Annotated in this window: 203 protein-coding genes and 2 pseudogenes (1 of these 205 cut by a window edge); 98 read left to right on the top strand and 107 right to left on the bottom strand. The window is 66.6% G+C overall.

The window, feature by feature from the left end; translation table 11 throughout:
- The first annotated feature begins 219 nt into the window (after positions 1-219).
- Together V3B41_RS02095 and V3B41_RS02090 are read left to right on the top strand one after the other, a co-directional pair.
- A complete protein-coding gene (locus V3B41_RS02095; protein WP_197631951.1) occupies positions 220-2,886 on the top strand; it encodes a TonB-dependent receptor in 2,667 nt (888 codons plus the stop codon).
- A gap of 114 nt (positions 2,887-3,000) precedes the next feature.
- On the top strand, positions 3,001-4,461 hold the full coding sequence (locus tag V3B41_RS02090) for an MFS transporter (protein ID WP_049430757.1): 1,461 nt from the start codon (positions 3,001-3,003) through the stop codon (positions 4,459-4,461).
- Positions 4,462-4,522: 61 nt separating this feature from the next.
- Here the strand turns inward: V3B41_RS02090 and V3B41_RS02085 are convergent, their stop codons facing one another.
- On the bottom strand, positions 4,523-5,569 hold the full coding sequence (locus V3B41_RS02085) for a LacI family DNA-binding transcriptional regulator (protein ID WP_049430759.1): 1,047 nt from the start codon (positions 5,567-5,569) through the stop codon (positions 4,523-4,525).
- A 216-nt stretch (positions 5,570-5,785) separates the two neighbouring features.
- Between V3B41_RS02085 and V3B41_RS02080 the strand changes: the two genes are divergently transcribed.
- Together V3B41_RS02080 and V3B41_RS02075 are read left to right on the top strand one after the other, a co-directional pair.
- Entirely contained in the window at positions 5,786-8,362 is a 2,577-nt protein-coding gene (locus V3B41_RS02080) for a glycoside hydrolase family 3 protein (RefSeq protein WP_100443851.1), read from the top strand.
- 190 nt (positions 8,363-8,552) lie between these two features.
- Positions 8,553-9,800 (top strand): arsenic transporter, encoded by a 1,248-nt coding sequence (locus V3B41_RS02075; protein WP_049430762.1) that lies wholly within the window; start codon positions 8,553-8,555, stop codon positions 9,798-9,800.
- Positions 9,801-9,825: 25 nt separating this feature from the next.
- On the opposite strand, the gene V3B41_RS02070 is transcribed toward V3B41_RS02075, so the two are convergent.
- The 5 genes from V3B41_RS02070 to V3B41_RS02050 form a co-directional block, all read right to left on the bottom strand.
- Positions 9,826-11,259: a porin gene (locus tag V3B41_RS02070; protein WP_049430764.1), complete on the bottom strand. Its 1,434-nt coding sequence runs from the start codon at positions 11,257-11,259 to the stop codon at positions 9,826-9,828.
- A gap of 132 nt (positions 11,260-11,391) precedes the next feature.
- Positions 11,392-12,168, bottom strand: coding sequence for an ABC transporter permease (locus tag V3B41_RS02065; RefSeq protein ID WP_005409726.1), 777 nt, complete (start codon positions 12,166-12,168; stop codon positions 11,392-11,394).
- Complete coding sequence (locus V3B41_RS02060) at positions 12,152-12,985, bottom strand: ABC transporter ATP-binding protein (protein WP_014647218.1); 834 nt, start codon at positions 12,983-12,985, stop codon at positions 12,152-12,154. Before V3B41_RS02060 ends, V3B41_RS02065 begins: the two co-directional genes overlap by 17 nt.
- 14 nt (positions 12,986-12,999) lie before the next feature.
- Positions 13,000-14,058 carry an ABC transporter substrate-binding protein gene (locus V3B41_RS02055; RefSeq protein ID WP_049430767.1) on the bottom strand — a complete coding sequence of 353 codons (1,059 nt, stop codon included), beginning with the start codon at positions 14,056-14,058 and terminating at the stop codon, positions 13,000-13,002.
- A 76-nt stretch (positions 14,059-14,134) separates the two neighbouring features.
- Entirely contained in the window at positions 14,135-15,256 is a 1,122-nt protein-coding gene (locus V3B41_RS02050) for a 4-oxalomesaconate tautomerase (RefSeq protein WP_329859988.1), read from the bottom strand.
- Positions 15,257-15,365: 109 nt separating this feature from the next.
- Here V3B41_RS02050 and V3B41_RS02045 point away from each other — a divergent pair, with 109 nt between their 5' ends.
- Complete coding sequence (locus V3B41_RS02045) at positions 15,366-16,268, top strand: LysR family transcriptional regulator (protein WP_049430770.1); 903 nt, start codon at positions 15,366-15,368, stop codon at positions 16,266-16,268.
- A gap of 65 nt (positions 16,269-16,333) precedes the next feature.
- Here V3B41_RS02045 and V3B41_RS02040 read toward each other — a convergent pair whose 3' ends face one another.
- Together V3B41_RS02040 and V3B41_RS02035 are read right to left on the bottom strand one after the other, a co-directional pair.
- Complete coding sequence (locus V3B41_RS02040) at positions 16,334-18,982, bottom strand: excinuclease ABC subunit UvrA (protein WP_197631949.1); 2,649 nt, start codon at positions 18,980-18,982, stop codon at positions 16,334-16,336.
- A 118-nt stretch (positions 18,983-19,100) separates the two neighbouring features.
- Positions 19,101-20,315 (bottom strand): FAD-dependent oxidoreductase, encoded by a 1,215-nt coding sequence (locus tag V3B41_RS02035; protein ID WP_049430775.1) that lies wholly within the window; start codon positions 20,313-20,315, stop codon positions 19,101-19,103.
- Between the two features lie 134 nt (positions 20,316-20,449).
- Here V3B41_RS02035 and V3B41_RS02030 point away from each other — a divergent pair, with 134 nt between their 5' ends.
- The gene (locus V3B41_RS02030) at positions 20,450-21,385 is read left to right on the top strand and encodes a LysR family transcriptional regulator (RefSeq protein WP_049430778.1); all 936 of its coding nucleotides are present in this window, start codon (positions 20,450-20,452) and stop codon (positions 21,383-21,385) included.
- A gap of 13 nt (positions 21,386-21,398) precedes the next feature.
- Here V3B41_RS02030 and V3B41_RS02025 read toward each other — a convergent pair whose 3' ends face one another.
- Both V3B41_RS02025 and V3B41_RS02020 read right to left on the bottom strand, forming a co-directional pair.
- Positions 21,399-21,914, bottom strand: coding sequence for a hypothetical protein (locus V3B41_RS02025; RefSeq protein WP_049430781.1), 516 nt, complete (start codon positions 21,912-21,914; stop codon positions 21,399-21,401).
- Positions 21,915-21,954: 40 nt separating this feature from the next.
- Complete coding sequence (locus V3B41_RS02020; RefSeq protein WP_049430846.1) at positions 21,955-22,386, bottom strand: BLUF domain-containing protein; 432 nt, start codon at positions 22,384-22,386, stop codon at positions 21,955-21,957.
- 516 nt (positions 22,387-22,902) lie between these two features.
- Here V3B41_RS02020 and V3B41_RS02015 point away from each other — a divergent pair.
- Complete coding sequence (locus V3B41_RS02015; protein WP_049430784.1) at positions 22,903-23,154, top strand: hypothetical protein; 252 nt, start codon at positions 22,903-22,905, stop codon at positions 23,152-23,154.
- 53 nt (positions 23,155-23,207) lie between these two features.
- Here the strand turns inward: V3B41_RS02015 and V3B41_RS02010 are convergent, their stop codons facing one another.
- Positions 23,208-24,077, bottom strand: coding sequence for a methylenetetrahydrofolate reductase (locus V3B41_RS02010; RefSeq protein WP_049430785.1), 870 nt, complete (start codon positions 24,075-24,077; stop codon positions 23,208-23,210).
- Positions 24,077-24,991 (bottom strand): LysR family transcriptional regulator, encoded by a 915-nt coding sequence (locus V3B41_RS02005; RefSeq protein ID WP_049430788.1) that lies wholly within the window; start codon positions 24,989-24,991, stop codon positions 24,077-24,079. The genes V3B41_RS02010 and V3B41_RS02005 overlap by 1 nt, the downstream gene beginning before the upstream one ends.
- 75 nt (positions 24,992-25,066) lie before the next feature.
- On the opposite strand from V3B41_RS02005, the gene msuE reads away from it, so the two are divergent.
- From msuE to V3B41_RS01990, 3 genes are read left to right on the top strand one after another with little or no spacing between them, the layout of a single operon-like run.
- Positions 25,067-25,654: an FMN reductase gene (gene msuE, locus V3B41_RS02000; protein WP_197619219.1), complete on the top strand. Its 588-nt coding sequence runs from the start codon at positions 25,067-25,069 to the stop codon at positions 25,652-25,654.
- Positions 25,655-25,710: 56 nt separating this feature from the next.
- The gene (locus V3B41_RS01995) at positions 25,711-26,688 is read left to right on the top strand and encodes a DUF1852 domain-containing protein (RefSeq protein WP_049430793.1); all 978 of its coding nucleotides are present in this window, start codon (positions 25,711-25,713) and stop codon (positions 26,686-26,688) included.
- Positions 26,689-26,726: 38 nt separating this feature from the next.
- On the top strand, positions 26,727-27,761 hold the full coding sequence (locus tag V3B41_RS01990; protein WP_049430794.1) for a methionine synthase: 1,035 nt from the start codon (positions 26,727-26,729) through the stop codon (positions 27,759-27,761).
- 588 nt (positions 27,762-28,349) lie between these two features.
- Here the strand turns inward: V3B41_RS01990 and V3B41_RS01985 are convergent.
- The 3 genes from V3B41_RS01985 to V3B41_RS01975 form a co-directional block, all read right to left on the bottom strand.
- On the bottom strand, positions 28,350-29,165 hold the full coding sequence (locus V3B41_RS01985) for a trypsin-like serine protease (RefSeq protein WP_197619221.1): 816 nt from the start codon (positions 29,163-29,165) through the stop codon (positions 28,350-28,352).
- Between the two features lie 133 nt (positions 29,166-29,298).
- Positions 29,299-29,655, bottom strand: coding sequence for an excalibur calcium-binding domain-containing protein (locus tag V3B41_RS01980; protein WP_100443849.1), 357 nt, complete (start codon positions 29,653-29,655; stop codon positions 29,299-29,301).
- Positions 29,656-29,746: 91 nt separating this feature from the next.
- Positions 29,747-30,751 carry a PHB depolymerase family esterase gene (locus tag V3B41_RS01975; protein ID WP_049430800.1) on the bottom strand — a complete coding sequence of 335 codons (1,005 nt, stop codon included), beginning with the start codon at positions 30,749-30,751 and terminating at the stop codon, positions 29,747-29,749.
- 197 nt (positions 30,752-30,948) lie between these two features.
- Here V3B41_RS01975 and V3B41_RS01970 point away from each other — a divergent pair, with 197 nt between their 5' ends.
- The 4 genes from V3B41_RS01970 to V3B41_RS01955 are packed head-to-tail and all read left to right on the top strand — an operon-like array spanning position 30,949 to position 37,911.
- The gene (locus tag V3B41_RS01970) at positions 30,949-33,147 is read left to right on the top strand and encodes a TonB-dependent receptor (protein WP_238378710.1); all 2,199 of its coding nucleotides are present in this window, start codon (positions 30,949-30,951) and stop codon (positions 33,145-33,147) included.
- Positions 33,148-33,179: 32 nt separating this feature from the next.
- Positions 33,180-34,058 carry an alpha/beta hydrolase gene (locus V3B41_RS01965; RefSeq protein ID WP_329859855.1) on the top strand — a complete coding sequence of 293 codons (879 nt, stop codon included), beginning with the start codon at positions 33,180-33,182 and terminating at the stop codon, positions 34,056-34,058.
- Complete coding sequence (locus V3B41_RS01960; RefSeq protein WP_197650056.1) at positions 34,055-34,540, top strand: MaoC/PaaZ C-terminal domain-containing protein; 486 nt, start codon at positions 34,055-34,057, stop codon at positions 34,538-34,540. The genes V3B41_RS01965 and V3B41_RS01960 overlap by 4 nt, the downstream gene beginning before the upstream one ends.
- A 35-nt stretch (positions 34,541-34,575) precedes the next feature.
- Positions 34,576-37,911, top strand: a complete 3,336-nt coding sequence (locus tag V3B41_RS01955; RefSeq protein WP_329859851.1) for a PAS domain-containing hybrid sensor histidine kinase/response regulator — start codon at positions 34,576-34,578, stop codon at positions 37,909-37,911.
- Between the two features lie 4 nt (positions 37,912-37,915).
- On the opposite strand, the gene V3B41_RS01950 is transcribed toward V3B41_RS01955, so the two are convergent.
- Positions 37,916-38,590, bottom strand: a complete 675-nt coding sequence (locus tag V3B41_RS01950; protein ID WP_106548457.1) for a response regulator transcription factor — start codon at positions 38,588-38,590, stop codon at positions 37,916-37,918.
- 129 nt (positions 38,591-38,719) lie between these two features.
- Between V3B41_RS01950 and V3B41_RS01945 the strand changes: the two genes are divergently transcribed.
- Positions 38,720-40,360 (top strand): fatty acid--CoA ligase, encoded by a 1,641-nt coding sequence (locus tag V3B41_RS01945; RefSeq protein ID WP_329859848.1) that lies wholly within the window; start codon positions 38,720-38,722, stop codon positions 40,358-40,360.
- Between the two features lie 202 nt (positions 40,361-40,562).
- On the opposite strand, the gene V3B41_RS01940 is transcribed toward V3B41_RS01945, so the two are convergent.
- Together V3B41_RS01940 and V3B41_RS01935 are read right to left on the bottom strand one after the other, a co-directional pair.
- Complete coding sequence (locus V3B41_RS01940) at positions 40,563-41,300, bottom strand: hypothetical protein (RefSeq protein ID WP_106548455.1); 738 nt, start codon at positions 41,298-41,300, stop codon at positions 40,563-40,565.
- A gap of 287 nt (positions 41,301-41,587) precedes the next feature.
- On the bottom strand, positions 41,588-43,162 hold the full coding sequence (locus tag V3B41_RS01935; RefSeq protein WP_329859844.1) for an alpha/beta fold hydrolase: 1,575 nt from the start codon (positions 43,160-43,162) through the stop codon (positions 41,588-41,590).
- 186 nt (positions 43,163-43,348) lie between these two features.
- On the opposite strand from V3B41_RS01935, the gene V3B41_RS01930 reads away from it, so the two are divergent.
- The 3 genes from V3B41_RS01930 (at position 43,349) to V3B41_RS01920 (ending at position 46,447) form a co-directional block, all read left to right on the top strand.
- Positions 43,349-44,617, top strand: coding sequence for a hypothetical protein (locus V3B41_RS01930; RefSeq protein ID WP_329859842.1), 1,269 nt, complete (start codon positions 43,349-43,351; stop codon positions 44,615-44,617).
- A gap of 289 nt (positions 44,618-44,906) precedes the next feature.
- A complete protein-coding gene (locus V3B41_RS01925) occupies positions 44,907-45,647 on the top strand; it encodes a DNA/RNA non-specific endonuclease (RefSeq protein WP_329859840.1) in 741 nt (246 codons plus the stop codon).
- 104 nt (positions 45,648-45,751) lie between these two features.
- Entirely contained in the window at positions 45,752-46,447 is a 696-nt protein-coding gene (locus V3B41_RS01920; RefSeq protein WP_329859838.1) for an HAD family phosphatase, read from the top strand.
- A gap of 7 nt (positions 46,448-46,454) precedes the next feature.
- Here V3B41_RS01920 and V3B41_RS01915 read toward each other — a convergent pair whose 3' ends face one another.
- The 4 genes from V3B41_RS01915 to V3B41_RS01900 all read right to left on the bottom strand — a co-directional run bounded on the left by V3B41_RS01915 (position 46,455) and on the right by V3B41_RS01900 (position 49,004).
- Complete coding sequence (locus V3B41_RS01915) at positions 46,455-46,685, bottom strand: hypothetical protein (protein WP_329859836.1); 231 nt, start codon at positions 46,683-46,685, stop codon at positions 46,455-46,457.
- Positions 46,682-47,107 (bottom strand): VOC family protein, encoded by a 426-nt coding sequence (locus tag V3B41_RS01910; protein ID WP_329859834.1) that lies wholly within the window; start codon positions 47,105-47,107, stop codon positions 46,682-46,684. Before V3B41_RS01910 ends, V3B41_RS01915 begins: the two co-directional genes overlap by 4 nt.
- A gap of 10 nt (positions 47,108-47,117) precedes the next feature.
- On the bottom strand, positions 47,118-47,579 hold the full coding sequence (locus V3B41_RS01905) for an AraC family transcriptional regulator (RefSeq protein WP_329859832.1): 462 nt from the start codon (positions 47,577-47,579) through the stop codon (positions 47,118-47,120).
- Between the two features lie 69 nt (positions 47,580-47,648).
- Positions 47,649-49,004 (bottom strand): sigma-54 dependent transcriptional regulator, encoded by a 1,356-nt coding sequence (locus V3B41_RS01900; RefSeq protein WP_329859830.1) that lies wholly within the window; start codon positions 49,002-49,004, stop codon positions 47,649-47,651.
- A gap of 396 nt (positions 49,005-49,400) precedes the next feature.
- On the opposite strand from V3B41_RS01900, the gene V3B41_RS01895 reads away from it, so the two are divergent.
- From V3B41_RS01895 to V3B41_RS01815, 17 genes and pseudogenes are all read left to right on the top strand, one after another.
- Positions 49,401-49,931, top strand: a complete 531-nt coding sequence (locus V3B41_RS01895; RefSeq protein ID WP_049430444.1) for a hypothetical protein — start codon at positions 49,401-49,403, stop codon at positions 49,929-49,931.
- Between the two features lie 23 nt (positions 49,932-49,954).
- Positions 49,955-50,545 carry a hypothetical protein gene (locus V3B41_RS01890; RefSeq protein ID WP_049430490.1) on the top strand — a complete coding sequence of 197 codons (591 nt, stop codon included), beginning with the start codon at positions 49,955-49,957 and terminating at the stop codon, positions 50,543-50,545.
- A gap of 43 nt (positions 50,546-50,588) precedes the next feature.
- Positions 50,589-51,905 carry a hypothetical protein gene (locus V3B41_RS01885; protein ID WP_049430446.1) on the top strand — a complete coding sequence of 439 codons (1,317 nt, stop codon included), beginning with the start codon at positions 50,589-50,591 and terminating at the stop codon, positions 51,903-51,905.
- Between the two features lie 99 nt (positions 51,906-52,004).
- Positions 52,005-52,709 carry a C39 family peptidase gene (locus tag V3B41_RS01880; protein ID WP_049430449.1) on the top strand — a complete coding sequence of 235 codons (705 nt, stop codon included), beginning with the start codon at positions 52,005-52,007 and terminating at the stop codon, positions 52,707-52,709.
- A gap of 13 nt (positions 52,710-52,722) precedes the next feature.
- Positions 52,723-53,472 carry a hypothetical protein gene (locus V3B41_RS01875; protein ID WP_329859827.1) on the top strand — a complete coding sequence of 250 codons (750 nt, stop codon included), beginning with the start codon at positions 52,723-52,725 and terminating at the stop codon, positions 53,470-53,472.
- A gap of 46 nt (positions 53,473-53,518) precedes the next feature.
- Complete coding sequence (locus tag V3B41_RS01870; protein WP_197619245.1) at positions 53,519-54,844, top strand: transporter; 1,326 nt, start codon at positions 53,519-53,521, stop codon at positions 54,842-54,844.
- 45 nt (positions 54,845-54,889) lie between these two features.
- Positions 54,890-55,363, top strand: a pseudogene (locus tag V3B41_RS01865) (NAD(P)-binding domain-containing protein); the annotation flags it as partial.
- The gene (locus tag V3B41_RS01860) at positions 55,352-55,780 is read left to right on the top strand and encodes an NAD-binding protein (RefSeq protein ID WP_329859986.1); all 429 of its coding nucleotides are present in this window, start codon (positions 55,352-55,354) and stop codon (positions 55,778-55,780) included. The pseudogene V3B41_RS01865 and the gene V3B41_RS01860, both read left to right, overlap by 12 nt.
- A gap of 101 nt (positions 55,781-55,881) precedes the next feature.
- Entirely contained in the window at positions 55,882-57,021 is a 1,140-nt protein-coding gene (locus V3B41_RS01855) for an SPFH domain-containing protein (RefSeq protein ID WP_049430456.1), read from the top strand.
- Between the two features lie 21 nt (positions 57,022-57,042).
- Positions 57,043-58,395, top strand: coding sequence for a TFIIB-type zinc ribbon-containing protein (locus V3B41_RS01850; RefSeq protein ID WP_329859823.1), 1,353 nt, complete (start codon positions 57,043-57,045; stop codon positions 58,393-58,395).
- Positions 58,392-58,649 (top strand): hypothetical protein, encoded by a 258-nt coding sequence (locus V3B41_RS01845; RefSeq protein ID WP_014037272.1) that lies wholly within the window; start codon positions 58,392-58,394, stop codon positions 58,647-58,649. Before V3B41_RS01850 ends, V3B41_RS01845 begins: the two co-directional genes overlap by 4 nt.
- 210 nt (positions 58,650-58,859) lie before the next feature.
- Positions 58,860-59,444: an AprI/Inh family metalloprotease inhibitor gene (locus V3B41_RS01840; RefSeq protein WP_049430461.1), complete on the top strand. Its 585-nt coding sequence runs from the start codon at positions 58,860-58,862 to the stop codon at positions 59,442-59,444.
- Positions 59,445-59,513: 69 nt separating this feature from the next.
- Positions 59,514-60,473, top strand: a complete 960-nt coding sequence (locus tag V3B41_RS01835; protein ID WP_049439609.1) for a cation diffusion facilitator family transporter — start codon at positions 59,514-59,516, stop codon at positions 60,471-60,473.
- A 72-nt stretch (positions 60,474-60,545) separates the two neighbouring features.
- Entirely contained in the window at positions 60,546-61,181 is a 636-nt protein-coding gene (locus V3B41_RS01830; protein ID WP_049430492.1) for a DNA-3-methyladenine glycosylase, read from the top strand.
- The gene (locus tag V3B41_RS01825) at positions 61,181-61,375 is read left to right on the top strand and encodes a hypothetical protein (RefSeq protein ID WP_049430465.1); all 195 of its coding nucleotides are present in this window, start codon (positions 61,181-61,183) and stop codon (positions 61,373-61,375) included. The genes V3B41_RS01830 and V3B41_RS01825 overlap by 1 nt, the downstream gene beginning before the upstream one ends.
- A 120-nt stretch (positions 61,376-61,495) precedes the next feature.
- A complete protein-coding gene (locus V3B41_RS01820; RefSeq protein WP_197631921.1) occupies positions 61,496-63,205 on the top strand; it encodes a PAS domain S-box protein in 1,710 nt (569 codons plus the stop codon).
- Positions 63,206-63,230: 25 nt separating this feature from the next.
- Positions 63,231-64,430, top strand: coding sequence for a M23 family metallopeptidase (locus tag V3B41_RS01815; RefSeq protein ID WP_080355063.1), 1,200 nt, complete (start codon positions 63,231-63,233; stop codon positions 64,428-64,430).
- A 157-nt stretch (positions 64,431-64,587) separates the two neighbouring features.
- Here the strand turns inward: V3B41_RS01815 and V3B41_RS01810 are convergent, their stop codons facing one another.
- Positions 64,588-66,531 (bottom strand): MacB family efflux pump subunit, encoded by a 1,944-nt coding sequence (locus tag V3B41_RS01810; RefSeq protein ID WP_049430467.1) that lies wholly within the window; start codon positions 66,529-66,531, stop codon positions 64,588-64,590.
- A 2-nt stretch (positions 66,532-66,533) separates the two neighbouring features.
- The gene (locus V3B41_RS01805; RefSeq protein ID WP_049430469.1) at positions 66,534-67,715 is read right to left on the bottom strand and encodes an efflux RND transporter periplasmic adaptor subunit; all 1,182 of its coding nucleotides are present in this window, start codon (positions 67,713-67,715) and stop codon (positions 66,534-66,536) included.
- A gap of 237 nt (positions 67,716-67,952) precedes the next feature.
- Here V3B41_RS01805 and V3B41_RS01800 point away from each other — a divergent pair, with 237 nt between their 5' ends.
- From V3B41_RS01800 to V3B41_RS01790, 3 genes are read left to right on the top strand one after another with little or no spacing between them, the layout of a single operon-like run.
- A complete protein-coding gene (locus V3B41_RS01800; protein WP_180848961.1) occupies positions 67,953-68,516 on the top strand; it encodes a hypothetical protein in 564 nt (187 codons plus the stop codon).
- Positions 68,517-68,569: 53 nt separating this feature from the next.
- Positions 68,570-69,286: a response regulator gene (locus V3B41_RS01795; protein WP_049430497.1), complete on the top strand. Its 717-nt coding sequence runs from the start codon at positions 68,570-68,572 to the stop codon at positions 69,284-69,286.
- Between the two features lie 3 nt (positions 69,287-69,289).
- Positions 69,290-70,366 carry an ATP-binding protein gene (locus tag V3B41_RS01790; RefSeq protein ID WP_049430499.1) on the top strand — a complete coding sequence of 359 codons (1,077 nt, stop codon included), beginning with the start codon at positions 69,290-69,292 and terminating at the stop codon, positions 70,364-70,366.
- Positions 70,367-70,511: 145 nt separating this feature from the next.
- Here the strand turns inward: V3B41_RS01790 and V3B41_RS01785 are convergent, their stop codons facing one another.
- Complete coding sequence (locus tag V3B41_RS01785) at positions 70,512-71,600, bottom strand: crosslink repair DNA glycosylase YcaQ family protein (RefSeq protein WP_049430501.1); 1,089 nt, start codon at positions 71,598-71,600, stop codon at positions 70,512-70,514.
- Between the two features lie 77 nt (positions 71,601-71,677).
- The gene (locus V3B41_RS01780) at positions 71,678-72,292 is read right to left on the bottom strand and encodes a TetR/AcrR family transcriptional regulator (RefSeq protein ID WP_049430471.1); all 615 of its coding nucleotides are present in this window, start codon (positions 72,290-72,292) and stop codon (positions 71,678-71,680) included.
- Between the two features lie 238 nt (positions 72,293-72,530).
- Here V3B41_RS01780 and V3B41_RS01775 point away from each other — a divergent pair, with 238 nt between their 5' ends.
- The gene (locus V3B41_RS01775) at positions 72,531-74,729 is read left to right on the top strand and encodes a TonB-dependent siderophore receptor (protein ID WP_049430473.1); all 2,199 of its coding nucleotides are present in this window, start codon (positions 72,531-72,533) and stop codon (positions 74,727-74,729) included.
- Between the two features lie 251 nt (positions 74,730-74,980).
- On the opposite strand, the gene V3B41_RS01770 is transcribed toward V3B41_RS01775, so the two are convergent.
- A complete protein-coding gene (locus tag V3B41_RS01770) occupies positions 74,981-75,646 on the bottom strand; it encodes a TraX family protein (RefSeq protein ID WP_329859815.1) in 666 nt (221 codons plus the stop codon).
- Positions 75,647-75,760: 114 nt separating this feature from the next.
- Between V3B41_RS01770 and pip the strand changes: the two genes are divergently transcribed.
- The 7 genes from pip (at position 75,761) to V3B41_RS01735 (ending at position 83,278) form a co-directional block, all read left to right on the top strand.
- Entirely contained in the window at positions 75,761-76,708 is a 948-nt protein-coding gene (gene pip / locus V3B41_RS01765) for a prolyl aminopeptidase (protein ID WP_197619257.1), read from the top strand.
- 319 nt (positions 76,709-77,027) lie between these two features.
- Positions 77,028-77,327: a hypothetical protein gene (locus V3B41_RS01760; protein WP_049430480.1), complete on the top strand. Its 300-nt coding sequence runs from the start codon at positions 77,028-77,030 to the stop codon at positions 77,325-77,327.
- 292 nt (positions 77,328-77,619) lie between these two features.
- On the top strand, positions 77,620-77,919 hold the full coding sequence (locus tag V3B41_RS01755) for a hypothetical protein (protein WP_005413574.1): 300 nt from the start codon (positions 77,620-77,622) through the stop codon (positions 77,917-77,919).
- Positions 77,920-77,982: 63 nt separating this feature from the next.
- Positions 77,983-80,742 (top strand): magnesium-translocating P-type ATPase, encoded by a 2,760-nt coding sequence (mgtA, locus tag V3B41_RS01750; protein ID WP_329859812.1) that lies wholly within the window; start codon positions 77,983-77,985, stop codon positions 80,740-80,742.
- A gap of 31 nt (positions 80,743-80,773) precedes the next feature.
- Positions 80,774-81,511, top strand: a complete 738-nt coding sequence (locus V3B41_RS01745) for an MgtC/SapB family protein (protein WP_049430484.1) — start codon at positions 80,774-80,776, stop codon at positions 81,509-81,511.
- Between the two features lie 77 nt (positions 81,512-81,588).
- Positions 81,589-82,644, top strand: a complete 1,056-nt coding sequence (locus V3B41_RS01740) for an ATP-binding protein (protein ID WP_049430486.1) — start codon at positions 81,589-81,591, stop codon at positions 82,642-82,644.
- Entirely contained in the window at positions 82,637-83,278 is a 642-nt protein-coding gene (locus V3B41_RS01735) for a response regulator transcription factor (RefSeq protein ID WP_100443841.1), read from the top strand. Before V3B41_RS01740 ends, V3B41_RS01735 begins: the two co-directional genes overlap by 8 nt.
- A 13-nt stretch (positions 83,279-83,291) precedes the next feature.
- Here V3B41_RS01735 and V3B41_RS01730 read toward each other — a convergent pair whose 3' ends face one another.
- The 4 genes from V3B41_RS01730 to V3B41_RS01715 all read right to left on the bottom strand — a co-directional run bounded on the left by V3B41_RS01730 (position 83,292) and on the right by V3B41_RS01715 (position 85,687).
- A complete protein-coding gene (locus V3B41_RS01730) occupies positions 83,292-83,684 on the bottom strand; it encodes a DUF3224 domain-containing protein (RefSeq protein WP_049427886.1) in 393 nt (130 codons plus the stop codon).
- A gap of 33 nt (positions 83,685-83,717) precedes the next feature.
- Positions 83,718-84,152 (bottom strand): EamA family transporter, encoded by a 435-nt coding sequence (locus V3B41_RS01725; protein WP_049427888.1) that lies wholly within the window; start codon positions 84,150-84,152, stop codon positions 83,718-83,720.
- A gap of 86 nt (positions 84,153-84,238) precedes the next feature.
- Positions 84,239-85,411 carry a low temperature requirement protein A gene (locus V3B41_RS01720; protein ID WP_049427890.1) on the bottom strand — a complete coding sequence of 391 codons (1,173 nt, stop codon included), beginning with the start codon at positions 85,409-85,411 and terminating at the stop codon, positions 84,239-84,241.
- A 9-nt stretch (positions 85,412-85,420) separates the two neighbouring features.
- Entirely contained in the window at positions 85,421-85,687 is a 267-nt protein-coding gene (locus V3B41_RS01715; protein WP_049427891.1) for a hypothetical protein, read from the bottom strand.
- 201 nt (positions 85,688-85,888) lie between these two features.
- Here V3B41_RS01715 and V3B41_RS01710 point away from each other — a divergent pair, with 201 nt between their 5' ends.
- The 4 genes from V3B41_RS01710 (at position 85,889) to blaL1 (ending at position 90,724) form a co-directional block, all read left to right on the top strand.
- A complete protein-coding gene (locus V3B41_RS01710; RefSeq protein WP_100443840.1) occupies positions 85,889-86,413 on the top strand; it encodes an RNA polymerase sigma factor in 525 nt (174 codons plus the stop codon).
- Positions 86,410-87,261, top strand: a complete 852-nt coding sequence (locus V3B41_RS01705) for a FecR domain-containing protein (protein WP_049427753.1) — start codon at positions 86,410-86,412, stop codon at positions 87,259-87,261. Before V3B41_RS01710 ends, V3B41_RS01705 begins: the two co-directional genes overlap by 4 nt.
- Before the next feature lie 70 nt (positions 87,262-87,331).
- Positions 87,332-89,755 carry a TonB-dependent receptor gene (locus V3B41_RS01700; protein WP_049427755.1) on the top strand — a complete coding sequence of 808 codons (2,424 nt, stop codon included), beginning with the start codon at positions 87,332-87,334 and terminating at the stop codon, positions 89,753-89,755.
- Positions 89,756-89,851: 96 nt separating this feature from the next.
- Complete coding sequence (gene blaL1, locus V3B41_RS01695) at positions 89,852-90,724, top strand: L1 family subclass B3 metallo-beta-lactamase (protein ID WP_049427757.1); 873 nt, start codon at positions 89,852-89,854, stop codon at positions 90,722-90,724.
- Positions 90,725-90,842: 118 nt separating this feature from the next.
- Here the strand turns inward: blaL1 and V3B41_RS01690 are convergent, their stop codons facing one another.
- Together V3B41_RS01690 and V3B41_RS01685 are read right to left on the bottom strand one after the other, a co-directional pair.
- Positions 90,843-91,382, bottom strand: coding sequence for a DUF411 domain-containing protein (locus V3B41_RS01690; RefSeq protein WP_080354973.1), 540 nt, complete (start codon positions 91,380-91,382; stop codon positions 90,843-90,845).
- A 482-nt stretch (positions 91,383-91,864) separates the two neighbouring features.
- Positions 91,865-94,150: an FdhF/YdeP family oxidoreductase gene (locus V3B41_RS01685; RefSeq protein ID WP_100443839.1), complete on the bottom strand. Its 2,286-nt coding sequence runs from the start codon at positions 94,148-94,150 to the stop codon at positions 91,865-91,867.
- Positions 94,151-94,394: 244 nt separating this feature from the next.
- Here V3B41_RS01685 and fdhD point away from each other — a divergent pair, with 244 nt between their 5' ends.
- Entirely contained in the window at positions 94,395-95,234 is an 840-nt protein-coding gene (gene fdhD / locus V3B41_RS01680; protein WP_049426810.1) for a formate dehydrogenase accessory sulfurtransferase FdhD, read from the top strand.
- 171 nt (positions 95,235-95,405) lie between these two features.
- Here the strand turns inward: fdhD and V3B41_RS01675 are convergent, their stop codons facing one another.
- On the bottom strand, positions 95,406-95,942 hold the full coding sequence (locus V3B41_RS01675) for a peroxidase-related enzyme (RefSeq protein ID WP_329859803.1): 537 nt from the start codon (positions 95,940-95,942) through the stop codon (positions 95,406-95,408).
- A gap of 106 nt (positions 95,943-96,048) precedes the next feature.
- Here V3B41_RS01675 and V3B41_RS01670 point away from each other — a divergent pair, with 106 nt between their 5' ends.
- Entirely contained in the window at positions 96,049-96,930 is an 882-nt protein-coding gene (locus V3B41_RS01670; RefSeq protein ID WP_329859801.1) for an AraC family transcriptional regulator, read from the top strand.
- Between the two features lie 49 nt (positions 96,931-96,979).
- Here V3B41_RS01670 and V3B41_RS01665 read toward each other — a convergent pair whose 3' ends face one another.
- From V3B41_RS01665 to V3B41_RS01630, 8 genes are all read right to left on the bottom strand, one after another.
- Positions 96,980-97,540 carry a TetR/AcrR family transcriptional regulator gene (locus V3B41_RS01665; RefSeq protein ID WP_049426813.1) on the bottom strand — a complete coding sequence of 187 codons (561 nt, stop codon included), beginning with the start codon at positions 97,538-97,540 and terminating at the stop codon, positions 96,980-96,982.
- A gap of 4 nt (positions 97,541-97,544) precedes the next feature.
- Positions 97,545-99,077, bottom strand: a complete 1,533-nt coding sequence (locus V3B41_RS01660; RefSeq protein ID WP_049426814.1) for an MFS transporter — start codon at positions 99,075-99,077, stop codon at positions 97,545-97,547.
- A 150-nt stretch (positions 99,078-99,227) separates the two neighbouring features.
- The gene (locus V3B41_RS01655; protein ID WP_197631906.1) at positions 99,228-99,974 is read right to left on the bottom strand and encodes a hypothetical protein; all 747 of its coding nucleotides are present in this window, start codon (positions 99,972-99,974) and stop codon (positions 99,228-99,230) included.
- Positions 99,974-100,594, bottom strand: a complete 621-nt coding sequence (locus V3B41_RS01650; protein WP_049426816.1) for a DUF3299 domain-containing protein — start codon at positions 100,592-100,594, stop codon at positions 99,974-99,976. Before V3B41_RS01650 ends, V3B41_RS01655 begins: the two co-directional genes overlap by 1 nt.
- The gene (locus V3B41_RS01645) at positions 100,584-101,135 is read right to left on the bottom strand and encodes a DUF3299 domain-containing protein (protein ID WP_329859797.1); all 552 of its coding nucleotides are present in this window, start codon (positions 101,133-101,135) and stop codon (positions 100,584-100,586) included. The genes V3B41_RS01650 and V3B41_RS01645 overlap by 11 nt, the downstream gene beginning before the upstream one ends.
- Before the next feature lie 2 nt (positions 101,136-101,137).
- Positions 101,138-102,391 carry an ABC transporter permease gene (locus tag V3B41_RS01640; protein ID WP_295550666.1) on the bottom strand — a complete coding sequence of 418 codons (1,254 nt, stop codon included), beginning with the start codon at positions 102,389-102,391 and terminating at the stop codon, positions 101,138-101,140.
- A complete protein-coding gene (locus V3B41_RS01635; RefSeq protein ID WP_295550669.1) occupies positions 102,384-103,079 on the bottom strand; it encodes an ATP-binding cassette domain-containing protein in 696 nt (231 codons plus the stop codon). Before V3B41_RS01635 ends, V3B41_RS01640 begins: the two co-directional genes overlap by 8 nt.
- The gene (locus V3B41_RS01630) at positions 103,076-103,609 is read right to left on the bottom strand and encodes a DUF2796 domain-containing protein (RefSeq protein WP_329859794.1); all 534 of its coding nucleotides are present in this window, start codon (positions 103,607-103,609) and stop codon (positions 103,076-103,078) included. The genes V3B41_RS01635 and V3B41_RS01630 overlap by 4 nt, the downstream gene beginning before the upstream one ends.
- A gap of 32 nt (positions 103,610-103,641) precedes the next feature.
- On the opposite strand from V3B41_RS01630, the gene V3B41_RS01625 reads away from it, so the two are divergent.
- A complete protein-coding gene (locus V3B41_RS01625; RefSeq protein ID WP_329859792.1) occupies positions 103,642-104,115 on the top strand; it encodes a MerC domain-containing protein in 474 nt (157 codons plus the stop codon).
- A 57-nt stretch (positions 104,116-104,172) separates the two neighbouring features.
- Here V3B41_RS01625 and V3B41_RS01620 read toward each other — a convergent pair whose 3' ends face one another.
- Entirely contained in the window at positions 104,173-104,523 is a 351-nt protein-coding gene (locus V3B41_RS01620; protein ID WP_238378706.1) for a TonB-dependent receptor, read from the bottom strand.
- On the opposite strand from V3B41_RS01620, the gene V3B41_RS01615 reads away from it, so the two are divergent.
- From V3B41_RS01615 to V3B41_RS01595, 5 genes are all read left to right on the top strand, one after another.
- Positions 104,487-105,017: an AraC family transcriptional regulator gene (locus tag V3B41_RS01615; protein WP_329859789.1), complete on the top strand. Its 531-nt coding sequence runs from the start codon at positions 104,487-104,489 to the stop codon at positions 105,015-105,017. The two genes, V3B41_RS01620 and V3B41_RS01615, sit on opposite strands and share 37 nt — an antisense overlap.
- Positions 105,018-105,132: 115 nt before the next feature.
- A complete protein-coding gene (gene copC, locus V3B41_RS01610; RefSeq protein WP_049426823.1) occupies positions 105,133-105,510 on the top strand; it encodes a copper homeostasis periplasmic binding protein CopC in 378 nt (125 codons plus the stop codon).
- Between the two features lie 10 nt (positions 105,511-105,520).
- On the top strand, positions 105,521-106,405 hold the full coding sequence (gene copD / locus V3B41_RS01605) for a copper homeostasis membrane protein CopD (RefSeq protein ID WP_329859786.1): 885 nt from the start codon (positions 105,521-105,523) through the stop codon (positions 106,403-106,405).
- A gap of 45 nt (positions 106,406-106,450) precedes the next feature.
- Complete coding sequence (locus tag V3B41_RS01600) at positions 106,451-107,149, top strand: heavy metal response regulator transcription factor (RefSeq protein ID WP_049409535.1); 699 nt, start codon at positions 106,451-106,453, stop codon at positions 107,147-107,149.
- Entirely contained in the window at positions 107,146-108,513 is a 1,368-nt protein-coding gene (locus tag V3B41_RS01595; protein ID WP_329859784.1) for a heavy metal sensor histidine kinase, read from the top strand. Before V3B41_RS01600 ends, V3B41_RS01595 begins: the two co-directional genes overlap by 4 nt.
- On the opposite strand, the gene V3B41_RS01590 is transcribed toward V3B41_RS01595, so the two are convergent.
- A complete protein-coding gene (locus V3B41_RS01590) occupies positions 108,502-109,425 on the bottom strand; it encodes a LysR family transcriptional regulator (protein WP_197619271.1) in 924 nt (307 codons plus the stop codon). The two genes, V3B41_RS01595 and V3B41_RS01590, sit on opposite strands and share 12 nt — an antisense overlap.
- Positions 109,426-109,531: 106 nt before the next feature.
- Here V3B41_RS01590 and V3B41_RS01585 point away from each other — a divergent pair, with 106 nt between their 5' ends.
- Positions 109,532-110,275 (top strand): SDR family oxidoreductase, encoded by a 744-nt coding sequence (locus tag V3B41_RS01585; protein WP_329859781.1) that lies wholly within the window; start codon positions 109,532-109,534, stop codon positions 110,273-110,275.
- A gap of 165 nt (positions 110,276-110,440) precedes the next feature.
- Here the strand turns inward: V3B41_RS01585 and V3B41_RS01580 are convergent, their stop codons facing one another.
- From V3B41_RS01580 to V3B41_RS01570, 3 genes are read right to left on the bottom strand one after another with little or no spacing between them, the layout of a single operon-like run.
- On the bottom strand, positions 110,441-113,518 hold the full coding sequence (locus V3B41_RS01580) for a CusA/CzcA family heavy metal efflux RND transporter (RefSeq protein ID WP_329859779.1): 3,078 nt from the start codon (positions 113,516-113,518) through the stop codon (positions 110,441-110,443).
- On the bottom strand, positions 113,515-114,687 hold the full coding sequence (locus V3B41_RS01575) for an efflux RND transporter periplasmic adaptor subunit (RefSeq protein WP_329859777.1): 1,173 nt from the start codon (positions 114,685-114,687) through the stop codon (positions 113,515-113,517). The genes V3B41_RS01580 and V3B41_RS01575 overlap by 4 nt, the downstream gene beginning before the upstream one ends.
- Positions 114,684-115,931, bottom strand: coding sequence for a TolC family protein (locus tag V3B41_RS01570; RefSeq protein ID WP_329859775.1), 1,248 nt, complete (start codon positions 115,929-115,931; stop codon positions 114,684-114,686). Before V3B41_RS01570 ends, V3B41_RS01575 begins: the two co-directional genes overlap by 4 nt.
- Before the next feature lie 62 nt (positions 115,932-115,993).
- Between V3B41_RS01570 and V3B41_RS01565 the strand changes: the two genes are divergently transcribed.
- Complete coding sequence (locus tag V3B41_RS01565) at positions 115,994-116,668, top strand: response regulator (protein ID WP_049426858.1); 675 nt, start codon at positions 115,994-115,996, stop codon at positions 116,666-116,668.
- Complete coding sequence (locus V3B41_RS01560) at positions 116,661-118,034, top strand: sensor histidine kinase (protein WP_295550708.1); 1,374 nt, start codon at positions 116,661-116,663, stop codon at positions 118,032-118,034. The genes V3B41_RS01565 and V3B41_RS01560 overlap by 8 nt, the downstream gene beginning before the upstream one ends.
- A 135-nt stretch (positions 118,035-118,169) precedes the next feature.
- Here V3B41_RS01560 and V3B41_RS01555 read toward each other — a convergent pair whose 3' ends face one another.
- Positions 118,170-120,521 carry a GH92 family glycosyl hydrolase gene (locus tag V3B41_RS01555; protein WP_329859772.1) on the bottom strand — a complete coding sequence of 784 codons (2,352 nt, stop codon included), beginning with the start codon at positions 120,519-120,521 and terminating at the stop codon, positions 118,170-118,172.
- Between the two features lie 345 nt (positions 120,522-120,866).
- On the opposite strand from V3B41_RS01555, the gene V3B41_RS01550 reads away from it, so the two are divergent.
- Positions 120,867-123,155, top strand: a complete 2,289-nt coding sequence (locus V3B41_RS01550; protein ID WP_329859770.1) for an autotransporter outer membrane beta-barrel domain-containing protein — start codon at positions 120,867-120,869, stop codon at positions 123,153-123,155.
- 63 nt (positions 123,156-123,218) lie between these two features.
- Here V3B41_RS01550 and V3B41_RS01545 read toward each other — a convergent pair whose 3' ends face one another.
- Positions 123,219-123,635: a host attachment family protein gene (locus tag V3B41_RS01545; protein ID WP_010485385.1), complete on the bottom strand. Its 417-nt coding sequence runs from the start codon at positions 123,633-123,635 to the stop codon at positions 123,219-123,221.
- A gap of 475 nt (positions 123,636-124,110) precedes the next feature.
- On the opposite strand from V3B41_RS01545, the gene proP reads away from it, so the two are divergent.
- Positions 124,111-125,601: a glycine betaine/L-proline transporter ProP gene (gene proP / locus V3B41_RS01540; protein ID WP_329859768.1), complete on the top strand. Its 1,491-nt coding sequence runs from the start codon at positions 124,111-124,113 to the stop codon at positions 125,599-125,601.
- A gap of 98 nt (positions 125,602-125,699) precedes the next feature.
- Here the strand turns inward: proP and V3B41_RS01535 are convergent, their stop codons facing one another.
- The 9 genes from V3B41_RS01535 to V3B41_RS01495 all read right to left on the bottom strand — a co-directional run bounded on the left by V3B41_RS01535 (position 125,700) and on the right by V3B41_RS01495 (position 136,099).
- Positions 125,700-126,326: an AAA family ATPase gene (locus V3B41_RS01535; protein ID WP_197619287.1), complete on the bottom strand. Its 627-nt coding sequence runs from the start codon at positions 126,324-126,326 to the stop codon at positions 125,700-125,702.
- Positions 126,327-126,329: 3 nt separating this feature from the next.
- Positions 126,330-126,671: a type II toxin-antitoxin system prevent-host-death family antitoxin gene (locus V3B41_RS01530; protein WP_197619289.1), complete on the bottom strand. Its 342-nt coding sequence runs from the start codon at positions 126,669-126,671 to the stop codon at positions 126,330-126,332.
- A 70-nt stretch (positions 126,672-126,741) separates the two neighbouring features.
- A complete protein-coding gene (locus V3B41_RS01525) occupies positions 126,742-128,337 on the bottom strand; it encodes a PAS domain-containing protein (RefSeq protein ID WP_197619291.1) in 1,596 nt (531 codons plus the stop codon).
- 9 nt (positions 128,338-128,346) lie between these two features.
- The gene (locus V3B41_RS01520; RefSeq protein ID WP_295550749.1) at positions 128,347-128,751 is read right to left on the bottom strand and encodes a response regulator; all 405 of its coding nucleotides are present in this window, start codon (positions 128,749-128,751) and stop codon (positions 128,347-128,349) included.
- A gap of 136 nt (positions 128,752-128,887) precedes the next feature.
- On the bottom strand, positions 128,888-130,342 hold the full coding sequence (locus V3B41_RS01515) for a surface lipoprotein assembly modifier (protein ID WP_295550724.1): 1,455 nt from the start codon (positions 130,340-130,342) through the stop codon (positions 128,888-128,890).
- A 90-nt stretch (positions 130,343-130,432) separates the two neighbouring features.
- Complete coding sequence (locus V3B41_RS01510) at positions 130,433-131,197, bottom strand: Slam-dependent surface lipoprotein (RefSeq protein WP_049430250.1); 765 nt, start codon at positions 131,195-131,197, stop codon at positions 130,433-130,435.
- Between the two features lie 54 nt (positions 131,198-131,251).
- On the bottom strand, positions 131,252-134,374 hold the full coding sequence (locus V3B41_RS01505; protein ID WP_197631890.1) for a TonB-dependent receptor: 3,123 nt from the start codon (positions 134,372-134,374) through the stop codon (positions 131,252-131,254).
- A 182-nt stretch (positions 134,375-134,556) separates the two neighbouring features.
- Entirely contained in the window at positions 134,557-135,513 is a 957-nt protein-coding gene (locus tag V3B41_RS01500) for a FecR domain-containing protein (RefSeq protein ID WP_329859760.1), read from the bottom strand.
- A gap of 82 nt (positions 135,514-135,595) precedes the next feature.
- Entirely contained in the window at positions 135,596-136,099 is a 504-nt protein-coding gene (locus tag V3B41_RS01495; RefSeq protein ID WP_049430245.1) for an RNA polymerase sigma factor, read from the bottom strand.
- Positions 136,100-136,499: 400 nt separating this feature from the next.
- Between V3B41_RS01495 and V3B41_RS01490 the strand changes: the two genes are divergently transcribed.
- A complete protein-coding gene (locus V3B41_RS01490) occupies positions 136,500-136,898 on the top strand; it encodes an OsmC family protein (protein ID WP_049430243.1) in 399 nt (132 codons plus the stop codon).
- Between the two features lie 94 nt (positions 136,899-136,992).
- Here the strand turns inward: V3B41_RS01490 and V3B41_RS01485 are convergent, their stop codons facing one another.
- The 6 genes from V3B41_RS01485 to V3B41_RS01460 form a co-directional block, all read right to left on the bottom strand.
- A complete protein-coding gene (locus V3B41_RS01485; RefSeq protein ID WP_049430241.1) occupies positions 136,993-137,322 on the bottom strand; it encodes a hypothetical protein in 330 nt (109 codons plus the stop codon).
- Positions 137,323-137,420: 98 nt separating this feature from the next.
- Entirely contained in the window at positions 137,421-139,166 is a 1,746-nt protein-coding gene (locus tag V3B41_RS01480) for a putative porin (protein ID WP_329859756.1), read from the bottom strand.
- A 42-nt stretch (positions 139,167-139,208) separates the two neighbouring features.
- On the bottom strand, positions 139,209-139,874 hold the full coding sequence (locus V3B41_RS01475) for a cell envelope integrity protein TolA (protein ID WP_106548636.1): 666 nt from the start codon (positions 139,872-139,874) through the stop codon (positions 139,209-139,211).
- Between the two features lie 39 nt (positions 139,875-139,913).
- Positions 139,914-140,327, bottom strand: coding sequence for a biopolymer transporter ExbD (locus tag V3B41_RS01470; protein WP_005409874.1), 414 nt, complete (start codon positions 140,325-140,327; stop codon positions 139,914-139,916).
- A 10-nt stretch (positions 140,328-140,337) separates the two neighbouring features.
- Entirely contained in the window at positions 140,338-142,122 is a 1,785-nt protein-coding gene (locus tag V3B41_RS01465) for a DUF2341 domain-containing protein (protein ID WP_329859753.1), read from the bottom strand.
- Positions 142,123-142,160: 38 nt separating this feature from the next.
- Positions 142,161-143,777 carry a ShlB/FhaC/HecB family hemolysin secretion/activation protein gene (locus tag V3B41_RS01460; RefSeq protein ID WP_329859751.1) on the bottom strand — a complete coding sequence of 539 codons (1,617 nt, stop codon included), beginning with the start codon at positions 143,775-143,777 and terminating at the stop codon, positions 142,161-142,163.
- Between the two features lie 201 nt (positions 143,778-143,978).
- Between V3B41_RS01460 and V3B41_RS01455 the strand changes: the two genes are divergently transcribed.
- Positions 143,979-144,314, top strand: coding sequence for a hypothetical protein (locus V3B41_RS01455; protein WP_049431573.1), 336 nt, complete (start codon positions 143,979-143,981; stop codon positions 144,312-144,314).
- Between the two features lie 90 nt (positions 144,315-144,404).
- On the opposite strand, the gene V3B41_RS01450 is transcribed toward V3B41_RS01455, so the two are convergent.
- On the bottom strand, positions 144,405-144,866 hold the full coding sequence (locus V3B41_RS01450) for a general secretion pathway protein (RefSeq protein WP_180848964.1): 462 nt from the start codon (positions 144,864-144,866) through the stop codon (positions 144,405-144,407).
- Positions 144,867-144,969: 103 nt separating this feature from the next.
- Between V3B41_RS01450 and gspH the strand changes: the two genes are divergently transcribed.
- From gspH to V3B41_RS01435, 3 genes are read left to right on the top strand one after another with little or no spacing between them, the layout of a single operon-like run.
- On the top strand, positions 144,970-145,416 hold the full coding sequence (gene gspH / locus V3B41_RS01445) for a type II secretion system minor pseudopilin GspH (RefSeq protein ID WP_197650145.1): 447 nt from the start codon (positions 144,970-144,972) through the stop codon (positions 145,414-145,416).
- Positions 145,413-145,775, top strand: a complete 363-nt coding sequence (gene gspI, locus V3B41_RS01440) for a type II secretion system minor pseudopilin GspI (RefSeq protein ID WP_197650146.1) — start codon at positions 145,413-145,415, stop codon at positions 145,773-145,775. The genes gspH and gspI overlap by 4 nt, the downstream gene beginning before the upstream one ends.
- Positions 145,772-146,386, top strand: coding sequence for a prepilin-type N-terminal cleavage/methylation domain-containing protein (locus tag V3B41_RS01435; RefSeq protein WP_285310439.1), 615 nt, complete (start codon positions 145,772-145,774; stop codon positions 146,384-146,386). The genes gspI and V3B41_RS01435 overlap by 4 nt, the downstream gene beginning before the upstream one ends.
- Before the next feature lie 300 nt (positions 146,387-146,686).
- Here V3B41_RS01435 and V3B41_RS01430 read toward each other — a convergent pair whose 3' ends face one another.
- The 15 genes from V3B41_RS01430 to V3B41_RS01360 all read right to left on the bottom strand — a co-directional run bounded on the left by V3B41_RS01430 (position 146,687) and on the right by V3B41_RS01360 (position 173,481).
- A complete protein-coding gene (locus V3B41_RS01430) occupies positions 146,687-159,076 on the bottom strand; it encodes a filamentous haemagglutinin family protein (RefSeq protein WP_329859746.1) in 12,390 nt (4,129 codons plus the stop codon).
- A gap of 198 nt (positions 159,077-159,274) precedes the next feature.
- On the bottom strand, positions 159,275-160,411 hold the full coding sequence (locus V3B41_RS01425) for a substrate-binding domain-containing protein (RefSeq protein ID WP_197650149.1): 1,137 nt from the start codon (positions 160,409-160,411) through the stop codon (positions 159,275-159,277).
- A 446-nt stretch (positions 160,412-160,857) separates the two neighbouring features.
- Entirely contained in the window at positions 160,858-162,057 is a 1,200-nt protein-coding gene (gene gspF / locus V3B41_RS01420) for a type II secretion system inner membrane protein GspF (RefSeq protein WP_295549596.1), read from the bottom strand.
- 7 nt (positions 162,058-162,064) lie between these two features.
- A complete protein-coding gene (gene gspE, locus V3B41_RS01415) occupies positions 162,065-163,498 on the bottom strand; it encodes a type II secretion system ATPase GspE (protein ID WP_197619305.1) in 1,434 nt (477 codons plus the stop codon).
- A complete protein-coding gene (gene gspD, locus V3B41_RS01410; RefSeq protein WP_049431553.1) occupies positions 163,495-165,876 on the bottom strand; it encodes a type II secretion system secretin GspD in 2,382 nt (793 codons plus the stop codon). Before gspD ends, gspE begins: the two co-directional genes overlap by 4 nt.
- Positions 165,873-166,400 carry a type II secretion system protein GspM gene (gene gspM / locus V3B41_RS01405; RefSeq protein WP_197619309.1) on the bottom strand — a complete coding sequence of 176 codons (528 nt, stop codon included), beginning with the start codon at positions 166,398-166,400 and terminating at the stop codon, positions 165,873-165,875. Before gspM ends, gspD begins: the two co-directional genes overlap by 4 nt.
- Positions 166,397-167,560: a type II secretion system protein GspL gene (gene gspL / locus V3B41_RS01400; protein ID WP_197619311.1), complete on the bottom strand. Its 1,164-nt coding sequence runs from the start codon at positions 167,558-167,560 to the stop codon at positions 166,397-166,399. The genes gspM and gspL overlap by 4 nt, the downstream gene beginning before the upstream one ends.
- The gene (gene gspK / locus V3B41_RS01395; protein ID WP_049431544.1) at positions 167,557-168,462 is read right to left on the bottom strand and encodes a type II secretion system minor pseudopilin GspK; all 906 of its coding nucleotides are present in this window, start codon (positions 168,460-168,462) and stop codon (positions 167,557-167,559) included. The genes gspL and gspK overlap by 4 nt, the downstream gene beginning before the upstream one ends.
- A 9-nt stretch (positions 168,463-168,471) precedes the next feature.
- On the bottom strand, positions 168,472-168,909 hold the full coding sequence (gspG, locus tag V3B41_RS01390) for a type II secretion system major pseudopilin GspG (protein WP_049431540.1): 438 nt from the start codon (positions 168,907-168,909) through the stop codon (positions 168,472-168,474).
- Positions 168,910-168,966: 57 nt separating this feature from the next.
- Positions 168,967-169,524, bottom strand: a complete 558-nt coding sequence (locus tag V3B41_RS01385) for a hypothetical protein (RefSeq protein ID WP_238378699.1) — start codon at positions 169,522-169,524, stop codon at positions 168,967-168,969.
- A 144-nt stretch (positions 169,525-169,668) separates the two neighbouring features.
- Positions 169,669-170,220, bottom strand: coding sequence for a hypothetical protein (locus V3B41_RS01380; protein WP_049431535.1), 552 nt, complete (start codon positions 170,218-170,220; stop codon positions 169,669-169,671).
- Positions 170,221-170,278: 58 nt separating this feature from the next.
- The gene (locus V3B41_RS01375) at positions 170,279-171,259 is read right to left on the bottom strand and encodes a DUF4880 domain-containing protein (RefSeq protein ID WP_197633742.1); all 981 of its coding nucleotides are present in this window, start codon (positions 171,257-171,259) and stop codon (positions 170,279-170,281) included.
- Between the two features lie 69 nt (positions 171,260-171,328).
- Complete coding sequence (locus V3B41_RS01370) at positions 171,329-171,859, bottom strand: sigma-70 family RNA polymerase sigma factor (RefSeq protein ID WP_049431529.1); 531 nt, start codon at positions 171,857-171,859, stop codon at positions 171,329-171,331.
- 16 nt (positions 171,860-171,875) lie between these two features.
- The gene (locus V3B41_RS01365) at positions 171,876-172,556 is read right to left on the bottom strand and encodes a TonB C-terminal domain-containing protein (RefSeq protein WP_197633740.1); all 681 of its coding nucleotides are present in this window, start codon (positions 172,554-172,556) and stop codon (positions 171,876-171,878) included.
- 460 nt (positions 172,557-173,016) lie between these two features.
- Entirely contained in the window at positions 173,017-173,481 is a 465-nt protein-coding gene (locus V3B41_RS01360) for an Lrp/AsnC family transcriptional regulator (RefSeq protein WP_005409896.1), read from the bottom strand.
- Positions 173,482-173,608: 127 nt separating this feature from the next.
- Here V3B41_RS01360 and V3B41_RS01355 point away from each other — a divergent pair, with 127 nt between their 5' ends.
- The 4 genes from V3B41_RS01355 to V3B41_RS01340 all read left to right on the top strand — a co-directional run bounded on the left by V3B41_RS01355 (position 173,609) and on the right by V3B41_RS01340 (position 176,833).
- On the top strand, positions 173,609-174,340 hold the full coding sequence (locus V3B41_RS01355; RefSeq protein ID WP_197633801.1) for an AzlC family ABC transporter permease: 732 nt from the start codon (positions 173,609-173,611) through the stop codon (positions 174,338-174,340).
- Positions 174,337-174,651, top strand: a complete 315-nt coding sequence (locus tag V3B41_RS01350; protein ID WP_197633800.1) for an AzlD family protein — start codon at positions 174,337-174,339, stop codon at positions 174,649-174,651. Before V3B41_RS01355 ends, V3B41_RS01350 begins: the two co-directional genes overlap by 4 nt.
- Before the next feature lie 227 nt (positions 174,652-174,878).
- Positions 174,879-175,307, top strand: coding sequence for a PAS sensor domain-containing protein (locus V3B41_RS01345; RefSeq protein WP_005409905.1), 429 nt, complete (start codon positions 174,879-174,881; stop codon positions 175,305-175,307).
- Positions 175,304-176,833: a sulfite reductase flavoprotein subunit alpha gene (locus tag V3B41_RS01340; RefSeq protein WP_049429304.1), complete on the top strand. Its 1,530-nt coding sequence runs from the start codon at positions 175,304-175,306 to the stop codon at positions 176,831-176,833. Before V3B41_RS01345 ends, V3B41_RS01340 begins: the two co-directional genes overlap by 4 nt.
- 195 nt (positions 176,834-177,028) lie before the next feature.
- On the opposite strand, the gene V3B41_RS01335 is transcribed toward V3B41_RS01340, so the two are convergent.
- The 11 genes from V3B41_RS01335 to moaA form a co-directional block, all read right to left on the bottom strand.
- Positions 177,029-177,697, bottom strand: coding sequence for an ATP-binding cassette domain-containing protein (locus tag V3B41_RS01335; RefSeq protein WP_197633128.1), 669 nt, complete (start codon positions 177,695-177,697; stop codon positions 177,029-177,031).
- Entirely contained in the window at positions 177,687-178,370 is a 684-nt protein-coding gene (gene modB, locus V3B41_RS01330) for a molybdate ABC transporter permease subunit (protein ID WP_065196410.1), read from the bottom strand. Before modB ends, V3B41_RS01335 begins: the two co-directional genes overlap by 11 nt.
- 3 nt (positions 178,371-178,373) lie before the next feature.
- Positions 178,374-179,117 (bottom strand): molybdate ABC transporter substrate-binding protein, encoded by a 744-nt coding sequence (gene modA / locus V3B41_RS01325; protein ID WP_329859728.1) that lies wholly within the window; start codon positions 179,115-179,117, stop codon positions 178,374-178,376.
- Between the two features lie 22 nt (positions 179,118-179,139).
- Positions 179,140-179,916, bottom strand: coding sequence for a helix-turn-helix domain-containing protein (locus V3B41_RS01320; RefSeq protein WP_049432817.1), 777 nt, complete (start codon positions 179,914-179,916; stop codon positions 179,140-179,142).
- A gap of 66 nt (positions 179,917-179,982) precedes the next feature.
- Positions 179,983-180,348 carry a hypothetical protein gene (locus V3B41_RS01315; RefSeq protein WP_049432820.1) on the bottom strand — a complete coding sequence of 122 codons (366 nt, stop codon included), beginning with the start codon at positions 180,346-180,348 and terminating at the stop codon, positions 179,983-179,985.
- Positions 180,345-180,893, bottom strand: coding sequence for a molybdenum cofactor guanylyltransferase (locus V3B41_RS01310; RefSeq protein ID WP_049432823.1), 549 nt, complete (start codon positions 180,891-180,893; stop codon positions 180,345-180,347). Before V3B41_RS01310 ends, V3B41_RS01315 begins: the two co-directional genes overlap by 4 nt.
- Before the next feature lie 81 nt (positions 180,894-180,974).
- Positions 180,975-181,463 (bottom strand): molybdenum cofactor biosynthesis protein MoaE, encoded by a 489-nt coding sequence (locus V3B41_RS01305; RefSeq protein ID WP_197633124.1) that lies wholly within the window; start codon positions 181,461-181,463, stop codon positions 180,975-180,977.
- Positions 181,464-181,466: 3 nt separating this feature from the next.
- Positions 181,467-181,727: a MoaD/ThiS family protein gene (locus V3B41_RS01300; protein ID WP_005413671.1), complete on the bottom strand. Its 261-nt coding sequence runs from the start codon at positions 181,725-181,727 to the stop codon at positions 181,467-181,469.
- The gene (gene glp, locus V3B41_RS01295) at positions 181,727-182,980 is read right to left on the bottom strand and encodes a gephyrin-like molybdotransferase Glp (protein WP_197633123.1); all 1,254 of its coding nucleotides are present in this window, start codon (positions 182,978-182,980) and stop codon (positions 181,727-181,729) included. The genes V3B41_RS01300 and glp overlap by 1 nt, the downstream gene beginning before the upstream one ends.
- Positions 182,980-183,975: a bifunctional molybdenum cofactor biosynthesis protein MoaC/MoaB gene (gene moaCB, locus V3B41_RS01290; protein ID WP_100443832.1), complete on the bottom strand. Its 996-nt coding sequence runs from the start codon at positions 183,973-183,975 to the stop codon at positions 182,980-182,982. Before moaCB ends, glp begins: the two co-directional genes overlap by 1 nt.
- A gap of 8 nt (positions 183,976-183,983) precedes the next feature.
- Positions 183,984-184,964 carry a GTP 3',8-cyclase MoaA gene (moaA, locus tag V3B41_RS01285; protein ID WP_100443831.1) on the bottom strand — a complete coding sequence of 327 codons (981 nt, stop codon included), beginning with the start codon at positions 184,962-184,964 and terminating at the stop codon, positions 183,984-183,986.
- A gap of 564 nt (positions 184,965-185,528) precedes the next feature.
- Here moaA and V3B41_RS01280 point away from each other — a divergent pair.
- Positions 185,529-185,903: a hypothetical protein gene (locus V3B41_RS01280; protein ID WP_049426757.1), complete on the top strand. Its 375-nt coding sequence runs from the start codon at positions 185,529-185,531 to the stop codon at positions 185,901-185,903.
- Positions 185,904-185,948: 45 nt separating this feature from the next.
- Here V3B41_RS01280 and V3B41_RS01275 read toward each other — a convergent pair whose 3' ends face one another.
- On the bottom strand, positions 185,949-186,284 hold the full coding sequence (locus V3B41_RS01275; RefSeq protein WP_329859722.1) for a hypothetical protein: 336 nt from the start codon (positions 186,282-186,284) through the stop codon (positions 185,949-185,951).
- A gap of 697 nt (positions 186,285-186,981) precedes the next feature.
- On the bottom strand, positions 186,982-188,199 hold the full coding sequence (locus tag V3B41_RS01270) for a S1 family peptidase (protein ID WP_065428059.1): 1,218 nt from the start codon (positions 188,197-188,199) through the stop codon (positions 186,982-186,984).
- A 112-nt stretch (positions 188,200-188,311) separates the two neighbouring features.
- On the opposite strand from V3B41_RS01270, the gene V3B41_RS01265 reads away from it, so the two are divergent.
- Positions 188,312-188,491 carry a hypothetical protein gene (locus tag V3B41_RS01265; RefSeq protein ID WP_152906546.1) on the top strand — a complete coding sequence of 60 codons (180 nt, stop codon included), beginning with the start codon at positions 188,312-188,314 and terminating at the stop codon, positions 188,489-188,491.
- A 1,000-nt stretch (positions 188,492-189,491) separates the two neighbouring features.
- On the opposite strand, the pseudogene V3B41_RS01260 reads toward V3B41_RS01265, so the two are convergent.
- Positions 189,492-190,466, bottom strand: a pseudogene (locus V3B41_RS01260) (RHS repeat protein); the annotation flags it as partial.
- A 33-nt stretch (positions 190,467-190,499) separates the two neighbouring features.
- Positions 190,500-191,294: a helix-turn-helix domain-containing protein gene (locus tag V3B41_RS01255; protein ID WP_197633120.1), complete on the bottom strand. Its 795-nt coding sequence runs from the start codon at positions 191,292-191,294 to the stop codon at positions 190,500-190,502.
- A gap of 70 nt (positions 191,295-191,364) precedes the next feature.
- Here V3B41_RS01255 and V3B41_RS01250 point away from each other — a divergent pair, with 70 nt between their 5' ends.
- The 5 genes from V3B41_RS01250 to V3B41_RS01230 all read left to right on the top strand — a co-directional run bounded on the left by V3B41_RS01250 (position 191,365) and on the right by V3B41_RS01230 (position 196,341).
- Positions 191,365-193,326 (top strand): FUSC family protein, encoded by a 1,962-nt coding sequence (locus V3B41_RS01250; protein WP_329859719.1) that lies wholly within the window; start codon positions 191,365-191,367, stop codon positions 193,324-193,326.
- A gap of 4 nt (positions 193,327-193,330) precedes the next feature.
- Complete coding sequence (locus V3B41_RS01245; protein WP_197633119.1) at positions 193,331-193,540, top strand: DUF1656 domain-containing protein; 210 nt, start codon at positions 193,331-193,333, stop codon at positions 193,538-193,540.
- Between the two features lies 1 nt (position 193,541).
- The gene (locus V3B41_RS01240) at positions 193,542-194,426 is read left to right on the top strand and encodes a biotin/lipoyl-binding protein (RefSeq protein WP_197633118.1); all 885 of its coding nucleotides are present in this window, start codon (positions 193,542-193,544) and stop codon (positions 194,424-194,426) included.
- Positions 194,423-195,859, top strand: coding sequence for an efflux transporter outer membrane subunit (locus V3B41_RS01235; RefSeq protein ID WP_329859716.1), 1,437 nt, complete (start codon positions 194,423-194,425; stop codon positions 195,857-195,859). Before V3B41_RS01240 ends, V3B41_RS01235 begins: the two co-directional genes overlap by 4 nt.
- 134 nt (positions 195,860-195,993) lie before the next feature.
- A complete protein-coding gene (locus V3B41_RS01230; protein ID WP_049426764.1) occupies positions 195,994-196,341 on the top strand; it encodes an RcnB family protein in 348 nt (115 codons plus the stop codon).
- 384 nt (positions 196,342-196,725) lie between these two features.
- On the opposite strand, the gene V3B41_RS01225 is transcribed toward V3B41_RS01230, so the two are convergent.
- Positions 196,726-197,049: a hypothetical protein gene (locus tag V3B41_RS01225; protein WP_197633115.1), complete on the bottom strand. Its 324-nt coding sequence runs from the start codon at positions 197,047-197,049 to the stop codon at positions 196,726-196,728.
- A 156-nt stretch (positions 197,050-197,205) separates the two neighbouring features.
- Here V3B41_RS01225 and V3B41_RS01220 point away from each other — a divergent pair, with 156 nt between their 5' ends.
- The 7 genes from V3B41_RS01220 to V3B41_RS01190 all read left to right on the top strand — a co-directional run bounded on the left by V3B41_RS01220 (position 197,206) and on the right by V3B41_RS01190 (position 203,202).
- Positions 197,206-197,799, top strand: coding sequence for a hypothetical protein (locus V3B41_RS01220; RefSeq protein ID WP_238378697.1), 594 nt, complete (start codon positions 197,206-197,208; stop codon positions 197,797-197,799).
- A 115-nt stretch (positions 197,800-197,914) separates the two neighbouring features.
- Positions 197,915-198,283, top strand: a complete 369-nt coding sequence (locus V3B41_RS01215) for a hypothetical protein (protein ID WP_329859712.1) — start codon at positions 197,915-197,917, stop codon at positions 198,281-198,283.
- Between the two features lie 35 nt (positions 198,284-198,318).
- Positions 198,319-198,849 carry a nuclear transport factor 2 family protein gene (locus tag V3B41_RS01210; RefSeq protein WP_197633114.1) on the top strand — a complete coding sequence of 177 codons (531 nt, stop codon included), beginning with the start codon at positions 198,319-198,321 and terminating at the stop codon, positions 198,847-198,849.
- Between the two features lie 118 nt (positions 198,850-198,967).
- A complete protein-coding gene (locus V3B41_RS01205) occupies positions 198,968-199,642 on the top strand; it encodes a response regulator transcription factor (RefSeq protein ID WP_329859709.1) in 675 nt (224 codons plus the stop codon).
- Positions 199,639-200,871, top strand: coding sequence for a HAMP domain-containing sensor histidine kinase (locus tag V3B41_RS01200; protein ID WP_197650719.1), 1,233 nt, complete (start codon positions 199,639-199,641; stop codon positions 200,869-200,871). Before V3B41_RS01205 ends, V3B41_RS01200 begins: the two co-directional genes overlap by 4 nt.
- Positions 200,872-200,930: 59 nt before the next feature.
- Positions 200,931-201,317 (top strand): diacylglycerol kinase, encoded by a 387-nt coding sequence (locus V3B41_RS01195; RefSeq protein WP_049428003.1) that lies wholly within the window; start codon positions 200,931-200,933, stop codon positions 201,315-201,317.
- A gap of 73 nt (positions 201,318-201,390) precedes the next feature.
- On the top strand, positions 201,391-203,202 hold the full coding sequence (locus V3B41_RS01190; RefSeq protein ID WP_329859705.1) for a phosphoethanolamine--lipid A transferase: 1,812 nt from the start codon (positions 201,391-201,393) through the stop codon (positions 203,200-203,202).
- Here V3B41_RS01190 and V3B41_RS01185 read toward each other — a convergent pair.
- Positions 203,106-204,026, bottom strand: a complete 921-nt coding sequence (locus tag V3B41_RS01185; RefSeq protein ID WP_049428008.1) for a M14 family metallocarboxypeptidase — start codon at positions 204,024-204,026, stop codon at positions 203,106-203,108. The two genes, V3B41_RS01190 and V3B41_RS01185, sit on opposite strands and share 97 nt — an antisense overlap.
- Before the next feature lie 146 nt (positions 204,027-204,172).
- Here V3B41_RS01185 and V3B41_RS01180 point away from each other — a divergent pair, with 146 nt between their 5' ends.
- The 7 genes from V3B41_RS01180 (at position 204,173) to V3B41_RS01150 (ending at position 212,915) form a co-directional block, all read left to right on the top strand.
- The gene (locus V3B41_RS01180) at positions 204,173-204,826 is read left to right on the top strand and encodes a DUF3348 family protein (RefSeq protein WP_049428010.1); all 654 of its coding nucleotides are present in this window, start codon (positions 204,173-204,175) and stop codon (positions 204,824-204,826) included.
- 10 nt (positions 204,827-204,836) lie between these two features.
- The gene (locus tag V3B41_RS01175) at positions 204,837-207,101 is read left to right on the top strand and encodes a DUF802 domain-containing protein (protein WP_197650722.1); all 2,265 of its coding nucleotides are present in this window, start codon (positions 204,837-204,839) and stop codon (positions 207,099-207,101) included.
- The gene (locus tag V3B41_RS01170; protein ID WP_005409939.1) at positions 207,098-207,736 is read left to right on the top strand and encodes an OmpA family protein; all 639 of its coding nucleotides are present in this window, start codon (positions 207,098-207,100) and stop codon (positions 207,734-207,736) included. The genes V3B41_RS01175 and V3B41_RS01170 overlap by 4 nt, the downstream gene beginning before the upstream one ends.
- Positions 207,726-208,103 (top strand): DUF2894 domain-containing protein, encoded by a 378-nt coding sequence (locus V3B41_RS01165; protein ID WP_049428469.1) that lies wholly within the window; start codon positions 207,726-207,728, stop codon positions 208,101-208,103. The genes V3B41_RS01170 and V3B41_RS01165 overlap by 11 nt, the downstream gene beginning before the upstream one ends.
- A gap of 280 nt (positions 208,104-208,383) precedes the next feature.
- Complete coding sequence (locus tag V3B41_RS01160) at positions 208,384-208,848, top strand: YrhA family protein (protein ID WP_219632098.1); 465 nt, start codon at positions 208,384-208,386, stop codon at positions 208,846-208,848.
- A 266-nt stretch (positions 208,849-209,114) separates the two neighbouring features.
- On the top strand, positions 209,115-211,433 hold the full coding sequence (locus V3B41_RS01155; RefSeq protein WP_329859699.1) for a TonB-dependent receptor: 2,319 nt from the start codon (positions 209,115-209,117) through the stop codon (positions 211,431-211,433).
- A gap of 21 nt (positions 211,434-211,454) precedes the next feature.
- Entirely contained in the window at positions 211,455-212,915 is a 1,461-nt protein-coding gene (locus V3B41_RS01150) for an esterase-like activity of phytase family protein (RefSeq protein ID WP_329859697.1), read from the top strand.
- A 113-nt stretch (positions 212,916-213,028) separates the two neighbouring features.
- On the opposite strand, the gene V3B41_RS01145 is transcribed toward V3B41_RS01150, so the two are convergent.
- From V3B41_RS01145 to V3B41_RS01105, 9 genes are all read right to left on the bottom strand, one after another.
- On the bottom strand, positions 213,029-213,787 hold the full coding sequence (locus V3B41_RS01145) for a 2,3-dihydro-2,3-dihydroxybenzoate dehydrogenase (RefSeq protein WP_329859695.1): 759 nt from the start codon (positions 213,785-213,787) through the stop codon (positions 213,029-213,031).
- Positions 213,778-217,668, bottom strand: a complete 3,891-nt coding sequence (locus V3B41_RS01140; RefSeq protein WP_329859693.1) for an amino acid adenylation domain-containing protein — start codon at positions 217,666-217,668, stop codon at positions 213,778-213,780. The genes V3B41_RS01145 and V3B41_RS01140 overlap by 10 nt, the downstream gene beginning before the upstream one ends.
- On the bottom strand, positions 217,665-217,922 hold the full coding sequence (locus V3B41_RS01135; protein WP_049428457.1) for a phosphopantetheine-binding protein: 258 nt from the start codon (positions 217,920-217,922) through the stop codon (positions 217,665-217,667). The genes V3B41_RS01140 and V3B41_RS01135 overlap by 4 nt, the downstream gene beginning before the upstream one ends.
- On the bottom strand, positions 217,922-218,554 hold the full coding sequence (locus V3B41_RS01130; RefSeq protein ID WP_329859690.1) for an isochorismatase family protein: 633 nt from the start codon (positions 218,552-218,554) through the stop codon (positions 217,922-217,924). Before V3B41_RS01130 ends, V3B41_RS01135 begins: the two co-directional genes overlap by 1 nt.
- A complete protein-coding gene (locus V3B41_RS01125; protein ID WP_329859688.1) occupies positions 218,554-220,206 on the bottom strand; it encodes an AMP-binding protein in 1,653 nt (550 codons plus the stop codon). Before V3B41_RS01125 ends, V3B41_RS01130 begins: the two co-directional genes overlap by 1 nt.
- The gene (locus tag V3B41_RS01120; protein ID WP_329859686.1) at positions 220,203-221,396 is read right to left on the bottom strand and encodes an isochorismate synthase; all 1,194 of its coding nucleotides are present in this window, start codon (positions 221,394-221,396) and stop codon (positions 220,203-220,205) included. Before V3B41_RS01120 ends, V3B41_RS01125 begins: the two co-directional genes overlap by 4 nt.
- A complete protein-coding gene (locus V3B41_RS01115; protein ID WP_329859684.1) occupies positions 221,393-222,589 on the bottom strand; it encodes an MFS transporter in 1,197 nt (398 codons plus the stop codon). The genes V3B41_RS01120 and V3B41_RS01115 overlap by 4 nt, the downstream gene beginning before the upstream one ends.
- 153 nt (positions 222,590-222,742) lie before the next feature.
- Positions 222,743-223,054, bottom strand: coding sequence for a DUF3817 domain-containing protein (locus V3B41_RS01110; protein ID WP_032129991.1), 312 nt, complete (start codon positions 223,052-223,054; stop codon positions 222,743-222,745).
- Positions 223,055-223,208: 154 nt separating this feature from the next.
- A complete protein-coding gene (locus V3B41_RS01105) occupies positions 223,209-224,144 on the bottom strand; it encodes a TIGR03571 family LLM class oxidoreductase (protein WP_329859682.1) in 936 nt (311 codons plus the stop codon).
- A 66-nt stretch (positions 224,145-224,210) separates the two neighbouring features.
- On the opposite strand from V3B41_RS01105, the gene V3B41_RS01100 reads away from it, so the two are divergent.
- From V3B41_RS01100 to V3B41_RS01080, 5 genes are all read left to right on the top strand, one after another.
- Entirely contained in the window at positions 224,211-224,660 is a 450-nt protein-coding gene (locus V3B41_RS01100) for a GNAT family N-acetyltransferase (RefSeq protein ID WP_049428445.1), read from the top strand.
- Positions 224,661-224,779: 119 nt separating this feature from the next.
- Positions 224,780-226,300: a thioredoxin family protein gene (locus V3B41_RS01095; RefSeq protein WP_049428443.1), complete on the top strand. Its 1,521-nt coding sequence runs from the start codon at positions 224,780-224,782 to the stop codon at positions 226,298-226,300.
- Between the two features lie 491 nt (positions 226,301-226,791).
- The gene (locus V3B41_RS01090; RefSeq protein WP_329859680.1) at positions 226,792-227,421 is read left to right on the top strand and encodes a superoxide dismutase; all 630 of its coding nucleotides are present in this window, start codon (positions 226,792-226,794) and stop codon (positions 227,419-227,421) included.
- Complete coding sequence (locus V3B41_RS01085) at positions 227,418-227,993, top strand: flavin reductase family protein (RefSeq protein ID WP_049428439.1); 576 nt, start codon at positions 227,418-227,420, stop codon at positions 227,991-227,993. Before V3B41_RS01090 ends, V3B41_RS01085 begins: the two co-directional genes overlap by 4 nt.
- Complete coding sequence (locus tag V3B41_RS01080) at positions 227,993-228,328, top strand: tetratricopeptide repeat protein (RefSeq protein WP_049428438.1); 336 nt, start codon at positions 227,993-227,995, stop codon at positions 228,326-228,328. The genes V3B41_RS01085 and V3B41_RS01080 overlap by 1 nt, the downstream gene beginning before the upstream one ends.
- A gap of 5 nt (positions 228,329-228,333) precedes the next feature.
- Here V3B41_RS01080 and V3B41_RS01075 read toward each other — a convergent pair whose 3' ends face one another.
- Positions 228,334-229,206 carry the 3' portion of an acyl-CoA desaturase gene (locus V3B41_RS01075; protein ID WP_049428436.1) on the bottom strand. It continues 276 nt past the right edge of the window, so only the last 873 of its 1,149 coding nucleotides appear in the window; its start codon lies off the right edge, out of view; its stop codon occupies positions 228,334-228,336.

The raw sequence follows: 229,206 nt of genomic DNA, 5'->3' as shown, positions 1-229,206 counted from the left end.
CGTACGGCGAGCGCAACGCCGCCCGATTTCGTTTCGCACTGCAGCAAATGCGGCGTGCCAAGCGGCACTGCTGATCGCTCAACTGTCTGATTTCCCAAGCTTCTGGTCATCCATCGTTCATTCTGATTGACAGCGTTGTCAGGCGGCACTTACAAGAGCCCACGTCCGGCGCACGGCGCGGGAACGTCCAGACATCATCTATGGGGAGAGAGGGACCCTATGACCGTCCATTTCAGGAAGAGCACACTCGCACAGGCAGTCCTTGCCACCATCGTCACCGCCACTGCGGCGCTGCCGGTGGCGGCGCAATCAGCCAAGGAAAGCAGTTCCACCGCCGCCAGCGAGGCACGGGAGGCCTCGACGCTGGACGCCGTCATCGTCACCGTCGAACGCCGGGAACAGGACCTGCAGAAATATGCAGGTACCGCCCAGGCAATTTCTGCGGACGACACGCGTGCGCTGGGCATCAACAATGAGCTGCGCAACATCCAAGCCCTGGTGCCAGGCATGAGCATGGCCAACCAGGAAGGCAACCTGGAGATCTTCATCCGCGGCGTGGGTTCTTCGAACAACACCGAGCTGGGTGATCCAGGCGCCGCGCCCCACATCAACGGGGCCTACATTGCACGACCGCGCGGCTTGGGCGGGATGTTCTACGATGTCGAGCGGGTGGAAATCAACAAGGGCCCGCAGGGCACGCTGCGCGGCCGCAATGCGCTGGCCGGCACGCTGAACATCATCACCAAGCGCCCTGACCTGGAAGCGTTCGGCGGGTACGTCCAGGCCGAGGCCGGCAATCGTGACCATCGCGGTGGCGAATTCGCCCTGAATCTTCCGATCGGCGGTGGCGCGGCCTTCCGGGTGGCTGGCTACAAGGTGGAGAAAGACTCTCCGTTCAAGAATGCTGGGCGCGCGCAGGACCTGGAACCGGCTGGCGTGCAGGACGACCGGGGCGCACGCCTGTCGTTCCTCTACCAGCCAGATGACAAGCTGTCGATCTTCGCAATGGCCGACATCGGCAAGGAGGGCGGTACGGGCTATCCAGGCGCCAACGTCTACACCGCCGCCAAGGCCGGCTACCTGCCGGACGATGTCGACCTGCGAAAGATCATCTACCGCGGCGCGCAGGGCAAGCTCGACAGCACCAACTGGGGGGCGCAGACCAGCATTTCCTATGACTTCGGCAAGGTGGCGGTGGAGTACAACGGCAGCTACCGCAACGTGGACTACCGCCAGACCAATGCGCAGAGCGAAGGCATCCTCTGGCCGGGCCGCAACATCGATCCGGTATCACCCAGCAACCCGGGCGGCATCGACTACGACAACTACTCCACGCAGTATTGGCTGACCGAGTCGGAGTCGCAGGTACATGAGCTGCGGTTCACGTCCGACCAGGACGAACGGCTGCGCTGGACCACCGGCCTGTTCCACTTCAATGAGGACCAGCGGGTGGGCTACCTTTCGCTGGTGGACAAAGGGCGCTGGTATTCGGGCACTGAATTCACCATGCCCAAGGTCAATGGCAAGTCATCCGCCGTTTTCGCCGACGGTACATTCGACGTCAACGATCGCCTGCGCCTGAAGGGCGGCCTGCGCTACTCCGAGGAGAAGAAGTCGCGTTACGGCATTGGCGGCAACTGGTCGCTGGGCCTGCCTGGCCAGGGCGGGGACTTTGCCACGCGCCTCGGCACGCCCGGCTTCGAGCCGGCTTTCATGAGCCGTCCGAACTTTGACGTCAGCAACATCACCTCGCAGGCGGAGATGGCCCGCTTCCTGCTGCAGGGTGTGCTGCGACATGGTCGCAACGACACCTTGCTGCAGCAGATCGGCGCGGTGCCCGATGGCGGCCCATTCGGTTGCGTGGATCGCCCCGACATCGGTGGCGATACCGTCGATTGCCCGTACCAGAGCTGGGCCCAGGTCAGCGCGATTCCGGCCCAGCAGTTCGGCAAGAGCAAGTTCAGCTTTACCGACTGGCGCGCGGGTTTCGAGTACGACGTGAGCGATGACAGCCTGCTGTACGGCTTGGTGTCGACCGGCCACAAGGCGGGGGGTTTCAACGACACGTTTGATCCGAAGGAGATTCCCGAGACCTTCAAGCCCGAATCGATCATTGCCTACGAGATCGGCAGCAAGAACTCCTTCCAGATGCTGGGTCGCACCTCGACCTTCAACGTCAGCGGGTTCTATTACGACTACAGCGACCAGGTGTTCCAGGACCTGGCGGTGATCGCCACCAACCCGACCACCGGTGAAGCCACCGGCTATGCCCTGGTCAACCGCAACGTCGGCAAGTCCGCGGTGTACGGCCTGGAGGCGGAAAGCACCTTGCGCTTTCCGCACAATTTCATGGTCAACATCAACGCCCTCTGGATGGACAGCGAGATCAAGCGTGGCACCGTCGCCGATGTCCGCAGCCAGAACTACGACGCCGGTGGTGCCACCTCGCTGATCGACCTGTCCGGCAACGAACTGCCGCTGGCGTCGAAGCTTACCTTCAACGTAAGGCTGCAGCATACGACCGAGCTGCGCTTTGGCACCTTCGACTGGCAGTTGCTGGCCTCGTACCGCTCGGCCTTCTACCTCACCCAGTACAACAACCGGGACGTGGAGTTCATCCGACAGGATCCAGCAAGTGGCGAGCTGGTCCATGACCGTACCGAAAGCGCCGCTGCGGCCGGCTTCCCTGACCGCCAGAAGGGCGAGACCACCTTGAACGCGGGCATCGGTTTCACCTCACTGAGCGGCAACTGGCGCGTGGAAGCCTGGGGCAACAATCTGTTGGGCAACGATGTCTCGCAGAAGGCCCTGGTGGGTTCCGGCATCAACGTCCGCTTCCTGAACGACCCGCGCAGCTACGGCCTGCGCCTGCGTTACCAGTTCTGAGCAGTGCAGCCTTGAAGGAGGGCCGGTTTTGCCGGCCCTCCGCGCGCAATCACCACGTCCTGCCCTGTGCGACAACGCACGGGGCGTCGTCCTGTCCGTGATGACACGAGAATCATGAAACACACAACCCGCTGGTCGCAGTTCGGTGTACTCATCACCGTCTTTTTCTTCTGGGGTTTCGTCGCTGCAAGCAACGGCATCCTCATTCCGGTGTTCAAGAAAGCGTTCCATCTCAGCCAGGCGCAGAGCATGTACGTGGCGATGGCGTTCTACGTTGCCTACACCGCCGGTTCGCTGATCTACATCGCCATCTCCCGCGCCATCGGCAACGACCTGCTGCATCGGGTGGGCTATCGCAACGGCATCTGCCTTGGCCTGCTGGTGTCGGCACTCGGTGCCCTGCTCTTCTATCCGGCGGCCAATACCGGCTCGTTTGCACTGATGCTGTCCGGCCTGTTCATCGTGGGCCTGGGCTTCTCGCTCCAGCAGATCGCAGCCAATACGCTGGCGGTGATCATGGGTGATCCGGCCACCGGATCGCAGCGCCTGACCATGGCCGGCGGTGTCAACAACCTGGGCGCAACGGTAGGCCCACTGCTGGTGAGCATTGCCATCTTTGGCAGCGTGTCAGCGGGCAACACAGAGGCGAGCATCGAGAGCGTAAAGACCCCATACCTGGTGCTGGGCGCCGCCTTCGTACTGGTCGCCGTACTGCTGCGGTTCTCGAGCGTGCCCAATCATGTCGAGCTGCGCGCCACGGTCCCCGCAGCTGCGACCGGGACGAATCACCAGGCTGATCGCGGATCTGCGCTCTCCTACCCGCAGCTGGCGATGGGCATGATCGCGATCTTCCTCTACGTCGGCGTGGAGGTGTCGACCATCGACAATCTTCCAGCCTACCTTGAGCAACCCCTGAGCAAGGGTGGTCTAGGCCTGGAAACCTCCGTGATCGCCCCGTTCGTGTCGCTGTACTGGGCCAGCCTGATGATCGGTCGCTGGGGAGGGGCCGCCGGAGCCTTCGACGTGCGCGCAGGCGCGCAGAGGCTGCTGATGCTGGTGTTGCCGTTCATTGCATTTGCGATCTACCTTGCCGTCAACGCGATCTCTGGCCACAACTCCGCACAGTTCTTCCACTACGCACCGGTGATCGCCCTGATGATCATCGCCACCCTGGCCAGCAAGGGCAATCCATCGCGCATGCTGCTGTACTTTGCCGTGTGTGGCATCGGGGCGCAGCTGGTCGGCATGTTCACCACCGGGATGACCAGTGTGATCGCCTTCATCAGTGTGGGGCTGTTCTGCAGCACGATGTGGCCCTGCATTTTCACCCTGGCAATCACGGGCCTGGGCCGCCACACCAACCAGGCAAGCAGCCTGCTGATCATGATGATCATGGGCGGCGGCATCGTCAGTTGGGCGCAGGGGGCACTGGCCGACAAGGTCGGCGTGCACTACAGCTTCATCATTGGCGTGCTGTGTTTCTGCTATCTGGCGTTCTACGCGTGGGCGGCCGGCCGTACGCTGCGTCGCCAGGGCGTGGATCTGGAGCGATTGGCCACCGAAGGCGGCCACTGAGCCGCGCCCCTGCCTGCCAGCATGGCGTGCCGGCCGCGTCGGCACGCCATCGCGCCTGCGTTCAATCGTGACGGGCCGGTCCCGTGGATCGCCGGACCTGCAAGGCATAAGCAATATCGACCACGCCACCGCTGCCGAGCTCGCGCACTTCCTTGATCAGCTCCATGGCCGCGCGCCGGCCCATCTCACGGGTGGGCTGGCAGACGGTGGTCAGTGCCGGATAGATCTGGCGGGCGATCGGCGTGTCATCGAAACCGCAGACCGAGATGTCGGATGGCACCGTTAGGCCGTGTTCGAACACCGCACAGATGACGCCTGCCGCCATATCGTCGTTGGCGGCGAAGATGGCGGTCGGCCGATCAGGCCGATCAAGCAGCGCGTTGGCGCCGATGTAGCCGGATTCGTATGAGAACTCGCCTTCCAGGACCAGGCTGGGGTCGTAGCGCAGGCCTGCCCTGCGCAGGCCTTCGCGATAGCCTGCCAGGCGCCACATGCTTGCGCCATGCGCGGCGTGTCCCTTGATATGGGCGATACGGGTATGGCCCAGCGAGGCCAGGTGTGCGATCAGCGCCACCACCGCGCCGATTTCATCCACGACGACGCCCACGTTCCGGTTCTGTTCCTTCGCCGAAATGCTGGAATACGGGATGCCCAGGTCGACCAGGCGTTCCAGCAGGGCGGTGTCGTCTGTCAGCGGCGGCGTCAGCACCACGCCGTCGAGCTGCGACTGCATGATCAATGACTCGACCTTTTCCACGATATCGGCCGCATCGTAGATCAGCGGAGCGAGCATCAGGTTGTAGTGCTGTTCCATGCACGCGTCCAGCACCCCCATCTCGATCTCCATCAGATAGTTCGAGGACGGGTTATCGAAGAGCATCGCAATGAGGTAGGAGCGCCGGCCAGCGAGGACCCGTGCCGAGGGCAAGGGGCGGTAGCGCAGTTTTTCCACCGCCGCCTCCACCCGGGCCCGGGTGCTCTTGGAGACGTTCGGCTCGTTGTTGAGCACCCGCGAGACGGTCTTCATCGAGACCCCGGCCGTTGCCGCGACATCCTCGATCCGCACGCGTCCCGGCCTGCCTGCGAGCACCTGCTCAGCTCCCGGCATCCCCCGCCCTCTGCCCGTCATAGCCTCACCATCTTTACCGGAATCCTGCACCACGGGATGTGGATACAGATGCAACTTTATCCTCAAATCCCATGCCGCTGTGCAGCAAGCATTCGTCCCACGGGCTGGGTATGCTCGGTTTTGACTGACAACGCTGTCAGGTTGCTTTCCGGCCGCCGAGCCGACCCAAGCCACCCTTCCGAGATGATTGTTCCGATGAACATCCGTCATTCCGATCGTGCGAAGCGCAACCCCGTGTTCCGTCCCCACCGCCTGATGCTGGCTGCGGCGCTTGCCATGGCGCTGGTACCTGCGGCCGGTGCGGCCCCTGCCCCGGTGAACGACGCAGGCACCATCACGCCCGCGCACTGGCCCAGGGCAACCTGGCCGCTGGCCGACGATCCGGCCATGGAACGACGCATCGACGCGCTGATCGCATCAATGACGCTGGAAGAAAAGGTCGGCCAGATCGTGCAGGGTGATATCGCCAGCATCACGCCCGATGACGTGCGCAGATATCGATTGGGTTCAATACTGGCAGGCGGCGCATCCGACCCAGGTGGCCGCTACAACGCAAAGCCCGCCGAATGGCTTGCGCTGGCCGACGCGTTCTGGGAAGCCTCGATGGACACGCGCAACGGTGGCAAGGCCATTCCCATCGTCTGGGGCATTGATGCGATGCATGGCCAGAGCAACGTGGTGGGTGCCACTCTGTTCCCGCACAACATCGGCCTGGGCGCAGCGCGCAACCCGGAATTGCTGCGCGAGATCGCAAGGATCACCGCGGCCGAAACCCGCGTGACCGGCATGGAATGGACCTTCGCGCCGACCGTGGCCGTCCCGCAGGACGACCGCTGGGGGCGCACGTACGAGGGCTACTCGGAAGATCCGGCACTGGTGGCCAGCTATGCAGGGGCCTTCGTCGAGGGCCTGCAGGGCAAGGCGGGGGCCGCGGACTTCCTCGACGACCACCACGTGATGACCACGGTCAAGCATTTCCTCGGCGATGGCGGCACGGGCAACGGCAAGGACCAGGGCAACACCACGGTCAGCGAGGCCGCATTGCGTGACATCCATGCCGCTGGATACCTGCCGGCGATCAATGCGGGCGCGCAGTCGGTGATGGCGTCGTTCAACAGCTTCCATGGCGAGAAGATGCACGGGCACAAGCCACTGTTGACCGATGTGCTGAAGGGCCGGATGGGTTTCGGCGGCTTCGTGGTCGGTGACTGGAACGGCCATGGCCAGATCAAGGGCTGCAGCAACACCGACTGCGCGAAGACCTACGTCGCCGGCCTGGACATGGCCATGGCACCGGACAGCTGGAAGGGGATGTATGAGAGCACGCTGGCCCACGTGAAGGACGGCACCCTGCCGGAGGCGCGGCTGGACGATGCCGTCCGCCGCATCCTGCGGGTGAAGATGCGCATGGGCCTGTTCGACAAGCCCAAGCCCTCCGAGCGCGCATTGGGCGGCAAGTTCGAGCTGCTCGGGGCGCCGGCGCATCGCCAGGTGGCGCGGCAGGCCGTGCGTGAATCGCTGGTGCTGCTCAAGAACCAGAACCAGCTGCTGCCACTCTCGCCGAAACAGCGGGTATTGGTTGCGGGCGATGGCGCCAACGACATGAGCCGTCAGGCGGGCGGCTGGACGCTCAGCTGGCAGGGCGACGGCACGCGTCGCGAGGACTTCCCGAATGCGGAAACGATCTGGGAAGGTCTGCAGGCACAGGTCAAGTCGGGCGGCGGCCAGGCCGAACTGGCCATCGATGGCCGTTACCGCAATCGCCCCGATGTAGCCATCGTGGTGTTTGGCGAAGATCCCTACGCCGAATTTCAGGGCGACTTGCCCAACCTGATGTTCAAGAACGGCAAGTCCGGAGACCTGGAGCTGATGCGACGCCTGAAGGCAGACGGCATTCCGGTCGTGGGGGTGTTCCTGAGTGGGCGCCCGCTGTGGCTGAACCGCGAAATCAACGCCGCCGATGCCTTCGTGGCTGCGTGGCTGCCGGGCTCGGAAGGTGGGGGCGTGGCCGATGTGCTGCTGCGCGGCGGCGATGGGCGCGTGCAACACGACTTCCGCGGAAAGCTGAGCTACTCCTGGCCACGCCGCGCCAACCAGTACGAGAACAACGTGGGGCAGAAGGACTACGACCCGCAGTTCGCCTTCGGATACGGCCTGACCTATGCCGACAAGGGAAATCTACCTGCGCTTTCCGAGGACCCCGGCATTGATCCGGACGCCGCGGGTAGCGGCACCCTGTTCGAGCGTGGTGTGGCCGGCACCGGCCTGATGCTTCGCCTGACTGCCGCCAATGGCGAATCGACCGATGTCGTGCATCCCAATGCAACCACTGCCGACCAGTCACTGGCGATGGTCGCGATCAACACCGATGTGCAGGAGGGCGCACGCCAGTTCAGTTTCCGGGCGCCGGCCACGGTGGCCTTGCAGGCCAATACTCCGCTGGACTGGTCGCGCGAGACCAACGGCGAGCTCTCCGTGGTAGCGACCGTGCGTGTCGAGCAGCTCCCTGCGGCATCCGCAGTGACACTGGGTACCGCCTGCGGGGCGGCGTGTTCTGCCGAGGTTGCGCTGGGCCCTGCGCTGTCGGCAGCGCCGCGGAATGAGTGGCTCAGGTTGGGCGTTCCCCTCAAATGCCTGGCCAAGGCCGGGGCAGACATGAGCCGCTTGAGCGTACCGTTTGCACTGCGCGCCGGAAAGGGCACAACGCTTGCGATCACCTCTGTCGTACTGGGCACCGAGTTCGATCGCAAGGTGGAGTGCGCGACGCAGTAGGCGCCGTGTTGAATGCCTTGGCGCGGCCGTCACGGACCGCGCCACGCCAGGGCATTCGCTGGGCAGCCGGCACGGTATGATGCTGCAACCCCGGCACTTGCACTGATCGCAGCGGGCGCCTGCACGCCGATCACATACGCCGGGGAACCGGCGGCGGGGTCGATGGACGGCACCGCGCACGCCCCACTCCATGCTCGCTTCCCATTCTTCGCTCATCATCTGGATGGCGGTGGCCGTTGCCACTGTCGGCCTGCTGTTCCGCCCGTTCCGCATCCCGGAGTACGTGTGGGCGCTCGGCGCGGCCGCGTTGCTTCCGCTCAGCGGCACCGTGTCGTTCGGCACCACCTGGCACGCAGTCGCCGAAGGCCGCGACGTCTACCTTTTCCTGGTCGGCATGATGGTGCTGGCCGAGCTCGCCCGCCGCGAAGGGCTGTTCGACTGGCTGGCGCTGTATGCGGTGCGGCATGCGGGCGGCTCGGGGCGGCGCCTGTTCGACCTGGTGTTCCTGGTCGGCACGCTGGTAACGGTGTTTCTTTCCAATGATGCGACAGCCGTGGTGTTGACCCCGGCGGTCTACGCGGCCTGCAAGGCGGCCCGCGCCAATCCCCTGCCCTACCTGTTCGTCTGTGCCTTCATCGCCAATGCGGCCAGCTTCGTGTTGCCCATCTCCAACCCGGCCAACCTGGTGGTCTACGGCCAGCACATGCCACCGCTGCTGCAGTGGCTGGCGCAGTTCGCACTGCCCTCGCTGGCTGCGATCGGTGCGACCTATCTTGTGCTGCGCTGGGTGCACCGGCGCGAGATCGCACAGCCGCTGGTGGCCGCGCCGCAGCATCGCCCGCTGACCGAGGGCGGGCGCCTGAGTGCGCTGGGTGTGCTGTTCACCGGCAGCGTGCTGCTGGTGACCTCTGCACTTGACGGGCCGCTGGGCCTGGCCACGTTCTGCGCCGGTGCCCTGAGCGTGGCGGCGGTGGTGGTTCGCCAGCGCCGCAGCCCGCTACCGCTGCTGCGCCACGTAGCCTGGGGCGTGCTGCCGCTGGTGGCCGGGCTTTTCGTGCTGGTGGAAGCGGTAGCGCAGACCGGCGTCATCCAGACTGCGGCCAGCGCGCTGCAGGCGCTGGCGAAGACGTCACCGCAGCAGGCCAGCTGGCTGGCAGGTGGCGCGGCCGCACTGCTCAGCAACGTGGCCAACAATCTGCCGGTGGGCCTTGCGGCCGGTTCGCTGGGCCAGATGGCTGAACTGCCCGCACAGACCCGTGCCGCGCTGCTGATCGGCGTGGACCTTGGGCCGAACCTGTCGGTGACCGGCTCGTTGGCCACCATGCTGTGGCTGGTGGCGTTGCGTCGCGAAGGCGAGCATGTCAGCGCGCTCGACTTCCTGCGCGTCGGCGCGCTGGTGATGCCGCCTGCACTCATCGCTGCGCTGTTGCTGCTGTGACCAGAATGCAGGCGGCGGCCCGGCTCTAGAAGGCCAACTGCAGCCGGGTATTGAAGGTGGTGCCTTCATCCCTGCCCGCGGCACTGCCGCTGCGGTGGCGGGTCTGCCAACGCACGGCTTCGAACATCACCCGGCTGAAATCGTTGAGGTACCAGTTCGCGCCCAGTGTCCACGCGTGGCCGGTACCGCCACTGGGCAGTTCGGCATAGTCCACGTCCTCATAGCGGCCCTTCAGCTCCCACGCACCGCTGCCGCCGCGCGTCACCGGATCGGCCACCTTCACCTTGCCCCACGTGCCGGCCTTGCCCGAGTAGGACGGCAGCGCGCCCGCCAGGAACCAGCCGGCCGAGATCGCCCACGCCTCGTGGTCGCGACCATAGCGCCCGCTGGCATCGGCCCCGCGCAGGCTTCGCGTACCCCACTCGCCGGTTGCCCACGCCGGGCCGAAGAAGCCGGCCAGTTCCGCACCGTAGGCGGTGCTGCGCTCGGCACCCAGCAGTGTGCCCGGCGCGATCTTGACCAGATCGTTGAAATGCCCTGCGATGGCCGAACTGCGCACCACGCCGCTGGCCCCAGCGGGAATCTTCTCGTGGAAGGCCCATGCGCCCAGATGCACCGTGGCGTCAGCGGTGTCCAGCGGATTCCAGTGGACGCGCGTGGCCCAGGTCTGGCTGTCGTTGTCGGTGCCGGCGTTGTTGAGGTCGTTGCCGGACACCGACAGGCTGGCGTGCCACCCCTTTCCATGCACGCGCTCGGTCAGCCCGACACCAAACAGGCCGCGCTGCGGCAGCATCAACGTGCCGACCACGTTGCGTTCCTGGAACGGCGTGTTGGAGGTGCTGCTGGAGCCATCGATACCGCGATCGTTCAAGCGGTTGCCCATCGTGAGATCGGCCGGCAGGCCGAACAGGGTGTGGTCCAGCGTGGCGTAGACCGACTTCCAGGCCACCGCGTTGTCGGCGAAGTCACCCTCCACCACCCAGCCCAGGGTTCCGTAGCGTCCCTCTGCCCCCAGGCGCACCGAACGGATCTCGGTACCCGAAACATTGCGTTCGGCGACCGCGGAACCGTCAGTACTTGAGGCATCGACGAACAGGCGGCCGCGGGGACGGAACACCGTATTGCCGTCGGCACTGCTGAACTCCGGTGCGCCCTTGGCCCAGGAGACCTTGGGCAGCTTGGACTGTCCCGATTCCAGTGCGGCCACCCGCGTCTCCAGCGCAGGTGCGGGCGGCGTGGGCGTTGCGGCCGCAGTGCCCTGCCCGCCCTCCACGGCGCGGAGGCGAGCTTCCAGTTGCTGGATCTGCAACGCCTGCTGCTGCACCAGGTGTGACAGTTCGGCCTGGCTCAGTGGTGCGGGCGGGGGCGAAGTAGACTGGGCGCCTGCGTGACCGCTGGCCAACAGCAGGCCGAGCGCGACCGACAGCGCTGCCAGCGGCAGCACGGTGGAATGATTCATGGGCTCTCTCTCCGGCCAGCCGGCCCCCTGGCCCGGCGCTGGCCTGTTGCGGTGGTGCGGGGGAAGATCGGGGGAAGGAGTGCGCGCCGCCGGATCGGTCCGGCGGCGGCAGGCCGGCTCAGCGCGGCCGGTTCAGCTGGTGGCCTGTGCCTGGGCGTTGGGACGCCAGGTGATCAGCTTGTTCTCGACCACGTCCAGCAGGGCGTCGATGACCAGCACGAAGGCGGCCAGGATGATGATGCCGGCGAACACGCCCACGGCATTGAAGTTGCCCTCGGCCTGCGCGATCAGGTAACCCAGGCCCGCCGAGGCCCCGAGGTACTCACCGATGATCGCGCCGACCACCGCGAAGCCCACCGAGGTGCGCAGCGAGGACAGGATCCAGCTGGCTGCTGCGGGGAAGTAGACATGGCGCAGCAGGTCGCTGCGGCTTGCGCCCAGGATGCGGGCATTGGCCAGCACCACCGGATTCACCTCGCGCACGCCCTGCATGGCATTGAAGAACGTGGTGAAGAACACCAGGGTGACCGCCAGCGCCACCTTCGACCACAGGCCCAGCCCCAGCCACAACACGAAAATCGGCGCCAGCACTACGCGCGGAATTGCGTTGAAGCCTTTGATGAAGGGATCGAGGATGCGCGCCGAGCGTCGGCTCAGGCCCAGCCACACGCCGCCAGCCACACCCAGACCGGTGCCGATGATGTAGCCCAGCGCGGTTTCGGTGAGGGTGATGTAGACGTGCTGGTAGAAGGACGTATCGGACAGCCAGGTCCAGGCCTGCTGCACGATCGCCGTCGGCGAAGGGAAGAAGAACGGATCGATCACGCCCAGCGCGATACCGCCTTCCCAGCCGCCGAAAACGGCGACTACCAGGGCCAGCTGGATGAATTTGTCAGTCTTGGCGTGCATAGCTCTTCTCCACTTCGCCGCGCAGGCAGGCCCAGATGTCGCGGTACAGGTCGGTGAAACGGTCATCCAGCTTGATCTCGGCCACGTTGCGCGGCCGTTCCAGATCCACGTCGAAACTGCGCACGACACGGCTGGCCGGGCCGGAGGACAGCACCACCACGCGATCCCCCAGGGCGATCGCTTCTTCCAGGTCATGGGTGATCAGGATCACCGAGCGCCGGTCCTCCTGCCACAGACGCAGCAGCTCGTTCTGCATCAGGTGCCGGGTGTGGATGTCCAGCGCCGAGAACGGTTCATCCATCAGGATCACCTTCGGCTCGACGATCAGCGCCTGCGCCATCTGCACCCGCTTGCGCTGGCCACCGGACAGCTGGTGCGGGTAGCGGTGCTCGAAACCGGCCAGGCCGACCTTGGCCAACCACGCGTTGGCCTTGGCCTTGCGTTCGGCTTCGGGCACGCCGCGGAAGCGCAGGCCGAGTTCAACATTCTGGTAAGCCGTCTTCCACGGCAGCAGCGCATCCTGCTGGAACAGGTAGCCGACCGACTCCTGCACGCCGCTGACGGCGCGGCCGTCGATGCTGACCTGCCCGGAAGACGGCTTCAGCAGACCCGCCACGGAATTGAGGATGGTGCTCTTGCCGCAGCCGGTCGGGCCGACGATGGCAAGGAACTCGCCGTCACCCACCTGGATGTCGACATCACGCACGGCGGTGAATTCGCCGAAGGACATGGTCACCTTGTTGATGGCGACCATGGTCTGTGCAGGCTCCAGCTGCGGTGCGCCATTGAACTGGCGCACGGTGGCATTGAGGGCCATGGGGTTACCTCCGCTTACGGTTGGGCCGCCGGCGCCGCAGCGTTGGCACGCTCGACGAAGGCATTGGTGTAGGTCCTGGACAGATCGATGTTGGCCTTGGCCACATCCGTGTTGAACTCGCGCAGCACCTTCAGTGGGGTTTCCAGGTCGGCCGGCGTGAAGTGACCGTACCGGGTAAAGATCGCGCGCGCGTTCTCCACCGCGCGGGCATAGGTGGCGCGATCGCCGGAGACGTAGCTGTCCGGCAGCGCGGCAACGATCTCTTCGGCACTGTTGTCGGCGATGAACTTCAATGCCATCTGCTCGGCACGGGCGATCTTCTCGGCCGCTTCGGGGCGCTTGTCCAGGAAGCTCTGGTTGGCATACATCACCGAGGTCGGGTACAGGCCACCATAGACCTGGCGGGCGCCGTCGTCGCTGCGCGCGTCGAGGAGGATCCTGCCGACCTTGCGCTCGGTGATCAGGGTGGCAGCCGGGTCGTAGTTGACCAGCAGGTCGATCTTGCCCTGCTCCAGGGCGGCAACCGCTGCGGCGCCGGAGCCGACGCCGATCAGCGAGATGCTGTCGGCCGGAATATCATGCTGGGCGAGGAAGTGACGGACGAAGAAGTCTGACGAGGAGCCCGGCGCGGTGATCCCGACCTTCTGGCCCTTGATGGTTTCCGGCCGGGCCGGATCGAAGGTGGCATCCTCACGGCCGGCCATCACCAGCCCGGAATTGCGCGAGAGCAGCACGAAGGCGACGACGTCCTTGCCCTTGGCCTGCATCTGGATGGTGTGGTCGTAGAAGCCGACGGCCACATCTGTGGAATTGGCCACCAGCGCCTGCAGTACCTTGGAGCCGCCCTGGGCGAAGTTCTCGGTCTTCACTTCGAGACCGACATCCTTGAAATAGCCCTTGGCGTCGGCGATGAAGAACGGCAGGTTGTTGAGGTTGTAGGAGCCGACGCTGATGCGCACCGGTGCGTTGTCAGCGCTGCCTGTGGTCGCACCTTCGGCGCGGCCGCTGTTGCTGCACCCGGCCGCGGCCAGGCCGGCCGCGCACAGCGCGGCCATCAGGAACTGCTTGTACATCATCCCTCCCAGGAGTGAAGCATCTACGTTGTGGTGGCGGGGCAGGCACGCCTGTGCCGACCCAGCCGGTTTCAGATCATGCCGCTGACGTCCATTGGCGGTCTTGGGTGGTACTGGCCGTGGCGTGCGCGGGCGACGTTGCATATACCCGACCGTCGAACAGTCGGCGTGCGGTGCGCACCACGCTGGCAATCACCGGCGTATCGTCCGAAATGCGACTGAGACTCACCTCCAGGGCCCCGCTCGGATGTTCGAGGGTAATGCTGCCGGGAACGGACAGGCATCCGACCAAAGTGTGGGCCAGCGTGCCCGGCGTGACGGCGGCGGTGGCCAGGCCGACCGCGCCGGTGATGGCCAGTGCGGTGTGGCATTGGTGCGGCATGAAATAGCGCACCTGCAGATCGCCCCCCTGTTGCGGCGCCGACAGCAGCACCGGCTTGGGAATGACCTTGTTGCCGGCGTCGGCGATGCCCATGCGGGCACCTGCCTGGATGCGCAGCGCTTCCAGCCGGCGCATGAACGTCGCGTCCGCGTTCAGTTCGGCGGGCGAAGCATCACCCCGTACGCCCAGGTCCTCGGCACGCACCAGCATCATCGGCATGGCGCAGTCCACCAGGCTGACCGGGACGCCATCGATGGACTCCCGCGCGTGCCCGCTGGGCAGCAGCTTGCCGGTGCGGGCGCCCGCGGCATCAAGGAAAGAGAGCCTGACCGGCGCAGCCGAGCCCGGCGCGCCGGCAATGCGCGTATCGCCGCGGTAGACCACGTTACCGCCCGGCGTTTCCACCGTCGCGATGATCAGCTTGCCGGTGTTGACGTTGTGGATGCGCACCTCGGTCTGCGGATCCTGAGCCTGCACCAGCCCCCGCTCGATGGCATACGGGCCCACCGCCGCCAGCATGTTGCCGCAGTTGGGAGACGTGTCCACGACCTGCTGCTCCACCCTTACCTGGGCGAACAGATAGTCCACGTCGGCATCTGCCCGGCTCGATCGGTCGATGATGGCCACCTTGCTGGTCAGCGCGTTGCCACCACCGATGCCGTCGATCTGCAGCGGATGACCCGACCCCATCACTTCCAACAGCAGGCGATCGCGTTCGGCGGTGTTCGCCGGAAGGTCGCTGGCCAGGAAGAACGGGCCCTTGGAGGTGCCGCCGCGCATGAGCACGCAGGGAATGCTGAGCAGATCGTTGGACATACGTGTGCTAGATTGATGCGTATAGGGGATGAATGACCCCTCTGTGATTCGATACTGGCATGACCCCAATTAATCTGTGAATTGCTGATTTTTGGATGATTGATACCTGATGAGCATCAATTGCGAAATTCTCGATCTACGCGCGTTCCTGCTGGTATCAGAGACGCGCAGCTTTCATCGGGCGGCGGAGATCCTGCATGTCTCCCAGCCGGCACTCAGCCGCCGGATCCAGAAGCTGGAGCAGGCCGTGGGTTCGCCGCTGCTGGAGCGGACCACGCGCAGCGTCAGCACCACTGCCGTCGGTGAGAACCTGCTGCCGCTGGTGCGTCGCATGCTGGAGGAATTCGATGGATCACTGTTCTCACTGCGCGGCCGCGAAGACACCCGCGGCGCTACCGTCACCATCGCGTGCCTGCCGACGGCGGCGTTCTACTTCCTGCCCAGCGTGATGGCGCGTTTCCACGAAGCGCATCCCAACGTCCGCTTCCGGATCCTGGATATCCCGGCGACCGAGGGCCTGCAGGCGGTGGAACGTGGCGAAGTCGAGTTCGGCATCAACTTCATGGGCGCCAACGATCCGAATCTCGATTTCGACGTACTGGCCGAAGACCCGTTCGTGCTGGCCTGCCGACGCGACCACCCGCTGGCCCGCAAGCGCAAGGTGGAGTGGGCCGACCTGGCCGAGCATCAGCTGATCACCGTGCATCGCACCAGCGGCAATCGCACGCTGCTGGACGGCGCCCTGGCGCGCGAGAACCTCAAACTGAGCTGGCACTACGAAGTGACCCACCTGTCGACGTCACTGGGCATGGTCGAGGCCGGCATCGGCGTTTCTGTTCTGCCGAAAATGGCGACGCCGGACGGGGATCATCCCACCCTGGTGACGCGCTCGATAGGCAACCCTGTGGTGTCGCGCACGATCGGGATCGTCCGTCGCCGAGGCGCCCTGCTCTCGCCTACTGCGGAACGCTTTCTTCAGATGTTGATGAGCCAGTGGCGCGGGGAGAGCTGAACATCGTTTGATGGACCGGCGGACCCGAGATCTGGCGGAAAGTGATGGCCGGGCATGGCTCGGCCCTACAGAGGCGCCAGCTCGCGCGCCAGAAACGGCGCCGTCCGGCTGCCCTTGGCACGCGCCACCTGATGCGGCGTTCCCTTCGCCACGATGGTGCCGCCCGCGCCACCTGCGCCCGGGCCGACGTCGATCACCCAGTCGGCCTGCGCGACCGCACGCATGTCATGCTCGATCATGACCACGGTGTTTCCTGCCTCGACCAGCCGCTGCAGCTGTACCAGCAGCCTGTCCGCATCGGAGGCATGCAGGCCGGTGGTGGGTTCGTCCAGCACGTAGAGCGTGCGCCCGCGCTGGCTGCGCTGCAGTTCGGTGGCCAGCTTGATGCGCTGGGCCTCGCCCCCTGAAAGCTCGGTGGCCGGCTGGCCCAGCCGCAGGTAACCCAGGCCGATTTCCTGCAGCAGCTGCAGCGGTCGGGCGATGGGCTCCTCCCCGCTGAAGAACGCATGCGCCTGGTCCACCGTCATCTGCAGGACCTCGGCGATGTTGCGGTCATTCCACAGCACCTTCAGCGTGGCTTCGTTGTAACGCGCGCCGTGGCAGGTGGGGCATGGGGCGTAGACACTGGGCATGAACAGCAGTTCGACGCTCACGAAACCCTCGCCTTCGCAGGTCTCGCATCGGCCCTTGGCCACGTTGAACGAGAAACGGCCCGCATCGAACCGGCGACGACGTGCGGCCGGCGTCGCCGCGAACAGCTTGCGAACGTGATCGAACAGCCCGGTATAGGTGGCCAGGTTGGAGCGTGGCGTGCGGCCGATCGGCTTCTGGTCCACCTGCACCACGCGTTGGATGGCGTCCACATCCCCGGCCAGTTGGCCTCGGGTGGTTTCGATCACCGTCGGCCCGTCGGTCGGCGATGCCTCGGCACCATCGTCCGCGGGTTCGTGCCCCAGATGCAGCAGCATCAGCTCCGGCAGTGCCTGCGCCATCAGGCTGGACTTGCCCGAGCCGGAAATGCCGGTCACTGCCGTCAGCAACCCCAACGGCACCTGGGCGTCCACGCCCTGTAGGTTGTGGCGATGGATGCCCTGCAGTTCCAGCCAATGCCTTGCGCTGCGCTGGCGGCTGGCGGGTGCCGGCACCCGGTCGAACAGATACTGGGCCGTGCGCGAATCCTGCACCTGGCGCAGGCCGTCGGGCTCGCCGCTGTAAAGCACGCGCCCTCCCCGTTCGCCGGCCTCCGGCCCCACGTCCACCAGCCACTGCGCGCGGCGCATCAGCTCCAGATCGTGCTCCACAACGAACACCGAGTTGCCGCCATCACGCAGCCGATCCAGCGCGTCGTACAGCGCCTGGCTGTCGGCCGGGTGCAGGCCAGCCGAAGGCTCGTCGAGCACGTACAGCACACCGAACAGCAGCGAGCTGAGCTGGGTGGCCAGCCGCAGGCGCTGCAGTTCGCCGGCGGACAGCGTTGGCGTGGCGCGGTCCAGCGAGAGATAGCCCAGGCCCAGCTCACGCAGCTGCCGTACACGCGCCATGACCCCAGCCGCCAGTCGCTGTGCAGCCAGCCGCTTCTCTTCCGAAAGGGCCGAAGTCAGGCGGACATCCGGGGCCGCAGCATGGACGGCGCGCCCGCTGGCCGCACGCTGGTTGCGGTCGCGGCGCGTGGCGTTCCTGCTGGTGGGTTCGCCCCGGCTGTGCGCGCTGAAGTCACCTTGCGCGATGGGCTCCAGCAGATCCGCCAATTGATCCAGGGGCAGCCGCATGAACTCGCCGATATCCACGCCCGCGAAGGTGATCGAGAGCGCTTCCGGCTTCAGTCGCTTTCCGTGGCAGGCCGGGCACAGCTTGCCTTCCATGTAGCGGGAAACCCGCTTGCGCATCAACGCGCTCTGGGTATTGGCAAAGGTCTGCAGCACATAGCGGCGCGCGCCGGTATACGTGCCCATGTAACTCGGCTCGAGCTTCCGCTTGAGTGCGGCCCGGGTCTCGGCCGGCGTGAAGCCGGCATAGACCGGCACGGTGGGTGTTTCCTCGGTGAACAGGATCCACTCCCGGTCCTTCTTCGGCAGCTTCTTCCACGGCACGTCGATGTCGTAGCCGAGCGTGACCAGGATGTCGCGCAGGTTCTGGCCATGCCAGGCTGGCGGCCAGGAAGCGATGGCGCGCTCGCGGATGCTCAGCGACGGGTCCGGAACCATCAGCGCTTCGGTCACCTCGTACACATGCCCAAGCCCGTGGCAGGTGCTGCAGGCGCCCTGCGGCGTGTTGGGCGAGAAGTCCTCGGCGTACAGCATCGGCTGGTTGGCCGGGTATGCACCTGCACGCGAATACATCATGCGCACCAGGCTGGACAGCGTGGTGACACTGCCCACCGATGAACGTGCATTGCTCGCGCCGCGCTGCTGCTGCAACGCCACTGCCGGTGGCAGCCCGTCGATGGCGTCCACATCGGGCACGCCGGCCTGGTCGATCAAGCGCCGCGCGTAGGGCGCAACGGATTCAAAGTAGCGCCGCTGTGCCTCGGCGAAGACGGTGCCGAAGGCCAGCGAAGACTTGCCGGAACCGGATACCCCGGAGAACACCACCAGTGCATTGCGCGGGATGGAGACGTCGACATTCTTGAGATTATGCTCTCGCGCACCGCGCACCTCGACGCAACCGCTGGCAGCGGCGGCACATGACGATTCACCAAAGGGGGGCTTGGACATCTTCGCGATCCTGCGGGCAGTGAACGGCGCGCGTCGAAGCGCGCCCAATGGTGCATTCTCGCTGCTGCGGGGTGAAGGTGGGGGATGGCGCGGTCAGGCCATGGGTGATTCCCAACTTTCATAGGCGATACATGCTGCCTGCACTGTTTGCCGCCAGCCTTTCAACGCGGTCGGCCATCGGCAGGCCCTGCGACCATCCTGCCGCCATGGCCAGCGCGTCGCGCATTGGGTCGGATGCCCTGGCGCGCTCGTTGCGGATACGACAGGTTTCAGGGTCGTTGGCGAACAGGCCGCGCGCGAACATGCGGCCCTGCTCTGCCAGCCGGGCAGTCTTGGGGCCGCGGATGGTGGCGAAGCGCAGCAGTACCTCTTCCAGGCAGCCATCGCCCCCGCCAATGCAGCGTGCCAGGTGCCAGGCGTCTTCAAGTGCCTGGCATGCTCCCTGCCCCGATGTTGGCAGCGGCGCATGGGCTGCGTCCCCAATGAGCAGCACGTTTGCGCGGCTCCAGGTGTGCAGCGGCTCAAGGTCGTGCACGGCGACCCGCTGGACGGCGTGCGCCGGCGTGGCCTCGATGAGGCGGTCGACAGGCTCGGGCCATCCTGCAAACAAGCACCTCACTTCGTCGTGCATGCCCGCGGCGGGGGACGCCGCAGGGAGTGGGCGCGCCTGCGCGGCCGCCCAATACACCCGATCTTCGCGGACGGCGACGCAGCCGAAACGATCCCCGGCACCCCAGTAGTCATCGATCCTGATGTCGCTTGCCAGTGCCCTGCCCTGTGCAACCCCGATCCAGTTCACGAAGCCCTGGTAGATCGGCGTGTTGTCCCCCGCGACGAACCTGCGCGCCACCGAATCCATGCGCCCGTCCGCGCCGAGCAGCAGATCCGGGCGGATGCTGTGCCCATTGTTGAACCGCGCCACGGCCTTGCCGCTGGCATCCAGCTCAATTGTTTCGGCGCAATGCCCGAACGCCACCGGGATACGCGCTCGCATCACATGATCCAGCAGAACCGCCTGCAGGTCCCTGCGCAGAATCGTATGGGTCGGGTATCCCATGATCTGGTCTAGCAACGTGATATCCAGGCCACCCAGCGGGTCACCCGCTGCATTCCAGCGGTGCACGGATGTCGGCCGGCCGCCGACTGCACCCATGTCCTCCAGCAGCCCGAATTCCTGCAGTACGAAGCCGGCGTTGGGCCAGAGTGTCACGCCGGCGCCCATGGTTGATGGTGCGGTGCGGCGCTCGTATACGAAGCAGCTGTGCCCTTGCTTGTGGAGGGCAAGGGCCACGCTCAGGCCTGCGATGCCGCCACCCAGGATTCCTACGTCCATTCCAACACGCCTTTTATCAGCCCCGGGTACGCCATTGCGGAGCATCCATGGGGCGGGAGTGCAGTCTGGACTCTGCCAATGCTGGCAACTAGCATGCAGAAGTGAGAGAAGTTCATACCCTGGACGGGATAGTCATGCGCAGTAGTTTCGACCTGAACACCGTCCGTGTGTTCGTGGCCGTTGTAGACGAGCAGAGCTTTTCGGGTGCGGCGCGCCTGCTGGCCCTGCCTTCATCCAACGTCAGTCGCCATGTCGCTTCACTGGAGCGCAACCTGGGCGTTCGACTGCTGGAGCGCAGTACCCGCCACCTGCGCATGACCGAAGCCGGCACCTTGCTATACGCGCGCGCCAAGCCCCTGCTCGATACCCTGCTGTCCACCGAGGAGGAGCTCGGCGCGGTGCAGCGCGAACTGAAGGGTCCTCTGAGGATGTGCATTCCGACCGAAGCGCCACGGCTGCTCGCGCCCATCCTCGCCGAGTTCTGCAGTCTCCACCCCGGCATTGAATTGGAGTGCGACACGCGCCTGACCGGCCTGGAAGTGCTGCGCGAAGACATCGATCTCTCCCTGTTCTTCCACCGTGGCCCGCAGGATGACAGTGCGTTCATCACCCGTGTTCTGGCGACATTGCCCAGCATTGTGGTGGCCGCGCCGGCGTTGCTGGCCAGGACTGGCGTGCCGCATCGGGTGCATGAACTCAAGCGCTTCCCTTGCATCACCACCGCAAGTGCCCTGAAGGGGCAGCCCTGGCAGTTTCTCGACGCCACGGGAAACATCGTGAAGGTGTCTGTGCGCAGCCGCTATCGGGTCAACAGTGGGGAGTTGGCCGTTGCGGGCGCACGCCAAGGCCTGGGCTTTGCCATCGTTGCGGCCCATCCGTGCCAGGACGACATTGCCGACGGCCGGCTGCAGGAAGTGCAACTGGATCTGCTACCTGCGCCGCTGCAACTGCTTGGAGCCTATAGCCATCGCCATTCGGTCACGGCGCGGGTCCGGGCGTTGCTGGAATTCATCCAGGCCCGGCTGCAACCGGCAGCGCCTGTGTTGCGTCCCGATCAATCCGGGCGGTGACAGCGGCGGGCAGTCAGCGCCCGTCCGGCCGAACCGGCTCGCGAGCACCTGTTCTGGGAGCAAACGCCACCTTCTCTCCATTGACCAGCTCGACCACGAGCTGGTTGGAGTGATTGAAGCCGATGGTACTCGCCCAGGCGAAGTGCGAGACGGTACGCCGAAGCTGCGATGTGCGGCGATACAGTTGACCCAGGGTGACGGTGCGGACCAAGCGGCCACGATGGTAGAAAAGCAGCACCGGCTCGCTCAACCTCACGTCAGCCGGAACCAGGTTCATGCCCTCGTAGCCGACCACGACCGACTCCCCATCGTCCGACGGGAACAGCCAGCGATGCCACCCGGGTATCAGCCAGGCCTCTTGACCGGATGCCTGCGGCGTTACCCGTGTTGAATTCAAGGCCGGATCGGAATCAGCACAGAGATTCCGCGCGGAGGAGCATGCCGTGAACCTCTCCGGCGGCGGCAGCGGGGCATCGGCAAGCGCCGGGCCCGCAGCCAGTGCAGCAATGAGCGTGATGAGAGCCTTCATTTCACTGCACACCTCGATCAAGTGGCCGCCGAAGCGGAAACTAAGCGGCGTGTACGTAGGGCGCTACCGCCGCAGCAAGCACATCGATTCCCCACGCGGAGCCTGCGATTTCCTCGGGCTGGCTTCTCTTGAAGCGTGACCAGTCGGCCCTGGCAAGTCGGCCGACCAGAAGCTGATCGGCAGGAAGCTGGTGCATCGACCAATAGGGAAACTGGCGGGTAGAGACGCGCCCGCGGGCCAGCTCCACGACATCCGTGTGGCTGGCCGATTGCAGCACGCGCTCGTAGACGCTGGCCACGCCATCTTCCGGGCCTTCGAAGTACTGCACGAATCGCGTGCCGTCGTGCAGCAGCACGCCTGTCACCCCTGCAAGCTTGTTGAACCTTGCAGCATCGGCCACGAGCGCCTTCAGACGATCAATCGAAAGACCTTCGGCGGCCTGGCTTGCGTATACAACGGCCCTGATGGGCATGGACATCCGCCTTGAATGTGGCGCCACGTCGGCACCTATTCACACTCTAGCATCCGGTACAAGCCCGGGCCGTGATGCGTATTCTTAATTCTTCAGAATAAGGACGGTCGATGGCTGCGCCGTACGGCACGCCAGACGGCATGATGGGCGCCCCAAACGTTCAGGGCATTGTTCATCTTCATGCGAGACATCGGACAGTTCTATGTAGTCAGCGTCGAAGGAGTGGCGCGTGAGGATGGCACCCTGCTGCAGGTCACCCGGATTGATTGCTCCTGCCTGAAATGCTCAAGGCAATTCCGGGCCATTCCTGGTCATGGGCTTGTCGACCTCAACGGCGCTGCTTCGCTCAGCTGCCCGGGGTGCGGCAACCATCAGTCCGTCAGCCGTGCGCGGTTGGAGGAATTCACATTGCGGACTGACCCGTGAGTGGACCCGCACCGCTTCTCGACGCCGCGCCAACGCGCCCGACACCTCTGCATCGATATCTTCCCGTAGTAGACCCACAACGGCGTTCCAATGAGTCATACCGGCATATTCAAGATCACCGACCTCACCTACAGACCGGGCGCAGAGGGCGACCTGGCCCGGGCCCTGCAGATAGAAGCAACCTGCACGGCGTGCGGCGCAACCAGCGTCTGGGGTGAGCAGGAGATGGAGCATGTGAGAGGAGGCACCGTGCTTGCGTGCCGCGCGTGCGGTACGCGCCAGGCCATCAGCAATGCCGGCCTGATCAGCTGCCCGTCCGAGATACGACACCGGCAGGGCTGACCGGGACGGGACCGGGCAACCACGTGAACTGCCCGGCCGCCATGATTGACCTGTCAGCGGCGGGCAACCGACGCCTGCGCCCGATGCCGTTTGATCCAGTCCAGTGATTGGGCAATACCACCGAACGGGAAGAAGTGCGGGCTGGCCAACCCGTGGGCCTCAGTCAAACCGCTCACCAGGTGGTCCACGAATACTTCCGGCCCCGCGGTTCCGAGCAGTCGTCCGATCGAGATGCCGTACTTTGCCAGCATGGATGCACTGGCACCCACCCCGCACATTGCGGCGTAGCGTGCCAGCCGCGCGATGCTTGCCGGACCCGGCACGCCGACCAGTACCGGAACATCGATGCCACGGGCGCGCAGCGCGTCCAACCAGGCCAGAACGACGTCGGCATCGAAGGCGAACTGCGTGATGATCATCGGCGCCATGCCGCGTGCTTCGATGGCTCGGCACTTGTGATCCAGCACCTGCCAGCACTCGTCACTGCCCATCACCGGATGGCCCTCGGGATGACCGCCGATGGCGACGACCTTGATGCCGCCCCTCTCTAGAAGCCCTGTCTGGATGATCGAAGCGCTATCTGCAAATGGGCCGGCGGGCGTAGCCAGATCGCCGGCGATCACCAGGTACTGGGCGACACCGGCCTCGCTGGAGGCACGCTGCAGGAACCGCTCAAGCGCGGCACGCGACCCGATTCGGCGGGCCGGGAGATGCGGCATCGGCTCGAAGCCCAGTTCACGCACCCTGCGCGCCGCTGCCAGGCGTGCGTCGTCGTCCTCGCTGGCCAGCCAGGGAATGGAAATCGTCGTGCCACGCGGAATGCGGGCGGCTTCGGCAGCCAGCGCCGGCATGGCCTTGGCGCTTACCTCCAGCGAAAAGGCATCAAGGAAGGCCTGCGCCCGCAGTGACGTAGGTGCGGACATTACTTGCCCATGCCTGCACTGCTGGCCAGGGGCGAACTGTTCCGCGCCAGGTCGATGAAGGCCTCCAGATAGTCGATGCCGGTGTCGGCCTGGCGCGCACCCAGATAGATCTGCTTGGGAATGCCCTTCGCACCGAGGCGCACCGGTACCACGTCCATGCGCGCGGCATACTCCTCCACCAACCAGCGTGGCATGGCGGCCACGCCACGGCCGCTGGCCACCATCTGCATCATGATGTCGGTGGTTTCAATGGCCTTGTGCCGTCGCGGGGTGATGCCGGCCGGCAGCAGGAACTGGTTGTAGATGTCCAGGCGCTCGAACGGCACCGGGTAGCTGATCAGCACTTCCTGGGCGAGCTGGCGTGGCTTTACATGGTCGAGCTTGGCCAGCGCATGATTGCTGGCCACCACCAGCACCTGCTCGTAGTCGAATACGGGAATGAACTTCAGGCCCGGCTTCAGCAGCGGGTCCGGGGTGACCAGCAGGTCGATCTCGTACCCGAACAGTGCACCAATGCCGCCGAACTGGAACTTCTGCTTGACGTCCACGTCCACGTCCGGCCACGCGGCCAGGTACGGCGAGACGATCTTCAGCAGCCACTGGTAGCAGGGATGGCATTCCATGCCGATGCGCAGCGCACCCCGCTCACCCTGTGCGAACTGGCCCAGCCGCTCCTCGGCCAGGTCCAGCTGTGGCAGCACCCGGTTGGCAACCGCCAGCAGGTACTGCCCGGCCTGGGTCAGCCGCAGGCTGCGGCCTTCGCGCAGCCAGACGTCGGTACCCAGCTGCTGCTCCAGCTTCTTCATGCTGTGGCTCAGGGCCGACTGGGTCAGGTTGAGTACGCCGGCGGCAGCGGTGAGAGAGCCCTGCTGCTCGACCTGCTGCACGATACTGAGGTGGATCCGCTCCAGCATGATGATGAATCCCGCTCATGGATTGGTGAAGTAATACCATTTTACGTCATGGAAGGGCGTGGCTAGCATCGGGTCATGCTTTCACCTACCCGCCCCCTTCGAATCGTCGCCGTTTCCGGCGGATTGCAGCGCCCCTCCAGGGCCGCGGCCCTGGCCGAGCATCTGCTGGACCTGATGGGCGAGGACATCCATAGCGAGCAGCACCTGGTTGAACTGGGCGAGCTGGCCCCGCAGCTGGCGGGTGCGCTCTGGCGTTCGCAGCTGCCCGACACGGTGGAACGCCAGTTGGCCGCCGTCGAGCAGGCCGATGTGCTGGTGGTGAGCACGCCGGTCTATCGCGGCTCGTACACCGGGCTGTTCAAGCATTTCTTCGACTTCATCCACCAGGACGCACTGGTCGACACCCCCATCCTGCTGGCCGCCACCGGCGGCAGCGAGCGCCATTCGCTGGTGATCGACCATCAGCTGCGCCCGCTCTTCAGCTTCTTCCAGGCGCGCACCCTGCCGCTGGGCGTCTACGCCACCGACCGCGATTTCGTCGACGGCCACGTGCACAACGATGCCCTGATCGAGCGGACGCGGTTGGCGGTGCGGCGGGCCCTGCCGCTGCTGGCCCTGCCCCGCCACCGCGCCGCCGCCCTTGAGGCCGCCGCAGCACATTGAATGCCGGATGCCTTCGCCCGCATCCGGATGTCACCCCGCACTACGGAACGCCATCCATGACGACCGACACCTTCACCTTCAGCATCACGCGCATCCCCTTCAACGAGGATTACCAGCCCGCCGATGGGACGCGCATCACCACCAATTTTGCCAACCTGGCCCGCGGCGCGTCGCGCCAGGAGAACCTGCGCAACACGATCAGCATGATCAACAACCGCTTCAACGATCTGGCGCACTGGGACAACCCCAGCGCGGATCGTTACGCGGTCGAGCTGGACATCATCTCGGTGGAGATGCACATCGATGGCGGCAATGGCAGCGATCCGTTCCCGCTGATCGAAGTGCTGCGACCGACCATCGTCGACACCCGCACCGGTGCCCGTACCGAAGGCATCGTCGGCAACAACTTCTCGTCCTACGTGCGCGACTACGATTTCAGCGTGGTGCTGCCGGCCAGCAACGAAGGCAAGGCCACCTTTGGCATTCCGGAAGGCTTTGGAGACCTGCACGGCAAGCTGTTCAGGCATTTCCTGGAATCTGACGCCTACCGTGCCAACTTCAGCAAGGGGCCGGTGATCTGCATCAGCGTATCCAGCAGCAAGACCTACCACCGCACCGAGAACCACCACCCGATCCTGGGCGTGGAGTACCGGCAGGGCGAGTTCTCTCCCACTGACCAGTACTTCGACAAGATGGGCCTGCAGGTGCGCTACTTCATGCCGCCGGGCAGCGTCGCACCGCTCGCGTTCTACTTCCAGGGCGACCTGCTGGGCGACTACTCGAACCTGGAGCTGATCGGCACCATCAGCACGATGGAGGCCTTCCAGAAGATCTACCGCCCGGAGATCTACAACGCCAACTCCGTGGCCGGCAAGGTCTACCAGCCCAGCCTGAAGCACCAGGATTACTCCTCCACCCGCATCGTCTACGACCGCGAAGAGCGCAGCCAGCTGGCGGTCAAGCAGGGCAGGTTCACCGAAGAACACTTCATCAAGCCATACCGCGCCGTGCTTGAGCAGTGGGCCGCCCGCTGATCCATCGATTCCCCACTCGCCCCAGGAAACAAGACGCAATGTCGACGAAGAAACTGCTTCCCACCTCCACCGCAGGCAGCCTGCCCAAGCCATCCTGGCTGGCCGAGCCCGAGAAGCTCTGGTCACCCTGGAAACTGCAGGACGATGGCCTGATTGAAGGCAAGCAGGACGCGCTGCGCCTGTCCCTGCAGGAACAGCAGCACGCAGGCATCGACATTGTCAGCGACGGCGAACAGACCCGGCAACACTTCGTTACCACCTTCATCGAGCACCTCAGCGGTGTCGATTTCGAGAAGCGCGAAACCGTGCGCATCCGCAACCGCTACGATGCCAGCGTGCCGACAGTGGTTGGCGCGGTCAGCCGCCCGAAACCGGTGTTCGTGGAGGATGCGAAGTTCCTGCGCCGCCAGACCGCGCAACCCATCAAGTGGGCCCTGCCTGGCCCGATGACCATGATCGACACGCTGTATGACGCCCACTACAAGAGCCGCGAAAAGCTGGCCTGGGAGTTCGCGAAGATCCTCAACGAAGAGGCAAAGGAACTGGAGGCCGCCGGCGTGGACATCATCCAGTTCGATGAGCCCGCCTTCAATGTGTTCTTCGACGAAGTGAACGACTGGGGCGTGGCTGCGCTGGAGAGGGCCGTCGAAGGCCTGAAGTGCCAGACGGCCGTGCACATCTGCTACGGCTATGGCATCAAGGCCAACACCGACTGGAAGCAGACACTGGGCTCGGAATGGCGCCAGTACGAAGAATCGTTCCCGAAGCTGCGGACCTCCAGCATCGACATCATCTCGCTGGAATGCCAGAACTCGCACGTGCCGATCGACCTGATCGAACTGGTGCGCGGCAAGAAGGTGATGGTGGGCGCCATCGACGTGGCCTCCAATACGGTGGAAACGCCGGAAGACGTGGCCAACACGCTGCGCAGGGCGCTGCAGTTCGTGGATGCCGACAAGCTCTACCCGAGCACCAACTGCGGCATGGCACCGCTGGCGCGTGAAGTGGCACGCGGCAAGCTGCGCGCGCTCAGCGCAGGGGCGAAGATCGTGCGCGAGGAGCTTTCGGCGTAGCGCGGCCACCCGGCGGGCGACTGGGTGGAGCCTGGTCTGTGGTCGACCAGGCTCTGCCATTTTCCTGCACATCAGGCCGCACTGCCATCGGCGGCCGACGGGGCGCGAGCGCCTCCTTGATCCGCCTCACCTCCCCCGCTCCCGCCTCAGCCAGGCGGCGGGCCTGCTGCCGCTGCTCGCGGGAGAGCGGTGGCGTCCCCGCACCTTGCGTGCCGGGCGTTGCATCCACCAGTCGTGCCACTGCATCGCGCAGCCGCAACTGGGGGCAAAGCCGAACGGCGCACCAGCGCTCGGCATAGCGCTTGGCCTGGCGTACATTCGCCGCAGCGACGACCTTGCTTCGTGACATCCTGCGCGCATCCAGGCATAGGCGGATACCGAGTACGGGGTGTGCCATGATGTGCGCCACCGAACGGCCGTTCCACCATAGATCCCAGCGCCCGCCGTTCTGCACCCAGCCGGAAGGCTGGAAGTCGATCATGCACGCAGGATGTTTGAACGAAGAAGCCATCGCTGGAAGGATACAAACGCCGGTCGCATGCCTTGAGACCGGGCCAGCATCTACGCGACAGGCTCCTGGGCAGTCAGTTAACGTGACGCGTCACGATCGATAGTGCTTTCGATCCAGTCAATGTAGCGGGACACGCGAACGCTGTAGACCACTTGGCCATAGTAGCCGGCTTCAAGTGCGTGCTCGGAAACGGCAGTGATCCAGGACCCAAGGCCGACCAGCTTCCACACGCCTTGATCCTCGATCAGCAGCGGGCCGCCGCTGTCGCCGTTGCCGAGCACGCCTTCAAGGGGCAGGCCCTGCGGAGGCGGGTCGAACCGGTACCAGAGATAACGCGTGTTGCCGCCGGTAATCGCGTTGTAGGCCCGCCGCAGCGTCGTACGATGCGGCCCGCCGGGCACCAGTCCAGTCGCACCGTTGCCGGTGGCGCCTTTGCCGATCAAGGTGGCGATCTGGGTGACCTCGGCGCTGCCACGATAGAGCGCCAGCGGCTGCACGTCGCTCACCGGTGTGGCAAGTCTGATCAGCGCAATGTCATCCGACGCCGCCAGAAACGCGTGGATTTTCGACGCACTCCCCGTTGCCATCGCCTCCATGCCCAGCGCCTCGGGCATCCTCCGATAGCCGGGGTGCAGGAAGACACGCTCGACACCATAGCCCTTGCCATCGATGGTGATGGTGGCGCCCATCCCCTCCATCGGTGCGGCATGCGCGGCGGTCACCACCCATCTCGGTGCAATCAGGACGCCGTGCCCCTCGCCCGGCATGTCTGCCAGTGCCGGGAATTCCGTTGCGTCTATCTGGTACCTGGCATCGTCAACATCATCGCGGATGACCACGGCACCGGCGGCGAACGGGAGCGCGGCAAGCGCGAGGAAAAGCCAGCGGTTCATGGAAGCCTTCGTCCCTGCGGTCAAGTGACAACAGCCTAGGGCATCGCCCCCGACGCAGGGAGGTCGTGCGACCAGCCCTGCTGATGACCGACGAACGCGGGAAAACGGCGACTGAAGCCAGGCGGGCCTTGCCCTACCTGCGACCACGATAGGGTTCGCAGCCCACGCCATCATTGTCGCGATCAAGGTGTGGCCCATACCCCGGATCACCACGCCGTACCGGCGCTGCTCCGGCGGCGCGGGCCTCCGTGCAGTTGGCAAACACCCCGGACCTGCGCGCAGAACCGGGGGCGAAACTGCTGCGCGGGGTGTCGACATATCGAGGCGCTGCTGGAGCGCCTCGATGGCAGTGGTAGTCACCGGTCTTGCGGTTGGTGTGGCAGCCATTCCTGTCGAGCCCGCCGGGATGGCCGAGGGCGTTTGCCGACAACAGCAATGCGAGCAGGCCGAATGCGAGCCATGCGATTGAAAAAGCGCGTCGGATGTCCATGCCCTCCCCCTGTCAGGCAGTCCTGCCAGGGCGAAGGCTAGCATGGGGTTGCAACCGTCGATCAGGTTCGACACTACAGCGGTTGTTGCCTTCAGCGCTGGTAGTTCTTCAGGAACATCCAGGTGATCAACGTGGCATCCGGGCCCTTCGGGTCGGTGAACGGCAAGCCCGACTGGCTGCCACTCCACGCATGCCCCATGCCCTGTACCACATAGTGCTGTGCCAGCGTGCGACCGCCATAGGCATAGGTGTCCACCGTGTAGGCACGCCCACCCGGCACCTGGCCATGGTAGGTGCTGGTCGGCAGGTACTTCACCGAGTCGTTGTCCAGGCCGTCGTCGGCCAGGTCGTTGGTCTGCAGGAACTGGCGCACGGCCTGCTCACCGTTTACCGGGTTGACGGTGAGGTCGGCGCTGCCATGGAACACCAGCACCGGCAGCGGGCGCGGCATCGGTGAGCCCGAGCACTGCCAGGCCAGCCGACCGTTGCTGTCCGGCGAATGGATGCTGCCGGCCAGCAACGCGTAGGCGCTGCCGGAGATGGTGGTCGCACCCTTGAACATGCCGCCGGAATGGATGGCACCAGCGGCGAACACGTCCGAATAGCAGGCCAGCATGATCGAGGTCATAGCACCGCCGGCGGAAATGCCGGTGACGTAGACCCGGTGCGGATCGACGCTGTAACCGGCCTTCACCTTGTCCACGATGCCGGCCAGGATCGACGCCTCGCCGCTGTCACGGGCCTGGTTGATCGGCAGCTGCCAGTTCCAGCAGCGCGCCGGGTTGGAGGTCACGTTCTGGCGCGGATAGACCACGATGAAACCCTCGATGTCGGCCACATCGTTGAAGCCGGAGGCCTCGCCCATCAGGTTGGGGCCGTTGACGCAGCCGTGCAGTACCAACAGCAAGGGCAGCGGCTGCTGGTCGCTGTAGCCGGCCGGCACCCAGACCTGGTATTCGCGGGCGCCGAACAGGTTGCCGTACAGGCCGATGTCCCAATGCCCGGCAGGGCCCGCGGCGAGCACGCTGCCTGCCGACGCCAGCCAGCAGCACAGCGCCAGCAGTACCGCCTTGATCGAATCGATTCCGGAATTCATGGCCAGATCCTCATGCGTGAGTCGTGGATGAAGTAGTACCGGGGAGCGCGTCCGGCTGAGGGCACGCCCAGTATCCGCATCCGGCGGCCACTGCCGACTGGACCTAGGTCCACTCGCCGCTGCCGGATGGCACCGCTAGCCTTCGCTGCAGGGGTGGCAATGGGCCATCTGTGAGCACTTGCCTGGGGGAGGACCGAATGAAACGGAATTGCCTGAGTCTCATGATCGGCGCACTGCTGGCCTCCGGGCCGGTACTGGCACAGGACACGCCACAGGCCGTGCCGACGGCAGGCAGGACCGCTTCACCCACAAACCTGGACAGCATCAAGGTCACCGCACGCAAGCGCGAGGAAACGCTGCAGGAGGTACCGGTCGCCGTCACCGCCTTCACCTCCGAGGCGCTGGACAGGATGAATGTCCAGGACATCAGCGACCTGGATGCGCAGGTACCGAACCTGACCATCTACGCCGCCCGTGGCGCCAGCAGCACGGTTACCGCCTACATCCGCGGCATCGGCCAGTCCGATCCCACCTGGGGCGCCGACCCGGGCGTAGGCATCTATCTGGATGACGTTTACATCGCGCGGCCGCAGGGGGCGCTGCTGGACGTGTTCGATGTCTCGCGCATCGAGGTGCTGCGCGGCCCGCAGGGCACGCTGTACGGCAAGAACACCATCGGTGGCGCGATCAAGTACATCTCGCGCGGCCTGCCCACCAGAACCGAGGGCTTCGCCCAGGTCACCGTGGGCAACTACAGCCAGCTGGATGCCAAGGCCGCCATCGGTGGTCCGATCGGTGGTGCCGACAGCGGCCTGCGTGCCCGCGTGGCGGTGGCCAGCATGAACCACGATGGCTTCGGCGAGAACACGTTCAACGGTCAGCCGGTCAGCGACAAGCAGATCAACGCGGCGCGCGTGAACCTGGGTGCGTACGCCGGCGATGACTTCGACGTGCAGTTCGCACTGGACTGGATCGACGACCACTCCGGCATGCGCGGTTCGAAGATGCTGGCGCCCAATCCGTTCCTGCGCGCCTACCCGCCAATGGACAGCCGTTATGACATCCGTTCGGGCATGCGCAATCTCAACAACGTGGAAACCAAGGGCGCGTCGGCCACGGTGAACTGGCGCCCGAACGAAGATATCGCGGTGAAGTACGTGGTGGCCAAGCGTGAATCCGACAGTGAGGCCAACATCGACTTCGACACCACGCCGATCAAGCTGGCCGACGTGGGCGGCACTTACCACGACGAGCAGGTCAGCAACGAGATACAGCTGAACTACGATGCCGGCGGACGGGTGCGCGGCGTGGTCGGCCTGTACCAGTTCAGTGGCGAGGCCGGCGGCCAGATCCAGAACAACTACTTCAGCGCCCAGTTCGCCGACAACCAGGGCAAGGTATTGACCGACAGCATCGCGCTGTACGCGGATTGGACGTTCGACCTGACCAGCAGGCTCAAGCTTGATGTGGGTGCCCGCTACACCGACGAAGACAAGCGCGCGATCGTGCTGAACCGCCTCTATGCTGACCCGGGCTTCAGCCGGCCGGTGGCGGTGACGGCGGACTTCGACAAGAAGACCAACTTCAGGAACGTCTCGCCCAAGGTTTCGCTGGACTACCAGATCACCCCGGACATCATGGTGTACGGGCTGGCCACGCGCGGTTTCAAGTCGGGCGGCTACAACATCCGCGCCAACGCGGTGGCGGTGCCACGCTCGGCCGAGCCCTTCGACGATGAGACCGTGGACAGCTACGAGGTCGGCAGCAAGATGGCCTTCTTCGACCAGCGCTTCTTCCTGAACCTGTCGGCGTTCTACAACAAGTACAAGGATATCCAGCTGTCGGTGTTCACCGGCCTGGACACCAATGGCGATGGCATCGACGATTCCTTCTTCGGCGACTTCACCAATGCCGGCGCCGGCACCGTCAAGGGCCTGGAAGTCGAGTACCAGTACCTGCCCAGCCAGCACTGGCTGATCTCCGGCAACCTGGCCTGGCTGGACACGAAGTACGATGAGTACATCGATCGCGGCGTCAACGTCGCCAGGCAGATGAAGTTCACCAATGCGCCGGAATTCTCGGGTGCATTGAACGTGGAGTACCGCACTGACCTGGCCAACGGCAGCAACCTTTCTGCACGGGTGAGCTACAGCTACCAGAGCGAGGTCTGGCCCACCACCGACCTGAGCCCGGTGATCCGCCAGGACGGCTATGGACTGGTCAATGCCGGTGTGATCTGGCGCCTGGATGACGCCTGGACCTTCTCGCTGCAGGGCACCAACCTGGCCGACAAGGAATACCGCACCACCGGTTACAACATTCCGGCGGTCGGCACGCTGATTGGCTTCTATGGCCCGCCGCGCCAATATAGCCTCAGCGTCCGTTACGATTTCTAGCGCATCCGTTACGATTTCCAGGAAGCCCCTGCATGATGCAGTCCTACGTAGATCTGTACTGGCACAGCAATGATGGCCTGCGCCTGCATGCGCGCGACCATGCACCGGGTTCGGGAACGGCACCGCGCGGCACCGTGGTCTGCATTCCCGGCCTGACCCGCAATGGTGCCGATTTCGATGCGCTGGCCGATACGCTCACTGCCGGCGGCTGGCGCGTGATCGCGGTCGACCTGCGGGGGCGCGCGGGGTCGGAGCGTGCGCATGATCCCACCAGCTACAACCCGCGCACCTATGCCGACGACCTGGTAGCGCTGCTGCGCTCGCAGAACATCGACAGGGCGGTATTCGTCGGCACCTCGCTGGGCGTACTGGTGACCATCACCCTCGCCTCGCGCGCGCCGGAGCGGATCGCGGGTGCGGTCCTCAACGATGCCGGCCCCAAGGTGCCGCGTGAGGCGCTGGCACGGATCGGCAAGTACGCGGGCAAGCCGGTGCCGCCGATGGATCTCGAGCAGGCCACTGCCTATGTGGCATCGATCGGCAAGGCCGCGTTCCCGCGCTTCAGCACCGATGACTGGCGACAGATGGCGGTGCGTACCTTCCGCACGCGCAGCGATGGACTGCTGGAACTGGACTACGACCCGGCGGTGATCCGCACCACGCGACCGTGGGTGCTGTGGCTGCTGCGGCCGGTGCTGTGGCGCGCGGTGCGCGGGCTGACCTCGCGCGTGCCGGTGCTGGTGGTGCGTGGCGCCCTGTCCGACATCCTGCCGGCCGACGTTGCACGGCAGATGGCGGCGACGTCGGAGCGTGCCCGGCTGGTGGAGGTGCCGGATGTCGGCCACGCGCCCATGCTGTCCGAGCCTGAGGCGCGTGGTGCGATCCTGGCCCTGCTGGAGCGTGTGGAATGAACCCACAGGGCACCGACGCCACCCTGCCGGCCGTCCTGCAGCCGTTGCAGCAATGGGCGGCCAGCGAGCGGCTGAGTGGCGCCACCCGCATCGCCCAGTCGCGCATCGACGCCTTCGCCGATGCCACAGGCGACCACAACTGGATCCATGTCGATCCGGCGCGGGCGCAGGCACAGCTGGCGGGTGGGCGCACCATCGCGCATGGCTTCCTGCTGCTCTCACTGACCGTGGAAGACGACGTCGCCGCCCTCGCCGGCTTCCCCGGCATCGCCCACGTGCTCAACTACGGTTTGAACAAGGTGCGCTTCCTGGCGCCGGTGCCGAGCGGATCGGAGGTGCGCGTCCGCTCGCGGCTGCTCTCGCTGGAGCTGCGCCAGCCCGGGCAGTGGCTGCTGACCCAGCACAAGAGTGTCGAACGGCTTCCCGATGGTGATATGGCACTGGTTGCCGAGCAGTTGTCACTGATCGTGATCGCAGCCTAGCGCTGCCGCGCCCGGCTTCTGCCTACACTGGAGCGATGTTGACGCCCTCTTTCGTGCTGCTGGCCTGCATTGCGTGGACCGCACTGCTGTTTGGCGTGGCCCTGTGGGGCGAGCGCCGGGGGCATCGGCTTTCGAAGGCATGGCCGCTCATCTACGCACTGTCCCTGGCGGTGCACTGCACCGCATGGACGTACTACGGCGCGGCGTCGCAGGGGCTGCAATGGGGCTTCCCCATTCCACCCACCCTCGCTGGCATGGCGCTGATCTTCGCGTTCGGCCTGCCGTTCCTGCTCCGCCTGGGGCGACTGGCCAAGCAGCACAACAGTGCCACCATCGCCGACCTGGTGGTCGCACGGCTGCGTGCGGATCGCGGCCTTGGCTTCACCATCACCCTGGTCGCGCTGCTCGGCATCATTCCCTACATCGCGCTTCAGCTGAGAGCGGTCAGCCAAGGGCTGGGCGCACTGTTGGGTGATCGTTTCACAGCTGCCGGCTGGCAGCTGGACATGTCGTTCTGGTTCGCATTGACGATGGCCGCCTTCACCCTGCTGTTCGGTGCCCGCAAGGCATCGGCCACCGAACCGAACCGCGGCATCGTGGTCGCTCTGGGCCTGGAATCGGTATTGAAGCTGACCGCCCTGCTGGCCATCGGCCTGTATGCCGCGCTGTCGGTGCACGCGGCCGGCACGCCGCTGCTGGAAAAGATGGCACAACTGCCGCCACCGGCCATCGTGCCGGACTATCTCACCATGGTTGCGCTGGGCGCCATCTCTGCATTCACCCTGCCGCACCAGTTCCATGTCGGCGTGGTCGAGCTTCGCCAGACCTCGGACCTGAAGACGGCACGCTGGATGTTCCCGGTCTACCTGCTGTTGATCGGGCTGCCGTCGGTGCCGATGGCATTGGCCGGTGCAGCACAGCTGCCGGCATCGGTATCTCCGGACCTGTATGTTCTGGCCCTGCCCCAGGCCGGCGGTCGTCACCTGCTGGCACTGCTGGCCTACCTGGGCAGCCTGAGCGCGGCCACCGGCATGATGATCCTCTCGGGGCTGACCCTGTCGATCATGCTTGGCAACCATGGATTCGGGTCGCACCTGCTCGGCGGCATCGGTGGCGGCGTGGCCAATGCCGACCTGCGCCCGCGTGTCCTGGCGTTCCGACGTGCAGGCATCCTCGCCGTGTTCCTGATGGCGTGGCTGTACAGCCGCGCGATGAGCGATACCGAGGCACTCAGTGATTTCGGCCTGATATCCTTCACCGCGCTCTCGCAGCTGGCACCAGCGGTGCTGCTGGCCGTGTACCGCCCACGCACGCCTTCCCCGGCCATCATGGCCGGCATCGTGCTGGGTTCGCTGGCCTGGCTGTGGCTGGTACTGCTGCCGATGGTGATCCCGGCCGCGACACCGTCGGCCGGTCCCGATGGACTGCACTGGCTGGCCGTGGTCTCGCTGCGCGTGCAACCCGGCCATATCGCGATCAGCATGGGCGCCAGCCTGGCGATCAACCTGCTGACGGTTGCCCTGGTGTCGCGCGCCGTGCGTCCGCCGCTGCCCCGGAGGCGGGATGCGGTGGCTGCCGCTTCCCTGCGCAGGACCGCCGGGCGCTTCCTCGGCCAGGAGCGTGCGCGCCAGCTGCTGGAGGGCCACGCCGGGCAGATGCTGGATGATGACCGGGTCATCGCCATCGAGCGCGAGCTGACCGCCGTGGTGGGCGCGGGCATGGCGCGGCTGCTTGTCGAAGCCGCACGCGAGGGTGGCGCTGCGCCGCTGGATGCGGTGACCCGCGCGGTGGGCGAGGCAACGCAGGTACTGCGCTTCAACCAGCGGCTACTGGAGGCGGCGCTGGAAAACATGAGCCAGGGCATCAGCGTGGTCGATGCGCAGCTGCAGCTGGTGGCCTGGAACAGCCGCTACGCCGCGTTGTTCAGGTTCCCGCCGGAGCTGCTGCAGGTGGGGCGCCCGGTGGTCGATCTCACCGCCTGGGCACTGGGCCAGCTGAAGATTGGCGACGGCCCCGGCGACACGCCCGACAGAGCGCTGCAGCGCCGCGTCGCCCACATGCGTCGCGGCACGCCGCACCTGTCCGAGCGCATCTTCCCCGACGACACCATCGTCGAGATCCGCGGCAACCCGATGCCGGGTGGCGGCTACGTGGCCACCTTCACCGATGTCACCGCGTTCCGCCGGGCGGAAGATGCACTCAAGCGCAGCAATGAAACACTCGAGCACCGCGTGCAGGACCGCACCGCACGGCTGGAACAGGCAGTGCAGGAAGCCGAGCGCGCCAACGTGGCGAAAACCCGCTTCCTGACTGCCGTGGGCCACGACCTTATCCAACCCCTGCATGCCGCGCAGCTGCTGACCGATGCGATGTCGCAGCACATCGAATCGGAGTTCCTCGACAGCTTCCTGCGCCAGATCCGTGGTGCACTGGATTCCACCGATGACCTGCTGTCGGGCCTGCTGGACATTTCTCGACTGGAAGCCGGTGGACTGGTGGCCGATCCTCGACCGTTCGCCGTGTCGAACGTACTGGATCCGCTTGCACAGGAGTTCGCCGTACTCGCGGCCGCCCGCGGCCTGCAGTTCGGCTATGTACGAAGCCACGCCTGGGTTCACAGCGATCCGCTGCTGCTGCGCCGGGTGCTGCAGAACTTCCTGGCCAATGCCATCCGCTACACCCGCCGTGGCGGCGTGCTGCTGGGGGTGCGCCGCCAGGGCCAGAGGCTGTCGATTGGCGTGCATGACACCGGCCCCGGCATTGCACCGGAGCAACAGGCCGTGGTCTTCGAAGAATTCCACCGGATCGATCGCAGCAATGGCCAGGGCCTGGGGCTTGGCCTGACCATCGCACACCGTATCGCCGGTCTGCTGCATGCCCCCCTGCACCTGCGCAGCGTGCCGGATCGCGGCTCGACCTTCTCGCTCAGCGTGACACGCGCTGAGCGTCCGGAAGCGCCACGCGGCGGACCCATGGTCAATGGCAGCACCGCCCTCAAAGGCATCCGCGTGCTGGTGGTGGACAACGACCCGGTTGCGCTGGAGGCGATGCGCCAGCTGCTGCACTCCTGGGGCTGTGATGTCATTGCGACAACCGGCGCCGATGTGATCGAAGCATCAGCACATGAGGCCGCGCTGTGGCTGTTCGACTATCACCTGGATGACGGCGATACCGGTGTCGCGTTGTGGAAGCGACTGACGGCCATGCATGGGCTGCGACCGACGGTGATCCTCAGTGCGGACACCGGCAGCGCGACGCGCGATGCAGTCCGTGGCGCGGGGCTCTCTTTGTTGAGCAAGCCGTTCAAGCCGCTTGCACTCCGCTGGGCGATCAACCACCTGCTGGCCGCGAGCATTGCGGCCACGCCCTGATCCATCAGGGCCCAGGCGCTTCTTCGATCTGCCGGGAGGGATCGGCCAGTCCCATTTCGTGCAGTACGCGGATGGCCTGCGCGCGGTTGCGTACCCCCAGCCGCTCCATGATGCGCGTCATGTGTGCCTTGACCGTGCGCAGCTGCACACCCAGCCGGTCAGCAATCTGCTTGTTGAGCAGCCCTTCGGCCACCAGGCCCAGCACCTTGTACTGGTGAGCGGAAAGGCTGGCCAGCCGCGCGGCCAGGTCGGCGTCCCTGCTGAACGGCGCCACGCGCGCCACCGGCTCACGCAGAAGGGCCGGAATCCAGCGTTCGCCCTCCAGTACCGACTGCAGCGCCGCCTGCAGCTCGTGCAGGCCCGAGCTCTTGGGCAGATAACCGGCCGCGCCAAGGTCGATGGCACGCCGGATCACCTGCGGTTCCTCATTGGCCGATACGATGATGATCGCCAGCCCCGGCTGCAGCGCACGGATGGTCGCCAGGCCTGCAAGCCCGTGGTTGCCCGGCATGTGCAGGTCCAGCAGCATCAGGTCGATCGACTGGCCCTCAAGCGCATCGAGCACGCTGTCCAGCGAATCGGCTTCGCGGATCTGCAGGTCGGCGACCGCCTCTTCGGCCGCGCGATGCAGCGCCGCGCGGAACAAGGGATGGTCGTCGGCGATGAGCAGGGTCGGCATGTCCAGGCGAGATTAGCAAATCGCCCGCGGCTGGGCACAGGTACCTAGGTACGCTGGTGCAGGACGGCAGGATGGCTAGTGTGGCGTAGAGACGTCCAGTGACCGACACGCCCTCCACAAGGAACCCCCATGTCATCCACCTCGACCTCCGACGCCCATGCGTATCCACTGCTGATCAAGCAGCTGTTGCTGATGCCGCTGGCGGTAAGCCCGGAACAGGAAATCGTCTACGGCGAGCATGTCCGCTTCGACTATCGCACCCTGCAGGCACGCATCGCGCAACTGGCCGGCCTGCTGACTTCGCTGGGCGTGAAGCACGGCGATACCGTGGCGGTGATGGACTGGGACAGCAACCGCTACCTGGAGGCCTACTTCGCGGTACCGATGATCGGCGCGGTGTTGATGATGGTGAATGTACGCCTGGCGCCCGAGCAGATCGCGTATACGCTGAACCACAGCGGCGCACGGGTCATCCTGGCAAACCGGGACTTCCTGCCGTTGCTGGACGCCATCGGCGATCAGCTGCCCGACCTGCACACGCGCATCCTGCTGGATGATGCGGGTGGCGCACTGCCACCGGGCTTCGTTGGCGAGTACGAAGCAGGGTTGCGCCAGGCCATGCCGCTCAACCGCTTCCCGGACTTCGACGAGAATTCCCGTGCCACGGTGTTCTACACCACGGGAACCACCGGGCGGCCCAAGGGTGTCTATTTCACCCACCGGCAACTGGTGTTGCATTCGCTGTCGGCGATGGCCGCACTTGGCAGCGCCCCCCGCCAGGGACGCCTGCATCGCGACGATGTCTACATGCCGATCACCCCGATGTTCCACGTGCACGCGTGGGGCCTGCCCTACGTGGCCACGCTGATGGGCATCAAACAGGTCTACCCGGGGCGGTACCTGCCCGCCAGCCTGCTGGCACTGATCGCCCGCGAGAAGGTGACCTTCTCGCATTGCGTGCCGACCATCCTGCACATGCTGCTGGAGCACCCGGACGCTGCGCAGGCCGATCTGCAGGGCTGGAAGGTGATCATCGGCGGCGCCGCCCTGCCCCGCGCGCTCGCGCAGCGTGCACTGGCACGGGGCATCGACATCTTCGGCGGCTATGGCATGTCCGAGACCTGCCCGTTGCTCACCATCGCCCAGATCGACGTGGATACCGTGACCGATGCCGATGAGGTGCTCTCACTGCGGACCAAGGCCGGCCTGCCGGTGCCGCTGGTGGACCTGCGCATCGTCGATACGGACATGGCGGATGTTGCCCACGACGGCATCGCCACCGGGGAAGTCGTGGCGCGCGCACCCTGGCTCACCCAGGGCTACCTGCATGATCCGGAGGCCTCGGCGTCGCTGTGGGCCGGCGGCTACCTGCATACCGGTGACATCGGCAACATCGATGAGGGCGGCTACCTGCGCGTGACCGACCGCATCAAGGACGTGATCAAGACCGGCGGCGAGTGGATTTCCTCGCTTGCACTGGAAGACATCATCGCGCTGCATCCAGCCGTCAGCGAGGTCGCCGTGATCGGCATCAGCGACACGAAATGGGGCGAGCGGCCGTTGCCGCTGGTGGTCAGGCAGGCGGGCAGCGAGGTGACCGAAGCGGAGATCATCGAGCTGGTTGCGGCACGCAGCCGCTCGGGGGATGTCTCGCGCTTTGCGATCCCCGAGCAGGTCCGGTTCGTTGATTCGATCGAGCGGACCAGTGTGGGCAAGATCAACAAGAAGCGATTGCGTGTGCTGCATGATCCGAGGATGGAAGCCGGTTGAGGCGGCTGCACCCCAGCTCAGTGCGACGCGTCCCCGAGCAGCGCCCAGACGGACACCAACCAGGCAATCCCCAGCCCCAACAGCCCGCGCTGGCCGGGCATGCTCGTGGATAGCGGGCTTCGGTACTTGGATGCACCAAAGGGGCCGTTTGGATTCAGGCCTGCACTGCCGGTGCGCCCTGCTCGGCAGGATCGCGTGCCTGCTACTGGTTGGCCAGGGCATTCACCCCATGCTTGAGCAGCAGGTCGCGCTTGCGGTCGGGATCGCGTTCGTTGTATTCCAGCGTGCTCAACGGCCAGCGCTCGAAGGTGCGGCACATGCCAGCCGGTTCAGTGAAGGCGGTGACCTGCCTGGCCCAGTCGACGTTGCGCGGATCGACACCCCGATCAAGCCACTTCTCCACGTCCTGGCTCGTGCCGTGACGCAGGGCCGCATCGAGCGCAAGCAGGCCGATCGCGCGGCGTTCCGTACCCGGTAGCGCCTTGCTCCAGGCGGCCTCCGCCACGGCCTGGAGAAACTGGTGACGTGCCTCGCTGACCGCAGGCAGCCCTTCGCTGCCCTTCCCTTCGATCACATTGGTCCGCACCAGGCAGAGCAACTTGGCGGGACTCAGCGTCGGCGCGTTTTCTTCCAGGGCGGCCAGCAAGGGCGCTGGATCGTCCTGCTCGATCGCAGGTTCCAGACGAGCACGGTGCGCTGCCATCGCTTCGAACTTCGCCTCTTGGGCGGCCAACTCCTCGCTGGACACCGCCAGCGGGTCGAACAACGGTGAGTCGTAACCAGCGAAGAAGCTGACAACATTGAGGCATGCACCGGACAACAGCACCAGGATGAGACCGAACCGCCGCACACCAGCACGCATGGCAACCGCCGCCGTCACCGTGGCACCCAGCAGCACAGCAACCACCGCGCACAGCAGCAGGATCGGCAGCAGCATCATCAGCCCCATTCCTGCGTAGGCTCCGTGTGGCCTGGCCAACGGCAACAGTGCCGAGATGAGGTAGGTCAGCACGGCCACTGCGAACATGGCGGCGAATGTCAGCAACCAGCGGTTGAGCGCTCCGCGAGCCGCAGGATGTGATGCAGGCGTTGGCATGCCCATCCGGTCATCTCCTGAGCCGGCGATCCGTCACCGGCACTTGATTCAGTCTAGTCCACCTCTACCTTCACAGCCCACTCCTGGCGATCACGCGCCGTATCACGGCACTCATACGGCGCGGTACCACTTCAATGCAGCGGCACCTTCAGCACCGAAGGTGCGTTGGCTGGCGAGCTGAAGGTCACCGTGCCTCCCAACTGGCTGATGCCCGAGTAGCGCAGATCCACCGTATCAACCACCAGGGTCAGGCGGCTGCCAGCCGGAATGTTCCAGCTGCTCGCTTCCAGGCGCAGGTCCAACGTCTTCGGCTGGCCCGGCGTGGCGCCGCGCAGCGTGTAGGGCTTATGGCTGATCAGCTGGCCGTTGCCCAGCACATCCTCCGCATACAGGTAGGCATACAGCGTGGTGTTGGCGCGGCTGGGCGTGACGGTCAAGCGCACCTCCGGCGCGCCGTCCAGGCGACGTGCACTCCATTGGACCGGCCCTTGCCAGACGCCGGCGGCGTTTCGGCCCACGAACGGAACATTGGCGCCTGGCGGCAGATTGATCATCTGCAGCGCGCCGGAGGCCATCGCCACGCCCGAGTTGGCGGCGGTCAGCAGGCCACTGCCGATACGGTAGTTCCAGCCGGTGCTGCTTCCGCTCTCGGCCAGGCCGCCGGTGGGCAGCAGCAGTCCTTTGGGTGCGGTAAGCGCATAGCTGATGGCGCCGGCATTGGTCGCCTGCCAGTTCGGATACGTGCTCCAGCTGCCCTTCTGCGACTTCAGCTGCACCGCAGGCTGCCGGTCGATGCCATTGGCTTCACCCTTGAGGTAGTGGTCGAACCAGTCGCCAACCGAGTCATAGACCTCGTTGGGAATGCCCAGTGCGCCGAAGGCTTCGTTGAGCGCGTGGTCGCCATGGCGCAGCTGCAGCTGCTTGGGGCCCTTCAGGCGGTTGAAGAAGTCCACCAGCTGGCCCGGGGGGAACAGGCTGTCGTTGAAGGCGTTGGCCAGGAACACCGCCGGCTGGTTGGCGTTGATCTCATCAATGCTGGCCCCGGGGCTGCGCTGCGCCGCCACAGGCAACAGTGAGTCCACCGCACCCTGGTAGTTGCCCACCAGCACATTGCGGTTGATGGTAGTCAGCTCCGGTCCCGGACGGCCGGTGGCCAGGCCAGCCGCCACCAGCAGCGCGATGCCCTGTGCGCTGGGGGTGTCGTTGCTGTACAGCGAGGCCTGGAGATCGGCCCAGCCACTCAGTGCCGCCACCGCTTTGATGCGCGGGTCGCGTGCTGCGGACAGCAGGCTGGTGCCGGCGCCGTACGAGATGCCCGAGACGCCAACACGCGTGGGATCGGCCCGGGTGTTGTCCAGCGCCCAGTCGATCAGGGCGCTGACATCCTCGACCGTGGCCGGCCCGGCGATGTCGATGCTGCCGCCCGATTCCCAGAAGCCACGCGAGCTGTAGCTGATCACCACGTAGCCACGGCGCGCCAACGACTGTGCCACCCCCACGTACTCCACGCTGGGCACCGCCCAGCTGCTGGGCATCACCAGCAGCGGGTAGCGGCCATTGCTCGCGTCCTGCGGTTCGATGACGAAGGCCCCGAGAGGCGTTCCATCCCAGCTGGGAATGGTGCGATGGGTGGTCTTGACCGTCGCCGCCCAGGCGGTGGGCGCCAGCCCGGTCAGCAGGATCAACAGCAGCAGAACCTTGCGCATCGTCGTCTCTCCCCGTCGGTGGTGGTGCAACGGGTTGGACCGTACCAGTGCGAATGGTGGCTGGCACCTTGCGACGCAGCATGACGTTTGCTGCATTGTCGTGAGCTTTGCACCAATGCTATGACGGAGCCTCCCAAAGGATGGATGGATGCCATGAGGTCCCGGACGCTCCCGCTTGCCGCCCTGATGCTGGGTACCGTCGGTCCCGTATCCGCGGACGGGGCGGAGCTGTCCGACGTGGCCGCCGAGGCGATCTTCGAGGAGGCGCAGATGCTGTGCCAGGCCGACAACGGCCAACTTTGGGGAGCGTCACTGTGTGGGCCGATGATGCTGGTAGACCGCAGCAGCCGACGCGTCACGGCATCCCATGCAGATGCACAGGGCAACCTGCAGGCACGTGGAAAGGTCTTCGTCGGCCAGCTTCCACCCGATGCGATCATCGCCAACACCGCTGTCGACTGGTCCGGCACGCGCTGGACGCAGCTGCTCTGGCCGCTGCCACAGGATGAAGGGCGGCGACGCACGCTGCTGGCCCACGAGATGTTCCATCGCCTGCAGCCCGCGCTGGCGATCGCAGCGCCGGCCGAAGGCGGCAATGAGCACCTCGACACTCTGGAAGGACGCTATTGGCTGCAGCTGGAATGGCGTGCACTTGCCGCCGCACTGTCCGCAACAGACCCCAGCGCACAGCGCAACGCGATGGACGATGCGCTCGCGTTCCGTGCTGAGCGTTACCGTCGCTTCCCAGCCGCCGCCCGAGACGAGGCCGCGCTCGAGTTGAACGAGGGCCTGGCCGAGTACACCGGCGTTCTCGTCGGCAATCCAACCCACGCTGCGCGCATCGAAGCTGCACTTCATGACCTTCGCGCCCATGTTGGTGATCGCAGCTTCGTCCGTTCGTTTGCCTACGCGACCGGCCCGGCCTATGGCCTGCTGCTGGACCAGGTTTCGCCCGGATGGCATCGCGATCTCGGCCTCCACGCCCGGGATCTCGGCACACTTCTGGCAGAGCACGCGAGTATCACTCCATCTACCGACGAATCCGCACTGCGTATCGCCGCAGCGCGTCATGGCGGGCCTGCACTGCGCAGGCTGGAAGTACAGCGCGACCAGCAGCGCCTTGCGCTGCTCGAGCGCAACCGGGCCCGCTTCGTCACAGGGCCGGTACTAAGGCTGGATCTTCGCAGCATGCGCATCCAGTTCGACCCCAGCAACATGCAGCCGCTGCCTGGCAGCGGCACGGTGTATCCCACGATGCAGCTCAGCGACGTATGGGGAACGCTGACGGTCACCGACGGAGCGTTGATGCAGAACGACTGGAAGGCCGTGTTCGTCCAGGCACCTGCATCAGGGGAACTGCTGCAAGGCACTGGATGGCAGCTGAGCCTTGAGCCCGGATGGTCGCTCGTACCCGGGGCGCGCCGTGGTGACTACGTGCTGCTTGCGCAGCCCTGAGCCAGGCAACGACGGGCATCCCTGCGCCTAGCACGCGTAGGTTGCACCCACGCGCCGCCTGATCTGACACATCACCAGTGCTTGCGCGCTGTCACAGCTTCGCTTTTTCGTCGTTGACCGAAAGACGACAGCTTGTGACGCTTACGACACCGCAGGGCCTCCGCAACCCAACAACGCGGTCACGTCCCACCGCAATCCGCTGCATCCGACTCCGCACCGTCTCCCCATGACCTCGCCCCGCCAGGTCGAGGCGGACGGCTGCGCCCTGAACTTCTGCTGGAGAACCGCAATGCGCCTTGCAAGCTTCTTCCTCGCGTTCGTCCTCAGTGCCGTCGCCGGCGCTGCCCAGGCCCAGGTCGTCACCCTCAACAAGGGCGGCTTCGTGCTTACCTACGACTGCGGCATCCACAGCGCCACCCGCTACGAATACACCCTGACCGCAGACACTGGTTCGGCCGCGCGGCCGTCCAGCTTCTACAAGGACCCGGACCTGCCGGCCGGCTGCCTCGGGCAGAACAGCACCGCCTCCTACGCCAGCATCAAGTCCGGCTATGACCGGGGCCATCTGGTGACCTCCAATCACATGGATTACAACGCGACCTACATCCGCCGCGCCAACTACATGACCAACATCGTCCCGCAGGTCTCCAGCTTCAACCAGGGCATCTGGGTGAAGGCCGAGAACGTGGCCGAGTGCTATCGCGACATCGCGCCGGTGGACGTTTACGGCGGCGTGGTCTACGGCGACGCCTCCAACGACTACTTCCTTTCCAGCCACGGCATCCCGACCCCGGAATTCTTCTGGAAGACCATCATCACCCGCGACCCGAATACCGGTACCGCCAAGGCGATCAGCTGGATCATCCCCAACGAAGCGAACCTCGGCAGCCTGGACAGCTACCTGGTCACCATCGCCGATCTGGAGGAACTGCTGGGTGCCAGCTACGTGGCGATCAACGCCCCGGCATCGCTGAAGAACATGCTGCCGGCCACCACCTGGCCGCAACCGGCGGGGTGTGATCTGGGCTGACCGGCCTGCCGGGAATGGGTGGCACCCGGTCCGGGTGCCACGCAAGGATGGCTGTGGGAAAATGGCGGGCAATTGCACCACCTCATTGCCCCCTGGAGCTGTAGATGTCCCGCTTTCCCTTCGATGCCGTGCTGTTCGACTGCGACGGCGTATTGGTTGATTCCGAGCCGCTGGTGGCCCGCGTCCTCTCCGAGATGCTGACCGAACGCGGCTGGCCGTTGACTCCGGCGCAGGCGGGCGAAGTCTTCCTTGGCCAGTCCGTGGCCCACCTGGCCGGGCTGATCGAAGAACGCACCGGCAAGCCGTTTACCGAGGAGTGGCTGGAGGAATTCCGCCTGCAGCGCAACGTTGCGCTGGAGCGTGACCTGCAGGCGATCCAGGGCGCACCGGAGGCAGTACGCGCGATCGCAGCGGCAACCGGCGGGCGGATTGCCTGCGCGTCCGGCGCCGATCTGCACAAGGTGCAGCTGCAGCTTGGCAAGGTCGGCATCCTCGATGCCTTCGGCGAGCACGTCTACAGCGGCCAGGACATGGCGAACACCAAGCCGCACCCGGATGTCTACCTGGCGGCGGCCGCGGCACTGGGCGTGGACCCGAAGCGCTGCGCGGTCATCGAAGACACCGTGACCGGCGCAACCGCCGGTGTCGCTGCCGGTGCCACCGTGTTCGGCTTCAGCGAAGGCGGCCCGCACCACAGCACGCCCGAGGCACTGCGTGCGGCCGGTGCGCAGGTGATCTTCCAGCGCATGGAGGATCTTCCGGCGCTGTTGGCGGCCTACGCCGCCGACGCTGCCGCCTGACCCTGCGTCAAGCCGCAGCGCCCTGCCCGGCGTTGCGGCGCCTGCCACTGTAGTGCAGCGCGAACAGGTACAACCCGGTGAACAGCTGCAGGAACAAGGGCGGCAACGGCGAATAGGTGATCCACGCCGCCGGCTCGCCCTGCCCCAGCCCGCGTGCGACGAAGTTGGCGATCACCGCCAGGGTGAACACGATCGAGGTCCAGCGGTGCACGGGCCGTGCCCAGCCACCGCGGCTCATTGCCGGCGCCTCGCTTCGGAGCGGGCTTCGATCATCTTCCAGCCATTGCCGGACGGGTCACGGAATCCGGCATCGACGGCGCCGTAGCGTTCGACCGGCTCCTGCGTGAACTCCACGCCCTGCGCCAGCCATTGCGCGTAGCACGCCTGGCAGTCGTCCACGGCCAGTACCAGCGGCGGCATTGCGCCCTTGGCCACCAGCTGCTGCAGCGCCTGCGCGGTGGCCGCATCGAGTGTGGGCGGACCGGGCACGAACAGGCCCAGCTGGAATCCGTCCTGGCCCGGGCTGCGTACCGTCAGCCAGCGGTAGCTGCCATTGCGCACGTCGGTGTGCACTTCAAAGCCGAGCGTGCCGACATAGAACGCGAGTGCTTCATCCTGGTCGCGCACATACAGGCCGACCGTGTTCACAGTGTTTGTCATGGGACCTCCCTCAGGTGGGATCCACGTTAGCAACCGCCTCACGGCGCCGCTTCTCCAAAACTGCGATGTTCAGGTCCGGTCGCTGCGCGGCACGTGCGTGGCACTCCGGCACGCAGGCCGGCGTCGCCTGGCCGGCCCGCTCACGCTCGCGCACATTGCCCGGGCTGTCGCCGGTGATGTCGCGGAAGATGCGGCCAAAGGTGCCCAGACTGCTCCAGCCGGTCTGCGCGGCAATCTCGGTGACCGGCAGATCGGTATCACGCAGCAGCGCCACCGCACGTTCGATGCGGCGGCTGAGCAGGTAGCGGTGCGGCGGCAGCCCGAATGCCTGCTTGAACGACCGCGCGAAGTGCGCAGGCGACACTGCGCTGACCTCCGCAAGGCGGGCCACCGGCCAATCCTCATGGCTGGTCCGGTCCATCCGGTCCTTGGCGCGTAGCAGGCGTCGCAGCAGTTCGGGGCTCTGGCTCATCTCAAGCACGGCAGCACGGGAGGGCGCTTGCCGAAGCGTGCGCGGAGCGTCAGCCTGCGTCAACCCGGCTCAGCGCTGCGCGGGCAGCTCCAGGCGGTGCTTGCGGCAAAGCCGGTACACCGTCACCCGCGAAATCTGCATCTGGCGCGCGCATTCGGAGACGTTGTAGCCGGTCTGGCGCAGGGTCTGAAGCAACACATCACGTTCGGCCTGGCCACGCGCATCGTGCAGCATCGCACCGGGCGGGGCCGGCACAGGCGCGCCCAGTTCCAGGTCACGCTCGCTGATCAGTTCCCCTTCGGCCATGATCGCAGCGCGCTGCACCCGGTTGAGCAGCTCGCGGACATTGCCCGGCCAGTCGAAGCGGCGCATCGCCTGGATCGCCGCCGGCGAAAAGCCGCGTGCGCGCACCGTGTGGCGCAACCGGAAGCAGCGCAGGAAGTGCTCGGCCAGCAGCTGCACATCGGCACCACGTTCGCGCAGCGGCGGCATCAGCAGCCGCAGCACGTTGAGGCGGTAGTAGAGATCACTGCGGAAACGGCCATGGGCCACGGCGTGCTCCAGCTCGACGTGGGTTGCGGCAAGCACCCGCACGTCGGCGCGCAACGGCTGGCTGCTGCCGACCCGCTCGAAGGTGCCTTCCTGAAGCACCCGCAGCAGGCTGGTCTGGGCCTCCGCCGGCAGGTCGCCCACCTCATCGAGGAATACGGTGCCGCCCTGGGCCGTTTCAAACACGCCGATCTGGCGCTTGTCGGCACCGGTGAACGAGCCGCGCTCATGCCCGAACAACTCCGACTGCACGAGGTTGGCCGGGATCGCACCGCAATTGACGGCGATGAATGGCCTGCCCGCGCGCCCGGACAACGCATGCAGCGCGTGCGCGGCCAACTCCTTGCCGGTGCCGGTTTCACCGGTGACCAGCACCGGCAGTTCCACCGGAGCGAACTTGTGCAGCACAGTGCGCACGGCATGCAGTGCGGGGCTCTCGCCGATCAATGCGCGCGGCCCCTGCCCGTTGCACGCGCCATCAGCAGAGGGTTCATCCGCATCGAACTGCTGGCGCATCGCACTGACCAGGTCCTGCAGGCCGAACGGGAGCGTGAAGCGCGCCAGGCAGAACCGCAGCAGCGGCAGCCATGCCGTTGGCGTGGCCCCTGCGCCGGGCGGCAGCACTGCCAGCCAGGGCAGATGCTGGTGCTGTTCGATCCACGGCATCAGCAGCTGCAGCGCCGGCCCGTCCATATGGCGTAGATCGACGACGGCGAGCAGTCGATCGCGTCCACGCAGGCCAATGGCCATGCCGGGATCGGGATGGATGCTGCGTACATACCAGCCTGCGGCCGCCAGCGCGCTGCGCTCGCCTGCCAGCGGTTCGCCGAACCAGAGTACGCAGCGCGATGTTGAAGCCTCCGGGACCGCCGCCATGCTTCCCCCAGCATCCGGACACCGTCGGCGGACTGTCAGGCAATCACCGGCGTGCCGCCCCCCGCCGGGACTTCTTCGGCCACCGGGGCGGCCTTTGATGGGCGGATGCTAGCGCTGCGCTAAACGGCAGCGCAATGAGCAGCGCGTCAAGAAATCACCGGCTGAAGCGGCACCGTTGCAGTCGGCGATGTCACCTGTAACAACAATGCGACAGTCGGGCATCCGCCTTGCCCTGTGGCAGCTGCGGGCTGCGCAATCCCCACAATTTCCCGACGCCGTTGTAACGCCCTAGCGCCACCCGGCCGCGCCGCACCCCGGCCGCCGGTTGCGGCACGGGCCTCCGGCACTTGGCACGGTTGATGCGTAGTTCCGCCGCACCCACCGCGGAAGCTCGGCATGGACGGCACCACCCTCATTCGTGACCTGGCGGCACCCCTGGCGCTGGCCCTGTTGTCGGTCGCCATGAACGCAGCCGGTTCCGGCGCGCGCCAAGCAGTGAAGGCACAACCGGGCGAAATCGTCCTGTTGCGCGATGTGTCGGCGCGCCCCGCCTACCGGATGGCGCCACCGGGCATGGCGCTGATTGCCGATCCAAAGCCTCAGCGCGAGATCGCCGCCGCGCTTGGCACCCGCGCCGGTAGCGGCGCAATGGACGAGCTGAGCGACGAGGACTATGCAGGCATGGGTGCAGGGCACGCCGCTCCGGCTTCGGCGCCGGGGGGGACGACGGTCGAGCGCGTCACGCAGCAGGCCCTTGGTGGCACGCTCGGCCGCAGCAGCGACGGCATGGCCGGCAGCAGCCTCGGCGGCGCCATGAGCGGTCCGCTGGGCGCGGTGGGCAACAGCACACGCGGCATTGGCGATACGGTGCGCGGCGCCCTCGCCCAGTTCCCGCTGCAGGGTCCGGCCCCGGCAGGTGGCAAGTGAAACGCCCTTGCCTGCCGCTGCTGATGCTGGCGATGGCGCCGTCGCTTGCGCACTGCGACGAGTACAGCGGCATGCTTGCCTATCTGGATGTAGCCCGTATCGACGGCCGCGCATTGGCCGATGCCAATGGCGCGATCGCGGTGAACCAGGCCGCCGGTGACCTCAACCAGCAGGCCAACCTGCGCGGCATCGCCACCGGCGAGCGCGCCGATGTGGCGATCAGCGCCCAGCAACTGCTGCCTGGCAACCGGGTGCTGTCGGCGCCATTGCACGCACGCGCCGGTATCGACGGCGATGCACTTGCGGGTGCCAGCGGCATCGCATCCATCAACCAGGCCAGTGGCATCGCCAACACGACGCTCAACGTCGTCAGCGCGACGCTGGCCCGACAGGGCATACGCGAAACCGACGACTTGGCCTTGGCCGCCGAAGGTTCCGCGTTGGCAGGGGGGCGGGACGACGCCGGTCGCGGCGTTGCGACGGGCACCCGTAGCGTTGGTGTGGCCAGCACCGCGCTACGGGGATTCGACGGGGTCCTGCAACTCAATCAGATAGCGGGCAGCGGCAACGACACGGCCAACGTACTGGGCCTGGTCGTGCAGGACCGCCCGTGACAACCACCCAACCGATGCACCACCTGATGAGAGAGAGGGCACCATGAAAGCGACCGTCAAACAGACCATGCTCGCCATGGCGATTGCCACTGCCTCGACCGCCGCCGCGGCCAATGGCTGGGACAACCAGAACGCCAACGCGAACATCAACCACAACCATACCGTCAGCGAAACCCGCAACGACACGCACAACCACACCGACAACGATGTGCGCAACCGCACCGTCAACGTCAATGTGCAGAAGCACAGCAACATCCAGGCCGACGAACGCAAGGAAAAGAACAACCACGGCGTCGACGTGAACCTGGAGAAGGACCTGCGGTTGAGTACCGACATCAACTTCTCCGGCGACCCGAACATCACCGGTGACATCGACCTCGACTCGGCCGCCATCGCCGTGATCGACAATCGCCAGTCGATCAGCAACAACGCCACCAGCAACAGCCTGGTCACCAACAGCGCCTCCATCGGTGACAGCGTCGGTGCCGGTGCATCGGGCAATCTCGGCTTCAACGTGGTATCGGGCGACAACAACGCGCAGGACAACGCCGCGTCGCTGTCCGCTGCCGATGCATCCTTCAGCTTCGGCATGGCCGACGCCGAGGTGTTCGTCAACCAGGCTGGCTTCGGCAACGCCACCATGAACTCCGGCGTCACCAACGCCGCAGGCCTGGGCGGCAATGCCTTCGGCGGCGCGTCCGGCAATATCGGCGTGAACATCGCTTCGGGCAACAACAACGAGCAGAAGAACGCGCTCGCGGCCTCGGTAGCAACCACGGCGGTGGCGCAGTCGAGCATCAGTTCGAACCAGGTCTCCACCGGCAACACGGTCAGCAACGCCGGCTTCGTGCAGTCCTACACGGATACCGTGCAGGTCGGCATGCGTGGCGGTGTCAGCGGCCTGACCCTGGCCTATGGCGCGGGCACCTACCGCGGCACCGGCAACGCCTACCAGATGGCGAACTACTATCTGGACACCTGGAATGGCGAACTGCCGCACCCGAGTGGCAACAGCACCGGCCACATCGACCTGGACAACCAGATCCAGAACGCCACGATGAACCCCAACCGGCCGGGGGTGGGCGGCCTGGGCTTCGATACGCGTGAGAGTGGCACCAGCCAGTTCGTCGAACTGGGCGTGGCCGACCTGTATGCCAGCCTCAGCGGCACGGTCAGCACCACGCGCTGGGTGAACGTCAACGCCACCAACACTTCGGCATTGTCGGGCAGCGCCTTCTCCGGCGCCTCCGGCAACATCGGCGTGAACGTGGCGTCCGGCACCGGCAACCTGCAGGCCAACAGCCTTGCCTTGGCAGTCGCCCAGCCCAGCACCGGCGGTGGTGGCGGCAGCGGCGAGTAAGCGCAACACCCCGGCCGTCCGCCAATGGCCGGGTTCCCGGGAGCCCCTGTTCCTCCTCCCCCTTGGGACAGGGGCTCCCCCCTGCCGCCGGAGACCGTGATGATCCGTTGCCGTCTTTCGATGCGCCTGCTCTCGTGCCTGTTGCTGCTGGCCACTGCATCTGCGTGGGCGGGCGACGTGCGCTTCAGTGGCGTGCTGCCCAATGGCGCGCTGCTGCAGCAGACGGTGGAGAGCATGCAGGAGCGGCGCTACCGCAACGTGGTACGCCAGCACACCGACTACAGCTGCGGGGCTGCGGCGCTGGCGACCATCCTGCGCCACGCCTACCACCTGGACACCGACGAGGCGACGGTCATCGAAGGGATGATGGGGGTATCCGATCCGGCGCTGGTCGCCGAACGCGGCTTTTCGCTGCTCGACATCAAGCGCTACGTGGAGTCACTGGGCATGCGTGGGCGCGGCTACCGCATCGACGAACAACGCCTGCGCACACTGCGCGTTCCCGGCCTGGTACTGATGGACGTGCGCGGCTTCCGCCATTTCGTGGTGCTCAAGCAGGTCCGTGAGGGCATCGTGGAAGTGGCAGACCCGATCCTCGGCAACCGCAGCCTGGCCCTGCCGGAGTTTCTGGCCGCCTGGCCCTCACGTGCCGTGTTCGTGGTGATCGGCAGTGATTTCGATCGCAACACGGTATTGCTGCAACCCAACGAACGGCCCAGTGCCCGCGCGCTCTTCGCGCGACAGGGGCCGATCACCGATGCCGAGCTGGTCGACTTCGGCTTCAGCCATGCCGACCTGTTCTGAAGGAGGCCTCGCCATGTTCCGCCGCCCCTTGTTGATGGTCCTGCTGCTGGCAAGCCCTGCCCTGCCCCTGCTTGCAGCCGAGGGCGCGCCAGGACGCGGCCTGAAAGAGATTCCGGATCCCGAACTGAACCTGATGCGTGGCCGCTACACCGTGGGTGGAAACACCGTGGCCTGGTTCGGGGTAACCATGGTCTCGCAATGGCAGGCCGGCAACGGCGCCGCGCTGCAGGGCGCGCTGACGCTGGGCATGGACTTCCGCGGCGGCGGCCCCCCGAAGCTGAGCTTCCAGCCCAGCGTGCATGTGACCGCCGCCGACCCCCCGTTGCCGGACACGCACGGCCGCAGCATCGACAGCAGCGGCCTGGCCAACGCCAGTGGGCTGGTGCAGAGCGTGCAGGTGGCCGGCGATGGCAACGTCGCACGCAACGCCACCACGCTGGTGGTGCGTGACGGTGCCGTGCCCGTGGCGACATCCGACGGCGCTCATGCGGCCAGCGCACAGCAGGCCGGCATCCGTGCCAGTGCCGTGCTGGACGGCAACCAGGCACGCCTGATGCTGCAGGTGGACGGCCAGGGGCTGGTGCAGCAATGGATACGCAATGGCAGCGTCGGCCAGGGCATCGCCCTGGCCGGTGACGGCCAGGCAGCCAGCAACCAGCTGCGGCTGGAAATGGTGAGGAACACCGCGGGCGGCAACCTGCCGTTGAGCCAGAACGTGGCCCAGGCAATCGCGCTGAACCGCGGCATGGGGCCGGGCCAGTAACACGGCGCGGCATTGGGGGACGCGTTCCACAACGCAGGACACGAACATGCACACCCTACTGAGGATCACCCCGGTGGCGCTGGCGGCGCTGGCGGGCACCGCCCTCGCCGCACCTCCGGCGGCGGCCGACGACAATGCGGATGTACAGGCCTTGGCCAACCAGCTGGAGCAGCTCAAAAGCAACTACGCCCAGGAGGTTCGACGATTGCGCGAACTGGACATGCAGGTGCAGGCCATGCAGGCGCGATTGAGTGGCCGGGTTGGACCAATGGATCCGGCAGTCGCAACTGCTCCGGCAACGGCAGTAGAGCGCGGCACGGCACTACAGGCCGGTGCAGGTGCAGCCGTTCCACCACGCAGCGAAGGCTACGCCAGCACGGCGGCCGAGGCGCAGCAGGCGAAGCAGGAGTCGCGACGCAGCGTGGATGATGTGAAGCAGCAGCAATCGGCCCTGTTTTCCCGCCGCTTCACCGTCGAAAACAGCCTCAGCTACGCCCGCTACGACCGCAAGCAGCTCACCCTCAACGGCTTCCTCGCACTGGACGCGATCTTCCTCGGCAATATCGCCATCGAGAACGTGGAGTCCGATTCCCTCACCTACAACCTGGCTGCGCGCTGGGGCGTCAGCCCGAACCTCACCCTCAACCTGGACGTGCCCTACCTCGCACGGCGCACGGTTTACCAGAAAGGTGGGGCGGGCGGCGCAGCTGCTGCCATTGCACAGGAAGAGACCAATGGCAACGGCCTGGGCGATATCGGCCTGAGCGCCAACTACCGGCTGTTCGGGGAACGTGGCTGGCGGCCCGAGACGGTACTGACGGCAGGCGTGACCGCGCCCACCGGTCGCGCGCCCTACGGCCTGGACTGGAAGGTGATCGAGCGTGATGACGACGACTACATCCGCTTCGCCGTGCCGCGCGAACAGCCCACGGGCAACGGCGTATGGCAGGCCAACCTGGGCCTCTCGATGGTCAAGACCGCTGATCCGGCGATCCTGTTCGCCAACATCGGCTACGTGCACTCCATCCCGCGCGGGTTCAACGATATCGACAGCAATCCGGATACCGTGAACCCGGGTGATGTGAAGCTGGGCGGCTCGGTGTACTTCGGTGCCGGAGTTGCCTTTGCGTTCAATGAACGCACCAGCCTCAGCCTGTCCTTCAGCGACCGCATCAGCGCCCGTGCCTCGACCCGCTTCCAGGGCGGCAAGTGGACGAAGGTGATCGGCAGCGACGCCAACGCGGCGTCACTGAATCTGGGCGTGACCTACGCGCTGAACCAGCATACCACGCTGGTCACCCTGCTGGGCATCGGGCTGACCCCGGATGCGCCGGACTTCACCTTGGCGTTCAAGATTCCGTACATGCTCTAGCGGCCACTGCCCATGGCATGATGGGCGCCCTGCGGCCAGCGGACGTCCATCATGCGCATCGGATTCCTGGGACTTGGAGTGATGGGAACGCCCATGGCGGCCCATCTGGCTCGCGCAGGTTACGAGGTACGCGGCTGGTCGCGCTCAGACCGCAACCATGCTGCCGCGCGCGCCGCCGGCATCGACGTCTGCGAGGCAGTGGACGAAGTATTCGCGGCCTGCGACCACCTCATCCTGATGCTGGCCAACGACGATGCCATCGACAGCGTGCTCGACCGCCATAGCGCGGCGTTCGGCGAGCGGGTCGAGGGCCGCCTGCTGATCAACATGGGCACCAGCTCGGCAGCGTACTCGCAGGCGCTGGCCGAGCAGATCCGTGCCGCGGGCGGCCGCTACGTCGAGGCGCCGGTGTCCGGCTCACGCGTACAGGCCGAAGCGGCGCAGCTGGTGATCCTGCTGGCCGGTGCGGATGCCGACCTCGCGGCAGCCGCCCCACTGGTTGCACCGATGGGCAGGCAAACGGTGTGCTGTGGTGCAGTGCCGTCCGCGCTGCGCATGAAACTGGCGGTGAACCTGTACCTGATCACCCTGGTCACCGGCCTGGCCGAAGCGGTGCACTTCGCCGAAGCCCACGGCGTCGAGCTGGACCGCTTCGCGCAGGTGCTCAACGCAGGGCCGATGGCCAGCGAAGTATCACGCATCAAGCTGGACAAGATGGTCCGTGGCGACTTCAGCGTGCAGGCGTCGATCACCGACGTGCGCAAGAACAGTGGGCTGGTAGCCGCTGCCGCCCATGAGGTCGGCATGCATGCGCCCTTGATCGACGCCAGCGACGCGCTGTTTGCACAGGCACTGGCGTCCGGGTCGGGGGCGCTGGACATGGCGGCCGTGCTGCAGGTTGTACGGGCCGGGCCAACCGGCACGGGCCGGCGCTGATCCGGATTCATGTTCCGGCACCACTGCCGCCCCCCACCGCTGCTATATTCAGTCCAGCTCGGCAGGCACGGTGCCTGCCCTCGAATCACAGGGAGTTGGACATGGGTCTGGTACAGGCGGTGAAGGGTGCGGTTGGCGGTGTTCTGGCCGACCAGTGGAAGGACTTCTACACCGTGCCGGCGGGCCTGCCGTCCACGGCGGCCCTGTTCGCGGCGGTGCCGCAGGGCACCAATGCCGGACGCGGCTCCAACACCAGCGGCTCGTCCAACATCATCACCAACGGCTCGAAGATCATCGTGCCCGAAGGCTACGGCCTGCTGCTGTTCCAGGACGGCGCGATCACTGCGTTCGTCGCCGAACCGGGTGGCTATGAGTGGCGCTCGGACGATCTGAACTCGCAGTCGATCTTCGCCGGCGACGGCCTGGTCAGCACCTTCATCAAGCAGAGCTGGGAACGCTTCAAGTTCGGCGGCCAGCCCGGCTCGCAGCAGGCCGCCTACTTCGTCTCGCTGAAGGAGCTGCCCGACAACCGCTTCGGCACCCAGTCGGAAATCTACTGGGACGACGGCTTCCTCAACACCCAGGTCGGCGCGGTCACCCGTGGCTCGTACACGCTGAAGATTGTCGACCCGATCCTGTTCGTGAAGAACTTCGTGCCGGCCAGCTACCTGCGGCCCGGCCAGGTGTTCGACTTCACTGATCTGGACAATGCCGCCGCCAACCAACTGTTCAATGAAGTGGTCGGTTCGCTGGCCCCGGCCTTCAGCCTGTACACCAACGACCCGGGCAAGGGCAACCGCATCACCAAGCTGCAGCAGGACTCGCTGGGCTTCGCGCAGAGCCTGTCGGCCGCGGTTGAACAGGGCTACCAGTGGAAGTCGGACCGCGGCCTGGCCATCGTCAAGACCGCCATCGTCTCGATCGAATACGACGCCAACACCCGCGAACTGCTGAAAACCGTGCAGCGCGCCGATGCGCTGTCCGGTGCGCGTGGCAACTCCAACCTGCAGGCCAGTGTTGCCCAGGGCATCCAGTCGGCAGGCGAGAATGGCGGCGCGGCAGGCCTGGTCGGAGTCGGCATGGCATCTGGCATGTTCGGTGTCGGCGGCATGCAGCAGCCGGTGGCCCCGGCTGCGGACGACCCGGTCGCCAAGCTGAAGAAGGCGAAGGAAATGCTGGACCTGGGCCTGATCACCCAGAGTGACTACGACGCGCTCAAGGCCAAGGCACTGGGCCTGTAACCGGCAGGACGCATACACCACATGTCCGATCCCCGAAACGGCCCACCGCCGCTGCCCGGATCCGTGCCCGCGACGCCGCCGCCCCTGCCGGCGGCGTCGTTGGATGGGCCGGGTTCGCCGCAGGACGTCCCTCCCCTGCCCGGCAGCTTCCCGCTGGACACTTCGACGCTGCCGCAGGCGATCCGCGATGAAGTGGAAGCGCCTGATCCGGTTGCCATCGACACCTCGGCCAGCGAGCTGAAGGATGGCCTCAACCGCTGCCCGAAGTGCGGCGCCACCGACATCCGGCCCAAGGCCGGCACCGATATCCTGGTCTGCCTGTACTGCCGTCACGAATGGCATGGCGCGCGGGTCGAGGAGGAATTCGGGCTGGGCGAGGCCATCGACCAGCTGCGCGGCACCGTCATCGCCTCCGGCGCACGCGACATCGATGCCAATACCTCGGCGTTGATGACGTTCAAGTGCACCGGCTGCGGCGCCGAAGTCACCGTCAATACCGAAAGCACGATGACAGCGCGCTGCCACTGGTGCCGCCACGTCTTCGGCGTCAACGAGCAGATCGCCAACGGCGCGGTGCCAGATGCCGTGCTGCCCTTCCATATCAAGAAGGACGATGCGGTCGCACGCATCCGCCAGTTCGTCGACAAGCGCCGGATGTTTGCGCTGAAGGCGTTCAAGGACCAGTTCACCCCGGATAACGTGGTGGGCGTATTCCTGCCCTACATGATCGTCGACAGCAATGTCAGCGCGGCCGTGGCCGGCAAGGGCGAGATCAAGACGCGCGAATACACGGTGGGCAGCGAGAAGAACAAGCGCACCCTCTACGACGCCGATGTCTACCAGGTCGAGCGCCAGGTGGATTTCACCGTCGATGACCTGCCACTGGAATCCTCGGCCGAGCGCGGCAATCTGGATACTCGCGCCAACACCAACAACATCATCAACACCATCCTGCCGTTCGACACCAAGAACGCGGTGAAGTGGAACGCCTCGTACCTGGCCGGCTTCACTTCGGAGAAGCGCAACCTGGATGTGGAAAGACTGCGGCCGCGGTTGGAAGACCAGCTGCTGTCGATTGCCCGCGCACAGGTGGAAGGTTCGGTGAAGCGCTACAACCGTGGCGTGCGCTGGGAACAGGAACAGCTGGAGGTGCATGGGACCCGCTGGGTATCGATGTACCTGCCGGTGTGGCTGTATTCCTACCATCAGCCTGGAAAGAACGGCGGCATGCTGCATTACATCGCAGTGAATGGCCGCACCGGCGAGACCATGGGCAGCGTACCCGTGCAGCAATGGAAGATGCTGCTGGCGGCACTGGCCACCGGCACCATCATTGAAGCCCTCGCAATAGCATTCCTGGTGGCATCGACATGAGCGACGACAGTGGCCTCTGGCTGTTGGCGGCAGGTCCGGCCGGCGCAACCGCGCTGTACTGGGCGCTGTACCGCTATTACCGCAACACCGACAAATCCCACTCCTTCGAGCATGAAACCGAGATCGAGGCGAAGCCCGTCACCGGCTCGGACCAGCAGGTGGGCAGGGTCACCGGTACCGAGGAGAAGCGCATCCGCGGTGACAATGTGTATGAGTACCGGAAACGGGTGGTGCGGGTAAAGCCCGACCCGTAGCGCCAGGCCCTGCCTGGCTGCGGGTAGTGCCGGCCGCTGGCCGGCATTCCTTCGGTCTCTGGGCGCCAAAGAGGAGCCGGCCGGCGGCCGGCACTACCCTTCAGCAGACAGCACCCAGCCTTCGCTGGGCTGCCCCAGGGCACACCCTCACACCGTCTCCCGCCCCACCGGTTCGATACTCGCGCGGTCCACCCTTCCGAGGATGCTGCAATGGCTGCCGTGCTCGCCCGTACCTGCCTGTCCGCGTTGTGCTGCCTGGCCCTGCCCGCCCTCGCCCAGGACGCCTCGTTCGGCTTCGGCGGACAGACCACCCACACCGACCAGACCACGCAATCCAGCAGCACCCAGACCCAGGGCAGTGGCGCGGTGACCACCCAGACCACCACCAGCGGCATCTCGCAGTCCGAGTCACGCAGCGGAAGCAAAGAGATCGTCGTGGGCTTCGGTTCCCACGACGACAACGACGACTGGCGCCAAGACCGCCACCGTGGCGGCCGCGATTTGCGCGACAGCGACCTGTTCGGCAGCTGGACACTGGGCCAGGAGAACGGCAGCACCTGCACCATCGAGCTGAAGAACATCGAGTGGTTCGGCGGCTACAATGCCTATGTGCCTGCCGGCTGCCCGGATGGCTTCTTCTCGGCCAACCGCTGGGTGCTGTCGGGCAACCAGCTGCAGCTGACCGACACCAGCAACACGGTGTTCGGGCGGTTCCGCGCGTCGGGAGGCGGGCGTTGGACGGGGTACCGTGAATCGGATGGGGCGCGTTTGTATCTCAATCCCAAGGGACGCTGATCGCACCGTGCACGCAGTGGGCACGCGCTGAACGGGAAGATCAGGCGTCCGCCTCACCCCGCTGCCGAAATGTCCGCTCCCACCGGTTCCCGCCTGGTCATCTATGCCGCACTCGCCGGCAACCTCGCCATTGCCATCGCCAAGTTCATCGCTGCCGGCATCTCCGGCAGCTCGGCCATGCTCAGCGAAGGCGTGCATTCGCTGGTCGACACCCTTAATGAACTGCTGTTGCTGTATGGACTGCGCCGTGCCGGCAAGGCGCCGGACCCGGTCCATCCATTCGGCTATGGCCGCGAGCTGTACTTCTGGAGCTTCATCGTCGCCCTGCTGGTGTTCGCCGCTGGCGCCGGCGTCTCGGCGTACGAGGGCATCCAGCACATCCGCCGGCCGGAGCCGGCCACCAATCATGCGTTGAGCTACAGCGTGCTGGGCATTTCCATCCTGTTCGAGGGGGCCTCCTGGTGGGTGGCGCTGCGGGAGTTCCGGCGTACCAAAGGCAAACTTGGCTACTTCGAAGCCTTCCGCCGCAGCAAGGACCCTTCCACCTTCACCGTACTGCTGGAAGACAGCGCTGCGTTGCTCGGGCTGGGCTTCGCGTTGATCGGCCTGGTGGCCGCGCAGGTGCTGGATATGCCGGTGCTTGATGGTGTGGCGTCGCTGTGCATCGCCGGCGTGCTGGCCGCAACCGCCTTCCTCCTGGCCCGTGAAACCAAGGGCCTGCTGGTTGGAGAGCCTGCCCACCCCGCGGTGGCCGAGCGGATCATGGCGGTGGCCGAAACCGATCCGGACCTGCGCCGCGCCAATGGCGTGACCACCATGCAGATGGGCCCGGAACAGGTGGTGGCCATGCTCAGCGCCGAGTTCGAGGACGATCGGCAGACCCCACAGATTGAAGCCTGCATCACCCGCATCGAAACGGCGGTAAAGCGCGAGTATCCGGAACTGGTGGCACTGTTCATCAAACCGCAGACGCCCGAGGTCTATGCCGCCCGGCGCGCCACGCTGGCGGCGCCGCCCGCGCCGGAATGACGCTGCGCCTGCGCCCGTTTCACCAGTCCAATGCCACAGTCCCACCAACATTTGCCCGAGCCTGCCTCTACCGTGCCGGATTGGTTGCCCGCCTCTCTTCAGATCCTCCCGCGCAGCTTCTACCGGCGCCCGCCCGTCGAGGTTGCGCCCGAGCTGCTCAACAAACTTCTGGTCCGTAACGATGGCCGAGCCGGTCGCATCGTTGAAGTCGAGGCCTACGCGGGCAGCGTCGATCCGGCGGCGCACTCCTATCGGGGGCAGACGCCGCGCACGGCCAGCATGTTCGGTGAGGCCGGCCACCTGTATGTCTACTTCACTTACGGCATGCACTGGGGCAGCAACGTGGTCTGCGGAGAGGTCGGTGACGGCGTGGCGGTGCTGCTGCGGGCCGTCGAGCCGCTGGCAGGCCTTGAGCGCATGCACGAGCTGCGCCCCACCGCGCGCCGGGACCACGATCTGGCCAGCGGCCCCGGCAAGCTCTCGCAGGCATTCGGGCTGGACCGCAGTTTCGACGGCGCCGACCTGGTGACCGGCAGCCATGGCATCATGATCGCAAGCGATGGGACCCCGCCTCCGTCCGACCCGGTAGTGGGTCCACGCATCGGCATTACCCGCGCTGTCGATTTCCCTTGGCGCTGGCACATACGTGACAATCGTCACGTATCGATCCAGCCACGTCGTACTCCCGCCCCTGCGAGGAAACGATGATGACCCCGCTCGACAAACCACTGCGTCGCGAACTGGACATCGATGGCCGGCCCTATACCCTCACCGTGGACCCCGAAGGCCTCAAGCTGGTCGGAAAGGGGCGACGCAAGGGCATCACGCTACGCTGGCAGGACTTGCTATCCGGCGATGCCGCACTGGCCACCGCCCTGCAGGCATCGCTCCAACAACACTGAGCGGGCGCGGCCACCTCACATCGGCATCACTCCGCCATGGCGATACATATCGCCGTGCGCACAAGCGTAGCGCCAGCCAGCCGCCGCAACCGCCCTCGCTACCCAGCCCTGAAAAGCGCCATGGACGAAGCCGAACGTCTGCTCGAAATCGAACGACTGCACCTGCTGGATACGCCCCCTGAGCCAGTGTTCGATGCCATCGTCGCCGCCGCCCGCGCCGCGACCGGCATGACCATGGGACTGATCACCGTGGTGGCCGAAGACCGGCAGTGGTTCAAGGCCAATATCGGGCTGGAGGGCGTCACCGAAACGGCCCGCGAGATCTCCTTCTGCACGCATGCGATCCGTCACGACGAGCTGTTCGAAATACCCGACGCGCGCCAGGACCCTCGCTTCTCGACCAATCCCCTGGTGACCGCCGGGCCGCGCATCCGGCACTACGCCGGCATCCCGCTGGGCTCGGCCCATGGTGCACGCATTGGCACGCTGTGCCTGCTCGACCCGATGCCCGGCGTGCTGTCTCCCTCCCAGCGCGAACTGATGGTGCATCTGGCGCGGGTCACCACCCAGGTCCTGGAGCAGCGCAGCACGCTGATGGCCCAGGTTGGACAGGCCAAGGCCCTGCATCGAGAGCTGAAGCGCAGCGAGGACTTCCTGGAACGCACCAACCGCGCAGCACGGGTGGGTGGCTGGGAGATGGACCTGGTCACCAACGAAGTGCGCTGGACCCGTGAGACCAAGCAGCTGCACGGCGTGCGCAGCAACTTTGAACCGACGCTCGACACCGCGCTGTCGTTCTATCGCGAAGACAGCCGCAACATCATCCGCGCGGCAGTGCAGCGTTGCATCGACGAAGGCACGTCCTGGGAGGTGCAGCTGCCAATGACCACCGCCGACGGGCGCGCGATCTGGACCCGGGTGGTCGGTGGGCGGCAGCAGGTAGATGGACGCCCGCGGCTGGTTGGGGCCATCCAGGACATCACCGAAGAGCGCGCGGCACTGGATGCCCTGGAAGCCAGCGAAACACGCTACCGGCGCCTGTTCCACTACAGCCTTGGCCTGATCTGCACCCACACGCTGGACGGCGTGCTGACATCGGTCAATCCGGCCGCCGTGCAGTCACTGGGCTTCCATGAGAGCCAGATGATCGGGCGCAGCCTGTGTGACCTGATGCCGCCGGACAAGCGCGCCGCTTTCAAGGCCTATCTCGAGCGCATTGCGGTGAATCACACCGATGCTGGCGTCATCGAGCTGATCGCTGCGGACGGCACCCGGCATTTCTGGGCCTATCACAATGTGCTCGACAACGAGGCCAGTCCGCCGTACGTGCTGGGCCATGCGCAGGACGTGACGGCGCTGCGGATGCAGGAACAGCAATTGCGCGAGATGTCCTTCAAGGACCCGCTCACCCAGAGCTACAACCGACGCTTCCTGCCTCGGCTGGACGCATTGGCGGACCAGCCATGGGCCTGCCTGATGTTCGATCTGGATCATTTCAAGCGGATCAACGACACCCAAGGCCATGCGCGGGGTGACACGGTGCTGGTCGAGTTCGTCGCTTTCCTGCGTGGCCCGCTGGGTGCGGCGGAGCACGTGGTGCGCATGGGCGGCGACGAATTCATGGTGGTGCTGACCGCGCCGGAACCCGGACGGCTGGCCGCGCTGGAACTGTGGTATGTGCAGAAGGCCGGACAGTCACCGACGCCGTTCTCGCTCGGTTCGACCCACCACACCCCGGGCGAATCGGTGGCCGATACCCTGCAGCGTGCCGACAGTCGCCTGTATCGGGAACGCGCGCGGGTGCGCCAGCATCCCCGGCCGGCGCCCTGATACCTCGAGCCCCCGGCGTGGCGCTATGCTCGGCAGCGGCCACCGTCGGCCTGGGGGAACACGTATGATCCGCAGTGTCTGCCTGGCTCTGCTGCTGTTGCTCCTTCCTTTTCCTGCGATGCCAGCACCAGCCCCTGCACCGGTTGAAGCACGGGTACCCTTCGCGCCGACGCCCTTCGTCGGCAGCGACGGCCTGCGCCATCTGGCCTACGAGCTGCACATCACCAACTACTACGGCGATACCGGTGCGCTGCTGCCGCAATCGCTGCAGGTGTTCGGCGACGATTCCAGCATTCCGCTGCTGAGCCTGGATGGCCCTGCCCTGCGCCACTGGGTACGGCCATCGCCTTCAGAGGATGGGGCGATATCCATTGCACCGGGCAAGCGCCTGGTGGTGTTCCTGTGGCTGTCACTGCCCGCCGCCGATCGCGTGCCGCATACCCTCCGGCACCGCATGCTGCTGGGCACCGAGCACCACGGCAGCGTGGCGCTGGACGGCGCCCTTGTTGCGGTCAGCGCGGCGAAGGTGATGGCGCTCGGCCCGCCCCTACGGGGTGGCCGATGGCTTGCCCATGAAGGGCCCGGCGCGGCGCAGTCACACCATTGGGGCAGCCTGGTGGCAGTGAATGGTGACCTGACCATTCCGCAGCGCTTCGCGCTCGATCTGGTCGGCGTCGACGAACAGGGGCGCGCCGTGCGCCCAACGGCCAGCGATCTGGAGCACACCCGCCATTCGGATTGGGTGGGCTACGCAGCACCCGTGCTGGCCGTGGCCGACGGCATCGTGCGCGCGACACGTGACGGGCAACCCGAACATGCGCCCCTGACCGCGCAACCGGAACCCGCCTCGCTCACGGCGGATGGCTTGTTTGGCAACTACGTTGTCCTGGAAGTTTCACCGGGCATCTTTGCCAGCTACGCCCACCTGCGCACCGGCAGCATCAAGGTGGAACCCGGGCAGCGCGTCCAGCGCGGACAGGCGCTGGCCCAGCTTGGGCAGTCGGGCAACTCCGCCGCCCCGCATCTGCACTTCCAGCTCTCCAACAAGGCAACGTTCGAAGGCTCCGAGGGCATCCCCTATGTCTTCCAGGCTTTCAACGATTTCGGCCCTGAAAGCGAAGCGCAGCTGTTCGGCCAAGGGGAGGCCTGGACACCCGGCGCGACCGCGCAGCATGGGAGTCAGCTGCCGCTGAACGACATCGTCATTGAGTTCCCGCCGCGCTGACACACCCACCCCGCCGCCAGCGCCGCTCCTGTAGAGCCGAGACCACGCTCGGCTTGCTGCGCGCGGCGCTCATCGTGGCCTGGCCGAAGAGGCCGAAGAGGCCGAAGAGCAGCCGAGCGCGGGCTCGGCTCTACAGGTTCCAGCAGCGGGTGCGGCCCTATTCGGCCGCCAGCGCCTGGATGGGGTCCAGTTGCGCTGCACTGCGTGCCGGGAAGTAGCCAAAGCCCAGCCCGATTGCCGAGGAACACGCCAGCGCAGCCAGCACTGGCCCGGCGGTGAACAGGAACGGCACACCCAGCGACAGCAGGCTGGACAGCGCCCCCACGCCGAATGCAAGCAGCACCCCCAGCACGCCGCCGAACAGGCAGATCAGCACCGCCTCGATCAGGAACTGGCGCAGGATGTCACCCTGCCGCGCGCCCACGGCCAGGCGCACGCCAATCTCGCGCACGCGTTCTTTCACCGACACCAGCATGATGTTCATCACCCCCACCCCACCCACCACCAGCGCCACCGCAGCAATGGCGGAGACCAGCGCCGCCAGGGTCTGGCTGGACTTCATCACTGCCCTGCGGATCTGGTCGGCGTTGTAGATGAAGAAATCGCGGCGACCATGCAGGCGCTCCAGTTCGGCACCCAGCGAGGCCTCTGCGGCGCTGGTAGGTACATTGTCGCGCACGCGTACGGTGATGCTCTCCAGGCGCTGGCTGCCCAGCAGTCGCGACGCCGCCGAGGTGTAGGGCACGTAGACCGTGGGGGTTGCGCCGCCAGCGAATGCATTGGCCCCCACCACGCCGATCACCTCCACCGGCATGCCACCCAGCAGCACCGTGCTGCCGATCGGGTTGCCCGTGAACAGCGCCTTGGCGGCCTTCTGGTCGACCACACCCAGCGCACGATGCTCACTCACTTCAGCGCCGGTGAAGAAGCGCCCCGCCTTCAGTCGCAGTCCACGCACGCGCAGCATGTCGGCCCCCACGCCCAGCACCTGGGTGTTGGCACGACGGCTGCCCTGCAGGGCAGCCACTGATCCGGTCAGGTTCGGGCTGACGCTGTCCACGTAGCTCAACGCCCCAAGATGATCCGCGTCGCCGACCACCAGTGTCTCGATCTCTGCCGAGCGGGGGTCGCCGAAATCGGCACCGGGGAAGATCTCCAGCGTACTGGCACCGAGTTCGTTTATCTGTGATTCCACCTGCGCCTGGGCGCCCTTGCCCAGCGCCACCACCGTCACCACGGCCGCCACACCGATGATGATGCCGAGCATGGTCAGCAGAGTGCGCAGGCGATGGGCCAGCATCGACCGCACGGCCATCCGCGTGGCCTCGCGTATGGCGTCCATGCGTGCGCGGCGCTCGGTAACTGATGGAACACCGCGATCGGGCGCGGTCACTACAGATGCAGAAGCCGGGCCACGCTCACCGCGGTCGGCCACCACCCGGCCGTCTGCGATCTCGATCAATCGCTTGGCGTTGGCCGCGATCGCCGCGTCGTGCGTGACCAGGATCACCGTGTGGCCTTGTGCATGCAGGCGCTTCAGTTCGGCCATCACCTGCTGGCCACTGGCATGGTCCAGCGCCCCTGTCGGCTCATCGGCCAACACGATGGCGCCGCCGTTCATCAGCGAACGGGCAATGGACACGCGCTGCTGCTGGCCACCGGACAGCTGGCTCGGCCGGTTCGCGGTGCGCTCACCCAGGCCGAGCGTTTCCAGCAGCCTGCGCGCGCGGGCCGTGCGTGCTTCCGCCTCCATGCCGGCATAGACCGCCGGCAGCGCTACATTCTCGGTAGCGCTCAGGTTCTCCATCAGGTTGTAGCGCTGGAAGATGAAACCAAAATGCTCGCGGCGCAGCCGTGCAAGCGTATCCGGAGCCATCTGCTCGGTGGCCTCGCCGTTCACCCGATAGCTGCCCTCGGTCGGCCTGTCCAGGCAGCCGAGGATGTTCATCAGCGTTGACTTGCCCGAACCCGACGGGCCGATGATGGCGATGAATTCACCGGCGTCGATGCGCAGGGAAACGTCCTTGAGCACCACAATCTCGCCAGCACCCGAGCGGTAGCTGCGCGATACGCCATGCAGTTCCAGCAGTGCGTCGGTCATGTTCACATCCCAAGCAGGCTGGTCGGTTCGGATTCACCGCCGCTGGGCGCCTGGCCGATCACCACGTTCTCTCCCGCCCGCAGGCCGCTCAGTATCTGCACGGCGGTGGCCGTGCGCAGGCCGGTCGTCACTGCACGCTTGCGCACTCGGCCCTTGGGGTCGACCACGCGCACGGTGCCGCGGTTGCCATCCATGTCGTCCGGCGCAACCAGCGCCGTCAACGGTACCTGCAGCGCATTGGCGGCGCGCGCGAGCTGCACGGTCACCTTCACCGTCATCGATGGTTTCAGTTTCAGGCCGGGGTTGGCCACATCGAACAGGCCGGCGTAGTACACCGCCTTGGGCGACTGCGCCGAGCCGCCTGCATTGCCGGTAGCGACGTCGGCAATGGAAGATGGCGCTGGCTCCAGCTGCTGCAGGTGGGACTCATAACGGCGACCGCTCGGCCCCAGGGTCGAGAACCACAGCGGTTGCCCCGGCGCCACCAGTTCCACGTCAGCCTCGGCAATCTCGGCACGCACCGTCATCGTGTCCATCTGCGCCAGCATCACGATGGTCGGCGTGGTCTGCATCGAGTTCAGCGTCTGTCCTGCCTTGGTCACGATGGCCACGATGTAGCCGTCGCTGGGCGAGACGATGCGGGTATAGCCCAGGTTGATCCGTGCGGTTTCCACCTGGGTCACTGCCTGGTCGATCTGTGCCTGCAGCGCGGCCACTTCCGAACGCGCCGCATCGCGTGCCATGCGCGCGGCTTCGAAGCCCTCCTGTGACACCAGTCGCGACGCAACCAGCTGCGACTGCCGCTCGTAGACACCGCTGGCCTGCGCATGGCGCGCCTGGCTGGCGGCATGCTGGGCACGCAGTGCATTGGTGGCTGCCTCGGCGCTGCGCAGCGCGATGCGCTGCGGCTGCGAGTCGACCTCGGCGATCAGTTGGCCGGCCTGTACCCGCTGCCCCAGCACCACATGCAGGCGCTTGACCTGGCCGGACACCTGCGCGCCCACCGCAACCAGCTCCTTGGGATTGACCCGGCCGACCGCCTGTATGGTCTTTTCCAGATCTGCCACCTGCGCCGGCGCGGTGATCAGCGCGGCATCCCCGTCTTCGGCCAGCGCCCACCATCCGGTGCCCGCGACCAGCGTGGCCACGGTACCGGCAATGATCCAGATCCTGCGATTGCTCATCGAAACGCCCGGCTGCCTGCAGTCGCCCGATGCGACCGCCGAGACTGCAGTCTGGAAGCCGTGGATGGACATTCCTTGGAGCCATCGTGGAGATTGCATGGAGATGCGCCGGCCGTTCAGGCATCCCCCCCCGCTCCTGAACGCCGTGGCCTGCGTCCACGCAATCTCGACACAATCTCGACCGAGTCTCCATCAACGGTCGCTAGCCTCGTCGGCCTCGCCGACTGCGCCCCCGCCGTGTCCCTGCCGTTTCCAGACCTGCCTCCCATCGATGTCCGCCGCGCTTACCTTGCCTGGTGCGCGCCTTCGTCGCTTGCACTGGTGCTGGCGTCGACCAGTGCCTGGATGCCTGCCAGCGCGAACCCGGCGCCGCCCATACTGGCGGGTGCCGGTGCCGCCGCGCTGGTGTGGTTCCGCAGCGAAGGCCCGCGTCACGCAGGCCGCGCGGGGGCTCCGGCATCACTGGCCCTGATTGGCCTGGCCGTCTGGGCGGCGGCACTCCCCACCGCCAATCCTGCCACCCTGCAGCGCCTGCTTGCCTTGGCTGCGGCACTGGTTGTCATCCTGCTGGCGCTGCGCCTGCACGCCGTCGTGGGCATGGCGCGCAGGCTGCAGGCCCGGGTTGAGGCGACGCCCATGGCATCGCGCTGGAGCAAGCTGCCGGCTTCTGTATCCGCGCTGATGGTGCAGCAGTTGCACGACCTGGGCGCAGTCGAGCCCAGCCTTCAGCGCACGCTGGTGCTGGCCACCCTGGCCTGGGCAGCGGACGAGGAAGCGCAGGCGATGGAGCAACGACGATGACGCTGCCCTGGATGCCGCCACTTCCCGCCCTTGCCATGACGCTGCAGAACGCAATGAAACACGATCTCCGCTCCCGACAGGCACCCCTGGTGCTGATTGCCGAAGATGAAGGCGAAATTGCCGACATCCTCGGCGCCTACCTGGCTCGTTCAGGACTGCGCAGCACCCGCGCTGCCGACGGCGAGGCCGCCCTCGCCAGCCACCGCCAGCTGCGCCCCGACCTGGTGCTGTTGGATGTGCAGATGCCCAAGCTGGACGGCTGGCAGGTGCTGAGCGAACTGCGCCGGCGCGGCAACACGCCGGTGATCATGCTCACCGCGCTCGACCAGGACGTGGACAAGCTGACCGGCCTGCGCGTGGGTGCCGACGACTACGTGGCCAAGCCATTCAACCCGGCCGAGATCGTGGCACGCATCCAGGCTGTACTGCGCCGCAGCGCCCGTACCGTGGTCGAAGAACCCAGCGGGCTGATCCGCCAGGGGCCGTTCGAGATCGATCTGCGCAGCCACGAGGTGACGGTGCGCCTTGGCGAGCAGGTTCATGCACTGAACTTCACCCTCACCGAGTTCCGCCTGCTGGTGCACATGGCCCGCGCCCCACGCCAGGTGCATGCACGCGTTGACCTGCTGCATGCCTGCCTGCCCGAAGGCGATGCGCAGGAGCGCACCGTCGACAGCCATGTCAGCAAGCTGCGTCGAAAGCTGGAAGACGTCGGCGTGATCGGCATTCCCGCCACCATCCGTGGTGTTGGCTATCGTTTCCTGGACTGAATGATGAACCCCAAAGGCAAGAGCATCGGCCGCCAGATCACGCTGTCCATCACGGTCGCCTCGCTGTGCTCGACGGTGCTGTCGATCAGCGGCTTCTACCTGTTCTACTATTTGATGGAGGTGTTCTATCCGCGCTGGTATGACGAGCCGGAAACGATCATGCCGTCCGGGCTGGAGTGGTTGTGGATCGGCCTGACCGCCACCGTGGTCGTCATCTTCGCCACGCTGGTCGCCTCGCGCCTCACCCGGCGCATCATCACCCCGTTGAACTCGGTGGCCGAGAGCCTGCGCCGGGTCGCCAGTGGCGATCTGGAGGCCCGCGCGCGCGGCGGTGACACCTCGATGACCGAAGCGGCCACCCTGGTCAGCGATTTCAATTCCATGGCAGAGCGGCTCAACCGCATGTCGGAGAACCGGGTGTTCTGGAACGCGGCGATCGCACATGAACTGCGCACGCCGATGACCATCCTGCGCGGCCGCCTGCAGGGTATCGCCGAAGGCGTGTTCGAGCCGGGGCCCGAACAGTTCAACAGCATGCTCACCCAGCTGGAGGGCCTCACCCGCATCATCGAGGACCTGCGCGTGGTCAGCCTGGCCGAGAGCGGCCATCTCGACCTGCGCCTGCAACGCAGCGACGTCAGCGTGCAGGTGGCTGCGGTGGTGGAGGCGATGTCCGAGGCGCTGGCCGAAAGTGGCTTCTCGGTGAGCCTGGACGCGCGGCCGTCGCTGGCGGACTGCGATCCGGCCCGCATCCGCCAGGCGGTGCTGGCGCTGCTGGAAAATGCACGACGCCATGCCATCCCCTGCCCGCTGCGGGTACGCGTCACCCTCGCCGAGGGGCATTGCACGGTGGCCGTGGAAGATGGGGGGCCTGGCGTGCCGGACGAACTGCGCGACAGCATTTTCGAGGCCTTCCAGCGCACCGATGTCTCGCGCTCGCGGCAGAGCGGCGGTTCCGGGCTCGGCCTGGCGGTCGTGCGTGCGATTGCCGTGGCCCATCACGGAACCGCGCGGTGCCGGGCTACCGAACGTGGCGGCAGTTCATTCGAGATCCGCTGGCCGGTACATGCGCGGCGTTGAGATTGCTCAAGGGTCCGCCTCGATCATCGCCTTGTAGAGCCGAGCCCATGCTCGGCTGCCATTCGTGCGCCCCGCGCGCAATAGGTGGGTCTCATGGATACCGAAACGCAGCTCAGCGCAACGCGCAGCCGAGCATGGCTCGGCTCTACAGAAAAGCGGCCATGCGTTGCAGTTCTTCGTCCAACGCGCCACGAAACACCTTGTCACGGGCCAGCGACTTGCCGGCATAGCCCACGCTGGATGCCAGCTCACCGTCACGCATGCTGACGTTGGCCCAGCCCACCACCTGGTCGTGCCATAGCACTGGCAATGCGTAGTAGCCGTACTGGCGCTTCGGTGCGGGTGTGTAGGCTTCGAACTTGTAGACCCAGCCCCATAGCAGCTCGAAGCGGCGGCGGTCCCACACCACCGGGTCGAACGGTGCCAGCAGGCGCACCTGCTCGTCCGGTGCGTGTCGGCGCGATCGCGGGTTCTCGTTGGCTGGCCAGTACCAGGTCGTTCCATCCAGCGTGCAGCTGGCCAGCTGTTGCTTGGCCAGCTTCAGCGCCTGCCGGCTCTGTTCGGCCAGATGCGGTGCACCGTAGCCCAGCAGCCGCACCAGATAGGTCAGGCTGGCCGAGGGCAGCGGCGCGTACTTGCGCACCACCAGGTCGATCAGGGCGGCCGCGCGTTCGACCTGCGCTTGTTCGCTGGCATCCAGCTCGGCATGCTCGGCCACTGCATAGATGCGGGTGCCACTGTCGCGCCGCTGCACGCGCAGCAGGCCACGGTAGTGCATGCCATCCAGCAGATGCGTACTGGCATTGCTGGTGCCGCCCCAGTAGTTGGTCACCCGCCCATGCGCAAACGCCTGGTCAACCTCACGCGGGTGCACGCTGCCGCGCTCGCGCACGAACGCCAGCACGTCGGCCGCACGACGATGGGTCTCGGCGTCCCACTCGCGCTTGGACACGCGCGGGTGCATCAGCGCCAGATGCTCGCGCGGCAGGAAGCCGTAGTTCACCAGGCAGTCCTCTTCCACCGGCAGTCGCGCATAGCGCCGCTCAAGATCGCCTGCACGGTAGTCCTTCACCCGGTGGCGCAGGGTCAGGTCCTGTGCCCGTGCCGGTGCGCGGATCGGGTCGGCCTGCACGAAACCCAGGCGCCGGATCGCGGCCAACAGCGTGGTGGGTTTGAACAGCGTGCGCGCCACCGCGTGGCGGCGCAGATCATCGAGGGTGGGCGTGGCAGGCATGGCCGCATTGTAGATCCGCGCCATGCGTGGATGGGGCCCTGACGGACCGTGTGCCGGTATCCACGCATGGCGTGGATCTACCGGACGCCGAGTACGTCCAGCGAGCCGATCACCAGCGCACGCATGCCCTGCCTGAACTCGGCAATCACTTCCTCGTCCTGCACGCGCCGCCCGGTCAACGCTTCGGCCTCGTCATCCACCAGCCCATACACCGTGTCCGCACCGGCAATGCAGTAGAACGCAATCGTGGCCAGCACCCAGCGCGCCTTGTCCAACGGCAGGCCGAATACTTCGGCCACATGGGCCTGGTGCGAGGCGATCTTTTCCAGCATCGGCGTGGTCGCCACCGAGCGCCGCAACAGGTAGGGCGGCAATCCAGGGTGCGCTTTCACCACCTCGCACAGCGATTCCACGAAGACCATCAGGTAGCCCTGCAGCCCACCCGGCGCCTCGACCGACGCGCGCGGAATCTGCCAGCGCTGGAACACCGTATCGGCCACCAGCCGCTTCAAGGCCTCCAGGTTGGCCACACGCTTGTAGAGCGCGGCCTGGGTCACCGCCAGCTCGGCGGCCACGTTGGCCATGGTCAGGTTCGGCAGGCCCAGCTTGATGCCGATGTCAGCCAGACGCTCGGGAGTGATGGTGGGCGGGCGGCCACGGGCCGGCGCCGGGATCTCGGGTTGCATGCTCATACCGTCGCGAGGGTGCCAGTAAAAGGACCCTCTTGTCCGCTTCATATGATTTAGTTTATTTTACTCAACTAATTCGGAATGCGTCTGGGCCGCACCCCGCCGCCATCCGGAATCGAGCCCGTGGCTCACTTCCCGCCAGGTCCCCACCCAGCCGACAACCCTGCGCTGCGCCCTCCCGCGTGCTTGCCGTTGGCAACGCGCCAGGCGCGTTCGCACCTGCGATTCACAGGAATCTGGCATGACCGTGTTTGACCTCCCCTCTTCGCCCATCCGTCCGGCCGTGGCAACTACCCGGCTGCCGATGCAGCCGCCCGGCCTGGCCCGGCGCTATCGCGTTTCGACCCTCGCGCTGGGGCTGCTGGCCTCGTTTGCCGCGCTGGCCGACTCCGCGCCGTCCACCCTGCCCTCGGTGCAGGTGCAGGAACAGCGACGGGCCACCGCCGACTATGCCGGAGGACAGGTGGCGGGCGGCGGTCGTGTTGGCCTGCTGGGCGACAAGGACTTCATGGACACGCCGTTCAGCACGGTCAGCTACACCGAGTCGTTCATCCGTGATCGCCAGGCCAAGGACCTCACCGACGTCATCGCCGCCACCGACCCGACGGTGTTCAGCAACGGCGTCACCGGCGCGTGGAGCGAGAACTATGCCATCCGTGGCTTTGCCTCCAACACCAGCGACACCACCTTCAACGGCCTCAGCGGCATGGCGCCCTACTACCGCACCTCGCCGGAGATGTTCGAGCGCATCGAAGTGCTGAAGGGGCCGTCCGCGCTGCTCAACGGCATGCCACCGGGCGGCTCGGTGGGCGGCGCGGTGAACCTGGTGCCGAAGCGCGCTGGCGAGCAGCCGCTGCTGCGGGTCAGCACCAACTTCGCCTCCGATGCGCAGTTCGGCGCCCACGTGGACATGGGCCGTCGCCTCGGCGCAGGCAAGCAGTTCGGCATCCGCTTCAACGGCGCCTGGCGTGATGGCGACGGCGCCGTTGGCAAGCAGAGCAAGAAGGTTCAACTGGGATCGCTGGCACTGGACTGGCGCGGTGATCGCACCCGCCTGTCGGCCGATCTGTACAGCGCCGACGATCGCGTGGACGGCCCGGCCCGTGGTGTCGGCCTGGCACCGGGCGTCGCCATTCCCCGCCCGCCGCGGGGCGACACCCTGATCAACCCGGACTGGGCCTACGTGGACAGTCAGGACAAGGGCGCGATGCTACGCGGCGAGTTCGACATCAATGACAGCGTGATGGCCTACCTGGCCTATGGCACCAGCAAGACAAACTACCGCTACAACGGCTCGATCAGCGCGCAGATCCTCAACCCGGCCGGCGACTTCAGCACTGTGATCGGCCAGTTGGCCTTTGACATCAAGAAGCAATCCGGTGACGCCGGCCTGCGCGGCAGCTTCCGCACCGGTAGCGTAGGCCACCAATGGGCCGCCAACGTGACCCACTACCAGCACACCCAGAACGACTATGGCCGCCGCAGCGTGCCCGGCTGGGACTGGACCACCAACCTCTACAACCCGGTGTGGGGCCCGGCCGCGCCGTTCGTAGCGCCACACATCTCGCATACCGACCTGCGCCTGGACAGCCTTGGCTTCGCCGATACCCTCTCCTTCGCCGATGACCGCGTGCAGCTGACGCTGGGCGTGCGCCGCCAGCAGGTAGTCAGCGAGACCTTCAACGTGGCCACGGGCGTACGTACTTCGCGGTATGACGAGAGCGCTACTACCCCGGCGGCAGCCTTGCTGGTGAAGGCCACCGACACGATCTCGGTCTACACCAACTACATCGAAGGCCTCAGCCAGGGCGCCACCGCACCGATGACCGCCGCCAACGCGGGCGATGTGTTCGCACCGTTCCGCACCAAGCAGAAGGAGCTGGGCATGAAGCTGGACATGGGTAGCTTCGCGCACACCTTCAGCGTGTACGAAATCAAGCGGCCCAGCAGCTACACCGACCCGGTCACGAATATTTTCTCGTTCGGTGGCGAACAGCGGAACCGCGGTTTGGAATGGGGCTTCTTCGGTGCGCCACTGGACGGCGTGCGCCTGCTGGGCGGCGTGGCCTATGTGCAGCCGAAACTGACCCGCACGGCAGGCGGCGTGAATGAAGGCCGCATGGCCACAGCGGTTGCGCAGCGGCAGGCCAAGCTGGGTGTGGAGTGGGATGTGCCGACCTTGCAGGGCCTGACCTTGACCGGCAATGCCACGGCGATGTCGAAGCAGTACATCAGTGCCGACAACAGCCTATCGGTGCCGGGCCGCACGCTGTTCGATGTCGGGGCGCGCTACAGCACCACCGTGGCGGGTCGACCGCTTGCGCTGAGAGCCAGTGTGAACAACGTGACCAACAAGGCGTATTGGGGCATGCCGTTGTTGTCGAGCCTGGCGCTGGGTGCACCGAGGACGGTGCTGGTGTCGGCGACGATGGACTTCTGAGGCAGGCGCCTCCACGCCAGACATGCATCACCTGTGGAGTCGAGCCATGCTCGGCTCGCTTTGCCGGTCACGCATGGCGTGGATTTCCCAGAACGTGTAGAGCCGAGCCATGCTCGGCTCCGGTTCGCCCGCTGAGTCGGGCATGGCTCGACTCTACACACGCCGATGGCGGCATGCTTCACCCCCCACCTGCGACGCGCATTCCTTGACCGCATCCGGCATTCAAGACACTCGACATGCCAGTTCCGACATTACACAAGCAGATGGGCAACCAACGCCAGCACCGCCAGATGCCCCACGTAATACCCGTAGAACGCCCACCGCCAGCGCGGCAGTGGCCATGTTACCCGCGCGGCCAGCAGCACCACCGGTACGGCCAGCAATGCCCAGCCGTTGTGGTTGACCCAGCACGCCGCTGCGAGCCCGACCAGCAGCAGCCACCACGCGCGATGCCGGAACGCGATCCACCCCAGCAGCACGCAGCCGACACCCGCCCACTGGTAATCCACGAACATCGGCAGCACGCCAGCAGCCAGCAACAGCAGAACGGGCCGATGGTTCGCCAGCGCGTGCACGGCCACGGCCGCCAAAGTGAAGGTAAGCAGGATGTTGAGCGGCAACCAGGCGCCAAACGCGAATGCGTGCAATGGCTGCGCGATCAGCCCCCACAGCGCCAGCCGGCGCATCGACTTTCGCAGGTCGGCCCCGGGCTGGGCCAGGTTGCAGGCCATCACCAGCGCGAACAGCGGGAAGGCAATGCGCCCCAGTTCGCTGACCACCGGCACGTAGCCGTCGAAGACCACCTTGGCCACGTGATCACCGGTCATGGCCAGCAGTGCGATCCACTTCAGCAGCTCGCGCGCGCCGCTGCGGAGAGTGAAGTTGAAGGTTGACGTCCCGGTCGTGGTCGCTTGCATCGCGGCAGCTTATGCGCATCGGTCAGCCCATTTCCAGCATCGCGAAAGCATGTGCCACTGCAGGCACCCGGCTGCGGCGCTATGCTGGCCGCCCCTGCTTGTGAGACACCCGCCATGCGCAGCCTGTACCCCGCCATCGAGCCCTACCGCGAGTTCACCCTGCCGGTGAGCGATCTGCACACGCTGCATGTCGAAGAGTGCGGCACACCGGACGGCATTCCGGTGGTGTACCTGCACGGCGGCCCAGGCGCGGGCATTTCACCCACTCATCGCCGCTTCTTCGATCCGGCACGCTACCGCATCGTGTTGATCGACCAGCGTGGCAGCGGCCGCTCCACACCGTTCGGCGAGCTGCGCGACAACACCACGCAGGACCTGGTGGCCGACATCGAGAAGGTGCGTGAGCACCTGGGCATCGAGCGTTGGCTGGTCTATGGCGGCTCCTGGGGGTCGACCCTGTCACTGGCCTACGCACAGGCGCATCCCGAGCGCGCCACCGGCCTGATCGTGCGCGGCGTATTCCTCGGCCGCGAAATGGAAAACCGCTGGTTCGCCGAGGCCGACGGCGGTGCGCGCTGGATCTTCCCGGAGCGCTGGGACCGCTATGAAGCCTACATTCCGGAAGCCGAGCGCAGCGACATGATCGCAGCCTACTGGAGCCGCATGGATGGCCCGGATGAAGCGATCCGGATCGAAGCCGCGCAGGCCTGGCTGGGCTGGGAAGACAACGCGGCCACCCTGCAGCACGACGTGGATGCCGAATCCACCGATGACCCGCTGGATACCCTCGCCAAGGCCCGCATCGAGGCGCACTACTTCCGCAACGGCATCTTCCTGGAACCGGACCAGCTGTTGCGTGATATCGATCGCATCCGCCACCTGCCGGGCGTGATCGTGCAGGGGCGCTACGACATCATCTGCCCGCCGCGCAGCGCCTGGGACCTGGCCAAGGCCTGGCCGGAAGCGCGGCTGGAGATGGTGACCTCCGGCCACAGTGCCAACGAGCCGGCCACGGTGGATGCGCTGGTGCGGGCCACGGACGCCTTTGCCGACCGCTTCTGAAGCAGACGGGAGTGCCGGCCGCTGGCCGGCTTCCTGCCGTTCCAGGGTAGAGTCGGCTGTTAGTCGACTGCTCTTGGCAGGAAGCTGAAAGCTCCGCGCTGCGCGCGATAGTCGACTAGCAGTCGACTCTACCGAGCCGTCTCCGTCGAGCCACCTCGCCCAGGCGTCTCCGCGCAATCGTAGCTGTGCGGCCCGGTGAATGGCGACCCACCGGCAACGGTCCACGAGCCCCATTCTTCGCAGCCCACTTACAGCCTCCCGCAGAAGATCCGGCCGTGACCACCGCACCGGTAGTCCGCCTTTTCTTCAGGAGCACGCCATGATCGCTTGTCGCTACCTTCCCATTGCACTCTCGCTTTGTGCGGCCCTGCTGCTGGGCGCCTGTTCCAGGACCCAGGAGGCGAGCAAGGCCACCGCCGCCGAGGACGTCACCGAAGTGAAGTTGATACCGCCGTACGAGTCGCTGGACAGGGACAAGGACGGCATCGTCACCCTGGCGGAAGTCGATGCGGTAGCACCGGACTGGGCCGAACGCCTGCATGCCTGCGATACCGACCGTGACAAGACGTTGACCCGTGGCGAGTACGACGTCTGCAAGCAGACCAGCGCTTCGCATTGATCCATTACTGAACCCTCGATTGGCGCTACGGGTACCCGGCTATACCAAGGTATAGCCGGGGTAACCCACGAGCCTCTAGGACTGCCCCATTCAGGGGCGGACAATAGCGCCACTGGCCAGGGCAGCCCTGGCCGGCCCCTCCCCTCATGGAGACGCAGATGGACCCCGACCCTGCCGGGCGCACCGCGCCCCGGATGCCCGCTTGCTGCCTGTTCCTGGCGCCTGCCCGCCGGTCCCTGCCTGCCTGAGTGACGGGGGACCGCCAGGTGCCGCCTGCCTGGAGATCGCCCCCATGTCCTACAAGATCCTCTACATCACCCTGCGCCGCCTGATCGGTGAGCGCGATGTTGCCGCTCTGCGCAGCCAGCTGCTGCAGCACGGCCCGGTCATGTTCGCCCGTTCGCTGTCGCTCGGCTCGCCACGCGTGGTGGCCGACGCGCTGTCGTTGCTGCCGATCAGCGAACGCATCACGGTGCTGCGCCACCTGCCCTACCCCCTGCGCGATGCGATGAAGCCACTGTGCATCGGCGGCAGCCAGCGCCTGCACATGCAGCCGTGGTCACCGGCGGTGCTGGCGATGCGCCACGCCTGATCTGTTTCGTCCATTCCGTTCGTGTTCCGGCCCCGGCCGGCTCTGACATTCAAGGAGCGTCCCATGAGCCTGCTCAACGCCTGGTTCAACGCCTTCCTGCGCAGCCGTCGCGCAGGCAACCTGTTCCGCCGCCGCGCGATGCCCGAGGCCGGCTTCGGCCCGGGCAGCGCCGAAGCGGCACCATTCGCACTCACCACCGGCCTGGTCACCCTCGCCCAGCAGGATGAAGACCAGCTGCTGGCCACGCTGGAATCACATGCCGATGGCCTCAGCCCGCATGAGGCCAAGGAACGACTGGCCACGCTCGGCCCCAACGAGGTGGATCACGAAAAGCCGCTGCCGTGGTGGCGCCACCTGTGGCAGTGCTACCGCAATCCGTTCAACCTGCTGCTGACCGTGCTGGCGGCGGTGTCCTGGCTGACCGAGGACATCAAGGCGACGATCGTCATCGGTGCGATGGTGCTGCTGTCCACGCTGATCCGCTTCGTGCAGGAGGGTCGTTCGAACCGAGCGGCCGAGCGGCTGAAGGCACTGGTCGGCAACACTGCGCGCGTGCTGCGCCGCAATCCCGGCACCGAGGCTGCGGATGTGGCCGACCAGTACTTCGGCGCGCACCTGCACAGCCGCCGCCCGGCGCGCCTGCTGGACCTTCCGATCCGCGAGCTGGTGCCCGGTGACCATATCGTGCTGTCGGCCGGCGACATGATTCCGGCCGATTGCCGCGTGCTGAGTGCCAAGGACCTGTTCGTGGCGCAGGCGGCAATGACCGGTGAGTCGCTGCCGGTGGAGAAGTTCGCGCACCCGGGCGACGGGCTGGCCGGCCTGCTGGAGCAGCACAACCTGCTGTTCATGGGCACCAATGTGGTGTCCGGTACGGCCACCGCCATTGTGCTGGCCACCGGTAACCGCACCTACTTCGGCACCCTGGCCCAGCGCAGCACCGCCACCGACCGCGCACCCACCGCGTTCCAGGCCGGCGTCAACAGCGTCAGCTGGCTGCTGATCCGCTTCGCGCTGGTGATGGTGCCGTTCGTGCTGCTGATCAACGGCTGGACCAAGGGCGACTGGACCGAGGCCTTCCTGTTCGCGCTGTCGGTGGCGGTGGGCCTGACGCCGGAAATGCTGCCGATGATCGTCACTTCCACCCTGGCCAAGGGCGCGGTGCTGCTGTCGCGGCGCAAGGTGATCGTCAAGCGGCTGGATGCCATCCAGAACTTCGGCGCGATGGAAGTACTGTGCACCGACAAGACCGGCACCCTTACCCAGGACAAGATCGCGCTGGAGCGCCACACCGATGTATTCGGTCACGATTCGGAAGACGTACTGAAGTTCGCCTACCTGAACAGCCATTTCCAGACCGGGCTGATCAACCTGCTCGATCGCGCGGTACTGGAGCACGTGGAGCTGCAGAGTTCGCTGCGGCTGTCGCAGGACTACCACAAGGTGGATGAGATTCCGTTCGACTTCGAGCGCCGCCGCATGTCGGTGGTGGTCTCCGAGCGCGAGGACCACCACGAGCTGATCTGCAAGGGGGCGGTAGAAGAGATGCTGGCGGTCTGCAGCACCGTGCGTGAAAACGGCCAGGACATGCCGCTGGACGAGCGCCGCCTGGCCCGCGTGCGGCAGACCACCGAGGAGCTGAACGAACAGGGGCTGCGTGTGGTCGCGGTGGCGATGAAGGAGACCGCGGCCAGCCAGACCGCCTATTCGCAGGCCGACGAATGTAGCCTGACCCTGATCGGCTACGTGGCGTTCCTCGACCCGCCGAAGGAATCGGCCGCGCAGGCGCTGCAGGCGCTTGCCGCGCATGGCGTGGAGGTCAAGGTCTTCACTGGCGACAACGAACTGGTGACCGCCCGTGTCTGCGCACAGGTGGGACTGGATGCCGACACCATCCTGACCGGCCCGCAGATCGAGCGCATGGATGACGGTGCGCTGTCGCGGGCGCTGCACCACCATCGCGTGTTCGCCCGGCTGACGCCGCTGCACAAGGAGCGCCTGGTGCGCGAGCTGCGTGCTCAGGGCAAGGTGGTGGGCTTCCTTGGAGACGGCATCAACGATGCCCCGGCACTGCGTGCGGCCGACATCGGCATCAGCGTGGACAGCGCCGTGGACATCGCCAAGGAGGCCGCCGACATCATCCTGCTGGAAAAGAACCTGATGGTGCTGGAAGAAGGTGTCATCCAGGGCCGGCGCACGTTCAACAACATGCTGAAGTACATCCGCATGACCGCCAGCTCCAACTTCGGCAATGTGTTCTCGGTGCTGGTGGCCTCGGCCTTCCTGCCGTTCCTGCCGATGCTGCCGCTGCAGCTGCTGGTGCAGAACCTGCTGTACGACATCTCGCAGATCGCCATTCCGTTCGACAACGTGGACGAGGAACTGGTGCGCAAGCCGCTGAAGTGGAACCCGACGGACATCGGTCGCTTCATGGTCTTCTTCGGGCCGATCAGCTCGATCTTCGACCTGACCTGCTTTGCGTTGATGTGGTACGTGTTCGATGCCCGCACGCCGGCCGACCAGGGCCTGTTCCAATCCGGCTGGTTCGTGGTCGGCCTGCTGACCCAGACCCTGATCGTGCACATGATCCGTACGCCGAAAGTACCGTTCCTGCAGAGCATCGCTGCACCGCCCCTGCTGCTGATGACCGGCCTGATCATGGCCATCGGCGTGGCCCTGCCGATGAGCCCGTTGGCCGGCTACTTCAAGCTGCAGGCCCTGCCGGCCGGCTACTGGCCTTTCCTGGTGGCGATCCTGTTCGGCTATGCGGTGCTGACCACTGCGCTGAAGCGGTTCTACATCCGCCGTTACGGCTGGCAGTAAGCGCCCGCCGCCTGGTCCAGGGAGAAACACAATGGACATCAATCCCAACCTGCCGGCGTTCAACGCCGGCGCAACGCTCAGCTCGCTGATCAGCCTGTCGGTGGCATTCGTGCTGGGCACGATCATCGGCCTGGAACGGCAGCTGCGGCAACGCACCGCCGGCCTGCGTACCAACACCCTGGTGGCGGTGGGAGCGGCGGTGTTCGTCGATCTGGCGGTACGCTTCCATGACCTGTACGGCGGCCCGCCGTCGCCGCTGCATGTGGTTGCCTATGTGATCTCCGGCGTCGGCTTCCTCGGTGCCGGCGCGATCATGAAGGACGGCGCCCAGGTGTCCGGCCTGAACACCGCCGCCACCCTGTGGGGATCGGCGGCCGTGGGCGCATGTGCGGGCATCAAGCTGCTGCCTGAGGCGGTACTGGCGGCGGTGTTCGTGCTGGCCGCCAATACTTTGCTTCGGCCCGTGGTGAACCGCATCCAGCGGCAGCCACTGCCGGAAGCGTTCAGCGAGGCGACCTATGCGATCAACGTGGTCTGCCAGCGCGAGCAGCAGGCCGAGGTGCTGGACCGGTTGTTGCTGCTGCTCGAGCAGGCGCAGTACCCGGTGCGCGCGGTGGACCAGCGGCCGTTCGGCGAGCGCGACGTGGAGATCGAGGCGGTGCTGTATGCCACCACCGTCGATGCCGGTGAGCTCGATGCGGTGCTGGCCACACTGGCGACGACGCCCGGCGTACTGCAGGGGTTCTGGAACGCCAGCCTGGAGGAATAGTGGTTCGGTACTGCCGGCCGGCATCCACCCAATGGCGGCTTTGCTATCCTTTCCGCCCACGCCAGGGAGCCGTCCCGATGCCATCGCTGTCGCCCCGCCGCCCGCTGGTGCTGCTGGCTCTGATCGTCGTGATGGCGGCGATCTTCCTGATCGACACCGTCACCGATTATGCGGTTGCCGCCGCCTGCTTCTACGCAGCAGTCATCCTCGCCGCTTCGCGCGTACTGAGCGCGCGCGGGCTTATCACCCTGGCCATCGCCTGCATCGCGCTGACCGGGCTGAGCTTCTTCCTGACCCGCTTCGGCACCTACCGCATCGGCCTGGTCAACTCGGTGATCGGCATGCTGGTGATCGGCATCACCACCTACCTCGCCCTGAACATGGAAGCGGCCAAGGCCGCCGTGCAGGAAGCACAGGGCCGCCTGCTGCGGGTGGCGCGCGCTTCCACCGTGGGCGAGCTCACCACCTCCATCGCGCATGAAGTGAACCAGCCGCTCGCCGCCATCGCCAGCAGCGCCGAAGCCTGCCAGCGCTGGCTGGCACAGGACCCGCCGAACGTGGACAAGGCACGGCAGACCGTGGCCCGCATCCTGGCCGATGCGCACCGCGCCGGCGACGTGATCGCCCGCATCCGCGGCCTGACCCAGGGCGCGGCACCGGAACGACGCGCCTTCGATCTGAACCAGGCGGTGGAGGAAATGCTGGCGCTGTCGCGCAGCGAGCTCGACCAGCACGGCGTGGCCGTGGCGCTGCTGCTGGACGCCGACCTGCCTCCGGTGCAGGCCGATCGCGTGCAAGTGCAGCAGGTGATCGGCAACCTGATCCTCAATGCGGTGGACGCGATGGAAGGCGTGCCCGCCGCCGACCGGCGCCTGTCACTGCTGACCCGGCGTGACGGCCAGCGGGTCAGTCTCAGTGTGCGTGACCGCGGCGTCGGCCTGCCCGCCGACCATCCCGAGCGTGTGTTCGATGCCTTCTGGACCACCAAGTCACACGGCTTGGGGCTCGGGCTCAGCCTGAGCCGTTCAATGATCGAGGCCAATGACGGCCAGATCCGCGCCGAACGCCCCGCAGGCGGCGGTGCCTGCTTCATCTTCGACCTGCCCGTCGCCCTGGATACCCCTCATGCGTAAGCCCCCTGCACCTGCGGCCGAACCGGCGCCGATCGTCTACGTGGTCGACGACGATCCATCGGTGCGCGCGGCGCTGGAAGACCTGCTGGCCTCGATGGGCCTGCAGGTGCGCGCCTTCGCCTCCACCCAGGCCTTCCTTGAACACGAACTGGAAGACACCCCTGCGTGCCTGGTGCTGGACGTACGCATGCCGGGCCAGAGCGGGTTGGAGTTCCAGCGCAGCATGGGCAGCCTGGGCCTGCAGCTGCCCGTGGTGTTCATCACCGGCCACGGCGACATCGCGATGGGCGTCAACGCGATCAAGGACGGCGCCATCGAGTTCCTGACCAAACCCTTCCGCGACCAGGAACTGCTCGATGCGATCCACAAGGGCATCGAGCTCGACCGCCTGCGGCGCCGCGAGGGCGAAGCACTGGGCGCGCTGCAACAGCGCTGGGCCACACTCAATACCGGTGAGCGCGAGGTGGTCGATGGCGTGGTGCGCGGCCGTCTCAACAAGCAGATCGCCGGCGACCTGGGCGTCAGCGAGATCACGGTGAAGGTTCGCCGCGCACAGGTGATGCGCAAGATGGGTGCGCGCACCCTGGTGGATCTGGTGCGAATGTATGACCGCCTGCAGGCGGGCAGCGCTTGAATCCGGAAGCCGGCTATTCCGGTTCCGGCAATGCATAGGCGAACCGGTAGTCGTGGCGGCCTTCACTGATGGTGATCTCCAGTGTGCCGCTCAGGCCGAGCAACCCCTCACTGCCCGAGTCAGGCACCACCACCACGCTCAGCTCCGGCCTGCCACGGGTCATCAGGCCGTTGTGCTGCAGCGTGAAAGCACCCTGGCGTCCGGCCAGCGTGCCACTCACCCGCTCCATGGCCACGTAGCCGGCCGAGCCCTGTACCGGGCTGCGGAACGCCAGCATCTGGCCGACGCTGCTGCCCTGCAGGTCACCGTGGAAGACCTTGTCGATCGACATCACCCCGATCGGGCCGTCGTTGCCACCGATCGGCAGCAGGTTCACTTTAAAGGTTCCGTGCGCTTCGCCCTGCATCCTGCTCTCCCTCGTCGATGGGTTTGAACGCCGCTACTTCTTCGTCGCCAGCACGATCACCCCGGCCACCACCAGGCCGATCCCGCTCCATTCCCGCAGGGTCGGTCGTTCGCCCAGCAGCAGGTAGGCCAGCACGATCACCAGCACCACACTGAATTTGTCGACCACCGCGACCTTGGCCAGCTCACCACTTTGCAGCGCGCGGAAGTAGAACAGCCATGAAGCGCCGGTGGCCAGTGCAGACAGCACCAGGAACAACTGGGTGCGACCCGGCAACAGCAGCGGATTGGACCATTTGCCGGTAACCACCACCAACGGCAGGATCACCGCGGCCACCACCAGGGTGCGGATCGCCATGGCCAGGTCCGAGTCGACGCCCTTCACGCCCACCTTGGCGAACAACGCGGTCAGCGCGGCGAAGCACGCCGACAACCCGGCCCACACCAACCACTGCGGAACGTTCTGCATGCTGCGCCTCTCCCGGATCCATGCGTCCCGTTGCCAACGCTACACCCGTCGCACGCCTGCGCAAGCAATGCCGGGCAACGTGCGGATCAGGCGCTTTGTAGGCGGCGCTTCAACCGCGTGTCCATCAGTCCCACGGCCAGCAGCACCGCACTGGTCAGCCAGCCGGCAGCCAGCAGATGGGCCTGCGTCAGCGCGACGCCCAGCACGGCCAGCGCCACGGCACCGAACAGATGCGACCAGGGCGCACGCCCGTAGACCACCCGCTTGTACAAGGCGCTGCCCAGCAGGTAGATCAGCGGCCCAGCCACCAGCACCGTCGCATACACCGGCGTGACCGCCGCGCCCGGGTGATCCATCACCAGGTCATTGCCCACCGCTGTGGCGATGATGCCCGCGATCAGCAGTGCATGCACGTAGTGGAAGTTGGCGCCCATGCGCCCGGGGTCGGCCGCATGGGTGATCGCCTCGGTGGCGTCGCGGCTGGAGATGCCGAAGTACAGCCACCACATGGCGATGGTCCCGGCGAAGGTGGCCAACACCGCCGATACCACAGCGCTGCTCCAGTGCTCGATCTCGCTGAGTACGCCCCCCGTCGCCAACAGGGTCTCCCCCAGCGCGACGATGACGAACAACTGGCATCGCTCGGCCAGGTGCCCACCTTCGATGGTCCACTCACGGGTGTGCGAACGGCCCAGCCCCGGGAACGCAAAACCGAACATCGGCGAGACATACTCGCAGGCGACCGCCACCGCCCACAGCGCAAGTCGCGCATTGCCCTCGGTGGCCGCCCCGGCCAGCCAGAAGCACGCCGAGACGCTGACCCAGGCCAGCATCCGGCGGAAATTCGGCGCCAGCGGATGGCCGCGACCGACCTCCAGCAGCACGAACACGGTGCGCCCGACCTGCATCGTGGCGTAGGCCCCGGCAAACACCCAGGCGCGATCGGCAAAGGCCTCGGGGATGGACGAAGACATCAGCAGCGCCAGCAGCATGGTGACGAACAGCAGGCCACGGATGCGTGGCGCCTCCGGATCGAACCAGTTGCTGACCCAGCAGGCGTATTGCCAGCCCAGCCAGACAGCGAACCACAGCACCAGCGTCTGCATCACGCCGGCAAGGTCCAGGTGGTGCAGCAGATGATGGCTGAGCTGGGTAACCGCAAATACGTAGACGAGGTCGAAGAACAGCTCTTCGTAGGTCACGCGGGCGTGGTGGCCATCGCGCTGACGCAGGGCGGGCAGTCGCAGTCGTGTGCTCATGGCCATCCTTCAGCGCGCCAGGCGCCAGTACAGCAGGCCCGCCAGCAGTGCAGGCACGGCGAACACCAGCAGCAGGATCGGCAGTTCCTCCCGCACGGCGTAACCGGCCTTGCTCACGCCCACCCACATGTTGGCTACCGTCACCAGCAGCCAGGTGGCGATGAACGCGATCAGGGCCGTGGGCAGCAGCGACTGGCCTACGCTCCACAGCCGCCCGAACAGCAGGAACACGCCCAACAGCAGCACCCCACCCACCATCACCAGAAGCACGTGCATGGTCCATCTCCTTGAGCCCGCTGGCAGGCTAGCCGCCGCCGATTCTGCGCTCCAGCCGATGATCGTGGTTTCACCTTCCAGCCCCGACGAACAATCCCGACCCGCGTGCCACATGGCAAACGAGAACAGTTCCCATTAGTATTGCGTCATCGCGCAGGGATGCCCTCCCGCGCCCGCCCTTTGCTTCCACTGCCGGTCCGGATGCCCCGCCTGCCCTCTCCCTGCCCGCCTGCGCCGCCGTTGATGTCCTCGCTGGTGCGCCATTACGAGGAACTGGTGGAATATCTGCGCCGCCGTTTCCGCTCGCCGGGGCTGGCCCGTGAGGTGGTGCACGATGTCTGCGTGCGCCTGCTGGAGCGTCCGGTCGCGCATGACGCACGGCAACCGGTCGCGCTGCTGCGGCGGATCGCACACGATGCCGCGGTGGACCGCTGCCGCGCCGAGGATCTGCGCCGGCACTGGGTGGAGGGGCGTGCCAAGCTGCCCGATGACGCCTGCCCGCGCCCCGGGCCGGAGCAGCAGGCGCAGGGACAGCAGGCCATGCAGCGACTGGGCGCGACCATCGAACGCATGCCCTGCCGCCGCCAGCAGGTCTTCATCCTGCACAAGATCCATGAACTGCCACAGGCCGAGGTCGCCCGGCGCATGGGCATCGGCCTCAAGGCGGTGGAGCGCCACCTGCGCCTGGCCATGGCCGATTGCCACCTGTCGGCTGGCCTGCGATGAGTCCACAGCCGCCGCCGTCCACACCGCAACCGCCGATCCAACCCGCCACCACCGACCAGGTGCTGGACCAGCATCGCGACGCCCTGAAGGAACGCTTCCCCATGCCCAGCGCGGATGCCCTGCAGCGTCGTCGCGGTGGGCGTGCGGCGAAGATCGTCCTGCCGCTGCTGCTGATCGCGGCCACCGGCGTGTTCATTGCCGACCCGGCATGGCAGGTGCACGACTATCGGACTGTGGTGGGCGAACGCCGCGACATCCGCCTGCCCGATGGCAGCCATCTCCTGCTCGACGCCGGTACCCATCTGCAGGTTCGCAGGCACATTCGCTCGCGACAGGTAGTGCTGGTGCAGGGCCAGGCCCGTTTCCAGGTGCAGCACTCGAGCTGGCGCCCGTTCGAGGTCGAGGCCGGGCCGGTGCGGGTGCGCAACTACGGCACGGTGTTCGACGTGGACCGGCAGGGCAACCTCAGCGAGGTCACCCTGTGGCGCGGCGAGGTGGGCGTGCGCGTGGATGGCCGGGGCGCCGAGCAGCGCCTGAAGCCGGGGCAGCGCATGCTGGCCCAGCCGGGATCGTTGTCGCCACCCGAACCGGTCAGCCCGGACCGGGCCGACTGGACCCATGGCCGCCTGCAGTTCGATCGCCTGCCGCTGGCCGAAGTGCTGCGCATCCTGCAGCGGTATCACGACCGCCCGATCGTGCTGGATGACCCGCAGCTGGGACCATTACGGGTCTCGGGCGTGTTCGATGCCGATCACGCCGAGACCGCTGTTGCACTGTTGCCGGAGATCCTGCCGGTGCAGGTGCACACGGCCAGCGATGGCAGCCTGCATCTGCGCGCACGCGATTGATTGCGCACGCGAGGGTGGGTTGCACGTCGTCCCATCCGGCAGCTGCCTGAACCCCTCCGAAGGACCCTGCATGACCCGCCCTGTCCCACCTGCCGCCCTGCGCCGGCTGGCCCCTGCCCTGCTCGCCGCCTGCCTGTGCACGGCCCTGCCTACCATGGCGCAGAGCGCTGCATCCGCGCTCGTCGAGCTTCACCTGCCCGCCGGCCCGCTGCATGCGTCGCTCAATGCGCTCGCGCGCCAGAGTGGCATCCAGCTGTTGTTCGCCGCCGACAGTGTGAGTGGCCGCAGCGCGCCGGCACTGGATGGGCGCTATGCACCGCGCGATGCGCTGCAACGCCTGTTGCAGGGCCACGACCTGACCCTGCAGGAACGCGTCCCCGGGGTATTCGTGGTCAGTGCAACTGCCGCACAGACCAAGGCCAGGCCCGACGCAACGATACGCCCCGCCGCACCGGCCAATCCGACCTCGCTGGCCCGTGTCACGGTCTCGGCCTCGACCGCTCGCATGCCGCAGGGCGAGACGGCGATGCCCAACACCATCACGGTGCTGACCCGCGAGGACATCGCCCAGCAGCTGGCATTGGGTTCGGATGTGTCGCGGGTGCTCTCGTCACAGATCCCGGCGTTTGCCCCGGCGCGCGAGAAGATGTCCAACTACGGCGAAACCATGCGTGGCCGCGGCATCCTCTACATGGTCGACGGCGTGCCACAGTCCACCCCCCTGCGTGACGGCTCACGGGATTCGCACACCATCGACCCGGCGATGATCGAGCGCATCGAGGTCATCCACGGCGCCAACGCGCTGCAGGGCATCGGCGGTACCGGTGGCATCGTCAACATCATCACCCGCAGCGCGCCCAGCGAGCCGGGTGCCTTCCTGCTCGACACCAATGTCAGCTACAGCTCCGCCCTGCCCAGCCGCCACGACGACAATGGCCAGCGCGGCTCGGCCCTGGTGGGCGTGCGCGGCGAACAGTTCGACCTGGTTGCCGGCCTGGCCTATGAGAAGCAGGGCCTGTACCACGACGGCGAGGGCCGATCGATCGGCACCAACGCGCAGGGCGAGCTGATGGACTCGACCTCATCGAACGTGTTCGCCAAGCTGGGCTGGAACATTGCCGAAGGCCAGCGCCTGCAGGTGATGGCCAACCGCTACGAGCTGCGCGGGCTGGACAACTACTTCGCGGTGAATGGCGATTTCCGCACCGGCCGCCCGACGATTTCGGTGCGCGGTGACACGCCGCTGGACCCACCGATGAACCGCTCGCGCTCGCTGACCGTGGACTACAGCGCCGCAGACCTGCTCGGTGGCCGCTTCCAGGCGCAGGCGTTCGCGGTCGACTTCGAGGGACGCTATGGCGCCAGCCAGTGGGACCCGTGGGGCAATACCGGTGCCAATGCCGCCTGGGACCAGACCCAGAACGAATCGGACAAGCGCGGCTTCAAGCTGACCCAGAGCTGGAGCCGCATCGCCGATACCACGCTGGATGTGACCTTGGGCCTGGACGGCCTGCGTGACCGCACCCACCAGGTGCTGCTGGCCAGCGGCATGAACTGGGTACCGCTGACTACCTACCAGAGCCTGTCGCCGCTGCTGCAGCTGCACTGGTGGCCAACCGACCACCTGATGCTGTCCGGCGGCCTGCGCTACGAAAAGGGTGAGCTGGAGGTGGGCGACTACACCACCCTGCCCCGCTATGGCGCGCGCAAGGTGACCGGCGGCAAGCCGACCATGAGCGAAACCCTGCCCAACTTCGGCGCGGTCTGGTACATCAACGATCGTCTCAACGCCTATGCCTCCTACTCGGAGGGATACACCGTGGCCGACGTCGGCCGCGTGCTGCGCGCGATCAACCGCGACGGCCAGCGCGTCGAGAGCCTCATCGACCTGTCGCCGGTGGTGTCGGACAACCGCGAGATCGGCCTGGAGTATGACGATGGCCGCTTCAGCAGTGACATCGCCTACTACACCTCCGAATCGAAGCTGGGTTCGGTGCTGGTCTATGACCCGGGCATCGATGCTTACGCAGTGCAGCGCCAGGCGACCCGCGTGGAGGGCTTTGAAAGCAACCTGCGGTTGCGGCTTGGCGACAGCCGGCTCGGCCTGGGCTATGCCCGTGCCAACGGCCGCTACGACGCCGACATCGACGGTCGCCTCGACAGCGACCTGGCCGGCGTCAACATCGCACCGAACCGGCTGACCGCGTTCTGGGAACAGGGCTGGACGCCGCAGTTCAGCACCCGCCTGCAGGCCAGCCATGCCTTCGACCGCGATTTCGACCTGCGCGGCGCACGAGTGGCAGAGTTCAAGGGTTACACCATGGTGGACCTGGTCGCGCGCTACACGCTGGGCAAGCACGCGCTCACGCTGGGCGTGCAGAACCTGGCGGACAAGCAGTACATCAGCTACTACTCGCAGACCACGCCGTCGAACCCAAGTTATTTCTCCGGCCGCGGCCGGGTGCTGACGCTGGGCTGGCAGTACCGCTACTGAGCCATCGGCGCCCTTATGGGAGTCATGAAATCTATGCGAGACGCGCTGAAGGAGGCCCATGCTAGTTTCTGGGCCTCCTTCAAACGGACGTGAACCATGCGTTGTTCCCTGCTCACCTTCGCCCTTGCTGCCGCGCTCCCATTCGCCCAGGCGCATGCCGCCGAAGCGCCGCTACCGCAGTTGCGCGCCTACACCGTAGATGCCTCCTGGCTGCAGCCAATGGCACCATTGCAGATTGCCGACCACACCTGGCAGATCGGCACGCAGGAGCTGACCGCCCTGCTGGTGCAGACCGCCGAGGGCGCAGTGCTGCTGGATGGCGGCATGCCACAGATGGCCGGTCACCTGCTGGACAACATGAAGGCACGCGGGGTGGCACCGCAGGATCTGCGGCTGATCCTGCTCAGTCATGCGCATGCCGATCACGCCGGGCCGGTGGCGGAACTGAAGCGCCGTACCGGCGCGAAAGTGGTGGCCAACGCCGAATCGGCCGTGCTGCTGGCGCGTGGTGGCAGCGACGACCTGCACTTTGGCGACGGCATCACCTATCCGCCGGCCAGCGCCGACCGCATCATCATGGATGGCGAAGTGGTCTCCATCGGCGGCATCGACTTCACCGCTCACTTCATGCCGGGGCACACGCCGGGAAGCACTGCGTGGACCTGGACCGATACCCGCGATGGCAAGCCAGTGCGCATCGCCTACGCCGACAGCTTGAGCGCGCCGGGTTACCAGCTCAAGGACAACCCCCGCTATCCGCGCTTGATCGAAGACTACAAGCGCACCTTCGCCACGGTGCGCGGCCTTCCCTGCGACCTGCTGCTGACCCCGCATCCGGGTGCCAGCAACTGGAGCTATGCCGCCGGCAGCAAGGCCAGTGCCAACGCACTGACCTGCAAGGCTTACGCGGATGCCGCCGAAAAGAAGTTCGAGGCGCAGCTGGCCAAGGAATCTGCGGCACACCGCTGATCCTGTAGAGCCGAGCCCATGCTCGGCTTGCCGGAAGAAAACAGCCGAGCGTGGGCTCGGCTCTACACAGGCCGCGTAGGATGGTGCCGATCAGGCCGACCGGCACCGCCACTGGGTGTCAGCCGCCCTGCCCATGCTGGGCAAACGGCTCGGTACTGCCGTCGGCGCGCACCAGTTCGACGGTGTACGGCTGCACGTAGCCATCGGGCATTTCCATGCCTGGCGAACCGGCCGGCATGCCGGGCAGCACCAGGCCACGCGCCGTGGGACGCTCCGCCAGCAGGCGCTTGATGTCCTCCGCCGGGATGTGGCCCTCGACCACATACCCGCCGATCTCGGCGGTATGGCAGGACGCCTTGCCGACCGGTACACCCAGGCGGACCTTGATCGGGTTCATGTCGTCGGTGTCACGCACATCCACCTGGAAGCCGGCGGCCTTCAGGTGATCGACCCAGATTCCGCAGCAACCGCAGCTGGCGGTCTTGTGCACGATGGCCACCGGCAAGGCCGGATCGATCTTGGCCGGGCTGACCTGGGCCGGCACCGCCGGTGCTTCGCTGGCAACCGGCGTGGCAGGCGATTCTTCGGCGGCACGCGCGCAGGCAGCCGTGGCCAGTACGGTGCCCAGCAGCAGGCCAAGAGAGAGAATACGGTTCATTGAGTGATTCCTTTGCAGATGCGGGCAACGCGGCCCGCTGCCTGCGCATCGAAGGCACAGGCAGAGTCGAGAATGAGTCGAGCAGCAATGGCAGGCACTTGATGCCTGCAGGGAATCACACGATGGGAGGCCGTAGCGGATCCGGCAACGGCGGCGGTGCGCATTGCTGAGCGCTGGCTGGCAAAGGCGCCTCCCGCCATGGCGAGGCGGGCGTTCCGCCCAGGGAGGCCAGCATGCCGAGGCTGGCCGGCGGGCATTCGCACTCACCGCCCTGGCAGGCTGCCGGGGCTGCATCATCGCAGCAGCCTGCTGCAGCCATCGCGGCCGGGTGCGGTGCTGTGCACTGGTCCTGGCTGGCCGGCCCGCTGTACGAAGTTGCAGCAAGCGCCAGCGCCGGTGCATTCAGCACCAGGGCAACGAGCAGCATCCATCGCAGCAGCAAGCCAGGCAGGTTCACATGCGGATGATAGCCGATGCGCGCCTCACGCAATCGCCGCCGCCATCGCACTCATCCGCACCGGGATCGACTTGGCTGCGGGCGTGCCGCTGATGCGGTCGTAGTAGTCCAGCGGCAGCAATGGGTTCAGTTCGGGGTAGTAGCCGGCCAGCGCGCCGCGCGGCATCGGGTAGTCCAGTACGGTCAGGCCCTCGATGCGCCGCTGCACGCCATCGCCGCTGATCGTCTCCAGGCTGACCAGCGCCTCTTTCTCCAGGCCTCGTGCCAGCCGGTCCTCGATGTTCATGAACAGCACCATACGATCGTTGTACACGCCACGATAGCGGTCGTTGTAGCTGTAGATGGTGGTGTTGTACTGGTCGTGCGAACGGACAGTGGCCAGGCGCAGCATGTCCGGGTCGTGCACGGGATCGTCCACGTCCAGGCCGGGCATCACCAGGATGTTGGCCTTGCCATTGGGTGTGGGCCATGCGCGGCGGCGCGGCGGGATGTCCAGGTGGAAACCATGCGGCTGCTGGATGCGCTCGTTGAAGCCGGTGTAGATCTCCGGGTATACAGCAGCGATCAGATCACGGATGGGGCCGTAGTCGTGCATGCAGCGTACCCAGTCGACCCTGCTGTGCGGCAGGGTTGCCATCGCCATGCGGCAGACGATCTCGACCTCGGGCAACACGTCGGCGCTGGCAGGCTCCAGCACGCCGCGCGACGCTGTCACATTCGACATCGCATCTTCGATGGTGACGAACTGCTCGCCGGCCGGCGTGACGATGCGCTCCGAGCGCGCCACCACTGGCAGGATCAGCGCATCGCGACCATGCACCAGGTGGCCACGGTTGAGCTTGGTGGCGATGCCCACGGTCAGCTCAAGGCCGCGCATGGCCTCGTACGCGCGCGGCGTATCAGGCACGGCATGGATGAAGTTGCCGCCCAGGCCGATGAATACCTTGGCGCTGCCATCCAGCATCGCCTCGATCGACTCGACCACGTGGTGCCCGTGCTCGCGCGGCGGATCGAAGCCGAACACCTGCTGCACGCGGTCCAGATAGGCCGGCTTGGGCTTCTCGTCAATACCGACGGTACGGTCGCCCTGCACATTGGAATGGCCGCGGATCGGCCCGATGCCAGCACCGGGCTTGCCGAAGTTGCCCCGCAGCAACAGCAGGTTGGCCACCTGCTGCAGCAGGCGCGAGCCGTACTGGTGCTGGGTCAGCCCCATGCCGTAGCAGATCACGGTGGCATTGGAGCGGATGTAGATCTCCGCACAGCGACGGATCTGCGCCTGTGTGATGCCGGAGACCCGCACGATCTCGTCCCAGTCCTGCGCCATCACGTCCTCGCGCAGCGCCTCCAGGCCCACCGTGTGTTCGGCCAGGAAATCATGGTCGAGCACGCGCTCGCCCTGCGCCTCGCGCTCGAACATCACCTTCATCATGCCCTTGATCAGCGCCAGGTCGCCGCCGATGCGGATGTGCACGAACTCGCTGGTGATCTCGGTCGAACCGAATGTGGCCATCTGCACCACGTCCTGCGGCTCGGCGAAGCGGATCAGCGCACGCTCGGGCATCGGGTTGACCGCCACGATCGGAATGCCGCGTTTGCGCGCCTCAACCAGGTTGCTCATCATCCGCGGCGAGTTGGTGCCGGTGTTCTGGCCGATCACGAAGATCGCCTCGGCGTGCTCGAAGTCCTGCAGAACAATGGTGCCCTTGCCCACCCCGATGGCCGGCGGCAGGCCGCGGCTGGTCGGCTCGTGGCACATGTTCGAGCAGTCCGGGAAGTTGTTGGTGCCGAACTCGCGTACGAAGATCGAATAGAGGAAGGCGGCTTCGTTGGGCGTGCGCCCAGAGGTGTAGAACTCGGCCTGGTGCGGGCTGTCCAGCGCCTGCAGATGGCGGCCGATCAGCGCGAAGGCATCGTCCCAGCTGCACGGCACATAGTGGTCGGTCGCCGCGTCGTAGCGCATCGGCTCGGTCAGCCGGCCCTGCATCTCCAGCCAGTAGTCGGTCTGCGCCATCAGTTCGGCAACGGTGTGCTGCGCGAACAGCTCACGGCCGGCGCGGAACTGGGTGGCCTCCCAGGCCAGCGCCTTGGCACCGTTTTCGCAGAACTCCAGCTTCTTGCGTTCGTCGGCATCGGGGAACGCGCAGCTGGGGCATTTGAAGCCACCGGGCTGGTTCATCGCCAGCAGCGCCTTCGAGCCTTTGCCGATCACGCTCTGCTGCAGCAGCACCTTGGCGGTGGCGCCGGCGGCACCCCAGCCACCGGCGGGCTGGTTGTAGGGCTTGTAACGCGGCGGTTTCTGCTCGGACATGTTCGGGAACCTGGCGGGAGGAACGCAGCAACAATCGGCACAACGCGGTCCGGCGGCGCGTTCGATGGCACGGCCAGCCCCACAGTCAAGCACGGCCCACGCCGCTTCGCCAGTGGGTGCACGCTGTTTTCAGCGCAGCCTGCCATGACAACGGTTACACCTGCGTCAGCGCGTGGCCGCTGCGCTATTCTCGATGCCGTGGGTGGTCCACCACCTGCGTATCTCCCTTGTCCGGACGCGCTGCATGCCTGATTCGCCCACATCGCACACCCCGCCTGCCGGCACGGCCCAGCGCCCGTTGCAGCGCTGGCGCAGCGAGGGGCAACAGCCGCTGGTCGATGTGGTGGCCGAAGAAGTGCCGGTGGCGCTGCGTTACAACGGCGCCGCCTTCGCAGTGATGATGGCCACGCCCTGCGACCTGGAGGACTTCGCGCTGGGGTTCTCGCTCAGCGAGGGTCTGATCGCTACGCCCTCGCAGCTGCTGTCGATCGACATCCACCCGCAACTGGAGGGCATCGAACTGCAGATGGCGGTGACCGGCGATGCGCCCGGCGCCGGCCTGGATCCGGCAAATGGGCGCCTGCTGCCCGGCCGCGGCGGCTGTGGCCTGTGCGGTTCGCGCCAACTGGAAGAGGTGCTGCGGCCACTGCCCGAGGTGCGTGAGCGCCGGACCTATTCACCGGCAGCCCTGCAACGGGCGCTGGCCACGCTGGTGCAGCATCAGCCGATGAATGCGGTGAGTGGCTCGACCCACGCCGCGGCCTGGGCCGATGCCAGCGGCCGCATCGGTTGGGTGCGCGAGGATGTCGGTCGCCACAACGCGCTGGACAAGCTGATCGGCGCCTTGCATCACAACGAACACACGATCGAGGGCGGCCTGCTGGTGATTTCCAGCCGGGCCAGTTACGAGATGGTCAGCAAGGCCGTGCGGGCCGGTGCCAGCGTGCTGGCGGCAGTCTCGGCACCGACCGCGCTGGCGATCGACCTGGCCCGTGGTGCAGGCCTGTGCCTGGTCGGGTTCGCACGGGAAAGCGGGTTCAATGTGTATACCCATCCCGAGCGACTGCAGGCAAACGACAAGTAGCATCGACTGGGTAGAATCGACCGGGTAGGGTCGACTGTCAGTCGACTGCTCTTCGTTCAGACCCGCGAAAACCCCGCGCTGCGCGCGATGGTCGACTGACAGTCGACTCTACCCGGCCGGCTCCATTCAGACCGGCCCCGGCGACCACTGCCGCCCGGGCCGAACCGAATCTCAGCGCAACGCCACCTTCGGGAAGTCCACCGGCACGTCGAATGCTACGTTGACGTAATTGGTGAACAGGTTGAGCGCCACGTGGGCGAGAATCTCGACGATCTGCTCATCGTCGAAGCCGGCCGCCCGCAGCGCCTGCACATCGCCATCGGTGATCCGCGCACGCTGCTCGACCACCTTCAGCGCGAAGTCCAGCGCAGCTGCGGTAACCGGATCGCTGGACTGGCCGATCTGCGCGGCCGCCATCTGCTCGCTGCTGGCACCGGCCTTGCGGCCCAGTGCCGTGTGCGCTGCCAGGCAGTACTCGCAGGCATTGCGATTGGCGATGGCCACGGCGATCTGCTCGCCCAGCAGCGGAGACAGGCGACCGCCACCCAGCGCGCCGAACGAACCCCACATGCTCTGCAGGGCGGCCGGCGAGTTGGCTACGGCGCGGAACATGGCTGGGGTGGTGCCGAAAGCGGCGTGGACCTGGCCCAGCAGGGCCTGGCGGTCGGCGGTGGTGTTGGCGACATCGATCAGGGGGACACGGGACATGGTGGATCTCCTTGGAAAGGCGTCCGGGATTGGACGACCCGCTCATCCTAGGTAGACTCACAGGACGCATCAGCCACAATTCGCCACACATGTTGTCCATGCGTCCATGAGCATGCCCGCCACCACCCCTGCACCAGATCGACTCTCCTCCCTGCTGGAACACTTCCGGGTGCAGGCCGCGCTATTCCACACTGGCCCGCTGTGCGGGCGCCATGTCTTCGAGCCACAGCCCGGTCGCGCCTTCCTGCACATCCTGCGCCAGGGTGAAATGGAAGTCCGCCATCCCGACGGCGATATCGCGCTGTCCCGGCTGAAGATCGACACACCCAGCCTGCTGCTGTACCCGCAGCCGCTGCACCATGTGTTCTTCAACGCGCCGCTGGATGGCCCGGATTTCACCTGCGCCACGCTGGATTTCGATGGCGGTGCGCGCAATCCGATCGTGCAGTCGCTGCCACCGGTGATTGTGGTGCCGCTGGCGGCCATCGGCGAACTGGATGACACCCTGCAGCTGCTGTTTGCCGAGGCCGATCGCCAGCGCTGCGGTTCCCGGCTGCTGACCAATCGCCTGTTCGAGGTGGCGCTGATCCAGATCCTGCGCTGGGTGGTCGATCACCCGGATGCAGCAGGCGTCAGCCATGGGCTGATGCGCGGCCTGTCCGATGCACGGCTGGCACGCACACTAGTGGCGATGCACCAGGCGCCGCAGGACGAATGGACGCTGCCGCGCATGGCCGCGACCGCCGGCATGTCGCGCAGTGCGTTCGCAGCGGTGTTCAAGGACGTGATGCAGGCCACGCCGGCCAGCTACCTGCTGGACTGGCGGCTGAGTCTGGCCTGCGCGCAGCTGCGGGCCGGCATGGCGGTCAAGCAGGTGGCGATCGAGGTGGGGTTTGCCGATACCGCCTCGCTGTCGAAGGCGTTCCGCAAGCGGTTGGGGGCCTCGCCGCGGGCGTGGTTGGCCGCGAGCGCAGCGCCGGCTGGGTAGCGCGGGGGTTTCGTTGCCTGACCGAAGGGCAGTCGAGCATGGCTCGACTCTACAAGTGCGGCGACCCATCAGACTTCGCCAGCAACCCGGCGATGCGCTCGGCAACCTGGGCGCGCACATCTTCATCCAGCTGCCCTTCGTACATCGCCTCATAGATCCACAGGCCATCAGCCGCCAAGCGCGCCACGAAATTGTCGAGCGTCGTCGGGTCGACATTCCCGGCCTCCGGCGCGGACGGTGCCCAGCGCTGGACCGCCGGGCCCCACGGACGCTCGCCCGCTTCAGGGTCGGCCGATTCCAGCATGAACATCAGCTCGGCACGGGTGGCGCTCTGGGCCGACACGCGCACGAAGGTCTGGTAACGCTCCAGCGCAGTGGCCTGCTCGGCAGTCTTGCCCAACAGCGTTTCCATCGACGTCTCCCAGGCCTGCACCAGATGCTCGTCGATGCCGCGCAGCAGCGCCTCGCGCGACGGGAAGTGATACAGCAGGCCACCACGGGTCAGCTTGGCCTCGGCCGCCACCGACTCGAAGGTCACCGCACGCACGCCGTCACGATTGATCACGTTGACGGCGGCGTCGAGGATGCGGTCGCGCTTGCTGGTTCTCATCGCGTCATTTTACGCGATCGGCCGCGCCCTCGCGGCTGCCAACGCGGCCGCGCAGCAGGCGCGCCAGGATCGTCGCGCCAAGCGCCAGCACCGCCGTGATCACCAGCAGCACGATCTGGTAGCCACGGTCATACGCCGCCGCAGCCAATGCGAACCACTCGCCCTGCCCGCTCTCGCGCGCGGCATGCAGCGCCTGGGTGAAGCCTTCCCGGGCAAGTACAGGCATGTCGGCCGAGACCGGCAGGAATGCGCTGTACATCGCGGCGCTCAGGCTGCCCAGCATCGCCACCGCCAGCAGGCCGCCGAACTCATAGGACACCTCTTCCACCGACGAGGCCATGCCTGCCCGGTGTGCCGGCACATTGTTGAGGATGGCGGTGGACGCCACCGAGATGGCCGAACCCATGCCGAAACCGGTGATCGCCATGCCTGCCACCACCCAGCCGAGCCCGTGCGGGAAGCCGAACGCCACCACGCCGACACCCAGCGCACCCGCAGCCAGGCCGCCGCAGATCAACGGACGCAGGCCGACCCGATGCAGGATGCTGCCGCCCAGCAGCGCACTGGGCAGGCTGCCCAGTGCTGCCACCGATACCAGCAGCCCCGCCTGCAGCGGCGTAAAGCCCGCCACCAGCTGGAAGCGCTGGGTGGTGACCAGCTGCAGGCCGGCCATCGCGAACAGGGTGAACACCGCCGACAACGTGCCGGCCAGGAACGCCGGGTTGCGGAAGATCGCGAAGTCCAGCAGCGGGTACGGCAGCTGTTGTTGGCGACGAGCGAACGCCGCGCCGGTCACCATGGCCAACAGCAGCGCACCAGCGCCCAGTCCATACGATGGCGGCGTGGCGATCAGCGACTTGATCGCCAGCACGAGGCCGGAAAGAGCGGCCAATGCCAGCAGCGACGAAACCAGGTCCCAGGGCCGCGAGGTGTCACGCTGGCCTTCCGGCGCCAGCAGCAGCGTGGCCACGAAGGCGACCACCACCACCGGCACGTTGATCAGGAACACCGAGCCCCACCAGAAATGCTGCAGCAACCAGCCGCCGATGATCGGGCCAAGCGCCGCGCCGACGATGGCCACCGAGCCCCAGATCGCAATGGCGATGTTGCGCTCGCGCTCCTCATGGAAGCTCAGGCCGATCAGCGCCAGCGTGGCCGGCATCATTGCTGCCGCGCCGACCGCCAGGAACGCGCGTGCGGCAATCAGCTGCGCTGCGGTGTCGGCGAACGCCGCCGCCAGCGAGGCCACGCCGAACACCACCAGGCCGATCAGGAACATGCGGCGGTGGCCGATGCGGTCGCCCAGCGTACCCGCACCCAGCAGCAGGCCGGCCATCACCAGCGGATAGGCGTTGATGATCCACAGCGCCTGGCCGGCACTGGCCGAGAGTTCTTCGGTCAGCGTGGGCAGTGCGGTGTAGAGCACGGAGTTGTCCAGCGTGACCAGCAACAGGCCGGCAGCGACGGTGAACAACAGTGCCCAGCGACGGGCACGCGACAGGGCCGGAGCACCGGCCAAAGGCTGGGACAGAGCCATGGGACAACCTGATGGGGTGAAGTACGGCCATAACTATACCGGATGTCCTGTATAGTTATGGCTGTCCGGACAGCAATTCAGGTTGCCCGGCGGGAAATGTTCATCTTCCCGCGTACGTCTCGCCGGGCCACGCTCTGCGGAATGGAACCTTCATTGGCAGTCCTGCGGCAACGCGGCGATCGCCGATACCACCGCCCCCTGCATGCCCTGCCCCACGGCCATGTCCAGCTCCCCACCAGTCCCCCCATGCTGGCGCCGCAGCTCGTCTTCGCATAGCCCGCGCACCCGCGAACGCGCATTCGCCCGCAGGCTGCTGCAACGCCAGTCGGCACCACCCAGCGGCAGCACCGAGTACACCACGCTGTTGCAGGCGTTGCCGGCGCGCTGCTGCAACGACAGCCCACCGAAATCGCGTGGCTCGCTGCTGCGCTGCGGGTCGAAATAGCTGTCGGGGAAGGTGCGCGCGTACTGCTCGATGTCCACCGCCATGCTCCGTCCACCACCCAATGGCATCTGCAGCGGCTGGCCGCACTGCGTGGCATCGGCGCGATGCTGGATGTACTGGTAGATCGGCCGGTCCAGCGATGGATCCTGCTGGGTCACCGCGCTGACCGCCGCCAGCACCGGCAGTGATGCACGATTGGCCATGCGCGCCAGCAATCCCGCCTGCGCCGGCTGGCAGCGATCACGCAGGGTTGCCGCGAGCAGGAACAGCACGTCGTTGCGGAATGCATTGTCGTCACCCAGGTACTGTTCGATGCGCTGGCTGGCATCCGGCGCGGGTGCCGGAAACGCCACCGCCGGCGGCGCGGTGGGTGCAGACTGCCGTTGCCACCACACCAGCAGCGCGAGCGCCGCCAGCAGTCCCCCGGCAGCAATGATCCAGCGCCTGCGCATCAGTTGTGGATCGCCGTGAGCGTGGCCGCCGCCACATCGTAGGACGCGCTGGCGATATCCGCATCGAAACGCTTCACCTGCAGGCGGCCGGCAAGCCGGTACGGATCCCACAGGTCGCCCAGCGCGATCGGTGTCGCCAGGGTCACATGGATGATCTGGTTCGGCGGTGGTGGCGGCACGTGGATGCACGCCCCATAGAACGGCACGAACAGCAGTTCATCGACCAGGCCGGCATCGTTGGTGCCGAGCGGTACCATGTAACCGTCCAGGTCCACTGCGCGGCCGTCTACGGCATCGACCACACGCGAAGAGCCGAACTGCTTGGCGCGATCCGGGCTGGAATGGTCGATCTCCTGCCCCGGTGGCGTGCCGGAGCCAGTGTCGTCGATCAGGCCGCCCACGCCGTCCATGCCATCGCGTGACAGGCCGATCTGCGGCGGCGGGCGCTGGTAGGTGACTTCGTCGGGCCGCAGTGCATCCCAGCGGTCGACGGGCGCTTCGGCCATGGCCAAGGGTGCCGGCTTGTCCTGCGGCGTGGCCACCACGGCATCGCTGCCCGGCGACGTGCAGCCCGCCAACCACAGGCATCCCAGCAGGAGCAGCAGGTGGCTACGGTTCATAGGGCCTCAGCTGTGCGTCACGCATGGTGTAGGCCGAACCAGCCAGATCGTCATCCAACCGTTCGGCACGCAGGGTGCCAGCCAGGAAAAATGGCGAGTACATGTCCGGCATCTTGATCGGCCGGGGCAGCACCACGTGCACGATCTGGTTCGGTGGTGGTGGTGGCACGTGGATGCAGGCACCGTAGTACGGCACGAACAGGAATTCGGTCAGCCGCCCGTCCTGCGCGTTGGCCAGCGGTACCACGTAGCCCGGCAGGCGCACCGGTCGCTGCAGCACCGTCTCCACCGTACGGAACGTACCGAACTGCGGCATGCGCCGGTTGCCGTTGTGCTCGACCTCCGGGCCCTCGCCCCGCTCCAGCGCGGCCAGCTCGTCCTTGGGCATCATCTGCAGCCAGTCCAGTTCCTGCTCTGCCGCATCCGCAGGGTCGGCGCGGTCGACCGCCGGCGAGGGAGGCAATGCCTGCACACCGGTATCCACCGGCCGCTCGCAGGCGGCCAGCGCCAACAGCATCGGCAATGCCTGCATCCAGCGCATGCTCAACCTCCCGATGAAAGGCCATCGGCCAAGGTGCGCCGGTAAGCCAGCAATGCCGGCACCAGCCCGGCCACGGCGCTGATCAGCAGCACGCCCGCAACCCATGCCAGTTCACGGCCATCCGGCCAGGCATGGGTGATCGACAGGCCGAAGGTGGCCAGCACCCAGCCGCGACCGGCAATGCTGGCGGCCGCCAGCAGCGACAGGGCCAGCACGCAGGCCACCGCACTGGTCGCCACCGCTTCCACCACCAGCAGGCCGGCGATGTAGCCCGGTCGCGCGCCGGTGGCACGCAGGATGGCCATCTCACGCCGCCGCTCCTGCAGGGTCGAGACCAGCAGCGCCACCAGCGAGACCATGCCCAGCAGCACCACCATTGCACTGATCAGCTGCAACGCCCGCTCGGCGGTGCCCAGTGACTGCCACAGCTGTTGCAGGGTCACACCGGGCAGGATCGCCAGCATCGCCTCGTCCGGGTATTCGTTGATCCTGCGCTGTACCGAGAACGTGGCGATGCGCGAGTTCAGGCCGAGCATGAAGGCAGTGATGCTGGTCGGGGTCAGGTCCAGGTGGCGCGCCTGCTCGGCACTGACGCTCTGGCTGCGCAGCTGCATGCCTGAGCGCCAGTCGACATGGATCGCCTCGATGGCCGGCAACGAAACCAGCACCGATGAATCGACCGGCGTGCCGGTGCGCTGCAGGATGCCTGCCACGCGGAACGGCTTGTCGGCATGCGTAGCCAGGGTGACCGCGCCGGTACCGTGGGCAAGTACGATCTCGTCGCCGAGACCGACCTTCTGCGCGCGTGCCACCTCCGCGCCGATCACCACGTCATACAGGTCAACGAACGGCCGACCGTCCGCGAACGCAAGCGCGTGCCCGGCGCCGTAGCGGTAATGCTCGAAATAGCCACCGCTGGTGCCGACCACGCGGTAGCCGCGCCAGGAATCTCCCAGCGAAAGCGGCACCGCCCACTTCACCTGTGGCAACGCGGACAGCTCCTGGTAGGACTGCCAGGACACGTTATTGGTCGGGTCGCCGATATGGAACACCGAATACAGCAGCAGGTTCACCGGCCCCGAACGCGCACCGACGATCAGATCGGTGCCCGACACGGTGCTGGCGAACCCCTCGTGCGCCTGCGTGCGTACACGCTCGACGCCCAGCAGCAGCAGCACGCTGAGGGTGATGACCAGGACGGTCAAGCCGACGCTCAACGCACGGCTGCGCAGGCTGGCCCAGGCAAGCTCAAGCATGGCCGGCACCTGCCTGGTTGATCTGCGACAGGGCAATCGTGCGGTCGAACAACGGCTCCAGGCTGTCATCATGGCTGACCACCAGCACCGTGGTGCCGGCCGCCTGGCATTGCGCGGACATCAGCTGCAGGAAGGCGGTGGCCGCATCGCGGTCCAGTGCCGAGGTTGGTTCGTCGGCCAGCAGCAACGCTGGCCGGCCGATCAGGGCGCGGGCCGCCGCCACGCGTTGTTGCTGGCCGACACTGAGCGTGCCCGCGCGCCGATGCATCAGCGCCGGGTCCAGCCGCAGGGCTGACAACAGGCGTGCGATCTCGGCATCCAGCGGCCCACTGATGCGCGCGCTGCGCAGGCGCGAGAAGCGCAGGCCCAATGCGATGTTGTCGCGCACCGTGAGGAACGGCAGCAGATTGAACTGCTGGAAGATCACGCCCAATTGGTCGGCTCGGAAACGATCCCGCGCCGCCCCTCCCATGTCCTGCAGTGCCCGGCCGGCCACCTCGACGCGACCCTTGCCGGGTAGCAGCACACCAGCCAGCAGGCCCAGCAAGGTACTTTTGCCGCCGCCACTGATTCCGCGCAGCAGCACGCTGCTGCCCTGCTCGACCCATAACCGCGGGATATCCAGCACCAGCTGCATGCCGTATCCGAACTGCACGTCTTCCAGGGCGATCACCGGGGCCGCGCTCACGGGGCCAGCACCACGCGCAGGTTGTCGGGGGTCAGCACGTTGCGATTCTGGCCGTTGGCTGTCGCACTGTTGACGATGACTTCGTGCAGGCCCGGGAACAGCACGGGCAACCGCATGACGATGGCGCGCAACGCGGCCGGATTCGTGCAGCGGTACCGCAGCGTGGCAGTGAAACCCGCGTGTAGATGCTGTCCTGCCGATGGCGCGGCGGCAGGCGCATCGAAGCCCTCGGCATCGGCTTTACTGCTGATCAGACGGCAGTCTGCAGCGGTGGGCAGGGTTACCCAGCTGCCGCCCTTCAGCAGCGACGTAGCGCGTGCCAGCGCGACCTGCTCGGCTGAACTGGCCGGCGGTCGCTCGTAATCGAGGATGCCGATGCCCGGCGCCTGCAGGGCAACATCCAGAGTGCGCTGATCGAGGGCAACATCAACGGTCGCCTGGCCATGCACGTGCGGTGCGTGCTGACGGATGTCGTGGGCCTGCGCGGCGCTGGCGGCCAGCAGCAGGAAAAGAGCAGCAGGAAGCTTCATGGGGGAGACTCACATTGTTACTATGTAACATTATGGACCACATCCCCACGACGCCTGCAAGGGCTCCGGCCCAGCCGCCAGCTTCGGCACGCTGGCACCCCCACATTGATGTCGCCGGCGCCTGGCTGTCGCTGGCCTGCGCCGCGCACTGCATCGCCCTGCCCCTGCTGCTTGCGTTCATGCCAGCGGCAATGATGGCGCTGCGCTCGTTCCAGCACCCCGGCCATGGCGTGATGACGCTGCTGCTGATGATGTCGCGCTGGGAGTGGCTGTTCGCGCTGCTGGCCTCCTCGCTGGCCTTGGCGAGTACCTCGGCCGGGGTGCATCGGCATGGGTGCTGGCGGCCTGTGCAGCTGGCCTGCACCGGCGCCATCCTGCTGCTGTCGGCCTCCCTGTACCTGCCGCTGAAGGAATCGCCGCTCTGGCATGGCATAGCGACCGCCAGTGGTGGCGCGCTGCTGGCGTTCGCTCACATCGGCAACCGGCGGGCGCTGCGCAAACGGTAGTGCCGGCCGCTAGCCAGCGCCCCGAAAATGCCGGCCAGTGGCCGGCACTACCTATCATCAGAAGCGGTAGCCTAGTTCCGCGCCGAAGATGCGCGGGCTGTCGACCGGGCCGTAGTAGTTGCCAACACGCCCAAAAGCCAGATTGTCGAAGATCAGGCCGTTGATGCGACGCTTGTTGGTCAGGTTCTGCACGAATAGCCGTGCACTCCACGGCCCGGTTTCGTAGCCCAGCTGCGCACCCAGCACGGCGGCGGCCGGCTGGAAGGCGCGGTTGCGCTCGTCAAGTGCGCTGGAGCCGGTGAACTGCGATTCCAGCCGCGCGTAAAGTCCAGACTCGAACTGGTAGCGTGCGGCCAGATAGCCGGTGTAACGTGCAGACGCTGCATCACCTGCAGCCGCTGGCTGCACGGCTGCACCGCGATCCGGTGGTGTCCGCGGTGCTGACCGCGTTGTGGTGCAGCACGCAGGCCGATGCCTGCCTGCCCGGCTTCCTTGAGCATGGCGCGCAGGTGCTGCTGCACCGCCTGCGCCAGCTTGCCGGCCAACCTCGCGAGGCACGCGGCACCACGTCCGCGCTGTCGGCACGACGGCTGCGACAACTGGAGGCCTACATCGACGCGCAGCACGGTCGGGCGCTGACGGTCCCACAGCTGGCTGCTGCAGTGCAGATGGAGACCGCAACGTTCAGTCGGGCGCTACGCGCGGCCACAGGCCTGCCACCCTACGCGTTCCTCACCCAGCGCCGCATGCACTGGGCGCGCACCGAACTCGCGCAGGGCCGCCGTGTCACCGATGCTGCCTTGGCCAGCGGGTATGCCAGTCCCAGCAAATTCAGCGCGGCATTCCGCCGCGTGCTCGGCTGTTCGCCGTCTGCATGGATCGCGCAGTCACGTACCCGGTAGTGCCGGCCGCGGGCCGGCAGCCAACGAACATTACAAGGCGGTAATGTCCGCGTCAGGGCAGCGAAAGGCGCCACTCTTCACCCTGAGAGCCAGTTCTCCCACAGGTGTCCCGCGCATGACCCGTTTCCCGATCCGCTCCGTTTCCCTTGTTCTTCTCCTGTCCGGCCTCGCGGCTGCGCCGCTGGCGCTGGCGCATCCCAGCCTGGTGAGTTCGACGCCTGCCGCCGACGCCACCGTAGCCCCGGCGACCGAGATCACGCTGCAGTTCAGTGAGAAGGTGATGCCGCGTGCCACCCGCATCGAACTGAGCATGGACCATGGCCGCATGAAGATGGCCATGGCCACCACCGCACAGGACATTTCCGAAGATGGCCACACGTTGCGCGCACGTTTCGCCAAGCCGCTGCCCGCAGGCAGCTACGCACTGCAATGGCGCGCGGTCGGCCAGGACACTCATCCGATTACTGGCAGCTACCGCTTCACCGTGAAGTAAGGCTGCCGTCGTGGCCGGGCTCTCACCGTATGCGTTGCGGCTGGCGTTGTACCTGGTGCTGATGCTGCTGTTCGGGCGGCTGCTGTTCGTCCGACCCGGGCTGCCACGCGGCATCTCGCTGGCACTCGCCGTGGTTGCGCTGATCCTGGTCGTCACCGATGCGGCCAGCCGATTGTCCAGCGTGCTTGGCATATCACCGGTCGACATCGATGGCGAGACGGCGCGCTGGTTTCTTACCGGTACGCCGGTGGGTGAGGCGGGGCTGCTGCGCATCCTGGCCCTGCTGGCAATGCTGCCGCTGCTGGCAGTCAAACGCCCGGTGCAGGGCCTGCGCCGTCTGGCGCTGCTGGCATTCTCGGCGGCGACCCTGGCCAGCCTCGCCTGGAATGGCCACGCCGCTGCTGGCGATGGGCTCGCTGGCAGGCTGCGTCTTGCTACCGGCATCGTCCACCTGTTGGCCGCCGGCGCCTGGGTCGGTGCGATCGCCGCCATCCTGCAGCTGGCACTGCGACGCCAGGGCCTGCGCCTGCGCGAACGCACCTACGAGTTGTGGCAGGCCGCGCACAGCTTCGCCGTGCCCGGCACCATCATCGTCGCCGCGCTGGCAATGACCGGCACCTATACCTACATCGATCTCGGTGGCTCGGTGCAGACCCTCACCGGCACTGCGCACGGGCGCTGGCTGCTGCTCAAGCTGGCCCTGGTGGGCGGCATGCTGGGGCTGGCGGCACTGCATCGCTGGCGGCTGGTGCCGGCACTGGCGGTTTCCATCCATGGCGGCTGGCAACCACGGCCGCTGCGTTCCCTACGCCACAGCCTGGCCTGCGAATCGGTGCTCGCCGTGCTGGTGCTGGCCTGCGTAGCGGTGCTCGGCACGCTGGACCCATTGGCATGATTCATCCGTTCCAGCACGGGCTCAAGCTGCGATGATGGGCACACCATGAAACTGCTGATCGTCGAAGACGAACCCAAGACCGGCAACTACCTGCGCCAGGGCCTGATCGAGGCCGGCTACGTGGTCGACCTCGCCTGCAACGGCGTCGACGGGCTGCACCTGGCCGGCAGCGGCGAGTACCAGCTGGTCATCCTCGACGTGATGCTGCCCGGCCTGGATGGCTGGAACGTGCTGTCGCGGCTGCGCGAGGCCGGATGGCAGGTGCCGGTGCTGTTCCTCACCGCGCGCAGCAGCATCGCCGACCGCGTGCAGGGCCTGGAGCTGGGCGCGGATGACTACCTGGCCAAGCCGTTCGCCTTCGCCGAGCTGCTGGCGCGCGTGCGCACCCTGCTGCGTCGTGGCCAGGCGCTGCCGCAGGCCGAACGCATCGTCATCGCCGACCTGGTGGTAGACACGCTGCGCCGCCGGGTCGAACGCGGCGGCCAGCGCATCCCCCTCAGCCAGAAGGAATACACACTGCTGGAACTGCTGGCGCGGCGGCGCGGCGAAGTGCTGCCGCGCTCGTTGATCGCCTCGCAGGTATGGGACATGAACTTCGACAGCGACACCAACGTGATCGACGTGGCGATCCGCCGCCTGCGCGCGAAGATCGACGATGACTTCGACGCCAAGCTGATCGTCACCGTGCGCGGCATGGGCTACGTGCTCGAGGCACCGGACGACGGCACTGTGAGCAACGGATGAGCCTGCGCCGTTCCATTGCGTTACGGCTGACGCTGCTGTTCGCCATCGTGGCCACCCTGGTGCTGGCCGCATTGGGCGTGGCGATCTATGTCAGCGCCCGCCACGACCTTGTGGCCCAGGACTTCAGCGAACTGGAGAACAAGGTAGCGTTGATCCGTGACCTGGCCGGCAACGGACCTGCATCCGCACGCGGGCAGCGATTGGCGGAGGCACTGGGCCACCATCCGGATATCGCCTTCCACATTTTTGATGGGAACGGCGCGGTGCTGTTTTCCACCGCACCGGCACTGCTGCGCGAGCATGCACGCAGCCAGCCGATCGACGCCGCGCCACGACGACACGACTGGATCCTCGCCGATGGCCGCTGCATGCATGCTCTGCACCTGCGCCAGACCCTGGCCGACGGCAGCCGGCTGGTCACCCTGCTGGCCATCGATGACGACCGCCATGCCGATTTCCTGCAGAGCTTCCGCCATCTTCTTGCAATCGCCATCATTGGCGCCGCGGTGGCCAGCAGCCTGCTCGGCGGCTACGTGGTTCGGCGCACGCTGCGGCCGCTGCGCGCGCTGGCCGATGAGGCCCGGCAGATCACCGCCGGCCGGCTGCAGCACCGGCTGAGTGCACGCAGTGCACCGGCCGAACTGGAACAGCTGGCGCAGACGCTCAACGGGATGCTGGCGCGCCTGCAGCAGGACTTCGCGCGGCTGACCGAGTTCTCCGGTGATCTCGCCCATGAACTGCGCACACCGATCACCAACATGCTGACCCAGGTGCAGGTGGTGCTGGCGCACCCGCGCAGCAACGAGGCCTATCGCGAGACGCTGGCGTCCTGCGCCGAGGAACTGCAGCAGCTGGCGCAGACCGTGGGTGACCTGCTGTACCTGGCGCAGGCCGAAGCGCCGGGTGCACTGCCCTCGCGCGAGCCAGTGGCGCTGGATGGGGTGGTGGATTCGCTGCTGGAGTTCTACGAGCTTCTGGCCGGGGACCGGCAGTTGACCCTGCGCCGCGAAGGTGTGGCGAGCGTGGAAGGCAACCGCTTGATGCTGCACCGGGCGATTGCCAACCTGCTGTCCAACGCGTTGAAGCACGCAGCCGGGGGCAGCGAAGTGCGGGTGCGGCTGGTCGTGGCCGATGGCGTGTGCAGGGTCAGTGTGCACAACCTTGGCACGCCGATCGCCGCCGAAGCGCTGCCGCGCCTGTTCGATCGCTTCTACCGCACCGAACGTGGCCGCCATGAAGGTGCCGGACTAGGCCTGGCGATCACCCGCGCGATTGCACAGGCGCACGGCGGCAGCGTGAGTGTTGCGTCAGATGACACCGGCACCTTTTTCGAGCTAGTGCTGCCGAGCACCTCAGCCCGGTAGTGCCGGCCGCTGGCCCGCAACCCCTGTCGGGTCAAACACACCGGCCACCCAATCAATGAATACCCGCAGGCGTGGCGATGGTGTGCGGCTGCGCAGGTAGACCAAGTTCAACGGACTCGGCGTCGGCGGCACCTCCGGCAGCAGTTCGAGCAGTTGCCCACGCGCGATGTACGGGTCCATCCGGTAGCGCGGTGCCTGGATGATTCCCAGCCCCGCCAGCGCGGCGCCCAGGAACGCATCCGCGCCGGAAACACGCACCCGTGCGGGGAGCGGCACATAACGCACCTGCATGCCTTGCTGGAACTCCAGCGGAATCAGCTGGCCGGTGGCACTGGAGCGATAGCCGACCATTTCGTGGCCTTGCAGCAGGGATTCGATGCTGCCCGGCAGGCCCCTGTCCTGCACGTAGCCTGGCGAGGCCACCGTGACCTCACCCAGCATCGTCAACCGCCGCGCCGCCAGATCACTGTCGGCCAGCGCGCCGACCCGCAGCGCCGCGTCCACACCCTCACGCAGCAGATCCACATAGCGGTCGCCCTCGCTGATCTCCAGTTCGATCTCCGGGTAGCGCTGCAGGAACGCCGGCAGGTGTGGAAGCAGCAGATGGCGCCCCAGCGTGCCATGCACCTCGATTCGCAGCGGGCCGCGCGGAGGCACGTCACGGAACGCGGCTTCAGCGTCGTCCATGTCGGCGATCAGGCGCAGGCAACGGCCGTAGAAGGCCTCGCCTTCCATCGTCGGCACCACCAACCGCGTGGTCCGGTGCAACAGGCGCACGCCCAGCCGCGTTTCCAACGCCTTGATCGCATCGGTCACCGTGGCGCGCGGCAGGCCCAGGTCTTCGGAGGCACGCGTGAAGCTGCGGCGCTCGACAATACGGACGAAGGCGCGCATTGCCGTGAAACGGTCCATTGTTCGCGTATCCGGATGATGTTGGCGGATTATGCAGGATTATCCGGGCCCGCGATGTGGCGAAGATGGTCCTGCGCCGCTCCGGCGTGTCCCGCTGGAATCCACCATGCCTACCTCCCCCGTCCGCCGCGTTGCCCTGGTCACGGGCGGCTCCCGTGGTATCGGCGCCGCCATCTCACGTCGGCTCGCGGCCGATGGCCACGCGGTCGCGATCAACTATGCCGGGCGCCGTGACGACGCCGAGGCGCTGGCTGCCGAACTCAATGCAGCCGGCGCGCAGGCCATCGCACTGCAGGCCGATGTCGCCGATCCGCAGGCGGTGCGGCGGCTGTTCGATGCCATCGAAGCCCGTTTCGGCGGCATCGACGTGGTGGTCAACAGCGCCGGCGTATTGCAGCTGGCACCACTGGCCGACACCGACGACGCCCTGTTCGAGCGGGTGATCGGCATCAACCTCAAGGGCGCCTTCAATGTGCTGCGTGAAAGCGCGCGACGCGTGCGCGACGGTGGCCGGCTGATCACCCTGTCCACCAGCGTGGTCGGCATCAAGCTGGAGAACTACAGCGTGTACGCGGCCAGCAAGGCGGCGGTGGAGACGATGGGCGCGATCCTCAGCAAGGAGCTGCGCGGGCGCAACATCACCGTGAACGCAGTGGCACCGGGCCCCACCGCCACCGACCTGTTCCTGGAGGGAAAATCGCCGGAGCTGATCGAGCGGTTGGCCAAGCTGAATCCCCTGGAACGGCTGGGTACGCCCGAGGACATCGCAGGTGCGGTCGGGTTCCTGGCCAGCCCCGATGGCGGGTGGATCAACGGCCAGGTGCTGCGCGCCAACGGCGGGATGGCGTAGATCGCGCGGAGGGCATCCACGCATGTCGTGGATCTGGCTGGGAACCCGTGGCAGCCCATCGTATCCACGCAGCCCGTGGAGCCCCTGTAGAGCCGAGCCCGTGCTCGGCTGCTCGTGGCGCGAAGACCAGAAGCAGCCGAGCTCGGGCTCGGCTCTACAGTGTGGTCAGGCGGAACGGGCCTCGCGGCGGCGATGCACCCAGTAGTACAGCGTGGGCAGCACCAGCAGGGTCAGCAGCATCGCCGACAGCAGGCCGCCGATCACCACCACCGCCAGCGGCTTCTGGGTCTCGGCACCGATCGCGTGCGAGGTGGCCATCGGCAGCAGGCCGAACATCGCCAGCAGCGCGGTCATCAGCACCGTGCGCAGGCGCTGCAGCGAGCCCTGTACCACCGACTGCAGCAGGTCCATGCCCTGTTCGCGCAGCTGGGCAAATCGACTGAGCATCACCACCCCGTTCAGTACCGCCTGCCCGAACAGGGCGATGAATCCAATCGCCGCCGACACCGACAGCGGAATGCCGGTCAGCCACAGCGCCAGGATGCCGCCGATCATCGCCAACGGCACGTTGGCCAGGATCAGCGCGGCGCTGCTGATGTCCTTGAAGGCATCGAACAGCAACACGAAGATGATCAGCACCGACAGTGGAATCACCCAGCCCAGCCGCTTCATCGCGCGCTGCTGGTTCTCGAATTCACCGGACCATTCCAGCCGGTAGCCCTCGGCCAGCTGCACGCTCGCATCCACGCGCTTGCGCATGTCGGCCACCACGCTGCCCATGTCACGCCCCGCGATGAAGATGCTCACCGCCTTCACCCGCTGTGCGTTCTCACGCGAGATGTTGATCGCGCCGCTGGCCATGTGGAAATCGGCGACGTCGGACAGCGTAACGGTGTGCCCATCGCCGATGCCCACCGGCACCGTGCGCAGCCGTTGCAGGTCGCGGTCGGCGTCGTCCAGGCGCAGCGTGATCGGGAACCTGCGGTCACCTTCCCACAGTTCGCCGACCTGGCGCCCGCCCAGTGCGGTCTCGATCACCTCGTCGACGTCGCGCACGTTCAGGCCGTAGCGCGCAGCACGGTCGCGATCGATCTCGATCTGCAGCTGTGGCAGCGAGCCATCACGGTCGATGAAGGCGCTCTCCACGCCCTCCACGCCGCGCACCTGGGCCAGGATGGCCTGCGCCTGCCGGTTCAGTACCTCCAGGTCCGAGCCGCTGACCTTGATCACCACCTGGCCCTTGATCTGCGAAATGCTCTCCAGGATGTTGTCGCGCACCGGCTGCGAGATCGAGAACTCCGGGCCCGGAATGCGTTGCTCCAAGGTGCGTTGCAGGTCACTCACGAGCTGCCGCTTGTCCACGCCCTTCGGCCACTCCTTCTCTGGTCTCAGTGCTACCAGTGCCTCGATCTGGTTGGCGCCCTTGGCATCGGAGCCGTCTTCCGGTCGGCCGAGCTTGGCCACCACCGTCGACACCTGCGGGAAGCTGCCGACCAGCTCGCGGATGCGCCGCGACTGCTGCTGTGCCTCGGCCAGGCTGGTACTGGGGTCGAGCGTGGCGGTCAGCCAGATCGAACCCTCGTCCAGCTCCGGCAGGAACTCCGAACCCAACCGCGTGCCTAGCGCCAGGGTGGCGACCAGCAGCGCCACCGCGGTCAGCACCACCGCGCGCGGTCGCGCCAGGGCGCGCTCCAGCACCGGCTTGTACCATCCGGTCAGGCGATCCATCAGCGGATTGCCGTCACGCATGCGGTCGCGCCGCAGCCACCAGAAGCAGAACAGCGGCACTACGGTCAACGCCAGGATCAAGGCACCGATCAGCGCCGAGGTCACCGAGTACGCCATCGGCGCGAACATGCGACCCTCCTGGCGCTGCAGAGTGAAGATCGGGATGTGCGCGGCGATGATGATCATCATCGAGAAGAACGTCGGTCGCCCCACTTCGGATGCCGCCGACAGGATGGTCGAGAAGCGTGTCTTCCTGTCGGCGTTGGGCGGCAGCTTCGATAGTCGCGAAACGATGTGCTCGGTCACGATCACCGCGCCATCGATGATGATGCCGAAGTCCATCGCACCGAGCGACAGCAGGTTGGCCGGCACGCCCCACAGGTGCAGGCCGAGGAAGGTGGACAGCAACGCCAGCGGCATCATTGCTGCCACGATCAGCGCGGCGCGGGCGTTGTACAGGAACAGCCACAGCACCAGGAACACCAGCACTGCACCTTCCAGCAGGTTGCGGAACACGGTCTTCAGCGTAGTCGAGACCAGCCATGAGCGGTCATAGAACGGCTCGATGCTCATCCCGGCCGGCAGCTGGTTCGCTTCGATCTCGGCGATGCGCGAATGCAGGGCGTCGAGCACGTCGGACGGGTTCTCGCCCTTGCGCATCAGCACCATGCCGAACACCGCGTCATCGTTGTCGTCCTGGCCGACCAGGCCCTGCCGCGGCAGGCCGGTATCGGCGATGCTGGCCAGATCACGCACCAGGATCGGCGTACCACTGCGCTGTGCCACCACCACGTTGCCAATGTCGGCCGGCGAACGCATCAGGCCCACGCCACGGATCAGGAACTGCTGCTGCCCGCGTTCCACATAGCCGCCTCCCGCATTCGAGCTGCCCTTTTCCAGCGCCTCGGCGAACTCACCCAGGCTGATGCCGCGGTCACGCAGCTTGTCCAGGTCCGGCTTGACCTGGAAGGTGCGTGCGAAGCCACCGAAGCTGATCACATCGGCCACGCCGGGAACAGTGCGCAGGCTGCGCTCCATCGTCCATTCCTGCACGGTACGCAGCTGGGTCGGCGTCATGTGCGGGCCTTTCAGCACATAGCGATAGATCTCCCCCACCGCCGAGCTCATCGCCTCCAGCTCCGGGGTTACCCCTTCCGGCAGCTCCACGCCCTGCAGGCGTTCCAGCACCTGCTGGCGCGCGAAATAGTCATCGGCCTTGTCGTCGAAGGTCAGGATGATCATCGACAGGCCGAACTGGGTGTGCGAGAACACCCGCACCGAATGCGGTATACCGGACAGTGCCACTTCCAGCGGCATGGTCACCTCGCGTTCCACCTCCTCGGCGGCACGGCCGGGATGCAGCGACACCACCGTCACCTGGGTGTCGGACACATCCGGGAAGGCCTCCACCGGCAGCACTCGGAACGCGGCAATGCCAGCGCCGATGAACAGCAGCAGTGCCAGCATCACCATCAGCGGCTGGCGCAGGCAATAGGCAATCAGGCGATCGATCATGGGGCGGCATGCCCCGTGCCGGCGCTGGCGGCGGCCGGCGCGCTGTCGACCAGTTGCTGCAGCAGCAGGCCACCCTCGACGACCACCCTGCTGCCCGCCGCCAGGCCTTCACGCACCCACAGGCGGCCGTCACCCAGCTCTTCAGCATGCACGGCGTGGCGCACGAAGCGGCCCTTGCCTTCCTCCACGAACACCACCTGCTTGCCGTCGATCAGCAGCACCGCCGCATCCGGAAGCGACACGCCGCCCTCGGCCGGCAACGCCACCTGCGCACGCACGTACTGGCCGGCCTTGAATGCGCGAGCCCGGTTGTCCAGTTCGGCGCGTGCCAGCACCACGCGGCGATCGCTGTCGACGAAATCGTCCACATGCTGCAGGGTCGCCTGCAGCGGCTGGCCATCTGCGCCCGACACGCTGACCGGCATGCCGGCCTTCAGCCGCCCTGCCATGCTTTCGGGAATGTCCAGCAGCAACCACAGGCGGTCCGGATCGCCGATCACCGCCAATGGTTGTTCACTGTCGGGGCTGACCGACATTCCCGGGCTCATCCGCCGCTCCACCAGGACGCCATCAATGGGCGCGCGCAGCGGCAGGCGCTGGTCGACGCGCTGGCCATTGCCGTAGGCCCTGGCGAAGGCGGTCGCACGCGCATGATCAGCCTGGCTGCCAGCGAAGTTCGCTTCGGCTTCATCCAGTTCACGGCCCGACGCCACACCCGCGGCGTGCAGCTCGCGGGTGCGCTCCAGCTCCTTGCGTGCCTGCTGCAGTTCGGCACGGCCACGCGCGCCCTCGGCCTGGGCCTGGCCGAACTCCGGCGAGGTGATCCAGGCGATCACCTGCCCTGCCTTCACTCTCTGCCCCGGCTGCGCCTCGATGCGCGCGACCTGCCCCGGCAGCGGGGTGTGCAGTGCGCTGGAGCGCGTTTCGTCCCAGGCCACCCGACCCGGCAGCTGCAGGCTGCTGCTGGCGCCAGCGGTCACCGCTTCACTGCGCAGCACATCCAGCTGGCGACTGTCGGCGGGAAACTGGATCTGGCTGGCGCTGACCTGCGGCGCGCCCTCGGCATAGGACGCCGGCTCGCGGCCACAGCCGCTCAGCAGGGCCAGCGCCAGCAGCGCTGGCAGCACAGCATGTCGCGCCCGTGGGCGATGGGCGACGATGGACTTCATCGGGACTCTCCTTCAACAACGGATGTGGCCGCTTCCCAGCGCGCCAGGGCAATGGCATGGTCGGCACGCGCGTCGATCAGTGCAGCTTCGAAGTCGCGCCAGCTGCGGCGCGCATCCAGCAGATCGGTCAGGCTGGCGGCACCACGGCGGTAGGCCAGTTCGATGCCCTGCACCGCCTTGCGCGCGGCGTCGGCGTGCAGGCCTTCGTACTCGGTGCGCCGTTGCGCGGCGGACTGCGCGCCGGCCTGCAGCTGGTCCAGCTCGGCCCGCGCTTCGCGCTGCAGCACCTGCAGCTCCAACGCTGCGCTGTCACGGTCAGCCTCGGCACGCTGGATCGCGCCGCGTGCACGCGATGGGCTACTCAGTGGAATGGTCAACGACACACCCCAGGTCACACCGCTGATGTCGGTCGGCTCGCGTTCGGCTTCCACGCCCAGCTGGATGTCGCGATGGCGCTCGCTGCGCGCCAGTGCCACACCAGCGTCGGCGGCGGCCAGGCGCGAACGCGCCGCACGCAGATCGGCGCGCTGCAGCGGGTCGAACGCGCGCACATCGGCCACGCTGTTGGCATCCGGCCAGGGGTCATCGGCAGTGAGGTCGTGGTTGTCGTCGCTGCCGAGCAGCAGGCCCAGCGCATGCCGCGCATCGCGCAGATCCAGGGCCGCCTCGCGCGCCGCATCGGCGACGGCCAGGTCGTCCACCGCAAGCCGCGCGCGATCCACCGGCGCCATCGCGCCGGTAGCAACCTGCTTGGCCGCCGCCGCCATCTGCTCGGCCGAGCTCTGGCGGTTGGCATCGGCAATCTGCGCCCGCTCCTGTGCGCCCTTCAGGCCGAAGTAGGCTTCATGCAGCGCCACCTGCTGTCGGCGCCGGGTATCCAGCATCTCCAGCCCGGCCACCTCCAGCAGCGCTTCCGCCTGGCGGACGCGCAATGCGCGCTTGCCACCGCGTTCCCAGGTCCAGCCCAGGCCCACGGTGCTGTCCATCCGCTTGTCCTGCCAGCGCCCGGGGCCGATGCCCTGCTTGGGGCTGATCTTGCTGGTGCCGATCGACAGCTCGGTGGCCGGGCGCAATGCCGCTGTCTGCGCATCGCCCTGCGCCCCGCGTAGTTCCAGCGCCGCCGCGCGCAGGTCCGGGTTGTGTGCTTCCATTGCACGCTGTGCTTCCTGCAGGGACAACGCCGAAGCCGAGGGCGCGCACCAAAGAGTGGCGAGTACGGCCACGAGACAAGAGGTGAAGTTCATGCGCGTCACGGTAAGGTGATGCACTTGCGCCAAACTTGCCCCAACCTTGCACGAAGCTTGCAATGCGAATCCTGCTGATCGAAGACGATGCCGCTCTGGCCGATGGACTGATCCGCGCCCTGCAGGGCGCCGGTCATCTATGCGACCACCTTTCGCGCGGGTTGCACGCGCCCGCAGCGTTGGCCAGCGCACCGTATGACGTGATGGTGCTGGACCTCTCGCTGCCCGACGTCGATGGCCTGGACCTGCTGTCGCGGCTGCGCAACGATGGCGTCACCCTGCCGGTGCTGATCCTGACGGCACGCGACGGCGTGGAGGACCGCATCCTTGGGCTGGACCGGGGTGGCGACGATTACCTGGCCAAGCCGTTCGCACTGGGTGAGCTGGAAGCACGCCTGCGCGCGTTGTCACGCCGGCGCAGCGACGCGCCGGCGCAGAAGCGGCTCGGGCGCCTGTGCTTCGACAGCATCCGCAATGAAGTACAGGTGGATGGCCAGCGCATCGAACTGACCGCGCGCGAGCTGGCGCTGGTCGATGCCCTGATGCAGCATCCCGGTCGCACTGTCACCAAGCAGCGCCTGTTCGATGCGTTGTACAGCTGGGACCACGAAGCCAACCTGTCGGTGATCGAGGTGCATGTCAGCCGCCTGCGCCGCAAGCTGGAACAGGCGCGTGCCGGCGTTGGCGTCCGCATGCTGCGCGGCCTCGGCTACCGCCTGGAGGCCGGTGGTGACTGAGCGAGTGCACAGCCTTCGCGGCCTGCTGCTGCGTCGCCTGTGGCTGCCGCTGCTGGTGTTGATGCTGTGCAGCGCGGTCGGCTCGTTCGCGCTGGCCCGCTTCTATGCCGGCCAGGTCTACGACCGCTGGCTGCTGGACTCGGCGATGTCGTTGTCCGAACTGGTGAAGGTGCAGGACGACCAAGTTTCCATCGAGATCACGCCGGCGGTCTCGCGCATGTTCACCTGGGACACCGCCGACGAAGTGCATGGCGAGGTAGTCGACGCCGCGGGCGGGCGCCTGTATGGCGATCTGCCCGGAGCATTGCCGCGCCCAACGGTCGCCGCCGATGGCAACGACGCGGTCTACTACGACGCACGCCTGCGCGGCCAGGCGGTGCGCATGGTGGAAGTGGTGGTCAGCGCCGGGCCAGGCCATGACATCCGCCTGCGCGTGGCCGAAACGCTGCGCAAGCGCCATCGCCTTGAACGCAAGCTGCTGATGACCAGCATCCCGTTCCAGACCGCGATCCTGGCACTGGCCGCATGGCTGGCCTGGTCGGGCACCGGCGCCGCCGCCCGGCACGCCAACCAGGTCGCGCGGCGATTGGCCAGCCCGCGGCCGGATCCGCTTGCGCCGCTGGAACCGGCGCAGGAAGCGCCGCGCGAACTGTGGCCGGCGGTGGAGGCCTACAACGCGCTGCTGCAACGCCTGGACGCCATGCAGGCCGCGCAGCGGCGTTTCGTCAGCAATGCCGCGCACCAGCTGCGCACGCCCCTGGCGGCGATGCAGGTGGAACTTGAAAGCTCGTTGCGCCAGCATGATCCGCAGGCGCAGCAACTGGCGTTGTCCGGCACGCTGGCAGGGCTGGCACGGCTGCAGCACCTGGTCAACCAGCTGCTGCTGCTCAGCCGCTCCGAGGATTCGCAGGGTAGCGCGCTGTCACTGCAGCCTGTGGATCTGGCCGCACTCGCCCGGAGCGTGGTCGAACGCTACGCCGACCGGGCACTGGCCGCAGGCGTGGACCTGGGTTACGACGGGCCCGATGACGGGGTGCCGGTGCAGGGTGACCCGCAGCTGTTGCGCGAGGCACTGGGCAACCTGCTGGACAACGCATTGCGCTATGGCGCAGTGCGCGGCGTGATCACGCTGGGTGTGCAGCAGGATGCCGACCGCGTGCAAGTGTGGGTGGACGATGATGGCCCCGGCATCGCCGAGGCCGAGCGCGGCCGTGTCACGGAACGCTTCTACCGCGTGAGCAGCGAAGGCGATGGGTGTGGATTGGGGCTGGCGATCGTGGCCGAGATCGCGCAACGGCACGGCGCGGCTATGGTGATTGATACGGCACCGATCGGTGGCGCGCGGGTGGGATTGCGGTTCACCTGACCGTTGCCGAACCTGCCCTGTAGAGCCGAACCCACGCTCGGCTGCCGTTGGCGCGGTGCTTGGGTAGACGCCAACCTTGTTTGGCGCCGTTGACGTCCCGTGTGCCAACCAAGGTTGGCACCTGCCAGGATCGCATCACCGGCTCATCGAATACGGTGCCTGTGCGCCCTGCCCCGGCCAATCCTTGTTCGGCTCGGCCTGCATGGTGAAATGCAGTTCGCCACCGCCCAGAATCTCGTCATGGCGCAGGAACGTGCGCTGCAGCGGCTTGCCATTGAGGCTCACACTGCCCACATAGGTATGCGCGTCGTCCAACCCCTCGGCCACGATGGTGAAGGTCTTCCCGTTCGGAAGACGCATCGCGGTCTTCGGCAGGAACGGACGGCCCAGGATGTACTCGCCCGAACCTGGCGCCACCGGATAGAAACCCAGCGCGGTGAACACGTACCACGCCGACATCTGGCCCACGTCGTCATTGCCGGCCAGGCCATCGGGGCGATCGGCGTACTGGGTGTCCATGATCTGCTTCAGGCGCGCCTGCGTGCGCCAGGGCTGACCGGCGTACGAATAGAGGTAGGCCACGTGGTGGCTTGGCTCGTTGCCGTGCGCATACCAGCCGATCAGGCCGGTAATGTCTTCCATGTGCTCGAAGATGGACGGATCAACCTTTGCATTGAACACTTCATCCAGGCGCGCCAGCAGCTTGTCACTGCCGCCATGTGCTGCAGCCAGTCCAGCCACGTCCTGCGGCACATACCACGAATACTGCCAGGCATTGCCTTCGGTGTAGTCGGTGCCATAGCCACTGGCGCTCGGATCAAACGGTGTGCGGAAGCTGCCATCGCGCTTGCGCGCGCGCATGAAGCCGGTGTCCTTGTCGAAGGCATTGCGCCAGTTGCCGGCACGCTTGTCGAAGGTCGCCGCCACATCGGCCTTGCCCATCGCCTGCGCCATGCGCGCGATGGTCCAGTCGTCGAAGGCGTACTCCAGCGTCTTGCTGGCGGCCTCGCCTTCTTCGTCGATCGGCACATAGCCAAGTTCGCGGTATTGCGCGATACCGTCATACGGGCCGTAATTGGCGGTCTCCACCATCGCCTTCAGTGCCTTGTCGGCGTCGAAGCCACGGATGCCCTTCACGTAGGCATCGGCGATCACCGGCACCGCGTGGTAGCCGATCATGCACCAGTCCTCCAGGCCATGGAACGACCACACCGGCAGCATGCCGTAGGGGCTGTGCTCATGGTGGGCCAGCATCGAATTGATGAAGTCGCTGTTGCGCTTTTCCGGCTGCACCAACGTCAGCAACGGATGCAGCGCGCGGTAGGTGTCCCAGAGCGAGAACGTGGAGTAGTGGGTGAAGCCATCAGCCTTGTGCACCGCATTGTCCGGCCCGCGGTACTGGCCATCGGCATCCATGAACAGCGTCGGGCCCAGCAGGGTGTGGTACAGCGCGGTATATGCGCTGCGGCGCGCGTGCTCGGGCGCATCGATATCGAGTACCGACAAGGCCCGCGTCCATTCCTGTTTCGCCTGCACGCGCACGCGATCGAAATCAAAGTCGGCCACTTCCGCGTCGAGGTTGGCAATGGCGCCGACTTCGCTGACCGGCGAGATCGCGACCTTGACCACCAGTGGTGCATCCAGCTTGCCGAATGCGAAGGTACCGACCAGCTGGCGGCCCTCGATCTGCGCACGCTGCTTCGGGTCCTTCTCACCGGGGGGCGCGAAGCCCTTGTAGACGATGTCCTGCTCGGTGTTGTGCAGTTCGTGGCCCGACAGCGGGCGCGAGAAGCGCATCGCAAAGTACAGCTGGCGGCCGGCGGCCCAACCGCGGGTCTCTCGGAAGCCGGTCACCGTGCCATCGGAACGCACCCGTACCCGCGACCACAGGATCTTGCCCGGGTAGTCGTACATGCTGGTGCGCATGTCCAGCAGCACCTTGGCGTCGGCGCCTTTCGGGAACGAATAGCGGTGCACGCCCACGCGCGCACTTGTGGTCAGCTCGGCACGCACCTTGTAGTCGTCCAGGGTGACCGCGTAGTAGCCCGGCTCGGCCTTCTCATCGTCATGGCGGAAACGCGACGCGTAGCCGCTGCGCGGCTTTTCCGGGTCGCCGCGCTCCAGCCCGGGGTTGCCGGTGAACGGCATTACCAGGATGTCACCCAGGTCGGAGTGGCCGGTGCCGGAGAAATGCGTGTGCGAAAAGCCGACGATGCTGCTGTCGTCGTAGCGGTACCCGGCTGCCCAGCCATAGGCCTTCTCGCGCGGCTGAATGCGCGTATCCGGGCTGAGCTGGACCATGCCGAACGGAACCGTCGCGCCCGGGTACGTGTGCCCCTCCCCGCCGGTACCGATGAACGGATCGACCGCGGCATAGGCACGTTCGGCGGCAGTTTTCGGCGTGGCCGCAAGGGCCACACCAGAGGCAAGCATCGCGGTAGCGGCGAAGGCAATCAGGAGACGACAGTGCAACCTGGTCATCGGCATTTGGATCGATTCAGATGGTGACTGGATGCTAGCACCGGCCATGCGTGGCGGCATGTTGCGCTGCAGCTGAATGGTTCCGAAAGCGACACCCTATGGCGGGATCGTATGCAACAAGTTGCATGGATCGATCCAATGGCCGGCAGCACACTCCTGCCATGACCGTTATGGAGCAGCAAGGATGAAAGCGGCAGGCGGGTCGGAACCCGACCGAGATCCGGTCTCATCCATTTATCGCTGCCACGCAGCCCCACGCGGTCACACAACCTTCACCCTCCGCGCGCGTCTTATTCACCTCAGCAACGTGAATGCGGCCGCGCCTCGAATGCTCATCAACAGGAGTCTGCCATGTCCATTTCAGTCCGCAGTTCGCTCGCCCTGGGAATTGCCAGTGCACTCTGCCTCACACTGTCCGCCCAGGCGGGAAACCTCATCCCCGGTGAGTCCGCCACGGTGAACGCGGGCGATCCTGTAGAGGCTTGGACACTGAACGGCGCCACATTGATGCTCGCGCCGGGCGCGACGACACGAGACATAACCGCAGGGAACGGCTCCCGACTGCAGGTCAACGGCGCGTCCATCAGCGGCACCGCACAGCTGAGCGATGGCTCGGTTGGAACCTTCAATGGTGCGCTGGTTAACAACTCATCCGGCGCTGCAGCCATCGTGCACTCGGGTTCAGAGCTGCAGGCCATGAATTCCGAGTTCAATGGCAGTGGCGATGCGATCCGCCTTACCGAAGGAGGCATTCTCAGTCTTGTGGGTTCCCGGGTGACGGCATCCGGCTCCAGCCTGTTTGGTTCAGCGGGGATCAGCTTCCGTCGTACCGCTCAGGCAAGCGTCAGTGGCGGCAGCCTGGTCCAGGGTGACGATCACGCAGTGACCATCACCAATGACCCACGGGGATCCGGCGGCCCTTCTCCGGGCAGGAGCCTGTTGTCGGTCGACGGCTCGCATCTGGCCAGCTCAACCGGCTCGGCCATCCATGTCACCGAGTGGGTGACCCCGGCGCAGTTCGGCGCAGACATCGTGCTCCGCAATGGTACGACGGTCTCGGCGGGCAACGGCGTGCTGCTGGACACCAACGGTGACGTCGATGTCAGCTTGACCGTGGACGACAGCGTGCTGGCCGGTGACATCGTCAACGGCGCAGGAGCCACCACTCACGTTCGCCTGCAGAACCAGGCACGCCTGACCGGGGCGATGAGCAACGTCAGCAGCCTCGCGCTGGATGCATCCACCTGGGTCATGAACGGCGATTCCTCCCTGGGCCGTCTGGACCTGGGCAATGGCACGGTGTCGCTGGGCGATGGCAGCACGTTCAACACCCTCACCGTGGCCGGAGACTTCATCGGCAACGATGGCACGATCGTGTTCAACACCGTGCTGGCCGATGACAGTGCCGCCACTGACAGGCTGGTCATCGAGGGCGACACCATCGGTACTGCGAACGTGCGCGTGAACAACGTGGGTGGTGCCGGTGCGCAGACCCGCCAGGGCATCGAGCTGATCTCGGTCGGTGGCGCCTCCAATGGCCAGTTCAACCTGGCCGGTCGTGCCGTGGGCGGGCAGTACGAGTACTTCCTGTTCAAAGGCACCGGGGCCGATGGCAACTGGTACCTGCGTTCGCAGCTTCCGACCCAGCCGGACCCGTGCGAAACCGACCCGACGCTGCCCGAATGCAACCCGGTGCTGCCCGGCCCGGATCCGGACCCGGTGCTGCGTCCCGAGCCGGGCGCCTACCTGGCCAACCTGCAGGCCGCGCAGACCATGTTCCGCATTGGCTATCACGACCGCCATGCCGGCCAGAACGCAGGCCGTGCCTGGGCGCGCGTGGATGGCTCCCGCAATGGCTTCGATGCGATCAGCCGCCAGCTTGACATCCGCGGTAACAGCCAGGCGCTGACCGTCGGTGCCGATCTATGGCATCACGATTCAGGCAGCAGCGTGGGCGTGATGCTGTCCAGCGGCAATGCCACCAGCACCTCCACCAATGAACTGACCGGCTACTACGCGCGCGGCAAGGTAAAGGGCGAAGCCCTGGGCGTGTACGGCACCTGGCGCGGCGGCAACGATGGCGACCCGTATGCCGGTTTCTACGTGGATGGCTCGGTGCAGCGTGCACAGTTCCGCAACCGTGTGGAAGGCATCGGCCTGGACACCGAGCGCTATGACAGCCGCGCCTGGCAGGGTGCGGTGGAAACCGGCTATGCCTTCCGCGTGGGTGGCGCCAGCAATGGTGGCATCTATCTGGAGCCGCAGCTGCAGATGGGCTACAGCCGCTGGGACAGCTACCGCCACACCGAAACCAACGGTACGGTGGTGAGTGCCGAGAATGCCGATGGCCTGTTCGGCCGTGCGGGCGTGCGTCTGTCCGGCGTGACCCGATGGGGCAACGGCACCACCGATGTACAGCCGTATGTGGCCGCCAACTGGCTGCATACCCGAAGCGAATCGCAGATCCGCATGGACGATGAGGTGGTGGACGCGCGCATTCCGCGTAATCGCGGCGAGTTCAGTGCCGGTGCGTCGTTGAAGTTCGCCAACGGCGTGGGCGCCTGGGGCGGTCTGTCGCTGCAGAAGGCCAGTGGCTTCCGCCAGACCAGTGCACAGCTGGGTGTCAGTTACAGCTGGTGAACGCTTCACCGTGGGGCCGAACCTGGGCTCGGCCCCACAACGGCTGTGGCAGAACCGGCAGGATCAGGCTGCAACTGCTTTCTGGATATCCGCCAGCGGTGCATTGGTCAGGTCCTTGGCGATATCACCCAGCAAGCGTGCCTGGGTCTCCTTGTGCAGCAGCGGGCGGATGCGTCCCAGCGTGGTCGGGTCGGCCACAAGCACCAGGTGTGCGTAGCGGTTGTTCAACGCATCATCGTTGAGCTGCTCGGCCACCTGCTTGGCAAACGTGGCTTCGTTGAGCTGGGAGATGGACATGTCCTTCGGCACCGCACCGGCCGGTCCCTGCCCGGAAACGCCCTGCTCGCTGATGTCCTGCAGCCGCAGTTCGCCCTCCTGCTTCAAGGCCAGCTGGTGATCACTGCCAACGTTGGTGAATACACGGGCCGAGCCACCATCGGCGACAACCACGAGCGTACCTTCGGGAATGCGACGGGTCATTCGATGCTCCTTCTCTGTTGCGTTCGCCTCCAACGTAGAGGGCGACGTGTGAGCAGTGCGGCCAGATTCCGTTCAACGCATGTCATCACCGCCGTGAAGATGAACAAGCACGGTGGAACACAGCATGCAGATCAGTCCGCTTCGCTGCACGCTCACGCGCGTGCCGTTATGATGAACCGATGATCGACACGACCCACTACGTGACGGGCGCACCTGTTACGTGGAAAGCACTGCCGACCGGCGCTTCGCTTGCCACGCATGTTTCTGCTCCGCCCATCCACCGCCTCGCGCTGGATCCTGGCGGATGACGCCCGCAGGCACTTCGCCTGCCACTTCCCGCATCGCTGTGATTCCCGGCCGCTGACTGCGCCGCCGTAGTCGCGTTGCCAGGTTTCCGCCGCAACGGCGGTGCTTTGCCGTGCGCGTGCATCCACGCGTGCTGCCTTTCCCATTCCACATCTCCAAGGGAGCCCCCATGCAGGACACGCCCGAGGCACATGCCCATTTCGGCTGGTTCAAGCGCCGCCGCCACCTGAAGGTCGACGAGATCACCGTCGTCGACAAGCCCATGCTCAAGCGCGCCGTCGGCGCCGCCGCACTGGGCAATGCCATGGAGTGGTTCGACTTCGGTGTCTACGGCTATCTGGCCGTCACCATCGGCCAGGTGTTCTTCCCGTCCAGCAATCCCACTGCACAGGTGATCGCTGCCTTCGCGACATTCACCGTGGCGTTCCTGGTCCGGCCGCTGGGTGGCCTGGTATTCGGCCCGCTGGGCGATCGCTATGGCCGCCAGAAGGTGCTGGCGTTCACCATGATCCTGATGGCGCTCGGCACCTTCTCCATCGGCCTGATTCCTTCCTACGAGCGCATCGGCATATGGGCCCCGGTGCTGTTGCTGCTGGCACGCGTGGTGCAGGGCTTTTCCACCGGCGGTGAATATGGCGGTGCGGCGACCTTCATCGCCGAGTACTCCACCGACCGCAACCGCGGCCTGATGGGCAGCTGGCTGGAGTTCGGCACACTGGGCGGCTACATCGCCGGCGCGGGCACCGTGACCGCACTGCACATGGTGCTGAACAGCGAGCAGATGCTGGACTGGGGCTGGCGCATCCCATTCCTGGTGGCCGGTCCGCTCGGCCTGCTCGGCCTGTACATGCGCATGAAACTGGAGGAAACCCCGGCGTTCCGCGCCTTCGCCGAGGAAGCCGAGAAGCGCGAGCACGATCGTCCCGGGCTGGGCGCACTGTTCCAGGTGCACGGTCGCCAGCTGCTGGTATGCATGGGCCTGGTGCTGGTGTTCAACGTCACCGACTACATGCTGCTGACCTACATGCCCAGCTACCTCAGCGTCACCATGGGCTATGCCGAGAGCAAGGGGCTGCTGCTGATCATCATCGTGATGCTGGTGATGATGCCGTTGAACATCGTCGGCGGGTTGTTCAGTGACCGGCTCGGCCGTCGGCCGATGATCATCGGCGCGTGCATCGCGCTGCTGGTGCTGGCCGTGCCCTGTCTGCTGCTGGTGGGCAGCGGCAACGATTGGCTGATCTTCCTGGGCCTGATGTTGCTGGGCCTGGCGCTGGTGTGCTTCACCAGCTCGATGCCGTCCACGCTGCCGGCGCTGTTCTATACGCCGGTGCGCTACAGCGCGTTGTCGATCGCGTTCAATGTGTCGGTGTCGCTGTTTGGCGGCACCACGCCGCTGGTGACCGCGTGGCTGGTGGAGCGCACCGGCGACCCGCTGGTGCCGGCGTACTACCTGATGGGCGCGGCGGTGATCGGGCTGGTGACCATGCTGTTCGTGAAGGAAACCGCCGGCCTGCCGCTGCGCGGCTCACCGCCGGCGGTGGGCAGCGAGAAGGAAGCAGCGGCGTTGTTGAAGAGCGATGTGCCCGTGACGGTGGACCCGGCGTTGCCGCCGTTGCCGGAGGGTGCGGAGCCCGAGCAGGTGAAGCCGGCCCTGTAGAGCCGAGCCCACGCTCGGCTGCTCTTGGGGGTGCTCAGCCGAGCATGGGCTCGGCGCTGCAAGGGAGCGGCGATACGCCATCCACGCATGGCGTGGATCTACCGGGAGGTGTTCAACTCCATCGCGCGCATCACGATGGGCTTGGCCCAGTCCGGGGTGTGCAGCAGTTCGGCCACCGAGACCGGGTACTGCAGCTGGCCATTGGCCATCGCCAGCACCGGAAGCGGTTCGACACAGCCCTCGGCATCGGCCGGGGCGCTGTTGTCGTAGACATGCAGTTCGGCCAGGTGCGGCAGCAGGTCCAGCAGGTTCTCGCGCGCCGAGTCGAAACGGGCATGGATCTTCTCCACCGGAATGTCATGCCCGCCCGCCGCCACCCGCGCTGCAACGCGGGCAATGTGCAGTTCCACCGATGCCAGCCCGCAGAACCAGATCGCCACCTGGTGCTGGGCGCAGGCCTCGCGCAGCAGGCGCGGAATGGTGTTGCCTCCCAGTGTGGTCTCGAAGGCGAAGTCGGTGCCCTCGGCCATGGCTTGGCGCAGGCGGCGGGTGCCTTCCTGCCACGCCTCGGCATTGGCATCGGGCATCGGCCAGCCAGCCTCCACCAGGCGACGGGTGAAGGAATCAGGATTGAACCAGCTCAGCCCTTCGGCTTCCAGCCAGGTGCCGAGCAGCGAACTCTTGCCGGCGCCGTTGACGCCGGCAAGCACCAGGATCCTTCCCATCGGTCAGAGGGGACGGCCGAGGGTGACCCTGCGACCGCGGCGGATCGGCTGGCCCAGCACCTTGCCCAGCCCCTCCCCGCGCTGCAGGCTGGCCAGGGTCTGGTCGAATTCACCGCGCAGGCGCAGCAACTCTTCGCTGCGCTCACCGGCATCACTGCCGGCAGCTTTGGCCAGCAGCTCCTGATAGGTGCGGATGTCCACGATCACCGCTTCGGGGTGATTGTGGTTGGTGATGACCAGCGCCTGCTTCTCGCGCACGGTGCGCATCAGGCTCGGCCAGCCGCGGGTCTTCACCGACGACGCGGGGGCCTTTTCGAGGCCAGGCAGATCCAGCGGCAGGGTCATGGCACGGCTCCGGGCAGGGTGGATAATGGCCACTATACCCAATTTGGTCAAATTGGATATAAATGAACCTTTACCTGCCGGAGCCGTCCGCCGCAGCGCACGGCGCATCGGTCTGCAGCAGGCTGTCACGCTCGCGCAGCGGGAAGCGGATCCAGGCATCCAGTCCCTGCGGGTCGAAGCGCAGTTCACCGCTGCCGGCCAGTTCATAGGGCACGCGCTGCTCGATCAGCGCCCGGCCAAGCCCACGCTGCCGGGGCAGCTCCCAGTCTTCCACAGCGGCATGGCGTTCACACCAGTGCAGCCCCAGCCACGGCTGCCCGCCCTGCACATGCAGGTGCCAGGTCACCTCGATCCGGCCATCCTCATGGCTCAGTGCGCCATGCCGCAGGGCGTTGGTCGCCAATTCGTGGATCGCCAGGGACAGCACTTCGGCCGCCTTCGGCGGCAGCAACACGTCCTCGCCCTGCAGGCGGTAGGCGGCCGCTGCCGGCCTCAGCGCCGCGATCTCCTCATCGATCATGCCACGCAGGCAGACCCCGGCATTGGCGCCACGGGTCAGCAGGCTCTGCGTGCGTGCCAGCGACATCAGTCGCCCGCACAACCGTTCAGCGTATTCATCCACGCTGCTGACCGACTCGCGGGTCCGCCAGGCAATGGCATGGATGGTCGACATGATGTTGCGCACCCGGTGCTGCAGTTCGGCCAGCAATACAGACTGGCGCTCGGTGGCACGCTTGAGATCGTCGATGTCCACGGCGATGGCAAATACGCCGCTGACCTCACCGTCGCCATCGCGCAGGGGCGCGGCCGCGACCCGGGTCCAGCGCGCGCGCCCATCGTCATGCAGATACTGGAACTCCAGCCCCGGCACCACGGTCTCGCCGCGCATCGCACGGGCGATGGCGAAATCCTCCGGCCCGATGGCGCTGCCGTCCGCATGCCAGCCACGCCAGCGATGCAGGTTCACCTCATCCGTGGAGGGCACCTTGCCGCTGGGCAGATAGGCACGCATCTGGTCGTTGGACAGCTGCAGGCGCCCTTCGGTGTCGACAATGCAGACGCCCACCGGCAGCACCTTGAAGGCCAATGCCAGGCGCCGGTCCGCCTCCCGCCGCTTCTGCTCTTCGCGCTCGCGTGCCGATTGGGCCACATGCGCCGCTGTGGTCTCGAACATGGTCACGAGCACGCCTTTGATGCGCCCTTCCTCGCCACGGATCGGGCTGTAGGTAATGGTGAACCAGACATCCTCCAACCGCCCGCGGCGCGCCAGGGGATAGAGTTTGTCCTCGTAGGTGATGGTTTCGCCCTGCCAGACGCGCTGGTAGATCGGTCCATTGATATGCCAGACCTCGGGCCAGCACTCGCGGGTCGGCTGGCCGAGCCCGCCGGGATGCTTGTCGGCCAGAATCTCGGCATAGCCATCGTTGTAGAGCTGCACCAGCTGCTCACCCCACAGCACGATCATCGGGAAACCATGGGCCAGCATCAGGTCGACGGTGGCGCGCAGGTGGGGCGGCCACTGCTCGCAGGCACCCAACGGCGTGGATGACCAGTCGTGGCGGGCGATGCGCGCGGCCATGCCATCGTGGCGCACATGCAGCTGCGGTGCAGGTGGCATCTGGCCACGCAGCTTGGCGGCCTGGATGCCTTCAGGACGGCGCGACATGCCGCGCAATCAGGCGATGCCCGCAGCGACCTGCGGCGCCGCCACCAGCCCGGCCAGCTGCTGCACCAGGGTTTTGATGTGATAGGGCTTGGTACAGCGCGGCGCGCTGGCGAAGCGGCTGGGCAGGTTGTCGTCGTAACCGGAGGTCAGCAGGAAGGGCGTACCCGCCTCGGCCAGCCGATCGGCCAGCGGATAGACCTGCTCACCGCCCAGGTTGATGTCCAGCAATGCCACATCGATGGGATGGGTATCGACCAGCTGCCCCAGCGCCTGCAGGTCACCGGCAGGCCCCACCACCTGTGCGCCTTCAAGCTCCAGATAGTCGACCAGGAACATCGCGATGGCGAATTCATCCTCCGCCACCAGTACGCGCAGCCCTTTCAGGCCCTCTGGTTTGTTGCCCGCTTCCAGCACGACCGGCGCTCCTCGATACACGCGGCCCACCTCTGCCGCAACGCCCGCAGGATGCGCGAACCGGGCTACAAGAGCGCGTGATGATGGATGAAGATCGCGACCACGGCACGTTCACCGCCGCGTTGCAACGGCGCGTTCAGAAGGCCCGTTCCCACTTCAGGCTGAGCAGGCTGCGGTCGTGGCTGTACAGCCAGCCAACGTTGCTGTCGATGCGCGCGTAGCGCAGGCTCAGGCTGGGTACCAGCCCGGCCACGGCCAGGCGCTCGCTGCGGACGATAGCGATCAGGTTCTGCTCGCTGTCCTGGCGACGCGCTTCCAGCAGCGGGCTCCACGCGTCATAGTCGCGCTCGCGCAACGAGGCGAACACGGTGGCGGTGGTGCCGCTCCACTGGCGTGCCACGCCCAGCCGAAGACCGCGTTGGCAGTAGCCGTTGGCCGGGTCGGCAGCGTTGCTGTCGGTCACATCCAACCCGGCGAAGACCGTCCAGCGTGGATTGAGCGCGCGGAACCAGGTGGCATACACCGCCGCCAGCTCGCCATCGTAGTTGCTGGCCAGGCCGTGCTGGCGATAGCGCTGGCGCTTCCAGTCAGCCTCCAGCTTGAGCAGGCTGCGTGCATCCAGGGTGTACTGCCATTCTGCGTGCACGCCACTGCCGCCCTGCAGCGCATGGTTGCCCAGGCCCTGGTAGTCATAGCTGGGGGCGAGCATCACGGTCTGCCGTGCACTACGCCAGCTGTAACCCGCCTGCACGTTGGCATTGAGCTCGTTGTACGCACTGTGCCCGCGCCATGCCTGACCGAAGGCGAGACCGCGTACGTACAGTCCATGATGCCCGCGCAGCACCCAGCGCCGTTCCAGGCTGGCGTCGTAGTCGAGGCCCCCCGCGCGCTGGGCGTCGGGCAGTTTCCGTTGGATGATGCAGGCGTCGCCCACGCCGAACAGGCAGGTGCGACTGGCCGAACTGCGGTTGATGTTGTCGCTCCAGGCGGGCCCGGCCGCGACCGCTCCCTTCCAGCGTTGCCGTGCCTGCAGCGCCGCCAGATAGCCGTCGACGCGCGCACGCACGCCGGCCGTGGCAGGGTCGTCGCCATCGATGCCAGAGGCGATCGCGCGAAACAGCCCCGTGGCCTCGCGGTCGCGCTGGTCTTCGGCAAAGACACGCGCCAGTTCCAGTCGCGCTGGCAGAAAATCCGGCTGCGCGGTCAACAGCGCTTCGTATTCACGGGCCGCACGATGATGATCGCCGGCCACCCGGGCCAGCGCGCCCTGCGCATAGTGGCGCAGCAGTGGATCATGGCCGGAAAGCTCGATGTATTCGTCCAGGAACGCGGCGGCGGCCTGCCATTGCTGGTGCTGCAACGACAGGTACAAGGCCTGGCCGAGGTCATCGACGGTGCGCTCCACGCGCAGGGTCTGACCGTCGATGGTGATGGTCGGCCGTTGCGATTCGGCCTGCTGCAGGCGTTGCTGGTCCTGCCGCTGGTGGCGTAGTTCGCTGCCCTGTTCCAGCACACGGCGCAGATCGTCCTGCTGGGCGCGCACATCGGCGGCGGCCAGCAGCAGAACGAGTAGGAAGATGGGGTGGCGCATGGTCGATCCGTGGTGGGGCGTGCAACGGGCCGAAGCAGGGACTGGCGGATCGCGGCTTGTCCCTGCCCTGCCCCGTCAGGGGCGCGGCGATCAGTTCTTGCTGCCGCCGAAGGCGGTGTCGTACTGGCTGTTGCCGCTGAAGGTGGCAATACCGGCCAGGGTGGCCGCGTTGGCGCCGAAGAACTGGCCCTGGGTGGTGCCGGCAACGCTGCCGTTGGCGGTGGCGGTGCCCGCGAACGAGGCGTTGGCGCTGCTGATGTTGGCGTTGACGTTGATTGCCAGGCCACCACCGGTCAGGCCACCGAGCAGCGTGCCGTTCCCGAAGTTGGCGCGGAAGGTGCCCGACAGCAGGTTGCTGCCGTTGAACTTGTTCAGGCCCGCCACGCTGTAGGTGGCCACACCGGCCGGCAGCGTGGTGCCGGCGCGATCACCGACGAAGTAGACCTGCCGGTTGTTGAAACCACCGGCGGCGCCATCCTTGGACCACTCGCCGAACCACACATCGCCGCTGCCGACCTTGACGAAGTTGAAGTGGCCCATGCCCGAGTGGCTGCCCGGCGCGCCGGTGATCGGCATGGCCACGGTGCGCACGGTGGTGCCGTTGACCGTGGTCGGCACCGAGTACGCTGACAGGCCCTGGAAGTCGACACGGCGGGCGCCGGAGACGGTGCCGACGCCGATGCCGGCCTTGCCAGCCTGGTGCGGGCCGCCGTTGACCTGCGATTCACCGACGGCGACGTACAGCTCGGCATCGGTCACCGGGCTGGCTGCGCCGACGATATCGGCTGCCTGCGCGGAACCGGCCAGGGCGAAGGTTGCCGCAACGGCGAGAACCGAACGGGAAATCATCTTCATGGTATTGCTCCTTGGGTTGAGGGAACTACGGGTACAACACGTGAAACGGATACATCAGAAGCGCGCGGTGACGCCGAGCTTGATCGTGCGGCCCGGCGCCGGAAGCGTGGAGCGCGTGGCCGGGTCGACGTAGTAGCGGTTGCCGAGGTTGCTGCCGACCAGCTCGACGCTGGCGTGCTGGTTGAAGCGCCAGCGCGCATAGGCGTCGACGGTGGTGATGTTGCCCCAGGTGAACGGCACGTTCTGCCACAGCAGGCTGCTGCCGCCGGCCAGCAGCCGGTCGCGGTACGCCTGCAGATCGGGGTTCTCGTGGCGCTGGTAGTGGACGATGCGGCTCCCCAGTTCCAACTGCTCATCGAACAGGCGCGTGCCCAGCGACAGGTTCACCGACAGCTTCGGAATCGCTTGGGTCAGCAGGTAGCCACTGACGAAGCCGTCCTGCACGCAGTTCGGGACCAGGCCACGATTGGCGTCCAGCAGCACGGCCGTACTTTCGTCGCACACCTCGTTTTCCAGCGTGCGGGTGATGCCCAGGTCGGTGAAGAAGCGCCGGTTGTCGAAGCGCGCCTGCAGCTCGATGCCGCGAATGGTCTGCTTGTCGATGTTGTCGAACATGAAATACGCATCACGCTCGATCACGTTGCGGGTCTTGTGCACGTAATAGGCCAGCTTGACGTCGGCATCGGCGGTGTTGCCGAACAGGCCGGAAAGGTTGTGCACGTAGCCCAGTTCGTAGTTGTAGGCGTGTTCCGGCTTGAGCGCATACAGCGGGTTGAGGCTGCTGGAGAAGGCGATGGTGCTTTCGAACATGCTCGGGAAGCGCGCCGCCTCGCTGTAGCGCAGGTAGACGCGTGCGGCCGGCGAAAGGTTCACCGTGGCCGAGAAACTGGGAAGCCAGGCATGGTCACGACGGCGTTCATTGCGTCCATCCACCGGTCGCGACTGCAGAGTGCTGCCGATGCTGCAGACCAGGTCGCTGCCCGCGTAGAGCGGCAGCGCACCGGGAATCGCCGCCACATGGCCATTGAGGCAGGGGTTGGTGGCACGGCTGTAGTTGCCGCTGGCATCAGGCTGCCAGGCGATGCGGTGTTCCACCGCCTGCGGCGTCTCGTAGTACGCCAGCAGGCCATGCAATGCATCGTCGATCACCGAACCCATGCCGATACTCTCCCAGAACTCACGTTCGGCCTCGAGCGCGTCGATCTCCGCCTGCAGACTGGCCGGCCGCTCGGGCAGCTCGTTGGTCCGGTAGGTCGCCTCCCTGCTGCCCACGCCCTTGGTCAGCAGCTCCGGATGCGCCTGCAGAAAGTCGTCGAACGCCCAGTACCGGCTGTAGCGCACGCCGGCATTGAGGGTGAGGAAATCGACCGGGCGCCATTCCAGGTTCAGATAGCCCTCGCCTTCCTGGCGGCGGCCGGCGCGCGGGTACATGCGCCAGCCATCGGAGGGACCGAAGTACGGGTCACGCGAGCCGAGCTTTTCGTATTGCCAGTTGCCACCCACGGTCAGGTCGAGGGTGGAATGCAGCGCGAAGCGGTTGCTCAGGGTCAGGCCGGTGCGGTCGTTGCGCGCATTGGCCAACGCGGTGTTGCGCAGGATCGGGCTGGCGTCCGGGTTCCACGCCGGGTTGCCTGGCGCGAAGTTCGGAAAGCCGCCTGCGGTGTAGGTGTCGCTGTCCGTCTCGGTGCGCCATAGATTGGCATACAGGTCCAGCCAACGGCTGTCGGCTGGCTGGAAGCGGTACTCCAGGTTCCAGGCATCGGAGGCGACGCGGCTGAGCGGCCATTGGATGCGCCCGTAATCCGGCGCGGACAGGATGCGCGAGGGCATGATCTCGCCGTAGTGCGACAGCGTGCGCCGCCAGGTGGCCTTCAGCTGCTGGTCGTCGTTGATCTGCCAGCCACCCTTGACCAGCCACGACTCCTGTTCGCTGGAGGTATTGGGCACTTCATCGCCGGGCTTGAAGTAGCGTGCCAGCGTGGTGATGTAATCGATGCCCTGGTACTCGAACTGCTCGCGCGGATCCTGGTCGTAGTAGCCACTTCCCTTGCTGCCGGAGAAGTAGTTGCCACGCTTGCGCCAGGCGTAGGCCGCCATCAGGTCGACGGTATCGCCGCGGTAGCCCAGTGCCAGGCGCCAGGCCTGGTCTTCGCCGTTGAAGGGGTTGTTGCCGCTGCGCGACTTCACCGGCACCACCAGGGTGCGGTCGTCATAGGGCGAGTTCGGCGAGCCCTGCGGGAATCCCGGCACGATGCGGTAGTCCTCGCCGGTGTGCAGGCGTGGCAGGCGCGGCGCCACGGCATTGCTGCTGCCTTCGATCTTCAGCTCCCCGCCGAAGCGCTCGCCGGCCGCAACGATGTCATCGACATCGATGGTCTTGATCACCAGCGCGCCACCGATCCCGCTGTGCACATCGCGCACCAGCCCTGGCCCCTTGATGACCTGGATGCCACCAATCAGGTTGGGATCGATGTAGTTGCGGTTGCTGACGCCGTTGTAGCCGCGCCAGACCGTAAGCGCCTGTTCGCCACCGTCGATGCTGACCGGCACCCGCCCCGGCCCCTGGATGCCACGGATGTTGATGTCCAGCGCGCCGCTGTTGCGCGCATCGCCACTGAACACGCCGACCAGATCCTTGACCACATCGGCCGGGTTGGAGCCGCGGTAACGCTCTACCCGGTCGCGCCCCGAATACGCCGTGGTCAGGTCCAGCGCGAACACATCATCGTAGCCGCGCCGATCACGGGCCTCTCCCCCTTCCGACTGCAGGCGACCGGCCACGTCCAGTGTCTCGGTCACCCGTACCCCTTCCCCCTCACCCGCCTCCGCTGCGGCCCGCAGGCTCCAGGTGCCGTCCATGCCGCGCTGCGCGCGCACGCCGCTGCCCCGCAGCAGCTGCTGCAGGGCCTGCATCTGGCTGTACTCGCCACTCACCGCACTGGAGCGGCGGCCCTCCACAATGTCGCTGCGGAACACCACCTGCACATCAGCCTGGCGGCCAAAGGCACGCACCGCGTCGGCCAGTGGTTGCTCCGGAATGGCGTACTGGCGCACCGGTGCGACGATCGCCGGTTGCGCGTGCACGACCGGCACCCAGGCCAGCGGCAGCAGTGCGGTGGAGATGGACAGGGCCAGGACGGTGGCGCGACGATGACAGGCGGATGCCGTGGACGGCATGGACAGGAACTCCTCAAGCGGGGCGGGACCACGGGCACATCCGGTGCCGGTGGTGTGTCTGGCTTGAGGAAAAACGGTGTTTCGCTCTGGCTATACCTCTATAGACAGCAGGGCACAGTGGCTGCCCACGGTTTTTTCATGTTTTTTTCGTGCGGCCGGTTCGTCCATGCGCCAGGGCCGTATCACCACAGCACCATGGCCCCGCCCGGCAGGCGCTGCACGCGCAGTCCCGCCTGCGCGGCAACCGCATCGATGGCGGTCTCCGGTTGCTGCAGGTGGAACAGGCCACTCACCCGCACGCGTGCGCCCTGCCCGCCCAGCACCCACACCGGGGCACGACGGTAGCGCGCCAGATCGGCGATGGCCTGCGCGGCCGGTTGATCGTCGATCACCACCTCGCCACGCCGCCACGGCGCCATGGCCTCGGGATCCTCCAGCTGCACCGGCTGCAGCCAGCGACCGTCGCGGAACGTGCGCGCCTGCCCGGCATGCAGGCGCTGCACGCTGCCATCGCCCGGACGCACATCGACCGCGCCTTCGCTGACCCGGGTGGTGACCGTGGTGTCCAGCCTCGACACGCTGAAGGCAGTGCCGATATCACGGACCAGCCCGCCCGCCGCCTCCACCTGGAACGGGCGCGCCTCGTGCGCCACCTGGAACCAGGCCTGGCCGCGCAGCAGGCGAAGGCGGCGCTGCTGGCCATTGAATTCAATCGCCAGTGCGGCGCCGGCGTCGAGTACAGCGGTGCTGCCGTCCTCCAGCTGCACCACGCGCGGTGCATCGCTGCTGCGCAGGTCACTGCGTGCCAGCAGCAGCGCGTGTGGCGCAGCGGCAACCATCAGCACCACCGCCGCAGCGCTGGCCAGCAGCCATGGCAGCCGGCGGCGCGGCGCGAGCGGACGCAGCCCTTCGCGATCAGCCGTCAACCCGGGCAACGCGGCCAGTACGTCGGGCCCAGCGCCATCCAACCCTTGCCAGAAGGCGTGTTGCCGGCGCCATGCCAGCGCATGGCGCGGATCGGACTGCAGCCAGCGCTGCAGGGTTCGTTGCTGGCGATCCGGCAGCGGACCCGCACTGCACCGTATCACCCAGCGCAACGCCTGCCTGGCCTGACGCGGCGAGGGTTCGGACGTGGTCATGGTTGTGGCCTGCCGCACCGCGAACGGGTGCGCTTTCCTGTTGTGACAACGGCGGGCGCGATCTGCCCACGGCAATCGCGCCTCATCGGCGTGTTCCCTGCTGGTGCTGCTGGATCAGCAATGCCGCGCGCAGTACGTATTTGCCCACCACGCTCTTGGAAATGCCGAGGCGCGCGGCGATCTCGCGCTCGCTCAGGCCCAGGTAACGGTTGAGCACGAAGCACTCGCGTACCTGCGCTGGCAAGGCAAGGATGGTCTGGGTGATCTCGCGCAGCTGCGCCTGGTCCAGCGCCTGGGCCTCGCCATCATGGCGTGCATCGGCCATGTCGACGGCGTACTCGGCCATCGCGCGCCGCTCGCGGGCGTCAGCCTGGCTGCGGTTGAGCGCGTGGTGGTAGGCCATCCGGTACAGATACCCGCGCGGCTCGAGGATGGGGGGATCGCCGGGTACGCTGCTGGCCTTCAGGTACAGGTTCTGCAGGGTGTCCTCGGTACTGGCTGGGTCGAGGTAGCGCGCGATGAAGCGGGACAACGCACGGCGCTCGCGGATCAGCAGCTCGACCAGCGCCAGGGCATTGGGAGACATAGGTGCCAAGGCCGGACCGGGGAATGATGGGCGTGATGGCGACGGTCCGGACGTGGATTGTGGGCTGCGCAGCCGCAGGCGGCAAGCCACGCCTTGTAGAGCCAAGCCCATGCTCGGCTGTGCCTGCGCCAAAGGCAGCCGAGCATCGGCTCGGCTCTACAGTGGATCCACGCCACGCGCGGATGGGAGGCTACGGCTCGTCCAACGCATCGAAACGCTCGACCAGGTAATCGATCAACGCGTGTACTGGCCTGCAAGGCTGCGGCATCCCGTTCTCGTACGATCGTCGTGACGGCGCCGGTTCTGACTGGCGCCGCCTTCGGAATCAGTCGAGCATGGCTCGACGCTACGGTGGGATTGGCCGAACATGACTCGGCCCTACAGACAACAGGAGATCCCGATGGCCTACGCACGCATTGTTTCGAGCGCCGACAACTACCTGCACCACATCAGCAACGGCACATTCGAGGTGGATGCGGACGAGCCTGCCTCGCTGGGCGGTCAGGGCAAGGGTTTCGCGCCGTTCGATCTGTATCTGGCCTCGCTGGCGGCATGTACTGCCATCACCCTGCGCATGTACGCGCAGCGCAAGGGCTGGGAGCTGGGCGAGTTCCATGCCGAGCTGCGCTCGGACCGTGACGAGGATGGACGCTTCCATGTGCACCGCGTGCTGCATGCCAGCGCCGAGCTGAGCGATGCACAGTGGCATCGGTTGCTGGAAGTCGTGGAGAAGACCCCGGTTACGCTGGTGATGCGCGAGGGTGCGCGCATCACCAGTGAACGCGGGGCCGCCGCGTAACCCCGTCCACGCATGGCGTGGATCTACTGTAGAGCCGAGCCCATGCTCCGCTCCGCAGCATGCAGCCGAGCGTGGGCTCGGCTCTACATTCCGCTCAGCGCCGTGAATGCAACACGGTGCGCTGGCGCATCGCGTTGAACTCCTGCTCCACCTGCTGGATGTCCTCGGCCTGGAAACCGGCCGCGTCCAGCAGCTGGTCGGCGGCAGCCGCTGCCAGCGGATCATCGTCACGCTGGCGCCAGAAGCGCGCCGGCAGGAAATACCCCACTTCGCTGCGCCCACGCATGATCACCACCGGCCGTCCCGCATACAGCAGGAACTCCGCCAGGTGCTGGCGCAGCCCCTCCACCGAGACGTAGGCCGGCCCGATGCCCAGCGACTGACTGGACGGTTCGGGACTCTCGAACAGCTTGCGACGGCTCATCCACTTCTCCTTATGTGCAACGCGTGGTCTCCTTTCCTTAGACGTGCGCATCGCTGCACCCCCGCCACGCACGACGTGATCCGCATCACGCCCGCCGCTCAGAACCCGGTGTTGAACTCCAGCTGGAACACATCGATCGACAGCGGCGCACCGGATACTTCCTTGGCCGCCATCCACTTGCCACTGATCCAGCTGCGCGCGTCCAGCGCGTAGGCGCCGCCCACGTAGTAACCACGGGCGTTGGTGCCGCCGAGGTGGAAGTTCGGGTCGTTGTAAGCGTCCGGCAGCGCATCGGCCTCGATGTGCTTGTAGCCCAGCAGCGCCTGCCACTGGCCCTTCTCCTTCAGGTCAGTGGCGCCGAAGGTGGCCTGCACCATCCAGGCCGTGTCGCCGCTGCGGAAGGTATCGATGCTGGCGGTGCCACCGGCACCGTAGTTGTTGACGATGCCGTTGTTGGCGCGGCTGAACATGGCCTGCTTGTCGTAGGCCAGGTTGCGGATGTAGTCGCCATCCAGGCGCAGAGCGATGCCCTGGGCCAGCTGCGTGTCCCAGCGCAGGTTCAAGGTAGCCAGGCGGAAGGCCGAGGCCAGGCCGACATACTGCGGGGTCGGCGTGTTGGCCGGGTCCAGCGGATTGCGCGCGATGTCGCGGATCAGCATCAGGGTGTTGCCCTTCTGCATGAAGGCCGGGCGCGACCAGTCGGTGTCACAGCCGACCGCGCCTGCGTACAGCGCGCACGGCGAGGACAGGCGGCCGCTGATGTTCTTGAAGTCGTAGTAGCCTAATGCAGCGCGCAACGAATTCTGGTCATTGAAGCGCCAGTTCACACCCATCTGCGCACCGGACAGCCACTTGTTCTCGTTCGGGGCCTTGACCCGGCTCTGGCTGGGCGAGCTGTCGGAGGTGTACTCCAGCGGCACCACCGCGAGGTTGCCGAACAGGTCGACGTCCCCCCCGTTGAAGTCGTACTTCAGGTTCGCGGCCAGGCCATCGAAGTTGAGGTCGTTGGAGAACAGCGTGTCGCTGGTCCAGAAGGGATTGCCGAAGCGGCCACCACGCACTGTCACCCAGTCGGCCGGGCTGTAGGCCAGCCAGGCCTGGTCCAGCCACACGTCCTTCTTGCTCAGGCCACCGCCCAGCTGCTCGGTGGTCGACACCGGGCCATTGCTGCTGCCGCTGGCTAGGCGTACGCCGGCCGTGGTGTGCTGGCCGATGGTTGCCTCGATGCCAAGGCGGGCACGGATGCGCCACAGGTTGCGACGGTCCTGGCGGGTGTTCAGCAAGGGCGGCAACTGCAGATTGGTGTTGGTATTGGTGTCGAAGCCGTTGCCGGAATTGATCGACGCCCAATTGCTCACGATGTCGCTGTTGCGCTCGGAATAGAAGCGCGACTCGCTGCGCACGCGCATGTCCCCGGTGACATTGATGCGCTTGGTCCATTCGGCCACTTCGTTCGGTGCAGCCCAGCCTTCGGACTTGGCCTGCGCCATCACGTCCTGGCGCACTTCGTCACGAATGCCATCGCGCACGCTCTGCGGCACGTACGGCACGCGCACGTCGCCGGCTTCCAGAGCCACGCCGCCGCTGGCGGCCGAAGGTGCAGTGGTCGCGATGCGCGATTCGGCCGCTGCTTCAGCCTCGGCCTGCACCAGAAGTGCCTGTCCATCTTCCGGCTTCAGCGCGCCGCTGGCGATCAGGCCCTTGATCAGCTTGACCATGGTGGTTTCAGCGGCCATCGCACCGGTCGGGGCAGCCAGGCTGAGCAGCACGGCGCAGCACAGCAGCGCCCGTCGGGCCGGCCGCGGGCGGCGGGAATCGGTTCGTGCGCGGTCGTGGTCGTTCATCACGGTTCTCATCCAAAGAAGGGAAATCACGGAAGTCGGGAATCAGGCGCCGGGACGGCGGCCCTGGATCAGCACGCGGGCGGGGAAATCGAGCGACGGTGGCGGTGCCTGGTCAACCTTTCCGATGCGTCGCAGCGCATCGAGCACGGCAGCGTCGGCCTCCTCGTTGCCACTGCCGCGCACCAGCTCGACCTTTTCCAGGCGGCCATCCGTGGCCAGCCAGACGTTCACCTGCAGCTGGAAGGCCAGGCGCTTGACCTTGTCGTCGCGCGAGATCGCCTGCTGCATCAGGTAGCCGAGGTAGCGCCCATACGTCGCATTGCCGGCGCCACCACGGCCGACGCCGGATGAGCCGCCGCCGCTGCCGGACTGGATGCCGAAGTTGTCACCACCGGCCTGCGCATCGGCATTCATCGTTACCGGGTCTGCATTGTCCGGCGTCGGCGTCGGCTCTTCGGCCGGCGTCGGCTGATCCAGCGGCTCCGGTTCGGGCATCGTTTCTTCCGGCGGCGTCTCCGGCTCCGGTGGCTTTTCCGGCGGCGGTGGTGGCGGCGGAGGTGGTGGCGGCAACGCCAGCATCGGCGGCTGCACCACCGGCCTGCGGGTGCTGGCGGTGTCCTTGAACAGCATCCACCACACGGCAATGCCGAGCACCAGCAACGCGGCCAGCACCAGCGCGACGGTCACCAGCAACTGGCGACCGCGCATGCCGGGTTCCGGCCGAGGGGGTTGATGGGCCGTCATGCCTCAGCCCTGCGCCTTGCCGGTGACCAGGCCGACCTGGGCCAGCTCCAGCCGCCGCAGCAGGTCCAGCACCTCGACCACACGGGCGTACTGCACCTGCGCATCACCGCGCACGATCACCGGGAAATCCGGCGTGGTCGCACGTTCGGTGCGCAGGCGGTCTTCCAGCTCGGCCATCGTCACCGGGTAGGCATCCAGGAACACCTGGCCGCTGGGGTCGATGGTGATCGCCTTGGTCTTCGGCTTCTCCAGCGCGACGCTGTTGCTGGCCTTCGGCAGATTGACCTCGATGCCGGGGATGGAGGCGTTGCTGGTCAGGATGAAGATCACCAGCACCACCAGCAGCACGTCGACGAAAGGCGTCACGTTGATGCCCTTCTCGCGCTTCTTGATGCCGAACTTCGCCTTCTGGCCCATGGCGCGCCCCTCAGCCCTGGACCGCGGCCGGGCCGCGCCCGTCCTGCTCTTCGGCCAGGCGCGCGGCGAACTCGTCGATGAAGACCGCCATGTCGGCGCCGATCGCCTCGGCGCGTGCGCCCAGGTAGTTGTAGCCGAACAGCGCCGGGATCGCGACACCGAGGCCGGCCGCCGTACACAGCAGCGCCGCGGCCATGCCTGGCGCCACCGAGTTGATGTCCACCGCGCCGGCCATCGCCGCCACCACGAACACCAGCATGATGCCGATCACGGTACCGAACAGGCCCACATACGGCGCCCCCTCAATCGTGGTCGACAGCCAGTTCATGCGCCGCGCCATCGCCTCCTGCTCGCGCACCATCACCGCATCCATCGAGGCGCGGATGGCGGCGATGGTGGCACCACTGAGGTAGCCACTGTTGCCGTCACGCTGGTGGCGCTGCTGCATTTCATCGATGGCCACCTGATAGATGCGCCACAGCGAACCGTCATGCATCGCGGTCGGCGCCTTGCCCTGGCGGTCCATGTCGGACAGCGTGCGCAGCGGCACGCCCGACAGCTTGCCGAAACTCTCGGTGAACACCGCATTGGCCTTGCTGGTGCGGCCGAAGTGGCGACCCTTGGCGATCATGATCGCCCACGACAGCAGCATCATCAGGCCGAGGGTGGCCACCACCACCCAGGCGTCGAACGGCATCGCCTTGAGGATGAAGGCGAAGTGGCTCTGGCCCGCCGACTGCTCGTCGGCGCCGTAGCTGATCAGACGCGAATCGGCGCCCTGTGCAGTGGCATCGGCCAGCAACAGCGCTGCCGGACGCGCCACCCGCGAGATGCGCAGCTCATCCAGCGCGCCTTCAAAGTTGGCCAGTGGCTGCGTCGCGCCCGGAGCATCGGCACCCACCACGGGCGCCGTGCCCAGCACCGGCAGTTCGCCGCCCAGCTGTGCGACCACGCGACCATTGAGGTACAGCTGCAGTGTGCCCTTCTCTGCTGTCAGTGCAACGTGCGCCCACTGCCCTTCCGGAATCGGTTGCGCCGGCGTGCTGCGCTGGCCATTGAGCTGGACGAACGGCACGCGGTTCTCGATGCCCAGCACCAGCTCGGAAGCACCATCACGGCGAGCGTAGATTGCTTGAGCCGCATTATTGCTGCCCGGTTTGATCCAGGCCGAGATTGTCAGCGGCGCACCCGCCTCCTGCGCCAGCGACGCGCTGGCCGGCAACGGCAGCGGGCCTGCGCCCAACTGCACGCCGCGACCGATCACCGAACCCTCGGCAGGCGGCACAACGGCACCGGCATTGTTGCCGTAGGCGGTGGTGTCGCGTGCTGGCGCATTGGCCTCGGCAAAGTGGTAGACCAGCGTGTAGTCCGGGTCGAACACCTGCTGGCCATTGCCGCTGGCCGGAGCCTTCTCGCTGCCGTAGTACATCCAGATCGTCTGCGGTGCTGCGGCGCTGACCGCCGGTACGTCCACCCAGACCAGGGCCAGGCCCAGCTTGGGATCGAACTGTTCGATCTGGTGGGCCAGCACGGTGCGGCCATCACCCAAGACGAAGCGCAGGTCATTGCCCGCGTCCTGGGTGCCGTCGAAACCGAAGTTGCCGGTATGCAGGCGCAGCAGCAGCGGCGTGCGACCCGGGTCACCGGCCAGGCCCGCGCCCTGCGGGCCGGCGTCGACGGTGATCGGCTTGCGGTATTTCCATTCGGCCTGCCACCAATTGGCATCGGCCGCAGCGACCGGCAGCGCAACCAGCGCGGCCAGCAGCAACAACACTCGGGAAAGCAAACGGTCCATGCGAAGGGTCTCCGGAGAACGCATGTTCAAGGGAAGGGTCAGTAACTGGTGCTGATGTTGAAATGCAGGCGCGGGTCGTCCTTGCGCGTGACCGGGCCATCGGCATAAGGCCAGGCGTAGTCCAGGCGCAGTTGCAGGTGTTCGCCGAGGCGCAGCTGCGCGCCCAGGCCGACCGAGGCCAGGTTGTACTTGTCACGCTGCTCGGGCAGCGGCTGGCGCAGGCGCAGATAGGCCGCGTCGGCGAAGCTGTAGACACGCAGATCGGTACCGCTCCACAGCGACCACGCCGGGGTCCGCCACTCCAGGCTGGCCAGCCCGCCGTAGTCGCCGATCGCCTCGGCCGACAGGTAGCCGCGCACGGTGTACATGCCACCGGCGGCGAACTGCTCGGCCGACACCAGCGGCGCATCGGTTACCTGCAGCGAGCCGCGCGCATACCATTGCCAGTCATTGCCGAACGTGTGGGTGTTGGCCACGTCGGCCTTGAAGGCGACGAAACTCGGATCGGCCCAGTAGCGCTTCTGGCCGAAGGCGGTCGCGTCACTGCCATAGCCGAACAGGCGGCGGGTGCCGGCAACCAGCTGTGTGTTGATGCTCAACTGGTCCTGCTCACCCTGGCGCACACCGACGAAGGCGAGCGTGATTGGCGCGTACTTCAGCGGCGTCTTCAGGTTGTCCTTGCCCATCCAGGTGTCTTCCTCGGTGTCCTTGAAATCCACACCGAGGCTGAGCTGGCGCCACCACTGGCTACTGCCCGCCAGGCGGTAATTCAACTTGACACCGATGGAATGACCATTGCCGATCACATTGGTACCGCTGCCGGCGCCGCCCTGCCCACCTGCGTTCAGCACGCGGCTGTCGGACTTGTAGCCAGACGCTTCCAGGCTCCACGGCGTGCCTTCGAACGGCATCGTGTACGAGGCCGAGAACACCTTGGCCTGCTTTGTATCTTCCGGCGCCAGGTACACGCCGATATTGGCGCTGTGCCCGCGCTTCCACAGGTTGTCGTAGGCCAGCGATGCACTCAGGCGCAGCTTCTCGGTGTCGGCGCTGTGGTCGTTGTTGAGTGACGCGCTGGCACGCCACGGCGACTTTTCTTCGACCTGCAGGTCCACATCCATCGTGCCCGGCACCTGGCCTTCGCGCACCAGCGGCATCACCTGGCGACGCCCGCCCTCATTCAGCGCGGTCAGTTCTTTCTGGGCCTGGTCGAAGTCCGGCACCTTGCCTTCCGCCAGCGCCGGCACGCGTTCGCGGATGCGCTCGGGCGATTCGTGCTTCGTTCCCACGACCCGCAGTTGGCCGATCGGTGTCTGCTGTACCTTCAGCAGCACCACGCCACCACTGACCTGCTGCTCGGGCAGCTCCACGTAGACCGACTGGTAGCCCGCCTGCTGGTATAGCGCACTGACGGCATCGCGTGCCTTCTCGACATCGGCCAGGGTCTTTCCCGGGCCGAGGAAGGGCTCGACCGCGCGCTCGATCTGGCGCGGATCGAGCACGGTATTGCCGCGTACGATGTATTCATTGATGTTCACGCTGGGCGCAGGCGCTGCCTCCTGCGCGAACAACGGCAGCGGCATCGCGGCCAGGGCCAGCACCAGGGGATGCAAGCGCAGGGGAAGGCGGACGGCTCGGCACGGAACAGGAGTCATCGAAGGCATCGCGTCGTATCGAAGGGAATGGCCATGGAGCGGCGCGTGGGTCTACCAACAGGACGTGTACGTCGCGTCAAAACCGCCAACAGTTTTGTGACAGCACTGTCATCTTTTGACAGCGCCGCAGCGCACGCAGGCGGACCCTGCCTTCGCCACACGTCTTCATTGCAGAACGTCGATTGCTGCGGGAGATTCGAGATGCGTGAATCGTTGATGGCGGGCCTGCGCGCTGCCCTCACCCTTGCGCTGTTGCTGGTGTTGCCCCCGGTGCGCGCTGACGAGACGAAGAAGCAGGAAGACGCCGCGCCCTGCATCGAAGTACAGGTCAATGGCGAGCGCATTCCGGCGTGGGACTGCCTGCAGCGCAAACTTGCGCCGGCATCGAAAGCGGCGAAATCACCGGCGCTTCCGGAGGCCGAACGCCTGATGCAACAGCCCGGCAACCAGCTGATGCAGTACAACCTGGAAGGCACGCGACAGCGCATGGGCGATGCCTTTGGTCGTTCCCTGGTGCCACAGCGCCCGGCGCGCTGAGCCAGCGCCTTTGTAGAGCCGAGCCCATGCTCGGCTGTCTTTGCATTCATCGGCGATGCCGCGCAGGAGCAGCCAAGCGTAGGCTCGGCTCTACAAGTCAGCCGGTACGATGCCCTCGGTCGGCACCGGCGGCAACTCAGGCACCGGCAAGCTGCGCGATTGACCGGCCTGGTTCAGTTCCACTGCGCTGGCACTGATGCTGGCCAGTACCGTGCAGGGTCCGAGGCGTTGGCCTGGTGCGTACGCCTCCGCGGGTCGGCCATCCACCGACAGCAACGCCAGCGGCGCGTGTTCACCGGCCATCACGCCGAGCACCACCACCTCCGTCTGCACTGCCCCAGGGGACAGCAGCCGTACCAGCGGCAGGCTGGCCATCGCGTCGAACATCGGACGTACCGGCGGCTCTGCATGTGCTTCGCTGGCAGCCGCGATGGGCGCCACCGCAGACAGGGTGACGCTCCAATAGGCCACCACCGCCAGCAGCAGGGTCCCCGCCAGCAGGGTCAACATGCGATTGCGATCCCAGCGCCTGCCATCCATGTTCCGCACCATCGCCACGGTCGTGTCCACCTACGCTAGCAGCTGTGGCTGACGCTTTTGTTTCATCATGCCGCCCTACGCTGGCAGGCATCGACCCGGACAGGAGGCAACGTCGATGCAGCGCGTGCCGCGTGGTTTCACCCTGCTGGAACTGATGGTGGTGCTGGTGATCATCGGCATCTGCACGGCCGGAATCGGGCTGGGCCTGGGCAGCCTGCTCGACCCGGGCCGGCAGCTGCGACAGGAAGCCGAGCGGTTGGCGCAGCGCCTGCAGGTGGCGCGCGATGAGGCGCGCATCGATGGCCGCCCCCTGCGTTGGCAGGCCGACGCCACCGGCTATCGTTTCAGCCGCCGCGAAGGCAGCGGTTGGGTGACCGTTGAACGCGATGATCTGCTGCGACCGCAGAAGTGGCAGGTGGCGAGCATTGCGGTGCAGCCCGCCAGCCCCATTGAGCTGAGCCCGGAGTGGATCGGTATCGCCTGGGAGCTTGGATTGTCGCTGGAGGGTCGCACACTGCGTCTTCGTGATGATGGCAGCGGACAGTTGCAGGTCGTGCAATGAAGCAGGCGGCACGCGGATTCACCCTGATCGAAGTGCTGATCGCATTGGCGATCGTATCGATTGCACTGGCGGCGGTGATGCGCTCGGTGGCAGTGGCGACCGACGATCAGTCACGGCTGCGTGACCGTCGCCTGGCACTGTTGTGCGCGCAGGATCGCTGGCAGGAATTGCGTCTGAGCGGACAGGCACCGCAGGATGCCCGGCAGCGCTGTGTGCAGGGGCGCGGCAGCTTCCTGGTGCTTCAGCATCTGGACACGGGCGGCGACGGCCAGCCTCAGCTGGAACTGAGTGTGGTTGCCGAGGATGCTCCCCGGCAGTCGCTGGCGCGGATGCAGTTGCCGTGGACGGCGGCGCAATGAGGCGCGCCGTCCGCGGCTTCACCCTCATCGAGGTGATGATTGCGATCACCATCATGGGCGTACTGGCGCTGATCTGCTGGCGGGCGCTTGACAGTGTGGCCAGCAGCGACCAGCGCCTGCGCCAGGCCGATGCCGAGACCACGACGGCACTGCGCGTGCTGCAGCAGTTCCAGCGCGACATCGAGATGCGTGCAGACGACGCGTTGATGAATGGTGCAGTGCGGCCATCGGACCGTCCGCAGCGGTTGTTGCCGCCGTCGCTGGTGAGCGAACGGCATCCCGATGGGAGCTTCGCGCTGGAGATCACCCGCAGCGTGGGCAGTGATGGGCTGCACTGGCAGCGGGTGCGCTGGTGGCGGCAGGGCGCGACGCTATGGCGGGCCAGTGGCGCCGCTACCGACCGGTATCCACTGCCCGCGCCGGATCTGTCGAAGGGAATTGTGGTAGCGCGTGAGGTGCAGCGCTTCGATGTGCGGGCGTGGCAACCGGGTGCCGGGTGGGCGATGTTGCCCAGCGACGGCGAAGTGTTGCCGGCCACCGGACTCGAGCTGCGGTTGGGCCTGCGCGATGGGCGTGGGCCGTTGAGTTATCGGCGGGTGCTGGAGCTTTAGGGTGCTTCCTCGCAACGCATCCACGCATGGCGTGGAACTACTGCCGACCAAGGTCGGCACCTACCGTGACACATTCGCGCGTCGCGCCTGCCGCCGGGCGCGCTCCTGCACCCGGCGGCGCCGTGTCGGTGGTCCTCACCGCTGATGGCCGCTCCCTGCCCTCCGTGCCGTCCTGGCTGGGGCCGCCACCGTTCCGTGGCGGCTGGCCCGATGCTGTCCGTTCTTCCGGCCCGATCGCATCCACGCATGGCGTGGATCTAAGGTGGGTGCCGACCGTTGGTCGGCACGGCTGCAAGAGGGCTACCGGCGCTGCGTGCCCTCGTCGCGGCTGGCCTGTGGGAACTGGAAAGCACTGTTGGCGTCATAGCCGCTGTTGGCCGTGTTGCCACGCGCCGGCGGGTTGATGCTGCTGGTGCCACTGCCGAAACCGAGGATCTGCACGCTGATCACCGACGGCTGGTTGCGCCGTGCGTCGTCCTGACTCTTGCGCATCACGTCCTGTGCGGCCTGGCTGGCACTGTTCGCTGCCGTACTGGCCGATGCCAGCGCATTGACGTTGACCGTTGCCAGCACCGGCAGGCCCTTGCTCTCGCCCTGCACCTGGATGTTGGCCGCGTTGAGCACCTGTAGCGCGGCCAGATTGATGTTGCCCGAGACACGGATGCCGGCCTCGCCCGCATCGATGGTGCCCAGCGGCGCGATCAGGTCGACGTCGCCCGGCGGCACTTCGGCAATCGGGTTCAAGGTGGCGATGCCCGCGCCGCTGGCCGGCACCTGCGGAGACAGCACCACATTGCCCCAGGTGTCGTAGACACGACGCGGCGGGGTATACACCAGCGTGGTGCGCGAACCACGCCCGGCATTGATGTCACCCTGCTCGGACCAGGCCAGGATGTCGCCGCCAAAGGTGGTCATCACGCGCGAAAGGCCCAGCAGCACGCTGTCCTGGCTGAACAACCGGATATCGCCTTGCCCCTGGGTTACCAGACCTGCTGTCGACGGGGGCACGACGCCCTGCACACCCACCACGATCTGCCCGCCGGGCGCCATCAGCTCGATGTTGCCGCCAGCCTGCGTGCGCACGCCGGAACCGCCATACATCACGATGTCACCCGTGCGCACAAGGCTCGCCCCATTGGCATTGCTGTCGGGCAGCAGCGTGGCGATGGCTTCGCGTCCCCGCAGGTAGGAGCCGAATCGAGGGCTCTCGGCGTCGTTGTACTCGCGCCCACCCTCACGCAGTTCCGCGTAATAGACCTGGCGCAGGAAGATGCGCTGCTGTTCGCTCGGAAGCGCATCGAACGCAGTCAATGCATCGGCCCCCTCGACACTCATGCCGAACCGCTGCAGCAGCCACTGCTTCAACTCCTTGTCGTAGATCTTCACGACTTTTCCGGGCTGCGATGCCAGCGGCTGCGCCGGATCCGCCAGACTACCGGACTGCAGATAGCGTGCGCGCAGTGCATCGAAATCGATGTCCCGATTGCCTGCGGTGAGCGACACGCTCGCGCCCGGGCGGGTATCGCCCTGGATCAGGCCACCGGTGGTGGTCACGCTGCCCTCATCCTCGAAACGCAGCTGCCGGCCCGCACTCACCTCCACGTTGCCAGGCCCGGCCACGCGCACCGTGCTGCGTACAACGTCACGTCCCGCCTGGACGACCGTAACATCGGCAGGCGAATTGTTTATCGCGCCGATGCTCGATACCAGGATATCTCCGCCAGCCTTGACCCTGACCGGCGATGCCACATCGATCCAGTTCAGCTGGCTCCGCGCACCGGCAGGGTTGGCCAACGACCACTGGCTTCCGGTGCGCAGGCCAACAATGTCACCCCTCACAGCATAGAAGCGGTCTGGCGCGCTGGCGGCGCTGCGTATTCCACTGCCAAGCAGGGCATTGGGCCCAAATGCGAACAGTGGCAACTGCGCCTGCGGATCCACCGTCACGCCGTCGGCGGACGCATTCCCGATCACGGTGGTGCCCGCCACTGCGGTGTAGCCCGGTGCGAACGGCGATGGCAATCGTATGTCCGCGCCGGAGCTGCTGATCTGGGCGCCCTGCGGCTGGCCCAGAATCGAGTCCATGGCCAGCACCTCCACCGCCCCATTGGCCGACGGCGCTGCCAGCAGCACGTCATACCCGGTTACCTGTGTGGTTTTCCCCAAGCGGATGCTGCCGCTGGCCGCCAGCATCCTCAGCTGCGACGGATACAACCAGTAGCGCACGTCGCCGCCTTCCAGCAGCGGGAGCTGCTCGGCAAACAGTTCGCCGTTCACCAGCACCGGGGCGGTGGTGCCGCTCTGCTGGCCGGGCGCCAGATCACCTCCGGCGGCGATCAGGTTCACGGCCGTATTGGCCGTCCACAGGGAGAACCAGCTGCTGGCCGCTGCGGTACGTCCGTCCCCAAGCGACAGGGCGTTGAAATTGGCAACCGGCACCCGGCCGGCATCGGCCACACCGGCCAGCACCACGTCGCCGCGCGCCTGCAGGGTCGCCACCGAGTCACCGAGGACCAGGACCGGCCCGCCCATCGCCTCGCCCATCTGGGCGCGGAACGGATCTTCCTGCCGCAGGCCCGCATAAGGGGCCACGTAGTGGCTCTCGTTCGTGGCGACGCCACCAATGCGCGCTGCCTCCACCTGCATATGCCCACGCAGATTCACCAACGTCCCTGCGAGGGGAAGGTTCGGGGTGTTCGCCGCCGGCGACGTTGTCGTTGCTGCCAGGTTCGGGTTCAGCGCTCCGCCCAGCCGCACCGACAGGTCACCACCGCCGGTCAGGTGCACCGTGCCGTCCGCATCAACGCGTCCGGTCGAACCAACAACCGCTACCACGCCATCCGAATGGCGGGCACGACTGCTCATGGCGCCGAAGTTCTTCGTCGCACCGGCATTGCCTCCCGCTTCCAGCGTCAGATTGCCACCGCCCAGCGTGCCGAACCCCACGAAACCGACCATGCGGGGGCCGGTCAGCGACGGGCGCGAGGTATAGGCGCCGAAATTGATCCACCAGCTTGTGGCGGAGGACTTCGCTGCCGCGCTGGCGTCGTTGCCCTGCCGCCACAGCCAGTTGCCCACCGCACCGGCAGCGTAGCCGGCGACTTCGCCGTACGAGCCGAGCGGCGTTTCGAAGCCAACTTCACCTTCCGCATCCCACAGGTCCCCACGGACGTCGCGACCGGCGGCGATGGTCAGATTGCCACCGTGGTCCGGATACCACGCCTGCCAGGCGCCAAGGGCCGCGTCGTAACGCGTGTCGAAGCGCGTCGGCCCCAGCAGATTGTCCTGGCCCGGCGCGGCCGCCCGCTGTGGGTTGAAGGCCGCCTCACGCCCATTGCCGAGCGAGGTCGGGGCACCAGCGGTGTACACGCCGTAGCCCGACATCATGCGCACGTCACGGGCCGCCAGAAGCTGCAGATCGCCCTTGCCGGTACGCAGTACGCTCCACAACGGCGTGGCGGTCTTCGCGCCGTAGGTGGTCTTCTCGATCAGCTGGCCGCCACCGTAGCAGTAGCCGGCGCTGGCGCAGAATTCCGCCTCGGTCATCCCGAAGATCGCCGCGAACTCCTTGGCGGACCTGCCCACCGCGGATTCGTCACCCAGCCAGTCCAGCGAGCCCTGTTTGTCCACCAGCCGGGGAGCAGGCTCGCAGTAGGGGCCGAAGCTGCACAGATCCTCCTCGCTCATGCCCAGTTCGGCGGCCGCATCCTTGATCGGAATGCCCGCACGCGATGCATCACCCCACATGTCGATGGAGCCCTGCTCGCTGAACACCTTGTCACCCACCCACTCGCTGGTCTTGTGGACGGTCGTGATGGTGCCGTAGTGGCTGTCGGCCAACACCACGTCACCATCCGCGCCGGGGCGGCGCAGGCGCGGGTCGGCCGCGGTCGTGTCGGCACCGGCCACGGCCAACACGTCCCAGGAAGCCGTACCTTCCGGCAGCATCGGGGCCAGCGCCCAGTTGCGCCCCTGGCTGCCGCTGGCATCGGCCGGACGCAGGTTCACCGGCTTTCCATCGGCCAGCTTCACTGCTGTCATGGAAGGAATGAGCGAACCAGGGGCCAGCGCGATCGCGCCGGACAATTCCATGGCCTCGGGCAGTGCCGCGCCCGCCGGCCACTGCTGCGCAGCCAGGGTTGCCTTGCTGGAGAGGCGGAAGCCCGCGCCGAGGCGGTCACCGGCGACCAGCTGCAACGGCTGCTGCAGCAGCGTACCGGCGGCCAGAACCGTGCCATCGGCGGTCGTTACCGCGGACGGCAACACCATCCCCGCCGGCAACAGCAGGCGCCCACCCAGCCGCATTTCCGCCGGCAGCACCGTGCCGGCAGGCAAATCGGTCTGTGCGAAAGGAATCGCATAGTTCAGGACAGCTCCCTTCGGGAAGCGCGTCCTGGCCTGCAGCGTCACGCCATCGATGGGTACCACGATGTCGCCACCCAGCGGCGTGATGCGCGTGGTGTTGGTATCGGCGGTTTCACCCAGCAGCCAACCTGCCTCATCCGGGCTGGCCGGTGGCGGCGCAAAGCCATCGTTGATGCTGCCATAGATGTTGATGTCACCCGCAGCACGCAGCACCATCGCGGCCGACTCGCCAAAGCCGCGACGGGTGGGATCACTGCGGTTGGCCTGCGGACCGTACCGGTAGCCGGAAAGATCCAGATCGCCGCGAACGGTCAGGCTGCCGCGGGGATTGTCGCTGGACACCTGGCCAACGATCTCCACGCCTGGTCGTAGCCGAACCTTGCCCAGCGCGCCCAGGCGCGCGGCAAGGTCGGCATTGCCGAGGGCGGCATTCATCCAGGCTTGGTTGTGCGGGTCGACCACCGTGTCCAGCCACTGCTGGGTGATCTGCTGCGGCCGCTGACCATTGACATCGGGTGTCAGCGCCAAGGGCGCGTCGGTGTATCGGCGGAAGGCATTGACCAGCACGTCGCGTGCGCCCATGACCTCGACGCCCGCATCGGCGCGCACGGCTGCGTCGTCAACGCCACGACGCGGCACATTGAGAGTGAAGGTACCGCGTGCCACACCGTCATTCTGGCCCGGCGCCGCGCCTGCCGGCACTGCTGTACCACTACGTAGATCCACCCGTGCACGGCTACCCAGCACCACCTCGCCTTCGCGACTGGTCAACTCCACCAGGGCGCGGTTGGTGCTGTCGATGATCTTGCCGTAGCTGTCCACGCGCAGACCGCTGCCGTGTGCATCCAGCTCGGCGTCCACCTGCAGGCGGTCACGCGCCGACAGGCGGATGCTGCCCACCTGCTCGCCACTGGCGTCGATGCGTCCATTCACCCGCAGGCTGCCGCCATCGAGGCTGAGTGCCACGTTGCGGGCCTTCACCGTGTCGGTCACGGTCAGGTCACCCCGCTTGAGCTGGAAGCTGCGCGTGCCATGGAAGCCACCCTCGTCCAGCTGGCGGTTGAGTGCGGAGAAATCGCCCAAGTACTGTGCGCGCAACATCAGCTCGCCGCTGTCATACGGCACGGTGCTGCCACCCATTGCCAGCCGCCCACTCGCGCTGCCGCGCAGCGTTCCGACCAGTTCAACCCGGCCTGAGCCTTCGCCCAGAGCGTTGATGCTGATCCGGCCGCCGCGGTTGTTCAGCGCCGACACATCGATGCGCGACCCGGCTCCAGCCAGCACATCCCCCTGTTCGGCGGTGAGTTCAACATCGCCACCCCAGCTGTACTTGTCGAGGTCATCCATGCGCACCCGACGTCCCGCCACATCGACAACGGCGTTGCCACCGAGCGTCAGATTGCCGGTCGCCCTCGCCTGCAGACGGCCCGATGCAAGGGCCAGCGTGGAGTCGATCAGGATGTTGCGCGCCTTCAGGTCCAGTTCGGCACCGAGCAGATCATTGCTCGCAATATGGCCAGCTCCGCTGATGCGAAGATCGCCGCCGGTACGCACCTGCAGGCGACCGCCTGCCGCGCCGGTCAGCAGAGGCGCCTGTATGTCCAGTGCACCCCCGCTGTACTGCCAGCCACTGCCTGCCTGGTATGGCCCCTGGGTCTGATACACGTCCAGCCCGCCCTTGCCGGCAAACTGCACCTGCTCGGAAGCGCGCAGAGTCACGCCATCGAAGCCGAGGATCTGGCGGTTCGCGGGCACTTCCGAACTGGGTCGCGTGTAGGGCGCGCGGCCCAGGATCAACGAACGGGTACTGATCTCCAGCAGGCCATGGCCAAGACGATCAACCATCGGCGCTCCTGGCGCCTGCGGTGTACTGTCGGTGAAGTTCGTCGTCAGTGCCTGGGTGCCATCCCACACCAGCGTGTCGGCGAAAATCCGCGCCTGATCGCCGGCGCTGCCATAGCCATGAATGGCCGGCGCACCCAGCACCAGCTCGCGCAGGCTGCTGTTGCCTGTGGCCGGATTACGCGTATCCAGGTCGACGTTTCCGAACACGTTGATCGAATCACGCGCGGTCAGGCTGAGCGTTTCCAGCGCTGGCGTACCTGCCGCCGTATTGCCGCGCAACAGCTGCTGCAACGTCTGCTGGTTCAGTGCCAGCCCCTGTGGAAGCGCCCCTTGAATTGCCGCCGCCTGCAGGGCAGTGGCATCACCGAGGTTGATGGATGTCATCGAAAGCCCCAGCCGGCGCGTTCCGTAACTCACGTTGTCGCGAAGCTGGAAGCCGCCCTCGGTGCTGGCGTTGATGCTGCCTTCGGACAGCAACCGGGTCTGCCCGCTGCAGCTTCCGCTCTGACAGGCACCGATGTCGATCGCAACCTGTGCTCCGGCTCCGCCCGACAGCAGATTGGTCTGCCCATTGGAGACCGCAAGCAGGCCGACGTTCGCATCCAGCTTCATCAGGTAGCCATCGGTTGCATCGTATGCCGGGCGGCCACGACCCACCGAGCTGATCGTCGCACCCTGTTCGACGACGATGCCAGCCCCTCCAGTGCCTGTGCCCAGCAGTACTTCGGGCGCCAGCAGAGATGCGCCAGAGCGCACGAGCACACCCTTGCCCGGTGCCGAGACGTTGAGCGTCCCCAACAGGCTATCGTTGGGGCGAAGCGTGACGCCGATCATCAAGCGCGATGGCTGCAGCGCCGTCAGCGCGTCGGCGAACAGCGCCGCTCCACTGGTTGAGACTGCACGCTGGCCCACTGCCAGGATCTCCAGCGATCCGCTGCTGGTCACCACCGACACCGTACCGCCGAAACCCTTGCTTCCAGCGGCTGCGGCAAACCGGGTGGCACCCTGCATCCGCAGCGCGCTTTCCGCCGCCAGTCCCGCGCCTGCTCCCAGGTTCAGCTGCAGGGTGCCCGCATCCACCGACTGCAGGCCCCGCGCCACGCCGCGCCTGCTCGCATCATCCAGTACAAACTGGTTGTAGCTGGTTTCGTTGTAACCGGAATGTCGGCGCACCACCTCCGCCGGTGTCAGCAGCAGATCCGTCCAGAGCGGCGATGCCGATGGGCCAAGGCCCTGCGCCTGCTGTCCACTCACCCGCCAGGACCCGGTGCCGGTTGCGGTAGCGCCTGCCTGCCGGGTGCCCTGCGCGCCCACCTCCACCCGGAACGCGCCAGGCTGCAGTGCGTAGGAAGCCGGCAGCAGGGTATAGGTGCCCGCAGCCAGCCCGGGTACGCCTTCAGGAACCGTTATGCGCTGGCCGATGGCAGGATCGCTGCTGCCATCGGACAGGCCCAGCGGCGCGACCTGCCCACCATGGCTGGGAACGATGGCGTAGACCCCATTGCTGCTGGCACTGAAGGTATAGGCGGGATTCGCCTCCGCCAGCGCGTGCCTGCGCACATCCACCGAACCGCCGCGGCCACTGACAAAGCCGGCACCGGTCAGCTCGCCGCCACCGGACAGATCCAGCAGCGCGCCGTCGGCGATGTCGATCGTGTTCCCGACCAGGTTGATGCCCGCCGACGCCGCACTGTTGATCATGCCGATCAGCCCGGGGGTGAAGTCGTTGCCGTCGACGCGCCAGCGCTGGCCGTCAACCGTTCCTCCGAAAGGAACACTCAGGCCAGCCGCACTGCTTGATGTCACACTGCCGGGCAGCAGGTCGATACGGGAGCCGGTTCCCTGCGGGCCCATGCCACCAAGTGTGAGCTGGCCCAGTGGCGCACGCACCACCCCGCCCTGCTCGACCTTCGCCGCGACAAGTGCAAGCGTGCCGAACACCGAATCGACCACGGCCGGAACGGCCCCGCTGGCGCGGATGCGCAGCATGCCGTTGGAGTCCGTCCAGTCATTGCGACCACCCAGCACATCGTAGATCGAGACCGCGATGCGCCCCTTGGTGCCTGCAACGGGATAGATCTGCGCAGCGGTGATGTCCATGCTGGACGACCCGAGCAGCTGCGTGTCGAAGAAGTTGCTGTTGCCACTGACCTTGGCAAGCAGGCGCAGGTCACCCGCGCTGGCAAGATTCACATTGCCGAATGCAGACAGATCGACCGTGTCACGTACCTCCAGCAGCTGCGTCGATGCCGTGAAGGCATGGCCCTGTCCATTGGCACGAGGCGCGCGCGGCGCAACGAAGGGATTGTTGGAGGTCTCACGGAACCAGCGCGCCTGCGCCAGACGAAGGTAGGGGGCCTGGAAATGCAGGCCGGCGCCCGCCGCGCTGCCTTCGGCCATGCCCATCGCTGCGTCACTCAGGCCATACAGGCGTACGCTCTGGCCGAGGCGCAGATCCACATCGCCTTGCGCGCGGAGGTCGGCAAACAGTGAAAGGTGATCGAAACCGCCAGACTGGACCTGTGCCGCCGAGAGCTGGGCGCGCCCGAACTGCAGGGCTTCCGGGCCGCCAGGGTTGGCGGCGCCATCCTGCTGCACAAGCGTGATCGCGCGCGGCCCGGTTTCTGCGGCACCCGCGTTGGCGCCAGGTTCGTACAGACCGCCACCGAACGCGATACCCAGCGTGCCACCCTGGGCACCCGCGCCACCGGCGGCAGCCTTCAGTGTGCCATCCAGGTAAAGGCCATTGGCCGAGCGCAGGGTGATCGTGCCGCCATTGCTGGCAACGGTCTGGTCACCCTTGCCTTGCACGGTCAGCGTCTCGCGGGCGCCCGATGCGTCCAGCACGGCGCCTCGCTCGATTACCACGAAGGCATCGGGTGGACGGTTCTCCAGTCCGTCCCGCGACTCCCAATCGAGAGTGCCGCCGATGCCGATGCTGCCGCCTGCGTGCACGAGGCCCTGATAGCGACCGCTGGCGTCCCGCTCGGCATGACCGTCCCCTGACACATCAAGCACCGCACCACTGCCGATGCGGTAGGTCAGTGGCACGCCGCCAATCTGGTAGCGCTGCAGGCGGTCCCGCACGTCATCCAGCAGGATGCTGCCGCCACGGGCAATCAACGCCCCGGCCACGTCCAGGTTGCCGGCACCGCGCAGCTCGATCGACTGCCCGGAATCCACCTGGACCACGGCGCCCTCACCAATGCGGACATCGCCACCGGTGGTGTTGCGCTGGGACCGCAGCAGCACGCTGGCACCACGGCGCTGCGTCACCCCACCCGTGGCGGGCTGGGCCTCATACAGCGGAGCCGTCCACGCCTGCAGCCCTTCGTCCGCGGACGTTGCGCTGGCCGCACCCTCGCGCACCCGCAGGCTCGGGGCCAGCACGTTCAGCCGCGTTCCCGCGGCGACGTCCAACCCGGCATGACCATTGATGTCGTAGCGGCTGAAGCCACTGTGCAGCAGCGCTGGAGACAGCCACAAGCTGCCCTCGCCAGGTTCGCTGTCTGCCAGTACGACATGGCCGCCGGTCGCCAGCTGAAGCGTACCGGCCCCACTGCTGCCCAATCCGCTCAGTTGTCCTGCCAGCTCCAGGCGTCCACTGCCATCGGTGCTTACCTGGCTGCTGTCCGCCAGCAATGCGATGTCGCCGCCCTTGCCACCGCTCACCTTGCCGTTCAGATCAACGCTGCCGCCGCCATCGACACGGATGCGGCTGCCCGCCGCGACGATCACGTCGTGACTGCTCTCGATCTTGACACGGCCTCCATTGATCCACGGACGCACACCTCCGGCAGCCTCGTCAAGGCGCTGGTTGGTCCAGCGACCATCGAGGTCGACGACCGCCTCCGCACCCAGCGTGATCACGCCACGTCCGTTGGCCTGCACCACCTGCATCCTGCCGGTGGCATCGGCGAGGAGGTTGCTGGCAGTCAGGGTTCCGCTGGCGATGCGCAGCGAGCCATTGATGTCCACGCGCCCTGCCACCAGGTTCAGCTGCCCACCTTCGGCCAACGACAGGGCGCTTTCCAGCGTGATGCTGCGCGAGCTGGCCAGATCCAGCCGGCCCCATTGCTGCGCGCTCAGCTGGTCGGCATCCAGCCATACGGTGTTGCGCCGGCTTTCATCCAATGCGCCCTGCAGGCTCCAGCTGCCCGCAGCCGCGGCGGGTTTGCCGATGCGCACCTGCGAGTCGAACGCGGCGTTGCGGCCGCTGCCATCGAAACGTCCAAGCCAGAGCTGGGCCCCCCGCCCCACCGCTGTCTGCGACTGCGTATAGCCATCACTGTTGCTGCCGGGCGCACGGACCTGCCGCGAACCATTGAATACCGCAGTATCAACCTTGCCTTCCAGGACCGCCGTGGGCGCCGAGACCAGCAACCGGCCAGCGTCACGCCCCACGGTATATCCGTTCTCGTAGCGCGATTCCGCACCAATCAGGGGGTTGCGCCATGCCTCGGTGACGCCCCATCGCGCCTGCTCCAGCTCGTAGCCTCGATACAGGCCGGCAAATCCACGATCGGCCGGTGCATCATCGAGCAGGTACAGCTGGCCATCGTTGCCACGCAACCAGCTTTGCCTGATCGTGCCACTGGCTACGTCCAGGCTTCCCCCGGAGAGGTTGATGCGGGAGCCGCTGCTGCTGACCACTTCGCTGGCGGCCAGCTGCACGGTACCACCCTGCGCCGCCCATTCGCCGATCGAATGCCCCTGGTTGCCCAGATAGCCACCCACCTCCAGCAAGCCACCGGCGGCATACCAGCGCTCACCTTCACTGCCGCCGGTTCCGGCGGGGAGCTGGACAAGCCCGCGGCGATCGACCCACACCTTGGTGCTTGCCAGCTTGCCGCTATCGCGGTTGTCCGGCGAATCGCGCAGTTCATTGCCCTGCACGTTGATTTCCAGCTGGTTGCTTTCCATCGCAACATTCACGCCAGTGGCGCCGGACACGTCCAACCGTGCTCCGTCGGCCAGCAGCGCACGCTGCTGCGCATCCACCACCACCTGCCCGCCGGTCGCCAGCGTCAGCGATCCACGCTGGGCTTCCACGGTTCCACCCGACACGATCTCCACGCGCGACTGGTCACGGCGGTCCTGCAGGCGGGACAGGTTGTCGAACGCGCCCTGCGCTACGGTGCTGCGCACCCCGTCCTGCAGCGCCGACTGCTCCAGCAATGCCTGGCGCTGACTGTCCAACGCCGTCGTCTTGCCGTCATCCTCCAGCAGGATCGCCGTGGTCGAGCCCTCGGCGAGGGTAACGCTGCCCTTCTTGTCAGCAGCGGACGTCAACAGGTGCACCGTGCCGCGATGGTTCAGCGTGCTGGTCGCCACCACCACGCCTGCCTGCTGCACCGTGCGCCCGGCGAGGGTGACGTCACCTTCGCGCGCCTGGATCAAGCCACTGTTGCGGACATCGCCAGCCGTACTACCCGCCACGAAGCGGGGTGCAATCTCATTGCCCGCCGTGGTGGAGGACGTGTTCTGTGCCGTGCCGACGCCGCGGCGGATCACGAAACTGTCGCCGGCGGCGAGCTGCGCCTGGCCCTTGCGCGTTTCGATCTGTCCCGCATTTTCCACGCTGCGGCCTGCCAGAAGTACATAGCCGCCGCCACGGGTGGCCGTGTTGGGCTCGTGCGTGGCGATGCGGGCACCGCGCTCGACCATTACCTTGCCGAAGGCATCGATAAGTGCATCCGAACTCGCATTGACGCTGTACAGACCCTGCTCGTTGAACTGCGTATCACTGATGCGCGCGGCGGCAGCCAACAGATTACGGACGTTCACCTGGCTATTGTTGCCAAAGACAACACCATTGCGGTTGGCCACGAAGACGGTGCCATCCGCCTTGAGTTGACCCAGGATCTGGCTGGGGCGCGCATTGGGATCATTGACGCGGTTGAGCACCGCCCAATCCGGGTTCTGCACGAAGTTCAGGGTGGTATTGCCACCCACGTTGAAGGTTTCCCAGTTGAGGATGGCCTTGTCGGCGGTCTGTTCGATACTGACGAGTACGCGTCCGTCACTGCCCTGTGACTGGCTGGCCTGTCGCGCGTTGATCCAGCCGCGGGTCAACGGATTCTCATCAACGTTCAGGCCGTCCTTGCCAAGGCCGTCGGCAACCACGAAACCAGCGTCGCGCCGTGCCTGACGGGCCTGCTCCTGCAGCCGTTGCTGCAGCGCGATGGCCTGCGCTGCGGTGCCCAGGTTGTCGATCGACTGCTGAAGTTTCTGCCGCGCGGCGTCCTGCTGCTGCGCGGGCAACTGGAACTGGATGGGTACGCCATTGGGCATCCGTCCACTCTGTGCAGCCGCACCCTGCGCCGCGCCACGGTCGGCAAACCAGCCCGGGCTGAACGCCTGCTGGGCTTGGCTGGCCGGCGCCACTGCCGTACCCAGCGCAACAGCGACAGCCCACGCCATGGGGTGGTTGCGGCGCGGTGAGGACGGGCGGAATGCGGTCGTGAGTGGGTGCGACATCGGAACCTCTTCAACCTGGTTGGGTGGCCGCCGTCGCGGCGCTGTCTGGAAGATGGGCATCACTCGCCCTGCCCTTGTTAGACGGGATCGAAAGCGTGAAGCCGACATCAAGAAGGCAACGCGCGGGAGCCGGAACGCAGAAGGCGCCGGCATTGCTGCCGGCGCCTGTTCAGGCCTGGAAGTAAGCCCTGCGAGCGATTACGGACGGCCGAGGCCGGCGCAGGTGCTCGGGTTGTTCAGACCAGCGGTGCTGCCAGCAACCACGAAGCGGGTACGGATCGCATCGCGCCAGGTGGCGGTCAGCGGAACGAAGCCGTGGGCACGCGAAGCGGCATCGTTGTTGCCGTTGTAGTGACCCAGCAGGAAGCTGCGCAGCGCGGTGGCCACAGCGGTGGTCTTGTAGCACTGGCCCAGATCGAAGTTGGTGTAGCCCACGATCGGGTAGCCGACGGCCGGCGGGTTGGTGAAGACCGGCACCCAGTTGCGCGGATCGTTGGCAGCGGCACCGGTCGGCGGGGCGACGGTGTTCAGCGTCGCCTGAACGCTCGGATCGTTCGGCGAGTAGCCGCGGACCTTGGCGATCTTGGTCGCGTCATCCAGGTTCGGAACCACGTCCGGGCCGATGTAGCCGATGCCGCCGGTGGTGGCATAGACCTTGTCGTACAGCGGCTGGCTGCCCAGCGCCGACGCGGTCACGAAGTTGACCGGCAGGGCCGAGAACTGCTTCCAGAACTCCTGGGTGGTGCTGAACTTGCCGCCGATCAGGTTGGTTCCGGCAGTGTCAGCGGCCGAGCAGGCGCTGGCGAGGAAGCGGGTCAGCAGTTCGGTGGTGCCGCTCTTCTCGTTGCGGTAGACGACGGTGATCGGGCCCGAACGGCTGCTGTCGACGTCGCTCCAGTTGGTGATCTTGCCCGAGAACACGCCGCACAGCTGGCTGACGCTCAGATCAAGGTTGCCACCGGCACTGTTGAACGGGATGGTCACCGAGGTGCCGACCGAAGGAATCTGGATCAGCGGACCGTAGGTCGGGGCGAAGTTGGCGGTGTAGGCGGTGATCTCAGCGTCGGTCAGGACCGAGTCGCTACCGGCGAAATGCACGGTGCCGGTGGTATTGAACAGCTGAGCCTTGTTTTCCAGGAAGGCCTGCTTGCCAGTGCCCGAACCGGTCACTTCATAGCTGAAGGTCGACGGCAGGATGCTGTCCGAGGAACCTTTGTACAGCTTGGCCGGCAGCGAAGCGCCGCCGCCCTGCACGAGCGACTGGGCCGAAGCGGCACCGGCGGTGGCGAGCAGCGCGGTGGCAACCAGCGCGGCCAGGGTCTTGTACTTGTTCATGATCTTCTCCTGAAGGGTTTACTGCGAAGGGAAACACCGAGGGAGGAACGGTCACTACACGCCTGCTGCCGCCGAGGGCCTCCCAGCCCACTCTGCGGCGACGTGGCTATGCTGGTCGCCGCCGATGACAGGCCGCTTAAGAAACCTGTGGAAGATCGAAAAAAGGTGTGGAGGATTGTGTGGAGAATCGGCTGGATGGAATCGACTGATGGAATCGGCCGGCTAGAGCCGACTGGGTAGAGTCGACTGTTAGTCGACTACCCTTCACCCGCAGTAGCAGTACGAAGCACGCGCTCTGCGCGCTAGTCGACTAACAGTCGACTCTACCCGTGATGCGCTTTGCGCATCATTGCACCAAGGGGTTGAGGATGTCAGTAGATCCACGCCATGCGTGGATGGATCACCCACCACGCGGGCCGTACGACGTATCCACGCATGGCGTGGATCTACTGCACCAACTGATTCATTTCCATGATCGGCATCAGCACGGCCAGCACGATGGTCAGCACAACGCCGCCCATCACCAGGATCATGGTCGGCTCCAGCAGTGCGGTCAGCGCCATCGCACGACGTTCGATCTCACGCGAGATCGTCTGCGCGGCGCGATCCAGCAGCGGTGCCAGCGAACCGGTTTTCTCGCCACTGGCCACCAGGTGCACCAGGATCGGCGGATACACCTTCTGTACCTTCAATGCCGCACCCAACGCAGCCCCTTCGCGCACGCGTGCGGACACGTCATCGGCGCAGCGCGCCAGCAGCGCGTTGCCGAGGGTCTGTCGCGCCGCCTCCAGTGCACGCAGCAGTGGCACGCCGGCATCCAGCAGGATCGCCAGTGTCGAGGCGAAGCGCGCACTGTTCACGCCCAGCACGAAACGCCCGACCATCGGCACCCGCAGCAGCACCGCGTCCCAGCGCAGGCGCAACTCGGGCCTGCGCAGAGCCAAGCGCCAGGCCACCACCAGCGCAGCGACGCCCAGCCCCACCCACACGCCCCAGCTGCGCACGAATGCGCTGGCCGCCAGCATCACCTGGGTCAGCATCGGCAGCGTCTGCCGCGCCTGCACGAACGCCGTCACCACCTGTGGCACCACGTAGCTGAGCAGGAAGATCACGATCGCCACCGATACCAGGCTGATCGCAGCCGGGTAGATGAAGGCGGTCAGCACCTTGGCCTGCAGCGCGTTGCGTTCTTCGATGTAGTCGGCCAGGCGCTCCATCACCCGCGCCAGGTCGCCGGAGTCTTCACCTGCACCCACCAATGCCCGATAGATCGGCGGGAAATCACGTGGTCGCGCGGCCAGCGCCACGGTCAGGCGCTGGCCGCCGCGCACATCGGCGCGCACTGCGGTAAGCGACTGCGCAACATGCGGGCGCTCGGCCTGCTCGATCACCGCACTCAATGCACCTTCCAACGGCAGGCTGGCGGCCAGCAGGCTGGCCAACTGGCGCGTGGCCCAGGCCAGCTCGCTCGCGGACAGCCTGCGAGCGCCCCAGCCACTGCCGGCACTGCGCGCCGCACTCACCTGAACAGGAGTCAGCCCGCGCCCACGCAGCACCTGCCGAGCACCGCGTGGGCTGTCGGCATCCAGCTGCCCTTTCTCGATGCGGCCCTGCGCGTTGGCAGCCTGGTAGTCGAACAGTGCCATGCAGGCCTCAATCGTCGCCGGTGACGCGCAGGATCTCTTCCAGCGTGGTTACCCCGCAGTCGACCCAGCGCTGGCCGTCCTGCCGCAGGGTACGCATGCCGGCACGCCGCGCCGCCTCGCGAAGCGCGGGCTCACCCTGCCCTTCATGGATCAGCGCACGCACGCGATCGTCCACCACGAACAGCTCGTGGATGCCGGTTCGCCCCCGATAGCCGCTGTTGGCGCAGGCCGCGCAGCCCACCGCGCGCCACACGGTTCTGCCATCGCCGTCCACCTCGGCACGCCGGCACTGCATGCACAGCCGCCGCACCAGCCGCTGCGCCAGTACGCCGCGCAACGACGAGGCCAGCAGGAACGGCTCCACGCCCATGTCGGCCAGGCGGGTCACCGCCGAGATCGCATCGTTGGTATGCAGCGAGGCCAGCACGCCGTGGCCGGTCAGCGACGACTGCACGGCAATCTGCGCAGTTTCCAGGTCGCGGATCTCGCCGATCATGATGGTGTCCGGATCCTGGCGCAGGATCGCGCGCAGCGCGGTGCCGAAGCTCATGCCGATGCGCGCATTGACCTGGATCTGGCCGATGCCAGCGAAGTCGTACTCCACCGGGTCCTCCACGGTGAGGATGTTGCTGGTGCTGCTGTCGAGCTGGCCCAACGCGGCGTAGAGCGAGGTGGTCTTGCCGCTGCCGGTCGGGCCGGTCACCAGCACGATGCCGTGCGGCTGCCGGATCAATCCGGTGAACGTGGCCAGGGTGTCATCAGCCATGCCCAGGCGCTGCAGCTGCAGACGGCCGGCATCCTTCTCCAGCAGTCGCAGCACGGCGCGCTCGCCATGCCCGGTCGGCACCGTGGAGACACGAATGTCCAACGGACGCCCACCTACGCGGATCGCGATGCGCCCGTCCTGCGGGAGGCGCTTCTCGGCAATGTCCAGATGGGCCATGATCTTGATACGCGACACCAGCGCTGCGTGCAGGGCGCGGCGTGGCTGCACCATGTCGCGCAGGGTGCCGTCCACGCGGTAGCGCACCACCGAATGGGTCTCGAACGGCTCGATGTGCAGATCGCTGGCGCCATCGCGCGCAGCCTGTGCCAACAATGCGTTGATCATGCGGATCACCGGCGCATCGTCCTGCGCATCCAGCAGATCGGTGACCTCCGGCATGTCCTGCATCAGCCGGTCCAGATCGACTTCGCTTTCGGCGGCACCGACCACGGCAGCGGCATCGCCGCCGTCACGGTATTGCTCACCCAACCGCTGCTGCCAGGTCGCGGCGTCCAGCGCTTGGAAGGGCAGCGGGCCATGCCGGCGGCGCAGTTCGGCTACGGCCCACGCCGCGGTGTCGGCGGTGCCCAGCAACACAGGCTCGCCGCCCGCCTCGGACAGCATCACGCCATGGCTGCGCACCCAGGCGTACGGCAGCGGCGCGGTGGCGCTCACGGCCCGATCACCAGTTCCGGCGTGTAGCCCAGCCCGCGCAGCTGCTGCAGTGCCGGGTCCAGCGTTGACGGATCGCGCGGCAATCGCACGCGCAGGCGTTGCCCGCTCTCGCCGGGCGTCGCTTCGGCATAGGCCTGCAGGCCCAGTGCCCGCACCTGTGCCACGACCTGGCTGGCACGCGCCGGGTCCAGCCCCTGCGCGAACTGCACCAGCTGGGCATCGCCGTTACCGGCCGGATACAACGCCGCCAGGCTGGTGTTCTGCAGCGGCTGACCCTGCCCATCGCGCGCATTGCCCTGGCCGAGGACAGACAGGTCCTGCGGCGGCAGCTGTGGTGCGGACAGCGCTGGCAACGCCCAACTCTGAACCGGCTGCGCGCCGGCCTGCGCGTTGCGCATGTAGTCGTAGCGGTCGCGGGTCAGGCGCTGGCCGGCGGCGGGGTCGCGCACCACGTGCGGGCGCAGGAACACCATCAGGTTGGTCTTGGCGCGCTTGCGCGTGTCGCTGCGGAACAAGGCGCCCAGCACCGGGAGCTTGCCCAGCCCCGGCACCGCATCACGGCCATGGCTGACGCTGTCTTCCAGCAGGCCACCCAGCACCATGATCTGGCCATCGTCCAGCAACACGCTGGTATCCAGGGCGCGCTTGTTGGTGATGATACCGGCCGTGCTGTTCGCGCTCTGCGCGTCGATGCTGCTGACTTCCTGGTAGATGTCCAGCTTCACCGTGCCGCCCTCGGAAATCTGCGGGCGCACCCGCAGCTTCAGGCCGATGTCCTCGCGCACGATGGTCTGGAACGGGTTGTTGCTGCCGCCACCGCCGTCGGTCACGTAGCGGCCGCTGACGAACGGCACGGTCTGACCGACCATGATGCTGGCCGCCTCGTTGTCCAGCGTCATCAGGTTCGGCGTGGACAGGATGTTGGCGCCGCCCTTGCTCTGCAGCGCGTTGGCCAGCGCTTTCATGTTGAGGATCTGGCCGACACCAGGAAGGTTGATGGTGCCGTCGATCACGCCGATCTTCAGGCCATCCTTGGGCAGCACGTCCAGCGTGGTGCGCGCGGTGGTGCTCAGCCCGCTGCCGCCGGTGGCACCACCGAAGTGGGTGCCGCCAAAGGTGCGGCCATTGCCCAGCATCCACTGCACGCCCAGCTCGGCCGCATCGGTCTGGTTGACCTCCACGATCAGGCTCTCGACCAGCACCTGTGCCCGGCGCTGGTCGAGCTGGTCGATCACCCGGCGCAGGTTGCGGTACACCGGCTCCGGCGCCGAAATCAGTAGCGTATTGGTGGCCACGTCCGCCTGCACCGAGACCCCGTTCTGGCTGAAGCCGGTGCTCCCCGCATCTATCGGATCGCGCCGGCTAGGGTCCAGCCGCTGCGATTCCAGCGCATTGCCTCCAGTCTTGGCCTGCTGCGGCTGCGACGGCTGCGCAGGCGTGGAACGGTTGGCGTCACCCGGCAGTGGTGTGATGCCTTCATTGCTCCCCATTGCCGGTGCATCGCTCTGCCCGGCCACCACGCCCCGCAGCACACCGGCCAGCTGGTTGGCCTGGGCATTGCGCAGGTAGACCACATGCAGGTTGCCGGACTCGTCCTGCGCGCGGTCCAGCTTCTCCACCAGCTGCCGCGCCAGGCGGGTGCGACCGGGACTGCTGGAACGCAGCAGCACGCTGTTGCTGCGCGGGTCAGCCATCACCACCACCTTCTGGGTAGGCTCGGCGCCCTGCGCATCCAGCAGCGGCGCGACCATCGCCGCCACGTCAACGGCAATGCCCTGCTGCAGCTTCACCACATCGGTGTCCATGCCGGTCGGCGTGTCGACGCTGGCGATCACCCGTGCGATGCGCTCCAGGTTGTCGGCATAGTCGGTGATCACCAGGGTGTTGTTGCCCGGGTTGGCAGTGATCGGATTGTCCGGGCTGATCATCGGCCGCAGCACTGCCACCAGCGCAGCCGCGTTCTCGTAGCGCAGCGCAAAGGTGCGCGTGGCGATCTCGCCCCCTGCACCGCCGCTGCCCACGCGGCCACCGAGCAGCTTGGCGTCGGCCTGCGGCACCACCCGGCTGACCCCGCTGTTCTCGACCACCGCAAAGCCACGCATGCGCAGTGCGCCCAGCAGCAACTGGTAGGCCTGGGTACGGCTGACCGGGCCGTCGGAAACCACTGTCATCTTGCCGGTCACCCGTGGGTCGACCAGGAACTGGCGTCCGGTGAAGCGTGCCGCCATGCGCAACACGCCACCGATATCGGTATCCACCAGGTTCAACTGCACCGGCTCATCGCGGGCGTCCTGCGCCAGCACCGGCGCCGGTGCGTGGGCCATGCACACGATCAGGGCCAGTGCGGTACTGCAGGCAAGGCTGGGCATCACCCTCATGGATGGGCACCCACGTTGAGCGCCATCACGATGTTTCCGGAAATCCGTGCCGCCGGCATGTTCGCATCCCCTGTGCGTGTCAGTTGCAGCTGCTGCAGTTCGATGGCCGGATCGGCCAGCACGGGCAGCAGCCAGTTCCACAGCGCGTCAGCGGGCACCGCCTGAACCTGCAGGTGCCAATGCCCGTCGCGCGCTTCGATATGCAGTCCGTCGGCGAGTCCGGCCGACTTGATTTCGTCACGCAACCTGGCCATCGTCGGGCGCTGCCCCTGCATCTGCTGCTGGCGCTCGCGTGCCTGCAGCAGTGGCGCCAGGACACGCGCCTGCGCCTGCAGCCGCGGCAGCTCGGCCTGCCAGTGCGTGCGCTGCTTCAGCAGCGGCTCCAGCCACAACATCCACAGACCCGCCGCCAGCAGCGCCACCACCATCACCCACAGCATCAGCCGGTCGCGCGGTGGCAGGCGTTGCCAGCGCTGCTGCAGGCCCGTCATTCCCGCGACCAGCCGCAGGGTCCGGGTCGTCACTGTCCAGCTCCGCTCACCCGCAGGCGTCCACCGGCTTCGCGCGCCAACTGCAGGCCCTGCGCCTGGACCGCTTGCTGCCAATGCTCAAGCCGCTGCGGATCGTCGGCCAATGCCTGGGCGTCGGCATCCAGCTCCATGTCCAGCTGCCCGGGCTGGTAATGCAGGCTCCGCACCTGCCCGGCCAGCTCGGGAACCACCTGCAGCATGCCGGCTACCTGACGCTGCAGCGGCGGCAACGGCGGCGCCGGCAGTGGCACGGCCAGTGCTCGCCTTGCCTGCAGCACCGGGTCCACCACGTCGGTGATCTCCGGGAAGCGTGCGCTGAACTGGCGTGCCATGTCCTGTTGCAGGGCCTCGCCCTCACTTCGCCACCGCGAGACCTGCAGTTGCAGACCGAGCGCGGCCAGCAACATCGCCGCCAATGCCAGCCCGATCGCAAGCCGCGGCGCTTTCTGGCCCGCCCCGGGCAGAGGCAATGACCAGCCTGGCAAGGGGCCAGAGGCCTGCCGTTCATGGGGGATGGCAGTGGCGGGCAGACGTTCCGGCCACGTCGGCGGCACACCATCAATCCACTGCACGGCCTGCATGCCGGCCTGTTGCAGGCGCACGGCCAGCGCCTGCATCACCGCACAGGCATCCCGTCCGCCATACCATTGAACGAAACCCCGATCGCGCCCGCTGCGTACCAGCAGGTGCTCGCCGCTGACCTGCAGCGTGGCATGGCCGTCCTGCCAGGGCAGCAGCAGCGGCGTCGGATACAGCGCCTGCAACCGCAGTGCACACGAAGCCAGCAGCTGCTGGGCCTGCAGGACCGCCTGCTGGCCCAGCCAGGCCACAGGAACCGTGCCGTCCGCCGCCTGCGCACCGTGGGCCAGCGCCACCTCCTGCAGGTCATCCAGCAGCATCGCCTCCACCTCACCCTGCAGCGCCGACTGCAGGCGGCGCCCGGACAACGGTGGCAGCTGCAGTTCCAGCAGGATCAGGTCATTCGGATCGAGGCAGGCATGCACCGCGGCCTGCGGATGCCGCAGGCCCAGCGCCGCCAGCGTGTCGCGCCCGTGCGCCAGCACCTCGCCCTTGTGCAGCTGCGCCCAGTCCACCGCGCTGTCGGCGCGCAGACGCTCAAGCGCCGGCAGGCGCACCCGAATCTGCACGGTCATGCGCCGATCCTCGTCCACACGCGTTGCACACGCACGCCATCGTCGCGGTACTCGCGCCAGAGCAGCGCGCGAAAATCAACCGCGCTGCCGTCAGCCTGCACCTGACCGATGGCCAGGAACCACTCGCTATGGATACCCAGGGGAAGCACGACCATCTGTTCGTTGCTCAGTTGAAGTCGGTTGGCGATGTCGCCGCGATTGAGCAGCCAATGGCCAGCGTCGCGCTCACCGAGCAGCGCCTGCAGCCGCGCCGGATCGACCGCAGGCGTCACCGCCTGCAGAACGCGCAGGTCGCTGGTGTTGGCGTTGACCAGGGTCTGCGCCGGCAACACCACGGTGCGAAGCGCCAGCGCCTGCAACGCCACCGGATCGGCACCCGGCAGCGCCTGTTCGATCAGTGATTCACGCGGCAGCGGCGCCTGCGCCTGGATGTCGCCATCGCGCAGGCGTGCCTGGATATGGTCCGCCGCCGAGGCACAGGCACCCTGTCCCAACCCCTGCCCGACGCACAACGCGATGAACGCGCGCCGCGCCTCGGGATCCGGCTGGCCATGGGCCAGCAGATTGCGCAGGTTGAACATCGACTGGGCATCGACCAGTTGCAGCTGCACCGGCAGCGGTGCCTGAAGCTGCAAGGGACGCGCCCAGCGCCCGCTGCGCACCGTGGTCAGCTGTTCCTTTACATCCTCACGCAGCTGCTGCGCCGCACGCTCCAGCGTTGCGTCCACCGCCATGCGCACCTGCGCGCGCAGCTGGTCGCCCCGCAGCGCGCGCAGTTGGGCCGACTGCCGGGTCAGCAGTGCCGTGGCAATTACCGCCACCAGCGCCACCACCAGCAGGGCGACGATCACCGCCATGCCACGTTGACGGACACTTGAAACAGAACGCATCCGGGCTGACATCGGCCTGCCTCACAACTGCCAGGAGCCGATGTCCGCGTTCCCGGCGTCGCCCCCGGGCTTGCCGTCCGCACCCAGCGAGAACACATCGATGTCGCCGTGGGTGCCGGGAATCTGGTATTGGTAAGGATGGCCCCACGGATCATTCGGGAGGCGGTCCAGATAGGGCGTGACCGGCATCGCACCACTGCCCTGCGGGGGCTTCACCAGTGCCTGCAGCCCTTGCTCGGCGCTGGGATAGCGCCCATTGTCGAGCTTGAACAACTTCAACGCCTGCATCAGCGCCGCGATGTCCTGTCGCGCCGCGACCACGCGTGCCTGGTCAGGGCGATCCATCAACCGCGGTACGATCAACGCGGCGAGGATGCCGATGATCACCACCACCACCATGATCTCGATCAGGCTGAAGCCCTGCTGCCGAGCCCTGCGACCGCGAACCTGCCTTGCCATTGTTCCGCCCTCGTCATCCTGGAAGAGACCGCTGCGCCATGGTCAGCGGTGCATGTGTCAGTACGATAAACATCCGCCTGCAATTCGCTGCGCTGGCGCCAGAGGAGACGCACGTGCAGCCCGCACCCGTGCCGCCTCGATCAGTTGCGGCGGCACACTGGCTAGCGTTTCGTCGATGCACGCCCGCAGCAGCGGATGCACGCACGCCTGCAGCAGGCGCACGCACTGCATCGGCGACCACGCGGTACCGTGGTCGAGGCCAATGAACATCCTGTATGCCTGGTGGTAGCGCAGGTCGTCGTACACGCGCTGCGCGCCGCTGAGATCACGCACGACCACCAGCAGGGCCGCACGTTGCAGCAGCCGCGCATCGCCCGCGTCAAGCGGCAGCGCGCCCATGGCCGCTTCGGGCCACGGCCGCAACTGCAGGTCGAGCGCCCTGCGCAGCGCCAGCAGCGGGTGCGCACTGCTGTCCAGCGCAGCCCAGCGCGCCGCGTCCGCCCACGCATCACTGGACAGCACCCAGACCCATGAACGTCCATAGCGCTGCACGTTCAGGGGGGCGTGCCGCGCCTGCTCCAGCGACTGGCTCAGGTGGCGATCCAGCTCCAGCATGCTGATCCTGCGACTTTCTGCCATCTGCGTCGCCCATGCTCCGCGACGCGTAGTGCGTCGTACTCTGGAGAAGACGTCAGCAAGGCAGGTGAAGCGACACCGGGAACGTGACTCTGTGCGCTGGTTAGTGCTTCATCGGCAACGTCATCGCAGCGCCATCCGCTTGCAGGCTTCACGCTGCAGGCGTGGCGCGTCACCGCCGCAGCGGCGGGCCAACATCGCCACGTCGCTGCGCGCAGCGAATGCAACCCATGCATCGGTCATGTCCACGTCATCGCACCATGATGCCACCGCGACGCGCAGCGCCGGCAGCTGCCAGCCCTCCATCACGCCGTGGCTGCCTGCCACGAACCAGTGCCACAGCCGGTGGTGCAGCACCTGCTCGTGCAGCTGCACGAGATCGTCAACGCCATGCATGTCCATCAGCAGCAACGCGCGCGCAAGCGCCGCAGGTGGCAGTGCCCCGCTTTCAGACAACGGCAACAGCTGCTGCTGCAGCCGCAGCAGCATCGCCAACGGATGCGATTGCGGATCGAAGTCCAGCAGCACAGCCTGTTGCTGCCACTGCGCGTCGGACACCACGCACACCCACGGCGAGCCATAGCGATGCACCATCAAGGGGCGTCGCTGCGTGGTTTCCAGCAGCGCCGACAGATTGCGGCGCAGATCCAGCACGCCGATGGTCTCGTTGCGCATCCTTGGCCTCTCCTTGCTTGCAACAGCCCTGCGCGGTGCGCACGGCCAGCGTCTTCATCTACCCAAGGACGGCGATGCCACCCGGAAAGCGACGCAGATCCAGCGACATCGTCAGTCGCAGCTGCTCCAGCGCCGCATCCGGATCATCGATGCGGAAGCGGCCGCTCACCGGGGCACGTGCCAGCGCCGATTCGCCCAGCAACACTTTTCCGCGGCGGTAACGATTGATCTCGTCGACCACCTCGCGCAGCGGTGCGCGGCGGAACACCAGCATGCCTTCGGTCCAGGCACTCACGTCCGAGGCCACGGCCTCAGCCACCACGCCACTGAGGCGCTCGTCGTACCGGGTCTGCTGGCCGGCCTGCAGCTGCAGCCGGCCCTGCGGGTGCTCGATGCGCGCACTACCGTGCAGGCAGGTCACCCGCACCTGGCCCAGGGTGTTGCGTACGTCCAGGCGCACCGCACCTTCATCGGCAATCACGCAGCCCGCCCCGGCGAACAGCGCCAGGCGCAGGCCAGACCCGGTTTCGATCGCGGCCTGGCCCTGCACCAGCTCGAAGCCTGCGCCCTTTGCATCCGCCCGCCGGCGCAGGCTGCTCTGCGTATCCAGTTCGATCTTCAGCTGCGGCGAAGGCGCGATCTGCAGCCGTTCACCGGTTCCGGTATGGAAATCGGCCGCCATCGCCGTCACCGATGGCCACAACCCCAGCGGCGGGCGGATCGCCGCCACCACCACCAGGCTGGCCGGCGCCGCGATGGCAGCACCGAGGAAGGCACGGCGGCTCCAGCGCTGGGTCGGCGTCGGCGCGACAGGCTGCCGTGCCTCTGCAGGCAACTGCTCGCCCGCCAGGCGTACCTGCTCCCATTGTCGGCGCGCACGGCCGAACGCCTCACGATGGCGCGGGTCGGCCTCACACCACGCGCGGAACCTGTCCCCATCGGCGGCGGTGGCCTCGCCCGAGGTCAACCGCACCACCCACGCGTGGGCCTGCCGCTCGACGGCATCCAGCGGGCGTTGCGGGCGATCGTCAGGATCCATGGGGACTCATGCCGGACCCGCACGCTGCGGGGTTCTGCTCGGCGTCAAAGTGTAGACGGATGCCGCCGCTCAGAACCGCACCTGGCGCCCCTGCCCACTGCGCTCGGCAAGGTAGTCCTGGGCCGCCTTCAGCTCGCGCTGCACCAGCCGCAGCGATACACCGAGGTGATCGGCCACGTCGCGCTGCTGCAGGCCGTCGACGCGGATTGCCAGCAGGATGCGGCGACGGCGCTCGGGCATGCGCTGCAGCAGCCCGACCATGTCTTCCAGCGCGAAGTCCAGCTCGGCCGCCTGTGCTGGGCCCGGTGACGGATCGGCCATGTCCATCAGCGTGTCCACTTCTTCCAGGCTGAGCAACCGGTGGTCAGCACGTTGGCGATCAATCACGGTGTTCATCGCCATGCGCAGCAGGTAGGCCGCCGGATTCTGCACCGCATCCAGGCGGTCACGGCGCGCACTCAGGCGCATCCAGGTGTCCTGCAGCGCATCGCCGGCCAGCTCCTCCGAACCCAGCTTGCGCACCAGCCTGCGCTTCAGCTCGTCATAGGCGCCCAGAAGGTGGTCCATCAGGTCAACTGCCCCAGCCGTACCGTTGCTCATGTTCGAATCCTTGAAATCATGGAAGGGGCGAGCGCCGGCCACAGTCGTGCTCGGTGCCGGAAGGGCGGATCTGCAGCGTCACCGGCTGCGGCAGCGCGGCGGCATCGGCTGCCACCGTCAGTGCCTGCAGCGCCTGCAGCAGGCGCGCATCGCGACCGGCATTGCCACTGCCGGAAAGCAGTTCAGGGGAATGCACCTGGCCGTCACTGGCAACGCTGAAACGCAGGGTCGCGGCATAGCGACCTGGAGCCAGGTCGGGATCGTCACAGAACGCAGCGCGCAGGCGTTGCTGCAGGCCAGCGTAGCGACGGCGCCGCTCGGTATCGGGAAGTTCCGCGCCAACGCCGGGTTCGGCCGTCGAGGACGTGCTCCGACGCAGCACCACCCGCTGTTCGCCGATCACCTCGGCCTTGATGCCGGAATCTTGCAACAGAACCTGCAAGGCCGGCAGCGGCGCAAGGCTTTCGCGAAGCGCGTGACTGTTGCGGCCCGCGGCAAGCTCGCCCGGGTACATCACCGACCAGCCGCTGATGACGCTGAAGCGCTCGACCGCCTGTTCCAGCGGCTGCGCGGGGATGTCGTAGGCATGGACACCGTCCTGGGCTGCCGCGGCAAAGGCCAGCAGCAGCCATCCGGCGATGGCCAGCCTCCACGTTCTGATCGCATGGTGTCCATTCAGCCCCCTGACGTCGAACACATGACCCTCGGCAGCGACAGCAGCTGCAAGCGGATCAAACCGTATCGGGAGCACATGTCATTGCGATGACTGCCGCGCACTGCCAACGGACGGGTCAGGTTCGCTGGAGCCGGTCACGAATCAGGAATCAATGGATCGAACAGACCACGTCATTCGGGCGTGGGGTCAGAGCCCGTTGCGCAGCAACGGGATCCGACCCCGTGCCGATCAGAGCGTGTCGCCCCATGCCGTTCCGGCAGATCGCGGAAATCTGTCGAAGGCGGGGTGGGGCCGGTTGCAGGGGTGTCCGCGGCATGGATGCCGCGGCCAAGCCCCCATGGACGGGTTTACGGCGTCCCCTGCAGCCGGACCCACCACGCCATCCCGCGCCAAGCCGGCTGTTGCTTCGGCTGTTGCTCCTGAGGTTGCCGGCCAGCGGCCGGCACTACCGCGGGTGCCGGGTGCAACCCGGCCGTACCTCTCAAAGCGGCAGCTGGGTCGTCTGCTTGATCCGCTGCATCGGAATCTCGGTCTTGGTGTTCTGCACCCCGGCAATCCGGTTCAGGTGCTGCATCTGGAACTGCCGGTAGGCATCAAGGTCGGCCACCGCCACCCGCAGCAGGAAATCGCAGTCACCAGCCATCAGATGGCATTCAAGCACTTCCGGGAAAGACTTGATGCTGTTGATGAAGTGATTGGTGGTGTCCTCGTCCTGCCCGCGCAGCCACACCCGCACGAACACGGTGAAGCCGCGGCCCACCTTGGCCTCGTTCAACAAAGCCACATAGCGGTCGATGTAGCCGCCCTCCTCCAGCAACCGCACCCGGCGCAGGCAGGCCGACGGCGACAGCCCGACCTGGCGGGCCAGTTCCAGGTTCTGCAGGCGGCCGTCGCGCTGCAGGGCGTCGAGGATGCGACGATCCAGATTGTCGAGCTGGTACTGCATGGGATTTCACCCCTTTGACTTATGGCCGCATGAAATATCAATCATCAAGAATCAAGTGGCATCAACGCAACCCGATTTCGCGATTGGACCGCTAGCATGGGCCACCCCCACCTCGTTGTGCCGTTCCATGGACGCCCGTACCACCCTCCCCCTGCCCGACACCTGCGATACCCCGCCGCGTGCCGAATTCCTGCGCGGCCTGCGCGCCGCCGTGCCGGTGATGATCGGCTTCATTCCCTTCGCCCTGGTACTTGGCGCCCAGGCCGCCCAGAAAGGCCTGAGCGCACTGGAAGTGCCGCTGATGACCGGCCTCAACTTCGCTGGCGGCTCAGAGTTCGCCGCCGTCGAACTGTGGACCTCGCCACCGCACATTGCACTGATCGTGGCCATCACCGCACTGGTCAACAGCCGCCACCTGCTGATGGGCGCCAGCCTGGCCCCGCTGCTGCAGCACCTGCCACGACGCCGCGTGCTGCCGGCCCTGTTCTTCATGTGCGATGAAAGCTGGGCGATGGGCGTGGCCGATGCGCGACGCCGCGCACTTGGCTTCAGCCTGGCCTACTACCTGGGCGTATCGGCAGGCCTGTATACGGTGTGGGTAGCCTGTACCGCGCTGGGCGCGATCGTCGGACCGATGCTGGGCGACATCCACGCCTATGGCTTCGACATGGCCTTCCCCGCCGTGTTCCTGGTGCTACTGCGCGGCATGTGGCAGGGCGTGAAGGCCGCGCGGCCGTGGCTGGTGAGCCTGGTGGTGGCCGCTGCCACCTATCTGCTGATTCCGGGCGCCTGGTACGTAGCCAGCGGCGCATTGGCCGGCCTGGCGGCCGCCTGGCTGCTGGCGGAGGACGCGGCATGATCTTCAACGGACTGATCCACTGGACCTCGGTGCTGACCATCGTGCTGATGGCCACCGCCACCTACCTGACCCGCATTGTCGGTTTCCTCGCGCTGCGCAACCGCACATTGAGCAAACGCGCCGTGACGGTGATGGAAGCCGCGCCGGGCTGCGTGCTGATCTCGGTGATCGCCCCGGACTTCGTCGCTGACAAGCCCGCCGACCTGGCCGCACTGGCGATCACCCTGCTGGCCGCCACGCGGCTGTCGATGCTGCCGACGGTGCTGATCGGCGTAGTCTCGGCGGGTGTGCTGCGCTATCTGATGGGCTGACACCTTGCCCTTTCTGTAGAGCCGAGCCCACGCTCGGCTACTGGCAATCCCGTTTGCCGCATAAGCCGAGCATGGGCTCGGCTCTACAGAGAACCTCCCTGCGACACCCCGTCGCAGCCCTTCGCGCCCCCCGCTTGACCAATGTCAAACCGCCCGCCGCCGTGCGGGCGTATCTCTATGCAGGACCCGAACACGCCGGCGCTACCGGCATCCATAAGGACCCTGCGATGAGCTACACCCCCGACAACGCCCAGCTGCTGAACGCCATGCAGAACGTCATGGTGATCTCCACCACCGACCTGCAGGGCAACATCACCTACGCCAACGACCTGTTCTGCACGCTCACCGGCTTCGCCCGCGAGGAGCTGATCGGCCAGCCGCACAGCATCGTGCGCCACCCGGATGTGCCCAAGGCGGTCTACAAGGACATGTGGGACACCATCAAGGCCGGCAAGACCTGGACCGGCATCGTGCCCAACCTCGGCAAGGGCGGCGTGCTCTACGTGGTCGACACCACGGTGCAGCCGCTGTTCGACGCCGACGGCAACATCACCTCCTATATCAGCATCCGCCGCGTGGTGAACGACCTGATGCAGAACTACGACCTGGTCGAGTTCAGCAAGGAAAAGTTCGACGACTTCTACGAGGCCGCGTGAACGCCCTCCCGACCAGTGCGCCCTTCAGCCGCCTGCTGGTGGGTTTCGCGTCCGAGTCGGGCAATGCCCGCGCTCTGGCCCAGCGCCTGGGCGCGGACCTGCAGCCGCACGCGCCGCAGGTGCTCCCGTTCAACGACATCGACGTGGCCAGTCTCGGCCACGGCGATGTGCTGCTGGCGATCTCCAGCTCGTTCGGCGATGGCGAGCCGCCGGCCAACGGCGAGCAGTTCTTCGAAACACTGCGCCAGACCCCGACGCTGAGCGGCCTGCGCTATGCGGTGTTTGGCCTTGGTGACACCGCCTACCCCAGCTTCTGTGGCTTCACCAAGGCGCTGGATGCTGCGCTGAGTGAGCGCCAGGCGCAGCCGCTGCTGCAGCGCGTGGACGCTGACCTGGGCTACGAGCAGTTCTTCCAGCAATGGCAGCCGGTGCTCGGCCAGGTGCTGGACGGCGACCTCAGCGCCGGCCAGGACTTGCGCCTGCAGGTCACCGCCTATGGCGAGGACAATGCGTTTGCCGCCCCCATTCTCGAACGTCGCCGTTTGAACAGCAGCGACCCGGCGGCGTGGCACCTGCAGCTGGATATTGCCGGCAGTGGCATGGCCTACCGCGCGGGCGACACCCTGCACGTGGTGCCGGAGAACGATCCGATGCTGCTGCAGGCGCTGGCCTGCTGGTACGGCGACGATGAAACCATGGTCCTGCTGCATGACCGCGAGCTGCGCCTGCTGAGCAAGGGTGTGCTGCGCGAACTGGCCAAGCTGGGTGGCAGCGATATACTGAAGGGCCTGTTGAGGGTCAGCCAGAAGCGCGAGCTGGACGCCTACCTGCACGGCCTGGACCTGCTGGACGTGCTGCAGGACCACGCTACTCCGGACAGCGTGCCGCTGGCCCGACTGCGTGAACTGCTGTCGCCGCGGCTGCCGCGCGCCTATTCCATTGCCTCGCACCCGCGCGAGGACCAGCTGAGCCTGTGCGTGCGCGAAGTGCGCTACACCCTGCGCGGCCGCGCGCGCTTCGGCACTGCCACCGGCAGCCTGCTGCATGGCGGCGACCATGCCCATGTGTACTGCCGCTCCAACCCTGGCTTCCACCTGCCCGACACCGGCCAGGTACCGCTGCTGCTGGTCGGCACCGGCACCGGCATCGCGCCCTTGATGGGCCTGATGCAGGAACTGCAGGCCAACGCCTGCGAACGTGAAGTGCACCTGGTGTTCGGCGAGAAGCACCGCCAGCACGATTACCTGTATCGCGACCAGTTGCAGGACTGGCACGCGCGTGGCGTGCTGGCCGGCCTGCACACCGCGTTCTCGCGCGATGGTGCCGACAAGGTCTATGTGCAGCATGTGCTGCAGCAGCGTGCCAGCGAAGTGCGCGGCGTCCTGGCCCGCGGTGGGCATCTGTACCTGTGCGGCAACAAGAGCCACCTGGAAAGCGCGGTGCGCGAGGCCATCGATGCCATCGGTGGCGAAGGGCATTGGGACGCGCTGCGGAGCGAAGGCCGCACGCACTGTGAACTGTATTGATCCGTTGATCCTGTAGAGCCGAGCCCATGCTCGGCTGCTGTTGGCGGTAGAGCAGCCGAGCATGGGCTCGGCGCTACACGTGCCCGGGGACCCCCCGCCGTTGTTTCCCGGGTGCACCTTTCCCCGCCCCCCCCCGGCGGGGCTGTGTGGGGGGGACGCGCCGCCGCGCAGGGGCTCGGCTCTACAGGTGCCGGGTCACCCCCCGACGATACGGCCGTCCACCACGCGCGCCACCTGCTGGCCGAACATCGCCACGTCCTGCGGGTCGTGGCTGATCAACAGCAACGGGATTCCGGTCCGGTCCAGCACGGTCTCCAGCTCCTGGCGCAGATGCTGGCGCAGGTCATGATCCAACGCGGAGAACGGCTCATCCAGCAACAGCGCCTGCGGCTGCGTCACCAGCGCACGTGCCAACGCCGTGCGCTGGCGCTGGCCACCGGACACCTGCGAGGGCAGCAGATCACCCACCGTGTCGATACGGAACGCCTGCAGCCATTGTTCCACCGCATCGATGCGCCGGCCGATCCGCGGATTCAACCACCCCTTCTCCAGACCGAATGCCACGTTCTGGCGCACGCTCAGGTGCGGGAACAATGCGTAGTCCTGGAACACATAGCCTATCCGGCGGCGCTGCGGCGGTAGATCCACGCCGGTGGCCGCATCGAACAGGGTCTGTCCCTGCAGGCGCACATGGCCCTGGCGTGGCCGCAGCAACCCGGCCACCGCTTTCAGGGTCAGGCTCTTTCCGGAACCGGACGGACCAGACAACACCACCTGCTGCTGCGTGCACTGCAGCGATACGTCCAACACGAAATCCTGGGCGGCCGCCTGCAGGCGGCGCTGTACCTGCAGTTCAAGCCACATCGCGCAGCTCCCGGCGACGCCCGCCCACCAGCCGCGCGGCCAGCAACAGGATCACGATGCAGACCACCGAGGTCAGGATCACCAGCGCATTGGCCTTGCCGTCCTGGCCGGCCTGTACCGCCTCGTAGATGGCGATCGACAACGTCTGCGTCCGGCCCGGAATGCTGCCGGCCACCATCAGCGTCGCACCGAACTCGCCCATCGCGCGCGCAAACGCCAGCAGCAGGCCGGCGAGGATGCCGCGCCACGCCAGTGGCAGCGTGATGCGGAAAAACACCGCCACTTCGGACACACCCAGCGTGCGTGCGGCCTGCTCCAGCTGCCCGTCCACTTCCTCGAACGCCGCGCGTGCCGGCTTGAACACCAACGGCAGCGAGGCCACCGCCGCAGCGATCACCGCCGCCTGCCAGGTGAACACCAGGTTGATGCCGAACCACGATTGCAGCCACGCCCCGATAGGGCCGTTGCGACCGATCAGTACCAACAGGTAGTAACCCAGCACCGTCGGTGGCAGCACCATCGGCAGGGTCAGCAGCGAATCCAGCAGCTCGCGGCCGGGAAAGCGCCGACGCGCCAGCAGGGCGCCCAGTGCTACGCCCAGCACCAGGTTGATCGCGGTGGCCCAACCGGCCACCTTCAGCGACAACCCCAGCGCGCTCCAGTCCAGATCCATGCCTCAGGGCTTGCCGAACCCGTGTTTGGCCAGGATCGCCTGGCCCTGAGCCGAGCGCACGAAGGCGGTGAAGCGCCTGGCTTCCGCTTGCTGTGGGCTGGCCTTGATCACGGCCAGCGGATAGGCAATGCGCCCTGCCACCGGCACCGCGAAGGCACGGCGCACGCGGTTGGGCATCGCCTGCGCATCGGTGGCATAGACGAAGCCGGCATCCACTTCACCGCGTGCCACGTAGTCCAACGACTGGCGCACGTTCTGCGTGGTGATGGCCTTGCCCTGCACCGACGGCCACAGGCCCGCCGCTTCCAGTGCTCCCTTGGCATAGCGGCCTACCGGCACGCTGTCCGGGTTGCCCAGCGCGATGCGCTGCACACCAGCACCGGCGAGGTCCTTCAAGGTACGCGGCGCCACCTTGGCCTGCGGTGGCACCACCACCCACAGCGCATTCACCGCGAACACCTCGCGGCTACCGGCGGCCAGCAGATCCTGCTGCTGCGCCTGGTCCATCGTGGTTTCGTCGGCCGAGGCGAATACATCCACCGGTGCACCGCGGCTGATCTGCTGCAGCAGTACGCCAGACGCGGCAAAGTTGAAGTCGACCTTGGTGCCCGGGTGCGCCTTCTCGTAGGCCGCGCCCAGTTCACGGAAGCTCTCGGTCAGGCTCGACGCCGCCGACACCGTCAGGTCGGCCGCCCAGGCCGGAACTGCAGCCAGCATTCCGAGCAACAACAGCCCCACTCGCTTCATGGTCGGCCCTTTGGTTGTCTGATCAGTCCAGTCCGGGTTCCCGGGTCACGGCCAGTTCCGCCAGCCGCTCGGGTTGCAGCAACAGCATCTCACGTTGGTTCACCGCAATCACACCCTCGTCGCTCAACCGGCGCAGCACCCGGCTCACCGTCTCCGGCGCCATCCGCAGGTAGTTGGCAATCTCGGTACGGGCCATGCTCAGGTTGAAGCGGGTGGCCGAGAATCCGCGCCGGGCATAGCGCTCGGAAAGATCCAGCAGAAACGCCGCCATGCGCTCCTCGGTGCGATGGTTGGCGGCCAACGTAGCGACCTTGCCGATCTCGGCACTGAGCAGGCTGAACAGCCGTGCCTGCAACCCCGGCATGCGGGTGGCCAGCAGGCTCAATCGCGGGAAGGAGATGCGACACAGATAGACCGTGTCCAGCGCCACGGCATTGCAGGGAAAGCGCGCACCGTGGATGGCATTGAGCCCGATCACTTCACCGGGCAGGTTGAAGCCCAGCACCTGCTCGTTGCCCTGGCTGTCATCGACAAAGGTCTTGACCATGCCGGCACGCACGGCGGCGATCGAATCGAACGGATCACCGGCACGGAACAGGTAGTCACCGGCCTGGAACGGCCCCATGTGGTCAACCAGCACATGCAGCTCGCCCAGCGCGGTCTTGTCATAGCCCTGCGACGTGCAGGCATCGGAGAACGCGCAGGTGCTGCAGAAATGCAGCGCATCACCGTCATCGGCCGCCGCAGGATTGGGCGTGGCCGGTCGCAGCGGAGAAGGAGCAGAGGGGTTCAGGGGCATTGCAGCGACGCAGGAACGAAGGCCCCCATCATACGACAGCATGCCGCCCGCCCCTGCGCAATGCACCTACTCCGACGCAGGCTTCGAACGCCGTTGCGCACCGCGCTGCCGCACGCTGTCGCGCACATCCACGTCGAACTGGAGTTGCAGCATGCTGTCGTCATCCAATGCGATGCCGAAGCCAAGACCCTCACGGCACGGCAGGCGCGCCGCCAGTGCCTCCACGGCTTCGCGCGGCAGCACCAGCCGGCAGAACGTACCGCCATCGAGCAGCACCGCCTGATCGCCGGCATGCAACGACAGTGCCACACCCCAGCCACCGCTGCCGCCAAAGCGGGTCAGGTTCTCCACCGACTCACCGACCAGCAGGCGCGCCAGTTCCTCTTCATCCACGCGCAGGCGCATCGATTGCTGTTGCAGCTGGACTTTCATGGTGCGGTGGACTCCCATTCCGATGGGGTATTGCAGTTGAGCAGCAACGCCTGATCCCCTGGCGCCAGTGGCAACCGGGTCACGCCCAGGCGTTCCTGCAGGGCACGCAGCGAACGGCGTGCCCTCGGATCTTCAATCAATTCCTGCAGCACGCGGCGGCAATGATCATCGATCTGCAACCGCATCGGCAATGGTTCGTCGGCAAACACCACGCAGGGAGTGTCTCCTGCCAGGCACAGTCGCTGCAGCAGTACCGCGCTCAACCGCGGCGTGTCCACCGGCACCACCCATGCCGGCTCGTCAGGCATCTGCATTGCCACGCTGTAGAGCCCGCCCAGTGGCCCGCATCGGGGCACACGATCGGGGATGCCGCCGAAGGCCGGGTAGTTGCCGCTGATCCAGACCTCGCGCGCGCCGGCCTGCGTCAACAGGCCCCGCATGTGCTCCAGCAGGGTGCGGCCCTGCCACGGCAGCGTTGCCTTGTCGCGGCCCATCCTGCTCGACAGGCCACCGGCCAACACGATGCCGTTGATGGTTCCATTCATGGTAGAGCCACGCCATGCGTGGCTGCGTCGGCCGGGTGCGCCGGGAGAGCGCTATCCACGCATGGCGTGGATCTACTGGCGTCACGGGCTGTGGCTGTGCGCATGCGCAGGCTCATCGTCCGCATGGCACAGGCTGCAACCTTCGCTCCACTGGCTGTCGCCGTCCTCGTAATGCTCCTGCTTCCAGATCGGGCACTGGTGTTTCACCACCTCGATCAACTGCCGGCAGGCGCGGAACGCCTCGTCACGGTGCGGGCTGCCGGCGGCCACCACCACCGCCACATCGCCGATGCCCAACCGGCCCTTGGCGTGTGCCACATACAGCTTCAGCTTCGGACCAAACGTGGCCTCGACCTCGGCGGCCAGGCGCTTGAACTCGTTCAGCACCAACGGCTCGAACAGGTCGTAGGTGATCCCGGTCACCTGCCGGCCCACATTGACGTCGCGCACCTTGCCGATGAACACATCGATGCCGCCGAAGCCCGGATCGGAGACCGCCGCGATGCCTTCGGCCGGATCAATCGCCGCCTGCGCGCGGTCCACCACCTTCGCGATGATCGTCTCGCTCATCGCTCAGCCCCCGCTCACCGGCGGCAGGATCGCGACCCGGCCATCGTCGGGCAACGCCTCGTGGTCGCGCAGCACGCGTTGCTGGTCGGCGAACGCCGAGTAATCCAGCAGCCCGGCACGGAAACCCGGCCAACGCAGCGGCAGCAGCTCGCGCAGCGCCTGGCGCAGATCGGCCACGGTGCCGCCGGCCACCTCCACGGCAATCTCGCGGCTGGCATCCAGATCGGAGAACGCGCCGAACAACTGCAGATTCACCTGTCTCATTACGGCTCCTGGCTCGCCAGCTGCACCGGGTCCTGATGACCCCAGCCCTGCACACGCACCGGCGTGCCGGCAGGGGCCAGACCGCCCTCGCCTTCCAGCACCACCCAGGCGTTGGCCTGCAGCATGGACATCAAACGGAACGACTCCTGCCCGGCCAGCACGCGCGCACTCAGGCGGCCCTGCGCGTCCACTTCCACCCGCGCCCGCGCGTGGAAGCGCAGGCCCGGCGGCGTGCGCACGTCGGCCTGCAGCGGCAACGTCAGCACCGGCTCCGGTGCCAGCCCCAGCAGGCGGCGCAGCACCGGCTCGACGAAGAAGCGCTGGCCCACCGCAGCCGACACCGGGTTGCCGGGCAGGCCGAAATACAGCGCGCCATTGGGCAGCACCGCAAACAGCAACGGCTTGCCCGGGCGGATTGCCACCTTGTGGAACACGATGCGCGCACCCCGGCCGCGAAGCGCGTCGGGAATGAAATCGTAGCGGCCGGCCGACACCGCGCCGGTGCTGATCAACAGCTGAGCACCCGCGTCCAGCGCTTCATCCAGCACCGCGTTGAACGCCGCCACCTCATCGCCCACCGTGCCCTGCCAGACCACCTCGGCACCGGCGGCCTGCAGGCGGCCGACCAGATACGGCCGGTTGCTGTCACGAATCTGCCCGGATGCCAGCGTCTGCGCCGCCTCGGTCACCAGCTCCTTGCCGGTAGCAATCACCGCCGCCTTTGGCCGCGCCATCACCGCCACCTCGCCCACGCCGATGGCATGCAGCAGGGTGCGCGCGTTGATGTCCAGCACCTGCCCGGCCTGCAGCACGCGCTCGCCGTCGCTTACATCCTCGCCACGCAGGCGCACGTTCTGGCCCGGCTTCACCAATGCCTTCAGGGCAATGCGGGTCGGGCGGCCATCCTCGCTGGCGAGGATCTCCACGTTCTCGACCGGTACCACCGTATCCAGCCCGGCCGGCATGCGCGCACCGGTCATGATTTCCCAGGCACCCTCGCCGCCTTCGGCGCCGGCATCACCGGCTGCCTGCCAGCCCTGCACAGCGAACTCGGTACCAGCTTCGAACGTCGCGCCGTTGGCGCGCAGCGCGAAGCCGTCCATCGCCGAATTGTCGAACGGCGGCAACGACTGCCCGCTGTGGATGTCACTGGCCAGGGTACGGCCGCCGGCCTCATGCAGCGGCAGGCGCTCGGCCGGCAGCGGCGTGGCCGCGTCCAGCAGGTGCTGCAAGGCTTCGCTGTAGGCAATCATCAGTGGCCACCACCCTCGACCATCGCCAGGGCGTGGCCCAGTACCGGCGCCAGGATGTCCAGGCACTGCGCCGCCGCCTTCGGGCTGCCGGGCAATGCGAACACCAGCATGTTGCCCAGCTGCACCACCTCGGCGCGGCTCAGCCAGGCCATCGGCGTGTGCTGTGCACTGAGTGCCCGCACCATCTGCGCCAGGCCATGCACCGGCCGCGCGTTCAAGGAACGCAGCGCCTCCGGGGTCAGGTCACGCGGGCCCAGCCCGGTACCTCCGGTACACAGGCACAGGCGCACGCCCTCGGCGGCCAAGGCCTGCAGGCGGCCCGCCAATGGCTCGATGCCATCGGGCAGTACCTCGGCGGCCACCACCTCGCCCCCCAGCTTTTTCAGGCCGGTCACCAGGGTCGGGCCGGACACATCCTCATAACTGCCCTCGCTGGCGCGATCACTCAGTGTGATCACCGCGCAGGCCGCACCCTCCAACCCCTTCGGTGCACGCGGCTTGAAACGCGCACGCTCGGCCTCGTCCATGCCGTCCGGGTGCAGCCAGACCCCGCGCTTGCCGCCTTCCTTGAACAGCAGGCGGATGCCTTCGATGCGCAGGGCCGGCTCCACCGGCTTGCTCAGGTCGTACAGGGTCAGCAACGCCGCGTTGACGCCGGCCAGTGCCTCCATCTCCACGCCGGTGCGCGCCTCGCTCGCGCACTCGCACCACACGCGGATCGCCTGCCGTTCCGGCACCGGCGCACAGAACACCTGCACCAGCTCCAGCGGCAACGGATGGCACAGCGGCATCAGCATCGACGCCATCTTGGCGCCCTGCAGGCCGGCAATCTCGGCCATCACCAGCGCATCGCCCTTGGGCAGGCGGCGCTCGACGATCAGCGGATAGGCCACTGGACCGGCATGCAGCTCGCCCACCGCCACCGCACGGCGGCGGCTGATGCGCTTGTTACGGACATCGGCCATGTGGAAGGCCGCATTCAATTCCCCACTCATCGTGTTGCTCATCCTCCGATGGAGGCCAGGTGCGGGGTCAGCCCGGTCTGGCCCTGGTGCAGTCCATGCCCGGCCGCTTTCAGGCCAAGCTGGGTGGTGATGCGTGCCAGCAGCGCGTCATGGTCATCGTCGCGTTGCAGAAGCGGGCGCAGCGGCACGCCGAACTCGCCGAACAGGCACAGCCGCAGGTCACCCTTGGCGGTCACCCGCAAACGGTTGCAGCCCTTGCAGAAGTCACGCGAGTACGGGGCGATGATGCCAATGCTGCCGCGATGGTCAGGGTGGCTGAACTCGCGCGCCGGGCCCGCATCGGCCACGCGCGGGCGTTCGCGCCATCCGGCGGCCAGCAGCTGCTCGATCACCACGTCGGCGCGCAGGTGGTGGCGCTGGAAATAGGCTTCGTTGTCGCCGGTACGCATCAGTTCGATGAAGCGCACGCTGAAGGGGCGATCGCGCAGGTACTCCATCCACTGCGGGAGCTCGTCGTCGTTCAGGCCGCGCAGCAGCACTGCGTTGAGCTTGATTGCCGAAAGGCCCAGCGCCTGCGCCAGCGCAAGACCCTGCTGGATCTCTGGCAGACGGTCGTGGCCGGTGATGGTGTGGAAACGCTCGCGCTGCAGGCTGTCCATGCTCACGTTCAGCGCAGTCAGGCCTGCCCGGTGCCAACCCGGCAGGCGCCGCGGCAGCAGCGTGCCATTGGTGGTGATGGCCACCTTGCGGATGCCCGGCACCGCCGCCACGGTGGCGATGATCTCGTCCAGATCCTTGCGCAGGCTGGGCTCTCCACCGGTCAGGCGGATCTTGCTCATCCCCAACGCCGCAAAGGCCCGCACCAGGCGGCCGATCTCCTCCACCTGCAGGAAACGCGGGTGGCCATCGGCCTGGTACCCGTCGGGCAGGCAGTAGCTGCACCGGAAGTTGCAGGCTTCGGTGAGCGACAAGCGCAGGTACGGAAAGCTGCGTCCGAAACTGTCGGTGAGTTGGCTCATGGCTGTTCCGCCTCCTGGTACCACCCTGCAGCCCTGCCCCTGAACGGGTTGTCGACCCCAACCCGCAGAGTGCGCTGGGGCGTTGAAAGCGTCAACCCGGGAGGCACGCAGCCTGAATTGGCGCCGACTGTCGTGAAAGGCCCGCCCCGCCCGTCCCGTTCGCCGTGACAACCTGGACACATGTCGCAGATTGCACGTTGCGGGCGGATCACTACGCCAGCCAGCACTGGCGGGGCTTAACAGCGTAGGACAATGTCAAAAGCGTCTCCAATCGAGTGATGTTTACAACTCTTCTGATTGGCATTGCACAGCGCCAGGGGCTCAGATGGCGTGCCACCGGAAAAGGGTGGCCGGGCTTCGAATCCCGTGTTGGCCTTGAGTAAGTGCGCTTGCCAGCCGGCGTCACCATGCGTGGCGCCGGCTGGCAATCCGTCTGCCGGCTATGGCGGGCGGTGCGTTGGGGGCGTTCGCGCCCGCCGGCTTGAGGCCAACCCGGATTCGAACCACGTACCGCCCGCCACCTTTCGGGTGGCGGCTACCGATTGCCCTGCACGGAGCCTCGCCATGAACGAATCGGACTTCCCGCATCTGCACGCCTACCGCAGCGCCGCCGGCGACGACGGTTCGCCACAGGCTGCGCCTGCCATGGACAGGAACACCTTCATCGCCAACCTCCACCGCATCGGCTCCGGTGCGGCGGCCGACGGTCACCCCTGGCCGGAGCGGCATCAGCTGCCCGGGCGCTGCCTGGCCCTGGCCGACGCCGATTGCGCGTTGACCGGGTTGCGGGTGGTGCTGGAAATGCTGCTGGCGGCCGAACGCACCCGGCAGAACGGCGAACCCGGGCAGTACGTGGGCGACCGGGTCATGGAAGGGTTGGTCATGGCCTGCCAGTCGTTGTGCGCGCAGGCGGTGGGGCGCTTGCAGCCCGAAGGGTGAACGCGATGCGCCGCGCCCTTCGGCGAGGACCGCTTTCAGCAGGTGTCAGTGCTCGCTGAAAGCGCTCCTCAGATCGACCCCGATGATCGGTGAGAAGTCCACTTTGCACAGCTCCAGCTCGAAGAGCTGATCGTGATTGTCCAGGCACAGGGTGACTCTCACCGGCACACCGTCGGCATCGGCGAGCATGGACGTGGCAATGTCACTTCCGAAGCGTTGGGTCGTGCTGGACAGGAACACCACGCCCCCGAATCCGACGACCTCCACGTCCTCCACCTGGGCGAGCGCCAGATCCTTCAACAACCGTTCGGACAGCTCGGTCGTCTCCGGCAGCAGCCTATGGATGAGGGAGACCTCGTCGGGGGTGAGCAATCTGGGCACGGAATGTCCTTCAGGGCACCGCATCCGCCATCGACAGATGCTCGATCCGCCATGTCCTGGCGTAGATCAGAATGACGCTTCCGGTCGAGCTGGTCTCGATACGAAAACACTTCAGACCGGACAGCGGATAGCCGACCGCCTTCCAACGATCAAGAAGATCAGCGAGTCTCGGCTCGTTATCGTCAACCTTGGCGAACTCAATTCGCTCTCCCCCCAGTAAAACTGGCAGAGCGTTCTGCGCGAGCAGACATCCTGTGCAGCATGAGCCGGATAGGAAACAGCCATGACAACGCATCGATGGAGAACGTCTTCCAGCGACAGTAGCGGGAAACATACAAAGCCGAGGATCTAAAGCAATCACGACGAGACACGCGCAAACGTCGCCCTGCACATCGAGATATTCTAGAACCCAAGACAGCGCCACCGCGCCAGCGACGAGCCGCCCCAATAAAGTTCGACACGCGGCATGCACTTGGCGGCTGATGGCTACCCAGGAAGCACTGGACGATTAACCTTTGAATCAGACCCCGCCCAGCTTCTTAACATTCTTCTCCTTCACCACGTCCAGCATCGATTTGACCGCCTCAACTCCAGAGGGACCGGGCGTGCTCACTTAATCAATTAAAAAGAGTCGATCGCGGATATCCGGTTGAGGATGCAAAGCCAGCATCCTCAGCCGGACGTTTCGTTGTAGCGACTAACCGCCTGCCTCCAGCCCTAATGCGCTGACTGCGCCCCAAGGCATTGCGGAGACTCCCTTGCAACTTCCGTCTTTCAGGCTTGCTTTAGCGACAATGCCGTATCCATTGTCTCCGAAGAAGATAGCGGCACCGCTATCTCCAAATCCGCACGCCAACGACGATCCTTCGATGCGTATCCACGCGTCCGCGCAGGGAAGGTTTCCGGTTGGACCGCATGCGAGCTCGGGCCTGTGCTTGATGCTCACGACTGTTCCGCAGGTGTATTGGCTGGTGACGCCTCTGAAGCACATGCTCTGGCCTTGAGTAGCGTTGGTCCACATGTACATGATGCGGCGCCTACTGTAATCCGAAGTGGAGGTGGCATACACCTCCCGTAGCGGTGTGTGTGACCCCACCGTATGCCACTGAACGTCGTGGCTCGCATCATTGATCTGGTCCACGAACGTCAGCGGCACGGTGTACTTCCCTGCGCCGGTTGCGTAGTTGCCATAGATTAGATTGTCGGGGCAATGCGCCGCAGTGGTGATACCCCTTCGTCCAGTGGCCTTATGAATAACCGGAAATCCTGAGGTGCAGTAGCTATTGTTGGATTGGAGGGGGGCGCCGCCAACAACATACTCCGCGTTGACCGACTTCGGCATGTTGGGGCGGACTTCAATCTTGAGACCGGTGACTCTTTCAAGCTTCTTGATTGTATCCTTCAACTCTTCTGCTTGGCGGCTGTCGCCGTTTATGTCAATCAGCACCCGTTCTTCGCCTGGGAACCCAGTCGTCCCCGTGATGCCTGGTATGGCGCTGTGAAGAAGAGGTCTGTGCTGAGCAAGGAGCGCGTAAAATTCGTCCTGGGTGTACTTGTGACCAACCTCGAACACCACACGGGTCGTCCCGCTCTCGGTGGTAATCGTTCGATCCGCGACTGGATCTGGCCCCTTGAGTTGAACCAAGATGTGTTGATCTGGCGCGTCTTTTATCGACAGCTCCGTTAGACGATCTGCGAACTCGATACGCAACGCTTCAATATCCGACATCACCTCACCTTGTACCGCTAGGCGCGTGATTGCTTCGTCTATCGAGACCGTGGGGTGTTCACTCATATAGCTGTGAATCTGAATCTGCATCTCCTTGCCTTCTTGCGTGTCAGCGTCAGGCACCTGCGCCAAAGCACAGGTGGATACAAGAAGTGCTGCGGAGCATCCTAGAACCTTCCATTTCATGCGACATCTCCAGAGCTTGTAACAAATCATCGAGGCTTTCACATGCCTCGATGCGCGAGCCTAGCACTGTCTACCCTCCGACACCGCGACCTAGCTCACAAGTCTCAGTGGAATGATTGTGCACCCTGGTGTCTGTATTGTGGTGGTGTTCGTTCGCGCATCTTTAGATGAGTTTAAGCACTTCATGGATCAGGCGATTGGTTCCTTGCCTGAGGATTTCGTACACACCCAGCCGCTCCTGCTGCGTGCAAAACAGCTCAATCATCCGTTCCACTTCGTTCCGGTTGTATGAGCTGTACTTCCTGATCCAGGCCACTGTCCGCATAGTATTGGTCATAGAAGCCAGTTGGCGACAGCGCCTCTCTTTCTCTCATTTTGTCTTTCATTTCCATTCGCCTCCACCCGCCGCCTGCGCTGCAGCCACAATAGGCCATGGAGCCGATATCACAGAACCCCTCCCATACAGTCGTCACCACGGCCACGCGCCCCAGGACCTGCCGGAACCTGCAATGCTCAGACAGCGCCTTCCCATTCGCGAACATGGCCAGTGACGAGGTCGATGTGACCCATGCCGGACCTCGACGCTCGGCCGGAAAGTAGCGAACCAGGCACCGGGAAAGGAGATCGCCAAGTGCCAGCCACGCATTTCGCTTCCCAGGCGAGACCGCCCGGCCACTTGTAGCGCTATTCGGCTGTAAACAAGGCCCTGTTCTTCATCGCGCATGACCCAGCGACCAGCATCACCCTCCGGGCACAGATAGAACATCCCGGAGTAGCTTGATTCTCGTGACCACGCGCTGCGAGCAAACTGTGGAAATCTCCGCATGACTCGCGCGCCGGACACCTCCGGCCTGCTCACCAGCCTACATTCTTCGGGCAAAGTAAGAGCCCCGCTGGTCAGGCGGAAAACCAGCCACGATTCATTTGTGTCAATGTCGTGCGACTCGCGTATATTGACTGCATCCTCTGGCAACCATGAAGGCAACCATTTGGATTCACCGATTGCTTGCCTTGAGACGGCTTGATTGCGGTCTGCATACTCGGTGCTGGCAACTTCCATGCAACCAGAAAGTGCGATTGACAGCGTCACGATTGGGAGCAGCTGGGGAGCGTACATCTGAGGCATCCGAGTCATCAGTAAGGGAAGTTTCCACCGGGTCGATAGCTCCCGCACATCTGCGAGCAACTTCGCGTACGGCTCATTTGTCCAGATGATCGTCCGAGGCGGTTTGCCAGCTGATCCGCAGCGGAGTCAGCGCTGGAGTCGCCCTTGATGTTTTGATCGAACCACTATGGTTGTAGAACAACCCGCTCGCATCCGTGGCCTGCTGGCCCGGGAAGCGCAACGCCAGTTCGAACGCCACACCATCGCCATCCGGATCGGCACTCGGAATCTGGGTGCCGAATACCTCGCTCTTGTTGCTCCACTCCCAGATCGAGACATTCCGTACCCGATCGAACACCACGCGCGGCGTACCTAGGTGATCCGACTGGACGTAGGCCAGCTCCGGCACACCAGTGCTTGGCACATTGATCAGTGCCACCGGGTAGTTGTCCAGCCAGATGGCCTGCTGCTGGGCCTCGCCCGTGGCGGAATAACTGCCCAGCCACTGTCCGGCCTCATCGTACAGCGTGATCTGAGCTTCGCCACCGGCTGGAGTACGCAGCACGCGCTCGCCGCGATGGTTGTAACCGTAGCTTTCCAGCACGGCATCACCCTGCCTCACCGCGTTCATGCGGTTCGCATCGTTGTAGATGAACGTCTTGCTGCCGATGCTGGTGGTGTTGCCCACCGCGTCCTGGGTGCGCGCTTCGCCATCCACGGCGGTCAGCCGGTGGCTGGTTGCGGGATAGGTGTAGCTGGCGGTGCCTGCCGAGGTGGTCAGCGCGGTCCGATTGCCCGTGGCGTCGTAGGCATAGGTTTCGATCGGCGTGCCGGTCGCGCCGTCCTGAGTCTGGGTCAGGCGACCCAGCGTGTCGTAGGCGTACTTGGCCAGCACCGTCGAGCCCGTGCCGTTCTTCAGCTCGGTGACCGAGCCGACCGGGTCATAGCCGTAGCCCAGCGACAGGCCGCCTGCCGCCGGGTCGTGCACCGCCTGCGGGCAATAGTCGAGGTCCAGCGGGCGCTGCAACTGGCGGCCGTTGCCATAAGTCCAACCGGTCGCCGGTCCGAAGGCCGCATAGGTCACGTTGTTCACGACGATCTGGCGGGCTTGGCCGGGCCGGGTCAGGCCGATCTGGCTGATGCGGCCCTGGATATCGCGCACGTTCCAGGCAACGGCTTCCCCCGTTGTTCCCCGCTACTGCCCGCGCAGCCGCACGGCAAAGTACCGCGCCGGGGAAAGGCCAAGCGCTTTCTTGAACATCGTGATGAAGGCCGTCACCGACTCATAGCCCAGCGTCTCGGAAACGCGTTGTACCGGTGCACCCGCGGCAAGTTCACGAATGGCGATGAGCAGGTGCAGCTGCTGCCGCCAGCGCCCGAAGGACAATCCCGTTTCCCGTTCGATGAGCCGGGTCAACGTGCGCTCGCCCAGGGCCAGGCGCACGGCCCACTGGCTGATGGTGCTGCGGTCTGCCGGATCAGCCGACAATGCCGCAGCCAATGCACGCACCTTCGGGTGATGGCTGACCGGCAACGACAGATGCTCGGCCGGCATCTGTACCAGCTCGTCCAGCAACACCCGCGCCAGCCGGTCGGTGTGGCTGCCATGCGGATAGTCCAGCGGCGCGTCGGCCAGATGCAGGATCATCTCGCGCAGCATCGGGGAGATCGCCAGCGTCACGCATTGCATGGGCAGATCGACGATGCCGGGCTCGACGAACAGGTAGCACAGGCGCGCGTTGGCGGTGGCGCGGTTGCTGTGCGGCATGCCACCCGGAATCCAGACGCCACACTGGGGCGGCACGATCCACAACGCATTGGCCACTTCGCAGGTCACCGCCCCATGCAGCGCAAGAATCAGTTGACCCTTGCGGTGCTCATGCACGGGAATTTCCGCGTCGTGCTCGGCCACCTGCAGGCGGCTGGCGACCGCCGGGCGATCGGTCTCGTCCGGGTCGAGGTCAAAGCCGGGGAGCAAAATGCGAGCCATTCTCACATTGACCGGTTTCAGCGATTGATTGTCATTGTAGCAAAATTCGCCATGGCGGCCGATCACTAGCATGAGCCGCATGCCCTACCCCACCCCGTTCCGCCCCCACGTGCTCCAGGCATTTGCCCGATTGAAAAGCCCTGCCCTCAGGACCGACCAGGAAGCAGTGCTGTTCTCGCTCAAATGCCTGCTCGCCGCGTCGCTGGGGCTGTATGTCTCTCTAAGGATCGGCCTGAATCGCCCGTTCTGGGTGATCGGCACGGTCTATCTGGTGTCGCAGCCCCTTTCCGGGGCGACACTCAGCCGCGGCCTGTTCCGTCTGCTCGGCACCGTGGGCGGGGCCTTCGCCACCGTCGCACTGGTGCCACGATTTGCCAATGCCCCCCTGGTGCTGAGCGCCGCGCTCGCGGCGTGGATGGCGCTGTGCCTGTACCTGGCGATGCTCGACCGCACGCCGCGTGCGTATGCGTTCCTGCTGGCCGGCTATACCACCAGCCTGATTGGGTTTCCTGCGGTGATGGTGCCGGGAGACGTGTTCACCATCGCCATCACGCGGGTGCAGGAAATCGCCATCGGCATCCTGGCCGCAACGCTGGTCCACGGGTTGGTGCTGCCGCGCCGGGTCTCGATGCGCGTGCACGCGCGGGTTGCCGCTGTGCTGGATGATGCGGAACGATGGACACGCGACATGCGGGCCGGTGCATCGGACACGGTGCTGGCGACGGACCGCTCGAAAGTGGCCGCCGACCTGCTCGAGCTGCATGTGCTGTCGATCCACCTGCCCTTCGACAGCGCCCACGGCGTGGCGCAGGTGCAGATCCTGCGTGCCCTGCATGACCGGATGCTGGACGTCCTGATGCTGTCCAGCGCGGTGGAAGATTCCATCGACCGGCTGCGTTCACCGCAGATGGATTCAACCGGGTGGCGCAATCTCCTGCAGGCCGGCCTCGCCGCGCAACAGACCGAGCTCGACCTCGCCCACGCCGACTGCCGCGTGCTGCAGGCACAACTGCGCACTGCCCGCTCCGACTGGCGCCGGCATGTACCTGCTCGCCTTGTGCGACATGCGCAGGGTGCGGTACTTCACCGGGATCATCGGCTTGCCCTGCGTAGCGCGCTGGGCGCGTTCGTCGGCATCCTGCTGAGCTGCGTTCTATGGATCGCTACCGGCTGGTCGGAGGGCGCCACGGCGGTGTCCATCATCGGCACGGCGTGCGTGCTGTTCGGCACGATCGAAGCGCCGGCACCGCATGTCATGCGCTACCTGGTGGGATCGTGCATCGGCGTGGCCGTCGGCCTGCTCTACGGTCTGCTGATCTTCCCCGCGTTGTCCGATATCACCGGCCTGATTGCCGCGCTCGCGCCGGTGCTGCTGCTGTGCGGATCGTTCCTTGCCCGGCCACCGTTCATCATGGCCGCCCTGGGCGTGGTACTGACCTTCCCGCTCATCGCGGGCCTCGGTGCGACCAGCACGGTTAACATCGTCGGCGCGCTCAACAACAGCGTTGCGTTGTTCGTGGGTACGACGGTAGCACTGTGCAGCATGCAGCTTTTCCAGACCGCCGATGCGGGCCGCAACCGCGCACGGCTGGAGCGCTCGATCCGCCGGGACATCGCACGACACGCCGCCGGACAAGGTGATGTGACCCGCGCCTGGCTCAGCCGGATGCTGGATCGAATCGGGCTGCTCGCTCCCAGGTTGCAGGGCCGTGCCAGCGCAGCACACGACCTGCGGGCGTTGTTTGCGGACGTTCGCGCGGCACATGCATCCAACCAGCTCCGCGCACTGGACACGCGTCTGCACGATCCACGCACGCAAGCGTTTCATGCGGCGCTGATCGAACACGTCGCCGCACATTTCAGGATCCGCGCCCACGCGGCACGCAGTGTCGACACCCATCTTCTGGAACTGCTGGACCGCATGCGCGAGACAGCGGCGGCCAGCAGCGGGGCTGAGCAGGAGCATCTGTCGCACCTGCTCTGTGGATTGCGCCGCGATCTGCTCGTTTCCCCGCTTACCCATCGGCACTGACCTCATGCCTTCTGATCTTTCCATTGATGGCGTGCTCATTCCCGGCCTGCTCGCCGTGGCCGCTGCCGCCTTGGCGCTGTCGATGCTGACCTCACGTCTGCTCGCCAGCCTCGGCCTGTACCGGTTGTTCGCCGCGCGGCCCTTGGTGGGCCTGTCCCTGTTCGTGATCCTGGCGGAGCTGATGGTCCGGCTCTCGCCCCTGCTCGAGAAATGAAATGAAACACCTGCTTGCTGTCATCGGCCGCTGGAGCGCAACACTGGCCGTGTGTGCGCTTGCCGCGACTGCCGCGCTCTCCCTCTGGAATCGTTACGAAATGCGCCCTTGGACGCGGGATGGGCGGGTGCGCGCCGATGTGGTTCGCGTTGCGTCGGACATGGGGGGACTGGTGACCCGGGTGCTGGTGCACGACAACCAGCGGGTCAGCGCCGGAGAGTTGCTGCTGGTGCTGGATCAGCCACGCTTCGCTGCCGCGCTTGAGAAGGCCGACGCAGCGGTCAGCAGCGCACATGCCACGCTGGCGCTGGCCCGTCGCGAATCGACGCGGGACAACGCACTGGGCAACCTGGTCGCGTCGGAAACGCGCGAACGCAATGCCGCCAAGGTCGATACCGAGCTGGCCACCCTGGCGCAGGCACGGGCCGAACAGCGCGTCGCCCAGCTCAACGTGCAACGCACCGAGGTGCGCGCGACCACCGATGGCATCGTCACCAACCTGGACCTGCATGCGGGCGACTACCTGCAACCGGGCGCGCAGGCGCTGGCGTTGATCGACACCCGCAGCCTGCGCATCGAGGGCTACTTCGAGGAAACCAAACTGGGCTGCATCACCGAGGGCGATGCCGCCGTGGCCCAGCTGATGGGCGACACCCGCGACGTCCGCGGACACGTGGACACCATCGCCGCCGGCATTGCCGACGATCAGCGCTCAAGCACGCACAATCTGCTGCCGGCCGTGGCGCCAACCTATACCTGGGTCAGGCTGGCACAGCGCATCCCGGTACGCATCCGCATCGATGATGCGCCGTCGGATACCCGCCTGATCGTGGGTCGCACTGCGAGTGTGACCATCACGCCCTCGGCGCCGGGAGCCTGCAAGTGAGCGTGCGAACACTACGCGGTGGGCTGCTTGCCCTGCTGCTCCCCATGACGGCCTGCGTATCCGGCCCCGACTATCACCTGCCTGCGAATGCGTTCGCGGCCTCCCCCCAGGCGGCGCGGGCGTTCGTCTCGGGCCAGGAAGCACCGTTCAGCCGCGACGCGCCACCGGATCGATGGTGGCAACTGTATGGCGACCCCCAGCTTGACGCCTACGTACGCGAAGCACTGGCGGCCAATACCGACCTGCGCGCCGCCGATGCCAACCTTCGGCGCGCCAGCGCAACCGTGGCCGAGTACCGCGCGCGCAGTTCCGTGCAGGCCGACGTGGATGCATCGGGCGCGCTCACCCATGCCGGTGGTTACACCCAGGCGTCGGCTGCACCGCAATCCTATGCGCTGGGCCTTCACCTCTCCTATCCGCTGGATCTAGCAGGCGGCATCCGCCGCGGCATCGAAGCCGCCAATGCGGACGCGGAGGCCGTCGCTGCGGCACGGGACCAGGTCCGCGTGGTCGTCGCTGCTGCCGTCACCCGTGCCTATCTCCAGATCTGCACAAGCAATCACACGCTCGCTGCGACCCGGCAGGTGCTGGCGATACAGCGCGCCACGCTGGAGGCAACCCGTCGCTTGGCTGCGGGCGGGCGCGGAACGGACTTCGATGTCAGCCGTGCCGGAGCCGCAGTCAACCGGAGCGCGGCGGGGATACCGCACCTGCTGGCGGAACGCCAGGCCGCACTGTTCGAACTGGCCGCCCTGATGGGCAGGGTCCCGGCAGACTATCCCAGGGAGGCGGAAACCTGCCCCCAGCCCCCTGAGCTGCAGCAGGCGCTGCCGATCGGTGACGGCTGGCAGCTGCTCCAGCGGCGCCCCGACATACGTGCTGCGGAACGTAGCCTTGCGGCGGCCACGGCGATGATCGGCGTGGAGACCGCAGACCTTTATCCGCGGGTCACCCTGGGCGCCTCTTCGGGCGTGGCTGGCACGCCGGCGCATCTACTGTCGGCCAACAGCTTTGGTGCGAACATCGGTCCCGTGCTGTCATGGCACTGGCCCAACCGCCGCATGGCCAAGGCCCGCATCGCAGCGGCCGGTGCCAATGCAGATGCCGCTCTTGCTTCCTTTGACGGCGCGGTGCTGCAGGCACTGCGCCAGACCGAGACTGCGCTTTCTGCCTGCACGCAGGAGCTTGAACGCGAGCGCAGCCTGGCGCAGGCGCGTGGGGACGCAGCGCGGGCCGCGGGGCAGGCGCAGCAGCTCTACCGTTTCGGCAGGATCGATTTTCTCGATGTGCTTTCGGCTCAGGCCGCACTGGCAGATGCGGAGTCCGCATTGGCCGCATCGCGCGCGGACCGGGTCGATCGCCAGATGGATCTGTTCCTGTCACTGGGCGGCGGTTGGGGCGCATTGGGTCCGGCCCCGGACGGAGCCCGTTGATCCGTTCCGGGGCGGCGACTGCACGTCACGCCGTGTGTTCAGGAAAGTGCCGCGCACACCCGTATTCATTCACGCTCTCCGCCCTATATTCCCACCACAGCGCCGCATGCTGCGGCCATGACGGAGGCACATCCATGAAGACCACACGTTTGTTTGCCATCGCCTTGACCACCGCTACCGCGTTGGCTGCGGCCCCCGCCTTCGCCGATCCGCCGCACCACGCCCGCGGCAACGGCCCGCCGCCGCATGCAGGCGGCCCGCACAACCGTGATGCGCCGCCGCCGGGCTGGCAGAAGAAGGCCTGGCGTCGTGGGGACCGCCTGCCTTGGGCCGAAGTGGACCGCCGCTACTGGGTGGACGACTACGCGCGCTATGACCTGCGCGAGCCGGGCCGCGACCGGCGCTGGGTGCGCCAGTCCGATAGCGAGTACCTGCTGGTGGAGATCGCCACCGGGTTGATCATTGACGCGCTGCATCGCTGAAGCGACCTGCAGCGTCCCACACTGAGCTATTTACCTCGGTGCAGACACCTTACGACAGGGGTCGCCCCGGTCGGCGGTGTTTGCGCCCACGGCGCCCCGCCTGCCTCCGTGGCCGCCCGCCATGCATGCCCTCCCGCAGTGCGGTACGCCCGCACATCAGCGCTGTGGCAAATAACCCCATCGCCACCAGTATTTCGAATCCCCGATCACCAAAGAGCAGGCGGATGGAGACCTCCAGTGAGCACAGCCTGCCGCAGCGCAGGCCCTGCCCGTCGAAGCCATAGATGAGCACCAGTATGCCCATCAACGTGCACCACGCCATCAGGGCCAGGCTTGCGATAAATATGAAAGGACGGTGGATGCGCATGCGCTCGTCGCGGTCTTCTACGGTGATGTCCAGCGCGACGCTGCGAGCACGCGATCGGAAGCATCCAGCTCTACCGACCAGGCTTCGGTATCCAGGCCCAGCCGGTTCTCATACCACCATCGCTGCGCACAGCGACCACTGCATCCACTGCTCGCATAGCGCGCAAAGGGAACACCGGCCTGCTCCACCACGTCAGGTTGCCCCAGCGCCCGCAGTACCTCGGCCCTGCTCGCCCCGACCGGGACCGAGGCAAGCGCGTGGGAATGCCACGCCGAGATCGCCGAGCAACCGGCCACGTACGCCAAGAACAGGCCGGCAAGCCCCCACATCAGTGTCCTCATTGACAGATCCCCTCCTGCGCCGCGCGCCCGCGCATCATCCTCGCAGACCTTCCTCAACGTCAAACCGGCCTGTTGCGGCGCCCGTCATCCGTGCTAGCGTGCGCCGTCAAACTCGCCATGAGGTGCAGGATGCGCAATGGAATGGGACGGAATCTGGTGATCGCCTGCATGGCCCTCGCTGTTGCCCCAGCGGCGGCAACAGCGACCGCAACGCCGGGCGATCGTGGGCAGGATTTCGTGCAGACACAGGCGATCGCAGTGCGCTGCCAGAAGACTCTACCCGGCCTGAAACTGCAGTTGCAGGAGGGCCGTCAGCACTGGCTATCGACACTCGACGCCGCGCAACTGCAGGCCGCCGAGGTCTATGCCAGCAGCAAGGAAGGCAAGACTCTGGGAAAGAGTGTGGAGCGGGATGCCTCCCGCGCCTTCGGTCGCAATCCCCTGTCCGCCGCAGCGACCTGCGTTGGCCTGCTCGCCGAGTACGGCCCGGCCCATCCGCTGCCTGCCGGCACGGCAATGCCGGCCGACCGGGTACAGCACTACATGCTGCACTTCGCGCCGATGGCGCTGGCCCGGCTGCAGTGCGCGCGCCTGGAGGGCATCGACGTGGAAGCCCAGCCCGATGGCTCGGAGACCTGGCAGTACCGCGCCTGCGGCCGGACCGAATCCGTTCGCATGGCCCCGCTCGGACAGGGCTGGTCGATGAGCGATGCGGACCGCAATCGCCTGTTCGACGCGCTGACCCGATAGCTCAATGGCAGCCCATGCCAGCATGAACACGAGCGTTACAGCCGTTGCCAGGAACGGGATGAGAAGCACTCTTGCACTGGCAGTCTGCACGATGCTCAGCGCCTGCAGCCTGGTGATGGACAGTTCGTTCGACACCCAGCAGCAGGCCATCGACGCCGACATGGTGAACAAGGGATGGATTCCCGATTGGGTGCCCCACGAAGCGACCGACCTGCGCGAAGTGCACGACCTCGACTCAAACACCAGCGCGCTGGCCTTCGCCAAGCCCCCTGCGATACCACTGCAGCTTCCTGCGGATTGCCAGGCGACCACATTCAACAACAGTAATCCTGTTGCATTCAATCGACACTGGTGGCCTGGCAACGCGACGCTCAGTGCGTCGTACCGCGTCTTTCGCTGCGCACCTGAATCCGGAAAATCGGTCTTCGTCGCCATCAACAGGACCGAAGACCGCGTGCTCTTCTGGCGAACCTACGCACGGTGATGCGCCCGCACCGCCGCCCCTCTTCTCAGGAACCCATGATGCCCAACGCACGCGCACGCTTCACTGCCCTCGCCCTGTTGCTTCCGGCGTGCCTGTCGGCCTATGCCGCACAGAACGCCACCGCCGACGTCAAGGCCATCGAACAGGTGGTCGAATCGTTCCGCACCTCGCTGATCAACAAGGACAAGCCGACCTACATGGGCCTGTTCTTCTCGGACAAGCCGGAAGACATCGGCTGGCAGTATGTTTCCGAGGACGCGCGCCTGCAGGACATCCGCAAGGCCAAGCCCGATGCGATCAAGGCTCGGCAGATTCCCACCAACAACTTCATCGCGCTGATCGACGGAGCGGTGGCTTCGCCCAAGCCAAAAGAAGAGACATTCTCCAACACCAAGATCGAGACGGATGGCGACGTGGCCTCGGTGTCGTTCGACTACAGCTTCAACGACGATGGGGTGAAGACCAACTGGGGCAAGGAAATGTGGCAGCTGATCCGCACCGAACAGGGCTGGAAGATCTTTTCGGTGATCTATTCGATCCGCGACTCACGCAGCCCGGCCGATTGAACGTCGCTTGAGGGCGGTGAGTGCCGATTGCCGATTGCCGATTGCGATCCATTCAGCCAGGGCATTGGCATCCGGCGAGAGATCGGGCAGAGTTCGGCCACGCGCAAGGACGCACGCCATGACCCGCCTGCTGATCATCGAAGACAACCCCGAGCTGGTTGCCAATCTGTACGCCTTCTTCGAGCCGCTGGGCTACGTGCTGGACGATGCCCGCGACGGTGCCAGCGGCCTGCGCCGGGCCACGCAGAATGATTACGACGCCATCCTGCTGGACCTGATGCTGCCGCGTCTGGATGGCATGGCCCTGTGCAGGAAGCTGCGCCAGGAGTTCCAGAATCCGGTTCCGATCCTGATGCTGACCGCGCGCGACCCGGTCGAAGACCGCGTTCAGGGCCTGGAAATGGGTGCGGACGACTACCTGGTCAAGCCGTTCTCGCTGAAGGAGCTGGATGCACGGATCAGGGCCCTGGTGCGAAGGGCCGAGGGCCGCCAGGTCCAGAGCGTGCTCGCCTGGAAGGACCTGCAGGTGGATACCCGATCACCGCGGGCTTGGCGGCAAGGCCGCTGCATTGCGCTGACGCCCACGTCGCACAAGCTGCTGATGTGCCTGGTTCGCGCGGCGCCCGCAGTGGTCCGCAAGCAGGAGATGGAATACCTGGTCTGGGGCGACGAGCCACCGGACAGCGGGGCATTGCGGACCCACATCCACGAACTCCGCCTGCAGGTGGACCGCAGCTTCGACAGCGCGCTGATCACTACGGTGCACAGCGTCGGCTGGCGCATGCAGGCGTGACCCCGGCAGGCCTCTACCGCCGCCTGACCCTTCGCACCCGCATCACGATTTCGTTCGTGCTGCTGATGGCCGGAGCAATGGGCTTCATCGTGCTGGCCGAACAAGTCGACTACGACCAGGTCCGTGCCGTCGTCGTTGCACGCACCCAGGCCAGCGAAGTACACCGCCTGCAGGACGAACTGGCTCGTGGCCAACGCCCCGCCCTGCCGTCTGGCAGCGCACTGTACGATGCCCGCAACGTGCCTGTGGTGCTGCGCCAGTATGGCCTGGGTTACCATGGCGAACAGGCGCCCAACGAGTGGCACCTGCGCGTGTTCGATAGTGGCGGCCAACGTTACTACCTGCTGCAGGACGCAGCGCACTATGCCTATCTGGAACATCTGATCAATGCCTTTGCGGCACTGGTCATTTCGATCTGCGTGCTCGGCGCCTTCCTGATCGGCCGGAAGGTAGCGACGCACGTCATCGCGCCCATCACGCGATTGGCGGACGCGGTGCAGGACGGCCAGAAGCCCTTTCCCTACCAGAACGCGCGCGACGAGATCGGTGTACTCGCCCGCGCCTTCGCCCGACACAGTGACGAGCTCGAACGGTTCCTGCATCGCGAACAGTGCTTCAGCGGCGATGCCAGCCACGAGCTGCGCACGCCGCTGGCGATCATCGGCGGTGCTGCGGAGACGCTCGCCTGCCAGCTTCCGGCCGACAGCCACCTGGTTCCCAGCGCGCAGCGCATCCTGCGCACCACCCAGGAGATGCAGCGCCAGCTGACCTGCCTGCTGCTGCTCTCACGCGCACCCAGTACCGTGCCGCGCAACAAGGTGGCCCTGCGTCCGCTGATCGAATCCTGCATGGAGCGCTGCCGGCCCTGGATTTCCGGAAAGCCGGTAATCGTTGCGCTTGATGCCCGGCATGACGCCGAGCTGGACACCAACGCGGATCTGGCGCACAGCGTGATCTGGAACCTGCTGCGCAACGCCTGCCAGTACACCGAAAACGGCGAAGTGCGGATCACCCTCCACGACACTGCACTCATCGTCGCTGACACCGGACCCGGGCTGCCCTCCAGCATCGATCCACGGCAGTTCCAGCGCTTCGTGCCCGGCAGCCCGCACAGTGGCGAGGGACTGGGGCTGTCCATCGTGCAGCGCATCGTCGAGCACCTCGGTTGGAGGATGACGGTGTGTTCCTCGCAGCAGGGCTGCCGGTTCAGCCTGGAGTGGCCCATCTGACGGTTTCCTGACGCGCGCGTGCACATGCTGGGGATTGCTCACTTCACGGCGGAAACGGCATGCAGCACCCCAAGGACAGCGGCAAGTACCCGCACGGCAAGACCGGCCTGAGCCGCATCTTCCATACCCTCATCCATTCGCGCGATGGTTTCATCGCCACCTTCCGCGGCGAAGCTGCCTTTCGTCAGCTGCTGCTTCTGCACGCGCTGTTGATCATTGCAGCGTTCGCGCTGGACATCAGCAAGCTCGAACGGGCGCTGGTGCTGGCGGTCTGCTTCATCAGCCTGCTGGTGGAACTGCTCAACTCGGCGATCGAAGCGGTGGTCGATCGCATCTCGCTGGAACAGCATCCGCTGTCCAAGAACGCCAAGGACATGGGCAGCGCCGCGCAGACCACCGCACTGTTGATGGTGGGCGCGGTGTGGGGCGTCATCCTGCTGGGCTAGCCCGGCAAGGCTGACAACTTCCTGATAGGGCCGTTTCGATACTGCGCGCACTCCTGTTCCGCGGAACCTGCTCGTGCGCCAATGCCTCCGTTTTCCACGGCCCCATCCGATCATTCTGGTCTGGGCTGCCGCACTGTTCTTCACCACGATCGGGAACATCGCCCTCTGGAAGTCGCTGTGGGGACTGATCGACCTCAACAGCCTGCGCAGTGCGTTGTTCCTGGCCAGCCTGCCGCTGGTGCTGTTCTGCCTGTTCAACCTGATGCTGACGCCGCTGCTGGCGCTGCCGTTCGTGCGCAGGCCGCTGCTGGTGCTGCTCCTTGTCATCAGCGCCGCCTGCAGCTACTTCATGCTTCACTACAACGTGCTGATCGACCGCAGCATGGTGCAGAACGTGTTCGAGACCAACCAGGCCGAGCTGAACGCCTATCTGTCGCTGCCACTGCTGTTGACCCTGCTGGCGCTGGGCGTGCTGCCCGCGACCGGGCTGGTCCTGATGCGCACCGCCAGCGGGGTGGGCTCGATACGTTCGCTGCTGGTGTGGCCAGTCAACGTCCTGGTATCCATGATGGTGCTGCTGGCGATCGGCTTTGCGTTCTACAAGGACTATTCGTCATTGCTTCGCAACAACCGCTACATCCGCGACCAGGTGCTGCCGTTGAACGTGGTGCGGCATACCCACGGTTATCTGAAGAGCCTCTACAGCACCCGCCAGCAACCGCTGCGCGCGATCGGCATGGACGCACGGCGAATACCAGGCCCGCGCCCGAAGCTGGTGATCCTGGTCGTCGGCGAGACCGCGCGCTCACAGAACTTCCAGCTCAACGGCTACCCACGCGCGACCAATCCCCGGCTCTCGCGCAAGGAAGGCGTCATCAGCTTCAATGATGTCTCCTCATGCGGAACCGCAACGGCGATCTCGGTGCCGTGCATGTTCTCGCAGATGACCCGCAGCCAGTACGACGATGTACGCGCAGCAACCGAGGAAAACGTGCTCGACATCCTGCAGCGCACCGGCGTCAGCGTGCTCTGGCGCAACAACAACAATGGCGGCTGCAAGGGCGTGTGCGAACGCGTGCCAACTGAAGACATGCCCGTGCTGAAGGTGGCCGGCCAATGCGTCAACGCCGACGGCACCTGCTACGACGAGGTGCTGCTGCATCAGCTCGGAACACGCATTGGCGCCATGAACGGTGACGCCCTGGTCGTGCTGCACCAGCTCGGCAGTCATGGGCCGACCTACTTTGAACGGTATCCCGCAGCGTCGCGGGCTTTCAGCCCGACCTGCGACAGCAACCAGATCCAGCATTGCAGCAACGAGGCGCTGGTCAACACCTATGACAACACCCTGGTCCACACCGACCACCTGCTGGGCAAGGCCATCGACCTGCTGCAGGGCTATGCGGACCAGCGTGATGTCGCACTGATCTATGTGTCCGACCATGGCGAGTCGCTGGGCGAACGCGGGATGTACCTGCACGGCACGCCCTACTTCATCGCCCCGCGCGAGCAGACCCAGGTGCCGATGGTGATGTGGTTTTCACCGGACTTCGGCCGCAACGCAGGCCTGGACCTGGCCTGCCTGCACCAGAATGCCCTGCACCGGGCGCACAGCCACGACAACCTCTTCCACTCGCTGCTGGGCCTGTTCGGAGTCAACAGCACGGTGTACCGGCGCGATCTGGATGTGTTCGCCGGATGCCGCGCCTCGCCTTCGCCATCGATGGCCACCTCGCCGGCCAAAGAACGGCGCCGGCTGATGCCGGTCGCTGCCCGGAACGTGGCGCGTTACTGCGCCGCCAGGGCGAAATCCAGGCCCGCGCACACCGCCGCCACCTGGGCGTCGTTGCATTCCTGCGGGCTGGTGCGCGGGCTGTCCGGGTAGACCTCAGTGGTGGTGGCAAAGCGTGCGTCGGTGAAGCCGGCGCAGGCGCCGATCGAACGCGACTCACCCCAGACCACGCCCGGCGACTGCAGCGGGAGGCCGACCAGGTTGCCCTCGGCGTCTGCCGGGGCGATATGGGTGACCGGGGCGACGGCGGTGATCAATGCCTTCTGGAACTCGGCCTGCGGATCTTCACTGTTGCCGATCACGTAGAAGCCATCCGGGATGGTGTCGCGCTCGAACGGCTTGCCGTCGCGGGCACAACGCGCCGGATCGAACTCGTGCAGGTCGCTGTCGGTGGTCTCGTGCAGGTCCAGGTGCACCAGCAGGTTCGGCTTGCGCTCGGCCACCCAGGCCATCAGGGCGGCGGCTTCCACGATCTGGCCGCCGTCACGGAAGCTGCGGTTGGGGTCGATGGCGTCCGGGTTCCAGCGCTGGATGCGCTCGTAGCCCCACGGGCTGACGCACGGCGCCACGATCAGGTTCAGCCGGCCCAGGTAACGCTCGGCCTGCTGTTCCAGGAACTGCAGGGCGCCGTGCACGCCGCTGGTCTCGTAGCCATGCACGCCGCCGGTGATCAGCGCGGTCGGCAGCGCCGGGTTCCAGTCGTGGTTGACCACGGCGAACAGCGGGTAATGGTCCGGCGCATAGTCCAGCTGGCCGTACTGGATCACATCGAAGCTGTCGTCCAGGCGCTCGAGCGCGGCCACCACGTCGTCGTGGTAGCTGCGCTGGCGCTGCTGGCGGGCCCGCCACTGTGCGCGTTCCGCGTCGCCCCAGGGCTGGCCGGGGGTGCCGATCGGGTAGAACTGCGCAACAGTCATTGGGGAACTCCAGGGGTCGAACGGATGGGTGCAGCCGGACATTCTAAGCCCTGTCGCGCCTGCGGGTGCCCTCCCCCCGGACCCGCCTTCATCCAGGCCGGGTCATCTGGTTGTAAAATCAACGGTTTTTGGCCCCTCACCCCTTGATGGCGAACGCAGCGCAGCCGGTCCTGGGTGGACCGGAGTTCCTCCGCCTGCTCGCCCGTCTCAGCGACGGCGCGATGCCGGCCAGCAGTCCGGCCCTGACCGATCGCCTCGGCCAGTGGGTGGACTGGAGCCGTGCCGTGGCCCTGTCCGGGGCGCTCGGCGGACGCCTGCCCGAACCCGGTGAAGCCGCCGAAGCGGTCGAGGATGTACTGGCCGACTGCACCCAGGCGCACGCCAGCCTGCTCGCCTCGATCAGTGAGGATGCCGAGGCCGAGCGCCTGCTGGACCTGGCCGAAGCCGCCGCCGCCCCCAATTTCGCCTCGCTGCGCCAGCGCTACCGGGTGCTGCAGCAGGCCATCCAGACTGCCACCGGGCGCCTGCGCGGCCGCCTGCGCGACCAGCTGGTGCAGGTTTCACCCGAGCTGGCACGACTGGCCGAGGTCGACGCGGTAATGGAACAGACCCTCACCCCGCGCGAACACAGCCTGCTGGCCACTGCGCCGGCCGTGCTCGGCGCCCGATTTGAACGCGTGCACGGCCAGCCCGGCTGGCGCACGGCCTTCCGCCATGACATGCGCACGCTGCTGCTCGCCGAGCTGCAGCTGCGCTTCCACCCGATCGAAGGGCTGCAAGACGCCCTGCGCTCCCACTGACCGGAACACCATGTCCAGAACTGCTTTCCATGTCGTTGTCTTCCTTGTCGGCCTGCTGGCCGTGTGCTGGATCGGCATTGGCTACGTTTCGGTGCATCCGCTGGGTGCAGCGGTGGCGGCGATCATCGCGGCCTGCTACATCGCCGGTGGCGTGGAGCTGTACCGCTACCGCCAGGCCAGCAACGGCCTGCGCGCCGCACTGAACGACCTGTCCAGCGCGAAGGAAAGCCTCGCCCCCTGGCTGGAGCGCGTGCCGGCAGGCCTGCGCAACGCCGTGCGCCTGCGCGTGGAAGGCGAGCGCATCGCCCTGCCCGCACCGGTGCTGACCCCTTATCTGGTCGGCCTGCTGGTGCTGCTGGGCATGCTCGGTACCCTGCTGGGCATGATGGACACGCTGCGTGGCACCGGACTAGCCCTGCAGAGCGCGACCGACATGGCCGCCATCCGCGGCTCGCTGGCCTCGCCGGTGCAGGGCCTGGCGGTGGCATTCGGTACCTCGATCGCCGGTGTGGCCAGCTCGGCCATGCTCGGCCTGTTGGCCGCCCTGCTGCGCCGCGACCGCCTGCAGGCCGTGCAGCAGCTGGACCGGGCCATTGCAGGCGACCTGCATCCGTACTCGCAGGCCTGGCAGCGTGCCGAGTCGCTGCGCCTGCTGCAGGCACAGTCTGCCGCCCTGCCTGCGCTGGTCGACCGCCTGCAGGCGATGACACAGACCTTTGAACAGCACAGCACGGCCGCCAACGAGCGCCTGCTGGCCGGCCAGGCCGAGTTCCTGACCCAGAGCCAGGCGCTTCAGGAGCGCTTGGCGGTCTCGCTGCAGCAGTCGCTGCGCGAAGGCGCCGAAGCCAGCGCCGCCGCCATCGGCGGTGCGCTGCAGCCGATGGCCGAGACCACGCTGGCTGGCTTGGCCCATCACAGCGAAGCACTGCACGCCCGCGTCGAGCAGGCCGTGCAGCAGCAGCTGGCTGGCCTGAGCGACGGTTTCGAGCGCAGCCGCGTTGCGACCGAAGCCAGCTGGGCCAAGGTGGTGAGTGAACAGAGCCAGGCACAGCAGGCCCTGGTGGACGATCTGCGCCAGCACCTGCAGGCTTTCAGCGATGGCCAGGGCACGCAGGCCGAAGCGCTGGTCGCGCGCATCGGCGAGCGCCTGCAGGTCGATGCCAACGGCAACGCCGAGGCCTGGCGCGCCGCCATCGAGCAGCAGCAGGCTCTGAACAGCGCGCTGGTCGAGCGCCAGCAGCAGGCGCTGCTGGCGGCCGGCCAGCAGCTGGACGAGCATGCGCAGGCATTGCTGCGGGCACTTGAGCAGCGTCACGACGCCAACCAGTCGTTGCTGCAGGACCACGAACAGCAGCGCTCGCAGCAGTGGCAGGCCGCCCAGGCTGCCGCCGCAACCGCACACGCCGAACTGCAGGCCTGCCTGGACACTCGCGAACAGCAGCGCCAGGCGCGCTGGGACGCGGTCGGCGCCGAACTGCAGCAAGCCCACGCCGCGCTGCATGCGCAGCTGCAGGCCGGCGACGAACAGCGCCTGCAGCGCTGGAGCGATGCCTTGCAGCACGTTTCCTCCGACCTGGCCGAGCGCCTGCAGGCCAACGGCGAACGCCTGGCTGCGCAGCAGCAGCAGGTCTGCGACACGCTGGCGGCGACCGCACAGCAGATCGGCGAGAACGGTCGTGCACAGGCCAGCGCCACGCTGGCCGAAGTCTCCACCCTGCTGCAGACCGCTGCCGCCGCACCGAAGGCCGCAGCCGACGTCATCAACGAGCTGCGCAGCACGCTCTCTGAAAGCCTGGTGCGCGACAACGCGATGCTGGAAGAACGCGGCCGCCTGCTGGCCACCGTGCAGACCCTGCTCGATGCGATCAACCATGCTTCGCACGAGCAGCGCACGGCGGTGGACGCGCTGGTCGGCGGCTCGGCCGAGCTGCTGGAACGCGTCGGCAACCGCTTCACCGACCATATCGCCGCCGAGACCGGGAAGCTGGACGGCATCGCCGCAGCGCTCAACGGCAGCGCCGGTGACGTCGGCCAGCTCGCCGGCGCCTTCGGTGAAGCGGTCGCGCAGTTCGGCAGTGCCGCCACCGAGCTTTCCGGCCGCCTGGAACAGATCGGTGGTGCACTGGATGCCTCGCTGGCCCGCAGCGATGAGCAGCTGGCTTACTACGTGGCGCAGGCGCGCGAGGTGGTCGACCTCAGCCTGCTGTCGCAGAAGCAGGTGATGGAAGAACTGCAGCAGCTGGCCACGCGCCGCGGCAAGGCCGGCAGCGCATGAGCGACGAGCTGGAGGTCGATGGCGGCTCACACGCCCCGATCTGGGCCGCCTTCGGCGACCTGATGTCGGTGCTGCTGGGCGCGTTCGTGCTGATCCTGGTCGGCGTGGTCGCCGTGCAGCTGGAGCTGTCGCAGCGGCTGGACCAGGAAGTGAAGCAGCGCCAGGCCGAAGCCAAGCGCCTGCAGACCCTGGAACAGGCACTGGCCGGCCCGTTGGCTGCTGGCCGGGTGACGCTGGTCGATGGCCGCATCGGCATCAGCGGCAGCGTGCTGTTCGCACTGAACTCCGACCAGTTGCAGCCGGAAGGCCAGGAGCTGCTGCGCAGCCTGGCCGCACCGCTGGCCGCTTACCTGGGCAGCCGCGAAGAGATCCTGATGGTCAGCGGCTTCACCGATGACGCGCCGGTGCGCGAAGGCAACCGCCGCTTCGCCGACAACTGGGAGCTTTCCGCGCAGCGCTCGCTGACCGTGACCCGCACCCTGATTGCCGACGGCGTGCCCGCGGACGCCGTGTTCGCCGCCGCCTTCGGCAGCGAGCAGCCGGTCAGTTCCAATGCCAATGAGGAAGGCCGCGCACGCAACCGTCGCGTGGAGATCGCGCCGATTCCCAAGCCCAAGGCCCCGGATGCCAAGTAAGCCGCCAGCGCTGGATGGCCTGCGCGCCCTGGTGCGCGACCTCGATGCGGGGTCGCGCTCGCTGCCGCATTACCCGCAGGTGCCGATGCTGCAGCAGGTGCAGCGCGAATGGTCGGAGCTGCGCAGCGAACTGCAGGTGCGCCGCTCGCTGCGCACTGAAGCCCCCGCCGACGGCGGCCCGCTGAACTCGGCGGTGCTGGTGCAACGGATGCTGGACACGATGCAGGCGACCAGCCCTGGCTACCTGCGCCACTTCATCGACTACGTGGACACGTTGTCATGGCTGCAGGCACTGCAGGATGGCGCCGCCAGCGGCAGTGACACCGCAAAGCCGAAGCGCACGCGCAAACCGCGTAATACGGGTTGATCGCGCGTTGACGCCGCCTTCGTTCGGCGCCCCTGGATACGACACTCCTGTTCCGCGCTCCTGTATACGATGCTCCTGATGCGCGCGCCTGGTAGACGCCAACCTTGGTTGGCGCTTTTCGGTTCCCAGCCGCACTGCTGTCCAATCGACGCCGAGTGCCAACCACGTCATTGATTGGCTACCTTGGCCTGTATGGACCACCTTGCATTGACGTCGGATGGTGAATCCAGCCAATGTCTGGCTGCCTGACTCCCTCACCCGCGAGCTCCAACCTCTGTAGATGCAGCCTTCAGCTGGAACCAGACTTCTTAAACTCCGCGCGAACCTCGATGAGGCCGAGATGTACCTTGGCCCTCCACTCGGACGTTCTGGCATCGAATCACTTCAGAGCTTGGCGCTTTCTACGCTAGGCACCGCCCTGCCAGAGTCTTATCTGGACTTCCTTTCAAGCCACGACGGTCTGGTAACAGAGGGAGTCTTCCTTTACTCGAGCATTCCACGCCCCTATCCCGGTGGCGGGACAGCCCATGCGCTGGTGGAAATGAATCTCCTTGCACGCGACCAGGGATTCATGGACGGCTATGTAGAGCTCGGAGAGAGTGACATGGACTGCTATGTCTTCGAGTTCAGAACCAGCCTGTACCAGGTTCGCGACAAAGTGGCGTTCGACAACGTGTATCACGAATTCGTGTCCTTCGACGGGCTTCTCTCCCACATACTCGATCTGGTCGAACAACACTGCTGACGGCAATCTGGGCGAGAGCTCTTCCAACAGGGTGGCGCAGCATTCATTCGGCGTCGCGCATGCCAACCAAGGTTGGCATCTACCAGTGCATGCGTCGGCATGCCACGCGTGTAGCGGTGTCACCAGACAGTCATCTGTCTAGCGCACCATTTTCACGTTGACCCACGGCGCCCGCAGCGCCTGCAGTCGCATCGCTTGTCTCCCCTTTTCAATTCCATGAGCTCCGCGCCAGCGCGGTGGCTCGTGCCTGCCTGAGTGTCTGCAACATGACGAAGACTTTGTTGGCCGCCGCGCTGTCGATCGCGCTTGCTCCCGCGGCCTGGGCGCAGGATGCTGCCCCGACCTCCCATGGCACGTCCGCCACCACCCTTGATGCGGTCTCGGTGATCGGCAGCGGTGAAGCGCGCCAGGTGCAGCGCATCACCCGCGAGAACCTCGACATCCTGCCGCCGGGTACCAGCCTGCAGAAGACCCTGAACCTGCTGCCGGGCGTCAACGCGCAGTCGGCCGATGCGCTGGGCACCAACGAGCAGTCGATGACGCTCAGCCTGCGTGGCTTCAACTCCACCCGCCTCGGCTACACGCTGGATGGCGTGCCGCTGGGCGATGGCGCGTACAACAACTACAACGGCCTGACCATCAACCGTGCGCTGATCAGCGAGAACATGGCCGGCGCCGAGCTGGCGGTGGGCATCGGCAGCCTCGGCACGCCATCCACCAGCAACCTCGGTGGCACCATCTCGTACACCTCCGACCGCCCGGCCCAGGAACTCGGCGGCCGCGTGGTGCAGACCTTCGGCAGCGATGCCAACCGCCGCACCTTCGTGCGTGTGGACAGCGGCGGGTACAACGGTTTCTCCGGCTATATCTCCGGCATGAATGCCGTCTCCGATCTGTGGAACGACCAGACCGCCTACAACAAATCCACCACCAAGCAGTTCAACGCCAAGGGCGTGTGGAACTTTGGCCGCGGCCAGATCACCGGCTTCGTCGATACCTCGCGCACTACCCAGGCGGACTACTTCTACCTGTCCAAGGACGAGATGTCGCGCGGGCTGGGCTGGGACTGGGGCGGTTACGCGCCGGACTGGAACAAGGCCGTGGCCAAGGCCTACTGCAATACCGCCAGCTTCAATGCGAAGAAGTGCGACAGCAGCGGTCCGGACAAGGATGCCGACGGTGCGTTCACCGCCGGGCAGATCCTGCGCGATGACAACCTGTACTACCTGGCCGGCGATTTCTTCCTGGCCGATGGCTTCAGCCTGCGGGCCCTGGCCTACCACCACGACGACCGCGGCGAAGGCCACAACTGGAACAGCGGCGCCTGGTCGAACAAGGGCACGGCGCAGGAGATTCCGATCATCTTCCGCAACACCATCTACACCATCGACCGCGATGGCGGCACGCTGTCGTTCGACTGGGAACTGGGCGCGCACCGCATCGAAGGCGGCGTCTGGTACGAGCGCAACACCAGCAGCGCCGAGCGCTACCAGACCGCCGTGGACGGCCCGCGCGACCTGAGCGGCATGAACACCCTGCCCTCCGACGTTGGCGTGTTCGCCCAGCGCACGCGCTGGAAGACCCACCAGTTCTTCCTGAAGGACACCTGGCGCCTGCTCGATGATCGCCTGACCCTGGAGTTCGGCGCAAAGAGCCCGCATGCCACCTCCGATGCGCAGGCCCTGCCCGGCGACGCGAAGGCGCCGATCTCGCCGACCTCCAACAACCAGTTCGCCACCGGCTCACTGAAGGCCAGCAAGAACTTCCTGCCCAGCATCGGCGCCAACTTCCGCCTGGCCGAGCATCACGAAGTATTCGCCAGCTACGCCGAGAACATCGCCATGTTCCAGGGCGGCTTCAAGCTGGGCCCGCAGGCAGTCAGCCAGGCCACCTGGAACGCGCAGGGCAACCTGAAGCCGGAAGAATCCCGCTCGCTGGAGGCCGGCTACCGCTTCGTCACCGATACCCTGCAGGCCTCGGTCGCGGCCTACAGCGTGCGCTTCGACAACCGCCTGCTGCAGTACAACCCCTGCGACTCGCGGCAGCCGGTCGGCCCGACCTGCGGCAACCGCTTCTACAACGTGGGCGGCGTCGACAGCCGTGGTGCCGAGCTGACCGTGCTGTGGACCCCGAACGAGCACTTCAGCTGGTACACCTCGGCCTCGCTGAACCGCTCGACCTATGCGTCGAACTACGTGCAGGCCGGCGTCGAGCAGCAGATCAAGGGCAAGATCCAGACCGATACACCCAAGCAGCTGCTGGCCACCGAGATCACCTGGCGCGACAACGGCTGGTTCGCCAGCCTGCGCGGCAAGTACACCGGCGAACGCTTCTACACCTACACCAACGACCAGGGCTTCGGCGGCTTTACCGTGTTCGATCTGGCCGGTGGCTATGACTTCGGCCAGGTCGGCTTCGCCAAGGGCATGCGCGTGTCGTTCAACGTGACCAACTTGACCAACAAGCGCTATGCCAGCAACCTGGATTCGAGCGTGTTCGCCCCGAGCGACCCGGCCGGCAAACTGTACGTGTTCCATGCCTCGGCACCACGCCAGGTGTTCGGTACGATCGACCTTCGCTTCTGATTGACCGCACGGAGTCCACTGATGCTTGCTAGTGCCTTGTTGCTGGCCACCCTCGCGGCCAGCGGATACGCCACCCCGCATGAGGCCAGCGGCACACCGCCGCGCACCCTGCAGCTGGGCGGCCGCACCTATGTGGACAATGGGCTGGTCGCGGCCGGGCGGCTGCCGGCGGGCACGGTGGACTTTCTCGGCGATACGCTGGGCTCGTTCTCGTCGCTGGCGGTGCAGCCCGGCACCTGGAAACGTACCGCCAACGGCTACGAGGGCGTTTTGTGGACCCTGCCCGACCGCGGTCGCAACGATCCCGAAGCCGGCCTGTTCTACGACTACGCCGGCCGCGTGGAGCGCATGCAGCTGCGTATCGACGTTACCCCGGGCAAGCCCGGTGCGCTTGGCACGCTGACGATGGTGCCGGACAAGGGCGTGGTACTGAAGGACTTCAACGGCCAGCCTTTCACCGGCGCCGACCCGGGTGACCACACCCTCATCCAGCGCGACGTGGTGCTGCCCTCGCCCGCCAGCGGCGCCGGTGCGGGCAAGGTCTCGCTGGATGCCGAATCGCTGCAGTTCACCGCCGATGGCCATTTCTACATCGGCGATGAGTACACCGCCAACGTCTATTACTTCGATGCACGGGGCCAGCTGCAGGGCGTGATCATGGCACCGCCGGCGATCCGTCCGCAGCGCGAAGGCAAGCCCGCCTTCGGTTCGCTGGCCCCGCCGCAGACAGGGCGCCGAAACAACCAGGGCGTGGAAGGCATGGGCCTCTCGCCCGACGGCAGCCGCCTGTTTATGGCCCTGCAGAGCGCGACGCTGCAGGACAGCGCGCAGGGCAATGCGGCCGGTCGCATCAACACCCGCGTGCTGGTGTACGACGTGACAACCTCGCCAACGCCACAGCAGCCGATCGGCCATTACGTGATGGCGTTGCCTGCCTATGCACACGACGGCAAGGGCAAGCTGGACCGCACCGCCGCGCAGAGCGAGCTGCGTGCGTTGGACGGCCATCGCTTCCTGCTGCTGGCGCGCGACGGAAACGGGCTGGGCAAGGACGGCGACGACCCGATCGTCTACAAGTCGGTGCTGCTGGTCGATGTGGCCGATGCCGCCAACCTGGCCGAAAGTGCTTATGAAACCGGCACGGCCTCGGTTCTGGCCCACCCGACCGACACCGCGCTGAAGCCGGAGATCATGCCAGCACGCAGCGACGAACTGCTGAACCTGCTGGACCGCCCGCAGCTGGCCCGTGCCGGGCTGGACCTGGACACGAAGCGCGGCCCACATGCCGGACTGCTGTCAGAGAAGTGGGAAGCCATGGACGTGCTGCCGGCGCTGGACCCACGGCACCCGAACGACGTACTGCTGCTGATCGGCAACGACAACGACTTCATCGCCCGCCATTGCCGCATGCAGGGCCAGGCCTGCGACAGCCCCTACGACAACGACAACCGCGTGCTGGTGTACCGCCTCACGCTGCCCTGACCGAGAACCGATGTCACGCTCTCTGTAGAGCCGAGCCCATGCTCGGCTGCTTTTCCTTCAGGCATCCGTATCTCTGAAGGAACAGCCGAGCATGGGCTCGGCTCTACAAAAGCTCACCCACGCAGGGTGGCGCCGCCGTCCACATACAGGTCGCTCATCGCCACATGCCCAGCCTGTTCGGAGAGCAGGAACATCACCGAGTGCGCGATGTCCTCCGGGGTGGCCAGCTTGCGCAGCGGAATACCGGCCTTGTAGGTTTGAAGGTTGCCGACGATCACCCGCTCGGCACCATGCTCGTCCAGCCACATGCCGGTCTGCATCGGGGTCAGTGTTGAACCCGGGGCAACGATGTTGCAGCGGATGCCCAGCGGCGCCAGTTCCAGCCCGAGGCAGCGGGTAAACATCGTGGCGGCGGCCTTGGAGGCCGCATAGGCCGCCATGCCGTGCCTCGGCACGCCGGCCGCATTCGAACTGACGGTGACAATCGCGCCCTGCCCACGCGGTGACATCACCCGCGCCAACGCCCTTCCGACATGGAACACGCCATCGGCATTGACTGCAAACACCCGGCGCCAGTCGTCGTCGGTGGTCCCGGTGACGCTACCCACATGCAGTACGCCGGCCACGCTGGCGGCCAGCATGATCGGCCCGATGCTGGACTCGACCTGATCCACCAAGGCGTCCACGGCGGCGCTGTCGGTTACATCGAGTGCGAGCGACTTCACCCGGGTATCTGCCACGCGCGGTGCCTCGCGATCGGTCGCTACCACGGTGCAGCCGGCCTCGGCCAACAGCCGTACCAACGCCTCGCCAATGCCGCCGGATGCACCCGTAACCAACGCTACGCGGCCCTCGAAACCGGTCAACTGCATGTTGCGATCTCCTGTTGCTCGTCCCATTGGCGCAGCCGCGCCGACAACCACGGTGCCAGCTGCGCTACCGCATCGCGGCCGGTCAGTTCGGCGTGCATGAACGGCAATTCCAGCGCCTGCACCTTGCGCGCATGAGTCCGCCACAGCGCCGACTGCAGCTGTGGTCGCGCGTGGTGATCACGGCCCGCACGCACGTGCACCAGCGTGCCGTCGAATGGCTGGTGGATATGTTCGCGGATCAGTCGATTGGTGCCGGTCACGGCGCGCACCACGCCATCGAGCACCACATCCGGCAGGCTACCCAGCGCGCTGCCGCCACGACGCAGGAACGCGAGAATGCGTTCCCGGCTGTCCAGTTCCGGATGCGCATCCGGGTCATGACCGGCAATCGCCAGCAGTGCCCGCAATGCGGCAATGGGATCGGGTTCCGGCTCGGCCCGCCAGCACTCGCTGGGATAGGCGTCCAGCAGCACCAGCTCGCCTACCTCGCGCCCGATCTCATGCAGGCGCACCGCCATCGCCTGCGCGAGGATGCCCCCCACCGACCAGCCCAGCAGGTGCACCGGCCCCTTCGGCTGTAGTGCAACCACGCGTTGCACGTAGTCGTTGGCCATCGCCTCGATGCTGCTCGGCAGCGGCTGCCGCGCGTTCAGTGCCGGCGACTGCAGGCCATACACCGGGCGTGCCGGCTGCAGTGCCCGGGCCAGGGTGCGGTAGTTCCAGGCGATGCCACCAGCCGGGTGCAGCACGAACAGCGGCGTGGCCCCGGCCGCTTCGGTCGCGGCCAGCGCGATCACCGGCCCCAGCGCGTGATCGGCCAGCGTGGGCGGTTCGGCAATACGAACCGCCAGTGCTGCCACCGTCGGCTGGGCAAACAAGGCCCCCAGACCGAGATCGCAGCGCCAACGCTGCTCGATCGCCAGCAGCAGGTGCACCGCCGACAGCGAGTCACCGCCGAGACTGAAGAAATCCGCATCCACTGCCACCGGCGCCTGGCGCCCAAGCGCCTGGGCGAACAGCACCGCCAGCTCCTGTTCCAGCGGCGTGCGCGGCGCCAATCCGGCAACCTCATTCTGCGGCGGCTTCGGCAGCGCGTTGCGGTCGAGCTTGCCATTGGCGGTCACCGGCCAGTGGTCCACACCGACAAATGCCGACGGCACCATGTAGTCCGGCACGCGCGTGACCAGGTGACTGCGCAGCAGCACAGCGTCGGCAAGCGCGGTTGGCACATAGGCCACCAGCCGGGCATCGCCGGGAACGTCCTGGCGCAGCAGCACTTCCACGCGCTCCATGCCGGGCAGTTCGCGCAGTGCCGCCTCGATCTCGCCCAGTTCGATGCGCAGGCCACGCAGTTTCACCTGATGGTCGCTGCGGCCCAGGTACTCGACCGCGCCATCGCCACGCCAGCGCGCCACATCGCCGGTACGGTAGATGCGCTCGCCCGCCAGGAACGGATCAGCCAGGAAGCGTTCGTTGGTCAGGTCATCGCGGCCCAGGTAGCCACGCGCCAGCTGGACGCCCCCCAGGTACAGGTCACCGGGCACGCCCACCGGCACCGGCTGCATCCGGGCGTCCAGCACGTACAGCCGGGTATTCCAGACCGGGAACCCGATCGGCACCGGCCGCGAGCGATCCTGCGCCGACGCCGGCCAGTAGCTGACGTCCACCGCAGCTTCGGTCGGGCCATACAGGTTGTGCAGCTCGGCGTGCACACGCGCGTGGAAGCGGTCGCGGGACGAAGCATCCAGCGCCTCGCCACTGGTGAACACCCGTCGCAGCTGCAGCCCTTCGGAGGCCGGTGCAGCGAGGAAGGCATCCAACATCGATGGCACGAAATGCGCCGTGGTGATGCCATGCTCGCGGATCAGCCGCGCCAGTTCGGTGGGGTCGCGATGCGCGTCCGGCCCGGCGACCACCAGCGTGGCTCCGCACAGCAGCGGCAGGAAGAACTCCCAGACCGAGACGTCGAAGGTGGCCGGGGTCTTCTGCAGCACGCGGTCGTCTGCCTTGAATCCATAGTGCTCGCGCATCCACAGCAGGCGGTTGACGATGGCGCGGTGTTCGACGACCACGCCCTTGGGCTCGCCGGTCGAACCGGACGTATAGATCACGTAGGCCGCATCGTCAGGTGCCGGATCGGCCCACGGTGTGGCAAAACTCAGCGCAGTCCACTGCTCCGGCGCAAGCACTGGCACGCCGGCCATGCGTGCCGCTACGTCCGCCGCAGCCAGAACGCATACCGGCTGTGCCGAGGCGAGAATACGCGCCAGGCGCTCGTCCGGATGGGCAAGGTCCAACGGCAGGTAGGCGGCGCCGGCACGCAGCACCGCGACCAGCGCGATCACCAGCTCCAGCGAGCGCGGCAATGCCACCGCCACCACGCTGCCCGGGCCGACATCCATTGTCCGCAGCTGTGCCGCCAGCGCGAAGCTGCGCGCTTCCAGCGTTGCATGCTCCAGCGTGGAAACACCGAAGACCAGCGCGGGTGCGTGCGGATCACGGTCCATGCCCTGCTGCAGCAGTTCAACCAACGTTGTCGGTGGCAGCCCGTGCGCGGTCGCATTGAATTCATGCACCACCTGCTGCGCTTCTTCGACGGTGGCCAGCGGCACGGCCGAGATGTCTTCAACCTGAAGTGCCGCCGACACGAAATGCAGCAACCGCGCCGCGTGCGCCTGCACATCCTCGCGACGGTACAGCGCGGGGTTGGCCTCGATCTCCAGATCCAGCAGGCTCTGGCCATCACCACGGAAGCCCAGCGTCAGGTCATCCACCGGCCCGGTGCACAGCACCTCCAGTGTCGCCTGTACGCCTGGCAGGGCCAGTGGCCTGTAGAACGGCTGCACATTCACCATCGGACCGTGCAGACGCTGCTGCGCGCCCACCAGGCCCAGATCCCGGCGCAGTTGCTCGCCTCGATAACGGCCGTGCTTGCGACCCTGGCTGAGCTGCCGGCCCAGCGCGCGGGTGAAGGCCTCGACACTGCCCTCGCTGGTGGCCACGCGCAGCGGCAATACATTCATCACCATCGACGGCACCCGCGCCGACGCGTTGCCAAGGCGTCCCATGTAGGGCACGCCCAGCACCACTTCATCGGCGGCGCTCATCCGTCGCAGGTACTCGGCCGACAACGCGGCCAGTACATCCGGCCAGGGCTGAAGCCAACGCACCGAGGCCTGCAGCAGCTGCCCACGGAACGCCGCATCGAGCGGCTGCACCCAGCGCACCGCGTCGTCACTGGCCGCATGCGTACCGGCCAGGCCCACGCCTGCCGGTGCGCCCTGCATGTGCTCGCGCCACCACTGCCCGGCCTGCGCGCGACGCGGATCGGCACGATAGGCGACGTCATCGGCCAGCACGCCCGCCAGCCCCGGCAGCGGCTCACCGGTACGGCCGGCATACAACGCGCACATGCGATCCGTGAACAGCGCCATGCCGTAGCCGTCGGCGGCCAGATGGTGCACACGCAGGTACCAGACCCAGCGCTGCCTACCCAGATCAAGCAGCAGCTGCTGGCTGATCCGGTCGCGGGTGGGATCCACCGGGCTCAGCCGGTCGGCCTGCATCAGGCCACGCGCCGCAGCTGCGGGATCCGCTTCGGCGGAAACATCTCTCACCGAAAGCCGTGGCACATGTGCCGGGTCGTACCACTGCAGGGGCTGACCGTCGTCGCCCTCGGCAAAGCGCAGCGCGAAGGCCTCTGCCTCAACTGCGGCCTGGTCTGCCGCTGCGACGAACGCAGCCACATCCAATGGCCCATCGATCCACACCGCATGTGCCGTGTTGAACGACGGGTTGTCCGGTGCCAGCCGCTGTGCGAACCACAATCCCGCCTGCGCCTCGGTCAATGCCACCGGCGTGGCCAGCGCGACGGCGTTCATGCGCTCTGTGCGGCCTGCAGCGTCTGCACCACGCCCCACCACTGGCGCAGCGTGGTGTGCTCGGCCAGCTGTGAGAACTCCAGCGGCAGGCCGGTGTTGCCCCAGGCCAGGACCAGGCCGAGCATGCGCATCGAGTCCAGGTCCAGGTCGATCAGGTTATCGTCGTCACCGATCTCGGCCGGCTTGCACTCCAGCACGCGCGCGACGTCGGCGCGCATCCGCTCCAGATCCAGCACCTCACCGGTGGCCGTCATCACAGCACCTCCAGCAGCTGGTCGGTGGTCATCGGCACGCCGCAGGTGCGCGCGATCCATTGCAGCGCCTGATCGTGGTCGGCGCGCGAGAAGTCCGCCACCGCATCGGCGGCGATGAAGGCCTCGATGTCACGCTGGAAGGCCTCGACCACGGTCGCGGTACAGCCGATATGGGCGTACACGCCGGTCACCAGCAGCTGGTCGCGCCCACGTACCCGCATCAGCGTCTCCAGGTTGCTGCGCTGGAAGGCGCTGTAGCGGTGCTTCATCAGCACGTGCTCCCCCGGCTGCGGTGCCAGCGCTTCGATGATCGCCTCGTGGTCGGCACTGCGGCGCATGCCTGGCCCCCACAGGTCAGCCTGCAAGCCACGGTCACGGCGGTCCTGGTCGCCATGCTGGGCGGTGTAGAACACCGGAATACCGTGCGCGCGGCAGTGCGCCAGCAGGCGTGCGATATTGTCCACGGCCGGCCGCAGCGGGGCGTTGCCAGCGTCAAACGCGGCCAGGAAGTAGCGCTGCATGTCGTGCACCAGCAAAGCGACACGATCGCGCTGCGGGCGCCATGGTCCACGCGCCTGCGGCAGTTCGGCGGCAGTCGGCAAGGGATAGTCGGTGATACGGGGCAGCGCCATCAGCGCGTTCCTCCTGTCTGTTGCAGATGACGCGCACGCAGCTGCGCGCGCAGTTCGCGGCGACTGATCTTGCCGACCGCAGTGGTATCGAAGCTGTCGACGAACACGATCTGGTCCGGCACCTTGAACGCCGCCAAGCCGCGCCCGCGCATCCAGGATTTCAGCGCCGGGGCCTTGAACGGTTCGCCCTGTGGAATCACGAAGGCGCAGCTGCGCTCGCCCAGATACTCATCGGGAATGGAGACCACGGCGGCGTCGAACACCCCGGGGTGGGCCAGCAGGTGGTCCTCGATCTCCTCGGCGGAGATCTTCTCGCCGGCGCGGTTGATGTGGTCACCTGCACGGCCCTGCACCACCAGGTAGCCTCCGGGCAGCTGCTGTACGCGGTCGCCGGTGCGATAGAAGCCGTCGTCGGTGAACGAGCGCGCATTGGCCACCGCATCGTTGTGGTAGCCACGGATGGTGTACGGGCCACGGGTGAGCAGATGCCCCACCTCGCCTTCGGCCACCGGCTGGTCATGGTCATCAACCACGCGCACTTCATCATCCGGACTGATCGGCCGGCCCTGGCAGGCCACGATCAGTTCCTCCGGATCATCCAGACGCGTGTAGTTGACCAGGCCTTCGGCCATGCCGAACACCTGTTGCAGCATGCAGCCAAGACCATCGATCACCCGCCGCGCGGCTTCCGGCACCAGCTTGGCCCCACCCACCTGCAGTACCTGCAGGCTGGACAGATCGTGCTTGCTGGTTGCAGCCGCCTGCGTCCAAAGCAACGCCAGCGGCGGCACCAGGCCACAGCAGGTCACCCGCTCCCGCGCGATCAGGGGGAAGGCCGCGTCCGGGCCGGGACCGGGGCTGAGTACCACGCGGGCACCGGCGTACAACGCACCGAAGAAGCCCGGCGAACTCATCGGGAAGTTGTGCGCGGCCGGCAGCGCGACCAGATACACGCTGTCGCGGTCGATGCCGCAGATAGCGTTGCTGGCACGGAACGAGTAGATGTAATCATCGTGCGTGCGTGGAATCAGCTTGGACAGCCCGGTGCTGCCACCGGAAATCTGCAGGAACGCCACCGACTGCGGATCCGGATCGGCCGGCAATTGGCCGCGATCGCCCTGCAGCATCTCCAGCGCCGTGAACTCCTGTGCATCGCCATCGATCACCACCTCGCGAATCGCTGGCACTTCAGCCTGCAGCGCCCGCGCCAACGTACGGTGATCGAAGCCATCATGCAGGTCGGTCGTGATGTAGGCACTGGCCTCGGCCTTGCTGGCGAAATGCGCCAGTTCCGTGATGCGATGTGCAGGCAGCGCGTATACCGGCACAAGGCCAGCGCGGAACAGGCCGCAGACCGTAGTGATGAACCCCGCGCTGTTGCCCAGCTGCACCAGCACCCGTTCGCCCGGCCGCACGCCGAGTGCCAGCAGGCCCGCGCCGATGCGCCCGGCCTCGTGCCATAGCTGCGCGTAGCTCAGGCGGACATCACCGGCGACCACCGCGATGTCGTCGGCGTAGCGCTCCGCGCGCTCACGCAGGAACGCCGGGAAGGTCTCGCCGCGCCAATGCCCTGCCTCGCGGTAATGGGCGGCCAGGTCATCAGGCCACACCTGCTGCAGGGGCAGGCGGGAAGAATCAGGGGAAGCGTTCATGCAGCAGGCTCGATGGCGGGCGCCGGCTCATGGACGCCGAGCGCATTCAACAGGGCAGCGAACTTGGCTGCGGTTTCGGCAACCTCTGCCTCGGGTTGCGAGTCGGCGACGATGCCTGCACCGGCGTACAGGCGCAGCTGCGTGCCCTGCAGGCGCGCACAGCGGATCGCCACGTACCAGTCGCCATCACCTTGTGCATCCAACCAACCCACCGCCCCTGCATAGAAGCCGCGTGGCACCGGCTCCAGCTTGCGAATGCGTTGCAGCGCCGCCAGCTGCGGCGTTCCGCAGACCGCTGGCGTGGGGTGCAGCCGGGCCAGCAGTTCGGCGGCGGACGTCTGCGGATCCTTCAGGGTGGCGTGGATGCGGGTACCGAGGTGCCACATGCTGGCAGTGGCATGCAGCACCGGGCGCGGCTGTGCATCGACGTGGCTGCAGTACGGCGCCAGGCCATCGACGATGGCCTCGACCACATGGCGATGCTCGTCATGGTCCTTGGTCGAGGCCAGCAGCGCCTGCGCGGCACGCTCGTCCTCTGCGGCATCGGCGCTGCGCCGGGCGGAGCCCGCCAGCGGGTGCGACAGCAGCTCGGCGCCACGCTTGCGCAGCAGCAGCTCCGGGGTTGCCCCCACCAGCCAGGCTGGCGCCTGACCCGGCTCCACCGGTAACGGCACAGCGTAGGTTGCCACCGAGGGATCCGCACCAAGGCGTGCCAGCAGCACATCCGGAGACAGTGCCTGGCGGGTGCGGGCCAGCAGGCTGCGCGCCAGCACCACCTTGTGCAGGTTCTGCTCGGGCGCACGCAAGGCCTGCACTGCCGCAGCGACTGCAGCGGCATAGTCCTGCGGCACAGGCTCGGCCAGCAGGGCGCCGTCCAGCGGCGGTGCGGCCTGCGGCTGCAGTGCCAGCGCCGGCAGCAGGCGCTCGGGCTGGTACAGCGCATCGTCGGCACGCGGCTCGAACGGCACCGCGCCAACCAGCAGGCCCGGGCCGCCACGCTGCTGGGCGAAGAAGCCCGCAACGCGCACTGCCAACGTTGCCAGTGCGCCGGCCGGCAGCGCGGCGCGGCAGCCGCGTGCGTGCACGTGCTGGCCAGCATGCTGCAGCAGGAACAGCGACGCGTCGTCGGTGCTGTCCAGCGGCGCTGGCGCAGCCTCCGGCCACGCGCCCTGCGTCAGGGAATCGTTCATGGGGTCTCCTTCATCCGATGCGCTGCGGCCAGCGCGCACAGCAACAGCAGCAGTGCGCCGACCAGCAGGTAAGGCAGGCTCGGCCCGCCGCGATACAACAGCGTGCCGAGCATCGGCCCGGCCACCATGCCCAGTCCCTGCGCAGCAGCGACGGTGCCAGCGGCAGCCCCCTGCTCGTGCGCTTCCACCGCGTCAGCGGCCAGTGCCTGGAACGAGGGGAACACGAAACCCATGCCAAATGCCGCCAGCGCATACGCCGCTGGCAACTGCCAGGCCTGCTGAACGCCTGCCACCGATGCGAAACCGATGCCGGAAATCAGTGCACCGAGAACGATCCAGCGGCGCGGACGCACGTCCAGCTTCATCACCAGCGCCTGCGCCAGGATCAGGCCGACCCCGACCGCTGTGAGTGCAATGCCCGCCATGCGTGCGCCGGCCGCCGCATCGAGGCCCAGGCGATCGATCGCGAAGAAGCCCACCGTGACCTGCGCGATGGTCACCGAGACCATCGCGATGAAGGCGGCCAGCTGCGGCAGGCGCAGGCGCCGGTCGAGGCGGCTCATCGGCGTGCGACGCTGTGCGTTGCCAGCCGCCACCGGGGGCGTCGCCGGCAGTCGCCAGGCCAGCAGCGCCAACGCCACCAATGGCAGCAGCGCGGCCACGTACAGCGCCAGCGACAGGTTCGTATAGGCCAGCCAGCCCGCGGCAGCCGGGCCGAGCACCATGCCCAGCGCGTTGGCACTGCCCAGGCGGGCGAGGAATTTTGCACGCTGTCCGGTGGGTGCCCTGTCGGCGATCAGCGCCGCAGCGGTGGGCGGCACCGCAGCGTAGAACAGGCCGATCAGGCCGCGCGCGCCCACCAGCACCAGTACCGATACCAGCACCGGCGGCACCGCCTGCAGGGCAACGTCGATGAACACGGCCAGTGCGATGTAGACCACGGTGTAGGCACTCATCGCCAGCATCAACACCCGTTTGCGGCCGATGCGGTCGCTGAGCTGGCCCCACGGGCGTGCAGCCAGCATCCACAGCACGCCTGCGGCGGTAACCGACAGGCCGGCATGCCACTCGGACAGGCCAAGCATGCGGACCACCGGACCGATCACGGCGACGAAGGACATCATCGCCATGGTGCCGATCAGGGCAGCCAACACCAGCGCCGGCAAGCCGGGAACGACGGGACGTGCGTGCATGAAACACCAGCCGTAACAGGAAAGGATGGCCGGGCGCACCTGCGCGCCCCACCCGGCACCGGCCCTGCTCAGGACGGGACGCCACTTTCAAATGATAACGGCTCGTATTTGCATTTGATACCCATTCTCTTGAATGGGCGCGCAACAGTGGGTTCAGCGCATTGCACGCAGGCCCAGCAGGCCGCGACGCTTGAACCACCATTCCAGTGGCAGCGTCACCAGCGGCGGGATCGCTGCCAGCAGTGCCAGGGCGCTGGCCCACCACGGCCAGCGCAGGCGCACCGCTGCGAACAGGGTGACTGCCACGTACACCAGGAAGGCCACGCCGTGCAGAGGCCCGAACAACTTCACCAGCGCCACGTTGGCCATGGGGCCGTATTTCATCCACATGCCGATGAGCAGGCCGGCCCAGGTCACGGCTTCGATGAAAGCGACCGCGGCGAACAGGCGTCCGGTCGGGTGCATGGGGGAACGTTGGGTCACACGGGGCTCCGGCATCGGGATATCAAATGCGAATGGTACGCAGATGCGAACATTCCGGACACCGGCGGGTGGCGCCGGGCCATGCCCGGCGAGCGCAGCGGTGGCAGCGACAGAGCGTGTCCACCAAGGTGGACACCTACCGGAGCATATGCGGCAGCACCTGCTCCCCAATCTCGCGCAGCACTGCGTCCATCGGCCGCCCGTTGTCGACCAGGTTGAACATCACGTGCGCCACGCCCTGCGCGTGCACGCGGTGCAGGTAGTCGCGCAGGCCGACGCGGCCGACCTTCAGCCCCAGCGGCAACGGCTCGGGCGGCGCCTGCGGATCGGCCTGCAGATCCAGCAGCATCGACTGCACGAACGGCTTGGCCGGTCCGCCCTGCAGCGCCTGCGCCTGTTGCCACAGGCCGATGCGCCCTTCCTGCGCGGCCTCTTCGCGGTGATAGGTGGCCCAGCCTTCAGCCTCGCGCGCGATCCACTGCAGGCTCTGTCGCGCGGTACCCACCACCAGCATCGGAATGCGCGTGGTTGGCGCTGGCAATACATCGAAGCCGCCGGTGGCCTGCCGCACCGAAGCCCGTTCCTCCGCATCGGGGGACAGCGCGGCACGCAACAGCGACCAACGCTCACGGAACGTCGCCGCCCTGCCCTCCAGGTCTTCGCCGAATGCCGCGAACTCTTCCAGCCGATCGCCCGACCCCAGGCCCAGCACGAAGCGTCCGTCGCTGATCCGGTCCAGGCTCAACGCCGACTTCGCCGCCTGCAGCGGATGGCGCAACGGCAGCACAATGGCTGCGCTGCCAACGGCGATGCGTTCGGTTGCGGCAGCCAGCATGCCCAACCACAGGAACGGATCGTCCAGCGCGCTGGCTGCCGCATCTGGTCCCTGCGGCACCATCAACGGCACGTCGCGCGTCCACAGCGCGGCAAAGCCGAGGTCATCGGCCAGCCGCGCGATGCGCCTGGCTTCGCCCAGATCGGCCAGCCCGTGTGCTGCCACGGGCGTCATCAGGCCCAGGCTCAGGCCCTGTTGCGGAAACAGGGCAGCGTAAGCGGGATTGAAATCACTCATGCCCGCAGCTTAGCGTGCAGGCATGCGGCAACGATGGCGCGCCGCCCACCACGGGAAGAACACTGCATGCCGAAGATCCGCCCTGCCCACGCCGATGACCTGCCCGCGATCAGCGCGGTGTGCCTGGCCGCATTCAACGCGGCGGTCGCGCCCTCGCTCAGTGCAACCGGCGTTGCCACCTTCGGCAGTATCGCTGCGGCAGATGCCTTCGGCACACGCCTGCTGGGCGACAACCACATCCTGGTGGCCGAACACGAAAACCGTATCGTCGGTGTGATCGAACTGAAGGAAGGCCGGCATCTTGCGATGCTGTTCGTCGATCCCACCTGCCAGGGCCAGGGCATCGGCCATGCCTTGTTCGAGGCGGTGCTGCCGCTGGTGCGCGAGCCGGTCCTGACCGTGCGCGCCTCGCTCAATGCAGTGCCAACCTACCGGCGCTACGGCTTCGTGCGGGACGGCGATGTCGGCGAGTTCAATGGGCTGGTGTATCAGCAGATGATGCGGGCAGCGGCCTGAAGGCATCCGCCCGGTAATGCCCGGTGGGCGTCATGCCCTGCAGCACGCCCGTCATGAGCAAACTGAATCAGCAGGCTCCCCGGTCGTTCCTACAATGGCCTGTCACCCTGCCCTTCGAGATGCTGCCGATGCGCGTCGCGCTTTCCGTGTTGCTGCTGGCTTCGGCGCTGAGCGCCTGTACCCCGGCCCCGGTTTCCACCGCCAACTCGGCCGAGGCACCCGCGCCAGCCACCGCCATCGCCTGGCGCCAGGGCGATGTGGACGATGCCTTCGCTGAGGCCGCCGACAGCGGCAAGCCGGTGCTGCTGTACTGGGGCGCGGTCTGGTGCCCGCCGTGCAACCAGCTCAAGGCCGGCCTGTTCAAGGACCCCGCCTTCATCGCGCTGACCGGCAAGTTCGTGCCGGTCTATCTGGATGGCGACGAGGAAGGTGCGCAGGCCTGGGGCGAGCGCTTCGGCGTGCGTGGTTACCCGACCCTGATCGTGCTCGACCCGGAGCGTAACGAAATCACCCGTGTGGCCGGTGGCAACGACGCCGCCGAACTGACCCGTGCACTGACCGTGGCCGCCGGCCGTCGCAGCGCGGTCGCCGCTACGCTGGCCACCGCGCTCGCCACGCCGGACAGGCTGGCCGCCGAGGATTGGCAGGTGCTGGGCGACTACGGCTGGGAAGTGGACGCCAATCGCCTGGCCGGCGAGCGCAAGAGTGCCGACGTGCTGCGCCAGCTTGCCAGGACCGCACCGGATGCCGCCCTGCAGCGCCGCTTAGCCCTGCTGGCACTGGCTACTGCGGAAAAGCCGGATGCACCGCCCACCGAGGTGCGTGAACTGTTGCAGGCCGTGCTGGCGCAGCCGGCCGAAGTCCGCCGCAACCGTGAGTTGCTGGGCTATGCAGGCGCGCAGCTGGTCAAGCAGGCCAGTGCAGGGCCGGCCACCAGCAACACGCTGGGGCAGCAGCTGCTCGTCGCGCTGGAGCGCGCAGACGCCGAGCGCGGCGACCGCGCCGACGACGCATTGTCGCGTGCGCTGACCGAAGTATCCCTTGCCCGCCAGCAGCAGCCGAAGGGTGTACTGCCCGCCGCGCTGGTTGATCGGGTCAAGCAGCGCGTGGCTGCTGCAGACGCGGCCTCCACTGATGCGCATGCGCGCCAGGCCACGATCAGCAGCGCGGTCTACGCACTGCGCCAGGTCGGTGACGACGCCGGTGCCGAGTCGCTGTTGCTGGCGGAACTGAAGCGCAGCGAGCAGCCCTATTACTACATGCCCGAACTGGCCGAACTGGCCGAGCAGCGCGGCGACACCGCCGGTGCGCTGGAGTGGCTGAAGCGCGCCTACGACGGCGCGCAGGGCCCGGCAACCCGCGTGCAGTGGGGCGTGCTGTATGTGGAAGGCCTGCTGAAGCTGGCACCGGACGATGCACCACGCATCGAGCAGGCGACCGCCTCGCTGATCGCCGAACTGGAGGCACAGCCGTCGGGCTACCACCAGCGCACCCGCCAACGCTTCGAGCGCCTGGCCGGGCAGTTGAAGGCGTGGAGCGGCAAGCACCAGGGTGCGGAGACGCTGGCGCGGTTGCAGCAGCGGATGCAGCAGGCCTGCGGTGACCAGGTGGATGGTGCCTGCAAGGATTGGTTGAGTTGATGAAGGCTCGGGTTCTGGTGGTGGCGGGGGGGGGGGGGGGGCCCCCCCCCCCCCGGGGGGGGGGGGGGGGGCGGCCCCCACCATGCCGCTGTTGGGCGGGGGGCGTGGACGACGCCTCGGGTTGGGGGGGGGCCGGCCGCGGGCCGGCAACCCGACCCTGCCTGTATGCCGGCCAGCGGCCGGCACTACCATTCCGCTTTTGCTCCTGCTCTTGCCTTTGACTCCGTCTCCGCGCCGGCGCAGGGAGCTATCCAGCGTGGGGGGGTGTGCGTAGCCAGGACCGTTGGCGCCATGGATGGCGCCATCGAGCCCCCATGGATGGGTTCACGGCGTGTCCCGGCTACGCACATCCGCCCGCGCCCTCGCTGAACAGTCAAAGCGCCGGGAGCGCACGCCTTCCATCCATGACCCTTGACCTCAACCAATGTTGAGGTGCGATAACGATCTCCCCACGGCCAGCCTCTCTGGCCTTCCCCACGGAGATTGCTTCGATGTCGTACTCGCTTCCCCCGCTCCCCTACGCCTACGACGCCCTCGAGCCGCACTTCGATGCGCGCACGATGGAGATCCACCACAGCAAGCACCACCAGACCTATGTCAACAACCTCAATGCCGCCATCGAACAGGCCGGCCTCGACGATCAGCCGGTCGAGGCACTGATCGCCCAGCTCGATACCGTGCCCGAGGCGCAGCGCGGCGCGATCCGCAACAACGGCGGCGGCCACGCCAACCACAGCCTGTTCTGGACCGTGCTCAGCGCCAGCGGTGGCGCACCGGATGATGAACTGACAGCGGCCATCGACCGCGACCTCGGCGGTTTCGACGCCTTCAAGGACGCCTTCACCAAGGCCGCCCAGACCCGTTTCGGCAGCGGTTGGGCCTGGCTGACCAGCGATCGCGATGGCCGCCTGCAGGTGGAAAGCAGTGCCAACCAGGACAGCCCGCTGATGGGTGCAACCGTTGGCCTGTCCGGCAACACCCCGATCCTCGCACTGGATGTCTGGGAACACGCCTACTACCTGCACTACCAGAACCGCCGCCCCGACTACATCGGTGCGTTCTTCAACATCATCAACTGGGCCGAGGTCGGCCGGCGCTACCGCCAGGCCCGGGCCTCATGAGCGGCGAGACACTGCCGTACGCCGGGCCGTGGGCGGGGGTCTTCCCCGCCCCGGCGCCGGTGCCGTCGGTCGAGATGCCGCCGCGTGCACTGCGGCGGCTGCTCGGTCACTTCCCCACCGGGGTGGCCATCGTCTGCGCGCGCGATGCACAGGGCAAGCCGGTCGGCCTGACCATCAATTCGTTCGTGCCGGTGTCATTGCAGCCGCCACTGGTGCTGTGGAACCTGGCGTTGCACGCACAGAGCCTGTCCACCTTCCAGCGCGCCACCCGCTTTGCAATCAACGTGCTGGCAGCCGACCAGGAAGCGCTGGCCCGGCGCTTCGCCGATCCGCAGGTCCGCAACCGCTTCGACGGCCTGGCATTGCTGGATGATGACGAGGACGCCGCACCACGCATCGCCGGTGCGGTCGCCCATCTCACCTGTACCCGCCACGCGATGTGGCCGGTGGGCGATCACCTGCTGCTGGCCGGACGCATCATCGAGGCGCACGAGAACGGCGGCGCGCCGCTGCTGTTCCATCGCGGCCGCTTCCAGCCAGGCCCCACCGAACTGCTGGTCGAGGTGCGCTGATGAACATCGAAGCCCTGGAATGCATGCTTGCCAACGGCAAGGACGGCGCGCTGCTGCGCTTCGGCCTGGGCAAGGGCTGGCTGGATGCCGGCAACCCGGTCCGCGCGGCCACCCACCTGGGCCGCTGCGTGGTGCTTGATCCGCAGTACTCGGCCGCCTGGAAACTGCTCGGCAAAGCCTGGCTTGCCGGTGGCCAACCGCAGGCGGCGCGCGAGGCGTGGCAACGCGGGCTGAGCGTGGCCGGCAGCAAGGGTGACCAGCAGGCACGCAAGGAAATGCAGGTGTTCCTGCGCCGCCTGGACCGCGAACAGGCGGCCCTGGCGAAGGCGGGCTGAGTCGATCAGCCCGCGTTGGCCGACGCCGGTGCGGACATGATGTCCGACATCGGCAGGCGGCGCGGCTTGCTCGGGAACGCGTGGCGCAGGATGCGCCAGACCACCTGGCCGAACTGGCGCGGCAACGAGCCGTTGTTGTAATGCTGGCCGTAACGGTGGCAGATGTCCTTCACTTCCTTGGCAATGGCCGCATAGCGGTTGGCCGGCAGGTCCGGGTAGAAGTGGTGCTCGATCTGGTGGCTGAGGTTGCCCGACAGCACGTTGATCAGGAAGCCGCCGCTGATGTTGGACGAACCACGCAACTGGCGCAGGTACCAGTGGCCACGCGATTCATTGCGCAGGCACTCCTTCGGGAACGTTTCCGATTCGGCGGTGAAGTGGCCGCAGAAGATGATCACGTAGGTCCAGATGTTGCGCAGGCCGTTGGCCACCATGTTGCCCAGCATCACGGTGAGGAAGAACGGGCCGGCAAGCAGCGGGAAGAACACGTAGTCCTTCAGCACCTGGCGGGCCATTTTCCGTGCCACCGGGCGGGTCTGCAGCCACATTGCACGCGCACTCATGCGCCCCTTCAGCCAACGGCCCAGGCGCAGGTCCTGCGCGGCCACGCCCCACTGGAACAGCAGCGCGAAGATCGGCGCGATGATCGGCTGCAGCAGGTAGAACGGCTTCCAGCGCTGTTCCGGGAAGATGCGCAGCAGGCCGTAGCCGATGTCATCGTCCATGCCGCGCACGTTGGTGTAGGTGTGGTGGCGGAAATTGTGGGTCTTGCGCCAGTTGTCGGCGGTGGCAACGATGTCCCACTCGTAGGTGTTGCCATTGAGCTTGGGGTCGCCGGTCCAGTCGAACTGGCCGTGCATGACGTTGTGGCCCAGCTC

Origin of the sequence: Stenotrophomonas sp. SMYL89 (genome assembly GCF_036319985.1) — a bacterium.
In the GTDB taxonomy this organism is placed as follows: Bacteria; Pseudomonadota; Gammaproteobacteria; order Xanthomonadales; family Xanthomonadaceae; genus Stenotrophomonas; species Stenotrophomonas maltophilia_Q.
This window is presented reverse-complemented; position numbering and strand designations above follow the sequence as displayed.

Excerpts from the sequence above, each read along its gene's own strand:
- V3B41_RS01745 (WP_049430484.1), top strand. The coding sequence starts at position 80,774 with ATGGACATCAATCCCAACCTGCCGGCGTTCAACGCCGGCGCAACGCTC.
- gspG (WP_049431540.1), bottom strand. The coding sequence starts at position 168,909 with ATGGCAAGGCAGGTTCGCGGTCGCAGGGCTCGGCAGCAGGGCTTCAGC.
- V3B41_RS01795 (WP_049430497.1), top strand. The coding sequence starts at position 68,570 with ATGAAACACGATCTCCGCTCCCGACAGGCACCCCTGGTGCTGATTGCC.
- V3B41_RS01585 (WP_329859781.1), top strand. The coding sequence starts at position 109,532 with ATGCCTACCTCCCCCGTCCGCCGCGTTGCCCTGGTCACGGGCGGCTCC.
- V3B41_RS01195 (WP_049428003.1), top strand. The coding sequence starts at position 200,931 with ATGCAGCACCCCAAGGACAGCGGCAAGTACCCGCACGGCAAGACCGGC.
- pip (WP_197619257.1), top strand. The coding sequence starts at position 75,761 with ATGCGCAGCCTGTACCCCGCCATCGAGCCCTACCGCGAGTTCACCCTG.
- V3B41_RS01770 (WP_329859815.1), bottom strand. The coding sequence starts at position 75,646 with ATGCAAGCGACCACGACCGGGACGTCAACCTTCAACTTCACTCTCCGC.
- V3B41_RS02025 (WP_049430781.1), bottom strand. The coding sequence starts at position 21,914 with ATGAAGGCTCTCATCACGCTCATTGCTGCACTGGCTGCGGGCCCGGCG.
- V3B41_RS01230 (WP_049426764.1), top strand. The coding sequence starts at position 195,994 with ATGAAGACCACACGTTTGTTTGCCATCGCCTTGACCACCGCTACCGCG.
- V3B41_RS01495 (WP_049430245.1), bottom strand. The coding sequence starts at position 136,099 with ATGTCTCCCAATGCCCTGGCGCTGGTCGAGCTGCTGATCCGCGAGCGC.
- V3B41_RS02010 (WP_049430785.1), bottom strand. The coding sequence starts at position 24,077 with ATGTCCGCACCTACGTCACTGCGGGCGCAGGCCTTCCTTGATGCCTTT.
- V3B41_RS01990 (WP_049430794.1), top strand. The coding sequence starts at position 26,727 with ATGTCGACGAAGAAACTGCTTCCCACCTCCACCGCAGGCAGCCTGCCC.
- V3B41_RS01185 (WP_049428008.1), bottom strand. The coding sequence starts at position 204,026 with ATGACTGTTGCGCAGTTCTACCCGATCGGCACCCCCGGCCAGCCCTGG.
- proP (WP_329859768.1), top strand. The coding sequence starts at position 124,111 with ATGCAGGACACGCCCGAGGCACATGCCCATTTCGGCTGGTTCAAGCGC.
- V3B41_RS01465 (WP_329859753.1), bottom strand. The coding sequence starts at position 142,122 with ATGGACCGTTTGCTTTCCCGAGTGTTGTTGCTGCTGGCCGCGCTGGTT.
- V3B41_RS01350 (WP_197633800.1), top strand. The coding sequence starts at position 174,337 with ATGATCTTCAACGGACTGATCCACTGGACCTCGGTGCTGACCATCGTG.
- V3B41_RS01930 (WP_329859842.1), top strand. The coding sequence starts at position 43,349 with ATGCTGGGTACCGTCGGTCCCGTATCCGCGGACGGGGCGGAGCTGTCC.
- V3B41_RS01140 (WP_329859693.1), bottom strand. The coding sequence starts at position 217,668 with ATGAACGCCGTCGCGCTGGCCACGCCGGTGGCATTGACCGAGGCGCAG.
- V3B41_RS01760 (WP_049430480.1), top strand. The coding sequence starts at position 77,028 with ATGATCGCTTGTCGCTACCTTCCCATTGCACTCTCGCTTTGTGCGGCC.
- V3B41_RS01575 (WP_329859777.1), bottom strand. The coding sequence starts at position 114,687 with ATGAAGTCCATCGTCGCCCATCGCCCACGGGCGCGACATGCTGTGCTG.
- gspF (WP_295549596.1), bottom strand. The coding sequence starts at position 162,057 with ATGGCACTGTTCGACTACCAGGCTGCCAACGCGCAGGGCCGCATCGAG.
- blaL1 (WP_049427757.1), top strand. The coding sequence starts at position 89,852 with ATGCGTTGTTCCCTGCTCACCTTCGCCCTTGCTGCCGCGCTCCCATTC.
- V3B41_RS01755 (WP_005413574.1), top strand. The coding sequence starts at position 77,620 with ATGTCCTACAAGATCCTCTACATCACCCTGCGCCGCCTGATCGGTGAG.
- V3B41_RS01810 (WP_049430467.1), bottom strand. The coding sequence starts at position 66,531 with ATGACCGACGCACTGCTGGAACTGCATGGCGTATCGCGCAGCTACCGC.
- V3B41_RS01595 (WP_329859784.1), top strand. The coding sequence starts at position 107,146 with ATGAGCCTGCGCCGTTCCATTGCGTTACGGCTGACGCTGCTGTTCGCC.
- V3B41_RS01470 (WP_005409874.1), bottom strand. The coding sequence starts at position 140,327 with ATGGGCCAGAAGGCGAAGTTCGGCATCAAGAAGCGCGAGAAGGGCATC.
- V3B41_RS01130 (WP_329859690.1), bottom strand. The coding sequence starts at position 218,554 with ATGGCGCTGCCCCGTATCACCGACTATCCCTTGCCGACTGCCGCCGAA.
- V3B41_RS01900 (WP_329859830.1), bottom strand. The coding sequence starts at position 49,004 with ATGGCGGCGGTCCCGGAGGCTTCAACATCGCGCTGCGTACTCTGGTTC.
- V3B41_RS01880 (WP_049430449.1), top strand. The coding sequence starts at position 52,005 with ATGATCCGTTGCCGTCTTTCGATGCGCCTGCTCTCGTGCCTGTTGCTG.
- V3B41_RS01455 (WP_049431573.1), top strand. The coding sequence starts at position 143,979 with ATGCGTGAATCGTTGATGGCGGGCCTGCGCGCTGCCCTCACCCTTGCG.
- V3B41_RS01775 (WP_049430473.1), top strand. The coding sequence starts at position 72,531 with ATGACCGTGTTTGACCTCCCCTCTTCGCCCATCCGTCCGGCCGTGGCA.
- V3B41_RS01125 (WP_329859688.1), bottom strand. The coding sequence starts at position 220,206 with ATGAACGCTTCCCCTGATTCTTCCCGCCTGCCCCTGCAGCAGGTGTGG.
- V3B41_RS01110 (WP_032129991.1), bottom strand. The coding sequence starts at position 223,054 with ATGCACCCGACCGGACGCCTGTTCGCCGCGGTCGCTTTCATCGAAGCC.
- V3B41_RS01920 (WP_329859838.1), top strand. The coding sequence starts at position 45,752 with ATGTCCCGCTTTCCCTTCGATGCCGTGCTGTTCGACTGCGACGGCGTA.
- V3B41_RS01115 (WP_329859684.1), bottom strand. The coding sequence starts at position 222,589 with ATGCACGCACGTCCCGTCGTTCCCGGCTTGCCGGCGCTGGTGTTGGCT.
- V3B41_RS01095 (WP_049428443.1), top strand. The coding sequence starts at position 224,780 with ATGCTGCCGATGCGCGTCGCGCTTTCCGTGTTGCTGCTGGCTTCGGCG.
- V3B41_RS01435 (WP_285310439.1), top strand. The coding sequence starts at position 145,772 with ATGAGGCGCGCCGTCCGCGGCTTCACCCTCATCGAGGTGATGATTGCG.
- V3B41_RS01735 (WP_100443841.1), top strand. The coding sequence starts at position 82,637 with ATGCGTAAGCCCCCTGCACCTGCGGCCGAACCGGCGCCGATCGTCTAC.
- V3B41_RS01170 (WP_005409939.1), top strand. The coding sequence starts at position 207,098 with ATGAGCGACGAGCTGGAGGTCGATGGCGGCTCACACGCCCCGATCTGG.
- V3B41_RS01545 (WP_010485385.1), bottom strand. The coding sequence starts at position 123,635 with ATGACCCGTCGCATTCCCGAAGGTACGCTCGTGGTTGTCGCCGATGGT.
- V3B41_RS01555 (WP_329859772.1), bottom strand. The coding sequence starts at position 120,521 with ATGCCGATGACCAGGTTGCACTGTCGTCTCCTGATTGCCTTCGCCGCT.
- V3B41_RS01580 (WP_329859779.1), bottom strand. The coding sequence starts at position 113,518 with ATGATCGATCGCCTGATTGCCTATTGCCTGCGCCAGCCGCTGATGGTG.
- V3B41_RS01600 (WP_049409535.1), top strand. The coding sequence starts at position 106,451 with ATGAAACTGCTGATCGTCGAAGACGAACCCAAGACCGGCAACTACCTG.
- copC (WP_049426823.1), top strand. The coding sequence starts at position 105,133 with ATGACCCGTTTCCCGATCCGCTCCGTTTCCCTTGTTCTTCTCCTGTCC.
- V3B41_RS01425 (WP_197650149.1), bottom strand. The coding sequence starts at position 160,411 with ATGAACAAGTACAAGACCCTGGCCGCGCTGGTTGCCACCGCGCTGCTC.
- V3B41_RS02045 (WP_049430770.1), top strand. The coding sequence starts at position 15,366 with ATGAGCATCAATTGCGAAATTCTCGATCTACGCGCGTTCCTGCTGGTA.
- V3B41_RS01305 (WP_197633124.1), bottom strand. The coding sequence starts at position 181,463 with ATGAGCGAGACGATCATCGCGAAGGTGGTGGACCGCGCGCAGGCGGCG.
- V3B41_RS01135 (WP_049428457.1), bottom strand. The coding sequence starts at position 217,922 with ATGACGGCCACCGGTGAGGTGCTGGATCTGGAGCGGATGCGCGCCGAC.
- V3B41_RS01805 (WP_049430469.1), bottom strand. The coding sequence starts at position 67,715 with ATGAGCAATCGCAGGATCTGGATCATTGCCGGTACCGTGGCCACGCTG.
- V3B41_RS01380 (WP_049431535.1), bottom strand. The coding sequence starts at position 170,220 with ATGCGCAACGAGACCATCGGCGTGCTGGATCTGCGCCGCAATCTGTCG.
- modA (WP_329859728.1), bottom strand. The coding sequence starts at position 179,117 with ATGAAGCGAGTGGGGCTGTTGTTGCTCGGAATGCTGGCTGCAGTTCCG.
- V3B41_RS01550 (WP_329859770.1), top strand. The coding sequence starts at position 120,867 with ATGTCCATTTCAGTCCGCAGTTCGCTCGCCCTGGGAATTGCCAGTGCA.
- V3B41_RS01105 (WP_329859682.1), bottom strand. The coding sequence starts at position 224,144 with ATGAGTGATTTCAATCCCGCTTACGCTGCCCTGTTTCCGCAACAGGGC.
- V3B41_RS01970 (WP_238378710.1), top strand. The coding sequence starts at position 30,949 with ATGAAACGGAATTGCCTGAGTCTCATGATCGGCGCACTGCTGGCCTCC.
- V3B41_RS01640 (WP_295550666.1), bottom strand. The coding sequence starts at position 102,391 with ATGCTTGAGCTTGCCTGGGCCAGCCTGCGCAGCCGTGCGTTGAGCGTC.
- V3B41_RS01160 (WP_219632098.1), top strand. The coding sequence starts at position 208,384 with ATGCAGCCTTCAGCTGGAACCAGACTTCTTAAACTCCGCGCGAACCTC.
- V3B41_RS01085 (WP_049428439.1), top strand. The coding sequence starts at position 227,418 with ATGAGCGGCGAGACACTGCCGTACGCCGGGCCGTGGGCGGGGGTCTTC.
- V3B41_RS01820 (WP_197631921.1), top strand. The coding sequence starts at position 61,496 with ATGGACGAAGCCGAACGTCTGCTCGAAATCGAACGACTGCACCTGCTG.
- V3B41_RS01875 (WP_329859827.1), top strand. The coding sequence starts at position 52,723 with ATGTTCCGCCGCCCCTTGTTGATGGTCCTGCTGCTGGCAAGCCCTGCC.
- V3B41_RS01705 (WP_049427753.1), top strand. The coding sequence starts at position 86,410 with ATGAGTCCACAGCCGCCGCCGTCCACACCGCAACCGCCGATCCAACCC.
- V3B41_RS01310 (WP_049432823.1), bottom strand. The coding sequence starts at position 180,893 with ATGAATGGAACCATCAACGGCATCGTGTTGGCCGGTGGCCTGTCGAGC.
- V3B41_RS01100 (WP_049428445.1), top strand. The coding sequence starts at position 224,211 with ATGCCGAAGATCCGCCCTGCCCACGCCGATGACCTGCCCGCGATCAGC.
- V3B41_RS01980 (WP_100443849.1), bottom strand. The coding sequence starts at position 29,655 with ATGGACATCCGACGCGCTTTTTCAATCGCATGGCTCGCATTCGGCCTG.
- V3B41_RS01245 (WP_197633119.1), top strand. The coding sequence starts at position 193,331 with ATGCCTTCTGATCTTTCCATTGATGGCGTGCTCATTCCCGGCCTGCTC.
- V3B41_RS01675 (WP_329859803.1), bottom strand. The coding sequence starts at position 95,942 with ATGTCCCGTGTCCCCCTGATCGATGTCGCCAACACCACCGCCGACCGC.
- V3B41_RS01850 (WP_329859823.1), top strand. The coding sequence starts at position 57,043 with ATGTCCGATCCCCGAAACGGCCCACCGCCGCTGCCCGGATCCGTGCCC.
- V3B41_RS01720 (WP_049427890.1), bottom strand. The coding sequence starts at position 85,411 with ATGAGCACACGACTGCGACTGCCCGCCCTGCGTCAGCGCGATGGCCAC.
- V3B41_RS02035 (WP_049430775.1), bottom strand. The coding sequence starts at position 20,315 with ATGGACGTAGGAATCCTGGGTGGCGGCATCGCAGGCCTGAGCGTGGCC.
- V3B41_RS01700 (WP_049427755.1), top strand. The coding sequence starts at position 87,332 with ATGACCCGCCCTGTCCCACCTGCCGCCCTGCGCCGGCTGGCCCCTGCC.
- V3B41_RS02030 (WP_049430778.1), top strand. The coding sequence starts at position 20,450 with ATGCGCAGTAGTTTCGACCTGAACACCGTCCGTGTGTTCGTGGCCGTT.
- V3B41_RS01845 (WP_014037272.1), top strand. The coding sequence starts at position 58,392 with ATGAGCGACGACAGTGGCCTCTGGCTGTTGGCGGCAGGTCCGGCCGGC.
- V3B41_RS01870 (WP_197619245.1), top strand. The coding sequence starts at position 53,519 with ATGCACACCCTACTGAGGATCACCCCGGTGGCGCTGGCGGCGCTGGCG.
- V3B41_RS01940 (WP_106548455.1), bottom strand. The coding sequence starts at position 41,300 with ATGATGCTGCTGCCGATCCTGCTGCTGTGCGCGGTGGTTGCTGTGCTG.
- V3B41_RS01240 (WP_197633118.1), top strand. The coding sequence starts at position 193,542 with ATGAAACACCTGCTTGCTGTCATCGGCCGCTGGAGCGCAACACTGGCC.
- V3B41_RS01725 (WP_049427888.1), bottom strand. The coding sequence starts at position 84,152 with ATGCAGAACGTTCCGCAGTGGTTGGTGTGGGCCGGGTTGTCGGCGTGC.
- V3B41_RS01905 (WP_329859832.1), bottom strand. The coding sequence starts at position 47,579 with ATGAGCCAGAGCCCCGAACTGCTGCGACGCCTGCTACGCGCCAAGGAC.
- modB (WP_065196410.1), bottom strand. The coding sequence starts at position 178,370 with ATGGATCTGGACTGGAGCGCGCTGGGGTTGTCGCTGAAGGTGGCCGGT.
- moaA (WP_100443831.1), bottom strand. The coding sequence starts at position 184,964 with ATGAGCCAACTCACCGACAGTTTCGGACGCAGCTTTCCGTACCTGCGC.
- V3B41_RS01360 (WP_005409896.1), bottom strand. The coding sequence starts at position 173,481 with ATGCAGTACCAGCTCGACAATCTGGATCGTCGCATCCTCGACGCCCTG.
- V3B41_RS01215 (WP_329859712.1), top strand. The coding sequence starts at position 197,915 with ATGGACAGTTCGTTCGACACCCAGCAGCAGGCCATCGACGCCGACATG.
- V3B41_RS02065 (WP_005409726.1), bottom strand. The coding sequence starts at position 12,168 with ATGCACGCCAAGACTGACAAATTCATCCAGCTGGCCCTGGTAGTCGCC.
- V3B41_RS02050 (WP_329859988.1), bottom strand. The coding sequence starts at position 15,256 with ATGTCCAACGATCTGCTCAGCATTCCCTGCGTGCTCATGCGCGGCGGC.
- V3B41_RS01150 (WP_329859697.1), top strand. The coding sequence starts at position 211,455 with ATGCTTGCTAGTGCCTTGTTGCTGGCCACCCTCGCGGCCAGCGGATAC.
- V3B41_RS01690 (WP_080354973.1), bottom strand. The coding sequence starts at position 91,382 with ATGAACCGTATTCTCTCTCTTGGCCTGCTGCTGGGCACCGTACTGGCC.
- V3B41_RS02090 (WP_049430757.1), top strand. The coding sequence starts at position 3,001 with ATGAAACACACAACCCGCTGGTCGCAGTTCGGTGTACTCATCACCGTC.
- V3B41_RS01780 (WP_049430471.1), bottom strand. The coding sequence starts at position 72,292 with ATGAGCATGCAACCCGAGATCCCGGCGCCGGCCCGTGGCCGCCCGCCC.
- V3B41_RS01950 (WP_106548457.1), bottom strand. The coding sequence starts at position 38,590 with ATGCCGACCCTGCTCATCGCCGACGACCATCCCTTGTTCCGCGCGGCG.
- V3B41_RS01475 (WP_106548636.1), bottom strand. The coding sequence starts at position 139,874 with ATGCGCGGTCGCCAGTTGCTGGTGACCGTCGCGCTGGTGCTGGCCGCG.
- V3B41_RS01915 (WP_329859836.1), bottom strand. The coding sequence starts at position 46,685 with ATGAGCCGCGGTGGCTGGGCACGGCCCGTGCACCGCTGGACCTCGATC.
- V3B41_RS01300 (WP_005413671.1), bottom strand. The coding sequence starts at position 181,727 with ATGAGACAGGTGAATCTGCAGTTGTTCGGCGCGTTCTCCGATCTGGAT.
- V3B41_RS02095 (WP_197631951.1), top strand. The coding sequence starts at position 220 with ATGACCGTCCATTTCAGGAAGAGCACACTCGCACAGGCAGTCCTTGCC.
- V3B41_RS01375 (WP_197633742.1), bottom strand. The coding sequence starts at position 171,259 with ATGGATCCTGACGATCGCCCGCAACGCCCGCTGGATGCCGTCGAGCGG.
- V3B41_RS01490 (WP_049430243.1), top strand. The coding sequence starts at position 136,500 with ATGGCCTACGCACGCATTGTTTCGAGCGCCGACAACTACCTGCACCAC.
- V3B41_RS01175 (WP_197650722.1), top strand. The coding sequence starts at position 204,837 with ATGTCCAGAACTGCTTTCCATGTCGTTGTCTTCCTTGTCGGCCTGCTG.
- V3B41_RS01145 (WP_329859695.1), bottom strand. The coding sequence starts at position 213,787 with ATGCAGTTGACCGGTTTCGAGGGCCGCGTAGCGTTGGTTACGGGTGCA.
- V3B41_RS01715 (WP_049427891.1), bottom strand. The coding sequence starts at position 85,687 with ATGCACGTGCTTCTGGTGATGGTGGGTGGGGTGCTGCTGTTGGGCGTG.
- V3B41_RS02060 (WP_014647218.1), bottom strand. The coding sequence starts at position 12,985 with ATGGCCCTCAATGCCACCGTGCGCCAGTTCAATGGCGCACCGCAGCTG.
- V3B41_RS01790 (WP_049430499.1), top strand. The coding sequence starts at position 69,290 with ATGAACCCCAAAGGCAAGAGCATCGGCCGCCAGATCACGCTGTCCATC.
- V3B41_RS01785 (WP_049430501.1), bottom strand. The coding sequence starts at position 71,600 with ATGCCTGCCACGCCCACCCTCGATGATCTGCGCCGCCACGCGGTGGCG.
- V3B41_RS01255 (WP_197633120.1), bottom strand. The coding sequence starts at position 191,294 with ATGGCTCGCATTTTGCTCCCCGGCTTTGACCTCGACCCGGACGAGACC.
- V3B41_RS01165 (WP_049428469.1), top strand. The coding sequence starts at position 207,726 with ATGCCAAGTAAGCCGCCAGCGCTGGATGGCCTGCGCGCCCTGGTGCGC.
- V3B41_RS01265 (WP_152906546.1), top strand. The coding sequence starts at position 188,312 with ATGATTGTGCACCCTGGTGTCTGTATTGTGGTGGTGTTCGTTCGCGCA.
- V3B41_RS01630 (WP_329859794.1), bottom strand. The coding sequence starts at position 103,609 with ATGAAGCTTCCTGCTGCTCTTTTCCTGCTGCTGGCCGCCAGCGCCGCG.
- V3B41_RS01270 (WP_065428059.1), bottom strand. The coding sequence starts at position 188,199 with ATGAAATGGAAGGTTCTAGGATGCTCCGCAGCACTTCTTGTATCCACC.
- V3B41_RS01730 (WP_049427886.1), bottom strand. The coding sequence starts at position 83,684 with ATGCAGGGCGAAGCGCACGGAACCTTTAAAGTGAACCTGCTGCCGATC.
- V3B41_RS01510 (WP_049430250.1), bottom strand. The coding sequence starts at position 131,197 with ATGAAGATGATTTCCCGTTCGGTTCTCGCCGTTGCGGCAACCTTCGCC.
- V3B41_RS01370 (WP_049431529.1), bottom strand. The coding sequence starts at position 171,859 with ATGAGCAACGGTACGGCTGGGGCAGTTGACCTGATGGACCACCTTCTG.
- V3B41_RS01565 (WP_049426858.1), top strand. The coding sequence starts at position 115,994 with ATGCGAATCCTGCTGATCGAAGACGATGCCGCTCTGGCCGATGGACTG.
- V3B41_RS01910 (WP_329859834.1), bottom strand. The coding sequence starts at position 47,107 with ATGACAAACACTGTGAACACGGTCGGCCTGTATGTGCGCGACCAGGAT.
- V3B41_RS01535 (WP_197619287.1), bottom strand. The coding sequence starts at position 126,326 with ATGGGAAGGATCCTGGTGCTTGCCGGCGTCAACGGCGCCGGCAAGAGT.
- V3B41_RS01965 (WP_329859855.1), top strand. The coding sequence starts at position 33,180 with ATGATGCAGTCCTACGTAGATCTGTACTGGCACAGCAATGATGGCCTG.
- V3B41_RS01860 (WP_329859986.1), top strand. The coding sequence starts at position 55,352 with ATGGGCAGGCAAACGGTGTGCTGTGGTGCAGTGCCGTCCGCGCTGCGC.
- V3B41_RS01120 (WP_329859686.1), bottom strand. The coding sequence starts at position 221,396 with ATGAACGATTCCCTGACGCAGGGCGCGTGGCCGGAGGCTGCGCCAGCG.
- V3B41_RS01335 (WP_197633128.1), bottom strand. The coding sequence starts at position 177,697 with ATGTGGCTTGAACTGCAGGTACAGCGCCGCCTGCAGGCGGCCGCCCAG.
- V3B41_RS01515 (WP_295550724.1), bottom strand. The coding sequence starts at position 130,342 with ATGCGCCACCCCATCTTCCTACTCGTTCTGCTGCTGGCCGCCGCCGAT.
- glp (WP_197633123.1), bottom strand. The coding sequence starts at position 182,980 with ATGATTGCCTACAGCGAAGCCTTGCAGCACCTGCTGGACGCGGCCACG.
- V3B41_RS01225 (WP_197633115.1), bottom strand. The coding sequence starts at position 197,049 with ATGAGGACACTGATGTGGGGGCTTGCCGGCCTGTTCTTGGCGTACGTG.
- V3B41_RS01450 (WP_180848964.1), bottom strand. The coding sequence starts at position 144,866 with ATGGTGCGGAACATGGATGGCAGGCGCTGGGATCGCAATCGCATGTTG.
- V3B41_RS02040 (WP_197631949.1), bottom strand. The coding sequence starts at position 18,982 with ATGTCCAAGCCCCCCTTTGGTGAATCGTCATGTGCCGCCGCTGCCAGC.
- V3B41_RS02080 (WP_100443851.1), top strand. The coding sequence starts at position 5,786 with ATGAACATCCGTCATTCCGATCGTGCGAAGCGCAACCCCGTGTTCCGT.
- V3B41_RS01710 (WP_100443840.1), top strand. The coding sequence starts at position 85,889 with ATGCCCCGCCTGCCCTCTCCCTGCCCGCCTGCGCCGCCGTTGATGTCC.
- V3B41_RS01205 (WP_329859709.1), top strand. The coding sequence starts at position 198,968 with ATGACCCGCCTGCTGATCATCGAAGACAACCCCGAGCTGGTTGCCAAT.
- V3B41_RS01645 (WP_329859797.1), bottom strand. The coding sequence starts at position 101,135 with ATGCGCTGGATGCAGGCATTGCCGATGCTGTTGGCGCTGGCCGCCTGC.
- V3B41_RS02075 (WP_049430762.1), top strand. The coding sequence starts at position 8,553 with ATGCTCGCTTCCCATTCTTCGCTCATCATCTGGATGGCGGTGGCCGTT.
- mgtA (WP_329859812.1), top strand. The coding sequence starts at position 77,983 with ATGAGCCTGCTCAACGCCTGGTTCAACGCCTTCCTGCGCAGCCGTCGC.
- V3B41_RS01740 (WP_049430486.1), top strand. The coding sequence starts at position 81,589 with ATGCCATCGCTGTCGCCCCGCCGCCCGCTGGTGCTGCTGGCTCTGATC.
- gspK (WP_049431544.1), bottom strand. The coding sequence starts at position 168,462 with ATGTCAGCCCGGATGCGTTCTGTTTCAAGTGTCCGTCAACGTGGCATG.
- V3B41_RS01320 (WP_049432817.1), bottom strand. The coding sequence starts at position 179,916 with ATGCCCCTGAACCCCTCTGCTCCTTCTCCGCTGCGACCGGCCACGCCC.
- V3B41_RS01090 (WP_329859680.1), top strand. The coding sequence starts at position 226,792 with ATGTCGTACTCGCTTCCCCCGCTCCCCTACGCCTACGACGCCCTCGAG.
- V3B41_RS01670 (WP_329859801.1), top strand. The coding sequence starts at position 96,049 with ATGAGCATGCCCGCCACCACCCCTGCACCAGATCGACTCTCCTCCCTG.
- V3B41_RS01945 (WP_329859848.1), top strand. The coding sequence starts at position 38,720 with ATGTCATCCACCTCGACCTCCGACGCCCATGCGTATCCACTGCTGATC.
- V3B41_RS01525 (WP_197619291.1), bottom strand. The coding sequence starts at position 128,337 with ATGTCGCGCCGTCCTGAAGGCATCCAGGCCGCCAAGCTGCGTGGCCAG.
- V3B41_RS01935 (WP_329859844.1), bottom strand. The coding sequence starts at position 43,162 with ATGCGCAAGGTTCTGCTGCTGTTGATCCTGCTGACCGGGCTGGCGCCC.
- V3B41_RS01485 (WP_049430241.1), bottom strand. The coding sequence starts at position 137,322 with ATGAGCCGTCGCAAGCTGTTCGAGAGTCCCGAACCGTCCAGTCAGTCG.
- V3B41_RS01650 (WP_049426816.1), bottom strand. The coding sequence starts at position 100,594 with ATGAACCGTAGCCACCTGCTGCTCCTGCTGGGATGCCTGTGGTTGGCG.
- V3B41_RS01825 (WP_049430465.1), top strand. The coding sequence starts at position 61,181 with ATGACCCCGCTCGACAAACCACTGCGTCGCGAACTGGACATCGATGGC.
- V3B41_RS01955 (WP_329859851.1), top strand. The coding sequence starts at position 34,576 with ATGTTGACGCCCTCTTTCGTGCTGCTGGCCTGCATTGCGTGGACCGCA.
- gspL (WP_197619311.1), bottom strand. The coding sequence starts at position 167,560 with ATGACCGTGCAGATTCGGGTGCGCCTGCCGGCGCTTGAGCGTCTGCGC.
- V3B41_RS01960 (WP_197650056.1), top strand. The coding sequence starts at position 34,055 with ATGAACCCACAGGGCACCGACGCCACCCTGCCGGCCGTCCTGCAGCCG.
- gspH (WP_197650145.1), top strand. The coding sequence starts at position 144,970 with ATGCAGCGCGTGCCGCGTGGTTTCACCCTGCTGGAACTGATGGTGGTG.
- V3B41_RS01625 (WP_329859792.1), top strand. The coding sequence starts at position 103,642 with ATGGACCACATCCCCACGACGCCTGCAAGGGCTCCGGCCCAGCCGCCA.
- V3B41_RS01590 (WP_197619271.1), bottom strand. The coding sequence starts at position 109,425 with ATGGACCGTTTCACGGCAATGCGCGCCTTCGTCCGTATTGTCGAGCGC.
- V3B41_RS01385 (WP_238378699.1), bottom strand. The coding sequence starts at position 169,524 with ATGCTGGAGCTGGATCGCCACCTGAGCCAGTCGCTGGAGCAGGCGCGG.
- msuE (WP_197619219.1), top strand. The coding sequence starts at position 25,067 with ATGCTTTCACCTACCCGCCCCCTTCGAATCGTCGCCGTTTCCGGCGGA.
- V3B41_RS01480 (WP_329859756.1), bottom strand. The coding sequence starts at position 139,166 with ATGAACGACCACGACCGCGCACGAACCGATTCCCGCCGCCCGCGGCCG.
- V3B41_RS01155 (WP_329859699.1), top strand. The coding sequence starts at position 209,115 with ATGACGAAGACTTTGTTGGCCGCCGCGCTGTCGATCGCGCTTGCTCCC.
- V3B41_RS01815 (WP_080355063.1), top strand. The coding sequence starts at position 63,231 with ATGCTCGGCAGCGGCCACCGTCGGCCTGGGGGAACACGTATGATCCGC.
- V3B41_RS02055 (WP_049430767.1), bottom strand. The coding sequence starts at position 14,058 with ATGTACAAGCAGTTCCTGATGGCCGCGCTGTGCGCGGCCGGCCTGGCC.
- V3B41_RS01250 (WP_329859719.1), top strand. The coding sequence starts at position 191,365 with ATGAGCCGCATGCCCTACCCCACCCCGTTCCGCCCCCACGTGCTCCAG.
- V3B41_RS02070 (WP_049430764.1), bottom strand. The coding sequence starts at position 11,259 with ATGAATCATTCCACCGTGCTGCCGCTGGCAGCGCTGTCGGTCGCGCTC.
- V3B41_RS01975 (WP_049430800.1), bottom strand. The coding sequence starts at position 30,751 with ATGAATTCCGGAATCGATTCGATCAAGGCGGTACTGCTGGCGCTGTGC.
- V3B41_RS01460 (WP_329859751.1), bottom strand. The coding sequence starts at position 143,777 with ATGACTCCTGTTCCGTGCCGAGCCGTCCGCCTTCCCCTGCGCTTGCAT.
- V3B41_RS01570 (WP_329859775.1), bottom strand. The coding sequence starts at position 115,931 with ATGAACTTCACCTCTTGTCTCGTGGCCGTACTCGCCACTCTTTGGTGC.
- V3B41_RS02020 (WP_049430846.1), bottom strand. The coding sequence starts at position 22,386 with ATGCCCATCAGGGCCGTTGTATACGCAAGCCAGGCCGCCGAAGGTCTT.
- V3B41_RS01835 (WP_049439609.1), top strand. The coding sequence starts at position 59,514 with ATGTCCGCTCCCACCGGTTCCCGCCTGGTCATCTATGCCGCACTCGCC.
- V3B41_RS01855 (WP_049430456.1), top strand. The coding sequence starts at position 55,882 with ATGGGTCTGGTACAGGCGGTGAAGGGTGCGGTTGGCGGTGTTCTGGCC.
- moaCB (WP_100443832.1), bottom strand. The coding sequence starts at position 183,975 with ATGAGTGGGGAATTGAATGCGGCCTTCCACATGGCCGATGTCCGTAAC.
- V3B41_RS01995 (WP_049430793.1), top strand. The coding sequence starts at position 25,711 with ATGACGACCGACACCTTCACCTTCAGCATCACGCGCATCCCCTTCAAC.
- V3B41_RS01430 (WP_329859746.1), bottom strand. The coding sequence starts at position 159,076 with ATGTCGCACCCACTCACGACCGCATTCCGCCCGTCCTCACCGCGCCGC.
- V3B41_RS02085 (WP_049430759.1), bottom strand. The coding sequence starts at position 5,569 with ATGCCGGGAGCTGAGCAGGTGCTCGCAGGCAGGCCGGGACGCGTGCGG.
- V3B41_RS01885 (WP_049430446.1), top strand. The coding sequence starts at position 50,589 with ATGAAAGCGACCGTCAAACAGACCATGCTCGCCATGGCGATTGCCACT.
- gspD (WP_049431553.1), bottom strand. The coding sequence starts at position 165,876 with ATGAGGGTGATGCCCAGCCTTGCCTGCAGTACCGCACTGGCCCTGATC.
- V3B41_RS02015 (WP_049430784.1), top strand. The coding sequence starts at position 22,903 with ATGAGTCATACCGGCATATTCAAGATCACCGACCTCACCTACAGACCG.
- gspI (WP_197650146.1), top strand. The coding sequence starts at position 145,413 with ATGAAGCAGGCGGCACGCGGATTCACCCTGATCGAAGTGCTGATCGCA.
- V3B41_RS01080 (WP_049428438.1), top strand. The coding sequence starts at position 227,993 with ATGAACATCGAAGCCCTGGAATGCATGCTTGCCAACGGCAAGGACGGC.
- V3B41_RS01180 (WP_049428010.1), top strand. The coding sequence starts at position 204,173 with ATGGCGAACGCAGCGCAGCCGGTCCTGGGTGGACCGGAGTTCCTCCGC.
- V3B41_RS01655 (WP_197631906.1), bottom strand. The coding sequence starts at position 99,974 with ATGCGCAGGCGCTGGATCATTGCTGCCGGGGGACTGCTGGCGGCGCTC.
- V3B41_RS01660 (WP_049426814.1), bottom strand. The coding sequence starts at position 99,077 with ATGGCTCTGTCCCAGCCTTTGGCCGGTGCTCCGGCCCTGTCGCGTGCC.
- fdhD (WP_049426810.1), top strand. The coding sequence starts at position 94,395 with ATGCCTGATTCGCCCACATCGCACACCCCGCCTGCCGGCACGGCCCAG.
- V3B41_RS01505 (WP_197631890.1), bottom strand. The coding sequence starts at position 134,374 with ATGCCGTCCACGGCATCCGCCTGTCATCGTCGCGCCACCGTCCTGGCC.
- V3B41_RS01665 (WP_049426813.1), bottom strand. The coding sequence starts at position 97,540 with ATGAGAACCAGCAAGCGCGACCGCATCCTCGACGCCGCCGTCAACGTG.
- V3B41_RS01500 (WP_329859760.1), bottom strand. The coding sequence starts at position 135,513 with ATGACCACGTCCGAACCCTCGCCGCGTCAGGCCAGGCAGGCGTTGCGC.
- V3B41_RS01685 (WP_100443839.1), bottom strand. The coding sequence starts at position 94,150 with ATGTCCGAGCAGAAACCGCCGCGTTACAAGCCCTACAACCAGCCCGCC.
- V3B41_RS01345 (WP_005409905.1), top strand. The coding sequence starts at position 174,879 with ATGAGCTACACCCCCGACAACGCCCAGCTGCTGAACGCCATGCAGAAC.
- V3B41_RS01315 (WP_049432820.1), bottom strand. The coding sequence starts at position 180,348 with ATGAAAGTCCAGCTGCAACAGCAATCGATGCGCCTGCGCGTGGATGAA.
- V3B41_RS01895 (WP_049430444.1), top strand. The coding sequence starts at position 49,401 with ATGGACGGCACCACCCTCATTCGTGACCTGGCGGCACCCCTGGCGCTG.
- V3B41_RS01890 (WP_049430490.1), top strand. The coding sequence starts at position 49,955 with ATGCTGGCGATGGCGCCGTCGCTTGCGCACTGCGACGAGTACAGCGGC.
- V3B41_RS01210 (WP_197633114.1), top strand. The coding sequence starts at position 198,319 with ATGATGCCCAACGCACGCGCACGCTTCACTGCCCTCGCCCTGTTGCTT.
- V3B41_RS01925 (WP_329859840.1), top strand. The coding sequence starts at position 44,907 with ATGCGCCTTGCAAGCTTCTTCCTCGCGTTCGTCCTCAGTGCCGTCGCC.
- V3B41_RS01355 (WP_197633801.1), top strand. The coding sequence starts at position 173,609 with ATGGACGCCCGTACCACCCTCCCCCTGCCCGACACCTGCGATACCCCG.
- V3B41_RS02005 (WP_049430788.1), bottom strand. The coding sequence starts at position 24,991 with ATGCTGGAGCGGATCCACCTCAGTATCGTGCAGCAGGTCGAGCAGCAG.
- V3B41_RS01840 (WP_049430461.1), top strand. The coding sequence starts at position 58,860 with ATGGCTGCCGTGCTCGCCCGTACCTGCCTGTCCGCGTTGTGCTGCCTG.
- V3B41_RS01985 (WP_197619221.1), bottom strand. The coding sequence starts at position 29,165 with ATGAACCGCTGGCTTTTCCTCGCGCTTGCCGCGCTCCCGTTCGCCGCC.
- V3B41_RS01280 (WP_049426757.1), top strand. The coding sequence starts at position 185,529 with ATGAACGAATCGGACTTCCCGCATCTGCACGCCTACCGCAGCGCCGCC.
- V3B41_RS01530 (WP_197619289.1), bottom strand. The coding sequence starts at position 126,671 with ATGACCCTGCCGCTGGATCTGCCTGGCCTCGAAAAGGCCCCCGCGTCG.